Annotated in this window: 221 protein-coding genes, 2 tRNA genes and 9 pseudogenes (2 of these 232 running past the window's edge); 90 read left to right on the top strand and 142 right to left on the bottom strand. The window is 53.5% G+C overall.

The window, feature by feature from the left end:
- The 9 genes in view from icmH to tssB (KGP26_RS11240) are tightly spaced (at most 27 nt apart) and all read right to left on the bottom strand, a layout consistent with a single transcriptional unit that may run on beyond the window.
- Positions 1-290: the 5' end (the start) of a type IVB secretion system protein IcmH/DotU gene (gene icmH / locus KGP26_RS11280; RefSeq protein ID WP_021178397.1), read on the bottom strand. 478 nt of this gene lie to the left of the window's left edge; 290 of the gene's 768 nt are visible here — the first part of the coding sequence; it begins with the start codon at positions 288-290; the stop codon falls past the left edge of the window.
- Positions 290-1,636 carry a type VI secretion system baseplate subunit TssK gene (gene tssK / locus KGP26_RS11275; protein WP_021804821.1) on the bottom strand — a complete coding sequence of 449 codons (1,347 nt, stop codon included), beginning with the start codon at positions 1,634-1,636 and terminating at the stop codon, positions 290-292. Before tssK (KGP26_RS11275) ends, icmH begins: the two co-directional genes overlap by 1 nt.
- Positions 1,637-1,638: 2 nt before the next feature.
- Positions 1,639-2,145 carry a type VI secretion system lipoprotein TssJ gene (gene tssJ, locus KGP26_RS11270; protein ID WP_021178399.1) on the bottom strand — a complete coding sequence of 169 codons (507 nt, stop codon included), beginning with the start codon at positions 2,143-2,145 and terminating at the stop codon, positions 1,639-1,641.
- Entirely contained in the window at positions 2,142-3,446 is a 1,305-nt protein-coding gene (gene tagH, locus KGP26_RS11265; protein ID WP_021804823.1) for a type VI secretion system-associated FHA domain protein TagH, read from the bottom strand. The genes tssJ (KGP26_RS11270) and tagH overlap by 4 nt, the downstream gene beginning before the upstream one ends.
- Before the next feature lie 25 nt (positions 3,447-3,471).
- Positions 3,472-4,524: a type VI secretion system baseplate subunit TssG gene (gene tssG / locus KGP26_RS11260; protein ID WP_021804824.1), complete on the bottom strand. Its 1,053-nt coding sequence runs from the start codon at positions 4,522-4,524 to the stop codon at positions 3,472-3,474.
- Positions 4,488-6,302, bottom strand: a complete 1,815-nt coding sequence (gene tssF, locus KGP26_RS11255; RefSeq protein ID WP_021804825.1) for a type VI secretion system baseplate subunit TssF — start codon at positions 6,300-6,302, stop codon at positions 4,488-4,490. Before tssF (KGP26_RS11255) ends, tssG (KGP26_RS11260) begins: the two co-directional genes overlap by 37 nt.
- Positions 6,302-6,742, bottom strand: coding sequence for a type VI secretion system baseplate subunit TssE (gene tssE, locus KGP26_RS11250; RefSeq protein WP_021178403.1), 441 nt, complete (start codon positions 6,740-6,742; stop codon positions 6,302-6,304). Before tssE (KGP26_RS11250) ends, tssF (KGP26_RS11255) begins: the two co-directional genes overlap by 1 nt.
- 6 nt (positions 6,743-6,748) lie before the next feature.
- Entirely contained in the window at positions 6,749-8,230 is a 1,482-nt protein-coding gene (gene tssC / locus KGP26_RS11245; RefSeq protein ID WP_223665434.1) for a type VI secretion system contractile sheath large subunit, read from the bottom strand.
- A 27-nt stretch (positions 8,231-8,257) separates the two neighbouring features.
- Complete coding sequence (gene tssB / locus KGP26_RS11240) at positions 8,258-8,755, bottom strand: type VI secretion system contractile sheath small subunit (RefSeq protein ID WP_223665433.1); 498 nt, start codon at positions 8,753-8,755, stop codon at positions 8,258-8,260.
- A gap of 760 nt (positions 8,756-9,515) precedes the next feature.
- Between tssB (KGP26_RS11240) and KGP26_RS11235 the strand changes: the two genes are divergently transcribed.
- Positions 9,516-10,034: an Hcp family type VI secretion system effector gene (locus tag KGP26_RS11235; RefSeq protein WP_021178406.1), complete on the top strand. Its 519-nt coding sequence runs from the start codon at positions 9,516-9,518 to the stop codon at positions 10,032-10,034.
- An 84-nt stretch (positions 10,035-10,118) separates the two neighbouring features.
- Here the strand turns inward: KGP26_RS11235 and KGP26_RS11230 are convergent, their stop codons facing one another.
- Both KGP26_RS11230 and KGP26_RS11225 read right to left on the bottom strand, forming a co-directional pair.
- Entirely contained in the window at positions 10,119-11,123 is a 1,005-nt protein-coding gene (locus KGP26_RS11230; RefSeq protein WP_223499242.1) for a LacI family DNA-binding transcriptional regulator, read from the bottom strand.
- Between the two features lie 92 nt (positions 11,124-11,215).
- The gene (locus KGP26_RS11225; protein ID WP_021178408.1) at positions 11,216-11,758 is read right to left on the bottom strand and encodes a D-lyxose/D-mannose family sugar isomerase; all 543 of its coding nucleotides are present in this window, start codon (positions 11,756-11,758) and stop codon (positions 11,216-11,218) included.
- 221 nt (positions 11,759-11,979) lie between these two features.
- Between KGP26_RS11225 and KGP26_RS11220 the strand changes: the two genes are divergently transcribed.
- Genes KGP26_RS11220 through KGP26_RS11200 form a run of 5 tightly spaced genes read left to right on the top strand, consistent with a single transcriptional unit; the run spans position 11,980 to position 18,155 of the window.
- Complete coding sequence (locus KGP26_RS11220; protein WP_094982347.1) at positions 11,980-13,014, top strand: NAD(P)-dependent alcohol dehydrogenase; 1,035 nt, start codon at positions 11,980-11,982, stop codon at positions 13,012-13,014.
- A gap of 3 nt (positions 13,015-13,017) precedes the next feature.
- The gene (gene xylB / locus KGP26_RS11215) at positions 13,018-14,535 is read left to right on the top strand and encodes a xylulokinase (RefSeq protein ID WP_021804837.1); all 1,518 of its coding nucleotides are present in this window, start codon (positions 13,018-13,020) and stop codon (positions 14,533-14,535) included.
- Positions 14,532-16,037, top strand: a complete 1,506-nt coding sequence (locus KGP26_RS11210; RefSeq protein ID WP_223665432.1) for a sugar ABC transporter ATP-binding protein — start codon at positions 14,532-14,534, stop codon at positions 16,035-16,037. Before xylB ends, KGP26_RS11210 begins: the two co-directional genes overlap by 4 nt.
- Before the next feature lie 37 nt (positions 16,038-16,074).
- Positions 16,075-17,112 carry an ABC transporter permease gene (locus KGP26_RS11205; RefSeq protein ID WP_021178412.1) on the top strand — a complete coding sequence of 346 codons (1,038 nt, stop codon included), beginning with the start codon at positions 16,075-16,077 and terminating at the stop codon, positions 17,110-17,112.
- A gap of 50 nt (positions 17,113-17,162) precedes the next feature.
- On the top strand, positions 17,163-18,155 hold the full coding sequence (locus KGP26_RS11200; protein ID WP_371822191.1) for a substrate-binding domain-containing protein: 993 nt from the start codon (positions 17,163-17,165) through the stop codon (positions 18,153-18,155).
- An 82-nt stretch (positions 18,156-18,237) separates the two neighbouring features.
- On the opposite strand, the gene flhA is transcribed toward KGP26_RS11200, so the two are convergent.
- The 3 genes from flhA to hypA all read right to left on the bottom strand — a co-directional run bounded on the left by flhA (position 18,238) and on the right by hypA (position 21,097).
- The gene (gene flhA, locus KGP26_RS11195; RefSeq protein ID WP_223665431.1) at positions 18,238-20,304 is read right to left on the bottom strand and encodes a formate hydrogenlyase transcriptional activator FlhA; all 2,067 of its coding nucleotides are present in this window, start codon (positions 20,302-20,304) and stop codon (positions 18,238-18,240) included.
- 139 nt (positions 20,305-20,443) lie between these two features.
- Positions 20,444-20,737, bottom strand: coding sequence for a HypC/HybG/HupF family hydrogenase formation chaperone (locus tag KGP26_RS11190; RefSeq protein WP_059200441.1), 294 nt, complete (start codon positions 20,735-20,737; stop codon positions 20,444-20,446).
- A gap of 15 nt (positions 20,738-20,752) precedes the next feature.
- Positions 20,753-21,097: a hydrogenase maturation nickel metallochaperone HypA gene (gene hypA / locus KGP26_RS11185; protein ID WP_021804842.1), complete on the bottom strand. Its 345-nt coding sequence runs from the start codon at positions 21,095-21,097 to the stop codon at positions 20,753-20,755.
- Positions 21,098-21,379: 282 nt separating this feature from the next.
- On the opposite strand from hypA, the gene KGP26_RS11180 reads away from it, so the two are divergent.
- Positions 21,380-22,594 (top strand): integrase arm-type DNA-binding domain-containing protein, encoded by a 1,215-nt coding sequence (locus KGP26_RS11180; protein WP_223497913.1) that lies wholly within the window; start codon positions 21,380-21,382, stop codon positions 22,592-22,594.
- A 919-nt stretch (positions 22,595-23,513) separates the two neighbouring features.
- On the opposite strand, the gene KGP26_RS11175 is transcribed toward KGP26_RS11180, so the two are convergent.
- From KGP26_RS11175 to KGP26_RS11165, 3 genes are all read right to left on the bottom strand, one after another.
- On the bottom strand, positions 23,514-24,137 hold the full coding sequence (locus KGP26_RS11175; RefSeq protein ID WP_223497914.1) for a glutathione S-transferase family protein: 624 nt from the start codon (positions 24,135-24,137) through the stop codon (positions 23,514-23,516).
- Between the two features lie 16 nt (positions 24,138-24,153).
- Positions 24,154-24,753 carry an isochorismatase family protein gene (locus tag KGP26_RS11170; RefSeq protein WP_223497915.1) on the bottom strand — a complete coding sequence of 200 codons (600 nt, stop codon included), beginning with the start codon at positions 24,751-24,753 and terminating at the stop codon, positions 24,154-24,156.
- A gap of 129 nt (positions 24,754-24,882) precedes the next feature.
- Positions 24,883-25,065 (bottom strand): hypothetical protein, encoded by a 183-nt coding sequence (locus KGP26_RS11165; protein ID WP_223497916.1) that lies wholly within the window; start codon positions 25,063-25,065, stop codon positions 24,883-24,885.
- A 313-nt stretch (positions 25,066-25,378) separates the two neighbouring features.
- Between KGP26_RS11165 and KGP26_RS11160 the strand changes: the two are divergent.
- Positions 25,379-25,753 (top strand): annotated as a pseudogene (locus KGP26_RS11160) (DDE-type integrase/transposase/recombinase); the annotation flags it as partial.
- Positions 25,717-26,267: pseudogene (locus KGP26_RS11155) on the top strand (transposase); the annotation flags it as partial. The pseudogenes KGP26_RS11160 and KGP26_RS11155, both read left to right, overlap by 37 nt.
- A 98-nt stretch (positions 26,268-26,365) precedes the next feature.
- On the opposite strand, the pseudogene KGP26_RS11150 reads toward KGP26_RS11155, so the two are convergent.
- Positions 26,366-26,493 (bottom strand): annotated as a pseudogene (locus tag KGP26_RS11150) (IS6 family transposase); the annotation flags it as partial.
- 316 nt (positions 26,494-26,809) lie between these two features.
- On the opposite strand from KGP26_RS11150, the gene KGP26_RS11145 reads away from it, so the two are divergent.
- Complete coding sequence (locus KGP26_RS11145) at positions 26,810-28,024, top strand: S9 family peptidase (protein ID WP_223537233.1); 1,215 nt, start codon at positions 26,810-26,812, stop codon at positions 28,022-28,024.
- A gap of 163 nt (positions 28,025-28,187) precedes the next feature.
- On the opposite strand, the pseudogene KGP26_RS11140 reads toward KGP26_RS11145, so the two are convergent.
- The 29 genes and pseudogenes from KGP26_RS11140 to tssB (KGP26_RS11000) all read right to left on the bottom strand — a co-directional run.
- Positions 28,188-28,761: pseudogene (locus KGP26_RS11140) on the bottom strand (IS6 family transposase); the annotation flags it as partial.
- A gap of 389 nt (positions 28,762-29,150) precedes the next feature.
- Complete coding sequence (locus tag KGP26_RS11135; RefSeq protein WP_223497918.1) at positions 29,151-29,753, bottom strand: hypothetical protein; 603 nt, start codon at positions 29,751-29,753, stop codon at positions 29,151-29,153.
- On the bottom strand, positions 29,728-30,213 hold the full coding sequence (locus tag KGP26_RS11130; RefSeq protein WP_223497919.1) for a hypothetical protein: 486 nt from the start codon (positions 30,211-30,213) through the stop codon (positions 29,728-29,730). The genes KGP26_RS11135 and KGP26_RS11130 overlap by 26 nt, the downstream gene beginning before the upstream one ends.
- Positions 30,214-30,343: 130 nt before the next feature.
- Positions 30,344-30,711, bottom strand: a pseudogene (locus tag KGP26_RS11125) (integrase core domain-containing protein); the annotation flags it as partial.
- A gap of 225 nt (positions 30,712-30,936) precedes the next feature.
- Complete coding sequence (locus KGP26_RS11120; protein ID WP_223497920.1) at positions 30,937-32,049, bottom strand: NAD(P)/FAD-dependent oxidoreductase; 1,113 nt, start codon at positions 32,047-32,049, stop codon at positions 30,937-30,939.
- A gap of 390 nt (positions 32,050-32,439) precedes the next feature.
- Positions 32,440-33,780: an aminotransferase class V-fold PLP-dependent enzyme gene (locus KGP26_RS11115; RefSeq protein ID WP_223497921.1), complete on the bottom strand. Its 1,341-nt coding sequence runs from the start codon at positions 33,778-33,780 to the stop codon at positions 32,440-32,442.
- A complete protein-coding gene (locus KGP26_RS11110) occupies positions 33,764-34,444 on the bottom strand; it encodes a hypothetical protein (RefSeq protein ID WP_223497922.1) in 681 nt (226 codons plus the stop codon). Before KGP26_RS11110 ends, KGP26_RS11115 begins: the two co-directional genes overlap by 17 nt.
- A 639-nt stretch (positions 34,445-35,083) precedes the next feature.
- A pseudogene (locus tag KGP26_RS11105) lies at positions 35,084-35,236 on the bottom strand (transposase); the annotation flags it as partial.
- 350 nt (positions 35,237-35,586) lie between these two features.
- Positions 35,587-36,273: a hypothetical protein gene (locus KGP26_RS11100; RefSeq protein ID WP_223497923.1), complete on the bottom strand. Its 687-nt coding sequence runs from the start codon at positions 36,271-36,273 to the stop codon at positions 35,587-35,589.
- 1,754 nt (positions 36,274-38,027) lie between these two features.
- Positions 38,028-38,861: an SANT/Myb domain-containing protein gene (locus KGP26_RS11095; RefSeq protein ID WP_223497924.1), complete on the bottom strand. Its 834-nt coding sequence runs from the start codon at positions 38,859-38,861 to the stop codon at positions 38,028-38,030.
- Between the two features lie 19 nt (positions 38,862-38,880).
- Entirely contained in the window at positions 38,881-40,266 is a 1,386-nt protein-coding gene (locus KGP26_RS11090; RefSeq protein WP_223497925.1) for a VasL domain-containing protein, read from the bottom strand.
- A gap of 18 nt (positions 40,267-40,284) precedes the next feature.
- Positions 40,285-40,719, bottom strand: coding sequence for a type VI secretion system baseplate subunit TssE (tssE, locus tag KGP26_RS11085; RefSeq protein WP_223497926.1), 435 nt, complete (start codon positions 40,717-40,719; stop codon positions 40,285-40,287).
- Positions 40,716-41,255 (bottom strand): type VI secretion system lipoprotein TssJ, encoded by a 540-nt coding sequence (gene tssJ / locus KGP26_RS11080; RefSeq protein ID WP_371822033.1) that lies wholly within the window; start codon positions 41,253-41,255, stop codon positions 40,716-40,718. The genes tssE (KGP26_RS11085) and tssJ (KGP26_RS11080) overlap by 4 nt, the downstream gene beginning before the upstream one ends.
- On the bottom strand, positions 41,227-42,315 hold the full coding sequence (gene tssG / locus KGP26_RS11075) for a type VI secretion system baseplate subunit TssG (RefSeq protein WP_223497928.1): 1,089 nt from the start codon (positions 42,313-42,315) through the stop codon (positions 41,227-41,229). The genes tssJ (KGP26_RS11080) and tssG (KGP26_RS11075) overlap by 29 nt, the downstream gene beginning before the upstream one ends.
- On the bottom strand, positions 42,279-44,042 hold the full coding sequence (tssF, locus tag KGP26_RS11070; protein WP_223497929.1) for a type VI secretion system baseplate subunit TssF: 1,764 nt from the start codon (positions 44,040-44,042) through the stop codon (positions 42,279-42,281). The genes tssG (KGP26_RS11075) and tssF (KGP26_RS11070) overlap by 37 nt, the downstream gene beginning before the upstream one ends.
- Positions 44,043-44,075: 33 nt before the next feature.
- A complete protein-coding gene (tssA, locus tag KGP26_RS11065; RefSeq protein WP_223497930.1) occupies positions 44,076-45,671 on the bottom strand; it encodes a type VI secretion system protein TssA in 1,596 nt (531 codons plus the stop codon).
- Positions 45,671-49,078 carry an ImcF-related family protein gene (locus KGP26_RS11060; protein ID WP_223497931.1) on the bottom strand — a complete coding sequence of 1,136 codons (3,408 nt, stop codon included), beginning with the start codon at positions 49,076-49,078 and terminating at the stop codon, positions 45,671-45,673. The genes tssA and KGP26_RS11060 overlap by 1 nt, the downstream gene beginning before the upstream one ends.
- On the bottom strand, positions 49,078-50,307 hold the full coding sequence (locus KGP26_RS11055; RefSeq protein WP_223497932.1) for a hypothetical protein: 1,230 nt from the start codon (positions 50,305-50,307) through the stop codon (positions 49,078-49,080). The genes KGP26_RS11060 and KGP26_RS11055 overlap by 1 nt, the downstream gene beginning before the upstream one ends.
- A 5-nt stretch (positions 50,308-50,312) precedes the next feature.
- The gene (locus KGP26_RS11050; protein WP_223497933.1) at positions 50,313-50,570 is read right to left on the bottom strand and encodes a PAAR domain-containing protein; all 258 of its coding nucleotides are present in this window, start codon (positions 50,568-50,570) and stop codon (positions 50,313-50,315) included.
- A gap of 18 nt (positions 50,571-50,588) precedes the next feature.
- On the bottom strand, positions 50,589-51,101 hold the full coding sequence (locus tag KGP26_RS11045) for a hypothetical protein (RefSeq protein WP_223497934.1): 513 nt from the start codon (positions 51,099-51,101) through the stop codon (positions 50,589-50,591).
- Positions 51,088-53,283: a M23 family metallopeptidase gene (locus KGP26_RS11040; RefSeq protein WP_223497935.1), complete on the bottom strand. Its 2,196-nt coding sequence runs from the start codon at positions 53,281-53,283 to the stop codon at positions 51,088-51,090. The genes KGP26_RS11045 and KGP26_RS11040 overlap by 14 nt, the downstream gene beginning before the upstream one ends.
- Before the next feature lie 15 nt (positions 53,284-53,298).
- Complete coding sequence (gene vgrG / locus KGP26_RS11035; protein WP_223497936.1) at positions 53,299-55,647, bottom strand: type VI secretion system Vgr family protein; 2,349 nt, start codon at positions 55,645-55,647, stop codon at positions 53,299-53,301.
- On the bottom strand, positions 55,644-58,292 hold the full coding sequence (gene tssH / locus KGP26_RS11030) for a type VI secretion system ATPase TssH (RefSeq protein ID WP_223497937.1): 2,649 nt from the start codon (positions 58,290-58,292) through the stop codon (positions 55,644-55,646). Before tssH ends, vgrG begins: the two co-directional genes overlap by 4 nt.
- Before the next feature lie 159 nt (positions 58,293-58,451).
- The gene (locus KGP26_RS11025) at positions 58,452-58,943 is read right to left on the bottom strand and encodes an Hcp family type VI secretion system effector (RefSeq protein WP_223497938.1); all 492 of its coding nucleotides are present in this window, start codon (positions 58,941-58,943) and stop codon (positions 58,452-58,454) included.
- Positions 58,944-58,946: 3 nt separating this feature from the next.
- On the bottom strand, positions 58,947-60,671 hold the full coding sequence (locus KGP26_RS11020) for an OmpA family protein (RefSeq protein ID WP_223497939.1): 1,725 nt from the start codon (positions 60,669-60,671) through the stop codon (positions 58,947-58,949).
- Positions 60,668-61,357, bottom strand: a complete 690-nt coding sequence (gene tssL, locus KGP26_RS11015) for a type VI secretion system protein TssL, short form (protein WP_223497940.1) — start codon at positions 61,355-61,357, stop codon at positions 60,668-60,670. Before tssL ends, KGP26_RS11020 begins: the two co-directional genes overlap by 4 nt.
- Positions 61,354-62,706 carry a type VI secretion system baseplate subunit TssK gene (tssK, locus tag KGP26_RS11010; RefSeq protein WP_223497941.1) on the bottom strand — a complete coding sequence of 451 codons (1,353 nt, stop codon included), beginning with the start codon at positions 62,704-62,706 and terminating at the stop codon, positions 61,354-61,356. The genes tssL and tssK (KGP26_RS11010) overlap by 4 nt, the downstream gene beginning before the upstream one ends.
- Positions 62,707-62,717: 11 nt before the next feature.
- Entirely contained in the window at positions 62,718-64,283 is a 1,566-nt protein-coding gene (gene tssC / locus KGP26_RS11005) for a type VI secretion system contractile sheath large subunit (RefSeq protein WP_223497942.1), read from the bottom strand.
- 22 nt (positions 64,284-64,305) lie between these two features.
- Positions 64,306-64,803 (bottom strand): type VI secretion system contractile sheath small subunit, encoded by a 498-nt coding sequence (tssB, locus tag KGP26_RS11000; RefSeq protein ID WP_223497943.1) that lies wholly within the window; start codon positions 64,801-64,803, stop codon positions 64,306-64,308.
- Between the two features lie 333 nt (positions 64,804-65,136).
- Here tssB (KGP26_RS11000) and KGP26_RS10995 point away from each other — a divergent pair.
- Both KGP26_RS10995 and KGP26_RS10990 read left to right on the top strand, forming a co-directional pair.
- Positions 65,137-65,373, top strand: a pseudogene (locus KGP26_RS10995) (transposase domain-containing protein); the annotation flags it as partial.
- A gap of 130 nt (positions 65,374-65,503) precedes the next feature.
- Positions 65,504-66,136, top strand: a complete 633-nt coding sequence (locus tag KGP26_RS10990) for a DUF2913 family protein (RefSeq protein ID WP_223497944.1) — start codon at positions 65,504-65,506, stop codon at positions 66,134-66,136.
- A gap of 289 nt (positions 66,137-66,425) precedes the next feature.
- On the opposite strand, the gene KGP26_RS10985 is transcribed toward KGP26_RS10990, so the two are convergent.
- Both KGP26_RS10985 and KGP26_RS10980 read right to left on the bottom strand, forming a co-directional pair.
- Positions 66,426-66,668: a DinI-like family protein gene (locus tag KGP26_RS10985; protein WP_223497945.1), complete on the bottom strand. Its 243-nt coding sequence runs from the start codon at positions 66,666-66,668 to the stop codon at positions 66,426-66,428.
- 123 nt (positions 66,669-66,791) lie between these two features.
- Positions 66,792-67,457, bottom strand: coding sequence for a DNA-binding protein (locus KGP26_RS10980; RefSeq protein ID WP_223497946.1), 666 nt, complete (start codon positions 67,455-67,457; stop codon positions 66,792-66,794).
- A 425-nt stretch (positions 67,458-67,882) separates the two neighbouring features.
- On the opposite strand from KGP26_RS10980, the gene KGP26_RS10975 reads away from it, so the two are divergent.
- Positions 67,883-68,125, top strand: coding sequence for a hypothetical protein (locus KGP26_RS10975; RefSeq protein WP_223497947.1), 243 nt, complete (start codon positions 67,883-67,885; stop codon positions 68,123-68,125).
- A gap of 379 nt (positions 68,126-68,504) precedes the next feature.
- Here KGP26_RS10975 and KGP26_RS10970 read toward each other — a convergent pair whose 3' ends face one another.
- The 4 genes from KGP26_RS10970 to KGP26_RS10955 form a co-directional block, all read right to left on the bottom strand.
- Positions 68,505-68,897, bottom strand: coding sequence for a zinc-ribbon domain-containing protein (locus KGP26_RS10970; RefSeq protein WP_223497948.1), 393 nt, complete (start codon positions 68,895-68,897; stop codon positions 68,505-68,507).
- The gene (locus KGP26_RS10965) at positions 68,887-69,399 is read right to left on the bottom strand and encodes a hypothetical protein (protein WP_223497949.1); all 513 of its coding nucleotides are present in this window, start codon (positions 69,397-69,399) and stop codon (positions 68,887-68,889) included. Before KGP26_RS10965 ends, KGP26_RS10970 begins: the two co-directional genes overlap by 11 nt.
- 87 nt (positions 69,400-69,486) lie before the next feature.
- A complete protein-coding gene (locus KGP26_RS10960) occupies positions 69,487-69,924 on the bottom strand; it encodes a hypothetical protein (protein ID WP_223497950.1) in 438 nt (145 codons plus the stop codon).
- Positions 69,925-70,992: 1,068 nt separating this feature from the next.
- Positions 70,993-71,766: a hypothetical protein gene (locus KGP26_RS10955; RefSeq protein ID WP_223497951.1), complete on the bottom strand. Its 774-nt coding sequence runs from the start codon at positions 71,764-71,766 to the stop codon at positions 70,993-70,995.
- Between the two features lie 662 nt (positions 71,767-72,428).
- On the opposite strand from KGP26_RS10955, the gene KGP26_RS10950 reads away from it, so the two are divergent.
- The 3 genes from KGP26_RS10950 to KGP26_RS10940 all read left to right on the top strand — a co-directional run bounded on the left by KGP26_RS10950 (position 72,429) and on the right by KGP26_RS10940 (position 75,017).
- Positions 72,429-72,635 (top strand): AlpA family transcriptional regulator, encoded by a 207-nt coding sequence (locus KGP26_RS10950; protein ID WP_223497952.1) that lies wholly within the window; start codon positions 72,429-72,431, stop codon positions 72,633-72,635.
- Between the two features lie 1,159 nt (positions 72,636-73,794).
- The gene (locus KGP26_RS10945; RefSeq protein WP_223497953.1) at positions 73,795-74,385 is read left to right on the top strand and encodes an inovirus-type Gp2 protein; all 591 of its coding nucleotides are present in this window, start codon (positions 73,795-73,797) and stop codon (positions 74,383-74,385) included.
- Positions 74,386-74,696: 311 nt separating this feature from the next.
- On the top strand, positions 74,697-75,017 hold the full coding sequence (locus KGP26_RS10940) for a zinc-ribbon domain-containing protein (RefSeq protein ID WP_223497954.1): 321 nt from the start codon (positions 74,697-74,699) through the stop codon (positions 75,015-75,017).
- A gap of 32 nt (positions 75,018-75,049) precedes the next feature.
- Here KGP26_RS10940 and KGP26_RS10935 read toward each other — a convergent pair.
- From KGP26_RS10935 to rfaQ (KGP26_RS10925), 3 genes and pseudogenes are all read right to left on the bottom strand, one after another.
- Positions 75,050-75,852 (bottom strand): annotated as a pseudogene (locus KGP26_RS10935) (glycosyltransferase family 9 protein); the annotation flags it as partial.
- Positions 75,849-77,072, bottom strand: a complete 1,224-nt coding sequence (locus KGP26_RS10930; RefSeq protein WP_223497956.1) for an O-antigen ligase — start codon at positions 77,070-77,072, stop codon at positions 75,849-75,851. The gene KGP26_RS10930 and the pseudogene KGP26_RS10935, both read right to left, overlap by 4 nt.
- A 41-nt stretch (positions 77,073-77,113) precedes the next feature.
- Positions 77,114-78,292, bottom strand: coding sequence for a putative lipopolysaccharide heptosyltransferase III (gene rfaQ, locus KGP26_RS10925; protein WP_223497957.1), 1,179 nt, complete (start codon positions 78,290-78,292; stop codon positions 77,114-77,116).
- 306 nt (positions 78,293-78,598) lie between these two features.
- Between rfaQ (KGP26_RS10925) and KGP26_RS10920 the strand changes: the two genes are divergently transcribed.
- The 32 genes and pseudogenes from KGP26_RS10920 (at position 78,599) to KGP26_RS10765 (ending at position 105,251) form a co-directional block, all read left to right on the top strand.
- The gene (locus KGP26_RS10920) at positions 78,599-78,991 is read left to right on the top strand and encodes a hypothetical protein (protein ID WP_223497958.1); all 393 of its coding nucleotides are present in this window, start codon (positions 78,599-78,601) and stop codon (positions 78,989-78,991) included.
- A gap of 85 nt (positions 78,992-79,076) precedes the next feature.
- A complete protein-coding gene (locus KGP26_RS10915) occupies positions 79,077-79,964 on the top strand; it encodes a GTPase family protein (protein ID WP_223497959.1) in 888 nt (295 codons plus the stop codon).
- Between the two features lie 342 nt (positions 79,965-80,306).
- Positions 80,307-81,011, top strand: coding sequence for a WYL domain-containing protein (locus KGP26_RS10910; protein ID WP_223497960.1), 705 nt, complete (start codon positions 80,307-80,309; stop codon positions 81,009-81,011).
- Between the two features lie 62 nt (positions 81,012-81,073).
- On the top strand, positions 81,074-81,292 hold the full coding sequence (locus KGP26_RS10905) for a hypothetical protein (RefSeq protein WP_223497961.1): 219 nt from the start codon (positions 81,074-81,076) through the stop codon (positions 81,290-81,292).
- 2 nt (positions 81,293-81,294) lie between these two features.
- Entirely contained in the window at positions 81,295-81,534 is a 240-nt protein-coding gene (locus KGP26_RS10900) for a hypothetical protein (protein WP_223497962.1), read from the top strand.
- A 171-nt stretch (positions 81,535-81,705) separates the two neighbouring features.
- The gene (locus KGP26_RS10895; protein WP_223497963.1) at positions 81,706-82,530 is read left to right on the top strand and encodes a DUF932 domain-containing protein; all 825 of its coding nucleotides are present in this window, start codon (positions 81,706-81,708) and stop codon (positions 82,528-82,530) included.
- Positions 82,530-82,778: a hypothetical protein gene (locus tag KGP26_RS10890; protein WP_223497964.1), complete on the top strand. Its 249-nt coding sequence runs from the start codon at positions 82,530-82,532 to the stop codon at positions 82,776-82,778. The genes KGP26_RS10895 and KGP26_RS10890 overlap by 1 nt, the downstream gene beginning before the upstream one ends.
- Before the next feature lie 118 nt (positions 82,779-82,896).
- Positions 82,897-83,349: pseudogene (locus KGP26_RS10885) on the top strand (antirestriction protein).
- A gap of 14 nt (positions 83,350-83,363) precedes the next feature.
- On the top strand, positions 83,364-83,852 hold the full coding sequence (gene radC / locus KGP26_RS10880; protein ID WP_223497965.1) for a DNA repair protein RadC: 489 nt from the start codon (positions 83,364-83,366) through the stop codon (positions 83,850-83,852).
- Between the two features lie 38 nt (positions 83,853-83,890).
- The gene (locus KGP26_RS10875; protein ID WP_223497966.1) at positions 83,891-84,268 is read left to right on the top strand and encodes a hypothetical protein; all 378 of its coding nucleotides are present in this window, start codon (positions 83,891-83,893) and stop codon (positions 84,266-84,268) included.
- A complete protein-coding gene (locus KGP26_RS10870) occupies positions 84,265-84,585 on the top strand; it encodes a DUF5983 family protein (RefSeq protein ID WP_223497967.1) in 321 nt (106 codons plus the stop codon). Before KGP26_RS10875 ends, KGP26_RS10870 begins: the two co-directional genes overlap by 4 nt.
- 61 nt (positions 84,586-84,646) lie before the next feature.
- Positions 84,647-85,129, top strand: coding sequence for a hypothetical protein (locus tag KGP26_RS10865; protein ID WP_223497968.1), 483 nt, complete (start codon positions 84,647-84,649; stop codon positions 85,127-85,129).
- Positions 85,130-85,141: 12 nt separating this feature from the next.
- The gene (locus tag KGP26_RS10860; protein ID WP_223497969.1) at positions 85,142-85,477 is read left to right on the top strand and encodes a TA system toxin CbtA family protein; all 336 of its coding nucleotides are present in this window, start codon (positions 85,142-85,144) and stop codon (positions 85,475-85,477) included.
- Positions 85,478-85,555: 78 nt separating this feature from the next.
- A complete protein-coding gene (locus KGP26_RS10855; protein ID WP_223497970.1) occupies positions 85,556-85,924 on the top strand; it encodes a type IV toxin-antitoxin system YeeU family antitoxin in 369 nt (122 codons plus the stop codon).
- Between the two features lie 75 nt (positions 85,925-85,999).
- Positions 86,000-86,857, top strand: a complete 858-nt coding sequence (locus tag KGP26_RS10850; protein WP_223497971.1) for a DUF4942 domain-containing protein — start codon at positions 86,000-86,002, stop codon at positions 86,855-86,857.
- A gap of 120 nt (positions 86,858-86,977) precedes the next feature.
- Positions 86,978-87,259, top strand: a complete 282-nt coding sequence (locus KGP26_RS10845) for a type II toxin-antitoxin system RelE/ParE family toxin (protein ID WP_223497972.1) — start codon at positions 86,978-86,980, stop codon at positions 87,257-87,259.
- Between the two features lie 40 nt (positions 87,260-87,299).
- Positions 87,300-87,611 carry an addiction module antidote protein gene (locus tag KGP26_RS10840; RefSeq protein WP_223497973.1) on the top strand — a complete coding sequence of 104 codons (312 nt, stop codon included), beginning with the start codon at positions 87,300-87,302 and terminating at the stop codon, positions 87,609-87,611.
- Positions 87,612-88,403: 792 nt separating this feature from the next.
- The gene (gene hydN / locus KGP26_RS10835; RefSeq protein WP_094982349.1) at positions 88,404-88,946 is read left to right on the top strand and encodes an electron transport protein HydN; all 543 of its coding nucleotides are present in this window, start codon (positions 88,404-88,406) and stop codon (positions 88,944-88,946) included.
- Positions 88,947-88,977: 31 nt separating this feature from the next.
- The gene (locus tag KGP26_RS10830) at positions 88,978-89,598 is read left to right on the top strand and encodes a 4Fe-4S dicluster domain-containing protein (protein WP_021804844.1); all 621 of its coding nucleotides are present in this window, start codon (positions 88,978-88,980) and stop codon (positions 89,596-89,598) included.
- 2 nt (positions 89,599-89,600) lie between these two features.
- Positions 89,601-91,616: a hydrogenase 4 subunit B gene (hyfB, locus tag KGP26_RS10825; RefSeq protein ID WP_223665430.1), complete on the top strand. Its 2,016-nt coding sequence runs from the start codon at positions 89,601-89,603 to the stop codon at positions 91,614-91,616.
- 12 nt (positions 91,617-91,628) lie between these two features.
- Positions 91,629-92,579: a respiratory chain complex I subunit 1 family protein gene (locus KGP26_RS10820; RefSeq protein WP_305801998.1), complete on the top strand. Its 951-nt coding sequence runs from the start codon at positions 91,629-91,631 to the stop codon at positions 92,577-92,579.
- A gap of 17 nt (positions 92,580-92,596) precedes the next feature.
- Complete coding sequence (locus tag KGP26_RS10815; RefSeq protein ID WP_094982351.1) at positions 92,597-94,054, top strand: hydrogenase 4 subunit D; 1,458 nt, start codon at positions 92,597-92,599, stop codon at positions 94,052-94,054.
- An 11-nt stretch (positions 94,055-94,065) separates the two neighbouring features.
- Positions 94,066-94,716 carry a hydrogenase 4 membrane subunit gene (hyfE, locus tag KGP26_RS10810; RefSeq protein ID WP_024529686.1) on the top strand — a complete coding sequence of 217 codons (651 nt, stop codon included), beginning with the start codon at positions 94,066-94,068 and terminating at the stop codon, positions 94,714-94,716.
- Between the two features lie 4 nt (positions 94,717-94,720).
- A complete protein-coding gene (locus KGP26_RS10805) occupies positions 94,721-96,304 on the top strand; it encodes a hydrogenase 4 subunit F (RefSeq protein WP_223665643.1) in 1,584 nt (527 codons plus the stop codon).
- Positions 96,247-98,037 carry an NADH-quinone oxidoreductase subunit C gene (locus KGP26_RS10800; protein WP_179247932.1) on the top strand — a complete coding sequence of 597 codons (1,791 nt, stop codon included), beginning with the start codon at positions 96,247-96,249 and terminating at the stop codon, positions 98,035-98,037. Before KGP26_RS10805 ends, KGP26_RS10800 begins: the two co-directional genes overlap by 58 nt.
- A gap of 10 nt (positions 98,038-98,047) precedes the next feature.
- Positions 98,048-98,593, top strand: coding sequence for a hydrogenase 4 subunit H (gene hyfH, locus KGP26_RS10795; protein WP_209527695.1), 546 nt, complete (start codon positions 98,048-98,050; stop codon positions 98,591-98,593).
- Between the two features lies 1 nt (position 98,594).
- A complete protein-coding gene (locus KGP26_RS10790; RefSeq protein WP_223665429.1) occupies positions 98,595-99,380 on the top strand; it encodes an NADH-quinone oxidoreductase subunit B family protein in 786 nt (261 codons plus the stop codon).
- Complete coding sequence (locus KGP26_RS10785; protein ID WP_021804853.1) at positions 99,370-99,786, top strand: formate hydrogenlyase maturation HycH family protein; 417 nt, start codon at positions 99,370-99,372, stop codon at positions 99,784-99,786. Before KGP26_RS10790 ends, KGP26_RS10785 begins: the two co-directional genes overlap by 11 nt.
- Positions 99,783-100,235 carry a hydrogenase maturation peptidase HycI gene (gene hycI, locus KGP26_RS10780; protein WP_179247928.1) on the top strand — a complete coding sequence of 151 codons (453 nt, stop codon included), beginning with the start codon at positions 99,783-99,785 and terminating at the stop codon, positions 100,233-100,235. Before KGP26_RS10785 ends, hycI begins: the two co-directional genes overlap by 4 nt.
- A 172-nt stretch (positions 100,236-100,407) precedes the next feature.
- Positions 100,408-102,552, top strand: coding sequence for a formate dehydrogenase subunit alpha (fdhF, locus tag KGP26_RS10775; RefSeq protein ID WP_223665428.1), 2,145 nt, complete (start codon positions 100,408-100,410; stop codon positions 102,550-102,552).
- A gap of 280 nt (positions 102,553-102,832) precedes the next feature.
- Positions 102,833-104,002, top strand: coding sequence for a putative lipopolysaccharide heptosyltransferase III (gene rfaQ / locus KGP26_RS10770; RefSeq protein WP_371824944.1), 1,170 nt, complete (start codon positions 102,833-102,835; stop codon positions 104,000-104,002).
- A gap of 19 nt (positions 104,003-104,021) precedes the next feature.
- Positions 104,022-105,251: an O-antigen ligase gene (locus tag KGP26_RS10765; RefSeq protein WP_223665427.1), complete on the top strand. Its 1,230-nt coding sequence runs from the start codon at positions 104,022-104,024 to the stop codon at positions 105,249-105,251.
- Positions 105,252-105,312: 61 nt separating this feature from the next.
- On the opposite strand, the gene KGP26_RS10760 is transcribed toward KGP26_RS10765, so the two are convergent.
- From KGP26_RS10760 to KGP26_RS10715, 10 genes are all read right to left on the bottom strand, one after another.
- On the bottom strand, positions 105,313-105,891 hold the full coding sequence (locus tag KGP26_RS10760) for an ATP-dependent Clp protease proteolytic subunit (protein WP_059200429.1): 579 nt from the start codon (positions 105,889-105,891) through the stop codon (positions 105,313-105,315).
- Between the two features lie 68 nt (positions 105,892-105,959).
- Positions 105,960-107,126 carry an MFS transporter gene (locus tag KGP26_RS10755; protein WP_223665426.1) on the bottom strand — a complete coding sequence of 389 codons (1,167 nt, stop codon included), beginning with the start codon at positions 107,124-107,126 and terminating at the stop codon, positions 105,960-105,962.
- A 523-nt stretch (positions 107,127-107,649) separates the two neighbouring features.
- Positions 107,650-109,248 carry an ABC transporter substrate-binding protein gene (locus KGP26_RS10750; protein ID WP_223665425.1) on the bottom strand — a complete coding sequence of 533 codons (1,599 nt, stop codon included), beginning with the start codon at positions 109,246-109,248 and terminating at the stop codon, positions 107,650-107,652.
- 162 nt (positions 109,249-109,410) lie between these two features.
- Positions 109,411-110,205 carry an ABC transporter ATP-binding protein gene (locus KGP26_RS10745; protein WP_021178434.1) on the bottom strand — a complete coding sequence of 265 codons (795 nt, stop codon included), beginning with the start codon at positions 110,203-110,205 and terminating at the stop codon, positions 109,411-109,413.
- On the bottom strand, positions 110,202-111,104 hold the full coding sequence (locus tag KGP26_RS10740) for an ABC transporter permease (RefSeq protein WP_021178435.1): 903 nt from the start codon (positions 111,102-111,104) through the stop codon (positions 110,202-110,204). The genes KGP26_RS10745 and KGP26_RS10740 overlap by 4 nt, the downstream gene beginning before the upstream one ends.
- 80 nt (positions 111,105-111,184) lie before the next feature.
- On the bottom strand, positions 111,185-112,147 hold the full coding sequence (locus KGP26_RS10735; RefSeq protein WP_024485282.1) for an ABC transporter substrate-binding protein: 963 nt from the start codon (positions 112,145-112,147) through the stop codon (positions 111,185-111,187).
- A gap of 140 nt (positions 112,148-112,287) precedes the next feature.
- On the bottom strand, positions 112,288-112,587 hold the full coding sequence (locus KGP26_RS10730) for an ATP-dependent Clp protease proteolytic subunit (protein WP_223665424.1): 300 nt from the start codon (positions 112,585-112,587) through the stop codon (positions 112,288-112,290).
- On the bottom strand, positions 112,584-113,828 hold the full coding sequence (locus tag KGP26_RS10725; RefSeq protein WP_223501265.1) for an amino acid permease: 1,245 nt from the start codon (positions 113,826-113,828) through the stop codon (positions 112,584-112,586). Before KGP26_RS10725 ends, KGP26_RS10730 begins: the two co-directional genes overlap by 4 nt.
- 549 nt (positions 113,829-114,377) lie before the next feature.
- Complete coding sequence (gene ppk2 / locus KGP26_RS10720; RefSeq protein ID WP_081050702.1) at positions 114,378-115,253, bottom strand: polyphosphate kinase 2; 876 nt, start codon at positions 115,251-115,253, stop codon at positions 114,378-114,380.
- A 375-nt stretch (positions 115,254-115,628) separates the two neighbouring features.
- Positions 115,629-115,716, bottom strand: a tRNA-Ser gene (locus KGP26_RS10715).
- A 228-nt stretch (positions 115,717-115,944) separates the two neighbouring features.
- Between KGP26_RS10715 and yccA the strand changes: the two genes are divergently transcribed.
- Together yccA and tusE are read left to right on the top strand one after the other, a co-directional pair.
- The gene (gene yccA, locus KGP26_RS10710) at positions 115,945-116,604 is read left to right on the top strand and encodes an FtsH protease modulator YccA (RefSeq protein WP_021181987.1); all 660 of its coding nucleotides are present in this window, start codon (positions 115,945-115,947) and stop codon (positions 116,602-116,604) included.
- A gap of 108 nt (positions 116,605-116,712) precedes the next feature.
- The gene (gene tusE / locus KGP26_RS10705) at positions 116,713-117,042 is read left to right on the top strand and encodes a sulfurtransferase TusE (RefSeq protein ID WP_024485653.1); all 330 of its coding nucleotides are present in this window, start codon (positions 116,713-116,715) and stop codon (positions 117,040-117,042) included.
- Positions 117,043-117,049: 7 nt separating this feature from the next.
- Here the strand turns inward: tusE and yccX are convergent, their stop codons facing one another.
- The 12 genes from yccX to KGP26_RS10645 all read right to left on the bottom strand — a co-directional run bounded on the left by yccX (position 117,050) and on the right by KGP26_RS10645 (position 124,972).
- A complete protein-coding gene (yccX, locus tag KGP26_RS10700; RefSeq protein WP_021181988.1) occupies positions 117,050-117,328 on the bottom strand; it encodes an acylphosphatase in 279 nt (92 codons plus the stop codon).
- A gap of 266 nt (positions 117,329-117,594) precedes the next feature.
- Positions 117,595-117,855: a hypothetical protein gene (locus tag KGP26_RS10695; protein ID WP_223665423.1), complete on the bottom strand. Its 261-nt coding sequence runs from the start codon at positions 117,853-117,855 to the stop codon at positions 117,595-117,597.
- Positions 117,852-118,244: a hypothetical protein gene (locus KGP26_RS10690; RefSeq protein WP_223665422.1), complete on the bottom strand. Its 393-nt coding sequence runs from the start codon at positions 118,242-118,244 to the stop codon at positions 117,852-117,854. The genes KGP26_RS10695 and KGP26_RS10690 overlap by 4 nt, the downstream gene beginning before the upstream one ends.
- Positions 118,229-118,741, bottom strand: coding sequence for a lysozyme (locus KGP26_RS10685; RefSeq protein WP_223665421.1), 513 nt, complete (start codon positions 118,739-118,741; stop codon positions 118,229-118,231). Before KGP26_RS10685 ends, KGP26_RS10690 begins: the two co-directional genes overlap by 16 nt.
- A complete protein-coding gene (locus KGP26_RS10680; protein ID WP_223665420.1) occupies positions 118,738-119,043 on the bottom strand; it encodes a hypothetical protein in 306 nt (101 codons plus the stop codon). Before KGP26_RS10680 ends, KGP26_RS10685 begins: the two co-directional genes overlap by 4 nt.
- A 17-nt stretch (positions 119,044-119,060) precedes the next feature.
- Complete coding sequence (locus tag KGP26_RS10675) at positions 119,061-119,369, bottom strand: hypothetical protein (RefSeq protein ID WP_223665419.1); 309 nt, start codon at positions 119,367-119,369, stop codon at positions 119,061-119,063.
- A gap of 4 nt (positions 119,370-119,373) precedes the next feature.
- Positions 119,374-121,782, bottom strand: coding sequence for a phage tail fiber protein (locus tag KGP26_RS10670; RefSeq protein ID WP_223665418.1), 2,409 nt, complete (start codon positions 121,780-121,782; stop codon positions 119,374-119,376).
- 12 nt (positions 121,783-121,794) lie between these two features.
- The gene (terL, locus tag KGP26_RS10665) at positions 121,795-123,405 is read right to left on the bottom strand and encodes a phage terminase large subunit (RefSeq protein ID WP_223665417.1); all 1,611 of its coding nucleotides are present in this window, start codon (positions 123,403-123,405) and stop codon (positions 121,795-121,797) included.
- Entirely contained in the window at positions 123,402-123,743 is a 342-nt protein-coding gene (locus KGP26_RS10660) for a hypothetical protein (RefSeq protein WP_223665416.1), read from the bottom strand. The genes terL and KGP26_RS10660 overlap by 4 nt, the downstream gene beginning before the upstream one ends.
- Before the next feature lie 60 nt (positions 123,744-123,803).
- Positions 123,804-124,556 (bottom strand): phage antirepressor KilAC domain-containing protein, encoded by a 753-nt coding sequence (locus KGP26_RS10655; RefSeq protein WP_223665415.1) that lies wholly within the window; start codon positions 124,554-124,556, stop codon positions 123,804-123,806.
- Positions 124,549-124,824, bottom strand: coding sequence for a hypothetical protein (locus tag KGP26_RS10650; RefSeq protein ID WP_223665414.1), 276 nt, complete (start codon positions 124,822-124,824; stop codon positions 124,549-124,551). Before KGP26_RS10650 ends, KGP26_RS10655 begins: the two co-directional genes overlap by 8 nt.
- Positions 124,811-124,972, bottom strand: a complete 162-nt coding sequence (locus KGP26_RS10645) for an Arc family DNA-binding protein (RefSeq protein WP_223665413.1) — start codon at positions 124,970-124,972, stop codon at positions 124,811-124,813. The genes KGP26_RS10650 and KGP26_RS10645 overlap by 14 nt, the downstream gene beginning before the upstream one ends.
- A 104-nt stretch (positions 124,973-125,076) precedes the next feature.
- On the opposite strand from KGP26_RS10645, the gene KGP26_RS10640 reads away from it, so the two are divergent.
- Both KGP26_RS10640 and KGP26_RS10635 read left to right on the top strand, forming a co-directional pair.
- Positions 125,077-125,415, top strand: a complete 339-nt coding sequence (locus KGP26_RS10640; RefSeq protein ID WP_223665412.1) for an Arc family DNA-binding protein — start codon at positions 125,077-125,079, stop codon at positions 125,413-125,415.
- 52 nt (positions 125,416-125,467) lie between these two features.
- Positions 125,468-125,908: a hypothetical protein gene (locus KGP26_RS10635; protein ID WP_223665411.1), complete on the top strand. Its 441-nt coding sequence runs from the start codon at positions 125,468-125,470 to the stop codon at positions 125,906-125,908.
- On the opposite strand, the gene KGP26_RS10630 is transcribed toward KGP26_RS10635, so the two are convergent.
- The 28 genes from KGP26_RS10630 to KGP26_RS10495 all read right to left on the bottom strand — a co-directional run bounded on the left by KGP26_RS10630 (position 125,901) and on the right by KGP26_RS10495 (position 147,157).
- Positions 125,901-128,717, bottom strand: coding sequence for a hypothetical protein (locus KGP26_RS10630; protein ID WP_223665410.1), 2,817 nt, complete (start codon positions 128,715-128,717; stop codon positions 125,901-125,903). The genes KGP26_RS10635 and KGP26_RS10630 overlap by 8 nt on opposite strands.
- Positions 128,717-131,029, bottom strand: a complete 2,313-nt coding sequence (locus KGP26_RS10625; RefSeq protein ID WP_223665409.1) for a hypothetical protein — start codon at positions 131,027-131,029, stop codon at positions 128,717-128,719. The genes KGP26_RS10630 and KGP26_RS10625 overlap by 1 nt, the downstream gene beginning before the upstream one ends.
- Positions 131,029-131,556 (bottom strand): hypothetical protein, encoded by a 528-nt coding sequence (locus tag KGP26_RS10620; protein WP_223665408.1) that lies wholly within the window; start codon positions 131,554-131,556, stop codon positions 131,029-131,031. Before KGP26_RS10620 ends, KGP26_RS10625 begins: the two co-directional genes overlap by 1 nt.
- Position 131,557: 1 nt before the next feature.
- Positions 131,558-132,004, bottom strand: a complete 447-nt coding sequence (locus KGP26_RS10615; protein WP_223665407.1) for a GNAT family N-acetyltransferase — start codon at positions 132,002-132,004, stop codon at positions 131,558-131,560.
- A 2-nt stretch (positions 132,005-132,006) separates the two neighbouring features.
- Positions 132,007-134,001 carry a hypothetical protein gene (locus KGP26_RS10610; protein WP_223665406.1) on the bottom strand — a complete coding sequence of 665 codons (1,995 nt, stop codon included), beginning with the start codon at positions 133,999-134,001 and terminating at the stop codon, positions 132,007-132,009.
- 2 nt (positions 134,002-134,003) lie between these two features.
- The gene (locus tag KGP26_RS10605; RefSeq protein WP_223665405.1) at positions 134,004-134,567 is read right to left on the bottom strand and encodes a hypothetical protein; all 564 of its coding nucleotides are present in this window, start codon (positions 134,565-134,567) and stop codon (positions 134,004-134,006) included.
- 54 nt (positions 134,568-134,621) lie between these two features.
- On the bottom strand, positions 134,622-135,527 hold the full coding sequence (locus KGP26_RS10600) for a phage capsid protein (RefSeq protein ID WP_223665404.1): 906 nt from the start codon (positions 135,525-135,527) through the stop codon (positions 134,622-134,624).
- A gap of 212 nt (positions 135,528-135,739) precedes the next feature.
- Complete coding sequence (locus KGP26_RS10595) at positions 135,740-136,561, bottom strand: hypothetical protein (RefSeq protein ID WP_223665403.1); 822 nt, start codon at positions 136,559-136,561, stop codon at positions 135,740-135,742.
- On the bottom strand, positions 136,548-136,781 hold the full coding sequence (locus tag KGP26_RS10590; protein ID WP_179252955.1) for a hypothetical protein: 234 nt from the start codon (positions 136,779-136,781) through the stop codon (positions 136,548-136,550). The genes KGP26_RS10595 and KGP26_RS10590 overlap by 14 nt, the downstream gene beginning before the upstream one ends.
- Complete coding sequence (locus tag KGP26_RS10585; RefSeq protein WP_223665402.1) at positions 136,778-138,403, bottom strand: portal protein; 1,626 nt, start codon at positions 138,401-138,403, stop codon at positions 136,778-136,780. Before KGP26_RS10585 ends, KGP26_RS10590 begins: the two co-directional genes overlap by 4 nt.
- A 3-nt stretch (positions 138,404-138,406) precedes the next feature.
- Entirely contained in the window at positions 138,407-138,628 is a 222-nt protein-coding gene (locus KGP26_RS10580; protein ID WP_024529648.1) for a hypothetical protein, read from the bottom strand.
- Between the two features lie 10 nt (positions 138,629-138,638).
- Positions 138,639-139,139: a hypothetical protein gene (locus tag KGP26_RS10575; RefSeq protein WP_223665401.1), complete on the bottom strand. Its 501-nt coding sequence runs from the start codon at positions 139,137-139,139 to the stop codon at positions 138,639-138,641.
- Between the two features lie 52 nt (positions 139,140-139,191).
- A complete protein-coding gene (locus tag KGP26_RS10570) occupies positions 139,192-139,392 on the bottom strand; it encodes a hypothetical protein (RefSeq protein ID WP_223665400.1) in 201 nt (66 codons plus the stop codon).
- 31 nt (positions 139,393-139,423) lie between these two features.
- Positions 139,424-139,720, bottom strand: a complete 297-nt coding sequence (locus KGP26_RS10565) for a hypothetical protein (RefSeq protein WP_024529646.1) — start codon at positions 139,718-139,720, stop codon at positions 139,424-139,426.
- A 169-nt stretch (positions 139,721-139,889) separates the two neighbouring features.
- Positions 139,890-140,174, bottom strand: coding sequence for a DUF1364 domain-containing protein (locus tag KGP26_RS10560; RefSeq protein ID WP_223665399.1), 285 nt, complete (start codon positions 140,172-140,174; stop codon positions 139,890-139,892).
- Entirely contained in the window at positions 140,171-140,764 is a 594-nt protein-coding gene (locus tag KGP26_RS10555) for a DUF1367 family protein (RefSeq protein WP_223665398.1), read from the bottom strand. The genes KGP26_RS10560 and KGP26_RS10555 overlap by 4 nt, the downstream gene beginning before the upstream one ends.
- A 70-nt stretch (positions 140,765-140,834) precedes the next feature.
- On the bottom strand, positions 140,835-141,026 hold the full coding sequence (locus KGP26_RS10550; protein WP_223665397.1) for a hypothetical protein: 192 nt from the start codon (positions 141,024-141,026) through the stop codon (positions 140,835-140,837).
- Positions 141,027-141,338: 312 nt separating this feature from the next.
- Positions 141,339-141,974, bottom strand: a complete 636-nt coding sequence (locus KGP26_RS10545) for an HNH endonuclease signature motif containing protein (protein ID WP_223665396.1) — start codon at positions 141,972-141,974, stop codon at positions 141,339-141,341.
- On the bottom strand, positions 141,971-142,201 hold the full coding sequence (locus KGP26_RS10540) for a hypothetical protein (RefSeq protein WP_223665395.1): 231 nt from the start codon (positions 142,199-142,201) through the stop codon (positions 141,971-141,973). Before KGP26_RS10540 ends, KGP26_RS10545 begins: the two co-directional genes overlap by 4 nt.
- Positions 142,202-142,214: 13 nt before the next feature.
- The gene (locus KGP26_RS10535) at positions 142,215-142,934 is read right to left on the bottom strand and encodes a hypothetical protein (protein ID WP_223665394.1); all 720 of its coding nucleotides are present in this window, start codon (positions 142,932-142,934) and stop codon (positions 142,215-142,217) included.
- Complete coding sequence (locus KGP26_RS10530) at positions 142,931-143,209, bottom strand: phage protein NinX family protein (RefSeq protein ID WP_223665393.1); 279 nt, start codon at positions 143,207-143,209, stop codon at positions 142,931-142,933. The genes KGP26_RS10535 and KGP26_RS10530 overlap by 4 nt, the downstream gene beginning before the upstream one ends.
- An 85-nt stretch (positions 143,210-143,294) precedes the next feature.
- Positions 143,295-143,543, bottom strand: a complete 249-nt coding sequence (locus tag KGP26_RS10525; RefSeq protein WP_223665392.1) for a hypothetical protein — start codon at positions 143,541-143,543, stop codon at positions 143,295-143,297.
- A gap of 3 nt (positions 143,544-143,546) precedes the next feature.
- On the bottom strand, positions 143,547-144,020 hold the full coding sequence (locus KGP26_RS10520; protein ID WP_223665391.1) for a hypothetical protein: 474 nt from the start codon (positions 144,018-144,020) through the stop codon (positions 143,547-143,549).
- A 46-nt stretch (positions 144,021-144,066) separates the two neighbouring features.
- Entirely contained in the window at positions 144,067-145,440 is a 1,374-nt protein-coding gene (locus tag KGP26_RS10515) for a replicative DNA helicase (RefSeq protein ID WP_223665390.1), read from the bottom strand.
- The gene (locus KGP26_RS10510; protein WP_371824943.1) at positions 145,437-146,153 is read right to left on the bottom strand and encodes a helix-turn-helix domain-containing protein; all 717 of its coding nucleotides are present in this window, start codon (positions 146,151-146,153) and stop codon (positions 145,437-145,439) included. Before KGP26_RS10510 ends, KGP26_RS10515 begins: the two co-directional genes overlap by 4 nt.
- Before the next feature lie 8 nt (positions 146,154-146,161).
- Positions 146,162-146,386, bottom strand: coding sequence for a hypothetical protein (locus KGP26_RS10505; RefSeq protein WP_223665388.1), 225 nt, complete (start codon positions 146,384-146,386; stop codon positions 146,162-146,164).
- A gap of 24 nt (positions 146,387-146,410) precedes the next feature.
- Positions 146,411-146,860, bottom strand: a complete 450-nt coding sequence (locus tag KGP26_RS10500) for a toxin YdaT family protein (RefSeq protein WP_223665387.1) — start codon at positions 146,858-146,860, stop codon at positions 146,411-146,413.
- Positions 146,861-146,923: 63 nt separating this feature from the next.
- Positions 146,924-147,157, bottom strand: a complete 234-nt coding sequence (locus tag KGP26_RS10495) for a YdaS family helix-turn-helix protein (protein WP_223665386.1) — start codon at positions 147,155-147,157, stop codon at positions 146,924-146,926.
- Positions 147,158-147,263: 106 nt separating this feature from the next.
- Between KGP26_RS10495 and KGP26_RS10490 the strand changes: the two genes are divergently transcribed.
- The 13 genes from KGP26_RS10490 (at position 147,264) to hspQ (ending at position 155,467) form a co-directional block, all read left to right on the top strand.
- Positions 147,264-147,719, top strand: a complete 456-nt coding sequence (locus KGP26_RS10490) for a helix-turn-helix domain-containing protein (protein ID WP_223665385.1) — start codon at positions 147,264-147,266, stop codon at positions 147,717-147,719.
- Between the two features lie 223 nt (positions 147,720-147,942).
- Positions 147,943-148,095 carry a hypothetical protein gene (locus tag KGP26_RS10485; RefSeq protein ID WP_223665384.1) on the top strand — a complete coding sequence of 51 codons (153 nt, stop codon included), beginning with the start codon at positions 147,943-147,945 and terminating at the stop codon, positions 148,093-148,095.
- 432 nt (positions 148,096-148,527) lie between these two features.
- A tRNA-OTHER gene (locus KGP26_RS10480) sits at positions 148,528-148,654 on the top strand.
- 265 nt (positions 148,655-148,919) lie between these two features.
- Positions 148,920-149,234 (top strand): hypothetical protein, encoded by a 315-nt coding sequence (locus tag KGP26_RS10475; protein WP_223665383.1) that lies wholly within the window; start codon positions 148,920-148,922, stop codon positions 149,232-149,234.
- A gap of 8 nt (positions 149,235-149,242) precedes the next feature.
- Positions 149,243-149,491: a hypothetical protein gene (locus KGP26_RS10470; RefSeq protein ID WP_223665382.1), complete on the top strand. Its 249-nt coding sequence runs from the start codon at positions 149,243-149,245 to the stop codon at positions 149,489-149,491.
- 42 nt (positions 149,492-149,533) lie between these two features.
- Positions 149,534-151,693: a hypothetical protein gene (locus KGP26_RS10465; protein WP_223665381.1), complete on the top strand. Its 2,160-nt coding sequence runs from the start codon at positions 149,534-149,536 to the stop codon at positions 151,691-151,693.
- Positions 151,690-152,190, top strand: coding sequence for a siphovirus Gp157 family protein (locus KGP26_RS10460; RefSeq protein WP_223665380.1), 501 nt, complete (start codon positions 151,690-151,692; stop codon positions 152,188-152,190). Before KGP26_RS10465 ends, KGP26_RS10460 begins: the two co-directional genes overlap by 4 nt.
- A gap of 3 nt (positions 152,191-152,193) precedes the next feature.
- The gene (locus KGP26_RS10455; protein WP_223665379.1) at positions 152,194-152,364 is read left to right on the top strand and encodes a hypothetical protein; all 171 of its coding nucleotides are present in this window, start codon (positions 152,194-152,196) and stop codon (positions 152,362-152,364) included.
- 48 nt (positions 152,365-152,412) lie between these two features.
- The gene (locus tag KGP26_RS10450; protein ID WP_223665378.1) at positions 152,413-152,613 is read left to right on the top strand and encodes a hypothetical protein; all 201 of its coding nucleotides are present in this window, start codon (positions 152,413-152,415) and stop codon (positions 152,611-152,613) included.
- On the top strand, positions 152,579-152,842 hold the full coding sequence (locus KGP26_RS10445; RefSeq protein WP_223665377.1) for an excisionase: 264 nt from the start codon (positions 152,579-152,581) through the stop codon (positions 152,840-152,842). The genes KGP26_RS10450 and KGP26_RS10445 overlap by 35 nt, the downstream gene beginning before the upstream one ends.
- The gene (locus KGP26_RS10440; protein ID WP_223665376.1) at positions 152,787-153,836 is read left to right on the top strand and encodes a phage integrase Arm DNA-binding domain-containing protein; all 1,050 of its coding nucleotides are present in this window, start codon (positions 152,787-152,789) and stop codon (positions 153,834-153,836) included. Before KGP26_RS10445 ends, KGP26_RS10440 begins: the two co-directional genes overlap by 56 nt.
- A 67-nt stretch (positions 153,837-153,903) precedes the next feature.
- Entirely contained in the window at positions 153,904-155,088 is a 1,185-nt protein-coding gene (gene rlmI / locus KGP26_RS10435) for a 23S rRNA (cytosine(1962)-C(5))-methyltransferase RlmI (protein ID WP_179247847.1), read from the top strand.
- A gap of 61 nt (positions 155,089-155,149) precedes the next feature.
- Positions 155,150-155,467 (top strand): heat shock protein HspQ, encoded by a 318-nt coding sequence (gene hspQ, locus KGP26_RS10430; protein WP_021182046.1) that lies wholly within the window; start codon positions 155,150-155,152, stop codon positions 155,465-155,467.
- A 98-nt stretch (positions 155,468-155,565) separates the two neighbouring features.
- On the opposite strand, the gene KGP26_RS10425 is transcribed toward hspQ, so the two are convergent.
- The gene (locus tag KGP26_RS10425; RefSeq protein WP_094982361.1) at positions 155,566-155,979 is read right to left on the bottom strand and encodes a CoA-binding protein; all 414 of its coding nucleotides are present in this window, start codon (positions 155,977-155,979) and stop codon (positions 155,566-155,568) included.
- Between the two features lie 238 nt (positions 155,980-156,217).
- On the opposite strand from KGP26_RS10425, the gene KGP26_RS10420 reads away from it, so the two are divergent.
- On the top strand, positions 156,218-156,877 hold the full coding sequence (locus tag KGP26_RS10420) for a DUF2057 family protein (protein ID WP_166734680.1): 660 nt from the start codon (positions 156,218-156,220) through the stop codon (positions 156,875-156,877).
- A gap of 127 nt (positions 156,878-157,004) precedes the next feature.
- Positions 157,005-157,463, top strand: a complete 459-nt coding sequence (locus tag KGP26_RS10415) for a methylglyoxal synthase (protein ID WP_021804871.1) — start codon at positions 157,005-157,007, stop codon at positions 157,461-157,463.
- A gap of 33 nt (positions 157,464-157,496) precedes the next feature.
- Here KGP26_RS10415 and helD read toward each other — a convergent pair whose 3' ends face one another.
- Positions 157,497-159,551 carry a DNA helicase IV gene (gene helD, locus KGP26_RS10410; protein WP_209527723.1) on the bottom strand — a complete coding sequence of 685 codons (2,055 nt, stop codon included), beginning with the start codon at positions 159,549-159,551 and terminating at the stop codon, positions 157,497-157,499.
- Positions 159,552-159,706: 155 nt separating this feature from the next.
- On the opposite strand from helD, the gene KGP26_RS10405 reads away from it, so the two are divergent.
- Together KGP26_RS10405 and yccS are read left to right on the top strand one after the other, a co-directional pair.
- Positions 159,707-160,150: a YccF domain-containing protein gene (locus tag KGP26_RS10405; RefSeq protein WP_223538197.1), complete on the top strand. Its 444-nt coding sequence runs from the start codon at positions 159,707-159,709 to the stop codon at positions 160,148-160,150.
- Between the two features lie 34 nt (positions 160,151-160,184).
- Positions 160,185-162,320 carry a YccS family putative transporter gene (yccS, locus tag KGP26_RS10400; protein WP_021804874.1) on the top strand — a complete coding sequence of 712 codons (2,136 nt, stop codon included), beginning with the start codon at positions 160,185-160,187 and terminating at the stop codon, positions 162,318-162,320.
- A gap of 4 nt (positions 162,321-162,324) precedes the next feature.
- On the opposite strand, the gene KGP26_RS10395 is transcribed toward yccS, so the two are convergent.
- Positions 162,325-162,981 (bottom strand): TfoX/Sxy family DNA transformation protein, encoded by a 657-nt coding sequence (locus KGP26_RS10395; protein ID WP_223665375.1) that lies wholly within the window; start codon positions 162,979-162,981, stop codon positions 162,325-162,327.
- Positions 162,982-163,258: 277 nt separating this feature from the next.
- Here KGP26_RS10395 and sulA point away from each other — a divergent pair, with 277 nt between their 5' ends.
- Positions 163,259-163,720, top strand: a complete 462-nt coding sequence (gene sulA / locus KGP26_RS10390; RefSeq protein WP_235050763.1) for an SOS-induced cell division inhibitor SulA — start codon at positions 163,259-163,261, stop codon at positions 163,718-163,720.
- Positions 163,721-164,079: 359 nt separating this feature from the next.
- On the top strand, positions 164,080-165,162 hold the full coding sequence (gene ompA / locus KGP26_RS10385; protein ID WP_021182055.1) for a porin OmpA: 1,083 nt from the start codon (positions 164,080-164,082) through the stop codon (positions 165,160-165,162).
- Positions 165,163-165,227: 65 nt separating this feature from the next.
- Here ompA and matP read toward each other — a convergent pair whose 3' ends face one another.
- Positions 165,228-165,686, bottom strand: coding sequence for a macrodomain Ter protein MatP (gene matP / locus KGP26_RS10380; protein WP_037375184.1), 459 nt, complete (start codon positions 165,684-165,686; stop codon positions 165,228-165,230).
- Positions 165,687-165,894: 208 nt separating this feature from the next.
- Here matP and KGP26_RS10375 point away from each other — a divergent pair, with 208 nt between their 5' ends.
- From KGP26_RS10375 to fabF, 4 genes are all read left to right on the top strand, one after another.
- A complete protein-coding gene (locus KGP26_RS10375) occupies positions 165,895-167,643 on the top strand; it encodes a Lon protease family protein (RefSeq protein ID WP_223665374.1) in 1,749 nt (582 codons plus the stop codon).
- 68 nt (positions 167,644-167,711) lie between these two features.
- Positions 167,712-168,230, top strand: coding sequence for a bifunctional 3-hydroxydecanoyl-ACP dehydratase/trans-2-decenoyl-ACP isomerase (gene fabA, locus KGP26_RS10370; protein ID WP_037374999.1), 519 nt, complete (start codon positions 167,712-167,714; stop codon positions 168,228-168,230).
- A gap of 117 nt (positions 168,231-168,347) precedes the next feature.
- On the top strand, positions 168,348-168,872 hold the full coding sequence (locus tag KGP26_RS10365) for a helix-turn-helix domain-containing protein (RefSeq protein WP_021804879.1): 525 nt from the start codon (positions 168,348-168,350) through the stop codon (positions 168,870-168,872).
- Complete coding sequence (gene fabF, locus KGP26_RS10360) at positions 168,869-170,143, top strand: beta-ketoacyl-ACP synthase II (RefSeq protein ID WP_223665373.1); 1,275 nt, start codon at positions 168,869-168,871, stop codon at positions 170,141-170,143. Before KGP26_RS10365 ends, fabF begins: the two co-directional genes overlap by 4 nt.
- 81 nt (positions 170,144-170,224) lie before the next feature.
- Here fabF and rmf read toward each other — a convergent pair whose 3' ends face one another.
- The 6 genes from rmf to rlmKL all read right to left on the bottom strand — a co-directional run bounded on the left by rmf (position 170,225) and on the right by rlmKL (position 178,284).
- Positions 170,225-170,392, bottom strand: coding sequence for a ribosome modulation factor (gene rmf / locus KGP26_RS10355; protein WP_071680718.1), 168 nt, complete (start codon positions 170,390-170,392; stop codon positions 170,225-170,227).
- 268 nt (positions 170,393-170,660) lie between these two features.
- Positions 170,661-171,218, bottom strand: coding sequence for a membrane integrity-associated transporter subunit PqiC (gene pqiC / locus KGP26_RS10350; protein WP_024486050.1), 558 nt, complete (start codon positions 171,216-171,218; stop codon positions 170,661-170,663).
- Positions 171,215-172,861, bottom strand: a complete 1,647-nt coding sequence (pqiB, locus tag KGP26_RS10345) for an intermembrane transport protein PqiB (RefSeq protein WP_059200412.1) — start codon at positions 172,859-172,861, stop codon at positions 171,215-171,217. The genes pqiC and pqiB overlap by 4 nt, the downstream gene beginning before the upstream one ends.
- Complete coding sequence (pqiA, locus tag KGP26_RS10340) at positions 172,848-174,134, bottom strand: membrane integrity-associated transporter subunit PqiA (protein ID WP_223665641.1); 1,287 nt, start codon at positions 174,132-174,134, stop codon at positions 172,848-172,850. Before pqiA ends, pqiB begins: the two co-directional genes overlap by 14 nt.
- Positions 174,135-174,253: 119 nt before the next feature.
- Positions 174,254-176,158: an ABC transporter ATP-binding protein gene (locus KGP26_RS10335; protein ID WP_223665372.1), complete on the bottom strand. Its 1,905-nt coding sequence runs from the start codon at positions 176,156-176,158 to the stop codon at positions 174,254-174,256.
- A gap of 5 nt (positions 176,159-176,163) precedes the next feature.
- Positions 176,164-178,284, bottom strand: a complete 2,121-nt coding sequence (gene rlmKL, locus KGP26_RS10330) for a bifunctional 23S rRNA (guanine(2069)-N(7))-methyltransferase RlmK/23S rRNA (guanine(2445)-N(2))-methyltransferase RlmL (RefSeq protein ID WP_223665640.1) — start codon at positions 178,282-178,284, stop codon at positions 176,164-176,166.
- A 104-nt stretch (positions 178,285-178,388) separates the two neighbouring features.
- Between rlmKL and KGP26_RS10325 the strand changes: the two genes are divergently transcribed.
- The gene (locus KGP26_RS10325; RefSeq protein WP_223665371.1) at positions 178,389-179,492 is read left to right on the top strand and encodes a YcbX family protein; all 1,104 of its coding nucleotides are present in this window, start codon (positions 178,389-178,391) and stop codon (positions 179,490-179,492) included.
- Positions 179,493-179,498: 6 nt separating this feature from the next.
- Here the strand turns inward: KGP26_RS10325 and KGP26_RS10320 are convergent, their stop codons facing one another.
- Both KGP26_RS10320 and pyrD read right to left on the bottom strand, forming a co-directional pair.
- A complete protein-coding gene (locus KGP26_RS10320) occupies positions 179,499-180,047 on the bottom strand; it encodes a cell division protein ZapC (RefSeq protein ID WP_021804887.1) in 549 nt (182 codons plus the stop codon).
- 157 nt (positions 180,048-180,204) lie between these two features.
- Positions 180,205-181,215, bottom strand: coding sequence for a quinone-dependent dihydroorotate dehydrogenase (gene pyrD, locus KGP26_RS10315; RefSeq protein WP_021804888.1), 1,011 nt, complete (start codon positions 181,213-181,215; stop codon positions 180,205-180,207).
- Between the two features lie 476 nt (positions 181,216-181,691).
- Between pyrD and ssuE the strand changes: the two genes are divergently transcribed.
- From ssuE to ssuB, 5 genes are read left to right on the top strand one after another with little or no spacing between them, the layout of a single operon-like run.
- On the top strand, positions 181,692-182,270 hold the full coding sequence (gene ssuE, locus KGP26_RS10310) for an NADPH-dependent FMN reductase (RefSeq protein WP_223665370.1): 579 nt from the start codon (positions 181,692-181,694) through the stop codon (positions 182,268-182,270).
- An 18-nt stretch (positions 182,271-182,288) separates the two neighbouring features.
- Positions 182,289-183,254 carry a sulfonate ABC transporter substrate-binding protein gene (locus tag KGP26_RS10305; protein WP_223665369.1) on the top strand — a complete coding sequence of 322 codons (966 nt, stop codon included), beginning with the start codon at positions 182,289-182,291 and terminating at the stop codon, positions 183,252-183,254.
- Positions 183,255-183,269: 15 nt separating this feature from the next.
- Positions 183,270-184,418: an FMNH2-dependent alkanesulfonate monooxygenase gene (ssuD, locus tag KGP26_RS10300; RefSeq protein ID WP_094982371.1), complete on the top strand. Its 1,149-nt coding sequence runs from the start codon at positions 183,270-183,272 to the stop codon at positions 184,416-184,418.
- A gap of 11 nt (positions 184,419-184,429) precedes the next feature.
- Positions 184,430-185,221: an aliphatic sulfonate ABC transporter permease SsuC gene (gene ssuC / locus KGP26_RS10295; protein ID WP_046808141.1), complete on the top strand. Its 792-nt coding sequence runs from the start codon at positions 184,430-184,432 to the stop codon at positions 185,219-185,221.
- The gene (gene ssuB / locus KGP26_RS10290) at positions 185,221-185,994 is read left to right on the top strand and encodes an aliphatic sulfonates ABC transporter ATP-binding protein (RefSeq protein WP_223665368.1); all 774 of its coding nucleotides are present in this window, start codon (positions 185,221-185,223) and stop codon (positions 185,992-185,994) included. The genes ssuC and ssuB overlap by 1 nt, the downstream gene beginning before the upstream one ends.
- Positions 185,995-186,025: 31 nt before the next feature.
- Here the strand turns inward: ssuB and pepN are convergent, their stop codons facing one another.
- Complete coding sequence (gene pepN / locus KGP26_RS10285; RefSeq protein WP_223665367.1) at positions 186,026-188,641, bottom strand: aminopeptidase N; 2,616 nt, start codon at positions 188,639-188,641, stop codon at positions 186,026-186,028.
- Positions 188,642-188,985: 344 nt separating this feature from the next.
- On the opposite strand from pepN, the gene KGP26_RS10280 reads away from it, so the two are divergent.
- From KGP26_RS10280 to KGP26_RS10260, 5 genes are all read left to right on the top strand, one after another.
- The gene (locus KGP26_RS10280; protein ID WP_021804895.1) at positions 188,986-190,686 is read left to right on the top strand and encodes a GGDEF domain-containing protein; all 1,701 of its coding nucleotides are present in this window, start codon (positions 188,986-188,988) and stop codon (positions 190,684-190,686) included.
- A gap of 253 nt (positions 190,687-190,939) precedes the next feature.
- Positions 190,940-192,145: a nicotinate phosphoribosyltransferase gene (pncB, locus tag KGP26_RS10275; RefSeq protein WP_037375001.1), complete on the top strand. Its 1,206-nt coding sequence runs from the start codon at positions 190,940-190,942 to the stop codon at positions 192,143-192,145.
- Positions 192,146-192,424: 279 nt separating this feature from the next.
- The gene (asnS, locus tag KGP26_RS10270) at positions 192,425-193,825 is read left to right on the top strand and encodes an asparagine--tRNA ligase (RefSeq protein WP_021804897.1); all 1,401 of its coding nucleotides are present in this window, start codon (positions 192,425-192,427) and stop codon (positions 193,823-193,825) included.
- A 303-nt stretch (positions 193,826-194,128) separates the two neighbouring features.
- The gene (gene ompC, locus KGP26_RS10265; protein ID WP_305801186.1) at positions 194,129-195,220 is read left to right on the top strand and encodes a porin OmpC; all 1,092 of its coding nucleotides are present in this window, start codon (positions 194,129-194,131) and stop codon (positions 195,218-195,220) included.
- Between the two features lie 246 nt (positions 195,221-195,466).
- Positions 195,467-196,657: an amino acid aminotransferase gene (locus KGP26_RS10260; RefSeq protein WP_021804899.1), complete on the top strand. Its 1,191-nt coding sequence runs from the start codon at positions 195,467-195,469 to the stop codon at positions 196,655-196,657.
- A 62-nt stretch (positions 196,658-196,719) separates the two neighbouring features.
- On the opposite strand, the gene KGP26_RS10255 is transcribed toward KGP26_RS10260, so the two are convergent.
- The 7 genes from KGP26_RS10255 to cmoM form a co-directional block, all read right to left on the bottom strand.
- Positions 196,720-197,367 (bottom strand): MBL fold metallo-hydrolase, encoded by a 648-nt coding sequence (locus KGP26_RS10255; protein WP_021804900.1) that lies wholly within the window; start codon positions 197,365-197,367, stop codon positions 196,720-196,722.
- A 68-nt stretch (positions 197,368-197,435) separates the two neighbouring features.
- On the bottom strand, positions 197,436-197,984 hold the full coding sequence (locus tag KGP26_RS10250; RefSeq protein ID WP_021804901.1) for a YcbK family protein: 549 nt from the start codon (positions 197,982-197,984) through the stop codon (positions 197,436-197,438).
- Positions 197,985-198,164: 180 nt separating this feature from the next.
- Positions 198,165-200,015 carry a L,D-transpeptidase gene (gene ldtD, locus KGP26_RS10245; protein ID WP_115159646.1) on the bottom strand — a complete coding sequence of 617 codons (1,851 nt, stop codon included), beginning with the start codon at positions 200,013-200,015 and terminating at the stop codon, positions 198,165-198,167.
- Between the two features lie 219 nt (positions 200,016-200,234).
- On the bottom strand, positions 200,235-204,674 hold the full coding sequence (gene mukB, locus KGP26_RS10240; protein WP_223665366.1) for a chromosome partition protein MukB: 4,440 nt from the start codon (positions 204,672-204,674) through the stop codon (positions 200,235-200,237).
- A complete protein-coding gene (gene mukE / locus KGP26_RS10235) occupies positions 204,671-205,399 on the bottom strand; it encodes a chromosome partition protein MukE (RefSeq protein ID WP_021804905.1) in 729 nt (242 codons plus the stop codon). Before mukE ends, mukB begins: the two co-directional genes overlap by 4 nt.
- Positions 205,380-206,702, bottom strand: a complete 1,323-nt coding sequence (mukF, locus tag KGP26_RS10230; RefSeq protein ID WP_021804906.1) for a chromosome partition protein MukF — start codon at positions 206,700-206,702, stop codon at positions 205,380-205,382. Before mukF ends, mukE begins: the two co-directional genes overlap by 20 nt.
- Positions 206,699-207,484: a tRNA uridine 5-oxyacetic acid(34) methyltransferase CmoM gene (gene cmoM, locus KGP26_RS10225; protein WP_021804907.1), complete on the bottom strand. Its 786-nt coding sequence runs from the start codon at positions 207,482-207,484 to the stop codon at positions 206,699-206,701. Before cmoM ends, mukF begins: the two co-directional genes overlap by 4 nt.
- Positions 207,485-207,636: 152 nt before the next feature.
- Here cmoM and elyC point away from each other — a divergent pair, with 152 nt between their 5' ends.
- Entirely contained in the window at positions 207,637-208,410 is a 774-nt protein-coding gene (elyC, locus tag KGP26_RS10220; RefSeq protein ID WP_021804908.1) for an envelope biogenesis factor ElyC, read from the top strand.
- Here the strand turns inward: elyC and KGP26_RS10215 are convergent.
- The 6 genes from KGP26_RS10215 to KGP26_RS10190 form a co-directional block, all read right to left on the bottom strand.
- Entirely contained in the window at positions 208,407-209,303 is an 897-nt protein-coding gene (locus tag KGP26_RS10215) for a YcbJ family phosphotransferase (protein ID WP_223665365.1), read from the bottom strand. The genes elyC and KGP26_RS10215 overlap by 4 nt on opposite strands.
- 134 nt (positions 209,304-209,437) lie before the next feature.
- Positions 209,438-210,187 (bottom strand): 3-deoxy-manno-octulosonate cytidylyltransferase, encoded by a 750-nt coding sequence (gene kdsB / locus KGP26_RS10210; protein WP_021804910.1) that lies wholly within the window; start codon positions 210,185-210,187, stop codon positions 209,438-209,440.
- Entirely contained in the window at positions 210,184-210,366 is a 183-nt protein-coding gene (locus KGP26_RS10205; RefSeq protein WP_021804911.1) for a Trm112 family protein, read from the bottom strand. The genes kdsB and KGP26_RS10205 overlap by 4 nt, the downstream gene beginning before the upstream one ends.
- Positions 210,367-210,637: 271 nt before the next feature.
- On the bottom strand, positions 210,638-211,864 hold the full coding sequence (locus KGP26_RS10200; protein WP_094982376.1) for a winged helix-turn-helix domain-containing protein: 1,227 nt from the start codon (positions 211,862-211,864) through the stop codon (positions 210,638-210,640).
- 110 nt (positions 211,865-211,974) lie between these two features.
- A complete protein-coding gene (locus tag KGP26_RS10195) occupies positions 211,975-212,196 on the bottom strand; it encodes a cold-shock protein (protein WP_021804913.1) in 222 nt (73 codons plus the stop codon).
- Between the two features lie 221 nt (positions 212,197-212,417).
- Positions 212,418-212,627: a cold shock domain-containing protein gene (locus KGP26_RS10190; RefSeq protein ID WP_021804914.1), complete on the bottom strand. Its 210-nt coding sequence runs from the start codon at positions 212,625-212,627 to the stop codon at positions 212,418-212,420.
- Positions 212,628-213,144: 517 nt separating this feature from the next.
- Here KGP26_RS10190 and KGP26_RS10185 point away from each other — a divergent pair.
- A complete protein-coding gene (locus KGP26_RS10185; RefSeq protein WP_209522288.1) occupies positions 213,145-214,551 on the top strand; it encodes a VOC family protein in 1,407 nt (468 codons plus the stop codon).
- Position 214,552: 1 nt separating this feature from the next.
- Here the strand turns inward: KGP26_RS10185 and lpxK are convergent, their stop codons facing one another.
- From lpxK to ansB, 10 genes are all read right to left on the bottom strand, one after another.
- Positions 214,553-215,530 carry a tetraacyldisaccharide 4'-kinase gene (gene lpxK / locus KGP26_RS10180; protein WP_021804916.1) on the bottom strand — a complete coding sequence of 326 codons (978 nt, stop codon included), beginning with the start codon at positions 215,528-215,530 and terminating at the stop codon, positions 214,553-214,555.
- Complete coding sequence (gene msbA, locus KGP26_RS10175; RefSeq protein WP_021804917.1) at positions 215,530-217,275, bottom strand: lipid A ABC transporter ATP-binding protein/permease MsbA; 1,746 nt, start codon at positions 217,273-217,275, stop codon at positions 215,530-215,532. Before msbA ends, lpxK begins: the two co-directional genes overlap by 1 nt.
- Positions 217,276-217,310: 35 nt before the next feature.
- Positions 217,311-219,542, bottom strand: a complete 2,232-nt coding sequence (locus KGP26_RS10170; protein WP_245399449.1) for a ComEC family protein — start codon at positions 219,540-219,542, stop codon at positions 217,311-217,313.
- A 289-nt stretch (positions 219,543-219,831) separates the two neighbouring features.
- Positions 219,832-220,116 (bottom strand): integration host factor subunit beta, encoded by a 285-nt coding sequence (gene ihfB, locus KGP26_RS10165; RefSeq protein ID WP_004928264.1) that lies wholly within the window; start codon positions 220,114-220,116, stop codon positions 219,832-219,834.
- A gap of 62 nt (positions 220,117-220,178) precedes the next feature.
- Positions 220,179-221,855 (bottom strand): 30S ribosomal protein S1, encoded by a 1,677-nt coding sequence (gene rpsA, locus KGP26_RS10160; protein ID WP_021804919.1) that lies wholly within the window; start codon positions 221,853-221,855, stop codon positions 220,179-220,181.
- A gap of 191 nt (positions 221,856-222,046) precedes the next feature.
- Positions 222,047-222,736, bottom strand: a complete 690-nt coding sequence (cmk, locus tag KGP26_RS10155; protein ID WP_021804920.1) for a (d)CMP kinase — start codon at positions 222,734-222,736, stop codon at positions 222,047-222,049.
- A gap of 192 nt (positions 222,737-222,928) precedes the next feature.
- Positions 222,929-224,215 (bottom strand): 3-phosphoshikimate 1-carboxyvinyltransferase, encoded by a 1,287-nt coding sequence (gene aroA, locus KGP26_RS10150; RefSeq protein ID WP_021804921.1) that lies wholly within the window; start codon positions 224,213-224,215, stop codon positions 222,929-222,931.
- Positions 224,216-224,331: 116 nt separating this feature from the next.
- Positions 224,332-225,417: a 3-phosphoserine/phosphohydroxythreonine transaminase gene (gene serC / locus KGP26_RS10145; protein ID WP_021804922.1), complete on the bottom strand. Its 1,086-nt coding sequence runs from the start codon at positions 225,415-225,417 to the stop codon at positions 224,332-224,334.
- 248 nt (positions 225,418-225,665) lie between these two features.
- Entirely contained in the window at positions 225,666-226,358 is a 693-nt protein-coding gene (locus KGP26_RS10140) for a DUF421 domain-containing protein (RefSeq protein ID WP_059200392.1), read from the bottom strand.
- An 85-nt stretch (positions 226,359-226,443) separates the two neighbouring features.
- Complete coding sequence (gene ansB, locus KGP26_RS10135) at positions 226,444-227,490, bottom strand: L-asparaginase 2 (RefSeq protein WP_037375004.1); 1,047 nt, start codon at positions 227,488-227,490, stop codon at positions 226,444-226,446.
- Between the two features lie 148 nt (positions 227,491-227,638).
- Here ansB and ycaO point away from each other — a divergent pair, with 148 nt between their 5' ends.
- Together ycaO and focA are read left to right on the top strand one after the other, a co-directional pair.
- A complete protein-coding gene (gene ycaO, locus KGP26_RS10130) occupies positions 227,639-229,402 on the top strand; it encodes a 30S ribosomal protein S12 methylthiotransferase accessory factor YcaO (RefSeq protein ID WP_071680745.1) in 1,764 nt (587 codons plus the stop codon).
- A 449-nt stretch (positions 229,403-229,851) separates the two neighbouring features.
- On the top strand, positions 229,852-230,686 hold the 5' portion of the coding sequence (focA, locus tag KGP26_RS10125) for a formate transporter FocA (protein ID WP_024484609.1). 26 nt of this gene lie beyond the right edge of the window; the window shows 835 of its 861 coding nt (coding positions 1-835); the start codon lies at positions 229,852-229,854; its stop codon lies beyond the right edge, outside the window.

The raw sequence follows: 230,686 nt of genomic DNA, 5'->3' as shown, positions 1-230,686 counted from the left end.
AAAGTACAAAGCACGTAGCGGAACGAAACGATCGCCCCTGGCTCGTAGCCTTTGGTTTGCAGGAACTGCTCAATGGCGCGGATATCCGTTACCACCTGCTGATAAAGCTGGTCTGGCAGCGGCTGGTTTTCCATGTCTTTCAAGCGCAGCACCATGCCGAGTAACGGCGTGGCGGCGTCCACCATCGCATTCAGGCTCTCGCCGCGCAGCGGGAGCTGATATTGCCGATACGAAGTGACGGTTTCCGTTTCGGGCAGCGCGGGGTTATCCGTGACGGCATGCATTTTCATTAGCTGCTCCTAATCGCCCAGAACTGCATATCCAGTTCAGGGAAGTCACCCGAAACGTGGAAGGCAATCGCATTGCTTTGCAGGACCTCTTTCCAGGTCGGGCTTTGTCGATCCAACATGAAGTAGGTATAGCCGGAATGGTAAGGCAGCTGACGCGGGGCGGCAGAGAGCGCCACCAGCGGTACACCAGGCAGTTGCAGACTAACCAGCTCACGGATTTTCTCCAGCGAGGTGATCTTGGTTTGCTGCACGAATTGCCGCCGCAGCTGTTCCTGCGGGATCTGCGCCCGAACGGCCAGCACAAAGTCAGCGCTGCGCAACAGATCGCTATCGTTGATCGTCCCCACACGAATGCCGTTAGGCTGTGGATGCAGCTGTACCGAGATAGCACGCGGTGTCAGCACCGTGCTGAGCGTTTGGCGCATCGCCAGGAACAGCGGCTGGAAGCAATCGGTCAGGTTGTCATGGTTATAAACGATGAAGCTGCCTGCCAGTCGTGATTCGTCGGTAAAGGTGCGCAATTCGCCGCAGGTTTGCACCAGGTGGCTATAAAAATCCTGTGGGTGCAGCACCGCCTGATGAGACAGATGGGTGAACAAAGGCTGCATGCGGTTAAACACCTGCAGCATCATGAATTCGGCCACGTCGGCAATCCCCTGCTGGCCCGGCGAACCGATACGTTTGGCCAACAGCCGGGCGCGCTCCACCAAGGTACCCTCCACTTCATCCATAAAGTCTTTCAACTGTACGGAGGCGTGCAGAGTGGTGCAGGTAGGAATAAATTCTTCATCCAGGATCAGCGAGCCGTCCGGGTGCTTCTCTTTAATGCGGCAGACCGGCAGCACGGAATAGGCGCTGAGATCTTCGGAGCCCTGCATCAAACGCGGTGCCAACTGGGCCAGCAGCAGCTGGCTGACATCGCCGCCGTCGGTATGCAAATCGCGCACGTCATCGGTATGTTCGGCGTAGCGGATCGCCCCAGGCAGTGGGCTGTGCGGGCTGGCAACCTCATTGATGGTGTCGTTGAGCATCGGCAACGCCAGATAGATATCGCGGCTGGCGGCATCGTTGCAGTTCAGTACGTCTAACGGCTTGGGCGCGCAATCCTGATAAGGAATATCAAACACCGTGCCATCGGCCATGCTGCCGCTGGCGTTGGTCAAGCCGATACGCCCCAGCTTGAGCAGTTCCTGATTGATCTGCAGCGAGTGGAAGCCATAGGTGTAATTGGTCAGCGCGGTGATACGGCGCTGCAGCTGGTAATCGTTATGTCTTTGTTGCTGTTGAAAGTGTTGTGGCTTAATGAACAGGCCTTCGCGCCAGATCACCCGATTCTTGGTCGGCATGGTTATTCTTCCTCTTTCCTTAAGTCGATTTCATCCGCTTTAACGTGGATCAGCACGCCGTAGTTATGACCAACATCTTTGATCTTGATGATTTTTTTCCATTCAGCGCGATCAACGTCGGCATAGTAGGCAATCACCCCCAGATAGTGGGTCTTCTCTTCCAGCTCAATAGCGGGTAACGGTTTATATTGGCTCGGCAGCAGGGTGTATTCCTGATGGTCGATGTAGTTCTTACTGAGCGTTTTCTTCAGTATTTCCGTGTCGAGCTGGTCGTAGTCGGCGGCCAGCAGTTTGGAATCATCGCTCAGGTACACCACCGCAATCTCGGTCGGCGCGGCCTCGCCTTTCTCATTGGGGTTGATATTCGCGTCCGCCAGCAGCGTCAACCGCAGCGTAGAAGGCTGCTCGGTAGCGCGCTCCGGCTTCTTGTTTTTCCATATCGTGCAGCCTGACAGCATCAGCACCAGGCATAGCGCAGTCGTCAGAAAGTATCCTCTGCCACCTTTCATCGTTCGCTGTCCTTCATCCCCTGGCGCAGCGCCTGGTCGTAAGCCTGTTCATACACTTCGCCAAACAGCTTTTCGAAGCCCTGCTGGCGGCTGGAGGCCAATTCCTGGTAGTAGTTTTTGTACATTTCCCAGGCCCAGGCGGAGTCTTGTTCCTGGCGCTCGTTGCTGCGCATGTAATGGCTAAAGCGCGTCAGCAGTCGCTCTGGGGAGAAGGCTTCCAGCATGGTGCTCAACGCCTGGGCAATCGCCTGTTGGTTGGCCTGATGGTGCAGGCGCAGGTTATGCAGGCTCTCGGCCACCGCCGCCGGGGCGGAAAGGTGGACCGGGCTTTTTTGATCGGCAAACAGCAGGCTGAGCGTGGTGTCGTAGTCCATATTCAGACGCAGCGGGTTATCTTCGATTGGGCGCAGATGTTTGTCCCGCAGGCCGTGTTGGCTGCGCTGCAAAGCCAATAACCCTTCAATGGCAGCCCTGAGCGTTTTACCGGCTTCTTCGAGGAAGTCATTGGCCTCCTGGCTGTTGCGGATTGGCAGTTGCGCGCCAAAACCCCGCATCAGCGGCGTGATCGCCACGTGCTGCTGTTCCATCTTGCTGTCTGACGGTGCCTGCTGGCCGGAAAGAAAACTGCTGATTTGCGGCAGATCGATAAACTCCTGATCCATGGCACTGTCCTTGGTGATATCAGAAAGTGGAGAAGAGAACAGCGGATCGCGGTAGCGATCCTGTTGTAATGATTGATCGGCACCGGTGAGGGTGCTCAGAGGTTCGTGCATCGTCAGGCTTTCGGTTTCCAATACCCGCAGCGGGTCGTGGCTGAAACCGTTGGCGACCGTGGCGGCCAGGCGGTTGTCCTGCTCATGATGGGAAGGCTGCGCATTGCCTCCTTCCATCATAGCTTCCAGCGGGTTGCTGTAGCTGGAGACCAGCGATTCCGGCGAAACCATCAGCGGATCGATCATATCGGCGTTCGAGCGGCTGATATGGCTCTTGATGGCCAGGTTGCCTACGCTGATCTCGTCACCTTGCTGGATGCGCACCAAACCGGAGTTTGCCGTCAGCATCGACTGGTTAATACTCACCGCACCGTTGAGCACCCGCAGGCAAAAGGACCCATCCCGCCATTCAATGGCAAACTGTGAAGGGCTGATATTGCCGCCCTGATCCTGAATAGACCAATGATGGCTGCCGTCACTGCCCACCACCCCACCCTGTGCATTAAACAGGCTGCTGGCCGGTTTGCCACTTTCCAATCTGTCGCTATTGACGACTCGCAATGATAGCGTCGGTTGCTGTTTATCCATGATCTCTCTTCCTGAATCTTGATTGTCATTCCATAACGCTGATGGTTACGTGGGGCTGTTGCTCGGGTTCCCCGAGGAAGCTGGTCCAGCCCAGCAGGTTGTTTTGTTCTGTCCCCAGGATCATGCCGCCCACCTGCTGCTCTGCCAGACCCAGGCGTAAATCCCACGAAAACTGGTCACGCATAATGAAAGCCACAAACATCTCTAACGGCTCGTAATTCTCCCCGTTAGGTAAAAATGACAAGAACTGTTCACGCGTCAGTTGGTTAAGGCACAACTGATATTTGCCGCTGCGATCCGCCACCTGCGATCCCAGCGAGAAATTGACGCCCAGCACCGATTTCCCCTGGTATTTCTGGCCGCTGACCTTCACCCTGCCGCCCAGGCGGTTCTGCTGCTCCGGGGCGATTTTGACCTTGCGCAGCTGCCAACTTTGCAGCGTCACATCCGCCAGGTTGAAACAGTGTGCCACCAGGCTGCAAATCACTTCCGGTGCCCGCCCAGGGCTGGCCAGCAAGCCGGCATAGGCCAGCATTTTGCCGTGGTGGATACGCAGTTTTTTGCGGATCGCCTCGTTACTTAATCCCACTAGCGCAAACATGCGCTGCGAGACATCATCGTTACCGCCCTCGTCAAAGCAGATGTAGTAGCGGTATTTGCGCCAAATCTGATGCAGCAGCGTTAACAGCCGGTGGTTGAACACGTTGAGAAAATCCGTCAGGCGGTTTTCGTTCTGGGCATCTTCCCAGGCCAACGAGTCCAGGTAATAACCGGGCAACGGCGACTGGCTGCCATGCAACCCAAGGAAAGAAACTTCCAGCTCAAACTGGCCGCGAGCGGAAGTCTCCAACGCGATCACGTCACGGGTTGGAAAAGCCAGGCTGGCGGTCGATTTAAAGCGGATTGCCTCATCGGCTGGCCTGGATGAACCCGGGGATTTTTGCCACGCTACCGCCATTTGGTTGAGCAACTCGACCAATTGGTAAAAGTTATAGCGTGACACATCCAGCACTGGCTCAGGCGGTACGCCTTCACCCGCGCTTACATCAATGCATGTTGACCCGTCTGTACCGGCCATTGGTAACATTCCTGATTATCAAGATTGATGACTTTCAAAAGGTGGAACGAGTTGACGCTGGCATACAGGGAGAAGAAGCGTGCCAACACCGTACCAAACAGGTAGAGCTCACCTTCAGAACCAAAAGCGCTTTGCTCCAGCCAGAGGGTGGTTTGCAGACCTCTGACCGGTAAACCCCGGAACAACCTGTCGATCGGCTGGGTTTCGATACGCGAAATCGCGTCCAGTTTTTTTTGCGACGACCGAGCGGATTGCCGGTTGTGTACGCTGGGGAAATCATAGGTTTGCAGGATCTGTTTTAACGAATCCTTGTCCAATAATGACATGTAGTTCAATGACATATTGGACAACAAAGACCATTGCAGGCTGCCATCCAACACCGGATACAGCGGTACCGAAGGCCGGGTAATATTACGGAAGGTGGCAAAGGACGGGCCTGCTTGCGTCCGTTGGCAGATATCCCCCACGCGGAGCGCCAGCGGTAATTCGCGGTTGGTACAGGTCATGCTGACCGACACGTTTTCTTGCGACAGCGCTACCTCCGTCTCATCACTGCGCACAAAGGAGATGTAATGCTCAAAGCCCTTACGGAACAGCGAGTTTTTCACCCGCAGGCGGTAATAGAGCATGTTGCGTTCCTGCGCAGGTTCCACCTGATGATGGAAACTTTCGAACGCCGGATAGCTTCTGGCCTGCCCCCGCCCGCTGCCTTTGGGATCTTTACTTAACCAGCTCTCTACGCGATCGATCGAGAAAATCTCGTAGCGTTCAGGATGATGGTAACTGGCGCACAGCGGATATTCGGTTTGTGTGCCATCCAGGGCTATCGCCTCGCTATCGCGTTTGAACAGGTTCACCGCAGGGGTGCAGTTCAGGCGCAGGGTGGTTGGCCGTATCTTGACCTCAGGAGGCAATGGCTGGGAGAAATGCAGATTGAGGGTGAACTCGCTGGCTTTCAGATGCGCGGGGAAATCCACCACCCCAGCCACGTCAAAGAACAGGAAGCCTTCCGGGAAACAGAAATACTCCTGCAGGATACGGTAGCCGACATAGGCGTTTTTCGGGTAAGGCAATAGCGCATCTTCGCGCTCAAAGCCCACCGGGTTGAAATCAAAGTCCGGCATCGGGATAGTAATGCCGTTGACCACCAGGTCGGCCCGTTCGAAATAGTGACTGATCCAGAAATAGAGCTGGGTACTGGTGTAACCGTCCTCACCCAGATAGAAACGCAGTTTATCGAGCCGCATTTCCTGCACGTTCAACTCCGCCTTGGCGCCGAAGTGAATGCTCAATATCCCCTGTTCGTTGCTGTTGTTGACGGCGATATCCTGGATACCCATCGGGAACAGCCAGACATCCCGGCACAGCGTGAAGCTGCACTGGGGGCCGTGTGTTTCGCTGTCGTTTTGCAACGCGCCACGTTCCGCCCTTTGCGCAATCGGGACGCTCTCGATCTGGCTACCGCGCTCGATCAACGTCGCTTCAGTGAGTGCACTGCTGTTCGGCGTGTATTCGACGATGGTCATGCTGGGCACTGGCCGCAAATAGTTCGGCCACAGCATATTCAGCAGGCCGTGTGTCAACTCCGGAAACTGGTCATCGATCTTTTCGCGCAGGTTGCCGGTCAGAAAGGCGAAGCCTTCCAACAGGCGCTCAACGTCCGGATCGGAACCCTGTTCGGATAAAAAGGCAGCAAGATGCGGCCGTTCGATTGCGGCATCCCGCCCTAATTGCCGGAGGTAATCCAGCTCATCCCTGAAGTACTTTTCGAACGACATTATGCTTCCTGGTTTAGGCAGTAACGGCGGTTGCTGTCCAATTGGATATTGAACTCAACCACATCGCCGATATTGTCGAAATCAACTTGAGCACTGATATGGAAACTCAATAACAGTGGGTCCCCCTGATCCACCAGGGATTGAACGGCAACCTCGGAAATTCTTGGCTCGTAGCGTTCAATACACTCCTTGATGGCCTGCTCAATACTCTTACGGAAATCAGACGTGGTTGCCGTGGCATCATTGAGATCAATAACCCCCAGGCCTGCAGCACTTTGGCAGGCTCCGGGGCGCGAATTGAGGACTTCGTTCAAATGCTGCTTGATTGAGATTAATAGCTCTTGAACACGGCTATGTGAGGAAGGGCCTAAGCCCTTCCCCTGGATACGCTCAAACAAGCTGGCAGAACTTCCTCGCTCCCAATTAAGAAGCGCAGCCATGGCCTGTTATTCCTTATCCAAACGACCAACCAGCGAGAGCTCGAAACTGGCTCCCATGTATTTGAAGTGTGGACGCACCTGCATCGCCACCTGGTACCAGCCCGGATCCCCTTCGACATCCAGAACCTGGATCTGAGCAGAACGCAGAGGGCGGCGGCTGCGGACATCGGTCGGTGGGTTTTCCTGATCGGCAATGTATTGCTTGAGCCAGATGTTCAGCTCGCGCTCCAGATCCTGACGCTCTTTCCACGAACCAATCTGCTCACGCTGCAGCACTTTGATGTAGTGAGCCAGGCGGTTGATGATGAACATGTACGGCAGTTGGGTACCCAACTTGTAGTTGGTTTCCGCCATCCGGCCTTCATGGGTATTCGGGAATACCTTCGGCTTTTGCACTGAGTTGGCCGAGAAGAAGGCCGCGTTGTCGGTGCCTTTGCGCATGGTCAGGGTAATAAAGCCCTCTTCCGCCAGCTCAAATTCACGACGGTCGGTGATCAGCACTTCGGTCGGGATCTTCGCCTGTACCTGGCCCATCGCCTCATAGAGGTGAACCGGCAGGTTGTGCACTGCACCACCGCTTTGTGGCCCGATGATGTTCGGACACCAGCGATACTTGGCGAAGCTGTCTGTCAGGCAGGCGGCCAGCAGGAATGCGGTGTTGCCCCACAGGAAGTGTTCGTGATCCTTGCTGACGTCTTCGTAGTAGTTGAAATTCTTGATCGGATTTTCAACGGTGGAATACGGTAAACGCAGCAGGAAACGTGGCGTGGTCAGGCCCAGATAGCGGGAATCTTCCGACTCGCGCAGCGCACGCCATTTGGTGTGTGCTGGCCCTTCGAACACTGACTTCATGTCTTTGATGGCAGGCAGTTCGGTAAAGCTGCTGATACCAAAGAAATCCGGCGCAACGCTGGAAAGGAACGGCGCATGTGCCATGGCCCCAACGGCGCTGACGTATTGCAGCAGCTTCATATCCGGTCCGCTATTGCTGAACGCATAGTTACCGATGATGGCTGCGGTAGGTTCGCCGCCAAACTGGCCGTAACCGGATGAGTACACGTGCTTGTAGAAACCAGACTGGATAATTTCCGGCGAGAACTCAAAATCTTCCAGCAGCTCTTCTTTCGTCGCGTGCATGATGTTGATTTTGATGTTTTCACGGAAATCGGTGCGATCCACCAGCAGCTTCAGTGAACGCCAGGAGGATTCGATTTCGCGGAATTCTTTGGCATGCAGAATTTCGTCCATCTGGGCACTGAGCTTTTTATCCAGCTCAATGATCATTCTGTCGACCAACAGCTTGTTGATCGGTTCTTCGTTGGTACCGGTGTCCAGAATGCTGCTGATAAATGCAGCCACGCCCTGTTTGGCGACGTCATAGCCATCATTACCCGGCATCATGCGGGTCTGAGACATGATCTCGTCAAGCAGGAAAGTGGTACTGGTAGGTTCGGCAGCTAAAACCGCATTTTCTTCATGTAAAGACATACGTAAAATTCCCTCTTTCCGTCTCAATTATTTCTGATTAAGAATGTCCAGTTCCTTTAGCAACTGCTCACGCATTTCTTCATTGCCCAGGAGATCTTGCAGACGAGAACGGAAGGCAGGAATGTTGCCCAGAGGCCCTTTCAGGGCGACCAGCGCTTCCCGCAGTTCCAGAATTTTTTTCAGTTCAGGGACGTTTTTCGCCACGTTATCCGGTGAAAAATCGTCGAGGGAATTGATTGCCAAAGTTATCGGCATCTCTTCTTTCCCTTCGCCTTCCAGGTGATTGGGTACAGTGAACGAAAGGTTGATATTGGCTTCGTTCATCACCGCGTTGAAGTTGTTCTTGCTGACGGAAACGACCTGACGTTCTTCAATCGGGGTGTCTTCACGAACCCCCTTGAGATCGCCAACCACCATCAGGTTCAGTGGCAGTTCAATTTCAGAGGTTTGATCGCCCGTGTTAGGAACGTACTTAATGTTGATCCTTTCCTTGGGGGCAACACTGCTTTGATTATTCTTACTCATCACTCGTCCTTTTAGTCACAATAAGGGAATACCAGCTAATGTTTGTTGAATGAGCACCGGAAAATGACATTCAGATATCATCCATGCTAATAGAGTTAGCACCATCCATTCAGATAGCAAATCTATCACCGTAAAACTAAATACCTTCGTTTATGTCGCACTGAGGTCCAGGAGTAATCCTATTTCGCACGTAAATATGGGAATTTTCCCATATTCCGCAAAAGCCTGCGAATTATCCTAAATAATATCAAAAAGCCCGAAAAATCAGTTTACGGCTTCCGACGAAGCTGGACATTTCCTGCATTAGCATAGCTTCACTGAATGTATCGTCCTCGATCTGACAGGTAAAAGTCCATAAATTTTTCTTTACTAAGCTTCCTAATAATTTATCACCTGGCAAGAGCAACTTTCGGCTTATGATCATAAAAAATAATTTCACAAAAATTTATAAATTCATTAAAAACAACAAGTTGAAAAATAAAGTAATTGTTTTAATTATGATAAAGACATAAACCATAACTACCATCAATATTTAAACCAGCATAAAACACCAATAATGCAAATATTATAATTTTTTATCCCATTAACGATACCAATAAACATTGCAAATTTGTGAGTGGCTTGGCACTAGGGAAAGTCCCGATTATAGTGATGGCCGAAGTGAGAAGTGGGGCAAGTGACATTCGAGGTCGATTAATATCGGCTAGTCGGTGTGACTAGCATTGAGTTAATACCAAGCTAACTGACAAGGATCTTTAAGATGCCAACTCCAGCTTATATCTCTATCACAGGGAAAACCCAGGGTAATATTACCGCCAGCGCATTTACCGCTGAATCTGTCGGTAACATCTTTGTTCAAGGCCACGAAGACCAGATGCTGGTTCAGGAATTTGAACATATCGTTACCGTACCAACCGATCCGCAGTCTGGCCAGCCATCAGGGCAGCGTGCACATAAGCCATTCCGCTTCACTGTGGCTTATAACAAAGCTGTTCCATTGCTGTATAACGCATTGGCCTCTGGCGAAATGCTGCCAACGGTTGAATTGAAATGGTACCGCACCTCGATCGAAGGTAAACAAGAGCACTTCTTTACCACCAAACTGGAAGATGCCACCATCATCGATATCGACTGCAAAATGCCACACTGCCAGGATCCAACCAAGGCTGAGTTCACTCAACTGGTTCGCGTTTCACTGGCATACCGTAAAATCACTTGGGAACACACCACCGCCGGGACTTCGGGTTCTGACGACTGGCGTGCCCCAATCGAAGCCTAAGGCCAGCCTTAGCTTCACCCAAGCAGCCAATCGAAAGATTGGCTGTTTTTATTTCCGCCTACCACCAAGCTCGATGGCCAGCGGCTAGCCGCCAATCAGCTTGCCTCTGACAATGACTTTACCCGGTTTAATATGGTGATCGACGGCCCGGCGGATAGCCAACCCCAACGCCTGCCAGGCGATTTCATGCAGATCGTGGGAAATACAGGGGAAATTAAAACCGTAAATTGCCGCATTAGAGACTTCATCAATACCGAACAGCGAGACGTCTTTCATCAGCGCCAAACGGTGATCGACACAGGATTTGATGATACCTAGCGAGATCTGGTTATTGCAGCCGACAAAATAGTCCGGCGGCGGCTGGCGATCGAGATACTCGTTGGTCACGCGCAGGGCGGCATCCATATAGAAATCCGCATGGATAATCTCCAGGCTCGCCACCTTGCCTTGCAGCGCAGCAATCAGCCCGGTAACCCGCTCTTTGGCCACGTTGGAATCCTCTGGCCCGGAAACCACCACCACCTTTTGGCTGTTCTGCTCCAGCAGATAACGCCCCGCCTGTAAACCGCAGTCCAGATTGTCGATATACACGCCGCTGCAAAACGCCCCATCCAGTTCCCGATCGACCAGCACCACCGGGATGCCGAGCCTTTCCAGGTTTTTCAGGTAGCCGGGCGTATAGTTTCGGTCCGATGAGATCACCGATAAAATGATGGCATCCACGTTGTAGCCAATCAGCTTGTCGATAATGCGGTTTTCATTTTCCTGCGACTCATAAGAGTCAAACACCAGCGTATCGTAGCCCGCTTTCTGCGCCTCCAGCGTCATCAGCCGGGTGAGCGCGCCAAAAAACGGGTTGGCCATATCAGGGTTGACGATGCCGATCGTTTTGCTTGCTTTAGCCCGCAGATTGCGTGCGGCGGTGTTCATCACATACCCCAGACTCTCCGCCGTCTTGAGGATGCGATCGAGCGTATCGGGGTGGACTTTGTCCGGCTGCGAGAACGCGCGGGATACGGTAATTTTGCTGACATTTGCAAGCGCTGCGACGCTCTCTAGCGTCGCTTTCAGTGGTCGATCGGCCGCCAAGTGTGACTCCTGGTTGGAACATCTCATTTTGTACCATGGCAAGGTGATCAAGGATTATCACCTCTTATGTAAATACTCTCATCACTGCAGCATCAACCGACGCGCCGGACGTTGGGATCGGTAAAAACATCTAGATCATCACGGCTTTGCGATGAGAACTCAGAAACCACCGCACCAAGCTTACCTGCCTGGAACCAGTGTCTGGTATTAGGCTTGATTGTATATTGTTCTCCCGCGCGCAACAAAATATAACGCTGGCAGGTATACCACTGTTCGAACCCGGCTGGAGGTTGACAAACTGGGCTCCCCCGCTCGGTGTTCAAGGTCAGGGCATCATCATCCACAAACAGATAAACCTCACCCCAGCGGCAGCGGAACGTTTCCTGTTTGCCCGGCGTATCATCAAACGGCGGATGGAGATGCTCCGGGCAGGTTTGGTGTGGGAATAGCACCAACTCCTTGGCGCAGTAGCGCGGGGTGTTAATGTAAGTCAGTAGCTGTAACCCCGAGCGCGGGTAATCGGCCAGGCCGAAATCCGTCAGCTCGATCTCCCGTTTTTCCACGTCGGTCAACCGTATGCCACAGCCTGCAAGCAAGGTTTGGGTTCTTTCTAGCGCATCGATAGGTCGCTGCATGATGTCCTCGTTAACGTTAATGATATCGATACCATCATAGTTAACATCGCACGCCAATAAATGTGATCTTCACGACTATTTGACATCATTAAACCAACAACTTTTAACACAAAAGCAAAAAACACAACCAACATCACACATTTTTAGCCCGTCCGCGCTTACTATCCTGCTCATTGAAAATGATATCGATACCATAAAAATGATACGAAAGGATGATAGCCATGCAAGCATTAGTGCTAGAAAAACCCGGTAAAATCAGTATCCAGGATTGTCAGTTTGATGAAGTCCTTGGCGAAAACGATGTACAGGTCAAGATCCATTCCGTCGGTATTTGCGGCAGCGATGTGCATTACTATCAGCATGGCCGTATCGGACCGTTCGTGGTTAACGCCCCGATGGTGCTCGGCCATGAGGCTGCCGGCGTCGTCATGGCGATTGGCAAAAACGTTCGCCATCTACAGGTTGGCGATCGGGTTTGCATGGAGCCTGGCATTCCCGATCTGCAATCACAGCAATCCCGTGCAGGGATATACAATCTGGATCCAGCCGTTCGCTTCTGGGCCACGCCGCCGATCCACGGCTGCCTGAGAGAGAGCGTCATCCACCCTGCCGCCTTCACCTTCAAACTGCCGGACAACGTCAGCTTTGCCGAAGGTGCCATGGTGGAACCCCTGGCCATCGGGATGCACGCCGCCACCAAGGCTGCGATCAAGCCGGGTGATATCGCGCTGGTGATTGGTGCTGGCCCCATCGGCGTGGTGACCGCTCTGGCGGCGTTGGCCGGTGGCTGCTCAGATGTGATCATCTGCGATCTGTTTGCAGAGAAGTTGCAGGTGGCCGCCAATTATGAGGGGCTGCACGCGGTCAATATCAAAACCGGCAACCTGGCGCAAAAGGTCGCCGAGTTGACCAGCGGCAACGGCGTCGACATCGTGTTCGAATGCAGCGGAGCCAAACCGGCCATCGGCGGCGTCAGCGAGCATATTGCTCCCGGCGGCACTGCGGTACTGGTCGGCATGCCAATTGATGCCGCACCAATGGACATCGTGGCCGCCCAGGCCAAAGAGGTCACCTTCAAGACCATTTTCCGCTATGCCAACATGTATCCGCGCACCCTGCGTTTGCTCAGCTCCGGCAAGTTGCGGGTACAGCCGCTGATCTCGCAAAGCTTCAAGTTCAAGGACAGCGTGGCCGCCTTTGAACGCGCGGCGGCGGGTCATCCAACCGACATCAAAATCATGTTGGAAATGGAGTAACTCATGGCGCTCTATGCAGGCATCGACTGTGGCACACAAGGCACCAAGGTGGTGATTGTCGATGGCACATCCGGCACCATCGTGGGCGAAGGCAGTGCGCCGCATGAGATGATCAGCGACTCTTCCGGGCGCCGCGAGCAGTTGGCCGAGTGGTGGATTGAGGCATTGCTGCTGGCGTTTCGTCAGGCAATCGACAGCGCCAGCATTGATCCAGCGGCGATTGTCGCCCTGTCGGTTTCCGGCCAGCAGCACGGCTTCGTTGCTCTGGATGAGCAAGGCGAAGTGCTGCACGCGGTAAAACTATGGTGTGACACCGCTACCAAGCGGGAAAACGACGTTCTGCTGGCAGGCCTGGGTGGCATCAAAGGTTCCCTGCAGAAGCTGGGGCTGATGGTAGCGGCGGGCTATACCGCGTCCAAGATCCTGTGGTTCAAGCAGCAACATCCACAGCTGTGGGCACGGTTGAAAACGGTGCTGTTACCGCATGACTATCTCAACTTCTGGCTGACCGGGGAACGGGTGGCGGAATTTGGCGATGCCTCCGGCAGCGGGCTGTTTGACATTCGTCAGCGCTGCTGGGATCGCGATGCCGTAGCGCTGATCGACGATAGCGGCCTGCTGTGGAATGCCCTGCCTCGCCTGATCAACGCCGAGCAAAGCGTTGGCTATCTGCGCCCGGAAGTGGCGGCGCTGCTGGGTCTGCAACCTAATGTCCGGGTGGCCAGCGGCGGCGGCGACAACATGATGGCGGCAATCGGCACCGGTAATATTCGCCCCGGCATCGTGACGATGAGCCTCGGCACCTCCGGAACGCTGTTTGCCTATGCCGATCGGCCGGTGGTCAGCCATTCTGAAGCGATTGCCGGTTTCTGCTCCAGCAGCAACGGCTGGCTGCCGCTGATTTGCACCATGAACGTCACCTCTGCCAGCACCTCGGTACAGCGTCTGTTGCACCAGGACATAGCCGGATTTAATCAGGCCCTTGCCGCCACCGAACCCGGAGCGGCAGGCGTGATGATGCTGCCGTTTTTCAACGGCGAACGCGTTCCGCAACTGCCCGCAGCCAAGGCCAGCCTGCATAACCTGGACAGTGACAACTTTACCGGGGCCAACCTGTGCCGGGCCGTGGTAGAAAGCGCTACCTATGGCCTACGCTACGGCCTCGACCTGTTCCAGCAGCAGGGTATTTCCACCAGCGAAATTCGCCTCACCGGCGGCGGCGCTCGCAGCGCTTGCTGGCGGCAGATCGTCGCCGACGTGATGAACTGCCCGGTGGTGTGTCTGGCAGAAAAGGAAACCGCTGCGCTGGGTGCTGCCATTCAGGCCATGTGGTGTGACAGCCTGGCGACCCAACCCGAGCTGTTGGCCTCAGAAGAGTTAACCAGGCTATGCCAGCGCTTTGTCCGGCTGGATGAAGAGACCCGCGTGATGCCGGATCCGCAGCGCCAGCGGCAATATGCCGATCTGTATGCCGGTTACCTGAACCTACTGCAAAAAGAGTATCCCGAGGTGAAGCTATGACACGCGATCCCCAGACCAAAGCCCCGGCCTACTTGCTGGAGGTCACCGGCGTGAGGAAGTCGTTTGGCTCCGTCGTCGCGCTGAAAAATGCCGAATTCTGCCTGCGCAAAGGATCGATCCATGCGCTGTGCGGCGGCAACGGTGCCGGGAGGTCTACCTTTCTCAGCATCCTGATGGGCTTTATCCAGCCCGACAGCGGCGATATTTTCGTCAATGGCCAACGCTGTGAATTTGCTCATCCGAAAGAGGCGCTGGCGGCTGGCATCGCTATCGTGCAACAAGAGCTGAGCGCCATCCCCGATCTGACGGTAGCCGAAAACATCTGGCTGGGGCGCGAACCCCGCCGCCTGGGCTTTGTCGATTTCAAAACCATGAACCAGCAGACCGCTGCGCTGTTGCAGGACCTGCATTTTGCCCTGTCGCCGATGGAAAAAATGCGCAACCTCAGCGTGGCGGAACAGCAGTTGGTGGAGATCGCCAAGGCCCTCTCCCACTCTGATGCCGACATCATCATCATGGATGAGCCTACGTCGGCCATCGGCGAGGAGGACGTGCAGAAAATCTTCCAGGCGATCACCCGGCTGGCCGCCAAGGGCAAAGGCATCATTTACGTCTCGCACCGTCTGTCCGAGATTTTCCAGATTGCCGACAGCTACACCATTTTCCGTGACGGCAGCTATATCCATGAAGGTTTGTTGCAAGATATCACCCGCGAGCAGCTGATTGAGCACATCATTGGCGGCGAGTTCGAAAGCGAGTTTGCCAAATTCAATCAGCCCGGTGATGAAGTGATGATGGAGGTGCAACACCTGTGCTGGGGCAACAAGATCCGCGACATCAGCCTGACGTTAAAACGCGGCGAGATCCTGGGGATTTACGGGCTGGTGGGGTCCGGGCGCAGTGAGTTCCTCGATCTGATCTTTGGCATTCAGCACGCGGACAGCGGCACCATCCAGATCGGCGATCGTCAGCTCGCCAATCATTCACCACAAGAATCAATCAACAGCGGTCTGGCCTATGTGACGGAAGACCGCAAGGATACCGGCCTGGTGCTGTGCCGCTCGGTTAAAGAAAATATCAACGTGGCTTCGCTGGGTGCCATCAGCCAACTGGGTATGATTAACCCGAGCCAGGAACAGCAGCGTGCCAACGACATGATCCAGCGCTTCAACATCAAAACCCCCGATGCCGACCATATCGTCGGCAACCTGAGCGGCGGCAACCAGCAGAAGGTGGTATTGGGGCGTTGGGCCTTGCTCGATCCGCAAATCATGCTGCTCGATGAGCCGACACGCGGCATTGACGTGGGGGCCAAAAAAGAGATCTACCGCTTTATGTCCGAATTCGCGCTGAAGGATAAAGCGATCATCATGGTGTCTTCCGAGCTGTCAGAAATTATCGGTATGAGTGACCGCATTCTGGTGTTTCGTAACGGCATGCTCGCCGGTGAATTATCGACTAAAAACGCCACGCAGGCGGAACTAATGAAACTGGCCGTATAGCCAGGCAATCAACTCATTATTTTAAAGAGAACTTACTATGAATGGCACCCACTCATTAACGCCCGGGTTGGCTTTTTTTACGCAAAATAAACGGCATCTGCACAAATACGGCATTATTATCGCCTTCTTCGTGTTGTGTCTGATCGTCACGGTGATTGGCGAAGTTCAGGTGGCGCAAGGTGCCTGGAGCAGCAATTACTTCTTGAGCGATGAGAACATGCTGATCGTTCTGCGCCAGATCTCGATTAACGGCATTCTGGCCATCGGCATGACCTTTGTGATTATTACCGCCGGGGTCGATCTTTCCGTAGGCTCGGTCTTGGCGCTGAGCGGCATCGTCGCCGCCCGCTTTGCCACCACCAACAGCGGGCTGTCTATCGGCGATACCGCGCATGCCGTGATGGTGCCGCTGATTGTCGCCTTGGGCATCGGCATCGTCTGCGGGCTGATCAACGGCACCATTCTGGCCCGCTACCGCTTGCAGCCTTTCATCGTCACCATGGGGATGCTTTCCGCCGCCCGTGGCCTGGCGCTGCTGACCACCGACGGTAACCCGGTTTCGCAACTCAACAGCGATTTCCGCTGGTTAGGTAATGGCTATGTGCTGGGCATCCCGGTGCCGGTGATTATTTTTACCGCCCTGTTTGTGCTCGCCTGGATCCTGCTCAATAAAACCATCTTCGGCCGCCATGTGTATGCCGTGGGGGGCAACCAGAAGAGCGCCCGCACCTCGGGCATCAGCGTGATACAAATCAAGGTGCTGGTCTACACCCTGTGTGCTGCCCTGGCGGGGATCGCCGGTTTGATCCTGACGGCACGTACCGGTTCGGCACAAACCAACGCTGGTAGCGCCTACGAGTTGGACGCCATTGCCGCCGTGGTCATTGGCGGCACCAGCATGGCTGGCGGCGTCGGCACCTTGGTTGGCACCCTGTTCGGCGTATTGATTATCGGCGTGATGAATAACGGCCTCGATTTGCTCGGTGTGCAGTCCTATTACCAACAGATCATCAAGGGCGCATTGATTGTTGTCGCCGTGTTGCTCGACCCGTCACGCAAACAACAACGTGACTAACTTACCTCATAACAACAAAACCCCTATAACCAGGAGTCACCATGAACAAGATGACCAAAATTGCGTTGCTCACCTCCGGCCTGCTGCTGGGGACCTCAACGCTGGCCCAGGCCGCCCCGGTGAAAATCGCCGTGTTGATGTACGGCATGAAGGCCGAATTTGTCCAACTGATGGAGAAGGCGGCGAAAGAGCATCCTGAGGTTAAAAATGGCAACGTACAGCTCACCGTTTACGACGGCCGCTACGACCCGATGGTGCAGAACAATCAGGCTGAAACCGCCCTTCAGACCAAAACCGATGCCATCATCATTAACCCGATGGACTACGAGGCCAACATCGACGTGGTGACCATGGCCAACAAGGCCAAGATCCCGGTGGTGGTCACCAACGCCCGTTTGAATACCGATCAGATGACCTCTGAAGTGGTCTCTGACGACGTGCTGGGCGGGTATCTGGAAGCCAAAGCGGTACTGCAGAAAATGAACTGCCAGGGCAACGTGGTGATTATCGAAGGGCCAAAAGGCGGCAGCGGTGAGATCCAGCGTGGGCAAGGCAACGACAAGGCCATTGCCGAATGTGGCCCAGGCAAAATCAAGGTGCTGGAGCGCAAGACGGCCAACTGGTCACGCGCCGAGGCGCTGCCGCTAATGGAAAACTGGTTGCAGAAACACCGTGGCCAGATTAACGGCGTCATCGCACAAAATGACGAAATGGCCTTGGGGGCAATTGAAGCTATCAAGGGTGCCAATCTGAACGTGAAAGACTTTGCGATTGCCGGGGTCGACGGCGTCTCTGATGCCATTCGTGCCGTACAGGCCGGTGAGATGGTGTCGATTCTGCAAGATGCTCATGCCCAAATGCAGGGTTCTATCGATGTAGCGCTGCGCGCGGTAAAAGGCGACAGCTATCAGCCACAGTCGGATATCTGGAAGCAATATGCAGGCCAGATGCAGTGGGATAACGGCACGGCTAAACGCTATTCGGTGCCATGGACCGTGGTGACCACCGAGAACGCCGCTCAACTGCTGGATGCGCGTAAGTAATCATTCGTCATCCCACCCCAGGGTTTTGAGCCTGGGGTTAATAGGATTAAAACGGGCGCAGCATGCGGCGCCCCCTTCACCCTCAATTCACCGAAATGCCCCACTTCTTCATCCGCGATAGCAGCGTAGTGCGTTTCAGCCCAAGACGCTGTGCGGCCCCGCGTGGCCCAGCAACCACGCCGTTGGTTTCTTTTAGCACGCGGAGCACCCGTTGGCGCTCATCCTCCTCCGGCGATACCTTTTCCATGGCAGCGACAGGCGGCCCCCCTGAGGATTGCGAATACTGCAATTCGGGTAGCGGCAGCTCAAGCACCGAGCCGCGCGTCAACAATACCGCCCGCTCAATCACGTTCTCCAGTTCACGCACGTTGCCCGGCCACGGCATCTGGCTTAATAACCGCAGCGTTTGCGCCGGGATACTGTCGATGGTGCGCTTCATGCGACGAGCAATTTTATGGGTCAGGAACTTCACCAGTTGGGGGATATCTTCAGGCCGTTCGCGCAGCGGTGGAATAACGATCGGAAACACGTTCAGACGATAGAACAGATCGCTGCGAAATTCACGATCGGCCACCATCTGCTGCAAATCCCGGTTGGTGGCGGCAATCAGACGGATATCAACGGAAATCGGTTTATTGCCGCCGACCCGTTCAAACTCCCGCTCCTGTAACACCCGCAGCAGCTTGGGTTGCAACTCAATGGGGATCTCCCCCACTTCATCGAGGAATAGCGTCCCCTTCTCCGCCAGCTCAAAACGGCCCATACGTTGGGTCGAGGCTCCGGTAAACGAGCCTTTTTCATGGCCAAACAGGTCGCTCTCCAACAGGCCCGCAGGCATCACCGCACAGTTCATTTTCACCATGCGCTGGTCACGTCGTTCGCTCAGATTATGGATCGCTCGCGCAATCAGCTCCTTGCCGGTGCCCGTTTCCCCGAGGATCAGCACCGAACAGTCGCTTTTAGCCACGATTTCGACCTGTTTGAGCACCGCAGACATCCCCGCGCTGCGCCCGACAATCTCGCTCAGATCGGGATGATTGACGTTGATCTGCTCGGTCAGATACAGGTTTTCATGCACCAGGCTCTCTTTAAGCCGGTTGATCTCCTGGCAGGCCAGCGCATTATCCACCGCGATGGCAATACGCTCGGCAATCTGTTGTAGCACCCGTAAGTTGGCCGCGTTAAAACCATCTGCCTGGCATTGCGCCAGCTTCAGCACCCCCAGCTTCTTTTGGCCGAATATCAGTGGCAATACGCACAATGCCTCGATCCTACCCTGTGATATATCAAATAGCCGACGTTCATAGCCAGAAAGCTGCTCGGCATTTTTCAGGTTCAACAGCAGCATTTCGCCGCTGCGCATCACCCGTTCGGTTAAGGTGCCAGCCAATGCCACGTTGTACTGTTGGCGTTCGGCAGTATTGTTGTTCAGATAGTGGGTGGAGTAGATAGTGAGCTGCTCTGCGTGGTTACTACGTAATACGATGCTGATGGCGTCGCTGTTGAAAAAGTGGTGAATTTTCTCCGAGATCTCCCCCATGACATCATCCAGATCCAGCTTTGACAGCACCGCATTGGTGACATCCACCAAGATACGATAGTCATCCAGCTCATGACGCAGCTGGTGCTGTTGCCGTTGCGCGTTTTCCAACAAAACGATCTGCTGCGTGGCCAGCGCCACCACTTCCATCAGCGTTTGCAACTGCACCAGGCTGGCATCGCTGAATGGCTCGCTTCCGCTACGCAGTAATTCACAGCCACCGAGCGGCCGCCCGCCCGCATGTAGCGGCATCAAACAGTATTGGTTGAAGGGAGGATGCAACTTCAGGGCGCGGATTTGCGGATAGCGATCGTGTAGCTCATCAGCCTGCCAGCGTTGGGGTAACGAGCTGTGTTGAAAGCGGCTCACCGGGCCATTCGCCAGCAACGTTTCGTCCTGATAGTTTACCGGCTGCTGCGCGTGATCCAGCCCGTGAAAACTCACCCGTTCACTGTTCGGATCAAATAGCACCAACGCGACGCTGTCGGCCAATTGCATGCGCTGCAATACCTGACGCAATTGCAGTAACAGATCGATGAAATTATGCTGCCCGAGCAGCATGCGTGTAATTTCGAGCAGGTCTTGTTGTTCTAAGCGTACAGTCGACATGGTTTATCACTTGTCTGAGTCACGAAGATTATTGCCAGCGAACATCCTCACAAAGAGTAAGGTTTGTTAATGGTAATTTCTCCCGACCGGATCAACAAAACACCGCAACAGGAATATCATTTGCCGGGGATAGCACAATTTATCGCCGTTCCTGCTCGGTCTCACCTGCCAGGAACAACGCAACATCCTGCTCCACTTCCCCCATGGCCTGCAGTGCCGACAAGGTTTCCTGCGCTTCGTGCTCGTCCAGGCGGCTCATGGCAAAGCCAACATGGATCAACACCCAGCTACCGATTAGCGCTTCTGGCGGTTCATCGTCCTGGCACACCAGGGCAATATTCACTTCTCGTTGCACACCGCAGACGTCAACCCAGGCGTGCTGGGGTTGGTTTGCGTCCAGCGCCACAACCTTACCGGGAATGCCTATACACATGCCTTTTCCTCTTGGTTATTCAATTTCCAGGCGCTTGAGTTGCAAGCCGTCATCCGCCTGCACCCGCAGGTTGCGCCCGCCGCATTGCGGGCAGACCAGGACCTGGGGAACCAGCAACTGGACATCCGCCCGGCAGTCGTGACACCAGCACTGTGCCTGTTGTTCGAGCAGATATAACTCGCAGCCTTCGGCCAAGGTGCCGCGACAAACCATGTCGAAGCAGAACCTCAGCGACTCCGCCTCCACGCAGGAGAATGCGCCGATCTCAAACCAGACGGCGGTAATGCGCCGGGCCTGATGTTGCCGGGCATGTTGCTGCATCATTTCCATCGCATGATGGCAAAGGGTTATTTCATGCATCTGGGCTCCGTTGTTCGGCGATTAATCACCGATGCTTCAGCTAGTGCAATTACGGTGCCAAGGTGATCCCATGGCCCCTCACCCTAACCCTCTCCCACAGGGAGGTCCGAAACCGGTCTGTTGATGTCAATCAGATTCAACAGACTTCTTTCTACTCCCTATCAAACCCTATACTTACTGGCTTGTCTCCCTGTTTTTAGTCGACTATCATGACTGGAGGTCAACGGGAATCAATAAACTTTTGGGGGCCATTTTGGGGGCTAAAATCAGGAGACCCTACCCATGCCATTAACCGCACGACAAATCGAAACCGCCAAACCCGCCGACAAAGATTACAAGCTCACTGACGCTCAGGGACTCTACCTTTTGGTCAAAAAATCCGGTGCCAGGTACTGGTGTTTAAAATACCGTTTTGCTGGCAAGGAGAAAAAGCTTTCCATCGGTGTCTACCCTGATGTCACATTAGCACAGGCTCGTTCCTGTCGTGAAGATGCTCGTCGGACACTGGCCGCAGGTAAAGACCCCTCTCACGAAAAACAGGCCAGCAAACGCGCGCACCATGACACAACAACCTGTACCTTTAAAGTGATTGCGCAGGAATGGTTCACCCACAAGGCGCGTCTGTGGACGCCACGCTATCTCGCTGATCAGGTGGCCCGTATTGAGAATAACCTTTACCCTGCTATCGGCAACCGTCCTGTTGCAGACATTAGACCACTTGAAGTACTTGATTGTCTGCGAACCATCGAAGCGCAGGGCAAGCTTGAAGCTCTGCGTAAAACACGTCAGGTCTGTGCCCAGATATTTGATTATGCCATTGCGACCGGGCGCGCTATCGGCAATCCAGTGACCACCCTTAACACGGTGTTACTGCCGCCCGAACGCCAGAATAACCGCGCACTGACGGACACTCAGCTTGCCGCCTTCATGCATGACTTGTCCCAGGCAGAAAGCCTGATGGCCTTGGCAACGCGCTTGCTGATACTCACTGCCCTACGCTCCAGTGAGCTACGCTTGGGGGAGTGGCATGAAATTGACCTCGACCGAGCCGTATGGGAGATCCCCAAAGAGAGAATGAAGATGCGAAGACCCCATGTTGTTCCTCTCTCCCGACAGGCACTGGCGATACTGACGCAAATCAAAACGCTTACCGCCGCTCGCGGTTCATCCTACCTGTTCCCTTCCGTAAGTCGGCCTGACCGCCCACGCGATCGCAAGTGCATCAATGACTTCTTGCAACAACGGGGCTGGCACGACTACACGACAGCACACGGGTTTCGGCATGTGTTCAGTACTGTTGCCCACGACCACGACTTTAACACTGCCTGGATTGAGCTCCAGTTAGCGCATGTGGACAAGAACAGCATCCGGGGTACTTACAATCACGCCCAATATCTTGATAGCAGACGGGAAATGATGCAATGGTACGCTGATTACATCGATAGCTTGGAGCATGATGAGAGTGTGGGGCATGGGGAGTTTGGACGCCTTGCTTAGTGAGCGTGGTTTTTCTGAAGAAGGTCAACAGTGCTGGCCGTGATGCTGGCGCTGCTGATCCTTGTAGCCGCTTATTTTTTGTCTTGTCTCGTGAAATGGAAGACTTGATAGTTAGGAATCTATGGTCACTCCCGTTTTTGTAATACCAATACTGAAGATTTTGTTAGCTTGCATGAATCTATCCGGCGTCTGAATGGGCTTTATGCCCGCGCCACGATGAGTTTCGCGCCTATGAACCTTATAAACTTCAACGGTCTTTAATCAGCCATTCCTAATTCTTTGATCACTGGCTTCATGACGTTCGTGTTGAGGCCATTCATGAAGACTCAACGCTGAAAACACCATTTTGTATCAGCGGTCATGGCATGCCCTGAGCACCCCCCGAGAATGCAACTGATAAGACGCTGGCGTTTCTGGAGGCCATCGTTAATGCGGATGATACAGCAACGGTCGGTGATATCCGGGCCTTTGTTGACGACCTGGATGCTGTTCGGTTCAATCGCAATAAAATCGACAGGCAATTGAGCAAACTCGACCTGGCGGCGCCAGCACTGGAACCTGAAGTGATCTGGTTGGGTCGTCGGCGCTGACGTGTGTCTATAGGTATACTTCTCTAATTCAGGAAATTGGCGCGCTCAGGACCAGAGGTGCCAGACTCAGGATCGCCTGCGACCACGTAAGCCTTAGCATTTCAATATATTATAAACTTCGCAACCAGATGAAAAACCAGTAACAAGGAGATAATCCGGCTCTGTCGCATTAAGGGGACAGAGCCGTGTCACCTACAGTTCTGTGGGAACGTAGGGGGGAGGTTCCCCTGCGCCACCCGATAACCCCATATTGTAGCCCTCACATTGCCCAATTAAAAACCGCCCCAAAATGGGGCGGTTAATTTTAATAAAAACTATGATTTTAAATATTATTGTAAGATATTTTGTTGCATCATAGCCGATTGAACCCCTTTGTTTTTACACATCATATTATAATGTCGTGCCACATGTGGGTATTTTGAAAATGTATCGGGTAAGCTTATTTTTGCCCACCGAAACATTGGAGTGGCATAGGCATCTATAATACTTATTCGATTAGCGACTATATAATCATGATCCGAAAGATGCCGATCCAGCACATTGAAAACTTTTTCTACCAGTGGAATAGCTGCTGCTCGAACAGAAGCTATAACCTGTTCTCGATCATCAGTGGTATAACGCTGCGGACTGAAAAATGGAAAGAAAGCTGGATGCACATCACCGGTCAAAAAACATTCCCAGTGATCAAACTCGTAGCACTCACGGAGATCTTGGGGGTTTGCCCCAAAAGTATCGCCCCCAGGAAGGGTCGTTTGATAACGTAAAATAGCCCCACATTGTGTAAGCGTACCCATATCCTTAACAACCAGTGCTGGAACTGCCAACATAGGACTGGACTTTTTAAATTTCAGGTCATTTTTGTCTGCGAGTATAAGTGTATATGGCGTTTTTAGCCATTCAAACATGATATGTGGAGCAAGAGAACAAGCACCTGATGTGTAATAAAGTTGCATATAACTATCCTTTATATCACTTAGCAGGGGATTGTAATGTGCCTACCAGCAATTCAACCAATTGGGTACCTTCTGGGGTGGACCAATCTCCTGCCAATTCAGCTAATAACTGGTTTGTGGTGGTGAGTGTAACCCCTGCACGTTCCATGCGACGAAGTGCTATATCATCTGCAATAGCGCTTGGTGAACCACCTGCATCTGCGACGACTTGAACTTCAAATCCTGCATTAACTAGACTCAAGGCAGGGTAAACCGTACAGACATCGTTAGTTACACCCGCAATAATCAGTCTTTTTCGACCAGTGGTTTCGACAGCGGTTGCAAAATTAACATCATCCATCGCATTGACAACGCCAAGGCGTTTAATTCGAGCTTTAAAGCTGTCAGGAAGAATATTAGCAAGTTCAGATAATAAAGGCCCTTGTACATTATCTTCCATACTAGATGTTAGTACAGTAGGCATTTTTAGTATGCTAGCTGCATTTGCAAGCAGCAGTGCATTTTGCTTCATCACATTAAAATGGATAGATTTTACCCATCCCATAGTCCCAATCTGATGATCAATCAACAGCATCGCAGCATTGTCACCAGTAAATCTTGTAAATGTGGTTGTCATTATTAAAATCTCCATATTTATCTGAGCTAAAAATTACGGTTTATGTCGCATTAATGAGTCGTCAGGTAACAAAATTTTTACGTCCCGAGTTAGGCCACTCTATGCTTTGTCGAATATTTTTGACAGCCCCTATTTAGCATCTGGCAGAGCTATTCTCGGTTTCTCACACCCAGACATACCTAGAATACTAATTATTAGACAACCGAGTTGATGTCCTGCATTACCAGAGGTCCATCCTCCAGGTTTTTTAGCATATGCACTGCTGCTTGATATGATCAAAAAGAAAAATGCGCTTATAATAGCTTTTTTCATTAAGAGCTCCATGGTTTTTTAGTGGGAAAAGTGTGTTTATTATATGTGGCAATTAAAATTCAAATTCTAACATATATAAATTCCGTAATAATAGCTTCATCTTTCATCTAACCTTAAGTTTTTTACTTCGTTAGATATTAAATTACATTAGCATCGGAAATACTAAAAAGCAAGTTATTAATCACTCTAGATTGATTATTGTATTGAGAAGCATTAATAGCCTTGACGTATAGGAAGTTAAAACCATTTCGGTTCTGTCGCATTTCCTGATAACCCGTTCCTGACCGTGATTGATGATTTTAGGTTGTGTCGCATTATCGATGTGTTCGTAGGCGCGATCGTTGGCTGGCGGGTCTCATCGTCGATGGAAGCAAGGTTCGTGCTAGATGCACTGGAACAGGCTCTGTGGGCACCTCGCCCCTCAGGTACAATCCATCACTCGGACAAAGGCTCCCAATACGTGTCTCTGGCGTATACCGAACGGTTGCAGAAGGCGGAGGTGCTAGCGTCGACAGGCAGCACAGGCGACTCTTACAATAATGCCCTGGCCGAGAGTATCAATGGTCTTTACAAAGCGGAGGTAATACACCGTAAGGGCTGGAAAACACACGCAGAAGTGGAACTTGCGACACGGGCATGGGTGGACTGGTTCAACAATCGACGGTTACCCGACAGGGTGTGGAACTGAGTCGTTCGGTGTGGTCGGGTGGGTAGATGCGTTTTGCCGGCTGCTGTCCCCGCTGGAGGAGGCTCTGCGGCAGTATGTGCTGACAAACGGCAAGCTGCATGCCGACGAACTGTACGCCCTCGAGGCAAAGGTGCGCGGGTGGTCAGCAGAGCTGCGTCTGTTGGAACGACAACGAAGGGCAACCCCGTTGCTAAACGGGTTGGAAAGCTGGTTGCGGGAAAGGGTGAAAACGCTCTCAAGGCACTCAGAACTGGCGAAGGCGTTCGCCTATGCGCTGAACCAATGGGCAGCGCTGACGTATTATGCCGAGGACGGTTGGGCCGAGGTGGATAACAACATCGCAGAGAATGCCTTGCGGATGGTGAGTCTGGTGCGCAAGAACTTCCTGTTCTTCGGCTCGGATCACGGAGGTGAGCGAGGGGCGTTGCTGTACAGCTTGCTGGGGACATGTCGCCTGAATGGCGTCGATCCCGAGCATTATCTCCGTCATGTGCTGAATGTGATCGCCGACTGACCGCTAAACCGGGTCTGTGAGCTGCTGCCGTGGCGTATAAGATTGCCAACAGAATAACTTACGCGACCTCAGTCAATACGGCCTTCGCTGTACGCTTACCGATGAAGCGTGGAATGGTCAACAGCAATACGCGTTCAGCCATCATTTCTTCGAGATTGCGCAGGCTGAGGGCATAAGCCAGATACCAGCGAACGCACTGAACGATAACATCGGTAGGGTAATGCAAGCGACAGAAGGCGTTTCAGATCAGAGACATAAATAGGCAACATAACAAAAAACAGCATGTTACCTGACAACGCCTTAATTCGACAGAACCGTGTATTTTGCTTTGAAGATGTGGTGACGTTTCTTGTCGTTGTATTTATGTGGCATCATTACTGGGGTGATGTTTGGGAATGACCCCAGTGTATTGGTTTAGCCATCCATGCACCAACGCTGCATTGCGCTTCTTTGGCAAGTCCATTCGGTATCAGAGTGCTATATCGCTTCACTTGTTTTTAATTAAATATATAGTGTTTTTATATAAATATGAGGAGATGGAAATGTTAAGAAAGATTGGTTTTTGTTTATTTGTTCTGTTCTCATTTGGTACTGCATCAACATTTGCGCAAGAAACACCTCACACACCGATTCAGGTTTCAGGCAGGGTAACCTATGAGTTCATTGGTCACTGGGATGTGGCGCATTTGAATAACATACTTAATGTTGATACACCCAAATTTTCGGGCGTTGATGTAAAATACACGCAGGCTAAAAATGCCGTTAACCTTTATCGTGTCACTTACCCTTCCGTGATCCCTGAACACGCCAACAAACCCACGATGGCATCGGGCTTGCTCGCCATTCCTGACACCGCAGAGCATGCTTTCCCCATGATTTCTTACCAACATGGTACCGTCTATGGTAAGCAGCAGGTGCCCTCTTTTCCTGATGAATCACCCGAAACACAATTAATGATCGCGCAGTTCGCCGCACAGGGTTACGTCATGGTTGGTGCAGACTATTTTGGCCTTGGCGTTTCAACCGAACCTGAAGGCTACATGGTAAAAGGCAGTCATCAGCAAGCAACCCATGACATGATTAATGCATCACAGCAGGTTCTTGCTCAAATGGGACTGTCAAATACTCGCCTTTACTTAGCAGGTTGGTCACAAGGCGGTTTTGTCACGATGGCGTTGCTTGAAAAGCTCGAAGGCATCGGGATGAAGGTTCAGGCAACGGCAACCGCAAGCGCACCACTTGACGTTTTTGCCCTGATGAATGGATTCCTTTCATTTCCGCGTAAATTTGATGCCAACTGGTTGAACAGTATCATGATACTTTCAGCCTTTGCCTATGAGAACTACTACGGGATCCCTGGTCTGGCACATTCTGTGCTCACGGATGAATATTATGACGTGGCTAAGAAAGCGTATGATCGTCAACCTTTCAATCCTGAAGACATCACCTCAGATCTCCACAAGCTTATTCGTCCTGAATATTTTAACCCGCAATTTTTTGCGAACTCAGCCTATGGCCGGCTTATTAGTTCTGCCCAGGCTTACCGATGGGTCATCGCATCCCCAGTACATAACTACTACGGAGAGAGCGATGAAGCGATTACCATTGGGGTAGGTAAAATGGCAATGACTTATGCGCAGTCAATGGGGACAGGTAATACGCTGGTTGAAGCCATATCTACAGGAGAAACGACACATAGAGGTACCTTCGCCACTGCCGTCCCACTTTGGAAAAGCTGGTTTGACTCCATGCAGTAATAGGGGGGAGGGCCAATGATGTAAAAAACCACGCTAAGGAGATAGTTTATTGTTTATGTTGAATTTGATGGCCCTGGCAACTATCAGGGCCGACTGCCATTGTCTCAGACTGGTTGTGTCGCACTAGCGTAGGCAAGTTAGCAACAGTTGCGTTGCCTAATTTTCAGGCAACCAATAAATAAAATTGTTCCGCAGGTGACAACCCTTCACTTTGCGGATGTTGATATTGTCCTTTACGTATCATGTGGAGCAGCTCGATTCCGGACAGGATCGTCTGCGCTCGCCGAAACGATTTGAATCCCAGCATCGGGCGTATGCGGCTTTTGATGTTGCGGTGATCTTGTTCAACCATATTATTCAGATACTTGTTCTGTCTGACAGTCATGATTTCTTCTTCTGGTTTGTCGGCGTTGAGTGTAGTCAGCGCTGCCGTGTTGGCACCAATTTTATCAATGACCACTATTTCAGGTTCGCCGTGGTGTCGAATGGCCTTGCGACAGAAGCGTAATACCGCTGCAGCAACCCGTTTGGCGGTCAGCAGGAAGTCGATGGTTTGGCCTGAAGTATCCACCGCGCGGTACAGATATTTCGACTGACCTTTGACCTTGATGTAGGTTCCATCCATTCGCCACCGTCGACCGACTGTGCGCTTGTGTCGGTGAAAAGCCTTATCCAGCGGGAACCAGACGGATAACCCAACGATGCAGCGTTGAATGGTCAACGACAATACCGCGCTCATCAAAACAGCATATTACCTGAGAACACCTTAATGCAACAGAACCATTTCCTATGCGTGAACCTCTTCGTTTACTTAGGCGCCTTCTCAAGCAGTGTAAGGTAGTGATCGATCAGGCCTACGTCATGTATCGGAGTATCATGCCCTGCAATGATCGAGTCGACTTTAAGCTCCCCCTGCTCGATAAGTCCTTTAAGTTTTTCCAAGGTTTTTGGGTACTCAGTTCTGTTGGCAAAACTCATTTTATTATGCTGTTTCAACCTCGGCGGGGACTGATGGGCTGCAGTATAATATCTCTTTCGTATTTTCGACAGAACCTCAAAAATAGGCCCCCTCTGGAAGCCTTACCACATCTAGCTCATATGAGAAGATAATTCAGCTGTTACTCAGCTACTTCCTCAATGACGAGATAGAAGATGGATATGAAGAAATCTCAAATAAAGGTCTCAGATACAGAGATCTACTCTCTTTCTTCACCATGCTCAAATTATTTAATTTTTTTTCAAAATAATCAAAATTTATGTTTTTCTTCACACCAGCAATCTTACATAATACTTGTTGAAAAGATAGCTTAATGATGCCATTCCACTCATCAAGAACAGTATCAATCAGCACATACAATTCTGAATTACTTTTCAGACGCTCAAACTCAACCAAAATCAACCCTCGGGCCGGATCAAATACAAATGCCGAATTAGCATTCCACATTGCCAACCCCATATGATCAGCATTATATTTCTTTTCAACACTTAAAAATTCATTTTTGTGTTCTTTAGCGACAGAGCCATAACTCACACCATGAGTCTCGCTGCAGTATATCGATAACAACCCCAATCCAAAGTCAATACTATCACTCCCATCAGGATCAATAAACTCATTTACGGAAGAAAGACCATCAAAATATGAGTCTTGTTCCATTTGATGTAATTTAATCTCATTTAATACAACGCTTAAAGAATGCTCTAACTCAGAAATTTTCTCTTTTTTTTTCAACGACTAAGATTGCATTTTTTTTGATGTGTTCATCACTGTTAGGAACGTTAAATTTACTCGTCATTTTTTTAACAAAAGAGTCTTCTTTTATTGTAGAAGAAAACCCCTCATAGAAGCCACTGGCAATACCTCTACTAGACAAGGCTTTTTTTAAAGGCTCAACGTGATTTTTACTTTTATTATCTCTGCAGTATCCTTCCGCCTTTTTAATAACCTCAATAAAGCAACTTGCTATACGATGGGCATCACCAGGCGTAATTAACCCCTTAGCAGAAGACATTTCTTCGCAAAGTACTCTAATCAGGCACAACGAAAGACCTGCACACATTCCTTGATTTGGATTATTAAGCAAAGGTGTATCCTTTTTCTCAGCATAGGTATAAGGATATAAAGTCAAAACAGCCTTGCTGCTGAACTTATTTAGGTCAAAAACATAAGAATTTTTAATATTGAACTTCATCAAATTTCACCCATAAAAATCACGAAAAATTATCGATATCACTCCAATTTAGCCTAAATAACTTTGCATATTACCATTCCACCTTAGCCAACCTGATCTTGACCCGCCATCTTCAGACAGCTTTTGTATCTTAAGTTAACGATGCCCGCAGGCGCCGGTATTCCTTCCGGGAGTGGTATCCCAGCGCGCTATGCGGATGGTTTTCATTGTAATGGTTGAACGCCGCAGCAAGATTCTGCAGTGCCGTTCTCACATTGGGTTTTGGCATGAACGCGATGTAGTCTTCCTTCATCGTTTTTACGAACCGCTCTGCCATTCCGTTACTCTGTGGGCTGCTCACTGCCGTTGTGCAGGCTTCCAGATTCAGCTCTCTGGCGAACTTGCGCGTATCATGCGCTGTATACGCCGAACCGTTGTCCGTCAGCCACTGCTCCGACTTGTCCGGGGGCGTTTCACCGAAGCGCTTTCCACCGCTCCGAGCATCACGTCCTGCACAGTTATCCACACCTCACCGATAGAATCCTTGGCCGCTCTCAAATCGTTGGGATGCGTTCACCCTCACTCTTCGATATTTAGCAGGCTCAAGACCTAAGCCAGAGACCTGCGAACATATTATGCAGTAATATTATTGGGATAATGTATATGCTTAATCAACAAAAGCATTAGATGAAATCATAAAAATAAAATGTTAAGCGATGCGCTAAAGAGAAGATTTTTATGCCCCTATAAAATAATGGATGGTCTCACCAGCGAGAAATCATTTTTTTCCATCATAAACTGCTTCATTAACCACCTTGAACCATCTATTTTACTTTGCATACTGGCATTCCTTGCTTTATTATATGAGTTCAATATTTCATCTATATTACCCTCTAAGTTCCCATGTGTGACAATACAGTCAGATAAAGTCACCGCGTCTTCTACTGCTGAACTAACCCCCTGTGTTGAAAATGGTAACATCGGGTGCGCGGCATCACCAATTAAGACAACTCTTCCTTTATGAAAATCAGGCAATAACTCAGCATCTCGATATAGCCAGCGATAGGAGTTATTTAAATCACACAAATCTAAAACATGGCAAAATAGCTTATCATTAGTTATTTCTCTTATTATGCTTTTTAAATATGATTTACCTTTCATACATTCTATTTTTTTTCGATTTTTTTTGCTATAAATTATATACATAACTGCAATGTTTTTGCTCAAGGGGGCGATACCAAAAGTCAACCCGCCTAAAGGGTGATGCATTTCGATAAAGTCACTACCTACAAGAGCATTTAAGTTTTCATGATGAGCGATTAGTGACATTTCTCTCACTGTACTATCATTTAAACTTACATCAGGAAAAATACAACCTCTTACTTTTGAGTTTATCCCATCAGCACCTACACACACATCACGCAATAAATCCACTCTCATTTTGCTGATGCTTTTATATTTTCCGTCAAAAAGATTAACATAACATCCATTTTCGAATTTTTCAAAACCAACAAACTCTTTTGAAAATGAAACTGAACCCGGTGACACCTCCTCATATAGAATATTCATTAAACACTCCCTTGTTATTCCATAGCAGTAATCAGGAAGTTTGTATGACAAACTAATCTCACTGGATGATTTTATCAATGCATTATTTAACTTAATTGATTGTGAAATTATTTTTTCAGAAAGCCCTAATCTCTCAAATGCAGAGATTCCATTTGGTAAAATCGTATACCCCAACCCCCTGGAATTATATGTATCATTGGAGTCATAAATATGATTATCCACACCATTCCTCGAAAGAAGAATACTCAAGCACAAGCCAGAGATACCGCCACCGAATATATAAACCATTATTCACCCACCAATGTTAAGAGTCGCCGTTGATTTGACCATAACGCTATAGTTTGTTGCTATCATCTTAATTGAGTCATTAAAACCAACTCACATACTTTCAATAATCGCAACATCCTTAATTATATAATCAGAGTAAGTGATATATTATACAGACAGACTTGTGTGATATTTTAATTACATTATCGGCAAAAACGGCGTATTGTTTACCAGTGATTAATTCAGCATCCTAAAGAATTAAGTTTAAAATCCACCACAATGTACAACCGAGTTTTATCTATATTGATTTAATTGAGAATAACCCATCGTGTGAACCTTCTAGATTGAGTGAATTCCCAATTAAAATATAAGGTATGTAGTAACTTCCCATAACAGCATTAATTACCTCCCTTAAATTCCCCTAATGATCTCCTCACCAATTGAGATTATATTTTCAATTAATAAATCACATACATCACTATGTTCCTTTTTCATTAATGTCATTCTAATACATTTCTCACTACTTAACGTACCTGCATGAGAAACTATATCACATTGAGCTAATGCGACATAAAAGCCTATAAGGCGCAGCCTGTCATATAATTTCTCAGTTGAAGCTGTAATATTAATACAGTCTATATAAAAAACAACAATATCCAAGTCAGGATCTGGAGTGAGTAATTTAAATAAGCCAGACTCATCCAATCTCTTTGCGATTTTTTTTGCTGTTATATGACAACTCATCAGAGCATCTGCAAATTCTCCATTTTCAATTAAAGGTAAATAATTCATTGTTGCCCACAAAGCTGCTGCGGCTGCGCCAGGCCTAGAGCACTCAAGTGAGGTTTCCCCTATATTTTTCCCTCTCCTATCAAAATAAGTATATGGTGAGTCATGACGGTAAGCATTTTCAATTTCACTTTGCCTGCCCTTATTAAATAGTACAGCCCCGCATCCAAAACCTTGAAGTCCATGCTTATGAGGATCTATGACAACAGAGTCAGCTTTAGGTAATGAATCATATATGATTTTATTTACATAGGACAAACTATTTCTAATCAAGTAAAAATACCCACCATATGCAGCATCAACATGTATAATAAATGAATGGTTCTTTCTTAACTCAAGAATATCATGTAAAGGGTCTAACGCCCCCATTAATGTTGTACCTAGTGTACAGACTATTACAGGTGATGGAGTTGGTAATGTTGTTAATACTTTAGTTAGGTGCCTTATGTCCATCCGACCGCAATGATCAGATGCCAGTTCGATATAATCCATCCCCAACAGCCTTGCCATTCTTTTATGAGTATAATGAGCATTACTGCTAAAAATAATAGTTTTTGCACCATTTTCCTTATGGAACCATAGAGCCTCTAAATTACCTGATGTACCTCCGGAAGTTAAATGGCCGTGATACGATTCCCATCCTATCATATTGGCCATTGAATTCATGCACTCTACTTCCATTTCTGTTGTTGCTCTTCCTCCATCATAGCTATGGTTGTTCGGATTTATTTGCATTGTTAAAAAATAGCTCATAACGGATATATCACAGATATAGCCTGACATATGACCAAGATAGTGAGGATGGTAAAATGGATCATTATTTACTAACTTTAGCAAAAGTTCCTCCATGATTTTACTTGTATCTTCTTTCCACCCCTGCTCAAAAGAAGGCAGATCTTTGTACATCCCCCTTAGTTTACATTGAAAGTCAAATAAAATTTCCGCATTAGCTTTTGATAACATGCTCAACCCCTGAAGTTAGTAAAGTAAAAATATCATCTACTGATCCGAATGAAAACAGTCTCTCTGGTGAGCCGGTTATCGATATATTGGAATTAAGAATTTCACATATATCACTTTCCTGAACTTCAATATCTCCATTTATAAATTTATTTAAAAAATAATTGGATGTAATAAGTCCTCCACCAAATGCAAGGAGGTTTTCCTTCTGATATATAACGCTAAATTCGATAATATAAAACCACAATTTAATCAGTGATTCGTGGTGTTTTTTATCACATGAAACCCATGAGTCCCCGAAAAACTTGCAAACCGTGTTAAATTTTGGATTAATTAAGTATGGAACGTGCCCATAAATATCATGGAGCATATCCACCTTATCAGACTGAGCCATTTGGTTTAAAGGTCTAATATTTGTATATACTGGAAAAAAACCGTTAGAGAGTATCGCAAACCATTTCATTATATTTACAGGAGGGGTAAGTTTAATCTTGCCTCCGAATTCATAAATTAAACCCTCTATTTGAGGTATACTAAGCGGAATTGATAGTAGGTTTAAATAATTCACACCATTATGCCACTCCTGACATATATGCTTATCACATGAAACAAGAAGTGGTATAAAACCTCCTTGAATACTAGCCAACTCATTTTCATTGTATTTCATACAACCCCTTCAAGCTATTGATATGATGAAATTTTTTAGTAAAACACAAATCAAACCTAATGAGCATTACAATATTTATATTACCTTGGCGAGTTAACAAAAGTTACCCGGCCATTTTTGCAACCAACAGAGAAAATAATTAACAAAGTGTCAATCTCTCTTAGATGGTATATTCAAGTTACTCTTTAAATACCTCATGTAGTAACCCAATATCTGTCAACGATTTCTTTGTTATAGTAAATAATCCGTTTACTAACCCCCATATTTAGCAGTTGACATTTCAACTACCCTATTCCATACAGACACCTTGGCATTTTCTATGCCATAATATCTGTATGCCGATACTCCACGCTAAATTTTTGGGTACCTAACAGCAATACTGTATTACGCCATCATCTCTTCGAGATTTAGCAAGCTCTGGGTGTAAGCTAGATGGAGAGAAAACAATACTTTTTTATGTCAATGGGATAATGCCTTCATTTAAAGGCATTTCGGCGCCAAACAGCATAATAAAAACGGTATATAGCCTGATAGCACCTTAATTCATCCCAGATAAGCTACAGTCAGTCCGATTGATTTTAATAACATCGAGCCCTTTTTTGATGAAAACCCAAGTCAGTCCTTTGCAGTAAGTGCCGGTTTCCACTTGAACAGCAGACTGGGCTGAATGGCATGCAAGCGGGGCACATGGGATACTAACACTCCCGGTTCCATCGACTGCTTAATAATAGCGATCTTTTCCTGAGGTGTTTTATGCCGACAGGCTTATTGCCCCAACAGTATTCCGGCCATATCAAAATCAGCGTTAGTGTTAGACATATATCGAAGCCTATCCCTTAAATTAGGAGACTTCTACTGTCTGACTTTCGCGGAGTCGCTCCAGGAAGATATCTATGCCAACTCTTCCAATCTCTATGCAAAAACTTATTTAAATACTTAGGCTTAAATATGATTCCAAGCTCATTCATCGCCAGATAGGACGGAGCCTAGCGATCATGACATCTTCAAATTTCTCCTACGTTTAGTCTCTCTTAGCTTTGTCAAGCACCGCCTTTTTACGGTAAGGGAACAATCGTATCGGGTCGTGATTGGGCAAAGCCAGGTTCATTTCCAATAAACGCCACTCTGCATCAGTCCAGCGTTTATAGGGTACCTGAAGTGGCCTTTTTTTTGTGGTATATCAATCCCAATTTACTTGCCTTGAGTTTGATTGCATCATGACTTCTGTGCTGAAGTTTCTCTGCGACTTCAGTACCTATTGCCGGGTAAAATTCACGCAAAATGTGCTCTTCATCAGGGAGCCAGCTGCGCCCTCTGGTTATTCCTATATGTTTTGCCTTTGCTATGATGGAGTTTTGGGCTCTACTAGGAAGTAACGTTTGCACGTAACTCATACCTCTTTCATCAGCGTAATGCTTACGCAGCACCTCCACTTCCTGCTCAGTCCACCGTTCTGATGGTGCTTTGCAAATCCCTAATGCATGCGCAACCATGTATACAGCACTGAGCCTCCTGCCAAGCGTGCCCGCTATCTCCCGTGTCGATGTCTTTCCATAATGTTCCTCTACGAAATTCAGTTCTTTTAGTGTCCAGAGTGAGCGATGATTTTTAGGCAAGGAGGGTTGTGCCATTTTCTTCTCCGCTCTCGTTGTAAGTTTATGCTGTTTCAGACCCAACCTATGTAACTTGCTCCTTACCGCGCCTGGAGTGCGTCCCAGTAAGACAGCCAATTCTGCAAAATGCATAGTACTCTGATATTGTTTAAGAAAGTTAATTTCATCCGGTGTCCAGTGCACAGTGCGACTGAGCGTGTGGATTTTATTAAGCATGTTTCTCCTCACATACTTGTCTTATTCAGGTAATTCGGTGTGTGCCTGGATGAGAATTATGTTCAATGAAGCTAGTCTTGAAAAATTATCTACCCCCCCTGACTTTTTATTTCCCTTCCCCTGTGTATTTACTCGATTTTAACGCCGGGTGACTTCCCGGAGTATTTTTATTATCACGTCGACATCATTCTGGTCTCCCTATTTATTCAATAATTAGTTTCGGACCAGGCTTAAGACCCTTAACAGTAATTCTTTATATATTTAAGAGGGAAAGCCTCTATTCGGATATATGGAGCAAAGTAATAACTATCAAGAGGGCGATTCCGCGCAGGAACCGTCGAATTTTACGTTACGCAAAATAAAATAATCACTTGGCACCATCAGTTAAATAATATTCTTAACGCGGAAGAATTTCCTCTCCCCTACTGATGTACCACCGTCAATCCGCTGTAGCGGCCATGCGTATTCGGGTCTGAGCGATCACGCAGGCTGCTATTGACGGTAAAACAGGCCTCCTTTCTGCCAACCTCAACAGATGAGACAAGTAAATACGCAATTTCATGTCGCACTCCGGCGTAGAGCCCCAATGTGGAAATTACTGAAAAAGAGCGTCATTTTAGACATATAGCGACATTGGTTGCGCCTATTTAGGTAACTTCCTTCTGTTATTTTACCTCCTAAGCAATCCACTTAATAATTTGATTGTCTTTTTAAATAAAGAAGCGAAGACAATTATTGCAACAACAAGGAAAATGTTCATTACTGGCGTAAACAAAAGGCCCGTGGCTGCCGTTGAGTTTTGTGGTGATATAAAAACATAATAATGCGTCACACTATCCAGTATAAGTGCAATAGTACAACCTATAATTGAAGGGTAAAAATCCTTGGACACTTTAAAGTAAAAAATAATTATTAAATAAGGGCATAATGATAAGAATAAAAAATATAAACCAATAAAACCCAAAGAACCCTTGGTTTTTAAAAAAAAGTTATCAATGTGCAAAAAAAATGCTAGCACCATCACCAGATATAACAATGGCGTGTATTTTTTAGAATAAGGCATTTTATTACTAATGATTACCATTAAATATAACCCTTGATTACTCTAACTAGTGGCATTACCGGAAACATTGACTTGATAAGAATGAAAGCCAACTTTGCATTAACGACATACTACCGGGATAGCTAAGTCACCTTACCGAACACTACATATCCTAACGCATCCGTCAATTGAATAAAAAATAGAATCACCATCAATATAACATCCTTTTCAATCTACGGGCAGTCAATAACCACTTAGGTGTATTCGTTTTTTATAATACCAGAATTACTGCTGAACATCATTGAATTTCAGAGCTCACAAAGGAGTATCCATTTTTATCAGCTACTCACCATTCAGCGAAAAAACCCGCTCCAACTGCACGGTACTCTTATAAGCATAATGTTCCAAGCATTTGATGAGCCTTTAGACAATAGAGAATGAGTATTGCTATGGAAATGATGAATAATGATATTACTAATCAATGAAAGAATACTTGGGTTATACCTGCATGGGCGATCGACCATGCTCCTGATCTTTTACCAATTACGGAACCCAAACAGCCATTCGTCATTGCCAAACTGACACCAGTTACGTGAATAGCCATTGGATAAATGGTGGTGGATACCAGTTTCAGACCATTTGCACCCTGCAACTCCGAAGCCGATAAGGAAAACAGCCATGCTATTGCGTGCGGCAGTCCCCAGGTCTCCGCTCACTTTTTAGCCTTCAGCCGTTTCCTGAGTCTTTCCCTGGCTTTTTCCAGCGATCGTTGTGAACGCAGTGGGAAAAGGGGCATCAGTTCGCTGCAAGACAAGTCAAGGGTACTCTCCAGTAAGCGCCACTCCGCCTCACTCCACGGCTTAAAAGAGACCTGTATATCTTTTAGCTTGTTATAGCGCAATCCCAGCAGTCTGGCTTTGTACTTGATTGCATCAGCACTTCTGCGCGGCAGTTTGCTTGCCACTTTTGCCCCCATTTGTGCGTAAAAGTCGCGTAAAATGCGCTCTTCACTCGGTTCCCAATGATAGCCACTCCTTATACCTAACTCTCGAGCCTTGACGGAAATAGACTGTTTTGACCTCCCAGGGAGTAGTGTTTGTACGTAAGTGATACCGGCCCCCTCGGCATAATGGGTGTGTAATACCGCTATATCTTCTTCACTCCATTCTTGAGCCTGTTTTTTGCAAAGCCCTAAACTCTGAGCCGCCATATGGACCGCAGAATACCCACGCCCGAGTTTAGCCGCAATTTCGCGTGTGGGTGTTTTACCGTAGTGGGTTTCCACATAGTTCAGCTCTGTTATGGTCCAACGTGAACGGTGGTTGCCTGGCTTGATATCGGAGGGGGGTTCCCGCAAGACCTTCGCGGAGATTGGCGGCTTAAGGCCTAGCCTCCTCGCCTGGGCTCTCACCGCACCTTGTGTCCGCCCCAATTTAACTGCGATATCCACCATGGTTTTTTTAGCATAGTGTCGCTTAATAAATGTAATATCATCCGGTGACCAGTATTGGCCTGAACGGAGTTGACTCGTTTTATCAAACATCATTCTCTGCCTACCGTTAATGTCATTGGGCTGGTGAAGATGACACCGTTTGCGCTGGGTTTATCAGCGCATAACGATTAAGCAACTGCGTCAATCGGCTGTCGATTTGCGTTTTCAAGGAAGCCGAAACGTTCCGCTGGGGTTTCTGAGCCAGTTCTCGTAACAAGCTCTCCAACGGCGGTGTGCGCAGTAAAGGCTGCTGTATGGCATAAAGTGCAGATTTCAGTTCAGAGACGGTCAGGTACTTTCCCCGTTTTTCATCGAGACCGTTGAGTTGGGTCACCAGCGCCTGCAACCGGGCCAGTGCCTGATAGCTGTCCTCCAGCTGTTCAACCGGCAAGGCATTGGCGTTGAGGGTCTGCTGCCAACGCTGCTGCAGCGCGGCGGCTGTCGGGCTCTCCGGCCACAGAGTGTGGGTCTGTTTTATCAATGCCATCCCGTAGTCTTGCACCCAGTGGGGGGATAACATCGCCAACTGTGAGAGCTGTTTGTCTGTCAACGCCAGCAATGCCGGGGCGGCAGCATTCAATGCGTCTGACTCGCCCCAGCGCAGTTGAGACTGCACCGCCTCAGGCAACGCTTGCGGTAACGACGCGAGCGAGCTTTTCACCTGTGCTTGCACATCAGTGACGTAATGGCTGTAAACCATCCAGCCAACGCATACCGCACACAACATGCTGACGCCGACGCCAGCAAAAAAGCCTTTCCACTCCCGCCGTTTTTTCTGCGCTGTAGTCACTACCCTAACTTTAGGCGACATTTCCGGTTGGGCGATATACACCCAGGGCTGTTGCACGTTTGATGAAGGCTGAGGTGCTGGTGTCGACTGCGGGGGCGGCAACATCCCGCCGGTGATGTTTGGCGCGAATTGCTGCTCATTGCCTTGAGCATTCTCCAGCCTTACTGCGGCGATGTGCAACAGTTGCACCAGGGTATCCAGTTGGCTCATGTGGCGCAGTTCGAGGCGCTGTAAAACCTCGCTAAAGTGTTTTAGTCGTTGTTCCGACTGATACAACGCAGACAGGTCACTGTATTGCCAGTTCAGGGTACGCAATACCCCATGTAAACGCTGAGTGAGTGCTGAGAGGATTTCTACACGGGCATGGACCGGTTGTGGCCACAATGCGCCCCACTGGTGGCTAACCAGCGCCTCAATAATCGACAGCCCTTCATTCAACCCGGCAACCCCGGCCAACTGGGTGCGGGTCAGGGTATACCAGGCCGCCGTCTGCAGCTCCACGCCGTTGTGTTCAAACAGCGACAGGCACAGTTTTTCGGCATAATGCCAGCCCACATCCGGGCGCGCCGGGTGGGTGAGTTTACTCAGTTCATCGCGAAGTGCGGCATAATCAGCCAACGCACGCGGGTCGCCACCGGTTTTCAGGTAGCGTTGAGACAGAAAGGTCATGGTGTGTGGTTACCCTGATTAAGACAGCCACTGCTGTTGTTGTAGGTGCCGAATCACTATCTTGCCCTCCGGCATAAATTCGGTGCCATAGCGCACCAATCCGTGGTCTTTCAGTTGTGCATCAATGGCATATCGCAGTTCGCCCGGCTGCGTTTGTTCCTGCATCACCACGTCAACCTTCTTCAGGCGTGGCTCGTATTTCAGCAGGACAGCGGAGAGCGTGACCATCAGCTCATGCGCCGAGCCGGGCATGCCTTGCAGGATTTTGCTCATGTCCGGTAAACCGTAGTCCGGCAAATGGCTGAGCGTGCCTGCCCGGCAGTTGAGAATGCGCTGCATGTTGTCGAGTACCGAGAGGATCACCTGATCGGCTTCGTTGACCTGATGCAGCTCAAGACCACCGGCAAAGTTACCCAGCAGTATTTCGTAGAGTGAGAGAGCGCCGGACATCATTTTTTCTCCGCAAGCAGGGTCAACGTGTTATTTCCCACCTCGACAGTGCGCGGCTTATCCGGATCCAGATCGTCGCGGGTCAACACCCGACGCCACTGGTCTTTCGACATATCCGGATCACGGAACAGGCCGACGATCGCAACAAATTGAGCGTCTTTCTCCATCGGCATATCCAGCGATACGGCATTTCCCGGTTTGACAACCACATCGCGGCTGGCCAGCAGATCCGCTTTCAGTGCGTCATCGCCCCCATCAACCAACTGCTGATACACCGTTTTCTGGAAGGTTTTATCATCACGTAGCTGATAGACGCGAACCAACACTGGCTGCGAGGACGAACTTTCCTCGTGTGCATCGGTATTCAATGCTTCACGTCCGGTAAAATCCAGATGCAGCACTTTTATGTGCTTATAAAACAGAGATTTTGTTGCTGAGACAGTGCCATCGGTCACCGTCTGGGTCAGCCCGCAGCCGCTCAGTAATAAAGCCAGCGCAGGCAGCCAAAGTTTACTTTTCAACGTGGTATTTAATAACACGACCATTTCCTTCTTTATGTCTGTCAGGTGCCATTCCGCTGTAGCGACCCAGCGCCACGGTAAAGTATGCGGGGAGATCGTCTGACGACGCGTCATCACCCAGCCCCAGTACGCCAGTCAAACCCAGCCTTATCGCGGGTTCCCCCAGAACAGGGGCCGGGAGCAGCCGTGTCGGTACCGTCAACTGAATGCAGGCGGTGTAGCGCCAGCCCAGATACACCCTGAGTAACACTAAAAAATCGGTATACAGTACACCATCTGGCAACCAGTCTCTTGCCTCCTCACGGTCTGATGTGTGCAAGGAAATCAGCAACTGACTGTTGGCATCAATGACCTCCTCCCCCATCACCGTACCGCCATCCAGCCAGTGAGTGCCGTCATCGGCAAACCGCATCGGTGCAGCGATCCGCACCGTGCGCAAGCAATGCGGCGTGACATCGGCCTGCGTAAAAGGGGCTAACAGACGCACCAGCGCCTGCACGCCTTCCGCCGTTCTTCCTGGCAAGCGCATCACGCCCAGTAACGCCAGAAAGCGTGAGGTCGGCGTCGCAAAATGCGACTGAGTGCCGGGGATCCCCATGCCAATAAGCCCCAGCACGCTTTGCGAGGTATTGTCTTTCCCCCCCGATTCGAACGTGGCAGGATAGGAGTACTTTCGCCAAATCCGGTAAAACTGCGTCATGAACCGGTGGTTAAAAATATCGAGGAACCCTTCCAGTGCCTCATGCCCTTCGCGCTGTTGGGTGATGTCATCGATATAGGACGTCGGCAACGGCGAATCCACCCCGTACAGCCCCATAAACGTGGTGCGAATGGTCGGCGGCGCATCCTGATGTTTTGCGTCCATTTCCAACGCCTTCAACTCACTGACCGGAAATCCCATTCCGGGGTGCGGACGAAAACGCACACAGTCATCGGCAGGATCCGCGGTACTGCCCAGCGGCAGCGTTCCGGGTTGCTGCTCGAGTAACTGACAGAGGCGGAAGAAATTAATCTTGCCAATATCCCGTTCAAGCCTGGCGATTAGCAGGGAAGACGGGTTTTGTGGTTCTCTTCCCATTCCAGACGTTCTCCTGTCGGTTGCAGTATCAGGGTCAGACGGTTGAACAGATGAATGTCGGTATACAGCGCAAAAAAGCGGCTGAGCATTTCACCGAACAGACTGATATCACCGGTACCTGCAAAGCCGTTGCTGTCGAGTGTGATCTCGATATGGACCCCGCGCAGCAGATAGCCGCGTTCAAAGCGTTCGATCTCGCTGTGTTTCACCTCGACGATGGCCTCCAGACGGCGGCGGTTCATCTCGTTTTCCGTCCAGTCATATAACGCCAGAGTACCACGCAGCACATCCGCGCTGTCCATCATCCACAAGAAACTGCTGCCCAGATGGCTCAATACACGCCAGTGAAAACGGTCACGGTTCGGCGGATAACACGGCATGGTAGGTACGGATACATTACGCACCCGCACGTTGACCCCGGTAGATTTCACCGCCGTATCCAGCACCGTGCTTTGCAGGGATTTGCGCGACAACTGGCCGTTGGTGCCAGTGAGACTGAGGGAGAGGTTTTCATTGTCCGGTACGGTGTGGTTATCAAACGCCTCGCCGCCCAATACCAGCCACGTATCGTGCAGGCCGGAAGGGCCTCGCTTGACGCGTGTATGGTAGTAATATTCCGGCGCGTCGTGTCGCAGCATCCCACCTTTGTGACGGAAACTGGTGAACGGCACATACACCTGGTGGCCAGAGTGTTTGGAGGAGATCACCGCATCCACCGAGTAAATTTCGGTATGGCCATCCTGCACGCGCATCGGGTGCAGCAGATATTCCGTCTGTAACGAGGAAAGTGAAAGTGGATCCGATTCCAGCGGAAAGAGATTAATGACCGGCACGCAGTGCAGCCGCAGGTGTTTTTCCGAGAACGAGAAGTCGTGCTCCCAGCGCTTCTCCAGCACCACATCGATTTCAAACCAGGCCAGATCTGCCGGTAACGTCACCGCGTCCAGTCCCCTGAGCGCGACAAACATGAATTTTTCACGGAAGGTGAAATACTCCAGCAGCAGTTGATAACCGCTGAACGCACTGTCCCCTTTTGGCCACAGTGTGTCCTTATCACTAAAGCCCTGTGGCGCAAAGAATGCGTCCAGCGGTTGACGGTCAGCCTGGCCCGGCAGGCGTATCCAGAGTTTGGCGGTGTTAAGCGTTAGCGCCTCATGCAAGGCGCAGGCCAGCGGTGTATCGGCGTCAAAATAGAACGGCAGATGGCGCAGAGTGATGACGCTCCAGTCCACCAGTTCACTGCAGGTAAAGCGCAAGCGGATCACCGAGCGGCCATCTGGCTCGGTATCCAGCACCGCGCGGTTCAGGGTGAGAGGCAGCAGCTCAATATCCTTCGTGGTGGTGTACCGGCAGCGTGTGCGACGTTCACCGATAGGGCGCGAAAGTATTTCAAAGCCTTTACTCACCGCCATGGGCTCTTTCATGCTCTGCCATTCCGGAGTGAACTCCACAATAGACAGGGAGGGAATGGTGCGCAGATAGTGTGGCCACAACAGGCTGACCAGCCCTTCGGTCAGTTCGGGCAGGTCATCGTCGAGCTTTTCACGCAGACGCCCCATCAGAAAGGCAAAACCTTCAAACAGGCGTTCCACATACGGGTCACGGGCCCCGGTTTTGTCAAGGTTGAGTGCAGACGCCCGGTCGGGATGCGCACGCGCAAATTCGTCGCCCGCCTCGCGCAGGTAACGCATTTCGGCTTCAAAATAACGCAGGGTTAAATCGTCCATAGAGATCCACAGTTAATCTGGCAGAGTTATTGGTTAGCCACACAGCACGGCAGCGCGGGCAGGATCGAGTGCTATCAACCCGCTGAGCAGGTTGTCCATTTCCGTCAACAGGCTGTTTTTGTCACCGCCGCTACGTTGTGCTTTCATGCGCAGAAGCTTCAGCCGCCGGGCTTTGACCTCAAAAATTAATTCTGGTGCCCACTGTTGCAAAGTGAGCACCGTCCCCCCGTTATCGAGATTGTCCAGCAAATGCAAGGCCATATCACTTTTACCGAACTGCTCCGCAACGCGTGCCATCACCAGACGTATCAGCCACTGGTGACGCGGCGTACTGATCCCCGGGCGTGACTGCAACCACTGCAGCGCCGTTTCAACACCGTCGCTGTCGGCTTGCGCCAGCGCTTCAGATTCGAACTGAAGAATATCGTCTTCGCCCGACGTCACCGCAACGGCGGTTTCACTATCCCATCCGCTGGCAGACTCCAGCACCTGCTGAGTGATCCAGCTTTGTGTCACTTCATCAGCAAACGGCGTGCCGTCGCTCCAGCATAAACTTTCCATCCCCGGCAGACGGGTCAGAAGCAGATTGAGATCCTGCGTAATGCACGTTGCCCAGCCTTCATAGGGTGCGCCAGATTTCGTGAGTGCCTGGTGTAAATACCACTGCACGTCCAGCCAGAAGTGGTTCGCGCCTTCGGCAAACATCGACTCTGCCTGATCCAGCAGGTCGATCCAGCTTTGTTGCAGGTATAGGCGTTTGAGCTGTGCGCGGTATTCGGGGCGTGGTGGCATCAGGCGGGTTCGCCCGCGGGCATCCAGCGAGGGCAGTTCGTGTACCGTGTCCCAGCGCACGCTTTTAATAAGATGATGCCCGGCGAGCCAACCCAACGGTTGATCGCGCAGGTACTTCGCCAGCGATTTGGCCTGATCGAGCAGATCACGCCCGGATTGCACAGGCCGCAATGAAGGCGATGCACTGTTGCTCTCCTGCGCAGAGGAAGACGCACTGCTGTTTTGCGGAACGACGGCGTTCATCCCACCGGATTGAACGAGCCGATTTTCGAGTGAGGAAAACAATGCGCCGAGTTGCGGACGAGAGGCGTCATCCCAGCTGCTCACGCCGTGTTCTATGACCGTCAGTGCGCCCACAATACGCGCAAAATCAACGTTGTCGACTTCCGGATACAGCGACAGGCTATCCCGTACGCGGGGGCCGGAGATCCATTCCAGCGCCGCTTTTCGGCTTGCGGCCCGCTGCGGATGTAACGATTCACCAAAGCGGTTTATCAGCCCGGCCAGCAGGGAAAGGCCCTCGGCCAGACCCGCCTCGCCGTCACGATGCAGCCGAGCCCAGAGGTAATACGTCGCAACACGAACGTCCTTGCACTGACCCGTCAGCAGTTTTTCCGCCAGCGCGCAGGTCAGCGTGGTGTCTGCGCCAGAGAGCTTATTGACCTCTTCGCGCATCTGCTGAAAATCATCGTCGTAGCCGGGGTCGGTTCCGGCAGGGTGATCTGACGAGATCGGTTTCAGCCAATTATCCCAACGTTCAGCCTGAAGATGCGCCTGTTTTAAAAGCGATTCACGTTCTGCACCACAGGCGTTTTGTAGTGTGGTCAATGTGGCCATTATTGTTCCTCGGCGATCGCATCGGGATCAAAAGGGGGTTCGCTTTGCACCGGTGTTTGTATCAGGAAGATCTGATTGGGCAGCGTGAAGTTACGCAGCGGCAACAGACCCAGCGGACCTTTGCCCAGCTCGGTGCGCAATATCCATTGAAGCGGCTGCTTGTCCGGTGTCGTGAACGTCAACTGATAGCGGCCTTCGTCCAGCTTTTTCTGTTTTGTGTGTTCAAGCCAGCGAATAAGCCCCCAAGTGCCCTGATAGTCACCGTACAAACGGGCACCGGCGGATGTCGTGGTCCATGTCAGCAGGGTCCCGGGTTTATAGGTATCGCCTGGCCAGCGGAAGCTCTGCCAGCTTTCCATCTGATTGAAGTAATGCAGTTTTTGTCCGTCAATCGACAGATGGGTTTCCACCACATCCGGCACCGGACGAGCCAACAACTCAAACCGCAGCCCTTGGCTGCCGTCGGTGAACAGGATGTCAGAAATCTGGCTCAGCTGATTAATGGCCGCCAGGAAGTCGGGATTAAAGGTCAGCCCCTGATTGTTGACCCTGTCCGGTACCCAGCGGGTGCCTTCTTTATGCAGTACCCCACTCAGTTCACGGGTCAGGAAACTGTCGATGCGCCCGCTGTCTTTGCGGATGAAGTCGGCCAGCATCGGCAGGGAGGCATCGCTTTTACTGACGGCAAACGGGTAGCGCCCGTCAAAGGCCGACTTCCAGTTCGCCACAATGGCGTTTTTCCAGCGGTCATTCAGGCTGGCTGACGAAGGCTGCAACACCGTTTCCCAGGCCTGTGTCAGCGGCTGAACAAACATCGTCTGGCCGAAGCCACTCCATTCTTCACCCAGACTGGCGGCGATCAGGCTGCCGTATTCCTGCGTATCAGTCAGATCGACGTTTTTGCCCTGGAAAACGGTCTGAGCCAGGACCTGCGTCATTGCCTGCGGGTCTGAAGCATTCGCAACCTGCTGGAGTTTCAGTCGCACACGGGTAACGCGGGTCAGCAATGTTTGCAGGCTAAGTGAGCTATCGGACGACATCATCGTCTGCGCGTTGCCTTTGCCCATCAACGTCAACAACGGCCCGAAGGTCTCATCCAACGGGCCGACCGGGCCGCTGGCCTGCTGGTCTATCGCCGGTTCGGCGTCTTTATTCATCAGGGCCTTGGCCGATTTCACCAGCGAGTCTGACAGCGCGTCGGTCTGCTGCCCGGTTTGTCCCTGCCAGGCTACGGTGTTCATCAGCGCAATCAACGGCGACTGGCGAACATCACTCATCAAGGTGAGTTGGTCAATCACATCAGACAGGTTTTTCGCCTCATTCCAGTGCAGGCTGTTGAGAAAACTCAGCCAGGCACCGGCAAAGTCGGTGAAGTAACGTTCGGTCAGGCGTTTTTTCAGTGCTTCCGGTGAGATGTCATCGGAGATGGCACGGCGGTTATCGCTGAGCACCCAGTCAATCTCTTCACGCCGCGAAGTGACCGCGTTGTCTATCGCCTGCAGGATCTGTTCATCCCACGCTTTGCGGGTGAACATGCCCGGTACGGTTTCAGCGCTCGTGAACAGCCGTTGCGCATCGGTTTCCCCCGTCATGTCAACAAGCGTCATGTCCGCAGAGTTGCGGCGCACAGACAGCAGCATGTTTTCATACAGCGTGCTTTCGGCATTACGCTGGCCGATTTCACCCAGCAACACCTGCCGGGTCTGTGACACCAGGGCCTTGTCCGGTACGATTTTCCAGCTCGGCTGGCCGGGCAGGTTGTGGGCATAAAACTGCCACAGGTCGGGTGCCAGACTCTGCCAGAGACCGGGAGAGACACCCGGGCGAAGTGGCTCGGTGGTTTTCATCACCTGAGCGTAAAAGGCACCGTCGGCTTTTTCCGGGCGCACCATCATCAGGTACGCTTTCAGTTGGTCATAACCGGATTTTGCCAGTGCAGCGCGTTTCGGGCTATTGGCGGGCAGGTTGGCCACGACGCCGAGTTGTTGTTGCAGGCTTTCTACAGCGGCATCGCGGATCAGACGGTTGCTGACGTTGCCATACCACGGCATGAGGGTCGCAAGCAGTTGGGCATTATGGTCCAGACCAAAACGCTGATACCACGGCGCACCATTCGCCACGCGCGACTGTAAACGGCCAATATCATTACGCAGCGCATGCAGGGCGATCACCTGTTCATCCGACACGGGCTGCGGCTTTGCAAGGCGCTGTGCCCCCTCAGCGACCGAGAGCATCTGCTGGCGATTGACGGTAAACGACGCCACGCTGCCTGCGCCCCACAACACCATCAATGTCAGCAGGCCGGTATACAGCGTCTGCTCCCAGGGAAGACCGACGCGGCGGCCCGGAGCCGAACGGCAATCCGCCAGCAGCCCTTGCCAACTGGCCGGAGCGCTCCAGGCTTTTTCATGCACGTTCGCAGAAGCGTTCGTGGACACCTCTGGCAGGCTGAACATCAACCCACGCAACGGAATGCGGGTAGCGTAATCGGCGAACCATGGTGTCAACACCTGTCGCCAGCGGGCGGCCTGTTTATTTTTTAGTGATTGCCCCAAGCGCAACAGGAAATCATGCGACGGCTGCGCCAAGACCTGCTGCATGCCCTGTCCGCGTAACGGCGGTAACAGCGAGATCAACTGCTGTTCAAGGGTCGTTGGGGTGGCCTTCGCCGGGAACAGTACACCGACCGGTTGCGTGACCCGCTCATCCTGCGCCCAACCGCTCTCACACACCTGCCACAGATAAACGGGGGGCTGATAGCGCAGCGCCTCACCGGCTTTTTCCAGCGTGCGCAGGCCATTATCCAGCCACGCGGCACCCTCGCTCTGTGCCTGAGTGACGGCCCAGACCACGCCATCCAACGGGCGACTGCGGCACAGTGTGCGCCATGCAGTCAGGCGTGCCGGGTCGATCAGTTCACGTAGGCTGCCGCCGTGCAGCAAGACGGTGCGCTGCCCTTCCAGCCAACCTTGATCAGCCAGTGTGGGGGCCAAAGCGGCAATCTGTTCAGGCTCACCCACCACCATCAGCAACCGCACTTTATAACGCCAGAACAGGCCATAGCGGCGGCGCAGGTGGGTTTTAAGCAATGCAGTTTCGTTTTGTAATGGCGGGACGCGTTGTACCTCTTTTTCTGCCCGCAAGACATCATCCCCTTTCAGTGCTTGCCGCTGTGCCTCATAGGCTTGACGACCTGCACGACGGATTGCAGCATAATAGAGTGCTATCGACAGCAAGAAAAAACCGGTACCGCCTACAATGCCCCATTGCCAGAAACGGTGTGCGTTACTGTTGGGGGGGATCCCCAGCACATGCGGTTGACGCCAGACCAGCCAGCTCATGATAGCAGCGGTTAGCAGTACGAGGATAGCTAATGGCCAGAAGTAAGAACGAGTCCAGGTGCGCATCACTGCGTCATCTCCTGCGAAGGATTATAGGGAGAAACCACGGTATTCCAGACGCCAGCGCCAGGCGCTGACGCCCCACTAAAGATAAACTGGGGGGACTGTGTCAACTGAGCGGCCTGTGTGGCAGCAGCAATCGCCAGCCAGGGGGTAACGCATCCGGGGTGACCCAGCGAGGTGCCCACGTCGTAAATGCCCTGCTCACGTGTCACCGGAAATGCCACCGTTTCCATTACCGTGCTGAGCGAGGCTATATTCTCCTCGTCCAGGCCGGAAAACCACACATGGTTAAGTGACTCAGGGGAAATCGGTACCCAGTCCAGGGCCTGACGGACACCGTATTCCAGTCGAGCTTCAGTGGCGAATTCCGGACGGTGCAGATACGCCAACGGAGGCAACGTTTTTTGGGTCAACCGGTTGCCGAAAATCAGCCCTACGACCGATTCGGCGGTCATCTCTGGTTGCTGAGAATGTATCTGCAACGCCACCACAACCAGGAGTGCCTCCTCATGAATATGGTTATCCAGCCAGTCATCCACCCCCGACAATCCCACACAGTCAACACGGCTCATTGAGTGGACAATATCCGCATCATTCCAGGCGGCCTGCCACACCTGTTGTAATGCCTCGTCAGATAATGCCGTATCAGATCCCAATATCAGCTTTAGGGGAATGTCATCCGCCAAGGGGGCTAAGGTTTCAGCCAGCGTCGTGAACACCGAAAATAGCAGGCGTTGCGTCATCACTTCCGATGACTCGCCCTCAAACTGCGGCAACCGGCTATGCCGCACTGCGGCCTGACCTTGCCAGGAGGGTTGTGATAACAGGGCATTTTCGTTTTGCACCAGAGCAGAAAGCTGAGCATCAGGATTTTCCTCATCGGTATGTGCTGTGTGTAATACCGCTGCCAACACCTGAAGTGAACGGCGGCCTTGTCGGGTTTGCTGTAACAACACCTGCCAATGGCGTTCATCCCAACCATCGGCCACCAGATGCTGACCGACGTAGACCAACCAACGTACCGTAACCAACAGGCCCCAGAACAGTGAGGGGATCCCCAGGGCCAGTAGCCAGAACAGTAACGGCTGACGCCCCACGGACTCTCCCCCCCGTAATGCCGTCGCCAGCACCCCAGTCAGCAGGAAACAGGGAAAAACGCCCAGCCAACGCCACCAGCGGATTGGCACCGGACGCGGTGCCAATCCGGGTAGACGATCCAATCTGACAGGCATAAGGATTAACTCGCTGTGGCTTGAGACAGGGAAGATAGCAGGGTACACCCACAGGCACACCGATGGCCGTGGAAGGCCACCGGGATCCCGTTATCACAGAACGTAGCGTGCCCCTCGCTGATTACAGTATCTCGGTGTTGGGGACAAGAGACTGGATCCCCGAGACGGGCAACACCAATACCACCGAATTTCATAGTGGACGACCCCGCTGTGACCGTACCGCCGTGGGTGGTTTTATCACCGATACGAATAACTCCTTTCATCGTTTTATTTCCCTACCCTTAATTTTCATATTTATCATATTTCCAGCCTTTATCTTTTACGCATTGTTCGAAAAGGCCATGAGCATCAGGAACAAAATCTTGCGGCACTGTAGCCACCCCCCCCGTATTAGTATTGATAATGAAACCAGGGTCACTACCAATATATGCCTCATCAGATTTCGTTAAAAAGTCAACATCAAAAACTCCCTTACTAAAACCAATCTTCTTCAAAATTTTTTGTTTTGATAAATCAAATAAAATCACAGTACTATCCTGCGGGTTACTCTCATTAATTTTTATAGGGTGTCCCCATAAAATCAATCTATCCCCAGAGCAATTAATATTATAACCTGTCAAATTTACATCTGTTTTAAGGTAAAGATACCTCCCTAGATTTTTAATTTTAACATCGCTATTTCCCGACTTATCAACAGTAAGTGCAAAGGCGAAACTATAACCTAAAAAATAACATATTGACATTAACGCTAAACATGAAATTATAATGTTTTTCCTCATATCAATTAATCCCATCCATTAATACTTTAGATATCCTAACAGTATGATTCCATCGTTCCACATCAGCATTATGCCCACCATTAATAGAGTATGTCACAGATCTTGAATGTTCAAAACTAACACCACCTTCAATAATAGCTTTATTAATTGATAAAAATTTATTAGGCCTAGCTCCCGCAGTCCAATACCAACCACCAGCATCAATGCAGTTGTAATTATTTAAAGATAATGCCTGAGGTTCTGAAATTACAGGTGCTTTACTGACTCTTGTTGGATTCCACCACTGCTCAACAAACCCTTTATATGTCATCTTGTATTTCATTATATCAATCCATCCTCTGTACCCCCAATATTTACTATAATTTTCCCTACCCGTTAACTGCTTCATACCTCGCCCTCTAAACTTAGGACCATCACCTGACTCAATATTACCTAGACGACCATTTAGATAATCAAGATATCCTCCTGTAGGTGGATTATAATATCCATCAATTTCACTACCAAAGCTGGGGTGAGATGGATTCTTACTAAAGCTAGCTGCACCTTCAATCATCAGAACAAGCATATATGACTCAACCGCTCCCTGTCCAAAAAAATGAGACTTCCTTGTGGGAGTGACAATTAGATATTTTTCCAAAGCTTTATTAATTATACTACGGTAATTTTCTCGTACAGAGTCCGGTGTTTTACTTATTTTTTTCAAAATAGTTACAGGGTATATATTATCTGGATATATTAATGCCAACTCATTTTTTGAGTTCCAATTACACTTCCTAAAATGCGTAATAAACTGCCGTGGCTCAAAGTGCCAGACCAGCCCAGAGGGTAAACCCAACGCATCGGTGTTAAAGCATAAGGCTTTGATATGCGCTATCAACGCATTCCAGTCTTTTTCCGCCAGACTGACCTGCGCAGCAGCCAGTTCAAACTCAGCAGAGACAGGGGGTGAAAAACCCGCCACCGTATCAGGCTTGGTACACAAGACTTCATTCGCTTTTTCAATATCAACACTCACGTCTGTCAGCGCCGATTTCAACCAACCATAACGCGCCTCCGCCGTTACTTCATTCCATTCCAGCGGAAAATGACAAATCGTTCGACTCAGTTCATCGCGCGTTCGGCACATCACACTCAGCGAATTGCATTGGCTGTTAGTATCGGTATCGTCGTCGACAAGCAGCCACCCCATCCAGTGCGGAAAATCTCCGTCGCCGAACTTTTTGATTTCACTGGCCGCCAGATTGACCCAGCCTTTACCTCCCGGATAGTTGACGGTACGCCACAACGGCGCGTTGGCTGGCACCAGAGTTTCATGTTCGGTATTAATCACCCGCCCAAAACGCAATAACTCATAACCGGCACTCGGGCTGTCCGGATATAAATCAAGCGTGGTTTTATAAAGATTATATTCATAATCCGCCCCATCCGCGTTAACCAACACGTCCCCCACTTCCGTATAGCCGCTTTTCGGCGCGGGGGCTTTCTGCCGGGTAGTCATGCTGCAACTGCCTTTATCAAAACGCATGGTCACAAACAGCGGTTCGCTACTTCTATACAGTGCGTTTTCTCTCGGCGTTAACCCGTTATTCGCCGGCCTCGCTGGGTAAAATGGCGTACCGGTAGGCAGATAAAAGTGCATATCACCGTAGACCGCATCCGTGCGCCCATCCTTGCTCAGATCCAGCTCCGGCGTCGTGCGCCCCACCAGTTTTGGCAGATTGGCATCATCGCAAAATATCTGGAAGTGAATACCATTTCGACCATCAATCTTTCCCACCTGGCCCAGTGGGTCTTTGCGATAAACCCTGGCTCCCTGTTTTACCTCACTTTTGATACTCCCCATGTGCATATACAGGGAGTAATACTCGACTTTACCAGCCTCACCGCTGCCTATTTCAGTCTCATGCTTGAGCAAGACGTAGCCAAAATCAGTCCCCCCGTTGTAGTTCAACGGCGGTTTATCCCGTTTTTCCTGACTGGGTTGACGCAACGAGATCACCATACCATCCGCAATCGCACGTATATATTCCACGTTGCTGCCAATATCGCTGTGCACCAAATGCACACCACCGTGCCAGGCATGACGGCTGTTAAGCGGATAATTGCGCTGGACATCAATCGGGATCATCCGTTCTACCCAATCGGCATCGCTTTCTGAACTGTTTTGGTCACGTAATCTCGGAGGACTGATAATCATTGTTCTGTACCTTAATCAAGAAAATAATGAACGTACTGCAGGGTCTGTAACCCTGTCTGACAGGGTCGGGGGCTCTACGCTTTGTGTGGCCGCACCGCTGTAACCAAAGTGCGCACTCTTTACCAGATAATCGCCCGCCGTTCCCGACTCAATCTTGTTCGCATCCAGTGTGATATAACTGCCCCCCGCGTTCAGCGTGATCTTCTTTTTTGCGGTGATCTGGATTTCATCTTCGGTACTGGTGATAGTAATGGCCTTGCGGGCCAGTAACTCGAACAGGTCGTTCTGCGCCTGTACGGTGATCGGCCCCTGATTGGCAATCAACTTCATCCCCAGCTTGCGCACAAAAACGCTCAGGGTATTCCCCACACCGATAAAGAAGTTTTTGGCTACGCTGACATCCGCATTTTTACCCGCCGTGGCGATCAGGTTCTGATTAGCTGACAGTTGCAGATGTTCACCACTGGTCAGGGCAATCCCTTTGGGGGCGCTCAACAGTAAAACCGCGGCTTTTAATTCATTCAGGTTTTGCTGCAACAAATGAATTTGTGCCTGCACGTCTGCCGGGTTGGCGCTGGCACTTTGCGCATCTGTTGAAATACCCCGCATCTGGTCTTGGGTGCGGTTCAAGAGGTTGATGGCCGGTTGCATCTCCAGCACCTTGCCCTGTGCCTTGGCCTGCCCATCGGCGCTGATAAATATCCCTTTCTCCGCGCGTATCGCCCCAAACAGGTCGGTGCGCAGCTCAAAGCCTTCCCCCCGCTGCTGCTTTTCGCTGTCGACCAGATGCCCCAGGTTAAGCTGGCTCTTACCGCCGAATTCCGTGCTGACCTTGATATGCTCGCGGCCTTTCTCATCGCTCAGCCGGATCTTGTTATTCCGTGGGGTCCTCAGGACGTTGCGCTTGTAGTTGCGGATAGTCACAGGGTCGCTGTGCGCCGAGTCATGCAAGGCGTGCGCAATGTAAGGCCTATCCGGATTGCCACCTTCAAACGCTATCGCCACTTCGGTTCCAGCCAACAGCGGCAGGTGCAGGCCGTAGGCGTCTCCCGCGTAGGGGCGAGCTTGCCGAACCCACAGGCTTTCATACCCCTGCTCCCAGGTGTCGCGGTCAAACAGCATGTTGACCCGGTAACGTCCCTCTTTGTCGATATGGCTGTAAGGGTCGTTGGCGGTGGTGCTGGTCACCCGTGCAGGCAAGGTGCCCGCCATGGTGGGCTTGCTGATGAGCGCCGGGCGAAAACAGTAATCCTCCGAATAGGGTATCGCGTCAAACGCTACCTCAAAGCTGCGGTCACGGCGGGCGGAACTGCGGGTACGCACGATAATCACGCCTTGGGTAAAGGCCGGGGGGGCATGTGGACCAGTGACTTTCAGCTCTAACCCTGGTACCAGGCTGGCGGTATTGGCAACACCGGAGAAGCCTGTCTGGTTGTTCAGGTAGCGCTCATGACGCAGACGAGCATAAAAAGCCCCGCTTTCCGGCTCCGGGTCACGCCCTTCACTGCCTGCCGTCAGGTAGTTGTCCGCGTAGTGATACGCTTCACCGTAGGTGGTGGCGTCACCGCGGGTCACATCCACCTGGCTGCTCAGGTCTGCAATGGCGGTGCGGTAGTTGTAATCGTGGGTGCTGACCGATTTCTCCACCACCTGGTGGCTGCTGGATAAATCCCACACCGATTCAACACCGCTGTCATGCATGCCGGACGGGGGCACTGCCTGCAGGGTAAGTCCCTGCGAGTAATGCTGCTGGTCATCGTAAAACTCCACCACGTCAATGTTAAGCTTGGGGTCGGCGGTAAAACGGAACCAGATACCTACCTCCGCCAGCAAGCGGGTGATAAAGGTCAGGTCGTCTTCGCCATACTGCATCACCTGTTCACGGCGAGGGTATTCGTTAACCAGCGTAAAGACAAAATCCTGACCGCGCATGTCGTGGCGCTCGCGCAGGATTTTCTCCACAATGCCCGGCACCGAGATGTCCTGATAGATACAGTTCTGGTGGCTGCGCGACAGCAGAGCCAAACGCGGTTGCAGGCAAACTTCATAACGGCTTTCATCTTTCGAGGTAGAAAGGTGCTTAAAACCCGTGATGATGCCTTGAATGACGCGCTGCGGCTGTTGGATAGCCACGCCAAACGCCTTCACCACCGTGGCTTGCAGGGTGAGCGAGGCATCCTGCATCAACATCGTCGCCGGGCCGATATGCTGCTCGCTGCTGCTGAATTCGATGGCATAGCAGAAGGGGGCGCTCAGGGCTTCTTCCGCGCCAAAACCGACCACATCCAGCGGGGCCTTGTTGCCGCGAACCGTCAGTTTATGGTGGCTGTGGTCGAAGGCGATAGCAGGGATTTTGTCACTCATTGCTCTTCTCCGTTAAATTCCAGCACAATGCCGTCTTCTTCATCCCAGCCCAGTGTCAGGGTCTTGGGCGTCTGCTTCGCCGCCATATAAGTCAGTAACTGCTGGCTCAGCACCGGCAATATCTGCTGGTTGAGCAGGCTGTCGACATTACGCGCACCGGTATCCGGCAGCAGACAGGCGGCAGTCAGTGCGTCATACAGACTGTCGCCTATGTGGGCCGTGAGCCCGTAGTGGCGTTGCAGGCGTTGACTGACCTGATGCAATTTCATCTGTACGATGGTGCGCATCGCTTCCTGCGCCAGTGGGCGGTATATCACGGTCTGGAAGCGGGCCAGCAACGCAGGCTGGAAGTGGTCCCGCAGTACCGGGCGCAGCAGGTCGTGCAGGTCGCCTTCGGTGGCCTCGGGCTGTTCATTCAGCAACTGCATCAGCGAGTCACTGCCCAGGTTCGAGGTCATCAGGATCACCGTGTTGCGAAAATCAATCTCACGCCCTTCACCGTCGCGCATAAAGCCGCGGTCAAACACCTGATAGAACAGGTTCATCACATCCCGGTGGGCTTTTTCCACTTCGTCCAGCAGCACCACGCTGTAGGGGCGTTTGCGCACCGCCTCGGTGAGGATGCCGCCCTGGCCGTAACCGACGTAGCCCGGCGGTGAGCCTTTGAGTTGGCTGACGGTGTGGGGTTCCTGGTATTCGGAGAGGTTGATGGTGATCAGCGATTTCTCCCCGCCGTACAGCACGTCTGCCAGCGCCAGCGCGGTTTCAGTTTTGCCGACACCGCTGGGGCCAACCAGCAGGAACACCCCTTGCGGGCCGTTCTCCGGTGTCAGGCCGGTTTTGGCGGCACGCAGCCGTTGGGCGATGGCATTCAGCGCCTTAGCCTGGCCAACCACGCGGGTGGCCAGCGGGTGTTCAAGCGTCAGCAGGTCGCTCTGTTCGTCCTTCATCAACGACGAGAGTGGCACCCCGGTCCAGTCGGCAATCACCGTGGCCACCGTCCGAGGGTCGACATCCAGTGACAGCAACGGCATTGAGCCCTGCAGGGTAATCAACTGCTGCCGCAGTGCCACCACCTCCGCCGACCGGTTCGGATCCTGCCGTACTACCAGAAGCTGTTGCGCCAGGGTGCGTTCCTGTTCGTAACGGTGTTCCAGGGCGTGTTGCTCGCACAACAAGACCTCAATACGGTCACTGATGTCCGCCAGTCGCGTCGGTTCGGTGTCGGCACACAGTTGGTTATCGGTTTCTATCGCCTGCTGTTCCAGTTGCAACGCCGCCCGCTCGGCCCTGACCTGCATCAACACCTCCGGTTCCGTATCCAGTCCCATGCGCACCCGCGCGCTGGCGGTATCGAGCAGGTCTATCGCCTTGTCGGGCAGTTGGCGACCGGTCAGGTAACGGCGCGACAGCGTGACCGCCGCCTTTACCGCGTCATCGGTAATATGGACACCATGATGCTCGGCATAGCGCGATTTCAGCCCGCGCAGCATCAGACAGGCGGTGTCGTCGTCCGGCTCGTCCACTTTCACCATTTGGAAGCGGCGCTCGAGGGCGACGTCACGTTCAAAGTACTGTTTGTATTCGCTCCAGGTGGTAGCCGCAAGGGTGCGCAGTTCGCCGCGTGCCAGCGCCGGTTTGAGCAGGTTGGCCGCATCCGCGCCACCGGCCTGATTACCGGCACCGATGAGCGTGTGGGCTTCGTCGATAAACAGCAGCACCGGGGTCGGCGAGTGTTGCACTGCCTCGATGACGTTTTTCAGCCGCTGTTCAAACTCGCCTTTGACGCCCGCCCCGGCTTGCAGCAGGCCGAGATCGAGCGTGCGGAGGCTGACGGTTTTCAGGCTGTCCGGCACGTTGCCCTCAGCAATGCGCAGCGCCAGCCCTTCCACCAGGGCGGTTTTCCCCACGCCCGGTTCACCGACCAGTATCGGGTTGTTTTTGCGGCGACGGGAGAGGATATCCACCATCTGGCGGATCTCGGTGTCGCGCCCGAACACCGGGTCGATCTGCCCGGCTCTGGCTTTGGCGGTGACGTCGAGGGTGTATTTATCCAGCGCGGCCTGCAGGGCTTCGCTCAAGGTGTGACCCGCGAGGTTAATGCTGTCGCTGTCGGCAGTGGGTTCAGTGAGCGAGGAACTGGGTAGATTGAGGCTGGCCTGTTGTTGCCGTTCGGGGCGTTCTTCCGATTGGTTGTCGAGCAGCGGGCGCAGGCGCTCAAGCTGGCTGGCGGTGAGGGTGAGGAGCGGCCAGATGCCGTCACATTGCACCAGTGTGGGGGTTTCCAGCAGGGCGGTTAATAGATGTTGACTGCGGATCTGGTCATCACCGGCCAGGCTGGCGGTCAGCCAGGCCTGTTTCAGCAACGTTTCCAGTGAGGCCGAGAGTGCCGGGCGGCTGCGCACCGAGCGGGGGTGGTCGTCCAGCCAGCCGAGTAACGCCTGCCAGACGGCATCCATATTCCACTCATAACGGCGGGCCAGCACGGTGAGGTCGCCTTCGCCCTGCTCCAGCAGTTTCAGCAGCCAGTGTTCCGGGGTGATCTGGGCATGGGCACGGGTCTGACACAGCGAGGCCGCGCCTTCCAGCGCACGGGCGCAATAAGGGTTCAAACGGCGCAACAAAACAGCAGATTGACTTTCCATATCGATTCTCTCTTGAGGGTGTTCAGGTTCGGGCACGCTACCGCCCTTCGCTGTCAACCAAAGCGCATAAGGTCGTAGAGGCAGGGTTCGGATTTTTTCATAGCACCCGCACGCAGGCACTGTGAAAAAAGCAGACGACAGCGCCGTCTGCAGTCTGTATTACGCGGTAGTACGCTCGTTCCAGGAATCGGAATGAATGATGTTGCCGTCTTTGTAGGTCCAGGTGATTTTTTCGTAACGCAGTTCGATGGCTTCGAGGTGGTTATGCTTCTCTTTGGCCGGGTCTTTGACGTCGTGCATTTTTGGCGCAACTTTCACCAGTTTGACGTTTTCCAGTTTGGTGTTGAAATACTCCACTTCCTGGCCCGCGTCGTTGATGCGATACCATTTGAACTCGGCGGATTTCAGGGTCTGGCCGGTGGTCACCGCCTTGTACAGGTACGGGCTGGACGCATCGATTTCCTTGGTGAACAGGAACGGGGTGTGGATACGGGTGCCCGTCAGTTTGCCGGTGTTGTTGTCGGTCGGGATATACAGGTTGTGCTCCTGAGCCACCACTTCGATGCTGCCTTCACGGTCTTTCACATCGACGGAGCCTTTGATGTCGGCACCGCCGTCGTCCTTCAGCCACAGATAAACAGGAATTGCCATGGGTTACTTCTCCATTTTTTGAGTGAGTGCGTCGTCCTTAGCCGATAACGCGGGGGGAGAGTCTGCTACCTGGCAGGCATCTGCCTGCGGTACCAGACTGATTTCAACACGGCGGTTGGCCGCACGGCCTGCCTCCGTGTCATTGTTTACCACCGGGCGGCTTGCGCCATACCCCTGAACGGCAAAACAGGTGGGCGACACGTCGCTGGTGTGTAACATCCAGTCACGCACCGCTTCGGCCCGTTTGAGTGAGAGCTGCTGGTTGGTCTGTGCATCGCCGGTGCTGTCGGTGTGCCCCGTTGCTACAATCAACCAGCCCGGTTTGGCTTTGATGTTGAGCAGCGCACTGACCAGGACCTTGGTTGAGCCGGGTTTGAGCACCGCTTTGCCGGTGTCAAACAGCGAGAGGCTGTCGAGGCGCACGGTGTGTAGAACAGACTCGGCAATGGGGGCTGTCGGGGAGGTCAACGGCGGAACATAGCGTTTGATCGCCGCCAGTAGCGGCTGACGCAGGCGTTCACCTTGGTACAGTCCCAGACTCAGGCGCAGGGGTTCACCGTTGCGGAACCCGTCATTGAGCTGTGCCGCATGTTGCCGCAATATCTCAACCGCCTTGGCTTTTGCGAGGGGATCTTTCGCATCCACACTGTCGTAATAGCGAATATCGAAGACGATACGGTGCAGTAATTGCTGGTTGTGCCACGCGCTGCTGCATAAGGCCAGCACGACAGCCCCCGTCAGCAAGGTCACTGCATGGCGCAATGTGCGCTGGCGTGACGATACACCGCCGCCGACCGGAAGATCGGCAAAGATAAAATCAGGTAGTCGCACAGTGTCTTCTGCGGCTTGCGCCGGATGCCAGCCCGCCACTTGCGTCAGGGCGGTATGGGTCACCAGCCACTGCTGCCAGAGAGAGGCAGGTTTGAGGCCCGGTAACCCGGCGACGTGATGCAGGAGCACCTGTTGTGGGACGATGCAGGCAACGTCGTCATGACGGGCTTGCAATACCGGTAGCACCTGTGCCTGTAGCCACTCATGGTGGTGGCGGAACAGCACGGTCTGTTGCACCCGCTCCGCCTGTTGGCTATTGCTGCCTTGGCGTTGCCAGTAGGCCAGGGGTTCCGGCAGGGTGAGAGTCGGCCATACGGTAACGGGCTTCGCCTGCTGTTGGGAGAGCCACTGAGGGGCATTAGCGAGGCAGGTCGCCACCGTACTGCACAACAGGACCGGTAACGTGCAAGAGGTCTCTCGGCGCAGTTGCATCCGTTGCCAGCGTAATTCATGTAACACCGTGGTGAGTGTGCGTTCGTCCGTCTGTTGCTGTGGGTTGACCGAAACCATCACGGCCAACTGTGCTGCCCACGCGGGGCGTCGCCACAGCAGTTGCCGCGTAAACGGGCTCAGTTGGCTGATGTCATCCACCCGTAACCAGCATCCCTGAGCGCCCTGGTGCAGGTTGCCGCTGCCAAACAGCGAGGCCAGGCCGTCACCACAGACCAGCACCACGGGCAAGCGGTAACTCTCGGGCGGTAGTCCGTCGAGCCGGGTGTCGTTCAATGCCGCACTCGGCTGGCGGCCCGTTCGCCAGATGCCGACAGCACCGGTCAACATCACGAGCAAGAAGGCTATCCAGCGCCAGGGGGGGGAGAGAGGCAGGAAAAACAGGCAGAGGATGCTGGCCAATAAGCCAGCCCATAGCCATAGACCCCATCGCCACCGTGGACTCATGATGCTGACCCAGGCAATAAGGTCGACAGCAGGCCAGACAGCCAATGGTCTAGCCCCCACCACAATAATACCACGGCCAGCCCGGCCAGCCCCACGCGCACCGGCCAGTGACGCAGCCACGCGTCAAGGTGGTTGCGGGACGTCGCGTTCGCCAGCACCGGGCGTGACGACGCAAAGCCGAACTCCGGGACCCGGGCGGAGAGCTGTTCGACCAGTTGTTCACGTTCCGTCACCGCCAATGAGCGATAGCCGCCCAAAAAACCCAGCATCAACACACGGTGAAAACAGGTCAGTACCGCACTGTCCGGTGCCGCTTCACGCAACACGGTACGCATCCGCTCATAGAGCTGATCGCCCGCGTTCAAGGTGCTGAAAAAATGGGCCTGTAGCGGGAAGTCGCACCACCTGAAGTAGGCATCATCCTGCACGTCACGCCCTTTGACGGTTTCATCCAGCACCGCACATTGGGCATACATGATGTGCTGGCAGTTTTGCGCGCTAACACCGGCGTCGGTTAACGTCTGATGAACGTGTTCGATACGGTCAACGCAGCGCTGCCAGAACCTCTCCCCGTCGCCTTCCTCGCAGGCTATGCCCTGACGCAGGCTGATCACCTGTAACCAGGTATCCTCTAATAGGGCATCAATATCCACGCACGGGGTGGGTCTCTTTATCGATTGGCTCATGCGCGCAACACCGCAAACAGTTCAAGCTGAATGTCACCCAGTGTACCCGGCACGTAGAACACGCAGGTGCCAGAGGCCATCATCTGCTTCGCGGCGGGGTGGTTGAGATCGAGGGAAAAATACTGATTCTCCAGCCGCAATGGCATCGCCGCCGGAACATGGCTCAATGGGCACAGTGGTATACCGCTCAACGACACGTTCACCACCTTGCCGACATCATCTGATGCTCCGACCTTACACAATTGCGGGAACTGGCTTTGCAACTGTGCCGCAGGGAGCGAAGAACGCACGGAGAGGTAGAGGTCCACCTCTTCACGCAAGCGCGGATCATGCAGTGAAGCACGCCACTGGTTGATACGCGGCTCATGCAGCAGCTCAATCGCCAGCACCCGTGAAGGCAGGCTCACTTCCAGCAGCAGATTCAGCAAACTAAACAGGGGCGGGAATACAGCCGTCAGGCGATCATGCTGATAGGCTGGAATGGCGGTGATGTCATGTTCCAGAGAAAAGGTCAGCAGGCTTCCTGCTAATCTGGCCAGTTCCTGATACAGCCGCTCAGGGTGTACCTGTGGATAGCGCTGAAAGTTTCCCAGCACCGGCTCGGCGCCGTTCAGGGCATTGAGTAACCAGAACAGCGAGACATCGGCCACGGCAAAGTCGGCCATACGCGCATTGCTTTCACGGCGCATCCCCATCAAACGCTGTAAGCGCGCCCGCAACTGCACCATCAGAATGTCCAGGCGTTCACCGCACCAGCGACTGGCCTGCAGGCTCAGCAACGGAGGAATGAAGTTGGCATCCAGCGCCCAGCGACCCTGCGCATCCTGCAGTAATCGGGCGACCGGACAGACCTGATAATCGCCATTTTCCTGGGTATCCAGACGCAGCGTCAGCTCATGCGTCATGACGGCGATCTGTTTCTTATCGTCACCATACTGGTTTTGCACGTCACGCCAGGCCTGACGATAGCGTACCGGGCGTTCGGCACGCTCATCGGGCTGCAGACAGTTACCGCCGTTGGCATAGCACTGGGGCATGGCAAGCATGACAAGAGTTTCAGTCGCGGCAGCAGGAAGGCAGGCAGCCAGTGTCAACGTCGGTGGCAGTAAATCGGCACACTCCGTGTCGATCAATACCCCGTCCTGAAAACGGACATGCAGACGTTCCGCTTTCAGACGTCCCTGAGCCAGCGCCTCCGGTTCAAACGTGGCGTGAAGCACGCCCCACGGATGGAGGATGCCCATCTGCGCCACACATTCGTTGGTCCAGGCCTCCAGCGAGGCCTGTTGCTGGAACTGTTGCGGGGATACCAGGACCCCGCGAGTCCATAACGGACGATAGATTTTCATCGCGTATCCACTTATGCCTTAGCCTTCGGCATTTGTGATACCAGCGACAAGTCCACGTCCATGCCTTCCACCTGGAAGTGCGGTACGGCATACAGCTTGACGCGGAAGAAGCCCGGGTTGTCTTCGATGTCTTCCACCGTCACCTTGGCGTCACGCAGTGGGTGAGAAGCCTGCAGGTCATCGCCCGGATCGGTCATCTCGGTCACCAGCCCGCGTACCCAGGTGTTCAGCTCCAGCTCCAGCACACGGCGATCTTTGGTGGTGCCGATGTTCTCGCGCTGAATGACCTTGAGGTAGTGGGCTATGCGGGACAGCAGGAACAGGTACGGCAGGCGCGCATTGATGCGGCTGTTGGCCGTCGCCTCCGGCGTGTCATACAGTGCCGGTTTTTGTGCCGAGTTGGCGGAGAAGAAGCAGGCGTAGTCGCGGTTTTTGTAGTACGACAGCGGAATGAAGCCCAGGTTGGCAAACTCGAACTCGCGGGTTTCCGGGATCATCACTTCAGACGGGATCTTCACCTGGTTGCCGGTACCCAGATCGTACAGGTGGATAGGCAGGTCCTGCACCGCACCACCCGCCTGTGGGCCACGGATTTGCACACACCAGCCGTTCTGGATGAAGCTCTTCACCATGTTGGCCGCAAAGGCGAACGAGGCGTTGGTCCACAGGTATTTCTCGTGGTCCGGGCCTTTCACCTCTTCGATGTAGTTGAAGCTGCGCACTGGCACGGTGTCCGGGCCATACGGCAAACGACCCAGCACGCGCGGCATCACCAGGCCGATATAGCGGCTGTCGTCCGTTTCGCGGAAGCTCTTCCACTTGATGTATTCGGCGCGGTCAAAGTAGTTGCCAATGTCTTTGATCGCGGCAACGTCTTCCATCGACTCCTTGAGGAAAAATCGTGGCCCCGCAGAGCCGATGAATGGCATGTGGGCAGCCGCAGACACTTTTGATATACTGCGCATCAGCGCCACGTCCTGAGCAGACGCATCAAACTCGTAAGCAGAAATCACCGCACCAATCGGCTCACCGCCCGGCGAATCATACTCTGAAACATATGTCTGAAGATAAAGACCGCTCTGGCTAATCTCCGGGGCATCTTCAAAATCCTGACGCAAGTCTTCTTTGGAAATATCCAGTAATTCGATTTTGACGTTCTGACGGAAATCGGTTTTATCGACCAGTGACTTCACGCCTCTCCACAACGACTCTACCCGCTGAAAATCAGTGTGGTGCATCACCGCATCCAGTTGACGGCTGATTTGTTCGTCCAGGGTAGCGATATGGTGGTCAAGCAGGGTTTTGTCCAACTTGTCGACTTGGGTGCCAGATTGTTTCAGGCGTTCCAGGAACACCTGCATCGCGGCGGTGACTCGCTCATCGGCGCTGGCATCGGACATCGCCTGGTTATCCTGCCAGATGTTGAGGTCACTCAGGTGAGTAACCGGGCTGAGGTTGATTTTTTCAAACAGGGTGGCATACACGCCCTGCGCGGCAGGGGCTTCTTTTTCCGGCATGGTTTCTAACGCCGTGGCGTGAGCGCCCGCAGAGGTATTTTCTTGTACAGACATCAGCATCTCCTTTATCATTCCAGGGCCATTAACGGTCTTGTGGGGCTAACGCCGCCAGTTCAGCACGCAGTTCATCACTCAGCGCCTCATCGCGCAGGATGGCTTCGAGCGCCTGTTTGAAGGTGCGGTTGTCCAGCAGGTTGGATTTAAGGTCACGCAGCAGGTTGCGCATCGCCAACATGGCACGCAGTTGCGGGATTTGACGAGCTACCTGTTCAGGCTCAAAATCTTTCATGCTGCTGAAACTGAGGTTGACGGCGGTGTCGTTGCCATCATTGGCGAGGGTGTCAGGCACCGAGAGGGCTAATGTAGGTTGTAACTCTTTCAAAATACTATCGAAATTATTTTTATTGACATCTATCTTGCTTCGTTCTGATAATGGCCGGTGTTCCTGCCCATTACTGTAATCACCCACCGCCAATAATTTCAACGGTAATTCAATTTTCTTCTGTGCGCCCCCGACATGCAGGTCCAATTTAATATTAACGCGTGCTTTCGGTACTTCATTTTGGTAGGAATTATTCATCTGTTCTCCAGGCGTTCAGAAAAAGTAAATCTGAAATATGCACAGGCAATCTGAGGTCAATACAGAACGACGGGATATATCAGATACGCTACAACTACAACTACAACTACAACTACAACTACAACTACATCAGTCAGATGTGGCACAAACACCCTAGAACAACGGGCGAAAAATGCAAAACATGGCCCACTAGAAAAACGTGGCACCGGAAGTCAGTGTAAAGCCGAAAAATGCAGAAATTTCAGATACGCATGTGATTTTTTAATATAACAAACAGGTTTTTACATAATCAATTTTTATTAATGTGTTTTATTGGACATTATTAATTCAGGTAACATCGCAGAGAATGCTTTGCGGATGGTGAGTCTGGGGCGCAAGAACTTCCTGTTCTTCGGCTCGGATCACGAAGGTGAGCGAGGGGCGTTGCTGTACAGCTTGCTGGGGACATGTCGCCTGAATGGCGTCGATCCGGAGCATTATCTCCGTCATGTGCTGAATGTGATCGCCGACTGGCCGATAAACCGGGTCAGTGAGCTACTGCCGTGGCGTATAACACTGCCAACAGAATAACTTACCCGACCCAGTCAATACGGCCTTTGTTGGAGGCTTACTTGCAATTTATGGTGCCAGTGTGTAAAAAATCGTACCGCCCACCTCAATGCAGGGAGTCAGGGCACTTTTTTCATTTGCGGAGTGGCCGTTGAGTACAGAGATTTCTTCCCATGAAACAGCGCGTCTCGCCTGGTGCGCGTTGGTGGCGTTACGTCTGGCACAGCAAGAGGGGCGGGCACAGTCTGAACTGCAACAGCATCTTTTCCTGATGCAGTGGCCGACCGCAGCCCAGAAGCAGAAGCGTTTCCCCAAGTCCGTGGCTTCGGATGTAAGCTGGCTGCTGGCTCTGGGCAAGAAATACGGTTTTGCGGCCAAGCTCCCCCACAAGCTGGACTACCTGTACCGCTCGACCAGCGGCGTGCTGGCACAGCAAAATGATTTATTCCGGCTGACCTACTGCATCGAAACCCTCAAAGCGATCGGCTGGCGTAACGAGTTGGTTTTACCCAAAGAATGGGCAGAGCTTGAATTAACGCCGGAGACAAACCGCACAGTCTATGCGGTCAAAGCGTTACTGGAAAGCAGCTACAGTGATGCCGGAGAATTGCTGACGCCGATGGCGCTGCGCTTTGCTGGCGATATCAGTGCGGTACCTGAGCTATTGGAACAATGTCACCTGCCCTATCAACGCGATCCTGACGTCAACGGGCTGGCGGTCGTGACGCTGTTACCCGTACCATGCCGCTCGCCAGGGATTGCTGGTGCTGGTTCTTTGTGCTGATGATGTCTCTAGTTCAAAGATCGTTGCCCATCGTGAATGCTGCCTGCAATTGGTAGAGTTAAAAACCGTGTACCGTCGGCACTGGCATCGATTTAATACTGGCCGTTAGTGAACCATATCACACCGCATTGTCAGCCGTAGGGGATAGCCTGTTTTTTTAGGCTGTTGGCTGTCAAACCGCGTCGAATATTGACCAGGAGGCAGACCAGTTGCACCGTTTGGAAAGGTGAACGCTGTGGGGCGCTCACAGTGCTGCTGCCCACAATCCCTGCTGTCCGTGGTCAATGAGCTAATCTGGCTGGAACCACTCATCCGCTGTTTCCCACGTTTCTTGCAAGATCGCTTCAACACATTCTCGGTCTGCCGGAGTTCCCCCACGTACCGATAACCCATTCATCCTGGCTAAACGCACGGTGGCCTCGACGGCTGAAAATTGGCGGCGTAGACGCGTATTCAGTTCAACGGCCAGGGTAGATGCTGCACCGTCTGGCCACTTTTTCTTTTTATCGAGCCTCACTTCAACATACAGCATCACGCCTCCCTCAGACCACTGAACAATGTACCCTGGTCACTCAGCATAACCGCCCCAAGGCCGGAGAAGCTGTTTCTACGGTGCGACAACCTGAAGCGGCTAATTATTTACAGACCTGTCCCGTCAATCAATTATAGGCTCTGGTTGAATCGCTGACAGGTACGACTCGCGTTGATACGCAGCAACGGTTCTCTGTGTTCCGGTCAGTGTGTCAACAACCTCAACCTCTGACGTGGCAATCGCCATGCCGGATTGTCTCAGTTTTAAAACATCGGCGGCGATACGCTGGAGCCCCAGCCAGAAAAGACCATCCAGCGCATTGACTTGTAAACCGGCCTCCAACGCTAACCGGAGACGTTCGCGGGGCGCTTTGGTTTGCCTGGCTATCTGCTGGTAGGGAACGGCTGTAGCCCCCTTGACCTGCACTCGGCGAATACGGCTTGAAAGACGATAGCGGAATGCATCGGGCACATCACTCAAATCAGCCCCCAGACTGTAAACCTGCCCCCGGCTTTTGCCGTTCATCACGGCGGTTTTCTGGCCAAGTTGTAAGTCATCACGCAATCGGTCGATTAGCTGGGGGGTGCGGATGAGCAATAATCGAAAGGGCAGTTCAAAGCTCGTGACATAATCCACATTCAGCAACGCGATACGCAAACGTTCCGTACTCCCCGCATGAACCTCGCGGCATTCTTGAATGACTTCAGCCCACTGCTGCCTGATGCGTGGCGTCTCGTCGATTTCCGCGAAGCTGTATTTTTCAACCTGATACTCAATACGTTCAATCATGCAGGTTTCCCGTCAGCGCCCCTCGTTCACTTTAGCAATGACCAACAATAACCGGAAGCCAATTTACAGGGAACAGTGCCCCCCTAAACGGCACATTCCTATCGTCAGACTCCAGCGGTGTACTCCGATGCTGCAAAGGCCCCAAGCTGCGCGTGCCCAGAGCAGTTCCATGCCAGGCTCTCCAACCTTTGTTTTTTTCAACCTGAAAGCCTCGCTACCCAGCGGGATATGATGCGTTGAATAAAGATTGTCGTGGGGGAATGGTTAATGCACCAGAAAACGGTAAACTGCGCAACGGCTGTTCGTGATCTTTCAGGTCTGGTGCCCCACAATCCCAATAGCCTACGTATTGCTCATGTGTGTCACAGTTTACCAGCCCTATTAAGGGGCTGGTTTTTTTTTCAGCCACAGGCAACCGCTAACCGATGCAGACATACACTGTGAGAATAGGGTTACGCGAGCCGTCGACCATCATGCTTAGCCAACTTGACGATGCAATGGAGCAGAAGCGGTTTTTGCCTGCCCTACGGCTTGTCGACGACGACGGTTATATCACCTACCACTATCACACCGGCACAAAAAACAAGCAACAACTCTGCGCCCTGGTGTACAGCATTGCCGAACGCATCCAGCCAGGCCCCGTTGTGCTGATTGACGAACAGGCCTGAGAACAATCCCCCGGTAAGCCACGCCCTCTGACAACCTTAACTGCATCACGTCGTTGCATGGCGCAGCATACTGGGATGGCTAAGCACCGTGTGACACGTAATGCGGTCAGTCTCGGATAATCGTCAATGGCGGCTTCTGGTATGGAAGCGATGCATCGGATGTGGGTGGACAATTCAGGGGGGTTGCAACAGCGCATTAGGTACAAAACTTCAGTCTTGCTGGGGGGGCTTGCTGTGCCGCCATCCAGACAGCACAGCCGTCCACCGCTTTTGTTACCCACGACGCCGGACCTGGAGTCGGCGAACAGGGTTGAACCGCCACCAGGCCCCGTGCTGAGAGTCTGCCAATCAGGCATCAACCGCGTTTTACCCCACCCGTTTATTCCGGCCCCCGTAACGCGACCTCGGTCGTGTAGTGATGCGCTTTACAGTAGGGGCAGGTTTTCAACCCGACATAGGCCTTGTCGCAGCGCACACAGAAGTAATCTGTGGGCGCGAGTTTCGCCAGGACGGGGGCAAACGCCTGTTTAACGGCAGAGGACGCGCGTGGGGAGCTCTGCGTCAGGCGATGGCGGCAATCCTTGGCCAATGTGGGGTCTGCACGCGCCAGGTCGTGTTCAAAGTATCGCCCTTCGGTATGCGTCACGCGCAGCACCAATCGACTGTGGCAATCATCACAGTAGCAGGGCATGGTGCCACCCGGCGGTAGAGTTTCAGCCCGAACCCGTTGCCCGTGGCTATCGCACGCTTCACGCAGCCTTTTAAACTGCATCGAAAGGCTCCTCGTTCCAGGCCTCATCCATGACCCGCTGCCAGGCCTGATCCCGGTCGTAGCGGACCAACGCCTGCCGATGCTCGGGAGCTCTAAAGGCTTCCCTGAAGCCCAGTATAACGTTATTGAGTTGTGCGGCCCGCACGCGCGCGTCTTCCTCCTCCTCATTCAGCTTGAACGGGAACAACGTCCGACAGTGCACAAACAGCCGCAGTGTCGGGTGCTCGCTAACGCACAATGCCGGGGTACGGGCGACCATCAGCAACGACCAGTACAAGCGATTGGCCACCTCGCCCCTGGGAAGCGCACGCCTGCTGCCGGTGATGTCGTCCTCCTGCACGTAAAAACCGCCCCCCACGATCTGGCGTTCCCCCATTTCGGTTAGGCGGCGCAGCAGTAATGCCTGCTGTGCCTTGAAAGTACGATCCGGGTCAAACTGCGGGTCGGTCGATGCAACGGCCTGCGGGGACCGCGTGGTTGATGATGATAAGGATGAAGGCATGGTGTTCTACTCCGGTTAGGCCACCTCGGTATGGATGGTTACACAGGGAGGGTGATGTACGTAAAAAATCTGCCTGGATGGCTGCATTCACCTCCAGGCGGTGTGTTCACTGCAATTACAGTCGTAACGTTCCAGCGCCTGCTGGTGCGCTGGGGACCGGTAGTCCTCCCGAAAGCCCCGCAAGAAGTTATTGAGCTGTGCTGCACGCCAATAGGCGTCTTCGCTGTAGTCTGGGGTGAGCGTCAGGGGAAATAGCGCACGATAGCGATTAAACAGGGCCAGTGTCGGGTGTGCATGGCGGGCATCAACACACATTCTGATTGACCATAACAAGCGATCACTCGCTTCGTCGGTCGACTTGATACGGATATGGCCCGTCTCCCGATTGCCCGTGACGATAAATCGCCCTCTGGCGCGGCTTTCCCCCAATCGGGTCAAGCGGTGCAGCAGTATTGCCTGCAGTCTGGTCAGCGGTGTATCGGTAACGGTTGGCGGGCTTGGTTGTTCCAACGGGGATAGTGGCATTCGTCGTACTCCTGTTATGCCCCCTCGGTATGGGAGGCTACACAGGGTTCCAGGTGTACATAAAAAAACGCAGGGGACGTGAGCGGGCAGAATAGCGGGTGGAGGCCGGTGCCTTCCGCTCAGGGCGAATGTGTCGACCAGTGACTAAAGCGTTACGGGAAAGAAGCTACAGTGGGCTGACGCCCATGCCACTGTGATCCTGGCCCTATCAACGCGCCCCTGCCGGTGTTGGCGTAGTTGCCGGTACCGACTGACGGCAGTGTGGCTAACGGTCAGAGGTCTCCTTACCGGTAATTTTTTACGTACATTCAATTAATATGTAACGAAACCTCAACCCCTGTTGTTGAGCCCCGCAGGTGGCTCCTATGATCTAATAAGATCGGGGTTGGAAGACAACATCGTAGGGAACCGCCAGAGTTCCCGATCAGTCACAGAGAGCAACGTGACCGTAGAGAGAGATACCGTGATCGATTGATCGAGTGAATAAGTGACCGTAGAAAGAGTGATGCTGTGATCGCGTTTAAGGATATCGAGTCGTTGAACGGTAAACCGTCAAGCTCTTTTCCCAGTGAGAAGTGTGCTCTTTAAGCCATAGGTGCAGGGTAGCAACGGATCCACCGACTTAGGGGAGCACAACCCTGTCTGAAACGGTACACCGAGCAGAGCTCAGAGGCAAAGCCGATATGCATCGCCAACGCGGGGTTCAGGCATTAACGGCGGTAAAGTACCGGAGTCCAATCCATGAGGCCGTATTGTACAGTGGCTACAGGGACGAGAATCGGCCGCGCTGGTGACTCACCTTGCCGGTGGCTTCTACCGATTGCCGCTTGCGCCCACGCGGCTCACTACCCCGGGGCCTTTTGCCCCGGCCAAAGGACCGTGTGCAAGCAGGGAGATGGGGACTGGAGTCACTATGGGGTTTGGTGAGATAGGAAGCGACTTCGACCAACACCTTACGTTTGTCGGTGTCACGGTAATGGATCCTCCCAATACCGAGTTTTGCATACGTCTCTTTTTTTTGGTTGCAGTTATAGTAGGTGCTTTTACCCTCGGTAACAGCGGCTCGCTCTAAACAATGACCTTCTTTCTCCTGGCACGTTTATGTTCAGATCCCCCTACGCTTCGCATCCCGGGAAGTACCAGCAAAGAATGGCGATGAGGGTCATTACCACCGGTTCGTATTCTTCGCATCGGTGTAGCATAAAGCGGCATTCGGTCACTGCCACTGCCTGGGTCACTGTCTTGGTCACTGTCTGCATCGATGAATTCCTGAAGATAAGGATGATCACCACGACTTAATGCCAAAAAGGGTAACGCAAGGTTGTAGCTCAATACGGCTGCAAAATTTACTGCACCGCTCTCAAGTAACTTTTTACCCTCCGGTTCAGTTTTCCGGTTACGTTGCTGCCTGTTGGGATTTGCCAGTGACATCCATAAGTCTGCCAACCTCCCCCCGTTCTCCACCGTGCGATCTGCTTTTGAGACAAAAAACATGATATCGACATACGGTTCACCAAACCGTTCAGCGAGCAACACCCATGAATAACCGGTGATGACAGTACCAATTCTGCAGTTTCTGTAACTGTTATTGAATTTTCCCAATACAGACTTAAGCCGTTTGGCGTGGGTGACCTGACCACTTTTATCGTTCAGAAACCGGGCTCGTTTCAGGTGTGACCCTTCTGGCAGTACAGGAGTCAGATAAAATCCGAAGTGAAAATTTTTGATGTCGGGGTTACGCATAAATACCCGATGATAGTGCCCAGCGAGTTTTCCGTTTACCGACTCCGTCTGGGATGATTTCTTTCTCATGTTCACTGTGTTGCCAGAATATTGTTGCATATTGGCTAATGATTATTCGGCGTTATTGGTTATAATGTAACATTATAACTTGTAGTTTGGTTTTTGTCAAGCACTTTGATGGTTAGGGAACTCTGACGGCTGCCTACGGTGTTGTCTTGACTCCCTCCTTGCCTCGATCACTTTTAGATCATAGGAGCCACCTGCGGGGCTCAACAACAGGGGGGGAGGTTACGTTACCTATTACGTGAAAGTACGTAAAAAAATTCCGGAAATCGAGATCGCATACCTGTGCCACGGTCATGATGTTGCAGCGTGACGAACCGACGTTTTTCGTAGAACATCTAACCATAGACTCGCACCGTTCCGTCCTGGATTGTTCGTCAACGCTTATGTTTCTATTTGTGCCGGATGACGTGAAAATTGCGTATATCGCTAACATTGGGTCAAGGGTAATAACCGACGGTGGGGGGCATTTAGCCATGGCCTGGTACCCACGTTAGTGCTCCGATCAGCAACCAGGTGAAAAAAATGCGTTGGTAACCGCAGTGAGTGAAAGTGCAAAAGTGATGAGCTGATTCTAAGATTTTTTACGCCGGTCAGGAATGCCATGACGAACAGGGTGTCCGGTGACCTCGATAGAAAATCAAACAGGGATCCTCACCGTGTTCTCTCTAATCCAATCGATTTCAGAGGGCATCAACATGCACAACACCGTAGACCTGACCAACGACCAGTTGGTGAGTATGATCTTCATCACCGACTTTACCGGGCTGACCGATAAGTGGTTCTACAAACTTATCAGCGAGGGGGCGTTCCCCAGGCCTATCAAATTGGGCAGAAGCTCACGCTGGCTGAAGAGTGAGGTGGAGCAATGGGTGCAGGAGCGAATCAGAGTCTCAAGGAAGTGAGACCTCCATCGGCTATTTTACCTGAGTTTAGCCAAATCACTCAGATGTCAATTGTTGAAGTGAAATTAATTTGGGTTTTTTAATTTAATTAACAAGCACTCCAGTTTTAGTATTTTACTTACTCCATTTTTAGAGTTCTGCTCACTCTAGTTTCTAGTAGCCTGATCACTCGAGTCTGGTACTCCAGTTACCCAGCTTACTTACCTAGCCTTGAAGTCACTGTGTGTGCTTACTCTCCTCTCGCATATTGAGACTTAGTCCGCTGATCCAGGGTGTAGGCATAACCCCGATCGCTACCCTTGTTAATTTCACCCGTAGCTCACACGGATACCTGATTGCGCTGCTGCGAGACTGGCAGGGGTTTGGCGTTAACCCCCGTGAAGTCAGACGGCAAGCCTCGGCAAAAAGGTGTGTATGCCCGAGGTGGGTTTGTTCTGGGCGGGGAGTGGAGTCCAGAGCAGCTCCTGTCAGCCTACCTGTATGTCTGCGCCGTGAGCTATACACGCCTCAGCGAAGTCAGGGGGCGTTACCGTAGAGGTGATGGTTGCGTTACGTTCTGACGCCTAAAGCCCCCCGTGTGGTCAACAATGCGGATAAGGGCGCTGCCCGGTCCGACGTGTCTGCCATATCGTCCCGTTCGATAACGGGGGGAGTGTAGCCAGCGTCAAGCCATCGCCAGGGCGTTGGAAAGCCGTGCCCTATGCCTCGTATGGGTTACGCCAGTTTGTCCCGAAGAGGGCTTTACAGCGCTTTCAGGGAGCACTGAGCAGTACCTTGGGGAGGGACAGGCTTGGGGGCAGCCGTTGGCAGAGCCAAGGCGGCTTGGCGTTGCACATCGGACTTGGGGTCGCCAGTTAATTTGAAGGGCGGCAGCAGTCGCCCCTTTACCCGTTCAGCCCTGCGGTCGCCTGCTCCGACGAGGATGATATGCACCTTCTGTTGAACCGGGTAAGCCTCACGGGGTGCAATAAAGAACCGGGCGTGTCGCTGTAAGCGTCCCAGGTGCCGTATTGGCGCTGACAGCCACCTTCTCGCCGTTGAGTGCGCGCGTACCATCCTTTCTGCAATCAACGGTGATGCCCCCTTTTCCCCCCACACGACCTCATCAGGCCCAGTCCTCCCCCCCACGCTGACGATTTTGAACCCAGGAGTTGATCCCATGCGTAACACAAGCCCATTCAATCGAACCTGGAGCCTTGATTGGTTCTTGAGCCACAGATTGAATTTACACATCGATGAGTTGGTAAACCGTTACTCCCGTCTGTTAGCCTTGCGCGTCGATCTGTCTTATCAAAAAAATACCGTCCGGTACGGCCAGCAGCGGCACCGTCAGCTTGAAAGTGACGTCAGGCTATTGATGACTGAAATGGAGCGTCTGAGCGCCGTTGTGGGGTATTTTTGGGTCATCGAGTGGACCGTTGATCACAAATTTCATGCACACGTCGTATTTTGGCTGGATGGCCATGCGACGCAACGCACCTTTCCCTTTGCTGAGAAAGCCATGGCATTCTGGAAAGCGATAACACAACAGGACGGTGGCTTTCATCGCTGTGACTTTAAAGAGAGGTATCAGGCGGATATCACTATCCCGGTGTGTTACAACGCGCCAGCAAGCATTACCAATATCAAGCGGGTGTTAAGCTACCTTGCCAAAGTTGAGCAGAAAGAGGGGATGCTCTTCCCCTTCGGTTGCAATGACGTTCCCGAGCGTTCGGCGGTGGGGCGTCCTCGTAAGGCAGGCCATGCCTAAGCTCAACCGCACCGCCTGGCCATCAATGTTCGTTCAATCCAACGCGCGTCGGTGACGATAGTCGCTATCCCGCAAGCCACCTGCTGCTTGACCTCGCTTGTTGAGCTGACTTTCATTTCCCCTTCGTGCCCGAACACAGGGACGGGCACCCCCTGCGCGTAAGGGTGTGCAGAGAACCAATAATATGAAATCCTTTATCACGCTGGACGGCCATGGCCGCTTGACCGGGGCTAGAACAGCCCAGACCGCCCCTGACGCACGGATTAGCCATACCGATCAACACAGCCGTCCCCCCCGTCGGAGGTCACCGTATGCGCATGTTGAAATGTTACCTGGCCAATGACAACGTCGGACACTTTGTGACGATTAAAGAGGCCATCAACAGAGGCAGTGGCGTGCTCACCTGCATATCCTGCGGTTATCAGCTGATATTGCAAGTGGGGTATACCCGGCGTGGCCCGTGGTTCGAGCATGACCAGCGGACGGTCCCGCAATCAACGCTGATGAACTGTGCAAATCTGGATCCACGGGTGAAAACCGAGGCGAAGCACGCGGCGTTGCGCAAAACTTGCAGCACCTATCGTATTACGCACAGGGTACTGCGCGTTGTACCAGAGTCATTACCAGGGTGAAAAGCACTGCATTGCGTGTGGTTATGGGATAAACCGAGGTGTATCGGGGCACAGTCCGCCGATATCACCAGATCCAGTAAGCTCATTGCCGCCACCCGTTCCCTGACTGACGGCGTACTGAGATAACGTGCGTCAATATGGGCGATCGGCGGTTCTGTCGGGGAGATAAAACAAACAGATCCATGGCAGGACTCAAGGTGGCCGCCAGTTGACACCATTTCTCACGACGCCAGCGACGCTGGGGCGATTTATTGGCGATAAACAGCCCGATACGGCACCGGGTGCGGGTGCGTGTCCCGTATAACCGATGCCACTTCGCCTGTAACTCAGGTGCCGGATAAACCTGCAACCGCAGTGCGCTACTCTGCATCTGACCCAGCTCTGGCACCCGTGCATACCCCGAGAGGGCCTCGTGGCGAAGTGCCCGGTTGGCGACGTGCTGCGGATTGCGGCCATCAAACGCGGTCACGGCGTTATGCCAGCGACAATCCCTGACATTGCGTTGCCGGGCAAACTGAATGCTGTTCTTATGTATCCCGCCGTTGGGAATGACCCGCAAATCAAAACCCCATCGCCGTAAACGCCCAATCAGGGCTAGCCGGTCAACGAGTGCAGCCAGCCTGCCAGGCCGAGGGTTGCGCTCACGGTATTTACTGTAGACATAGGTATGGTATTGCGTCACTGCCGGGTTATTGAGCAACGCATCCTGATTGTCCCTGTTCGCCAGAACAGGGATGTCTGCAGCGGGACAACGTTACTTCATCGCCGGTATAAATACCGTGGTACGGTCCATATCCCCCAGAAAATCCATCCGGATTATCAGAATACGCTTCATGGAACCGTGGCCTCTCGCCTGACTACCGTCAAGCTCGCCAGGTTTGCCGCGATGACCATAAACAGATGCCCTTCGGCTGAGTCCAGCAGGAACGAATTGAACAGGTGGCAGGCCATATAGCTGCCCAGAATGGCCACCCACAGGTTACGGCAGGCGACCGGTTGACGCCAGGCCGCCCGCAGGCAGCACCACATCCAGCCCAGAAACAGCGCCAGCCCCAGCAGGCCGTTCTGGACCGTCTCCAGCAGATATTCATTGTGCGGGTTATGTACACTGTAGCCGGTCTGGGCATTGCCGTACCAGAAACTCCCGGCCCCGTTTCCCAACAGGGGAGCCTGTCTTATCAGCCGGAACGCCTCACGGGCAAAGGCCGTTCGCTGCCCCATCGAGTTGTCACAGGCCTGATAGGCCCGTTCAGCCGGAGCCAGCACACAGTGGCGAACCTCCTGCAGACCCAATGCCAGGCGCTCCGTGGCACGATTGGGAATCAACACCAGCGCCAGCGTCACCAGCAGACCGCAGACCAACACCCCGAGACGCTGCCGACCGGGTAACGTCAACAACAACCAGACGCCCACCCCGACCAACAACGCCACATAGCCGGTACGTCCCTGAACCATAAGCAACACATTGGCCGTTGCCAGCGCGGCCAGTACGCCATAGCCCGCGCGCGTGAGGCCGGATTGTGCGAAGGCTCGGGACAACCACACCAGAACCGCGAACGCCATAAACACGTTCTGGGTTATCTGCAACTTGAAGACCGTAGGGTTCTGCGGGTCGAGACCGCCCAGCGTGACATGCCCGATACCGGACACCAGACTGATGACCAATATCACCGCATTGGACAGCAAAAAGCCGTTGATAAACCGGGTCAGTAACTGGCGGTCAGTCAGGAAGAACAGCGCCAGCGGCAGCACGTACAGCAGCTTTTGATACTTGCCCACCATCTTCGGACCATAGTCGTGGTACTGGGTTAGCAACGACAGCGCCAGCAGGGCAAACATCAAGGCGGGCAACCAGACCAGGGGCTGTTTGAGCAGGGGGAGCACGTAACGATAATCCCGTTGCCACAGCAGGCAGACTACAACCATGCCCAACGCGATATTCATCAGTGCGTTGGACGTCGGCAGGGACACCCCGAGTAAAAATGCCGTCAGGCCAAACCACTGAATGCGGCTTGGGGTAAAGGAAGAGACTGCGGACAAGTTTGTCGATGACATGGTGATGGGCTTCTATCAAGGTGAATTAAAGGTGGTGTCAGTCACTGCGCCGCAGGGGCGGTAGCCGACGTCGCCAGAATGGCGAGTCGATGGTCCACCGCACGGATGACCGCCTCAACCGGAATGGCCTCCAGATAACGTTCCGGGGTATCGGTATCGACGTCGTCAGGGTCGGGCAACGGGCGATAATCGCCCGCCCACAACAGGGTATGCGGCGCCTGCCAGGGCGACCATTGCGCCAGATTACTGGGACCGAACAGCACAACGGAAGGTGTTTGCAGGGCCGCGGCCATGTGCATCGGTACCGAGTCCACGCCAATGAGCAGCATTGCCCGGTCCATCAACACCGCCAGCTCAGGCAGGTCCAGGCGACCCGCCAGATTGACCACCTGCTGCGGTTGGGTACAGCCTGCCAGAATGGCGGTGACCAGGGTGACGTCTTCAACGGAACGCCCCCCGGTCAACACCACGGTTGCTCCTCTGGCGGTGAGGTGATTGATAACCTGCGTGTACCCCTTCACTGACCAGGTCTTGAATGCCCAGCGGGCCGCAGGGTGGAGCAGCACAAAATCCGTCAGGTGATGGCGCTGGCTGAGCCGGTCGACCTCATCCATATCGGATTGCCGGTAGGCCTGTTTCACGCGAGTAACCTGGGTGGGTAAGGCCAATGGCGTCAGAATGTCGAGATGATTCAACACGGTGTGCTGTTGTTTATGGCCATCAACTGTCACCAGCAGGGAATGACAAGCTTGCCACAACCGGTTGTTACGCGTGGGATAACGAAAACCCAGGCTGAAGGCCGGTTGCAGAAAACGGCAATACAGTGCCGCCCGCCACTGGTCCGACAGATTGATGACCAGGTCGTAGCGCGCGCTGCGCAGGCTGTTCCATAAGGCGTGCTCCCCCCGATACTGCGCCTTGACGCCCTGGTGTTTGAGACGCCGGTCAACCGTATAGGTCAGGTAAATGTCGTGATTCCCCGCCAGCATCGCCTGTGTACCGTCATACACCAGCACGTCAATCAGGGCATTGGGGTAATTGACCCGCAGCGTACCCAGCAACGGCGTGGTCAGCAGGACATCCCCCAAATGACGCAGTTTGATAACCAGGATGCGCTGGACCTGCTCACGGTGCAGCAACCGGTTGGGGAGCCGTTGGTCAGGCAACCGGGGCTGGTCGGGCCCAGTCGATACGGTGGAATGGGGAGGCGTTATTGTCATAGGTCATTGTCCTGGAACCCTGCAGAAATCGTCTTGTTCACGGATGTCGAACAGCCTTTACCTGTCGGCGATGCAATTTACCATTGATAGCCTACACAGATCAATATTAATGAATTGATCGATATTAACGATCAATAATATGAGCCGCTCTCTTTGCCGTGGTCGCTTCCCGTGCCGTTTTATGCTGGGGACGATGTGGGGACGTGGAACCCAAAGGGAATCTTTATAACTCAATGATTTCTCACATCTATATTACCAACATGAGTATCGAGAAGCCCTCTCGATAACACACAAGGACACCTCATCATGAAACCGATTATCCCGCTGACCCTGCTGGCTTTCGCCATTCTCTCCCCCCTTGCTCAGGCAAAGACCACCACCACGCTGGCCCAAAACCAGGTGGTCGACGGCCAGCCCCGCATCGTCATTTTCCAGTACGACGGCAAAAATGCCTTTTGTCTGCAGGTGCCGAAAAAGTACCAGCCCAACACGGCGGTGGGCTGCTTTGCCGAAGGCGATGTAGGGGCCATCAACAGTGCCGCCAATGGCAATCTGGGCAGTGACGAGAACTGGACCAACATGAAAGATGAAGGCACCGAGATTTGCTATGCCGGTGAAGGCCGTTGTCCGGTGCCAGCCGGGTTGACAGACCTGCTTGACCCTAAAACCAATAAGGAATGGGGCGTCTGGCGGCCTTAAGCCCGCGTAGCGTCCTCTGCTCAGGGGGCCATCGGTGGCCCCCTTTCTCTCGCCGTAGGTCTGTCTCTTATTCAAGGTTCCCGCCATGACAACACAACGTTCCGGGGTCACCGTACTCCATGAACATCTTTCGCTCCTGCCCGCTGCCGTGCGTGAACGACTGATGCAACGCCTGCAGCAGGTGGTGCAGTATCAGCCGGTGATTGGCGTGATGGGCAAAACCGGTGCCGGGAAAAGTAGCCTGTGCAATGCCCTGTTTCGGGGTGACCCCTGCGCGGTCAGTGATGTCGATGCCTGTACCCGTGCCGCCACCCGGCTGCAACTCACCTTTGGGGCCCATGCACTGACGCTGATTGATTTGCCCGGGGTCGGTGAAAGCCGGGCGCGTGACACCGAATACCAGGCGCTGTACCAGCAGTTATTGCCCGAACTTGACCTGATACTCTGGGTCATCAAGGCCGATGACCGTGCCCTGTCGGTGGATGAGCACGTCTACCACCAACTCCTGAACGCCACAAACCCCAGGGTGCCGGTGCTGTTTGTGGTCAATCAGGCCGACAAGGTCGAGCCGGTGGCCCAGTGGGACCGGGTGAAGCAGCAACCCTCTGCCTGCCAGTGGGACACGCTTGAACGCAAGGTCCAGGCGATTGCCCAACACTTTCAGGTCCCGCCAGCACACATTCAGGTCGTCAGTGCTGCCACGGGGTATCAGTTGCCCGACCTGGTGGAGGCCCTGGTAACCGCGCTCCCAAAGGAGGCCAGCAGTGCGGTGACCGTTCAACTGCGCGAAACCTACCGCACCGACACCGTACTCGACAAAGCCCGCGACGATTTTGGCGACACCGTCAGCGAACTCATCGACTGGGTTATCGACACCGTGCCGCTGCCCACCCCCGTCAAAGCGCTGGTCAAGTCGGTCAACAATACCGTCCGGCAGGTGGCTAAATCCGTCTGGGGCTGGTTTTTCGGGTAACGCGCTGCATCCCCCGGTAAACGCTGACTGACCCCGTGCATCCCTCTGCGGTCCGGCCTCTCAGGCCGGGCCATTTTCTTTTTCTGCTGTCGGCTCACGCCTATCCGGCAGTCTCACGCATTTTTACAGGAGTATTGATGATGGTTCGATTAGTGGCAGGAAACGGCCTTGTGGCCACTCCCTGTCCACGACAATTCGATGCCGACATGCATGAAATCCCTCGTTCGTCGCACCACTCCGGTGATCACCCTGCTGTAAAAATATTTTCCGGTGTGTCCATACCCTGACCGCCCCCTTCTTTACAGTGGTTCTCATTTTTCAGATCGTTGATGGAGCCTCTCAATGCCCCAAATAGCGCCCCGGCATGATCGTCTGGCGGTCAGGCTCTCATTGATCATCAGCCGCTTACTGGCCGGTGATACCCTGAATGTCCGCAACCTGGCCAGCGAGTTTGGGGTTTCCCTGCGGACCTTGCGTCGTGATTTTCGCGAGCGGCTGGTCTATCTGGATTTGGAATACCAGCAGGGTCTCTGCCGTCTCGCCTCAGGCGTCAGTCAGCGCCATACCGAGAAAGACGTGCTGGCGTTTGCGAGACGTATCGGCATCATTGACCTGCTGCCGGGTCTCGACAGTCAGATGATCAAGGCGTTGCTGTCAGCTGATGGTGCCTCTCCCTGCATTTCCTGGCCAACCATTTTTCAGCTACATCACGCCAGCCAGGTCTCAGCGCATTTTGCCACGTTGGTTGACACCATCGCCACCCGACACCGGGTACTGCTGTTGACGCCAACGTGCCGTTATGAGCGGCTCGCACCTTACCGCCTGATGTTTCACGACGGACACTGGTATCTGGTGGGCGAATGGCAGGGGCGCATCGCGGTGATTGTTGTCGATGACATTGATGCAGTGATTGTGTCCAAAGAGAGTTACGTCCCCTGTCAGGCAGTCGATAGCCTGATCACCCACACCCATTTTGTTGCCGCGCTGCCTCACTACCGTTTTATCCGTGAGGTATTACTGCCGTTTCATTCACCACCGAACGAATAAGTCGGTTCGGTGCCACCTGCCAGGCCTGCGCCGGGTTTGATTACGCTTTAAAGGAGAATTTAATGAAAGGTTTTTGGGGACTCTATTTTTTCCTGGGTTTTGTCACCACCGTCTATAAAGCATTCTGGGGGGAACAGGCATCACGTGGTCTGGGCTACGCCATCGGCCAGGGGCTCATTTGGCCCGTGGCCTGGTTTCCTGCCCTGGGTGATATTCTGGGCGGGATTATCTGGTTCTGCGTCATTGCCGGGCTGCTGTTGGCGTATTACGGGAGACGATAGCCATGAAAACGACATGGCCTCTTCTGCTCGTGCTCTGCACCCTAGCGGGCTGCGATGCCCCTGAAAAACGCGAATTCATGCGAGAGTACAAGACGCAGGGCAATACGGCGATGTGCGACTGCGCCTACAACAAAATCACCGCCAGATACGGTGAGGGATGGGGGCGTGACGTGCGCGTCATCCAGAGACCGGACTTTGCTGACTATCTGCTCCAGACTGCCGTCGAATGCACGTCAGAATAAGTCCCGGCGTTAGGCCGAGGCCGGTGTCATCGCTCCACGTGACACCACTGCACCATTGATCCACTTTGCGTTAACACCCGGGAAATTTTCCCCACACCGTCCAGACAGGCTCCCCGGTTTTTGCCGGTGGGGCCTTTTTGTTTTTAGTCTCCGAATAAGGAAAAATTAACCATGACCCGTTTAGCCTCCCGTTTTGGTCGGGTGAATTCCGTTCGCCGCGACCGCCCGTTAACCGTTGATGAATTGGCCCATTACGCCCCCAGCGTATTGGGTGACGACAAACACGCTTCACGCAGCGAAAAGTATAGCTACATCCCGACCATCACCTTGCTGGAACGGTTGCGTGAAGAAGGATTTGAGCCGTTCTTTGCCTGCCAGACCCGTGTTCGCGATCCGGGCAAACGTGAACACACCAAGCATCTTATGCGCCTGCGTCGTTCGGGTCAAATCACTCAAAAAGAGGTGCAGGAAATCGTGTTGCTCAACAGTCACGATGGCTCCAGCAGCTACCAGATGCTGCCAGGCTGGTACAGACAGATCTGTTCGAACGGGCTGGTCTGTGGTCAGAGTTTTGGTGAGATTCGTGTGCCGCACAAAGGGACCGAGATTGTAGATAAAGTGATTGAAGGAGCATACGAGGTACTGGGAATATTTGACCGGATAGAAGAGAGCCGCGAAGGGATGCTGGCGTTAACGTTGACCCCCGAGCATCAGCACGCCCTGGCGCACGCCGTATTGACCTACCGTTACGGCGAAGAACATCACCCCGTTACCGAAAACCAAATCCTGATGCCCCGGCGTTGGGAGGATAAGAAAGATGATTTGTGGACAACATTCCAAAGGCTGCAAGAAAATCTCAGCAAAGGCGGATTATCCGGTCGCAGCGCCACCGGCAAACGGGCACAGACCCGCGCGGTCAACGGGATTGATGGCGACATCAAGCTAAACCGCGCATTGTGGGTTATGGCGGAGCAGCTCAAGCAGGCAGTGGCCTGATGCAACACGTTCCCGCTGACGCGCGGCAGGCAGAGTGGCACCCGTTGCCGCTGGACAATCACCCCGGTAGCCGTTCGATATCAGATGACGATCTGTGCGCCTGGTGCAACCATCTTTGCTACCGCCCCGGTGAGCGCAGCCTGTGCCGGTTGGCTGAGGAAGAAGGTCACTGGCCAGCCTGCGTTGACGTGGATGGCTATGCCCAATCCTGCGCCGAACTGCGGTTGATTTTCACTCTGCCGCAATAACCCGACCACAGTCCCCCGTAAGCACTCACTGACCGTTACCACACCCCGTCCAGACTGGTTCCCCTGTTTTCCGGTGGGGCCTGTTTTGTTATGTATCTCATTCAAAAGGCTATTTCCCATGAATACACATTCTGCACCTTCTACAGCAATCCCTCAGACCAGCGAACTGATCGCTACGCTGGTGCCAGACCACCAACGCTCCCGTTTCTGGCAACAGCATTTTGGCAGCGTACCGCGATGGTTCCTGCTAGAGACCCACGTCTTCAACTGGTTGGATCGCCTGTGTGCCGATTACCACGGTGGGATGTGGGATTTTTACACGCTCAGTCACGGTGGGGTATTCATCGCTCCACAAACCGAAGACGATAAGCCCTGGTGACTGTTCAACCTCCTCAACGGCAACGGGGCTGAGATGGGCGCACACGCAGCCGGGATCACCGCCTGCCTGATGGCCTACAGTCACCACGCCTGCCGTACCGAGAGCGAGGCAATGACCGAACATTTCTACCGCCTGCGGGAATACGCACTGCAACATCCCGACAGCCGTGCCATTTTCGCCCTGATTGACTGAAACGAGGTCTCCCCATGCAACACCCCCAACTGCTTACACCACCACCGCCCTTCACCACCAACCAGCAACAGATTGTCAGCCAGGCACTGGCCATACTCGAAACCCAGCTTAAACACCGCCCTTATACGTTCAACGCCCCGGAGGCGGTGAAAACCTGGCTCAAGCTCCATCTGCAACCTCAACGCCGTGAATGCTTTATGGTGCTGTTTTTAGACAATCGCCACCGGTTGATCGCCAGTGAAACGCTCTCGGTCGGTACCTTCAATGCCACCGTCGTCTATCCTCGTGAAGTGGTGATCCGGGCATTACACCACCAGGCCGCTGCGGTGATCGTCAGCCACAATCATCCGTCCGGTGACACCGAACCCAGCAATGCCGATCGCACACTGACGGATCGCCTGGTGAGTGCACTGGGATGGGTCGATATCCGTGTTCTGGATCACCTGATCGTCGGGGATTCTGAACCGCTCTCGCTGGCAGAGCGTGGCTGGTTGCCTTGCTGATAGCCACTTTCTACCATTCTATATAAGGGACATTCTCTATGGGCTGGTTATTTTCGCACCGCTCTCGCCGTGAGCTGATCGCGGCACTGATCCGAACCGACGACACCGAACACTATCAACATGTGACGCTGGCGCATGCATTACGGGGCAATGTTCTGTGGTCTGTTGTTCAAAGTACCCCCAAAAACCCCACCAAAACCTCTCACACCGTCATTCATTGCACCCTGATGCAGGGGTCAGCCGGAAGCTGGGGCTATAAGGCGATGGATGAATCGGTGCACCCTTACTATTATTCCTGCCCCAAACGCTATCTGGCGATGGCTCCGGTCATCAGCCCTGAATGGCGTGAAAAGGTATTGGCACATCATCAACGCCGTTACCCGCAACGGGGTGTAATAAAGGAAGGGTGTCGATGATCACGACAATACCTGTGTTACGCTTCGGCCTGCAATGCAGTACGGCCCACATCACCGAAGACGACAATCAACGGCTCTATCAGCTTTCCCACTGCCAGGACGACTTCAGCGACGTCGAGTGGCTGTGCTACACCGGCACGGGCTATCTGCTCAGGCTGGAGGCGTGGACGCCCCCGGTGTTGCGGCTTAAACGGCTGGGGCTCTCCAGAGCCTGCCGCCGTCTGGTTACCACGTTGATGAAACGCCATCAATTGAGCTACCTGCATATCGATGCCCTGGGTGACGTGTTGCCCGGCTTTGCCACCTTCGACTGGTAATACTGCCCACTCCTAACGCGCCCCCTCGCGTTATCCCATTATTCTTAAAGGACTCTTTCTCATGAACACGAGCACACAGCCCGTGCCGGGCGTATTCCATTTTCTGCAGCATAACACTGTCTCATCAGACGACTGGCAAAGGCTATACCAGGCCATCACCGCCGCTTATCAGCAACTGTGCCAACGCCCCGACACGTTGGGTTTAGCCACAGCCCCCATCATCTGTGAACACACCGGCAACCGCCTGTATCAATTCGACGACAACCTGATTGGGCCAGGGATGATCGGTTTTAACGGGGAAAGGGCCAGCCACCTGGCCGGTGACCCTTTCATCCTTTACCCGCGTAAAACACCGTATGCCTTGATCCGCTGCGATACACGAGGCTATCCCTACCACGGGTTAGTCATGGCCGCACTGCTCCTGGCGAATACGCAGTGCCCCAACACCTGGACGATTGAATCTGACGTTCCGCTGAAACAATGGCGCAAAGTCGCCTACTGGCTGAGCTATCACTGCAAGTTACCGGTTTCTCCGCTCTGTTAAGGAACCCCCTTTATGAAGACCATCAACAAACTCCCCCACACCCCGACCCATGCCAATCCCACCTTTATCGAATACCAGCAACTGTTGGCCTGGTTGCTGGGCCATTGCTATGGCCTGGAACTTAACGATACGCCCTATCACGACGACCAGGCGATTGCTCAACAGATTGAACATGGCATTACCGTAAGGGAGACCGTCAACGAACTGGTGGAGAAATTTGATCTGGTACGCATTGATCGCCCCGGTTTCAGCCTGATGGCACAAGACCCAACCCTAAGCGGGGGCGATCTCCTACGGGCCCGCAGTGCGCTAGGTTTGCGAAGCCCAGCCATTCGCCGCCTTGCCTGATAGCATCCATTAACCTCTGTGATCCAACAACACGCCAGCCTCGCCCGCTGGCGTTGTGCCTTTTAAGGAACGCCGACAATGAAAGATAGCGATACCGATAACCACGAAGACAGCACACCGTCCCCCATCTGGGGCCTGCACTGTGCTATCACGCCAAGATTAGGTGCCAGACTGGTGCAACAGGGCAATCGTCTGCATTTTCTGGTTGACCGCGCCGGTCTGGTTGGCACCTTTTCACCCAACGACCTCAAGGGGCTGAATAGCGCCTTCCCCGTGCTGATTGAACAGTTGGAAACCTGTCTGCGCTCGGGTGAACTCGACCAGCGCCGCCAGCACTGCGTCACGGTCCAGCACGCCGGTTTTACCTGCCAGGCTGATACGTTGGGCAGTTTTGGGCATGTCTATATCGCTGTTTATCAGACAGCACAGCACACGAGCGGCGAGTAAGCCATTCACCGTATATCAGAACACGACACCTTGCCTGCCATGATGCGGGCATTTTACTTTTATGGAGAAATGACAATGAATTATGCAGTCAGCACCGTTATCGAACCCGATGTTCTGACCGATCACACCGACGTGATCTGCTCCACCAGTATTGAGCGTATCGTCACAGGGCGTAACACCGCGCTTGCACAAATTGAAGCCCTTATTCACCAGCTTGAGGATATCTCAGCCATCACCAGCAGCATTGGCGGTGGAGTAGCAAGGGACTGGTCAATGAAACAAGACTTCCGCTGCGGTTGCTGGTTGATGGAGAAAGCCGAAACAGCCATGCCCGTGATCAGCCGTAATCTCGACCGCCGTATATGGCGAGATCTGATGAAACGCTCCGGAATGCTCTCCATCATGGATGCCCAGGCGCGTGACCAGTGGTACAGAAACCTGGAGGGCGATACTATTCCGGCGATCAGCGGGGAGAGCATTTACAGCACGTTCGAGCAGTTGCATCGGGACAAGGGCGAGGTATTTGAGCGGGGCGTGATCAACGTGTTCAAATCGCTCTCCTGGGATTACAAGTCGAATCACCCGTGTAAATTTGGCAAGAAAGTGATCGTCAACAGTTTGGTGAGTCACAACCAATGGGGATTTACGCTGAACCACAGTTATCGTCGGGATCAGTTGGCAGATCTTGAACGGATGCTATTCCTGTTGGAAGGGAAAGCAATACCGGATAATCGGCAGGATGTCACCGCTCGGCTGTATGAACATATCCGTGCTACACCGCAAAAAGCTGAGGTTTATGAAGATGAGTACTTTTCAATCAAATATTTCATGAAGGGGTCAGCGCACCTGACGTTCAGAAAGCCTGAGTTGATGGACAAGATGAACGATATCATCGCCAAACATTACCCTGGCGTATTACCTGTCAGGGTCTAGTCAAAATATCGTCACTGCATAGACTACGGGTGTATCATGTTAAAATAAACAATTTGGCATTGACGCGAAAAGCCTAAAAGCTACAATGCCATATTGTATCTTATAAGCTACAATATTACTATGGTTGTGATCAAGCACTACCTCACGACGGATGGGCGTGATTTGTATATGGAGTTTTTAAAAGGGATACGTGACCCGATAGCCAGGTCAAAAATCGCTTCCAGGGTGAACCGAATGGGAGCCGGAAATTTTGGCGATCACAAACCCTGCCGCGATGGTGTCTGGGAACTGCGTATCGATCAGGGGCCAGGTTATCGGGTTTACTACAGCTTGCTCAGGAATGAAATTGTACTGCTTCTATTGGGGGGCGATAAGAAAGCCCAGAGCGATGATATAGACTAGGCTATTGACTGCCTGAAAGATTATTTGAAGAGGTAATGTGATGGCTAAATCCCGTTTACATGATGATGCGATGGTACAGTTTTTGCGCGAAGACCCTGGATTTGTACAACACTACCTGCACCAGGCGTTTATTGATATCGATGAGGACGGCGGACAGGAAGCGTTTCTAACAGCACTACGTCATGTTGTTGAGGCTCGAGGAGGAATGGCACAGATAGCTGATAGGGCTGGTGTTTCTCGTGAAACCCTTTACCGAACGCTTTCACCGAAAGGTAATCCAACGCTGAAAACGCTGCGCAGTGTCGTATCTGCTACCGGGTTTCAGTTCTCACAGATAGTCGCTATTGGCTGAGTTAAACGTTATCTGCCAAGTCCGACAATATGCAGAAGGCCCCATGAATTAGCGCGAACGAGGTAAATAGCATTGGGGTATGGATGCGTTTCCCTCATGGCAAACCGCCCCCCAATACAGCGAAAAACATTTGGGGGCTATAAAGGGGGCTTTAATTTTATTTTTAAATTTATAATCATTTATTATCAGCCAGTTAAAACAAAAACAACCCTCACCCACAGGGAGAGGGGACCGATCGAGTTGGGCTGAAAGTATAGTGATCCTTCATAAGCACCGGCTGACTCACCTTCGCTAAAGGGGGCGACCGAGGTTGCTGATATGACAGCCCTTCTCCCAACAGAGTAGGGGTTATCAGCTCTCTCTCCCCTAAGAGAGGGGACAGTCCGAGACGCAAATTAAGTCCCGTGATCGACCACAGCGCCAATTTAACTCCCCCTCCACAGGAAAATTGACTTAACAAGCCGCAACTTTATTCCCGCACTTATCGACAACGCCGATCGGCTCCCTCTCCCCGTGGGAGAGGGTTGGGGTGAGGGGCAAACCGTCATTTTTGCTACCGATTTCGACAAAAATGACGAAGTGACGACGCCAACCCTGGCGGAACGTGACGAATATCCCCTCCCGCTTCGTCGTTTATGCCCATCCGCCGTTCATGCGCGACACATAAAATCACAACCAACTGTTTTATATCAATTTATTAGGCTTGGCACGTTTTGTGTATAGCTAACGGCAGCACAGACCTACAGGCTCGCCGCCTGGGGTTTAACGATGGAAGGTAATCAGGAGTGACTGATGAACAGGTTTATCATGGCCGATCCGCAAAAATGCATCGGCTGCCGTACTTGTGAGATCGCCTGCGTAGTGGCCCATAGCCAAAACCAGGATGTCTCGGCGCTGGATGCCGCCAACTTCACGCCTCGCCTGCATCTGCTGAAAGGCGGCAATGTCAGCACCGTGGTGCTGTGTCGTCAGTGTGATGATGCCCCCTGCGCCAGCGTTTGTCCCAACGGGGCCATCAGCCAGAGCGACGGCATGGTCAAGGTCACGCAGGAGCGTTGCATCGGCTGTAAAGCCTGCGTCATGGCTTGCCCATACGGAGTGATGGAAGTGGTCACCCGCCCGGTGGCCCATCAGGGTAATGCCTTGATGTTCCCCGCCGCCGAGAAGGCGGAAGCGCACAAGTGCGATCTCTGCACCGGACGTGCCAATGGCCCGGCCTGTATGGAGTTTTGCCCCACCGATGCGTTGCTCTGTGTGGACCAACAGCTACTGCAAAAAATGAACGCAGAGAAACGCCGCCGCGCCGCCCTCAATCCACTGTCGTTGGCGATATAAGCATGAACCGCTTTCTGTCGGAGGAACGGCCATGAACCGCTTTGTTATTGCGGAGCCTCAACACTGTATCGGATGCAATACCTGCATGGCTGCCTGTACCGAGGTGCATAAGGCCGAAGGACTACAGTCGCATCCCAGGCTGACGGTGACCCGGGTCGGAGAACAAACGGCGCCGATACTTTGCCGCCAATGTGAAGACGCCCCTTGTGCGCGCGTTTGCCCGGTCAATGCCATCACGCACGGCGAGCATGCCATTGAGCTGAATGAGACCCTGTGCATTGGCTGCAAGCTATGTGGCCTGGCCTGCCCGTTCGGTGCAATTACGCCGGCGGGCAGCGGGCCAGTCAATATCCCGTCGATGTTTGAGCAGTACGTCCCGGCAGAACTGCTGCCCGACGTGCCAACCAGCCCCGCAAACCAATCACCCTATCTGTCCTGGAATGCCGGGATCAAAACGGTAGCGGTGAAGTGCGATCTCTGCGCCTTCCTCGCCGATGGGCCAGAATGCGTGCGTATCTGCCCAACCAATGCCCTGCATATCATCGATGAGCAGCAGCTTGAGCAGGAAGCGCAGGCCCGGCGTTTGGCGCGAGCCGGCCAGGTCGCGATCGGCTGGCCATCCTCTCCTTCTCTCGTCAGGGGGCAGAAATAATCATGGACTCTCTCACTCTACTGTTTTGGGCCTTGGTGATGTATGTCGCCGGTGGCGTGTTATCACTGCTGCTGTTTCGCCGGGAGCGCCTCGCCATTTTGCTGGCGGGCATCAGCGCGATAATGGGTGGCCTGTTAGGGTTGTGCAGCGCCGTCCCGGTCCTGTTAAGCGGGCAAACCCTCACCTTCTCTACCCCTGGCCTGTTCTCGTTTGCCGCCTTTGTGGTGCGCATGGACTCGCTGGCGGCCTTTATGCTGGTAGTGATATCGCTGCTGGTCACCGTTTGCGCGTTGTATTCCATCGCCTATGTGCAGGAGTATCGCGGCAAAGGCGCCGCGAGCATGGGGTTCTTTATGAACCTGTTTATCGCCTCGATGGTCGGGTTGGTGGTGATGGATAACGCCTTCTACTTCATTATCCTGTTCGAAATGATGTCGCTGGCCTCCTGGTTCCTGGTGATCGCCGATCAGGATGACGAATCCATCAGCGCCGGTTTGCTGTACTTCTTTATCGCCCACGCCGGTTCGGTGCTGATCATGATCGCCTTCTTCCTGATGTGGCGGCAGAGCGGCAGCCTGGACTTTGATTCCTTCCGCACTCTGTCGCTTTCCCCTTGGATGGCGTCGGTGGTGTTCCTGCTGGCCTTCTTTGGCTTTGGGGCCAAGGCAGGGATGCTGCCGCTGCACAGCTGGCTACCGCGCGCCCACCCGGCAGCTCCTTCTCATGCTTCAGCGCTGATGTCCGGCGTGATGGTGAAGATCGGCATCTTCGGCATCATCAAGGTCGGGATCGATCTGCTGGGTGCCACCGAAATGTGGTGGGGCATCGTGGTGCTGGCCTTCGGCGCGGTGTCTGCGGTGTTGGGAGTGCTGTATGCGTTGGCCGAGCACGATATCAAGCGCCTGCTGGCCTGGCACACGGTGGAGAACATCGGCATCATTTTAATGGGCGTGGGCGTGGCGATGGTCGGTATGGCTAGCGGACACCCGGTGATGGCGGCGTTGGGCCTACTCGGCGCGCTGTATCACCTGCTCAACCATGCGGTGTTTAAAGGTTTGCTGTTCCTGGGCGCTGGTGCCGTGATTTGGCGTGTACATACCCGCGATATGGAACAAATGGGCGGCCTGGCGAAGCTGATGCCGCTCACCGGGCTGGCGTTCCTGATCGGCTGTATGTCGATCTCCGCCCTGCCGCCACTGAACGGTTTTATCAGCGAGTGGTATACCTACCAATCGCTGTTTTCCATGAGCCACGACGGCAACTTTGTGATGCGCCTCAGCGGCCCGATTGCCATGGTGATGCTGGCGATCACCGGGGCGCTGGCGGCGATGTGCTTCGTCAAGGTCTACGGCGTCAGCTTCTGCGGCGGGCCGCGCAGTGAAAAAGCGGTGCAGGCTCGCGAAGTGCCATGGCAGATGACAGTCTCCATGCTGTTAATGGCCCTGCTGTGCGTATTGCTCGGCGTAGGGGCCAGCGTGGTCGCTCCCGTTCTGGCCCAAGTTGCCATGACGCTGGTCGGCACTCATGACGTCACCGTGGTGCAAGGCTCAATGCTGGTGCCGCAACTGGCCAGCCAGGCCATGTTGTCACCGGCGCTGACCTTTATCCTGCTGATCGCCCTGCCGCTGATCCCATTGGCGGTGTATCTGCTGCTGAAAAGCAATCAGTCCAGCTTCCGTCGCCGTGGCGACCCGTGGGCCTGCGGCTACAACTGGGAGCAGGCGATGGCGGTGTCCGCCGGGGGCTTTACCCAGCCACTGCGCGCCATGTTTGCCTCGCTGTACCGTCTGCGTAAGCAGCTCGATCCAGCACCTGCATTGTCGCGGGCACTGGAACAGACCACCGCGGGGGCAACCCGCGCCGAACCGTTCTGGGATGACTGGATCATCCATCCGCTGGTCAAGGCCTCTCAACGCCTGGGGGTGCGGTTGCAGGGCATGCAGAGCGGTGACTTCCGCTTCTATTGCCTGTATGTGGTGATCGCCTTGGTGATCCTGCTGTTGCTTGTCGCGGTTTAAGGGAGAAATAGCATGTCGATGCAGGAAACACCGTCGTTAATGATGGGACTCTTCGCGCTGATGCAGGCGCTGATAATGCTGGCGCTCGCGCCGCTGTTCACCGGGATCTCCCGCCAAATCCGCGCCCGGATGCACTCGCGCCGTGGCCCTGGCATTTGGCAGGACTACCGCGATATGGGCAAGCTGTTCAAGCGCCAGGAGGTGGCTCCGGCGCAGTCGGGCGCCATCTTCCGCGTGATGCCTTATGTACTGCTGAGCAGCATGTTGCTGGTGGCGATGACGCTGCCCATCGTCACGCGGACGTCGCCGTTTGCCGGTGCGGGAGACTTGATCACCCTGCTCTATCTGTTCGCACTGTTTCGCTTCTTCTTCTCGCTGTCTGGTCTGGATACCGGTAGCCCGTTTGCCGGGATCGGTGCCAGCCGCGAACTGACGCTGGGCGTATTGGTAGAACCTACGCTGATCCTGGCGTTATTGGTGGTGGCGCTGATTGCCGGTTCCACCAATATCGGCAGCATCAGCGTCACCCTGACCGAAGGATGGAGTTCTCCAACGGCCACCCTGCTGGCCATGCTGGCCTGCGGTTTCGCCGCGTTTATCGAAATGGGCAAAATCCCCTTCGACGTGGCAGAGGCGGAACAGGAACTTCAGGAAGGGCCGCTGACCGAATACTCCGGCTCCGGCCTGGCGCTGGTGAAATGGGGGATCGGTCTCAAGCAGGTGGTAGTGGCCGAGCTGTTCCTGGCGGTGTTTATTCCCTTTGGCAAGGCGGTGGAACTGACGGTGCCCGCGCTGGCGCTGGCGGCAGTCATCATGCTGGCCAAACTGCTGGCGGTGTTTGTCATCGCCTCCATTGTTGAAAATACCTTGGCGCGTGGGCGGTTCTTGTTGACGCATCACGTTACCTGGCTCGGTTTTGGCGTAGCGGCGCTGGCCTTTGTCTTTTACCTAACCGGTCTGTAGCCGCCAGGAAACCCATTATGGAAAATACGCTCTGTTTGCAATATACCGCCCTCGCCACGCTGTTGCTGCCGTTTATCGGCGCGCTGCTGACGGCCTGCGTGCCGCAACGGATGGCCAAGTGGATCTGTACCCTGTTTGCGCTGTTGGCCACGCTGGGGACGGTGATTATCGGTTGGTTATTCCTGGCCCATGGCAAGGCGGATACGACCATCACGCTGCTGCAATACGGCAACGTGGCGCTGTTCGGTTTTATCATCGACCGCATCAGCACGCTGATTGTCTTCGCGGTGGTGTTTCTTGGCCTGCTGGTCAGCCTGTATTCCACCGGTTACCTCACCATGGCCAACCGCGAACATCCCCACGAGGGCAGCAACCGCTATTACGCTTTCCTGCTGATCTTTATCGGCGCGATGGCCGGGCTGGTGATGTCCTCCACCATTCTGGGGCAGTTGCTGTTCTTCGAGATCACCGGCGGCTGTTCCTGGGGGCTGATTAGCTACTACCAGACGCCGAAGGCACAACGCTCGGCCATGAAGGCCCTGCTGATCACCCATATTGCCTCAATCGGCTTATACCTGGCGGCGGCGACGCTGTTCCTCAATACCGGCACCTTCGCCCTGAGCGCCATTGCGCAGCTCAACGGTACGGCCAGCCTGGTCGTATTTGGTGGCATCCTGTTCGCGGCCTGGGGGAAATCGGCCCAGCTTCCTTTGCAGGCCTGGCTACCCGATGCCATGGAAGCCCCTACCCCGGTGAGCGCCTATCTGCACGCCGCCTCGATGGTGAAAGTGGGCGTCTACATCTATGCCCGCGCCATCCTTTCTGCGGATGCGGTGCCGCATATTATCGGCTGGGTCGGCATCGTCATGGCGACTATTACCCTGATTTACGGTTTCCTGATGTACCTACCGCAGAAGGATATGAAGCGCCTGCTGGCCTGGTCCACCATCACCCAGCTCTCCTATATCTTCCTGGCGTTATCCATTTCCATCTTCGGTTCCAAAACTGCCTTTCTTGGCGGCGTGGCCTACATCTTTAACCACGCGTTTGCCAAGAGCCTGTTCTTCCTGGTGGCCGGAGCGCTGAGCTACAGCTGCGGCACCCGGATGCTGCCCCGCTTGCAGGGCGTGATGAGCAAGATGCCGCTGCTGGGCGTGGGATTCTGCGTGGCCGCGCTGGCGATCACCGGGGTGCCGCCGTTTAACGGCTTCTTCAGCAAGTTCCCGATTTTTGCCGCCGGTTTTGCACTGTCGCGCGAGTTCTGGCTGATGACGCCGCTGATGGTACTGGTGCTGATCGAGTCGGTCGCCAGCTTTGCCTGGTTCATCTATTGGTTTGGGCGCGTTATTCCCGGCAAACCCAGTGATGAGGTGGCACAGGCCGCTCCGCTGCCGCTGGTGATGAGCGTGGTGCTAGTGATTCTGATCGCGATGTCGGTAAGTTCCAGCGTGATTGCCGTCGCCTGGCTTGGATAAGGGAGTTGATTATGACTGGTTCACTGATCGTCAATAACCTCGCGGGGCTGATGATGGTCACCTCGCTGCTGGTGATTGGCGCCAAACGGCCCGTGGCCTCGTGCTGGCTCTATGCCTTGCAGTCGCTGCTACTGGTGCTGATCTTCTTTACGCTAGGGCAAACCCTGGGCGCCCACCAGCTCACGCTGTGGGCGATCAGCGCCTTTATCACCAAGGTGGTGCTGGTGCCGGTGATCATGGCCTATGCCTTTCGCAAAATGGACGATCCCTCGGCGAACGGCAGCCTGATCGGCCCGGTGATGCTGATGCTGGCTGCGGCGGTGATTGTGCTGCTGTGCTGGTTTGTGGTGGAGCCGGTGCAGGTGCCGCTGCTGGCCTCGCTGAAACCGGCGCTGGCGGTATCGCTGGGACATTTTATGCTCGGCCTGCTGTGCATCGTCACCCAACGCAACATCCTCAAACAGGTGTTTGGTTACTGCCTGATGGAAAACGGATCGCACCTGACGCTGGCACTGCTGGCGAATCGCGCGCCGGAGCTGGTGGAGATTGGCATCGCCACCGATGCCATTTTTGCGGTGATCGTGATGGCCGTGCTGGCGCGCAAAATCTACCGCACGCTCAACACGCTGAATGTTGAACAACTGACGGCGTTGAAGGGATGAGATGATGAGTAATTCCACCATGCTGTTTCTATTACTGCTGACGCCGCTGGCCTTCTCGCTGTTGACCTTTGCCTGTCGGTTGCTGGGCAATGCGGCACGGGCCTGTGTAACGCTGCTGCACTTTGTCGGTATCATGCTGCTGCTGGCAGTTTCCCTGTGGGTGGTGATGCAGGTATACCAGCAAGGCGATATTCTGGCTGCCGGGCGCTGGCTGCACCTGGATAGCCTCAGCGCCCTGTTCCTGGCAATCCTCGGCATCATCGGCTGCCTTACCGGGCTTTACTCTATTGGCTATATGCGCCATGAGGTCGATGAAGGCGAGATATCGGTAGCGACGCTGTGCCACTACTACGGCTTCTTCCACCTGTTCCTGTTCACCATGCTGCTGGTGATCACCAGCAATAACCTGATCCTGATGTGGGCGGCCATCGAAGCCACCACGCTCAGCTCGGCGTTTCTGGTGGGGTTGTACGGGCAGAGCTCCTCGCTGGAGGCGGCCTGGAAATACATCATTATCTGTACCGTCGGGGTGGCCTTCGGGCTGTTCGGCACCATTCTGGTATACGCCAACGCGGCCAGCTTTATGCCCGATCCCAACGACGCCATCTTCTGGACGGAAGTGCTCAAGCACGCCACGCAGTTGGATCCGATGCTGATGCATCTGGCGTTTGTGTTCATCCTGATTGGCTTTGGCACCAAAACCGGGCTGTTCCCGATGCATGCCTGGCTACCGGACGCCCACAGTGAGGCACCAAGCCCCACCAGCGCCCTGCTCTCTGCCGTACTGCTCAACTGCGCGCTGCTGATCATCATCCGTTACTACATCATTATCAGCACCACGCTGGGCCATGACTTTACCGGCACTCTGTTGATGGTGTTTGGCTTCCTTTCTGTCGCAGTGGCGGCCTTCTTTATTCTGGTGCAGCGCGATATCAAGCGGCTGCTGGCCTACTCCAGCGTGGAGAACATGGGGCTGATCGCCGTGGCGATCGGCATCGGTGGCCCGCTGGGTATTCTGGCGGCTCTGCTGCATACCCTGAACCACAGCCTGGCAAAAACCCTGCTGTTCTGCGGCTCTGGCAACGTGCTGCTGAAGTATGGCACCCGCGATATTACCGTGGCGAAAGGGATGCTGAAATGCATGCCGTTCAGCGCCGTGTTGCTGGCAGGGGGAGCCCTGGCGCTGGGCGGTATGCCGCCGTTCAACATTTTCCTCAGTGAATTTATGACGGTCACCGCCGGGTTGGCGGCTGGCCATATTACGTTGACCATCGTCTTGTTGCTGCTGCTGACGGTGGTGTTGGCCGGGTTGGTCCGCATGGTGGCCAGCGTGCTGTTCGGCGCCAAACCAGAAGAGGTCAACAAAGGCGAACTGGGGATACTGACGACCTTACCGATGCTGATCCTGCTGGTATTGATGCTGGTAATGGGCACCCATATCCCGCAACCGGTCAGCCGACTGCTGGAAAACGCGGTCCACATCGTGATGAACAACAAGCCTGGCACTCATGCCCAGCCACTGAGCTGGCCATGGGCCGTTCAGAATCATTCCTCTGCGGCCGAACCTCAGGCAGGAGAAGTAAAGTGAGCTACGAAACCCACGTATTGACCCTCAACAACGACGAGAAACTCGGCAAAGGCTACCTGGCCAAAGTGCGCGAGAAGTTCCCCTCCGCCCTGCTGGATGCCGAGTGGCAAACCGCCAACCAGGTCACCATCACGGTCAAGCTGAACTCATTACCCGAGATTGTGGAATACCTCTATTACCCGCTAGGCGGTTGGTTGCCGGTACTGTTTGGCAATGACGAACGTACCTTGACCGGGGACTTCGCCGTCTACTACGTGCTGTCGATGGAGGAAGGAGAAAAGTGTTTTATCACCGTCAAGGCTCAGGTTAGCGCCATCACGCTGGAGTTTCCGTCGGTTACCCCACGCGTTCCCGCCGCCGTATGGGGCGAGCGTGAAATCCGCGATATGTACGGTTTGATCCCAGTAGGGTTGCCGGACGAGCGCCGTCTGGTGCTGCCGGACGACTGGCCGGACGATCTTTACCCGCTGCGTAAAGACACCATGGATTATCGCCAGCGCCCCGAACCAACCACCGATGTGGAAACCTACCCGTTTGAAAATGCGGCCACCGGCGAGTCGCGCGTGGTCCCGATCGGGCCAATGCACATTACCTCCGACGAGCCAGGGCATTTTCGCCTGTTTGTTGACGGCGAGCGCATTGTCGATGCCGACTATCGGCTGTTCTACGTGCACCGAGGCATGGAGAAGCTGGCCGAAACCCGTATGGGCTATCAGGAGGTCACCTTCCTGTCCGACCGGGTCTGCGGGATCTGCGGCTTTACCCACAGCGTGGCCTATACCACCTCAGTGGAAAATGCGTTGGGGATCTATGTACCACCCCGCGCCCATGCCATTCGCAGCATTCTGCTGGAGGTCGAACGGCTGCACAGCCACCTGCTGAACATCGGGCTATCCAGCCACTTTGTCGGTTTCGATACCGGCTTTATGCAGTTCTTCCGCGTGCGTGAAAAGTCGATGACCATGGCGGAGCTATTGACCGGATCGCGTAAAACCTATGGGCTCAACCTGATCGGCGGCGTGCGCCGCGATATCCTCAAAGAACAGCGAGTTAAAACCATCAAGCTGATCCATGAGATGCGCGCAGACGTGACGCAACTGGTTGAGATGCTGCTCGCCACGCCGAATATCGAGCAGCGCACCAAAGGCATTGGCCTGTTGGATCGGCAGATCGCTCGCGACTACAGCCCGGTGGGGCCGATGATCCGCGCCAGCGGTTTCAAGCGCGATATGCGCTTTGACCATCCTTATGCCAACTACGGTTCGTTGCCGAAAACGCTTTTCACCTTCGACGGCTGCGACGTCTATTCGCGCGTGATGGTACGCGTGCAGGAAGTGCTGGATTCGCTGGCGATGATCGAATACGGCCTGGATAACCTGCCGGGCGGCCCGCTGCTCACCGAAGGTTTCCGCTACCAGCCGCACAAGTTTGCCTTGGGCTATGCCGAAGCCCCGCGCGGTGAAGATATCCACTGGAGCATGCTGGGGGATAACCAGAAACTGTTCCGCTGGCGCTGCCGGGCGGCCACCTACGCCAACTGGCCGGTGCTGCGTTATATGCTGCGCGGTAATACGGTTTCCGATGCCCCGCTGATTATCGGCAGCCTCGATCCCTGCTACTCCTGTACCGACCGCGTCACGCTGATCGATATCAACAAGCGCAAAGCGAAGACCGTACCGTACAAGGAGATTGAACGCTACGGGATCGAACGCACCCATTCACCGTGCAAGTGAGGGAGACAGCATGCTGAAACTGTTTAAAACCATCCTGAAGGCCGGTGAAGTCACGGTGAAATACCCGTTTAAGCCGCTGGAAGTGTGCCCGGGGTTTCGTGGCAAGCCAGAGTACGATCCTGAGCAGTGTATCGCCTGTGGTGCCTGCACCGTGGCCTGCCCGGCCAATGCATTAACCATGGAAACCCATGAGGCCAGCGGCGAGCGCGTCTGGCAGTTGTTCATTGGCCGTTGCATCTTCTGCGCACGCTGTGAAGAAGTTTGCCCGACGCGGGCGATCCGGCTGTCGGAAGAGTTTGAAATGGCGGTGATGCACAAGCCCGATCTGTATATCCGCGCCACCTTTACCCTACTCAACTGCCGTAGTTGCCAGCAGCCCTTTACGCCAACCAAATCGGTGAATTACGCCCTGGCGTTACTGGCCCACGCGGGCATGGGCACCGACGGCATTGAGGCCTTACGGCCCCAGTTCGAGACCTGCCCCGCTTGCAAGCGTAAACAGGCTCTGAGCCAGCATCGGCCAATGAAACTGAGCCAGCCGGCGGGAGCGAAATAATATGACGATGCCCGATATCAAGGTCAATCATCACCGCAGCACGCCGATCACCGTTGATGAACAGACCGCCAAACTCAAAAGCAAGCTGCTGAAGGATATCAAACGCTCGGCCTACGTTTATCGCGTGGACTGCGGCGGCTGCAACGGCTGTGAGATCGAGATCTTCTCCGCCATCACGCCGGTATTTGATGCCGAGCGTTTTGGCATCAAGGTGGTCCCCTCACCGCGCCATGCCGATATTCTGCTGTTTACCGGCGCGGTCACCCGGGCCATGCGCGTGCCCGCGCTCAGAGCTTACGAATCAGCCCCCGATCCAAAAATCTGTATCTCTTACGGGGCCTGCGGCTGTGGCGGCGGGATTTTCCACGATCTGTACTGCGTCTGGGGCGGCAGCGAGTCGATCGTGCCGATTGACGTGTGGATCCCCGGCTGCCCACCGACGCCTGCCGCTACGATCTACGGCTTTGCCGTGGCCCTGGGCCTGCTGGAGCAAAAGCTGAAGGGCGAAAACCACCTTGAGCAGGTAGACGAAAAGGCAGCATTGCTGCTGCCTGGCATCCCACTGCATACCCGCGTACTGATTGAACGCGAGGCACGCCGTCTGGCGGGCTACTACCAAGGCCGCATCATCAGTGACCGTTTCCTCTCCCTGTTGGCCGGAGCCAGCATGGATGCGGCCACGTTGCGCCTGGAAGAATGGTTGAAACAGGAAAACGACCCTCGTCTGCGCGAGATTGTCGCTTGCCTGATTGATTGCCTGCAACAGGAGCTGACCCATGCAAAATGAAGGTAAGGCGGTGTTCTGGTCGTTACGCCAGAAGTTTCTTGATAGCGATGACGACATGCCTGCCCAGGCGCAGCAGGTGATGTATTACTCGCTGGCGATTGGCCATCACGTGGGGGTGATTGACTGCCTGAACACCGAGTTGAGCTGCCCATTGCCGCAATATCAAGCCTGGGTTGAGCTGTTCCCGGAAGGTGAGGCCCAACGCAAGATGCGTGGCCTGCTGACCTTTGGCGAAATCACCATCGACTCCACCCACACCAGCCTGCTGGCCAATGCTCTGGCCCCGTTGATTGATAGCCAACCGGCGCCCTTTAGCGAATGGAGTACCAAGCTGCTCGGCCTGCTCGCCGAGATTGAGCGCGAGCCTGCTATCTATCTGATTGTGAAAAAGGTGACGACCCCATGAATGTCGTCCTTACCGTAGGCAATAGCATGATGGGTGACGACGGTGCCGGGCCATTGCTGGCCGAAATGATGGCTGACGCGCCAATCGAGGGTTGGATCGCCGTCAACGGCGGTTCCACCCCCGAAAACGTCACGCATCAGATCCGCGATCTTAAGCCCAGCCGGTTGGTGATTGTCGATGCCACCGATATGGAGCTGGCTCCTGGCGAAATCCGTATCGTCAATCCTGACGATATTGCCGAGATGTTCTTTATGAGCACCCACAATATGCCGCTCAATTTCCTGATCGACCAGCTACGTGAGGATATTGAGGAAGTGATATTTCTCGGCGTTCAGCCGGACGTGGTGATGTTTTATTTCCCGATGACGGAGAAAGTGACACAGGCGGTACGGGCGATTTATCAGCGGTTATCAATATGGGATACGGGAGAAGGTTTTGAGCAGTTGTAAACCTCTGCCAATGATTATCGAGTAATACAGGCGTGCCATTAATCCACATCAAGTCAGCGTGGCACAATTTATGCTTCAAATAAGTGAGACACATTTTTCGTCACCGCGGAGATTTTCAGACCGAGTGGCGTGTTGAGCAATGTCGAACAGGTTTAAACAAGGAGTGCTGGAGATGAAAACAGTCATCACGGTCTGCCCCTATTGCGCTTCAGGTTGCAAAATCAACCTGATAGTCGACAACGGCAGGATCGTTAAGGCCGAAGGCGCTAACGGCGTGACCAATCAGGGCGAGCTATGCCTGAAAGGGTATTACGGCTGGGATTTCGTTCACGATACCAAGATCCTGACGCCACGGCTGAAAACGCCGATGATCAGGCGGGAACGAGGTGGCAAACTGGAGTCGGTGTCCTGGGAAGAGGCCATTGAGTTCGCCAGTTCACGCCTGCTGGCCGTTAAAGAGAAATACGGCCCGAATGCGATTATGACGACCGGTTCCTCACGTGGGCCCGGCAACGAAGCCAACTATGTGATGCAGAAATTTGCTCGCGCCACCGTCGGTACCAACAATATCGACTGTTGCGCACGCGTCTGACACGGCCCCTCGGTTGCAGGTCTGCAGCGATCGGTCGGTAACGGCGCCATGAGTAACTCAATCTGCGAGATTGAGGATACCCAGTGTATTTTTGTCTTCGGCTATAACGCCGCGGACTCACATCCTATTGTCGCCCGCCGCATTCTCAAGGCGAAGGAGAAAGGAGCCAAAGTTATTGTTTGCGATCCGCGCTATATCGAAACGGCGCGTATTGCGGATATCCATTTACCGTTGAAAAACGGTTCCAACATCGCCCTGATCAACGCGCTCGCTCATGTGATGATTGAGGAGAACCTATACGATCAGGCGTTTGTTGAGCAGCATACCGAGCAGTTCGATGAGTATCGCGCCATCGTGGCGGACTACCCACCGGAGTCGGTTGAAAAAACCACGGGCCTTACCGCTCAGCAAATCCGTGAAACGGCACGCATGTATGCCAGCGCGCCGACGGCCACCATCCTGTGGGGCATGGGCGTCACCCAGTTCTATCAGGGCGTGGAAACCGTGCGAGCGCTGACCAGCCTGGCGATGCTGACCGGTAACCTGGGCAAGCCGAACGTCGGGGTTAACCCGGTGCGCGGGCAGAATAACGTTCAGGGTGCCTGTGATATGGGCGCGTTGCCAAACACCCTGCCCGGCTATTTCCAGGTCACGGATGCCGAGGCACGGGAAAGGTTTGCCAACGCATGGGGGATCGACGCGATGCCAGCCGAGATCGGCTATGCGTTGAGCGAAGTGCCGCACAATATCGACCATGGCAAACTCAAAGCGCACTACATCATGGGGGAAGATCCGCTGCAAACGGAGCCGGATTTAGCCACCATCCGTAGAACCTTTGAGAAGCTGGATTTGCTGATTGTGCAGGATATCTTCATGACCAAAACCGCCGCAATTGCCGACGTTGTTTTCCCGGCAACCTCCTGGGGCGAGCATGAAGGGGTGTATACCGCGGCAGACCGCGGCTTCCAACGCTTCTATAAGGCGGTGGAGCCGGTGGGCGATGTGAAGACGGACTGGCAGATCATCAGCCTGATGTCGACGGCCATGGGTTACCCGATGCACTACAACAACACGCAGGAAATCTGGGACGAACTGCGCGAGCTGTGCCCACTCTACTATGGCGCTACCTACGAGAAGATGGCGGATCTGGCCTACATTCAGTGGCCATGCCCAACGTTGGATCACCCAGGTACCCCTTATCTGTACGAAGGCGGGGAATTCTCTCGGCCCGGTGGCAAAGCAGAGTTCTTTACCTGTGAATGGGCTCCGCCGATCGATCAGCTCAGCGATGAGTTCCCGTTCGTGCTGTCGACAGTACGCGAAGTGGGCCATTACTCCTGCCGTTCGATGACCGGCAACTGTAAGGCACTGGTCGCGTTGGCCGATGAACCAGGCTATGTACAGGTCAACTCGGAAGACGCCGCACGGCTAGGGATTGAGGATCAGGCCTTGGTGTGGGTACGTTCACGTCAGGGCAAAGTCATTACCCGTGCCAACGTCAGCGAACGTCCTAACCGGGGTGCGATCTACATGACCTACCAATGGTGGATCGGTGCCTGTAACGAGCTGGTGGCGGAAAACCTCAGCCCGATAACCAAAACGCCGGAATACAAATACTGTGCCGTGCAGATTGAGCCGATTAAGGATCAAGGGCAGGCAGAATACTATGTTCAACAGGAGTACAGCAAGATCAAACAGCGCCTCCGCGAGGCCGCTGCGGGCTAATCTGTAAAAGCCGAACCTCAGGGACGAGGTTCGGCTTTCCACGCATCTCTCACCACCCGCTATTCATCCTTACACTTCTGCCAGTGGCTGCCATACTAAAATTCTTAATAGACGATTTATCCCGTGGCTCATAAACCCGCACAATACCCCCTTACTTTGTCCTGGATTGATCGTTTTCAACGATCGGTCTGATCTTATTGATCTGTACAACCAATTATCTTTGTCTTTCCGCCACCTATAAGATCGCCTTTTATCGTTCTCTGGGATATATCAGCAAAATATGACGTTCGCGATGAGTGCTGGCAAGGCCGTGTTACCTGACCGTCGCTTGCCCAACGGACTACTGCACCGCGATCGGGTACAGCGCATCCTGGTTATCAAGCTGCGTCACTTTGGTGACGTCCTGCTAACTACCCCGTTGCTCAGTACGCTGCGCGCCAATTACCCCAACGCCCTGATTGACGTGCTGGTGTATGACGGCACCGAGGCGATGCTGGCGGGCAATCGGGATGTCTATCTGACCTATACCGTCGATCGCAGCCTAAAACGGCAGAGCTGCAAGGCACAGTATCGCGGTGAGCAAGCCCTGTGGAACAGCCTCAACACTGGCCACTACGATCTGGTGATTAATCTGTCCGACCAGTGGCGGGCGGCGTTGTATTGCCGCTTTCTCAAACCGTCGTTCAGCCTGGGTTTTGCTTACTCCAAGCGTAATAACCGGCTGTGGCGGGCTTGCCATTCGTTGTTGGTGCCGGTGGACGGACATAACCAACGGCACACCGTGCTCAATAACCTCTCGATTCTGTCCCCGTTGGCCTTACCCACCTTGGTAACCAAGGTGACCCAGGCTTACCGGCAGCGCGATGTCGATGAGATTGACCGCCTCAGCCAACATCATCACCTGACGGATTTTGTGCTGATCCAGCCTACTGCGCGCTGGGCGTTCAAAACCTGGTCGGTGGCGGGATTCACACGGGTTATCGACCATCTCACCGCCAGCGGAGAAACCGTGGTGCTGACCTGCGGGCGTTCTGCCGATGAGATCGCCTTGATAGCCACCATTCTGGCCCACTGCGCCATGCCACAACGGGTGGTCAATCTGGCCGGTCGCCTGGACCTGCCGGAGCTTGCCGTCTTGATCGATCGGGCGAAGCTGTTTATCGGGGTGGATTCGGTAGCGATGCATATGGCCGCCGCCTTGCAGACGCCTTCCGTCGTGCTGTTCGGCCCCAGCAATCTGCAACAGTGGTTGCCCTGGCAGGCTCCGCACATCCTGTTATGGGCAGGCAACTACCGCTCATTACCACACCCCGACGAGGTGAACACCGCTACCTCGGAACGTTATCTGGACGCCATTCCCGCCAGTGAGGTTATCCGGGCCATAAACCGCCAGCTCACCTGCCTGGAAATCCCAACTTCCCGCACGGTGAATGACACCGTGTTTAATTAACCCTGATTTGAGCCACTCCATGCCATCCACCGAACCCTATTCCGTATCGTTACTCTCCCCTGCCCGCCTTCGGCTATTTGGCTTCACGGCATTTTTGCTCGGCGTATCCCTGCCGACCTCCAATGCGCTGATGAATGCTTCGCTGGTGTTAGCGGCGCTATGTCTGCTGTGGCAGCGTGACTTTCGCCACCTGATGCCTTTGCTCAAACAACCGCTGGTATGGCTGCCCGCATTGATGTTTGCACTGCTGGCCGCCTCGTTATTGACCCAGCACCACGAATACGGCCCGAAGATGGTCGGCAAGTATCAAAAGCTACTGTTTGTGTTGCCCTTGGCACTGTTCTTTATCACCGACTCCAGGCTTATCACCCGCTTTATCAGCGGTTTTCTGATCGCCAATGCCGTGATACTGGCGATCAGCCTGATTTCGGGGGTCGGGCATGTAACGCTGGGTGGCCTCGATCCGCAGAATCCAACGGTGTTTAAACTGCAGATAACCCAGAACGTGTTTATGGCGTTTGCTGCATTGATATGGCTAACCCGCGCTTTTGCGCAATCAGGTGTGCTGCGTTGGTGCTATGGGGCATTGGTTCTACTGGCAACGGCGAACGTACTGCTGATGGTACAGGGGCGTACCGGCTATGTGGCGCTATTGGTCGGCGTGGGGCTTTGGTTGCTGCTGACGCTGCCCCGCTGGCAGCGGCTGGGGGTACTAGCCTGTGGTTTGCTGCTGGCCATTATGCTGATTTTTATCCCCAATAGAGCGACGGAGCGCCTGACGCTCGGCCTTGCTGAGGTACGCAATTGCGTGTTGGCCCCGGCAGAGCAGGCCTATCAGGCTTGCGACAACTCGATGGGACAGCGCACCGCCTTTGCCCGCGAATCGCTGCGCCTGATAAAACAGGCCCCGCTGCTGGGTAACGGGGCCGGGAGCTTCTGGTATGGTAACGCGCAGACCGGTTACGGCGTGCATAACCCGCACAATGAATACCTGCTGGAAACGGTACAAAATGGCTTGCTGGGGCTGGCGCTGTTTCTGGGCTGGATGTGGTGCTGCTTCCGAGCAGCCTGGCGGCAACCAACAGCCTGCCGCAATCTGATGGTTGCCGTGCTCGGCAGTTATCTGGCCTGCCACCTGTTCAACTCGTTCCTGCTCGATTCCGCCGAGGGGCATCTGTTTATGGTATTGGCTGCCGTGCTGGCAGGCTACCGAGTTACTTCGTCCCAGCCAGATCCTGCTCGACGTTAAGGTCTGTGGAAATGCCGTCACTGGCTGACCGGTACTGCAATGCAGGACCGGTCAGCGATGCTTAGGTTATTTCCTTTTCGCTGACAATGACTTTTGACACCAGGCCATAGTCGATCGCTTCTGCCGCTGGCATCCAAAAATCGCGCTCAATATCGTGCAAAACCTTTTCCAGCTTCTGCCCGGTTTGGCTGGCGATCAAGGCCGCGATCCTTTCCCTGATGCGGATAATTTCTCTGGCCTGAAGTGCCACATCGGTAGCCTGACCGCCAATACCGCCGCTAGGCTGGTGGATCAGAAAACGGGTATTGGTCAAACAGAAGCGGCGTTCCTTGGGGACCGCCAAGAACACATTAACTGCGGCGCTCCCTACCCAACCGCTGCCGATCATATTGACAGGGGCACTAATAAAGCGGACGACATCGTGGATCACATCACCCGACTCTACATGGCCGCCTGGTGAACAAATCAGGAAATTAATCGGCTCGCAAGCCTCGTCGGACAGCGCCACCAGTTGCTTGACGACATTGTAGGCCACCGTGTCGTTGATTTCCCCAAACAACAAGATAGTTCGCGACTTGAAGGTTCTCTCGTCCAAAAAGCCATCGCGCTGAGGGGGACTTATTGCCGTTTTTTCTGCCATCTTATACCTCGTCTGTTTTATGGATCGTCCCCGCCATCAAGCTCGGGGTCCGTGGTTAGTGCAGCACTTTACTCAACCGGATGACTAATGACTGGTGAGCGAGTAGCCCTGAATTCTGGCGCCAGAGTCGCCAGGGCCAATATCGCCAAGCCGGCACCAATCCATAATGCTCCCGGTAAGCCCAGTCCTGCGCTGATACCTGCTCCGCCAATCCAGGAACCAACCATAACACCCAGCATAATGCAGGCCGTATGTACCGAATTAACCAACATGTTGTTCCGGCCAACCCGCGCGCCACGCGTCACCAAAGCTGGATTCATCGACACCCCCGTCAGGCCAATCACCACCAGCGCCGCCACGGCAACCGCTTTGATTTGGCCGAACATGGCAAAGATAACCATAGCAGCAATCGTTGCCACCAGGCCGACAACAATCACCGCGATGGTATGCGCATCAGCCAGCCGGCCCACGATAGTGTTCCCTACCAGCGTTGCAAGGCCGTAGATGACGAGCAGGAGTGGCACCGTTGCCGGTGAGAAGCCGCTGATATCGGTCAGGATCGGTACGAAGTAGGTGAAGCCAGCGAAAGTCGCGCCAATAAGCAGCAGGCTGGTTGCGTAGATCCCCCACAGTTTACCGCTTTTGAACGCGGCCAATTCCGATCTCAGCGATGACGTACCTGATGGCGCTGGCATCGCTGGCATCACCTTAATGACCAGCAGCCCAACCAGTAAGGCAATGACGGCCACGGCCATGAAGCTCACGCGCCAGCCGAACCATTCCCCCAGCAAAGTCGCGCCTGGCAGACCGAACACGGTCCCCACCATTAAACCGCCGAGGACTACTGACGCCGCCCGGGCAAACAGCTTCTGGTCAACAAGTTCAGCGCAGGTTGTCAGTGCCACACCGAAGAACGCCGCAGCGGCAATACCGGTGATGACCCGTGCAACAACCATGATGTTATAACCTTGTGCCATAGAACCAATGACTTGGCCAACGATGAACAAGGCAATTAACCCGAGCAACGCATTTTTCCGGGAGACTTTGAGTAGACCCACCGTCAGCAGTGGTCCACCAATAGCCATCGTGCCAGCATAGATCGTCACCAGATAGCCAATGGCCGGAAATGACACGTTAAACTCCGCCGATAATTCAGGCATTAATCCTGAAACCATATATTCGCTGGTCGTGAGCGCGAAAATGCCCGCACCGAGCAGATAAACTATAAAAGGCATGGTAATTAACCCTCCCGTAATTCAGTGATGGAAAAAATGAGAGATATCGCCATGCATAAGAGGATGCCAATACTGGTTACATAGGGCATAAGGACTTCCTTGTCATTGTTATCTTACCAATTAATAACGAAATTAATTCACAACAAAACATTAACAATCTATACGCCTGAATATTCCCCCTGTCAAATTAAGTGATAATCCGCTGTACGCTTGATCGGCTGGTTCAAAAGTCACTTAATTAATTGAACGAGAAAATATAATTCAGAATAATATTCATTATTTTTATATTTCTTTTCCAGGCTTGATCCGCCCTATATATCCAGGAATTTCTTTTGCAGGTTTGCGAGAGCTGGCGAATGGAGCCCTCAATAAGCAAATGTGTAAGGTTGATAGCCGCTGTACGAGGCCTAATCCAATGCCGGAAAAACGCCGATGATGTGGTGCCCCCTTTTTCTCCAAAGATTTAAGAGGAAGATGTAAAATGCCCTCTTAAATCCCGGAAGAAGATACGGCTTGTCTTGAGTTAATTCAGTTTGGCTTTGGAAAAATCACTGCCCATCAAGCTGACGCTATAGCCACTAACGTTGCTGCGCGTGGCATAGAAGGTTTTGCCATTCGCCAGCGCTATCCACGGAGCCTGCTGGTAGAAGATTTCCTGCGCCTGACCGTAGAGTTTTGCTCGTTCGGCAGGGACGCTAGTCAACCTGGCCTGCTGTACCAGACCATCATAGGTTTTATCGCACCAGCGCGCGGCATTCGAGCCGGTTTTGATGCTGTTGCAACCCAGCAGCACCTCGGCAAAGTTATCCGGATCGCCATTATCAGACATCCAGCCAAACAGTGCGGTGTCATGCTCGCCCTTACGCATACCGGCGAGATACTCTCCCCACTCGTAAGAGACGATTTTCGCCTTCACGCCAACCTTTTCCCAGTCGCTTTGCAGCATTTCCGCAATACGCTTGGAGTTCGGGTTATACGGGCGCTGCACCGGCATTGACCACAGCGTGATCTCAAAGCCTTTTTCCAGCCCGGCCTGTTTCAGCAACGCCTTGGCTTTTTGCGGATCGTAGCCGTAATCCTGCAGGTCTTTATCAAAGCCCAGCATATTTGGCGGCAACGGCGATTTCGCCACCGTGGCAGAACCTAAAAATACCGCGTTAACTATCGCCTTTTTGTCAGTCGCGTAGTTTAGGGCTTGGCGTACCAACACGTTATCTAGCGGTTTTTTCTCGGTGTTAAATGCCAAGTAACCGACGTTCAGTGCATCCACCTTATGTAGGGTCAGGTCTTTGTTTTTATTGATTTCATCAAACTGTACCGGAGCCGGCGCGGGGATAATCTGGCACTCGTTGGTCTGGAGTTTCGCCAGGCGCGTCTGTACGTTCGGCGTTATGGAGAAGATCAGATGCTTGGTCGGCACCTCTCCATCCCAGTAATTAGGGTTGGCAGCATAGCGGATCAGTGAATCGACTTTATACTGCTGCAAAACGTAAGGGCCGGTGCCGATTGGCCAGGTATCCACGTATTCTGGCGTGCCTTTTTTCAGCATCGCATCGGCGTATTCGGCAGAAAGAATCGACGCAAAGTCCATCCCCCAGTCTGCCAGAAACGCGGCGTTCGGATCGCTCAGAACAAACTGAACGTGATAATCGTCCAGCTTTTTCACTTCCTTAATCAGCGTATCCAGACCTACGTCGTGGAAATATTCGTAATTACCCTGCGATACCTTGTGGTATGGGTGATTTGGGTCTTTCTGGCGTAACACCGAAAACACTACGTCGTCAGCATTAAAATCGCGGGTCGGCTTGAAGTTTTTGTTGCTGTTGAATTTCACCCCTTGGCGCAGGGTAAAGGTGTAGGTTTTGCCGTCCGGAGAAATCTTCCATTCGGTCGCCAATGACGGCGTTGGCGTGTTGTTAACCGGATCGAAATTGATTAAGCGGTTATACAGCACCTGCGAGCTGGCAACGAACGTTGGGCCAGAGCTGGCAATCTGCGGGTTGAACGACTCCGGTGACGCCTCGGAGCAATAAATCAGCGTATCGTTGGCCGCAGCCATGGCAGCACTTGCCGGTAAGAGTGTACTCAGCGCCAGCGCGAGCAGCGTTTTCCCTGTAGACATGGTCATCGCCTTGTTTGACTTTTTTCAGGCGACAATCTCAGCACGGACGGGGAACCCAGGCAAATAACCAATTGCTCTCAGGTTATGCCAAAACCGTTGTTTTTGCTGTTTTATTCAGCTAAGCGGGCGCAGCAATGCCACGCCCCAACAAAGTGAACACCCTCAGCTCAGCAGCAGCCCATCATCATCCAGCTTTTCGCCACGGGTTTTCTCAAACATCGCCAACAGATCGGTAACCTGCATGTTCGCCCGTTGCTCACCGACAACATCCAGCACCACCCGCCCCTGGTGCAACATCACGGTTCGATGGCCATGATCCAAAGCCTGCCGCATGGAGTGTGTCACCATCAGTACCGTCAATTGCTGCTCGGCGACAATACGGTCGGTCAGCGCCAGCACAAAAGCCGCCGTTTTAGGATCGAGCGCGGCGGTATGCTCATCCAGCAAGAGCAAACGAGAAGGCTGTAGCGACGCCATCAACAGACTGACCGCCTGACGCTGCCCGCCAGACAGCAGGCCCATGTGATCCCCTAAACGATTCTCCAGCCCCAGTTCCAACGTGGCCAACTTGTCACGGAACAGCTGCCGCTGTTTGCTCTTGACCGCCCGCTGAAATCCTCGCGTTTGACCCCGCTGCAGAGCCAGTGCCAGATTCTCCTCAATGCTCAGCCCCTCACAGGTTCCCGCCAGTGGATCCTGGAATACACGGGCAACCATACCGGCACGACGCCAGGCGGGCATCAGGGTAACGTCCTGTTCATCAATAAACACTTGGCCGCGATCGGGGGTAATATCACCGCTGACCGCATTGAGCAGCGTAGACTTCCCTGCCCCGTTACTGCCAATGACCGTCACAAACTGCCCTGCCTCAATGTTCAAAGACAGGCCACGTAATACCGGGTTCTCCAGCGGGGTTCCAGGGTTAAAGGTTTTAAACAACTGCTCGGCACGCATCATGATGGCTGCCTCCCCCGCTTGCTTTTCAGTTTTTGTTTTAACTTCGGCAGGACCAGCGCCAACGTAACCAGGAGCGCGGTGATCAGATTCAGATCCTGCGCCTGCAAGCCGATAAAGTCTGCATTCAGGGCCAGAGCGATCATCAGGCGGTACAGCAATGCCCCTAACAGGGTTGCCATAGTGATCAGGAACAGGCTACGGGCAGGCAACAGCGTCTCACCAATGATCACCGCCGCCAGCCCGACGACGATGGTGCCGATCCCCATGGAGATATCCGCGCCCCCCTGAGTCTGTACGTACAGTGCCCCCGCCAGCGCTATCAGCGCATTGGACACCGCCATGCCGATCACCGTCAGCCGACTGGTCGCAATCCCCTGAGCGCGCGCCATGCGCGGATTCGCTCCGGTAGCCCGCAGCGCAAGGCCGACTTCTGAGGTCAGGAACGCGTCGAGCGCCAGTTTGACGACGACGACCACCACCAACAGCAATAACGGCTGGATCAGCCAGGCGTTGTCCTCAACCTGGCTGATGAAAGGAGTGAAAACGCTGGGTAAGCCGATCAGGGCCAGGTTTGGCGCGCCCATAATGCGCAGGTTGATGGAATACAGGGCGATCATCACCAAAATACTGGCTAGCAGTTGCAAAATACCGAGCCGCACGTGCAGCCAGGCCGTCAAACAGCCAGCACCGGCACCCGCGATAGCCGCCAGCAAACATGCCAGCCAAGGGTTATAACCGCTGACAATCATCACCGCGGCAACCGCGCCCCCTAAAGGGAAGCTGCCATCGGCCGTCAGATCGGGAAAATTGAGCAAGCGAAAGGAGATCAATACGCCCAACGCGACCAGCGCAAAGATCAGGCCGATCTCCAAAGCGCCCATCAGGGAAATTAACGACATGCGTACCTCATAAACAGCTTGGCCCGCCACCTGCGGCAGGCCATTTACACCCGATGTAAACCATCATTCAACGCAGATCGTTATTTGATGACTTCTTGTGCTGATTGCACCAGTTCCGCTGGCAGAGTGACCCCCTGCTTCTGGGCGGCGGCAGGGTTCACGCTCAGGCTGAGCTTGTTACCTACCTCAGGAGCTATGGCACCTGGCTTCTCGCCCTCTAACAGACGGACGACAATTTTACCGGTCTGACGGCCCAGATCGTAATAGCTCATCCCCAACGCCGCAGCTGCACCACGTTTGGCAACGCTATTGTCACCGGCGATCAACGGGATTTTAGCCTGATTGGCAATGCCGACCAGCGACTCGTAGGTGGAGATAACGTTGTTATCGGTATTGGTGTAGATCACGTCGACTTTGCCTACCAGGCTTTTGGCCGCTGGGGCTACGTCGATGGTACGTGCGGCAGGGACCTCAACCAGCGTCATCCCGCGTTTGGTTAATTCATCTTTCAGCTCTTTGACCACCACCGTCGAGTTGACTTCCCCTGGGCTGTAGACCATACCGACCCGCTTGGCATCGGGTTTAACCTGCAAGATCAGATCGACCTGTGGGCCAATGGCGACGCTGTCTGAAACGCCGGTAACGTTGGTGCCACTCGGCTGCCAGCTACTGACCAGCTTGGCCGCCACCGGGTCGGTTACCGTGGTAAACACCACCGGTATGGTCTTGGTAGCCGCCACTACGGACTGCGCCGCAGGCGTTGAAATCGCCACTATCGCATCGGGCTTGTCACCGATAAATTTACGCGCAATCTGCCCGGCGGTGGCCGTATTTCCCTGCGCGCTTTGGAACTGGACCTTGACCTTATCCTTGTCATACCCCGCAGCCTTTAGCTCATCAATCACCCCATCACGGGTGGCATCCAATGCCGGATGGTCAACGATAGAGAGGATCGCCACGGATTTCGGCGCAGCCGCGTAACTGCTGACAGCAAATAAAGCGGCGGCGAGAGCTACAAAAATATTTTTATTATTCAAAGGCATGGTCATATCCTTTTCAAGTTGGCGTGGGTGCCAGAGGGGGTGATTAATCATCCTAGCACAGTGTTTTATCGCCATCTATCGGATAACGTTTTGTTATCATGTGGTTAACATACAGAATGAGAAGAAAACACTCGGGCCGGTTACATGGGGCAGTGATTCGGGTCACAATCCGCCACTGTTGGCCTCTCGTGTTCGATGCGTAGGCCATTAAACAGCGCCCACACCCCGCGTAGCGAGCGGGTAATGGGCACCGATAAGAACACATTAACCGCGGCGCTCCCTACCCAACCGCTGCCGATCATATTCACCGGAGCGCTAATAAATCGGATGACATCGTGGATCACATCACCCGATTCTACATGGCCACCAGGTGAACAAATCAGGAAATTAATCGGCGCGGAGGACTCGTCAGACAACTCCAGCAGCCTTGCAACAATCACCAGCCAGCCGGCAAATAACCAAACAGTGACGCAATTGCATAGACCGCACTTCCCAGATACAGCAGAACAATACTCACCTGCAACAGCGGATGCGTGATCCAGTTACATTGCCAGAGCGGTATCTGGTCGCCATTTTTGCGGGCGCCCCGCAAAATCAGTATCGGCATGATCGACAAGATCACGCCACTGAAGACACCGGCGAAATACAACGCATTGACGAAAGAAACCAGACCACTGTAAGCCAGCGCGAACGGTGGCAAAACGACTACCATCAACACGCCGAAGCGGCGCAACGGCCGTTCGTCGTCCCCCAACCTGAACTTATCGAAAATATTACTCACGAAGCTGCCGCCCAACCCCCAGTAGGATGTCAGCATGGCACATAGCGCAAAGATATTGGCAGAGAAGAAAGCCCATTGGCCGAGCGCCTGCCCCCACGAGATCGTCGCCACGTCAGAAATATTACCCAACCCACTGAGCGCGATCACCGACATCGGCACCACTGCCAACAGCACAAAAGTCGTTACCATCCCGACAATAATGGCCTTGGGAAGTTGTTCTGGCTTATTCGCAAAACCACGCGCCATCTCAGGCACAATATATTGGGCAGAAAAACAGAACACCACCACACTGAACACGGGCACCATAAAGAGCCAATCACCGTCAAGCAGGTTGCGCATCTGGGTGGTCTCTTTCAATAGCGTCGCGATAACCAGAGCGCTCAACATGACAACCATGCCGATACTGATAAACTTTTCGCCACGACCAATGGCCTTCAAGCCGAGATACAGAACCAACGCCGCTGGGATAAAAAACAGCAGGCTGCCGAGCGCAGGCGAAATGCCGAGCAGGGATTGCAATAATTTGCCGCTACCAGACATGTAAGCGGTAAGCGCGCCGATACTATTGACACATACTGAAGCGAACATGACCCATGAAGCAAAACCGCCGACATAGCGCTGGGCCAAGCCGCTTAGCTGCAGATGTTCTCGGGTACGAAGGGTGGATTCAGCGACATACAGCATAGAGATGGTGGTTACACAGCCAACCAGTACCAACCAGAATAGCAAAGGTAAATAACCTGCTTTACTGGAAGCGTACGCGATAGAAAGCACGCCTGCACCGATATTAGTGCCGACGATCATTGCGACCCCTTCAAGAAAAGTCAGTGATTTGACGGGTGCAAGAGTCCGTTCCCCTGCGGCTAATGCCGGGGAAATGCCGATGTTTTCGCAAGACATATATCATCCTTTGATACCCGGTAGCGTTAATGACCAGGAAAAGTTAGCGTCTAGAGGGTTGGCCGTTACTTTTCATTCACAAAAATGAAACAACCTCACTTGGTTATACAGTGTACGGCCCTATAAACGAGTGCCAATCACGATTACTTGAGGGATCCAATTGTGTTCTTTAAGGGGGAATTATTATTGCAGCGATTCAGCGAACAGCCTGATGGCAAGCGGCATCGCGACTTTATGACGCGAGCCGCACCAGCGATCTTTGTGCTTCGGGCGATTATTGTCTGGCTGGTGTGTACGAGGATTTTTGCAGGACGTGATCAGAGGGCATAAAAAAGTGTGGGAAAGTCGTCAAATGGTTCGCCTGCTGAGGTTAGGATAACCAACATCATTTCATAACAATCCCATTATATCAGCCCTATTCCGTCACTACCCGTCAGCCCTCTGATTTTACAGGCTCATCGTTTTTGCCGTCAGCTTTTGTGCTCAATGGATAAAAACGCCATGAGTTTTTTAACAGCAAATCGCCATGAATTAGCATGGCTTCTTTGTTCAATAAATCTCAGGAATATGTTTCAAAGGATAGTCTGGTGACTGATATTTTCCGATTTTGCGTTTAGGCAGTTTAATCTTCATTTTTGGCAACCGCTTGTAGGGAATATGCTGCAAAAAATGGTGGATAACATTTAGTCGAACCCGTTTTTTGTCTTCTGAATTAGCAACAAACCAGGGAGCCCAAAGGCTGTCTGTGGCAGCAAACATGTCGTCCCTGGCTCGGGAATAGTCGTCCCAGAGTTCGAAAGAACGGATATCTATCTCTGAAAGCTTCCATGTCTTGCGGCCATCATCAATACGTGCACGCAGTCGACGCTCTTGTTCCTTTGGGCTTACATCCAGCCAGTATTTGATGAGAATTATGCCAGACTCCACCATTAATCGTTCCACCATCGGAACCGTCTCCAAAAATTGATGCGTCTGCTCTGGCGTACAAAAACCCATAACTCGCTCGACGCCAGCTCGGTTATACCAACTACGATCGAAGATAACGACCTCTCCTGCTGCTGGCATGTAAGGCATGTAGCGTTGCAGGTACATTTGGGTTTTTTCACGTTCGGTTGGGGCAGGAAGGGCAACAACACGGAACACTCGTGGACTGACTCTTTCGGTCAGTGCTTTTATCGTACCGCCCTTGCCAGCCCCATCGCGTCCCTCAAACACGATGCAAACTTTCAGCCCCTTGGCAATCACCCAGCTTTGTAAATGGACAAGTTCTTCGTGTAACAACCTGAGCTCTTGCTGATATTTTTTTTCCGGGATTTTTACCGTTCCTTTTCCTTGTGGCACACGTTTGCCTGATATGCGCTTGGGGTTCTTTTCTTTTGCAAGACTGGCATCGGGTACGATTTTGTTTTTCTTTCCGTTAGTCATGAAGTTACCCCACAATATCATCAATATGACGCTAGCCAGACGTTGAACGTCCCCTCACAGCGCTTGGAGGGCTGCGTATGCAGGACGGATAAGGAGTCAGGAGCCGATGAGCAACCACGTGGTCTCATCTCATACCATATCGTAGTTGTTATTTCTTCATGCTGCGAACGGAAGGCCGCTTCATTATGTCTACTGTTGTTGGAAAAGTTGCATTGGTCACGGAGAGAAACAAGCTGTTGATGGAGGAACAAATAGCTAAATAAATTGCATACCGTCCTATCCCTACCTTTGGGCGATCTGGAGCGGATGGTATATTTACTGGATAGCATAAAACGAAAAACCCCAAGCCTTTTGAGCTTGGGGTCATTCATAATATGGCGGAGGAGCAGAGATTCGAACTCTGGAACGGTTTCCCGTCGACGGTTTTCAAGACCGTTGCCTTCAGCCACTCGGCCACCCCTCCGTAATGCAGCGAACTATAAACACAGCCGATCCCGTTGTAAAGCCTGAAACCGTTCAACCGAACGAAAAAACGGCATCTGCAAGCTGACCGATGAAGAAATCAACAATCTGGGGGCAGCAATACCCTAGTAGTCACGTAGGGTAAAGAATGGTAAACAAACTTTAATCAATGGCTTGCACTGCACTATCATCATGATCAATTTTGTGATGACCTGATAAGAGAGATCATATGGACCGCATTGTCGTCTCATCCTCCTCGCGCGACTCTTTGCTAAGCACGCATAAAGTCCTGCGTAACACCTATTTTCTGCTGTCGTTAACGCTGGCCTTTTCCGCACTGACCGCAACCGCCAGCACCATGCTGGGCTTACCGGCTCCTGGGCTGCTGTTAATGCTGGTCGGCTTTTATGGTTTGATGTTCCTGACCCATAAGCTGGCCAATAGCCCTGCCGGTATTCTGGCAGCCTTCGCCTTCACTGGCTTTATGGGCTACGCCCTTGGCCCGATCCTGAGCTCGTTCCTGAACGCTGGCGCGGGTGACCTGATCATGTTGGCGCTGGGCGGTACCGCAGTGGTGTTCTTCTGCTGCTCGGCCTATGTGCTGACCACCCGTAAAGACATGTCGTTCCTGTCTGGCATGATGATGGCGGGCTTCGTAGTGCTGCTGGTGGCGGTTATCGCCAACCTGTTCTTGCAGATCCCTGCCCTGCACCTGGCCATTAGCGCACTGTTTATTCTGTTCTCTGCCGGTGCCATGTTGTGGGAAACCAGCAACATCATTCATGGCGGTGAAACCAACTATATCCGTGCCACCGTCAGCCTGTATGTTTCGCTGTACAACATGTTTATCAGCCTGCTGAGCATTCTGGGCTTCGCCCGCAGCAACTGATACAGCACTTTGTTTTGACCTGAGCCCCGCAATGCGGGGCTTTATTTTTGCCGGAGCAAAAGTTTGCTAGACTGTGGCCCGCAATGAATTACCGATCACCGAGGCTGTATGTTGGAGTTTGAAGGTCAGACGATTGAAACTGACGCCCAGGGCTACCTGAAGAATAGTGCTGACTGGCACGAAGGGCTGGCCCCACTGTTAGCGGCACAGGAAGAGATTGAACTGAGCGAAGCACATTGGGAGGTCGTACGCTTTGTGCGTAGCTTCTATCAGGAATTTAATACCTCTCCGGCCATTCGCATGCTGGTCAAGGCGATGGCGCAAAAATACGGCGAAGAGAAAGGCAGCAGCCGCTACCTGTATCGCCTGTTCCCGAAAGGCCCGGCCAAACAGGCGACCAAGATCGCCGGGTTGCCAAAACCGGTGAAGTGTATCTAGCTACGGGTTAATAGCGAATACTGAAGCCCTTATATTCGGCAACCCCACGCGGTTCCACCAGCACTCGGTCAACGCGGGCGCTACGTGGGCCGCCGCTTTTCAGCCACGCCATCAGTTGGTCAACGGCCTGTTGTTCGCCACAGGCCAGCACTTCCACGCTACCATCATCCAGATTACGCGCATAGCCAGTTAACCCCAAAGCCGTAGCCTGGTGTTGAGTGTTATAGCGAAATCCTACCCCCTGCACCACACCATAGACATACGCGGCAATACAAACTTGTGTCATAATCGGCTCCTGATCGATTTCATTACAGGCATTCTCTGCGCTGATGCCCAGAGTGTGTCACTCTTTTTTCTCTATCTGGCAGCATACTTAATTATGACCGCACGCTTGATCCTTGCCAGATGAAGCAATTAAAGATTAAATTTCAATACAAATCAATGAAATATGAAACTTTCAGCTCAATAAACACACTATGTCAGGCAACAAAACACAACTTTCCACAACATATAAATCAATGTATTACGTTAGATAGTGACCTGCATTTTAACTTACCTGCACGCCTCATTAGCCGCTAACAGTTCCCGTTCATACCCGATCCGCTGGTGACGTTCCGCGCGTAAAGCACGCATTTGAACATCGATAGACGCACCGATCTTCAACTGGTCAACAGCAAACGCAGGAACAGAAACCGGGGACGTTTGGCACGGTACTGGCACCGGCACTTTAACTTCAACATACGCGGGTGCTGTTACCTGTTTATTGGTGCAACTAGCAAGCACCAGGGTGGACAATATAAGCATCTTCTTCATTGGCCCCTCTCCTTTCTCAGCTCGGCATTAAAGGCCGCAGAAGCAGCAGCGCACACGTCGCCTTCACTGCGTTCGGTCAGCACCTGATTAGCCTTTCCGTAATCGTCCTGTGCAGCAGCCCGTGCTTTGCGCTGAGCTTCTGCTGCCGCTGCTTGGCGTAGTGCCTCCAACATTTGCAGTGCATCGATCCCGGCGTTCTGGCTGTTAATCGCAGCCGCCTGCTGCCGGTTGTTGCTCTGGCACGTCGCCAGCAAGCCATTAAGGTTATCGATCGTGGGCTGATAGTGACGACTTGCCAGCCATACGCCAGCGCCAACAATGGACGCCAGCGCCAGCAGGATCACCACGGCAGCGGAAACCATAGCCGCCGGTGTCAGTTTGACAGGCATAGTTCACGCTCCTTTTCCCTACGGATTTCCAGGCCCCGTAGGATCTTGCCATTGGCATACACCCAGCGCGGGAACTGGTTGCAGGCGTCAGCTATACGCCCCTCTCGGAAGCGCATGAACATGGTTGATTTCTGCATCGCCGGACAGCCAGCGTTAAACGTAATGCTCACCGCCGCATCGAACGCGCCGATCGGCAACTTGTCGCCGTTGGCATAACGGATCACGCACTTCTCTGCATCCAGAATATTGCGCTCCCAGTCAGCGGCCACCTGGTCGACGGTCTTTCGTACTCCAGGGTTAACCCCGTGCGTATTGCCGATCCCGTCAGTCCATACCTTAGCCGGGCAGAGATACGGCTCAAGGCGGCAAGCCTCCGCATTGCCGATAATCTCCAGCCCCTTCTGACTGGTGCGCACATTACCATTGGCCACAACCAGGCCAATGATGACCATGACGGAGCAGACAACCCCGGCTAAGCCCGTCTTTTTCGAATTCATACCTTGCGCTCCCCTCCTGGTAATGAAACATAGATTTCGGCATCGTCCTCAGTAACAGTAGGGCGATCGATACGTCGTTTTAGATATGCAGCGTAAAGCTCCGTGCGACGCTGCTCGTTAAGTCGCCTGGCGCGTGCATCGATACGGCCAAGAGCAAAAGAGAGAACAGAGATAATTACGCCTACCGCGCCAAACACGATGAATATCAAGTCTTGTGTTGTAATTCCTGCCGCACTGGCGATGGCCGCAAGCCAGGCGAAAAGCTGAGTTACAACGTTATTGGGTTGCTCATTCATCTTCATACCCCACCCCACAGGGACTATTTACTTACACCATCAATGATTTTTATAGCGTCAGAGAATTCATCTAACTTCATCACTTCATCTTCAACGTATGAGAATATATCCTTAACATCTGGTGAGTAATTAAAATTAAACGACCGTTTATCTCCGGTTTTCTCCCCGTTAATTATCAATGAATAACGGGCAACACCTTTATTATCAGACGAAATAGCAATGTCACTGAGTACATATATCAACTCTATCGCTATAGGCTCGCCAACAAATGAAAGGTTATATTCATTTGATTTAACTATCGTACCAACCTGACTAGTTTTTTTAAACGCCATATAATTATACCTCTGGAATTTTGCTAAACACTTTGAAACCTGTTGACGTGTAAATGCGTGCAATATTGCCAGTTATAGCAGCATTAGTGTCATACACAATTTCAGACTCACCCCAAATATTTGTCCCTTCAATTGGGGTTCCTGGGTATGGGGTCACACCATCAATGTTAGATTTCCCAATATCTTTAGTCCCGAGAAGTCTGTTCTTTCCGTTCTCAGGTTCATGCAATATATTTGTTAAATCACTATCAGTGATCCAGTTGGTCCCCTTGTAGATTGCTGGCGTCTGGACTGGGTTAACGCGAATACCGTAGTCAGACCGAGAAATGAATCCATCATAACCCGCTACGCGTACTGATACCCTTGTTCTGCGGATAGGCGTGCTCTCGCCAGGGTTAGCAATATATTGCAAATGTCCCATGTCACCGCTGCCCATCTGAACGATGTTTATGCCAGTGAAGTCTACTGTAACCCCATCGGCCCAGCCGATACTAACCCCATCATGGTAGCGGTCTGCATTGATAACAAAGCGTGACGAATACATGTTACGCAAGCCAAGAACAGGAACGTATCCGAGCCAAGTAGCGTGTTTACAACGACGCGTGGTTATGTTTGCATCTACCCCCGTTGCACCTACGACGTGCAGCCCAACATAATCCCCTGTATATAACCCTGTGGTTCTTGCGAAGCCTCTCACGAATACATCATTCGCACCGTTGATTAAAATCACATCAGCGCGATTCCTTCCGATATCTGTCAGCTCTACATCAACGTTATCGAAATGCACGTTTTTAACGCAGAACTCCCCGAAGTTTCCTGTTTCTTGCTTGCCTGCAATCGTAAGACCTTGACTGCCAGCACACAGCGCACGGTAAGATTTCACTGCTATGTTGTAACACTTCTGGAAAAAATAGTTTGGTTCGATATCAAGGCCGCCGGGTTGATAGACACCACCAACTTTTCCACCGTGACGAGTTGAAACCATTGTTGCTATATTTAAGCCCTTAACGGATATAACAGAAACTGCATTCCTACCGTCAAATACTTCATTAATTGATTCAACAAAATCAATGTTTACGTTTTCAGGAATTGCAGATTCAATATTGCCATTTCCTTGTGTGATATAAAGCCCATCACCTCTAGTATTTCTAAACTTGAGTTTTTTAAAGTTTATATTACTCCCACCAAACAAGCCGATGGAGTGTATTTGTTCATTGTCAATTTTCGATGCAGCGTTTCCATCTACTTTAAGTGATAACTCAGGATTACTAATCCCGTTCAAATAGATGCAATAATCTGCACCAGTTTGTAGGTTTTCAGGCTTGTTCTTTTGAGTGCTTCCGTCACCATGGAATTTAATCCACTCATAACAATCGATTTTAATTTCATTGTGACGCGAATCAAGAACCAGACCATGACATGAGGCCGCAGCGTCCACGATGGCTTTTGCTTTTATCGCTTTTGCCGTATCAAACAGCAACTGCAACTTATCCGTTTCATCAGTCCCATCGGCCTTGACGCCAAATTGTGACGCGGTGATCCCGGCCTTGTCCGGCAGGATCTTCCAACCTGTACCATCAGCATCAAAGAATTTTGCTTCATTCCCTGTTAATGGAACACCATTACTACCATCACGCACATAAGTTGCACTACCAACACCAACAGAAGAATGGCCGCGCGTTGCTATTACCCTAGCCTGTCCTGGGTTAGATGCAATCGCATCAGCAAAGAAATTAACTACATACGCAGAGCCACCGACGTGCGTTATACCATTATCAGCCGCAAGGATGATCATCACATCAGCAGCAGAGCCACTTTCGGGCAAGACAACTATTGGCTCCCCGTTGCTATCATAAGCATGTAGTTTATTGCGGCGTTCCGCCACTGGTGGTACGGGCCTTACATAAGACTCAGGGACTCTTAGCGTGCGGTTAAAATACGAAAGGTTCGTATTATCGACGTAGTTTTTTGTTGCCGCGTCCTGAGGGCTTATCGGGTTTCCCAAGTTTTCAATGCGGTACCCATGAGCATTGAACGGGCCGCCCAACAGCGGGCGGGTAAGCGCCAGGCCGAGATAGATAAACGCTTGCTGTATGGCCATCCACAACCGATCAAAATCCTTGTTGACCGTTTCGGCCAGTAGATCACCGTTGTCCTGGTATTCGGTTAGGCGGTAAGTCGGTACCACTCGTTCAAGCAGAATCACCGAGCCGTTCGCCGGTGGCGTGAGGAATGTCACCTCCCCGCCGTCAACGTTGCCGATACCTGAAATGGTGAAGCCGGAAGACTGCTCCATGCCGTTGATCGATACAGTGAGGTCGAACGCATTGAGCAAGTAAAACTCATACGGGAAAACGGTGCTGATGCCGTTCGCTGTGAAAATGTTATATGGGGTCTGGTTCGGGATCGCCATGTCGGGCCTCGGTCAATAATCCACGGTGACCTCGTGATCTCCGTCTGATGGTTGCCAATCTTCCCGCCCCTGCGCGGTCGGTTTCCCGACCAATTTGCCGATTCGTACTGGTGTTTGACTGATTGCCCCGGCCCCGGAGTCGATATAGTCGTCGTCCTGGTCGGTCAGTATTGGGTTAAAATCTTGCATCTGATCATAGGCTGGTCCGTCGAGAACCTCTGTGTGCGCCCATAGGAAGCGCGAGGATAGCGGCGCTTCAAAGGCATCAAGAATGCGCTTCTGTTTATTGACGACGGAAAACTCTTCGGTCACGCCGCAGCCGGTACCTTTAAGCGCCTGGCGCAAAAGTTTAGGGGCGAATCCACCCGGGCCGTTAACCTCTACAATGACGCGCGGGATCTGGAACTTGGTTACCAGCTCCCTGATCTGCACCACCTGGCCGCCGTTAATTCTGTCCCGCTCGTCAAAGTCGGCCAGCTCCCCCGTTAACCCCACGCATTTATGCCAGTACAAATGCCCGCGCGAGTCGGTAAACACTATCGATAATGCGCTGGCATCTGACTTTATCTTGCCCAGTGCAACGTCCCAATAAGCCACGGCACCGACGATCTGGATATTGCCTAGCCACATGGAGCAGCCGCCGTTTGCGTAGCGTATTTCTGGCTGCATATTGTATTCGCGCATACGTTCTGGATTTAGACGCGACTCACTTACAGGCTTACTGTGAAGCTGGTACTGGCTATCCCATTCGTTAAGGGTGCGCGTTTCCTTGCGGCGCTTGGTCATTTCCTCTGGCGTAAATCGTTCTGGCCATTCGCAATCAGCGTAACAATCGACCGTTTCATCCGGAGGGCTGGCGAACTCAATGCCATCAGTCGTTAGCCGGTAATCGGCACCCTCCACCAGCAGGCGTGCGCCGATATGGATGCCAACGAAAATGTACTCAGGTACGAACGGCAGCGCGTAATGAGTTTGGTTGGCGTCCTTTTCTTCGATGCGGTGTTCTTTATTGAACAGCTTGATCGTTAGACAGTCAGCGCCCATCGCTTCCACCTCGTCGTATAGGCTGTCGTGCGTGTGCGGGGTACCGATGTAGAGTTTACGGCCACCAGGTACCAAGATGTGAGTTTGCTCCCCCAGCCGGTACCGGAGTTTTTCGCGGGCCTCAGGGGTTTGAATATTGCGCGGCACTTCTACGTCGTCGTTCTGGCATTCGTCGGCGCGAGCAGATGTGACGTTAGACAAAATACCCTTGGCGTACATGCTGCCGTTACGCATATCGAGTGCGCCGTTTACCCACCATTGCTCTACGGTTCCCTGGCCATCAGGCAACATGCCACGCGTTAATGGGTGATTGCGGAGAACGTTCTGTGTGTCGCGGCTGGTCTTGTACGCGGTACCGTCTGCCTCTGATTGGTGCAGAATGCGGTACTGCCGATCCCGGTAATACCGCCATGCGTTGTACACGGCCAGAATGGTGGATTTACCAAAGCCACGGAAACACCGAAGCACCGCGAGATCCCCGCGATGCTCCAGCCAATGACAGGCACGATAGTGGCAGTCCGGCACATCCCACTTCATCCGCTCGGCCCACATAATGAAGAACGCAACGAACGAGATCATTTCTTCTTATTCTGTAGGCGCTCCAATACAGCCATTGCGGCTTTTTCAGCGCTTGCCACCTGCTGGCCCAGCTTGAACGCTTCATCGTCCGGATCATCACCGTCTTTCGGTACCCCGCCGCGCGTGTGCATGCCAATAAGGGAATGCACCTTCACAAGCAGCGTGAGCGATGCGGCCGCATTCTTCTTGCACCAGTAGCGATCGCCGCGTTCCTGCTTGGTATGCTTCGTGGGTTCCTTGTCTGCGCCTGGCCAATTATCCGGATCGGCCTCATCAAGAACAACATCGGTTAACTTGTCGCTCAGTACGGTAAGGCGGGTTCTGTAATCGTTGTGCATAAAAAAGCCCCATGGTTAACATGAGGCTATGGTGCTGCGGGTATGTGGTCGGTTTCCTGACTATTTGTCAGCCCACAACTTTTGCAGTTTTGTTAACCCTTTACCAGTAATCAGAGCGGTAACAGATTGCTGCACACCATGATCAGGGTGATCCCAGCTACCAAGTTTCACATCCAGGTAACCAGCTTCGATTTTTTCTTGGTACGGTTCGTTATAACGCGTAACCCATGCTATCTGTCGTAAGAACTGAAACAGTCTGGTGCGACCTGTCCCCAAGATTTTAGCAGCCTGTGCAACGCTCATCGCACCTGGTGCAACGGCAACCTTATCGTGGAACTCGACCTTAGGCGCATCCTCGAAAACCTGATGCTCAAGCTGGTTAACCTGTAGAGAAAGTAACTCTTTTTCTTCCTCAGCCTGAATCACCATCATTGCGAGCTGTTTCGCGCTTGGTAATGCCTTTGTGGCTGAAAATTTTCCGGTACGGTAATCAATGAAAGTCTGGTTAACCTTGAGACGGAACGCCGGGGAGATCCAGCCTGCATACTCGATAGCTAAAAGCTCATGAGCGAAAGTGCCTGGATTAGCACCACCATTAACCGAATTGATTGCATTATGTCCAGGGTGTAAATTCGCACCCAGCTCTTCAATCAGCGCTTTAGTGCTTGATCGCCGCAACCACTGACTTGGTTTTTTATCATCCCCTAACCCGCTCGCTCTATGAAGGGCGTTCAGATTAAAACGCCCCTCATCATCCGTGGTGATCTCCACCCCTGCTATTATCGGCATCGATTTTTCTGTTACACTATACATGGTCAATTTCCTTGGTCTCGGAATTTGTCTTAGATGCCTTGGCGGTTGCCGCCGCCGAGGCATCGCTCCACTGATGAAGCCCTACATCCATCCCTTTCAAACCCTCATCCATCAAATCTTCGATCACTTCGATACTACTGATTAAGTGTTCTTTCCAGATTGGATCTTTCGAACTGATGGCCACGGCGAGAAGGCGAAGTAATGCACGGGCTTTGCTTAGGGGTAACGTGGTTTCATCGAACATAGCGATGATTTCATTGCTGTCCATTCCTCCCTCCTTTGAACGATTGCTCAAGTCGATAAACTACCTCTGCATTAGCTGAACGATGGTTTTCATCTGCAGCCTGCTCAATCAAGGCAATCAGTTCCTCTGGAAAGCGGAACTTTCGTTGCGGCATTTGTCTTGCATTTTTCATAACAACCTCATTGGCTCACGGTGTGACAAAATAATGGCTCACCGTGGCCCATTGTGTCAAGTCACACCGTGAGCCATAATAAAAAAAATTATGAGGTACCGTTTATGAGCCGAGAAGATCCACAAATGCGAGTCCGCATGCCTGCGGAACTGAAAGACGAAATAGCCGAGCGGGCCAGGCGCAACGGTCGATCAATGAACGCCGAGATCGTCGCATATCTAAAGTATGCGATTCGCCACCTCCCCATGCCTGAAGATGACCCTTTGGTCATCCCTCTCCAAACTGAGGACGAAATTGACGAAGAAGAAAGCATCCGCTTGGGTAAGGAAGAAAGCGAGGAATTGGCCGCTATTGTAGAGCCACTAATTGAATTGGCTAAAAAATACTCTGAATTAAAAAAGCTTCATGAGCACCTGATTGACAACAAAAAGAAGCCCGAGTGATCGGGCTTTATTACACTCCCCTTTCGGACATCACGTATATAAGGAAAATCAAATGAAAAATTCATTTATAAAAATAATATTATTCACTTGCCCCTTCTATGCCATGGCCAGCGATGATATCCCTTATGATTTCCCAACCGATGGAGAAATGGCTAACTCACTGAAAACAAATATTATTAGTGCGCCACCTACAGTTAATAACAGCATAAGAGTAACTCGCCTTGAGGTTACAGAGGAAGAGATATCTGTCTTAATAAAAGCAGGTGTAATAGATACATCAAAGCCAAAAGATGAATCACTTATACCAGATGAAAAAGCAGTTGCATTAACAAAAGCAAGTATCATTAATAAATATTGCGCACCGTTTGGTTTTGGTGATTTGTACTTTGATGCGTACAGAAAAAGAAAAACAAAGCTTAATTATTACTTTTATGGAGCCGGTGATGTGCCGCTGTTTTCTTTCACCGTCTCCACAAAAGACTGCTCTACTTAATTTCCTCTTCAACTTTACTCAGTATCGGGGCAGCCCAGAACAAGTTCTGCCCCGGTATAAGCTGCCGCGTAGAATGCACAGCCTTATCATCAAAATCACCGCTAAGTATCCCTGTGGCAATATCAGATAGCTTTCCAAGGGAGTCAAAAGAAGGGCCGAGGATTGAACCAAGGGCATTACGACTAGCATAACGTGATTGCGTTCCAGTACCCAGAGCCGGGCCAAGACCAAGGGTTCCGGCGCTAACCTTCTCCAGGGTGTTGTTGAACTCCATCAGTGGCCCCAGCACACCAGATCGGTCTATACCTTCCAAAACCAACTTTTCTGGCGCATAGTCAACCTCACGCCCGGCCAGCGTATTCTTGATCGCATATGTCATAGCGCCAAGCATAAGCTGAAGCCCAAGCCCGTAATAAAATTGAGCCTCTCCTGCCTGGATCCCGCCAACAGTTGCCCGGTTATAAGAGCCAAAAATAAACGACTTGAACTGGAATACCAACTTACCCATCTGAGAGCTTGACCACAGCGGCGTGTCACCGATCCCCGGAGTTACTATCGTGTTGTTCACGTCCTTCACCACGGCAGACTCGAAAGCGGCACGCACCGCCGGATCATCCCATGCACTGCTATTGCCGATGCGTAGGCCGTCAACCGTCTTGCCGTGCTTGTTAAACTGCTGCTGTATACGTGCCGCCATGTTGTCATCTATACCAAGTTTAGCCAAGCGCGGGTTAGATTTCGTGGCACCGAGAATTAGATCTGCTGTATTCATCCCGTTCAGCGACTTATGGAAGGAGTTCCATTGGTTCATCAGCGTAAGATTGCCAAACTTGCCTGTCGCATAATCAAGCCCAGATTCCAACATAGTGCGTTGCGAAAAACCATCAGCTATATCAGCGATCGCCCGGCTGCGGTCTGACAGCACAATATCTAACGCTGTACCCATCTTTCGCATCTCTTCACGGCTGGCCTTCCATGCAGGGGAACGAGACAACCATTTGCCGTAGGCACTGAAAGTCCTGCTGAACCCGTTAACCATCACGGCGCGGGCTAAATCTGGCACCGCTGATACAGTCATACCGCCGAGCTTCGTGAGATAGTTAACATTTCGGAGTATGTTCCCTGCACGCACAAACGTACCAGACGGATCATCAGGCATTTTGTAAGTACCAAGAAGGCGATCGCGCATCGCCATAATATCCGCTTCGTCACGATTCATTCTCTTATGCAGCTTAGCCTGCTCTGCCGGGTTATTGCGTATCATCTCTGTGTACTCGTCGCGAATATCTTTAAGCACTCGCTCCATGGATGAATCACCAAAGTTACGGGTTAACTCGATGTTAGGCGCGGCGTCGCGGATATGGCGTTGCATTACAAAACGCACGTCTGATTCAAGGAATGGTTCAAGCAGATCGTCAGGAACATTGAGAGAGCGTGACTTTGTTGCGCCTGGTAGCTTCACGGAAAAGGCGTTAGCGTAGTCCTGTGGCCGCATTGCCCCGATAATTTTATTGATCACTTCATCAGCCGCTATTTCGAGATCTTCTAACGGAACCTTGTTACCACCACGAGACCACCACCCAGTGATAATGCTTCGAAACTCATCACGCCTTGCCAATATTTCTCCCTGGCGATACATCCGGGGGAAGTAGCTTTGCGCTCCAGTAACTTTTAAGTTATCTGCGAGCATACCAAGAGACTGCATTTCATTGCGGATATTATCGAGGATGGGGCGTAATGCCTTCGCCGTTTCCTGCACTACAGCATTGGAGCTGGTATCATTACGGCGCATTGCCCGGCCAACCTCCTCGGCGAAATCAAGCTTACTGCCCGTGCCACCCTGCGCCCTGAATTTTGCAAACCCATCATTGGCAGTTATAGCAGAGGCGGCCTCCTCTCGTGCCCACATGCGTACCTGTGTTTCTGCGGCGGATGGCGTGGCTATCCCCTCCAGATTCTTGGCAGTAGTGAGGTTGTTCTCTGCTAGTTGCTGAACGGTACGGCGTACGGTTACAGAAGGGGAATCCATTGTGCGGCCAAGCGGCGTCATGTTCATTACCTTGTTGACGACTTTTGGCCCCCGCATGGTTTCCTGGACAAGCGTTGCGGCCGGAACGTTCATCGCCCCCACGCTACCGCCGGTGTTGATGTTCCTGAGCGAATCAGCGATCTCTGTTTGCGCAGCGTTACGAACCTCAGGGCTGAGTAGGTGAGAACCAGCGCCAAGCATGCCGCCCAACACGGCGCCGGCTGCCGTGTGAAACAGACTTTCCTCTGCTGTCCGTGTGTACTGCTGCTGATGCAATGCAAGTTCGCTTATCGCAGTGCCACCGGCTGCAATGGCAGCGTTTGAAGCAACGCGAGCAACAAGTCCTCCCTGGGCACCAGGCACGAACAAGCTGGCAATAGTAACCGGATCCACAACTCCAGCGGCAATGCTGGCCAGAACGCCAGGCACTCCAGACTCTGCAAGAAATTGTCGATCCTGATTCTCGCCATCAATCCGCTGCTTTATTGATGCTGTTTGCTGTGGGGAGCGAGAGTCAGAGAACGCGGTAGCCCATGGCTCATATCCCTTAGTCTCCGACGGATCGGAAAAAGGGTTATACCCCTCCTGTTCTTCGAAATCTGGCGCAGGGTTAAACAGCCCGGACATGAGATTGTATTGGCGGAACGCCGCGCCCAATACTGATGGCCCTTCTTCAGCCGGTGCTGGGTTTACGCCTGGCGCTGTTGGAGTATCCCATCCTGGCGCTTGAGGTGCGGTGAAGTTGTTGGCGTATGAATCGGGCGTTGGATAAACAGGCATTATTCGTTACCCCATCTGAAGTAGTTTTTAAGTTGAGTTTTTTGTTTTTCAATACGCTTCTCATGGCCTTCCTGATACTGATCGTCAAACCCCCGGTGCGCATCATAGAACCCTCTGCGTTCTTGGGCCTTCTGCATTGTCTGTTCAACGCTCGCCTTTTGATCTGTAAGCAACTCTTGGTATGGCTTCCAACTTTGGAGATCTGGCCTGTAGCGTAGTGGGCGCCCATCAGCATCAAAATAAGGTTGTAGCGTTGGCACGCCGTCCTTATCTTTATCGCTGATCATGATGGCGTAATCGCCGTTCCTAGGTGTGCTGACGTCAGGAACAAGAATCACATCTCCCTTAACTTTCCGCTCCGGTGTGGCAACATTAGCGGTTGCTACACGCCCAAGGCTTCCACCCGCTGCCGTGACGGCAGGGACTTCAGAGGTTCCATATATCAGCGCTTTTCTTTCCTCTTCCCACTGCTTCGACTGCCATCCGCTAGGGCCACCTTGATACAACGCCTCTGGCGCATATTTCATAAGCTGAGCACTGCCGTTGACTTCACTAATCGACCATGCGCGGGCTATTTGCTGCTCGGTCATTTTCTTGGCAACATCTGCATTCCCACCAGCAGTACGAAAATTGATGTCATACAAAGATTGGTAATCATTGCGAAAGCGAGTCGCTTCGGGAGTAGTATCTTTTGCCGAAGGATCCCTTCGAAGAAACTCAGAACGTTTACTCACAAAATCACTAGCAGCGTTAAGCCTATCCTTTTTATACGATGAAGTGCCCTGCTCTGATGCAAGTTGCGATTTCAGCGCATCAGACTGGTTGTATGCCAGATTGTACGATTGCTCCATGGCCATATCAGGATTAACGCCAGCATCACGTAGCAATTTTGCGTTAAGGTAAAAGGACTGTTTTTCCTTCGGCATGTTAGATAAGGCGGCGGGATTTGAATCATAAATCCGACTAACCAACTCAGCAGCAGGAATTGCAACTTTTGGATCTTTTGATACAGAGGCGGCATTAAGTATCGATGATAATTCCGGTGGAATAATACCCGTTTTGGTGACAAATGACGCCGCTGCATTAATTTGTTCATTGTCGTTGATATTGAAGTCTTTAAATTCACTCCTCCAATAATTTCCTGCCGCATCTTTATTATTTTTATTATCTGGGTCTAATGCCACTCCGTTATTCAATGCATTGGAAACCATCACACGGCCTTGGGCTGCCTCCCATTCCTTTTCCGCCTTTGCTACTGCCGTTGTTCTCCGCTGCAATGAGCGCCATTGGTTTAGATCGCCGCCGGATTCTTCTAGCTTTTTCCGCTGGTCGAGGATTAACGCTTGCGCAGCTGCTGGGCCATCAGAGATTGCCTTGCGTATCTCTATCTGATCGCTCAGTAGCTTTTGTGCTTCCCCCGCAAGGCTGGTGCCTCTTGTGCTTGATAGTAATGTGGTAACGGCCTCTTCGGATGGCTCGAAATTGTTATCTACAAGCAACGAGAATTCATTAAGGCTCTTAGCTGCCTGCGATTCTCGTTTAGCCTCTGCCGCGCGTGCTCGGTTCTCAATGGTGATTTGATAGTTCATCGACTGGTTGAGCAGCGCGTTTCGCTTTTCCGGGTCGAGCTTATCGAGATAAAACCCGTTTTCAGCAGTGAGATCGTTATTCAGTGCTGTAAGCGCCCCACCGTTATTACGTGCCTGCATTAACCGCTGTTGCGCTTGGTTATACCAATTCTTATCAATGGCAGTTTGTTTTACCTTTCCCCACTGCGCACCGTATGCAATACGACCTTGTTCGTTAAGCGCATCCATTGAAGCGTTAATCTTCTCAATGTCAGCGTCGGGGTAGTTCGTCAACTTTCCCAACTGGTCGAGTTGGCCGTCAACCTGGTCGCGCGCTTCAATTTTAAGGGCAGTATGCGCATAGTTTCTGGCGGTAGACATGCCGTCAGATTCATAACGCGTAACCCCTCGTTGGGCCACTTCACTACCCGCGATATCTAATCCGGCGAACTGTGGTTTATCCAGTTTTCCTACTGCTGTTTGGTAGAACGTTTCTACCTGGTCGGCACGTAAGGAGCCATCCTCAACGCCGGTGCGAATAGCCTCGTTGATATCTTTAATTTTTATCTGGTAGTCAAGAAGCTCATCACCAGCCCGACCGCGCACCACTGCGTTTACCTGCTGTCGAACATCATCAGATAATTTGGCCACTGCCTGCGCTGGCGCACCGACACCATCAACGTTAACGCGTGTTGGCTGTGGCTGAGGTGTTACATTGCCGAAGTTACCCGTTGGAATACGCATTACCTGATCCCCATATTGCTAAACATGTTATTGGATGATGCACCGCCAGTGTTTGCCGCTGGTGTTGAGTTGGGCTTTTTCCATCCGGAATACATAGTGCTACCAGCTTGCAACAAAGAACTACCAGCATTGATATAGCCCGCCGTCGCTGCATTTTTCCCACTAAGGCGATCAGCTTGAGCCTGCGCGTTATACCTAGCACCGGTATTTATTCCGTTCATAGTGGTGGTGTAAGCGTCCTGCTCCGCATCGCCGGTAATATCGGATGTGATCCGCAGCGCTGTACCCTCTCCAGTTTCCACGCCAGAAGCGGCCAGCGCCGCGTTAGCCTGTGATGCCTGCTGCGCGCCAGCTTTCCGGATCCGTGCCGCTTCTACCCTGCCCGCTGCGCGTGCTGCGTCTGCATCGGCATTAGCCTGCGCTGCCTGGTAGTTCGCCATTTTCTTCTGCTGCTGTCCCTGGGCTACTGCGCCACCGGCAGCCAGTACCGAGGACGCAACCAATGCAATCTCTACGCCAGTACACATATCAAACCTCTACCGAATACAGGGAGCCAACGCGGCTCAGGCCAAGACGCTCATACATTTCGCCGGTACGTGCTTCATGTACGCCGGTGGTAATGCCCATATTGACCAGCGCCGCACCGTTATCTTTGGCCCAGGCCAAGAACGCTTTCACCATGCGCGGGCCAGCAGAGCCGCCGCGATGCTCCGGCGCGATGAATAAGCCGTACTCGAAGGCCATCAGGCTGTGGGAAAACCACTGTTCGCCAATGCCGCCACCGAGCCAGCCGATAACCTGGCCGCCCTGTTCTGCAACGAGCACGATCCCCACATCAGCATCAATCAGCTGTTTGGCCAACGCCGCGCATTTATCGGCGTCGAACGCCCCAGACGCATAACGGGATTCAAGGTACATGCGGGTACCCAGTTCAATCAGTGCCGGAATGTCACCGGCGGTAGCGTGTCGAATCATAGTTACCCCGCGTTAGCTGTGAATGTGATCATGATGGCCAGCAGATGGAACGGCAGCGGTTGCGGCTGCTGGATGATTAGGGAGTCCTCTCCACGTTCCCAGCCCAATTTTCCGAAGAAGTGATCGCCGGTGAAAAGGGGCGCGGGTTGGTTGAGGATTTTCGGGCCGAACGTACGGAACGGGATTACCTGCCCGTTGCAGGTAGCGCCAGTGGTATCGAGGAAACGCATTGTCACTTCGCTGGTGCGCTTCTTGGCGTTCTGCGTGGTACCTTCGGACGTGGCTACTTCTGGCGTCAGCGTTTGAATGGTTGTTTCAAAGTGCAGGCCGAACTCTACTTTTTTCGCTTTGCGCGGCAGAGTGATCTGCCCACTGGAAACAACGCGTTGCGGCATCACGGAACCGTCGGCAACGATATCAATCAACTTGCCTTCCAGGTGGTCTAACCCGTCCCAAATTTCCGCACCATCGTCTGCTTCGCCAGTGGTGGCCGAGTCTGTGCGGACGTCCGGATCGAGCACCTCGACATAACGCACCGTTTGACCGTTCACCTCACGGCGCACCAGCACATAAACCGCGTCGTTATTTTCCGTGGGGATTGAGGCGACAGATTCAAAATAGCCCTCTGTGGTCTGCCGCGACCAGGCGATCACGTCTTGCGCACGGTCGATGGCCAGCGAAATTAAAACGCCATCGTTACGCACCAGCCATATGAAAGCGTCCGGCTGCTGCTGGTATGCCATATCGAGTACGCCGGTACCGGTGATGTGTTCGGCCAAAACGGTCATGTCATTAGCGGAGTAAGAGACAAAGCTATCCGGGTCATACGCCACGGCATACAGCTTTTTGCCCGCACGCTGGATAAACATGATCTCGGTACCGACGCGCACCGGGCGGATATTGTTGCAGCCGTACGGGCTTGGGTTTTTAACCGAGATATTGGTCGGGGTGATTGCCGCGTCATTGCCTGCGGTGATCGTGAACTCCCCGCCGAACGTCAGCGCGATTAGGGTGTTCATCTGCGCCAGGTGAACGATCGGGTTGAGCTGGTCGGAGGATAGCGTGAAGCTGATCGCGTCGTCGTCGTCGGTACCCAGCTCAAAGGAAAGGTAAACACCGGTTTCGCTGAACCAGATAGCCTGAGGGTATTTTGTGGAACCGGCCAGCACCAGGCGCTGCTGATAAAGCGTCACCGCGCCCGGGTAGCCGAATTCATCCGACCACACTGTATCCTCACGCGTCCACGCGCCCGGTGATGCGGCTTGTGTTGCGCTAAGGTCGGTGCGAATGGTGCCCACGGCAACCTGCTCGCTCGTTATGCTGTTGAGCAGCACCAGGCCGCTGTTGATACGCACGTACGAACCCACATCCTCAGCAACCCAACCTGCACCAGTGAACGGCGGTAAATCCTCGCTATCCTCTGGCGGCTCTGCATCGCTCAGGGTTAACGTGATTTCCGAGCCTACGAACTCTTTTACCGACGGCTTGCACCACTTATCTGGCGTGTCGCGGATCTCGTCGAACGGCTCCACGATAAACGGCGCAGGCTCCAGCACCCAATCAAGTTGGCCGCGACGTTGCAGTCGGTACGGCTTCACATCCTGATTAACCAGGAACATGGTATCAGCGCCTTGCACATAGTTAATTGCGGGCAGTTGATCCACGCTGTACGGGCTGGCGATTTCGTACGGCGTTCCGTCGCCGTTAACGAGCTGCTGGCCATCCTGGTAAATCCGCATGTACCGATCGCCAAACTCCAGCATGTAGGACTGCGAGCGGTTGAACACGTACGGGATTAAACGGGCCTTACGGTCACCGAATTTAGCAGCAGCCGCAAAGCGGGTACCAGGGCGCCGCATCACGCCCCCCTGCACCACGCACACAGCGTTTTCGATAACCTTGGCACCATTGGCGTACCGGGTTATATCAACACGCCCCATCAGGCGCGGAGAGATTTCCCCGGCAGTGAAGTTGGTTTTGATCAAATTGGCGCGCATGGTTAAAGCCTCGATTCGAGGGTTGGATAGCCGCCCAGTTCTTCCGGTGGCTCCTCTTGGCCATCGATCGCTTTAGCCTGGCGCAGCAGATAGGCGGCCTCCTGCGTCAGCGTGTCACGTAACGATGCGGAGCTGGTTACCGCATAAGCCAGCTTTGCGGCCATCATGGCTTCGGCCAAATGAACCAGTGCCGGATCCCATGTTGATTCGTCCTCGTTTCGCCAGATGTAACGCAGGCGGATCGCATTCAGGTTGGCCAGCAGTCTGTTGCCTTCAATCCGATACGGGATATCGTCGAACTCCTCCCCAACCGAAAGGATGCGGATCAGGTCGCCAGGTAACGGAAACTGGAACCCAAAACCAAAGGCGGGCGGCGTGCTGCTGGGTGAGAGAATGACGCGCTTAACAGCACAGTTCCACGGATGAGCACGCAGCAGGTTATTGCGTACAGTGGGGTAGATGTTCGAGCAAAGGCGCGCATGCTCGGTAGCCTCATCGAAACTGTTAATCGGATGAGCACCGAGAGCGAGAAGCGCGTTTGAGCAGATAGTTACACTGGAAGCCATGAGCGGTACCTTTCAAAAAAAAAGCCGGGTGTTACCCCGGCAAGGGCGCTGGCATTAAGCGACGAACCCGATGGATACAACCTTCTCCTCTGCGGCACGGCCTGCACCATAGGAGGCATCAACGGAGATCTGGATCGTGTTGTTCTTGTCGCGACGTGGGCCAATGTCGGTGTTGTACTCCGCACCGGTACCAAAATGCACGGCTGACTTAGCCCAGGCGACGGCGGTCTTGGTGGTTACACCTGCATCCTCCACCGCGTCGAGCTTCTCATACGCCAACCAGCGGAAGCCCAGCCAGTTACCGGATAACGCTCCTTCCTGCAGCATCTTCACGGCCATGAAATCCGCGCTGGTCAGCGTGGTATCGCTCAGGATGGAGGTGAGCATGTCAGCGTTGTACGTGATGTACAGTTCTTCCCCGTTCTGCTCGTCACACTCGTTACGGCGGAACATGGCTTTAGCTGCGATTAACTTGGCTTTGGTTACACCGGTACCGCCTGCCACAATCTTCTGTGCTGCTGGCAGAGCTACCGGCGTGTATGCGCCATTGTTTTCGGTTTTACGCAAAACCGTATCCAGCAGTGCGCGGTAAATCACATCGTCTTTTTTGCGGTTGGCGGCGGCCAAGGTCAGTTGCAAGTACGGCCCCTGGGGATCGGCGATCAGCTTACGCAAGTCACGTTTTTCTACAGGCACGAATACACCGTAATCCGCCATCAGCGCGTTACGGGTACCAGCCTCAGGCACATCCCAAACCGTATCACCAAAGCGCGTGGTGATTGCGTTCATCTCAATAGTGCCCATGTCGTTGATGGTGAAGGATGCGCCGGTAATCATGCCGCGATCGTGTACGGCACCTTGCAGGCGTGAGTCCTTCTGCTGAGAGAGGATTTCGAAAGAATCATGGAACTGCTGCACAAATGCAGCGGTGATCATGTTCTTATTGGAATTGAATGACATTGTTATTACTCCAAACATTATCGCCTGCGAGGTGTCGGTTTCCCGGCTCGGTTCAACGCTGGCCGATTGGCGCTTACGGACAGCGGGAATTCAGGTATCCGGCTACCACGCCGGGCTGTTGGAGCAATTCTGTTGGAGGTGTGCGGTCGGTTTCCCGACCAAATGAAAAAGCCAGCGGCTAGGCTGGCTCTGTGGTGAATGGCACAATGGAGTTATGCGACGGTCTGGCTGCCGTATGATTTCTGATAGAACGCCCGTACTTGTGCGGATACACGTTCGTGATCTGCATGTTTCGGGTTGGTGTACGCCTCAGACTTCATCAGGTCACGGATGCTCTGCTGTTCTTCGAGATTGACCTCACCACCGGCGGGGGTGTCCTCGCTCATCTCTGCGCCAATCTTGGCCAGCATGCGGATCACCATCGGGTTGTTCCCGATTTCGTCCATCTTGCCCTTATCAGCAGGGTCGGCCAGGTTGTTGAATGCACGGTACGCCAGGCCGATATTCTGTTTAAACTCGGCGTCGGTTTTCCATGTTTCACGCAAAGCGGTGGTGGCGGCTTCCGCGTCTAGTTCTGCGGCACCACCCACTAGGCCCGGGGCGCGCTGCATGTACTCACCCAGAACGAAACCAAGCTGATCGTTGGTGATGCCTTTGGCATGAGCCGATTTGAGGAACCCCTGCATTTCCGGATCGGCTTTGAACTCGTCCCAGTTGAAGCCCTCGGCCTCAACCTTCGGCGCGTATTCCTCTACAGTTTTTGGTGGCACATCACCACCGCCCAAGCGTTTCTCAAGGTGCGTATGCGCCTCTGCAAGCTTACGAGCAGAACCCTCCATGTTGAACTTGCCATCTTCGCCAGTAACGCGGTATTTCTCCGGTATCCAATCATTCGCACCCGGTTGTTCTGCCGCGCCGGTACCGAGAAGAGAAGCAGGGTTATTACCCTGAGAACCAGCATCATCACCATTACCGCCCCCTTCGCCGCCATCGGTTCCTGCGGCATTCATGAATAAGTGTTTAAGCTTCCACATCGTCGTTTACTCCATTGGCTCTGTTGACTTGCATCAAAATGAAATCGAGCACAGAACGTTGTCCGGCCCTGTAACACGTTTCCCGATCGCCCTCGGGCCCACCAGGCACAAAAACAGGGCGCCCGAATCGTTTGGTTAATTCCTCCAGAATCTGCGGGCCGCCTGCCATCTCTTCAAACACGCGCTTGTAATCTTCTGGTGTGATTTCTTTGTGGATCATTGGTTACCTGCCAGTTGTTGCCCGATAGCCGCCCCGGCTTCCTGCCCTGCTGCGCTGGCGGCCTGCTGGCCTGCCTGCATCATGAGAGCCTGCTGTGCCTGTTGCTGCCGTTCTTTTGCGCGTCCGTCACGCATACTTGTAACGTCTGCAGATGAACGTAAAACCTTGGCTGGCACACCAAGTCCTTCGGACATAACCCGGACTGCCTCATCAGGATCCATGTTGTCTTTTGCCTCAGGGAAAAGGGCTTCCATTTGTCCGACCGATGCCACTAGTTGCTGAATGGCGGTTACGTCCTCCAGCTTCTGGGCGCGCGCCAGTGGGGATATATATTTCACGTTGAAGTTGGCAGCGTTCATGCTTTCAGGCGGCTCAGGGAACACACCGGCGCGGAACGCCAGGCCAAAGCAACGCACAACCAACGGTTGCAGATATTCAGCCTGGAAACGTCCGTACACTGGCCCCAGCAGTTGCCGGATGAGTGCCACACGCACATGCACTTCGGTAGCAGTCATGGCCGGGCCGTCTTGCGGTTGTAGCTGGTCGGCCATCATGATTTTGCGGATAGCGGCTTGCAGGCGTTGTTCTGCGGTAAACGCGACGTTGAAGTCGGCACCGGTCAGCAACGGCTTCATGCTGTCCACGCTGTTGGCCACGATGATTTTGCGTGGGCCCACCTTGACGGTGCGCGGGTTGAGTACGCCGTCATCCTCGGCGATCCACATGCCGGAAATAGCCAGGTCTTGCGCGGCCTTCTCCATGCGCTTGGTTTCGTTCAGCTCCTTGCAGTCGGGCAGCGCGTCGTACGTTGGCCCTATGCCGTAGCTTGTGCCGGGGATTTTCATCCATCGCGGTACGCATACGGGGAATTCGTGGTACCCGGATTCACGCACCACCTTCTTGCCGGTCACCTCGATGTTGTACGACGCAAAGCGCATATTCTTGGCCAGACGCGCATTCACGACATAGTTATCGCGGGGGAAGATGGCATGCAGGAAATCAAACTTGTCGTCTGGTTTATCCTTGGCAGCCTTGCGGATCTTCTCGCTCACCTCCCTGTCGCCGAACTTCTTAACCGCCTGTGCGGCTGTGAGCTGATAGCAACGGAACACGGTATCGATAATGCCGTCGCTGCGTGTTGATGCCACGAACACCTGCGCCAGTGGCCACTGTTGGAACGAGTAGCCGCCCTCCTCCTGGTTCTCTTCGATGTACAACGCAAACCAGCCAGCACAGACCACATCGAGATTGGCCTCGTAGCCTTCCGCGTCGAAGTTTGAAGAGTGGATGTTTTCCCAGATGAGGCTGGCGCAGGTTGATAGCCAGGCTTTGGCGTCGTCGGGCAGTGATTCGCTATCGAGGCTCAACCATTGGGCGTTGGCCGGTGTCATACCAGACATAAGCGCAGAGGCCAGCATGCGTGCGCTGTCAGTCGCGGTACCGTCCAACAGTTTCGCAACCTTGGATTTTGCGCTCTGGGCATCCAGCACCTGGGTGGAAAATCCCGAGCCGCGCAACGGGTAGGTAAAGTCGTAGCATTCCCGCCAAACGCTCTCATGCGACTGACGGGCCGCCTTAAGTGTGTCCACGCGCTTGATTAAACGGTTGGCGATTTCATCCATTGGTTAAGCACCTAAGGTAGGTTTGCCGGTCGCGCCGGTGGATAGCAACGAGCTGCCGGTATCAGTAGCGCCTTCGGCACCGGTGGCCAGCAGTGATGATCCTTTCTTGCGCTTCTTGCGTGATGCTGCGTCAGCGTTAGATGCTTTGGCTGCTGCGTTTGCTGCTGCGTCTGCCTCGGCTTGTGGGTCTGTTTGCACAGGGCTTGGAACTCCGCCTCCACACATGGCTGTTCTCCTATTCCGGTACGTGCCAACCGTGCTCGGTCAGCACTGGTTTGCCTACGGCTGCTTTACGGGCGCCGTCCTCGTTCACGACCATTGCAGCAGCTCTACCGCGCAACGTTGCAACAGTGGCTGCTGGTGTGGTTGCCTGCTTAACCAGGTCGAGGAAATCAAGGCAGTTGGTCAGCGGGTGGCCGTTCGCATCAACGAACCCGTACGCCTCAAACTTGGTGATGATTTCGAAACCGGCTGCGGGCAGAGCAGAAAGGGCCGCATTGCGGGCTGAAAGGTCAATTGTCACAGTAGCGGTAGAATCCCCCTGCCCAGGATCCACACCGATAACCGTTGCGCCTGCGGTGGCGGCGTGCAGTTCTGCGGCGGTGTTGGCTGGCTTGGTGGTTACTGGTAGGTCAGCAGCATTACCGGCTAGGGAATTCTCAAGCGTGGTGTCTGCCGTATCTGCGGGGGTGCTCTGCTGCCCCGGTACCTCGATCACTTTCTTTGGACGGGCCATTGTGGTTGCTCCAGATTGATTGGGTGCTTGTGATTGGCACCCTGCGGGTTAGTTAGATGGCTTCAAGTTTGGCGCGCACCAAGCAATCCTTGGCTTCAAGCAACTTGCGCAAGCCAGCGGATTTCTCCGCGCCATCCGGCAATTGCTCATCCATCTGCCGTGCTAGGTCGCCAATTGGCTTACTGACTTCCTGCAGGTGTGCTGGTAAATGCTCATATGCGAAATATTTAATGATCGGTGATTGCTTGCTCATTGGTTGCCCTCTTGTGGTGTTGATAGAGCGCTCATTGTTGGCGGTTCTTGCGGTCGGTTTCCCGACCAATTGATCCCCCCTTGAACGTCCACCATTGCCGGTAGAGCACCGTTGGCAATTTCTTCTTGTCCAACCCGGTCACTTGGCACCACAGAGCGATCAGCGCCTCACCGTCACCGTGGCGCGGTTCTGATCCGGTCTTCCAACCGAGCACGGCGGATTTGCTTACGCCTAACTCGTTGGCGATTTCTTGCGTTGAGAGGGAACGACGATTCAGGTCGGTGATGACGCGAAACCATTCTGTGCGGAAAGTAGCGACGAGGGGCATTTTTAACCCCCTAAACGCGCGCGTGCGCGAGGGCTATGGGAAGTGAGCACGCAATCCCCGCTTATGGAAAAGGGAGCCAAACAGAATTTTGTTCTATCCGCCCGCGTGTGGCCATGTGACTTTTCAGGATTTCCTGTTGCCCTTAGGAGCAGTATTAAATTCTGATTAGTCATAGTTTCCCCTCACTGCGTAGTAACGCCTGCGTGCGCAATACTCCCTCTGCGTGGTATAGGCGTGCTGTTTGCTCGTCTATGTGGCGTGTACGGCGGTCTATCTCATCGTGGCAGCTACTGCATGCGTGAGCGCCTTGGGCGTCGTGTGGCTTGATACCGGTACCGCATGTACCAGCCATTCTGTAATGCGCCAGTACGGTGGTTTCAGGATTGAAGTTGCATATGCCTGGCATGCGAACCTGACATTCCCGGCCTTTGGCCTCTTTGCGTAAGTTTGTCATGCGGCGTAGTCCATCAGCTGTGATGCGGCGTTCTCTGCTGCTTGCTGGGTTGGGAACGTGCGGTACAGGATGAAATTCCACAGCACATCGATGGTGGCTTTGTAGAGCTGGGTGAATTCGATATCGTCCATCTTGGCAAAGGATATGCTGCGGGGTTCTTTGCGAATGCTGCCATCAGGCATCTGGTATTCGGTGCAGTGGCCTGATTGGATTGTTACCCAGGTGCGGAATGCTTCGAATGATTTGGTGGCGCTGATATTACCGGCGCGCTTTAGTGCTACATCCTGTAAATACTCATCGGCGACGGCCTGCAGTGAATCCTCATTGCCAGCGTAGTGAGCCAGAAATAACACGTACCCGCGAACGAGTTCTTTGTCTGCCGGTGATATTGTCCCGCCGGTCGGTTGCCAGTAGTGGTACCCGAGATTCAGCAGGGAAAAATATTTACGGTGAAGCTCAGGGTTACGGGCCTGTTTGAAATCGGCGTACAGTACCGCGCCGAACTTTACCGATTGCAGGTATTCGCGGGCCTCTGGCGTAAATGGCACCAGTAAACCACCTGCTGATTTTACAAATGAATACTGCGCCATTGGATATCCCCATATTGGCGCAGCGACTGTTCAGAATTAAAGCGGCTGGGTGTTCAATCCAGCCTATTAATTATAGCGTAATACCCTCTGGTGATACAACCTTATAACCAGCCAGTTTTTGCATTTCTATCAATGATTTAAATGTCAAAATGAACTCATCGTCTTTGATGTCTCTTGTGCCAACAATCTTGTTATCCTTAACTCGGATAGCAACGTAGCAGTTGGCAGGGAGCGTTTTTATAACATCTGTCATGTCGACCATGAAGAACCCCGGTAAATCAGATAGATATAACACCTCCTTAGCCCCTGCCTGCTCGCACTGAGTGCCAAGCCATTCATGCGCGTTACCAGCCGTGATATATAAATTGGTTTGTTTTTATCGATCGCTTTAGCCGATCGCACACCCCACAAATACTGTATATAAAAACAGTATCACCAACATTGTGATTGATCAATTGTTCACTAAGAAATAATTTAGAACGCATATAACTATATGATTGATATGTAAACCTCTTCCTTGAGGTTTTTTTTCACACTAATGCACCACACAACAAAAACTGATTGACTCCCTTGCCTATCTGGCGCTAAGCCTCCCCGACTTCTCAATGCGGCCTATGAGGTTCTGCAGCATAACTTTTGCGTACATGGCTGGTGCAAGAGCTTTGGGGGCGTCAGCTCCCCCCTGGGCGACAAAGGCAAGTTTGATATGCTTTGGAGCCAGCTTAAGGTTATCAATCTTGTTGTTAGCAGTATCATTATCCAGATGTACGACGGTGTAGCCGTCGGGGATCGGGCCGTGAACACACTCCCACACGTACCGATCGAGCATCATCTGAGAGCCATTGATATATATTCTGCGCCTGTCCTTTCGTGCCTCGGTGTGATATTTACCCCAACCGTTCTGCGTCATCAGAGCCCTAATGGCATCGATAGTTTTCTCTTCCGAAAATTTCTTGTTGTATTCTTTAGTTAATGCCGCCCAGCTTAACTGTTTGTTTACATATAAAAATGTAAGCTGCTGCTCTGTATACCTTGACTCCTTGGATACATATTCATCTAACCCCAAGGCCTTTAGCTTATGCTGAATCGCCATTGGTGTTTTTTTGGTGTTGAATCGATAATTAAATGCCTGGGTAATTTCTTTATACGTATTACCTCGGCAAATTGAATCGAGAAAAACTATTTGAATATCCGTGTATCTTCCGCTCATTCTTTAATCCCCATAACCTCAGGAACGCGCCCAGCGTAACCGTCATAAACCGCTTTCTGAGCATCGAGCGCAACGCGGTACGTTTGGATCATGGTTCCTGCCACCTCAGAAACCGCCTTGGCGCGCATCACTTCTTCCTGCAATGCCTCACCTTTCAACCCTGGATCAGTCAGGGTTTCCAGTATCATGAATTGATGGTTCATTAAGTCTGTGATTGTGTTTTTCATGCTGTTCTACCCCTCAATCATTGAAGCCATCAATAGCCATCTGCACAGCCTCTTTCAGCAATTCGAGAGACTGCGCGGACGTTGACTTAACGACGAATACCGCGCCAATTTCATCGCAATGTTTACCTACCATTTCAGCATCGAAATTCACGCCGATCCCCGATTTCCCCGCTGGCGTCGGGGCAAAGGCTATGCCTTGTGCGTCAGCCCATTTGATGTGACTTATCATCACGTCACCAGTGCCAAGCAATGCATGGGACACACCATCTTGATGTGAAAAACCTATTGGCAACTTGATAGGCTGCTGTAGTCGCTGCTGAAGATCATAATTTGTGCGCTGTAAATTAAATGACTTATCGTGCCACTCCTCTGCCATTTTAAAGTACTTAAATCCTTGTTGCTTTTCTGCCTCTGCTTGTGCCTTTTCTTTGAGTAGTCGCTGCTCAAGCTCTGCGATGCTCTGGTCTTTCTCTTCCAGCGCTGCCAGCAGTGCGGTTACGTACTCTTGCGAGTAGAGCGAAACAACATCAGGGTCTAACGCTTTATCGCGTACCCATTCCATTTTCCCATCAGGGCGTGTTTTATACCGACCTCCCTTCCCATATCCCTGAGCAGCTTCCTTGTTTGAAAATGTTGTATTTGTGTTTATGCGCGATTCTGGTGTTCCGTCATCGTTTTTAAACCGCAACGTATAAGCCACAGGCTGGCTAAGTGCTTCGAATTTATCTGTCATGCTTTCTGCTCCTGCATCATGAGATAGACGATCATCGCGGCGCGGAGGGCCTTATCTACCGGGGCATAACAATCATGCCCCCTAGGACCTTGTGCTCGGCATGGTGCCCATTCGATATCTGGATCGGTATCGAATGTGATATCAATTTTGTTATCAGTGATGATCAGCCAGGCGCTGGCCGGGTCGTTACACCAATCATCACCAGGTGGAATACCCATTGCCCCTGAGACAATCTCATTAATTTCTGTGTCGCTTAATTTGCTGTAATCAATCATAGAATCACCACCAACGCACAAATACAGCCAATCAACACCGCCAGTTGGCAGCAAAAAAACACCCACACCCCTACCGATAATTTCTTCACGATCTCCCCCTATTCTCTCTCTGCTCACGCCAGTAATTCAGACGTGCTCTTAAATGCTCCCGGTAGTTCTCTGGTACCGCTTTAATCGCTTCTTCGACGACTGCGCGGGTAACTTTCCGCGCATACAGGTCTTTGATTAAGCTGCTGGCCCACAGATCGAGATTTTCCAGATCCCGATATTCCTGCGGCCAGGCTCCGCGATTGAACGGTAAGCCAGGCGGGAGGTAATCCGATTGCCCGGCCATGGGTTACACCATCGCTTCTAAGGTTCTTTCCGAGTTGACGTAAAACTGCCCGTCAACGTGTTCCAGGGTGAACTCCGGTACCGGTGTTTCGTGTCGGGTTATTTTGACGAAGGGCGAATTGATCATCGCGAGAACGCGAGTTTGTAGCACCCGGCGGTTCATGCCGTGGCCAGGATGGAATTTATCTAGTGCGGCCAGAATGGCGGTGTAAGACAGGGTTTTACCGAGCATGACGGCGGCAAGTTTGCTAGCGGGGAAATCCACCTTTTGGGCTTTTTTCTTCACCACCTTCTTGCCGGTAGTCGCCTTGCGATCGTACTTCGGCTGCATAACTTGAACCGGTACCGGCGCAGGGACAAACGGCGAACCCGTACGAGCTCGGGCTTTAGCGTTCATATTCCAAATAATCACCGCGGTGTGATCGCAACCGTCGTCGATCATCGATGGGGATTTAGCGTAAACAATTTCAGTATGCATGTTGGTCTTTCCTTTGGTTTGGTTATTACGCGCTGGTCAGGCGCTGTTAAAACTTTTTGGTTGAGTAAGGTCTTGGCTTGGGTTGTTGCTGTTGCGTCTCCTGGTGCATGCGTGAAGCTTCCTGAGCCACGATTTGATCCACTGGCAAGAAGTGGCCGTTTTTAAATTCCTGGTACACCAGGCCATTTGGCCCAAAGCGGTTTTTGCCGAGGATGATCTCGGCATAACGTGCCGCCGGGCCTGTCGGGTTATAAATACCGTCGCGATACAGCAGGATGATTCGATCTGCGTCCTGCTCAATGCGGCCGGATTCGCTAAGGTCGGACATTACCGGGCGGCGGGCGGTGATCGGGCGATCATCAACTTTTCGCGATAACTGGTTGAGTGCCAGCACCGGCGTTTTAATTCGCATGGCCATAGTTTTTAGGCTGCGGGAAATATGGCCCATGGCTATATCGTTACGCTCTGCCTTTGGCTTGGCGATAAGGCCCATGTAATCCACCATCACAACACCAAGGTGCGGGTACCGGCGTTTATGGGTTTCAGCCACGGCGCGGATCTGATCGATGGTTAAATCGGTGGCGTCAACAATCCAGATATCCCGGCCACTGAGTGTTTCTAAGGCGCTATGGATGCGGCCCCAATCTTCATCGCATAACTCGTTTGGGCTGCGTAATTTTGAAACGGAAAGGTTGCCAGCTCCGGCGACTGAGCGTTCCACCATCTGCAGGGCGGCCATTTCCATGCTGAAAACTAGCGCGCCTGCACCATTGCGGGTGGATCCCTCGATCACTTTCAGCGCAAATTCTGTTTTGCCCGTACCAGGTCGCCCAGCAACCACCACCAGATCCTGTGGGTTAAAACCGCCGGTAATGGAGTCCAACTCATCGATGCCGGTGTACAGGTTCTGTGAGCCAGCTTCGCCGCTCATGCGCTTGCCGAGGAGATCCATGTAGCTATCCAGCAGTTCGCCAAGGTGTACCGGCACCACCCCGCCGCTATCGGCTGTCATCTCGATCAGCTTGGATACTGATTCCTGAATAACCTGGTCGCGTTGCTCCTGGTTTCTGGCACCACGAATGCCATCTGCCCCGCTCTGCAGCAGCGCGGCCATTTCACGGCTACGCCATCCCTTGACCGCGATATTCGCAAAGCCCTTGAGGTTGGATAGCGTGCCAGGCATCCGCGATATCTCTACGAGCGAGGACAGCGACGAGCCGCCGAGGTTTTCACTGATCAGTACCACATCGATCACACCGTACGTCAGCGCCTGCCGTTTGATTTCTTTGTAGGCTTCACGATGAAAACGGATGCTGAAAGCCTCTTCGGGCATGGTGGCGATCACATCCAGCGCATCCGGTGTAGCCCCACCGATCAGCAGGCCTGATAGCACACATGCTTCCAGTTCCTGAGGTGTCATAGCGCACCCTCTCGGGTTTTCACCAGCACGTCAGAACGCAGCAGGTAATCGAATCCAGCGCGCCAACTCCGGTTGTTATCGCCAAAATAAAACGGGCCAGCTGCTTCACTGAAGGTTTCGAAGTAGGCTTTTACAGCATCGAGGCTCGGATCATGCAGTTCGCCCAGCAGGCGTTTGATTTGGCGTTTGCGCTTCTCGTTCAGTTCCTGCACCTTCGGCAGCCGATCACCCAAAATTTCGTTGTAGGCGTCAGCCACTTCTTGATATTTAACTTTTGGAAGCTTACCTGGCGCGTCAGCGTCATCCCCCTCCTGGGGGTTAGGGGGTGATTCATTGACTGGTTCTAAAGACTGACTGATTCTGGGTGCAGGAGCTGCACCACCCCCTGGTGCAGGAGATTCACCACGTGGTGCAGGATTTGCACCATAGGGTGCAGCATTTGCACCACTACCCGGTAAGGCTAAGTGATAAACATTTGAGCGATTTAGCCCATTCTCTGCCAGGCGTTTTTCGATACGTATCAGCCCATCTTTCACCAGTTGCTGAATGTGATTTTGCACCGAGCGTTCCGAGATTTCGCACTGCTCAGCGATGTACGGCACCGATGGCCAGCATTCACCCTGATCGCTGGCGTTATCGGCTAATTTCAGCAGAACAAGCTTACGCAGCGGGTTACCTACTCTAATTTTCATGGCACGCACCATCAGTTCCATGCTCATAATCAGGCCCCCAGTGCTTCCGCTATCAAGCGACACGCATCCTGGTACTCCGCTGGCGATAGATCATCATCAAGCAGTGCGGCCTTGCGCTGCTCGTATTGTTCCCAGATCGATAGAGCCGCAACGCGCCGCCCTTCGAAAATACCTTCGATCTCCTCCTGCGCCACAGGCATACCGTTAAGCCGGTACCCGTTACGCCAGGTGATCCTGTCGATAGAATTAAGCATATTGGTCTTTCCTAAATCGGTCGGTTAAACGCTGGTCAGGCGTTGGGTGTTCTGCAATGCGTTCAGTGCTCCGGCAATCAGCTGCGGGGTATCGTTGGCCCCAAGCAGGATCGCGATAATCGCCGCCGCAAACTCCCGTATGGCCACGGACAGCAAATATTGAACCGATGCCCCGCCTAAACGCGCTCGTCGCTCTGCTGGCAGCGCTGCGGCCATTGCGTCGGCCATTTCCCGGATCTTTGCCCGCGATGCTTTCGACTCACCACGCAGCCAGCGAAAAATAGCCTGGCGGTTGGTGTTGATCGCCCGCCAATCAGCACGCCCGAATTCATCCTCGATCGGATACAGGCGCACTGCTTTGGACTCGGTACCGAACAGCAGCCACATGCGGCTGATCTCGATCGCTACATGTTCCTGGCCACGTTCTGCCGCCCACCCTGCAATTTCGCTTTTTAGTTTTTCGATGTTTTCCACTTGTCGCGTCTCCTGTCGCTCGAAAGTTGATTACGCGTAATCAGATTTCGGTGGTTGTCGTTGTTAAGCTGCGGTCTGTTCTGGTAGGCCGTCGCGTTGGTTTGGGTACAAGTCGGGGCGCAAATCATGAGGGGTAACCTTGAAACCGGTTGCCGCTGCCCATTCGAGAACAACTTCGCTCCCCAGCTTGCATGTTCCAGCAGCTACACGGCTGACATAGCCCTGGGTTTTACCTACAAACTTGGCAAAGTCCTGCTGCCTTACCCCTGATTCATTGAGATAGCTTTTCAGATCCATCACTCCTCCTCATGTTGATGTGATGAAAGAATATTACCGCTACGAATATTTTCAGTCAAGCGCGTTGGTGATTGGCCGTTATTAAATCTACGAATAAAATTACGCTATGAAGAAAAAGCCGCTCGATATCAAAGACCAAGAAGCTGCAGAACGTCTGCGGAACATTTGGGATGAAAAAAAGGTTACGCTGCGCCTTACGCAAGAGAAGGCTGCAGATGCGCTTGGGTTCGAAACACAATCCACAGTAAGCCAGTACTTGAACGGCAGAAACCCCCTCAATACCGACGCTATACTGAAATTTGCGGCACTGCTTGGGGTCAAACCCGAGGACATCAAGCCAGATCTGAAAGAGATGATGAACTACGTTCGCAAATCTGGAACGCATAGTGAGGATATTGCAGCCCCAGGATGGCAAATCTTAAAACCAGAACACGCTGAGTTAGTAAGCTTGTATGAGCGCCTGCCAGAAAGCGAAAAAATCAGACATATGAGTGACTTAAAGGAAAAAGTTGCTGATTTCGATAGGCTTTTCAAAGAATTGCTAGCCGCCAGAAAACAATAATCGCTTAAAATGCCCCTGCCATAGCCCGCGCCCTGCGGGCTTTTTTATTTTTATCACCACGCAAATCAATCACATATTACATTCACGCATAAAAATATTACCAATACGCTTGATCTTTGTTTATTCGCAGCGGTAATATTAGTTCCATCAACAGCGCACAACAATGCAGCGGTTGTTCAGATAACAAGTTCTGACGGTGTGAAAGAACACAAAGGGGAGTGCTATGAAAGCCACCAAGAAATCAGCAAAAAGTTTCCAAATTCAGTATCGCCAAAGCGGCTCATGGGTAAACGGCAACACCTACCCAACCCGTAAGCAGGCTGAAGATTATGCCCGCCTTACCGGTCGCGATTTTCAGGTAGTACCTAAGCGTTAAAAGAATTTGGGATGTTGTGGCAATGGAGAACCGACCTCTTATCGCCGGGTGCATAAAGTCCATGATTACCTTGCCACAGCAACCCAAACGTTATGCCTCGTGAATACGGTCGTAACTCCTGAAAAGGTAAAGCGACGCCGGAAAGCGTAACCGGCAACTAATTTGATTCGAAACGGGCCGCTCCGGTGAAAGCCGATGTGTTTTGGAGAAGGTGAACGGCAAGTAGCCCTCCCTGTCACGGCAGTGAAACCGGTTGACGACGTAATCCCGGTTATAGAACGCCCCGTGAGGCTTAAACCCCGTCCGTCCGCTCCACGTTACGGAGCACCACAATCAAAGAGCGCGGGCGTGAAAAACTGAAACCTGCCGCCAGCAAAGTAACCCGAAACCCAATCGGGCTGGCAATAGTGTAGGTGGCTCGCTCTTTTTGATTGTGGTGTAGCTCAGATGGTTAGAGCGGGCTATGGAGTGCTGGCCAGCCTGGGTATCAAGAGGTTTGCAAACCACTAGGTACCCAGTCCTCAAAGTGCGGTCACCGGTTCGAGTCCGGTCACCACAAGTTACGTACCCACAGCGGGAAAGTGTGGGCTAGGAAAGACCAGCTGCCTCACCAGGGCGAATACGGTCGCCGAACTCTGACCAAGTGAAGCGACGCCGGATAACGTAACCGGCAACCTTTAGACGTAAAAAAGCCCACCGTAAAGGCAGGCTTCTTTACCCAAGTGGGAACCACCCCACAAGGATTTTGCCGGGTACCAACCGGCCGATCTAGGAAAGACCAACGACTTGCGTCACTGATCTAACAACATTATATCGGAGTTGCTATGAAAGCACTACAGATACCCGTCACGCTGTACATCCACGTTACCACCTATCCGTTAGCCGAAGGCTTCTATGTCAGCACATCTGATATGTCGTCTTTCCGTGGCAACGTGTTGATTGAAACCCGTCAAATCTTCATCGACGTTAACCAGCCAGAACCGATCGACATTATCGGCAAGCAGGTTGAAGCGCTGCAGGCCCAAAAGGCCAATCTAACCCAAGCGACCTATCACCAGATCGCCACCATAGATGATCAGATCCAGCAGCTTCTTTGTATCGAGCATTGCCCGGTAACCGTTGACGAACTGCCGTATTGAGGTGAGCCATGGATATCAATTCTGTTATCGACAAAATCGTCGCTGCGGGCCTCTCTGTTTTCGAGCATGAGAACAACTGCGATTACAGCCACGGCACAAAGCACATCACCATCATTGGCGGTAAGCGCCGCGTTGAGTTCTACCCTACCACCGGCATGGTTTATGCGAATGCGGTTAAGGGTGAATTCAAAGCTGTACGCCTGCCCAAATCCAGCGTTAAAGCAGCCATTCGCCTAGCGAAAACAGGCCAATACTAACCGCGCCTAACCAGCGTGTAACAACCGAAGGAAAGACCAACCATGTCTATTCAAATCGTCAAATTTGAGCCTAGTAAAAAGGCCAGAAACAACGGGGCGATAGCGTTAGTTATTGCTATTGAAGCACCAAACAAAAAAGCGGCGGAAGTAATGGCCACCGGCAAGCTGTGGGAGGCTTATCCAGCGGCTGCCAATAACTTCCTCAAGCCGGAGATTGTTGAAGATCAGCCTGGTTGTCCACGCCCCGCCGTTGGCGTTTTCGATGAACAGTTTGCTATCGATAACGAGCTTAATAGTGAGCTTAAATGCTGGCAACCGCGTGAAGTTGTAGAAGTGTTGCCTGCTGTCCCGGTCGATCTGCTGAAAGAACCCGCCGACGTCAAAATCGCAGCGGTGGCGCTGTTCGGGCTTACTGATATCGATCAAGGCATGCTCTCAACTGTCGTTGATGTTATGAATGATGATGAGTCACCCGACGATACAGGGATGAAAAATGTAATTAAGGCACTGGCAGCTAACCCCGCTGTATGTGCCATGTATCCACATGCTATCCATGAGCTGATCGAGGCTATTTTTTCTCATTACAGCAATGAAGCACCTACCGAGTTTAACGCCGGTATTTTCGCTAAAAAGTGGGTTAACAATCCGCGAGATCGTGACCAATCCAGCACCAGTACCAGTACCAGTACCAGTACCAGTACCAGTACCAGTACCAGTACCGAGGGTAACGGCGGCGTGTCCGATTACAACACCCTGAGCATGCACACCGCCCTTTCCATTATGGCCATTCACCCTACGGACGCTAAAGCCAGTGACGTGAAGAACGCAAAAGAGATCATCGCGTCGCGTGATTCTGTGTGGCGCTCGTGGGATAAAACTTTCCGCGTTATCACTGGCATCCTCGATGTCGATACTGATACACGGCATGCGATCATTTCCGAAGGGCTGAAAAACCTGAAACTTGTCAATAACGACAATGAGCGCCTGCATTTTGTAAAAACCTTTCTTACCGGTCATCCTGCATGCCCAGAGCTGGCGAACTATGGCCAAGAAGCCGCCCCACAGCCAGCAGTGGAAAACCTAGGTGATGGAAAATTTAGCGTCGAAGGTCTGATCGGGAAGCAGCCAGTTATCGCCTCAAATGAAGGTGAAAAAACGGAAGTGACCACCACCGAACAGGTCAGCGATGCGGCGGCACTGCAGGCTAAAGAGGCGCTGGATAACTTGGGTTACGGCGTATATGCAACAGAGCCAAAGCAGAAAAGCGAAATGTTGCAGCGTGCGGAAGAGCTCGCCGTTGAAGCCACCCAGTTGGCCGAACAGATTAAGGCAGATGATTTCCAGCAGCGCGCCAACCTGGTAGAGCAGTTTTTCGCTGAGCAACAGCCGGAAGAGCGCGACAACCTGGCTATCTGGAACAAGGTTTATAAGACCGACCCCAAACACACAAAGGCGTTTTCCAATAACGGCGGCGGGACGTCAATCAATGGTACCTACATGGTTATGGAGGCTACCAAGCTTTTCGGCCCGCAGGGTATCTACTGGGGAGTTGAAGTTGTCGAGGAACGTTTCGATAACGGTGCACCAATCATGCAACCCATCAAGCAGGAGGATGGCACCGTAATCAAAGGTGTTATTCCTAACGGTGTCGGTGGTTACCTCTGCGAGGTTAACCATACCGTGAGAATCAATCTGTGGTTCGAACAAGGCGGAAAAACCGCCGTGATACCGGCCTACGGTTGCACCCCTTATATCTACTCAACCAAGTATGGCCCTGTGAGTGACGGCGAAGCCCCTAAAAAGTCGCTGACCGACGCCACCAAAAAAGCCCTTTCACAGCTTGGTTTCTCTGCCGACGTGTTCCTCGGTCTGTATGACGATGTTAACTACCGCCAAGAGAACGACGCCGAGTTTGCCCTCAAGAACGCCAGCGACAAAGCCGAGGGTGTTATCCGGCTGCGTGAAGAGTTGGACGAGAAGCTGACTAAGGTCGCCGAAACAATCAGCAAGGCAGTAACGGTTAACGAGGCCAACAAAGTGCATGCCTCGATCGCCCGCGAAGTTGATGCCCACCGTAAAGCAGCTGAGGGTAAGGGCGATACAGAACATGCCAAGTATCTGGCTGGTCGCCTGCGCCGCCTCACCACCCTGAAAGATGAACGTATCAAAGCACTTTCCGCTTCCGAGGAGAAAACCCAATGAGCATCACAGCCATCGCATTAGCATCTGATTACGCCAAGCTGCAGCAGTTGGTCGAAACCTCCGACGAGCTTACCCCGGAAATGATCGCCGACACGCTGGAAGGCATCGAGGGCGCTCTGGGCGATAAACTGGACGCGACTTTCGCTTATGTTCGCAATCTCGAAGGTCTGGCAAAGACCGTTGACGAAGAAGTTAAACGCCTTGCCGACCGTAAGAAGTCTTTCGAGAACCGCGCCAAATCCATCCGCCAGTATGTCCTGATGTGCTTACTGGCATCTGGCCAGGACAAGCTTAAGACCACAACCAATACGTTCACGGCGGCCAAGGGGCGCGCCAGTGTGGTGATCGATAACGTCGATTTGTTACCTGATGATCTGGTGGCAGTGCAAACCCTGGTGGCCCCTGACAAAAAGGCCATTAAGGAAGCACTCGAAAACGGCGTGGACGTCAAGGGCGCCCATATCGAGATCGGCGAACGTACGCTGATGGTGAGGTAACCCATGTTGAGAAGAAACCAAAAGCGTGGCGAAGCCGCATACATCACACTGCCCGACGGCCGCACCGGTACCATCCGCACCGATCGCCGCTGTGATGTGGAATACGAGCTGCCGGCCGATGTGAAGATCAGCAGCACCCCGCCACAAAAGTTGATTAAGCCTAATCAGAAATAACCGCCCATCACCTGCATTGTGGCAACCCAATAACCAAGGGGAACCACAATGCAGGCATGGCAACCAGGTGCGCGCCTACTCTCTGATTTCGATATCAAGATAGGCCGCTTATCCGCAAGTGTGCGGAAAAAACAACTCAGTGAAGAAGATATCACCCGGGCGTGTCGTGTGACCGACGACGCAATCGCCTTGGTGATTAAACCGAGGAAAGACCATGCCAAAACTATTGACCCTGGGGGAGTGGAATAACCGCCTTCCCCGTCCACGCAGTAAAGAAACCGTCCGTCGTTGGATACGCGCAGGGAAAATTTACCCCGCGCCTGTACTTGATGGCCGGGAGTATCTTTTTGATGAACGGGCAGAAAAAATAGATCCGCTTAATCCACGCGGGCCAATCAATTCTTTACTGTCGAGAATCACCAATGGCAAGGAACAGAAACCACATGCGCCGCGATCTTCCTCCAAACCTGTACGTTAGGAATAACGGCTATTACTGCTACCGCGACCCAAGGACGGGTAAGGAATTCGGTCTCGGCAGAAATAAGCGTGATGCGATTAACCAAGCCATTGAAGCTAACCTGCAACTGATGGATGCCGCACCGCGGTTGGTGGATAGAATAAACGCCAAAGAATGCCTGAGTTTTCATGCGTGGCTCGACCGGTACGATGCCATTGTAGAGCGTCGCGGGCTGAAGGAGTCAACGATGGTCAATCACCGCAGCAAGCTGGGGATATACCGTGATTACTTCCCAGACAAGCCGATCGCAGAGTTCACAACGAAGGACATCGCCGAGTTCGTTAACCACTATGTTGAGCAGGGGAAAAGCTCAAGCGCCAAAATCATGCGTGGAACGCTGCTAGATATATTCAGGGAAGCCATTGCAGACGGGGCCATACAACACAATCCTGTTGAAGCGACCAGGAACCCAAAGACAGACGTGCGGCGATCACGCCTGTCAATTGCAGACTTTAACGCGATCAGACAATGCGCAAGCGCCCTGCCGTCTTGGTTTATCCCAGCGCTGAATATGGCACTTGTAACCGGCCAACGCATGGGTGACGTATGCAACATGAAATGGGGGGATATCTCTAACGACAGGCTGCTGGTCAAACAAGGAAAAACCGGGTCAATGGTGGCCATACCGATGAGGCTGAGCGTAGCCGATGTTAACCTTGAGCAACTGATCGGCGATATCAAGAAAACCAGCGACTACATCATTTCACCACGTACCGGCGGAAAGGTAGCTGAAAGAACAATGTCGGATTATTTCACGAAATCACGTAAACTGTCCGGCTTGTCGTGGGCAGGTGATCCGCCGTCATTCCATGAGATTAGAAGCCTGTCTGCTCGACTACATACTGAATTGCGAGGGAGTGAGTTTGCCCAACGGCTCCTTGGTCATAAATCTGCAGAAATGACAGCTCGCTACCAGGACGCAAGGGGCAGCGAGTGGATGGAACTGCCCCTGTAATTGTGACCTTATTTTGACTAATAGTGACCTGTTAGTTATAACATATTGATTTTAAACGGTAAAAATTATGCGCTTGTTTCTTGCCAAAGGACGTGAAAAGTCCTTACTCCGTCGCCATCCGTGGATTTTCTCTGGCGCTGTTCTCCGTGTCGAAGGTAAAGCCCAGTCCGGCGAAACCATCGATATCCATGACAGCCAGGGCAAATGGCTGGCACGCGGTGCCTATTCACCAGAATCGCAGATTCGCGCACGCGTCTGGACCTTCAAGCAGGACGAAGAAATTGATATCGCTTTCTTTATCAGCCGCTTGCAGCAGGCACAGAGCTGGCGTGATTGGGTCGCAAAGCGTGACGGGCTGAACGGTTATCGCCTGATCGCCGGTGAATCTGACGGTATGCCGGGGATCACCATCGATCGCTTCCAGAACTTCCTGGTTTTACAGTTACTGTCCGCCGGTGCCGAATATCAGCGCGCCCCGCTGCTTTCTGCTCTCCAGCACTGCTACCCAGAATGCGCGATCTACGATCGTTCAGACGTTGCCGTACGTAAGAAAGAGGGCTTGCCGCTTACCCAAGGCCCGGTGCTGGGCGATCTTCCCCCGGCCCTGCTACCGATCACCGAGCACGGTATGAAACTGCTGGTGGACATTCAACAAGGCCACAAGACCGGTTTTTATCTCGATCAGCGTGATAGCCGCCTGGCTGCGCGTAACTATTCCGCAGGCCGACGCGTGCTCAACTGCTTCTCGTACACCGGCGCTTTCGCGGTGTCTGCCTTGATGGGCGGGTGTGAGCAGGTCATTAGCGTAGATACATCGCAGGCCGCGCTGGATATCGCCAAGCAGAACGTCGAACTGAACCAGTTGGATTTGAGCAAGGCCGAGTTTGTACGTGATGACGTATTCCAACTGCTGCGCAACTACCGCACGCAGGGTGAGAAATTCGACCTGATCATCATGGATCCACCGAAGTTTGTCGAAAACAAAAATCAGTTGGCCAGCGCCTGTCGCGGTTATAAAGACATCAATATGTTAGCCTTCCAGTTGCTGAACCCGGGTGGCATTCTGCTCAGCTTCTCCTGCTCTGGCCTGATGCCGACCGATCTGTTCCAGAAAATTTTGGCCGATGCTGCCGTAGATGCCGGGCGTGATGTACAATTTGTAGAGCAGTTCCGACAGGCTGCCGACCACCCGGTGATTGCGACTTATCCTGAAGGCTTGTATCTGAAAGGGTTTGCCTGCCGGGTGATGTAACTTGAAATGCGCTGTTTTTGTCCTCATATAGAGTTCAATGCACTGTTTCTCAGGAGGTCATATGATAGCCAGCAAATTCGGTATCGGTCAGCAGGTTCGTCACCGGCTGCTGGGGTATTTGGGGGTAGTGATTGATGTCGATCCAGAATACTCTCTGGAACACCCAAAAGCAGACGAGATTGCAGCCAACGACGAGTTGCGCCTAGCGCCGTGGTATCACGTGGTGATGGAAGACGACGAAGGCCAACCGGTTCACACTTATCTGGCAGAAGCGCAGTTGGCGGGGGAAGCACAGGATGCACACCCTGAACAGCCTTCTCTGGATGAACTGGCGGAATCCATTCGCAGCCAGTTGCAGGCCCCCCGGCTGCGTAACTAAGCGTCAAGCCTGAGAAACCAGCGCCTCTACGTAGCGTAACGGGTTGAAGTCTATCAGCAGTCTCAAACGCCAGGGCCAATCCTGGCGTTTTCATTCAATCAGCGTGCCAGCCCCAGTCGCGGGATCTCAATCTTCGGGCAACGATCCATAATCACCGTTAACCCGGCCTGTTTGGCCAATGCTTCCGCCTGTTCGTTGATCACCCCGATTTGTAACCACAACACCTTGGCGCCTATCGCAATGGCCTCTTGTGCCACCCCATACGCCGCCTCCGAGTTACGAAATACGTCCACCATATCGACAGGATGAGGAATATCCTCCAATGAGGCATAAACCACCTGCCCAAGCAGCGTCTGCCCGGCCAGCTTCGGGCTCACCGGAATGACCTGATAGCCTTGCGCCAGCAAATAAGCCATTACGCCATAGCTGGGCCGCGCCGGTTTATCACTGGCCCCCACTAGCGCAATGGTTTTGACCTGCTTGAGTACCTCTGCAATTGCTAGGTCTTGCATTTTTCGCTCCTGATGTTTTCCGAAAAGCATTTTCATCAGTGTAACCGAAACGCCAACATCGGTTAAAATTTGTTATCAGTCTGCATCTATACTGCCTGCAGGCTGGTTTGAGCCAAATCATATTTCAAATATCATCAAAATGTGTGTAAATGTAAATTAAACGGCATTCTGAAAAGATTTGACATAACTAGTGGCGTATCCAACACTAGTCATACTGTTTCACGAAAAGGAAGTAACAATGAAATTTGGTCTGGTGGTTGCGGGGCTGCTTGGAATATCGCTAAGCGTTTCGGCCGCAGCTACGACCCTGAAGCTTTCCCCGGACATCGAGCTGATGGTGGTCGACGGCAAGCAAATGACGGGCTCGTTGTTAAAAGGAGCCGATAGTCTGGAATTAAATGACGGGCAGCATCAGCTGTTGTTCAAAGTCACCAAATCCGTACGTAAAGAACCACGGTCTCAGATGTTTTACACTTCATCCGCGCAGATTGTGGTGTTCAATAGTCAAAACGTCAGCGCCGTCACCATTGAGCTACCGCGTATCGAGAATGAGCAGGATGCCCAGCGGTTTGATAAAGCGCCGAATTATAAAATTCTAGGTAACCACGGCAAGCCGTTGGCAATCAAACACGATGTATTACCACTAACAACCTCACCCAATGGGAATGACCTGGAGAAGATCGTTGCCGATTATAACGCTCAAAATCGCCCGGCCTCCGTTCCGGCGTTAGCCCATCTGCGTGCCAGCGTGATCTCGGCGACACAGGGTAGCCCAGCGGTTATCCCCCTGAACGGCGACAACGTTGCCGAGGAAATGCTGCAATACTGGTTCCTGCGCGCCGATCCCGAGACGCAAAAACGGTTTATCGCCTGGGCCGGCCAATCTCGCAACCGTTAAATGCTGCCAACCACGCCTTTATGCCGTAAAGGCGTGGTTTGGTCGCAATTTCCCGCGTTAGCACTAGGCAGTGAAATACAGTTTCAGTAATCTGTGGCGAATCATTCGATTTTCCAAGGACAGCGACATGGAACAAACCACCCGCACCATCGCAGCACGCAAGCATATTGCGCTCGTTGCTCACGACCATCGCAAGCAGGCCCTGCTGAAATGGGTTGAAGACAATAAGGAAGTACTTGCCCAGCATCAGCTGTATGCCACGGGCACCACCGGCAATTTGATCCAGCGAGCCAGCGGTATCCCGGTGCAGAGCATGCTGAGTGGCCCGATGGGCGGCGATCAGCAAGTCGGTGCACTGATATCCGAAGGCAAGATCGATATGCTGATCTTCTTCTGGGATCCGCTAAACGCCGTACCTCACGACCCCGATGTCAAAGCCTTGCTGCGCCTGGCCACGGTCTGGAACATCCCGGTGGCGACCAACCGCTCCACCGCCGATTTCCTGATCGACTCCTCGCTGTTCAAGAGCGAAGTAGTGATCGCCATTCCTGATTACGAAAAGTACCTCGCCGAACGCCTGAAATAATACCAAGGCCTGGTGTAGTGCCAGGCCTGTGGTTTACGGCTTTCTTTGCGACGGCACGCCAATCTCTTGCAACTGCTCGATAAATACCGACGGGCGTTCGCGATCTTGTAATAACCAAACCTGATGCCTGGCCCGCGTGAGGGCGACATAGAGCAAACGCCGCTCCTCCGCATCCGGGAAATCCTCAGGCTGAGGCAATAAAACCTCTTCAAGCACGGATTCACGGACCTCCGCCGGGAATCCATCCTTGCCTTCATACAGCCCGGCAATGATCACGTAGTCAGCCTGCTGGCCTTTGCTGGCATGAATGGTCATAAACTCGATATTCAACTTCGGCCAACGCGTTGCCGCCTTTTGCAACACCTCAGGCTTGAGATGGTGGTAGCGCGCCAGCACCAAGATCCGTTCTTGCGGCTTCGCATAGCCACTTAGCTTGTCCAGCAACGCTTCCAACTGCTCCTGCGGCAGGATAACCACCGACTTCTTGTTGCCCTTGGTCAGGCTATTAAGCGGTTTTTTCAACTGGTGCGGGTTCTGTTGTATAAAGCCGTTGGCCACCTCACCGATCCGATCGTTAAAGCGGTAGGTGGTATCCAGCGCACACTGCTCGCCTACGCCAAAGTTCTCGGCAAAGGCGGTGGTCAGCGACAGCTCTGCCCCGCTGAAACGGTAAATTGCCTGCCAATCATCGCCGACGGCAAACAGGCTGGTCTGCTTGTTTTGCTTACGCAATGCCGCCAGCAGTTGCGCACGCTGTGGTGAGATATCCTGGAACTCGTCCACCAGAATATGCTTCCACGGGCTGATAAAGCGCCCCTTTTCCAGCAGATTAACGGCTTGATGGATCAGCCCGGCAAAATCGACCGCTCCCTCATCCTTCAGCGCGGTTTTCCACGCTTTTAGCAACGGTGCCATCAGGCGAATGCGTTTGCTGAACAGGTCGCGGATCTCTTCATCGGCCTGCTCTATCATTTCGGCCTGGCTACCTCCGTGGGTGCGCATCAAGCCAAGCCAGCGCTCCAGGCGCCCACTCAAACGCTCTGCCAGACGCCGGTCATGCCAGAAATCGCCCTCAGGCAATTCCCACTCCAGCTCTTCCGTTAACCATTGCCGCCAGCCTTTGGCCTGTGCTTTCTTCTCGCTACACTGCTGTTGCCAGTGGGTAATTAGCAACGTCCTGCGCGCTTTACTGTCGCTTTCCAGCTTGCTGATCACCGGCGCTTTCCGGCTACCCTGCTGGATAATCTGTAGCGCCAGCGCATGGAACGTTTTCGCCTGGATCGCCACGCTGCCCAAACGTTCCTGGATGCGTTCGTTCATCTCTTCGGCGGCTTTGCGCCCAAATGCCAACAACAGGATCTGCTCAGGCTCGGCCTCTTGACGCAGTAGCAGCCACCCCGCCCGCGCCACTAGCACCGAGGTCTTGCCACTACCGGCTCCTGCGAGAACCAGCACGGCATCCTCGCCGTTCACCACGGCCCGGCTTTGCGATTCATTCAACGGTGACGTTTCAACGGTCTGGAAGAAATCCTGGTGGGTTTCCAGCATCCGGTCGCACCACCGCTGATTGCGTTGCGCCACGCTGCGCATACCAGATTTGAGCCACTGCAGGCACAAATGATAGCTTTCACGGCAGTTTTCAAACTCTTCCAGCCGTGCCACTGGCATGGGCAATGCGCCAAACGACTGGCGGATCTGCTGCTGCAAGCTGCTCAATTCGGCACGCTTGAACCACTTGTCCTGTTGCTCAATTTGGCGGATATGATCGACCTGCTGTTGCAATACCTCGGCGCTCACTTCACTCATCTCGCTGCTCCACTGCTGCCAGGACTGCTGCAGATAGTGGTAAAAGCGCTGGGTTTCCTGCCACTCGGTACCGTGCAGGCGCACAACCTTTTCATCCGGCAGTTCGAACTCAAGCTCCCCCCAGACGATCCCGCGTTTACAACGCACCTGAATCAACTGGTTGAAAGGGATCAGGTATTCATGCTTCTCGCCGCTCACCTCAACCCCGGCATGCAACAACCGTACGCGGTTGTAGGGATGCTGTGCCAGGTGCTTGCCCAGCGATGTCGCTTTAAGTTCCATATGCCCACGCCATAATCATGTTCAGAGTTGCCGCCAGTTTACCCGCGTTAAGCAATGGCACTCTAGCGTTAAAAAAAGGGTAGAATAGTTTTTGCGTTATGCTGATGAATACTTCCCCCGTGCCGTTTGGCCATCATTAGAGCAGAATGACGACTATGCGTACTGTATTGAACGTTCTTAATTTCGTATTGGGTGGTTTTTTCACCACACTTGGCTGGCTGATTGCCACCTTCTTCAGCGTCGTGCTGATTTTCACCCTACCATTGACCCGCTCCTGCTGGGAAATTACCAAAATCTCCTTGCTGCCATTTGGCAACGAAGCGATCCATGTCGATGAATTATACCCAGAGAAAAGCAATGCCCTACTGGCTGCTGGCGGTTCTTTGCTGAATATCATCTGGCTGGTCCTGTTCGGCTGGTGGCTGTGCCTGTCACACATTATTGCGGGTATCGCCCAGTGCATCACCATTATTGGTATTCCGGTAGGCATCGCCAATTTCAAGATAGCCGCTATCGCCCTGTGGCCAGTCGGCCGCCGCGTCGTGCCGGTTGAGGTGGCCCAACAGGCGCGGATCGAGAACGCCCGCCGCCGCTTTTAATCGCGTTAATCTTTCTCCCATTTAGGAGCTTGTCGTGCTCTCTTTAGCACCCAAAATTCGGCGTTATACTTATAACAGCAACCTGCTTTATAACCTGCGTATTTTTATCGCGCTGGCTGGAGCCTCTGCGGTACCGTGGTGGTTGGGCGTCCCTAAACTGACCATTCCGTTAACGCTGGGTGTCGTTGCCGCCGCGCTAGCGGATCTGGACGACCGGCTGGCAGGAAGATTGCGAAATCTGCTCATTACGCTAGTTTGCTTTTTTGTGGCCTCGACATCGATTGAACTGCTGTTTCCTTACCCCTGGCTGTTTGCCCTCGGGCTGACGACCTCAACCTGCGGCTTTATCCTGCTGGGGGCATTAGGGCAGCGTTACGCCACTATCGCCTTCGGTGCCTTGCTGATCGCCGTCTACACCATGCTTGGCACCTCCATGTACGACGCCTGGTACCAGCAACCGGTTCTGTTGATTATCGGTGCCATTTGGTACAACTTGCTGACGCTGATCGGCCATCTGCTATTTCCTATCAAGCCCCTGCAGGAAAACCTGGCCCGCTGCTATGAACAGTTGGCCAACTACCTGGATGCCAAGGCCAATCTGTTCGATCCAGATGCCGAATCGGACGCCGACCTGCCATGGGTTGACGTGGCGATGGCCAACAGCACCTTGGTCAGCACGCTGAACCTGACCAAGGCTTCACTGCTGACCCGCTTGAAAGGCGACCGTGGCCAGCGCGGCACCCGCAGAACGCTGCACTACTATTTTGTCGCTCAGGATATCCATGAACGCGCCAGTTCTTCTCACGTACAGTATCAGGCGCTAAGCCAACAGTTCCGCCACAGCGATATTCTGTTCCGGTTTCAGCGTCTGTTGGCCAAGCAGGCCCGTGCCTGCCAGCAACTGGCGCAGTCGATACTGCTACGGCAGAAATATCTGCATAGCCCGCGTTTTGAGCCCGCTTTTTCACGCCTGGAAGAGGCGCTAACCCGGATTACCATTACCCCAGAAAATCGCGAACTGACCAGAGCGCTATCCCATCTGCTGAAGAATTTACGGGCAATTGACGCTCAGTTGGCCAATATCGAGTCTGAGCAGTCCTTGGCGAGTGGCCAGACCGAGGAAAACAACCTGTCAGACGACCGGCTCACCGGTTGGAGCGATATTCGCCTGCGTATCAGCCGCCACCTGACACCACAATCCGCCCTATTCCGCCACGCCATCCGTATGTCGGTGGTGTTGTGCGTGGGCTATGCGTTTATTCAACTGACCGGGATGCAGCACGGTTATTGGATCCTGCTGACCAGCCTGTTTGTCTGCCAGCCTAACTACAACGCCACACGCAGGCGCTTGGCGTTAAGGATCATCGGCACTCTGGCGGGCATTTTGATCGGCCTGCCGATCCTGTATTTTGTGCCCTCGCTGGAAGGGCAGTTGATCCTGATCGTGATCTCCGGAGTATTGTTCTTCGCCTTCCGAACCGTGCAATATGCCCACGCCACGATGTTTATCACCCTGTTGGTCTTGCTATGCTTTAACCTGCTGGGCGAAGGGTTCGAAGTGGCTGCCCCGCGCGTCTACGATACCCTGCTGGGTTGTGCCATCGCCTGGGCAGCGGTGAGTTTTATCTGGCCAGACTGGAAGTTCCGTCAGTTACCGGCCATGGTGCGCAAGACACTGAATGCCGACTGCCGCTATCTGGATGCCATTCTGGTGCAGTACCATCAGGGCAAGGATAACGGCCTGCCTTATCGTATTGCCCGCCGCGATGCCCATAATAGCGATGCAGAATTGGCGTCGGTGATCTCTAACATGTCTGCTGACCCTAAAGCCGATAAAACCATTCAGGAAGCGGCATTCCGCCTGCTGTGCCTGAACCATACCTTGCTGAGCTATATTTCCGCTCTGGGCGCCCACCGTGAGCGCCTGGAAAGTGCCGCCGTGCTGGACTTGCTCAACGATGCGGTTTGCTATGTTGATGGTGCATTACACCACGACGCTCATGATCGTCAGCGTATCACGCAGGCACTGGAAGCCCTCTCCGAGCGTATTACTGCGCTGGTTCCGGAGCCGGAAAGCAAAGAACAACTGGTGTTGCAGCAAATTGGCCTGGTGCTCGAATTGCTACCCGAGCTGACGGCACTCAATACACAAATTACTCAAGCCGGTTGATAGTTCAAGGATGTGGGCCGCAGGCGCGGTCTTCTGGCCGCGCCTCAAAGGTGGGAAAGAGCGCGTTGTTTTCGAACCATTCGGTCAACGCCTCCCTTTGTAGATTAGGCAAGGCGGCATGGTGGTAGCCCGCCATGGCCCCCGCCAGTGACATCAGCACTTTCATGCCCAGATTTTTTTGCTGTTGCAGCAGCTTCAGATAGCTATCTCTGGCCCCCAACAGGCGAAAATCATAAATATTGCATATGCCTGCTCGCCACAGCTGGCGCTCTAATGAGGCATCAATATTCGGTAAATCTTTCAATCTGCCATTGCAGCGTTTTTTTACCTTTATCTCTTTACGCGTCTCACAGATAGCCTGCCAAGCAAGCGCACACAGTTCGCGACGCTGCCGCCACAACTCTTCATTCACCCAGTAATAGCGCATGACCATGGGGACCCCTCGCTTTAAATAGGTCATATTCACCATGCCACGCTCACGAAAAGCGGTTTCCAGACTTTCCGTTGCACGCAAATACAGCTCACCTTCGGTAATGACCGCAAACATTGTGCCGTCCGCCAGCAGGCCATAGCCGCCAAACTGCGAGCGTAGGGCAATATTTCCCAGGGCGGCAAAGCAGGACTTTGCCTGTTCGATCCTCCTTAACGATCCTCCATTCATTTAACTCTCCTTATATGAAGCCACAGCCATTAGGCATGTTTTGGTTGGAATAAACGTAACGGGAACAACTAATTAAAAAAAATACGCATTATCCCTAGTCGTGCCAATCATAAATTCAAGACGTACAATAAATAATCTCAATTATGCGAAGCGTTACGAAAATTTGGGTTGACCTTCTGTTTCGATGGCTATACTGTATATACATACAGTAACACTACGGGCGGGAGACGACATGCGTACTCAATCACTTTATCAACCTCATTTTAGCCAATCCCCAATGCCGGCAAAGCAAGCGGTGATCCCTGCGCAAGAGGGCAACGAAAATGGCCTAATCAGTGAGCTTGTTTACAATGAGCGGCAACCCGCCGTAGCTCAGTTATTGGTGCCTTTGTTGCAGCAGTTGGGCAAGCAATCACGCTGGTTACTGTGGTTGACCCCGCAGCAGAAACTGAGCAAAACCTGGCTGCAGCAGGCCAGCCTGCCGGTTGATAAGGTCGTACAGCTTAATCAGATCAATCCACTGGCTACCGTAGATGCCATGGAGAAGGCTTTACTGACAGGAAATTACAGTGTGGTGCTAGGCTGGTTACCAGAATTGACACAAGAGGATCGTCTAAGGCTGAGTCGAGCGGCAGAATTGGGCAATGCCTATGGGTTCATTATGCGACCCCAACGTGACATCGTTGCTGCCGACAGACACTGTTCAACCTTAAAAATTCACTCTTCTTTGTATCATTAAGTAAATTTAGGACTTTTCCCATCACTTTTATCGCTTGGTCTGGCAATCGCAGGCAGATCGGGCGAAAAGCGAGGTTGGCTGCGGTTCGGCGCCACCTTCCATGTTAAAAAAAGACTCGTTTAGCCCCCCGATATGTTAGAGGATATGTCTAATTCCATGTTTTTTTTTAGAGCTTTATCACATCACACTTGTAACTTTCGCGCCACGTTGTAGACTTTACATCGCCAAGGTTGCTCTATAACGCCAGAAAAACTGGCAGAGTAACAAACGAGGGCTCAAACCTTGGCGAAGGAATTTAAACCAAGGGCTTAAAGCAGCTTTAAAGCTCATTGCCTATTTGGATGATAACGAGGCGCAAAATGAAAAAGACAGCTATCGCATTAGCAGTGGCACTGGCAGGTTTCGCTACAGTAGCGCAAGCCGCACCAAAAGACGACACTTGGTACACTGGTGCCAAACTGGGTTGGTCCCAGTATCATGACACCGGTTTCTACGGTAACGGCTATGAGAATGGTATCGGCAACGGTCCTACTCATAAAAGCCAACTGGGTGCAGGCGCGTTCTTGGGTTACCAAGCGAACCAATACCTGGGCTTCGAAATGGGCTACGACTGGCTTGGCCGTATGCCTTACAAAGGCAGCGTGAACAACGGTGCTTTTAAAGCTCAAGGCGTTCAATTGGCAGCTAAACTGAGCTACCCAATCATGGACGATCTGGACATCTACACCCGTCTGGGTGGTATGGTTTGGCGTGCAGACTCGAACGCTCACTACGGTGCGACCGATCAGCGCCTGAGCAACCATGACACTGGCGTTTCTCCACTGGCAGCAGTGGGTGTTGAATACGCACTGACTCGTGACTGGGCTACCCGCCTGGACTACCAGTGGGTTAACAACATCGGTGACGCAGGTACCGTTGGTGCACGTCCAGACAACGGCATGCTGAGCGTAGGTGTTTCCTACCGCTTTGGCCAGGAAGTTGCTGCTCCAGTAGTAGCTCCAGCTCCAGCCCCAGCTCCAGTTGTTGAGACCAAGAAGTTCACTCTGACTTCTGACGTTCTGTTCGCGTTCAACAAAGCGACCCTGAAGCCAGAAGGCCAACAAGCTCTGGATCAGCTGTACACCCAACTGAGCTCACTGGATCCGAAAGACGGTTCTGTTGTCGTTCTGGGCTTCACTGATGCAGTAGGTTCAGCAGAATACAACCTGCGCCTGTCTGAGCAACGTGCACAAAGCGTTGTGGATTACCTCGTGTCTAAAGGTATCCCTTCAGACAAGATCTCTGCACGTGGCATGGGTAAAGCTAACCCAGTTACCGGTGACTCTTGTGGCTACCGTTCAGGCCGCGCAACTGCAGCTCAGATCGCATGTCTGGCTCCAGATCGTCGCGTAGAGATCGAAGTTAAAGGCATCAAAGAAGTTGTTTCTCAGCCTCAGGGCTAAGTAAGCGCTTCTTAGTAAAAAACCCCGCATTGCGGGGTTTTTTTTGGCCTTAACATTGGGTAATGCTATTTATCATCCTTACCCAGGATCGCCTGTAGATCCTGTTTCAGCGATGACATCTGGGTGGCATACTTCTCTTTGCGCTCGGCATCTTCGATCAGCTGTACGATGGTTTCCGATAGCGTCACGCCACGGCGATGCGCCAGCGCAGCCAAACGTTGCCAGACCAGGAACTCCAGATCGATCGATTTCTTGCGCGTATGCTGATGTTCTGAGTTAAAATGACGCTTACGCCGGGCGCGGATGGTTTGCTTCATCCGGTTATCCAGCGTCGGATTCATGTGCTCATCGATCCACGCCAGCACTTTGACCGGTTCATTTTCCAGCTTCAGCAGTTGGTCAATGACCTCCTGAGCAAGGCTGTTTTCAATGTAGCGGGTGATCGCTTCACCTTCCCGGTGCTTTTTCACCAGGTACTTCCATTTCCAACCGCTCTCCAGATTTTCCAGTTGCTGATATTTCATCATGAACTCTGCTGTGACCGTGTAACTTTAATAAGCATAACAGCTTTAGCCAAGTTTTCCTCGGCAATTACCCGCCGTTTTTGACTGTTTTTTGCACTGTCATCGAGCAATGTCAAACTCCGATGCTCAACAATGACTCTGGAGGTATCAAGCTGGCGTTATTCTTGTATAATCGCGCTTTCCCTTTTTGACGATTGCATCTAACACTTTGACCAATAACCGACTTGAATGGCAATCTCTGTTGCCTGCTGCTACGCCTTATCAGGCGATTTTCGATTCCGCTGCTCAATTGGCACCCGTGGCCTTTTCTGCAATCCAGCCCCGTTTGGAGAATGCGCTGACGCTGTTTTTGCATCCGCTGTCTCTGCCACGTTTTATGCTGTTGAAAGCACAGGAAACACGTGAGTATCTGGCGTTGATCGCCCGAGCGGCAGAAGAGTTGCAACCGCAGAATACCGTTAAAGGCAGTCACTACGTGATTGAAGGCGACACCGTCAGCATTAAGAATGCCATGCGCGGCGATGAGCCTTTTGCCCCAGGCGGTGCTTGCGTATACCAGGAATGGGTTGAGCCAGAACAGTTATTTGGCTGCGTCAGAATGCATAATGGTGCGATCACCTTGCAGCCGGGCCTGGTCCATCAGGCTAACGGCGGCGTGCTGATCCTGTCGGCGCGTGCCCTATTGGCACAGCCGCTATTGTGGCTGCGTCTCAAGCAGATGATTACCCAGCGCCAGTTCCAGTGGCTGACGCCAGATGAAACCCGGCCACTGCCGATTTCCATCCCGCCGATGCCGTTGGAGTTACGCCTGATTGTGGTGGGCGATCGCCATGGCCTGGCTGATTTCCATGATATGGAGCCTGAAGTCTGCGGGCAGGCCGTCTACGGTGAATATGAAGACGATCTGCAGCTCACCGAGCCAGACGATATGGTGCAATGGTGTGGCTATATCAATAGCGTGGTCGCCGAGCAGCAATTACCACCGCTGGCAGCGGACGCCTGGCAGCCTCTGATGGTCCAGGCGGTGCGCCATACCGGTGATCAGGGTAGCCTACCGCTATCACCACTGTGGGTCAGTCAGCAGCTTTCTGAGGCCGCTCTGTATGCCGAAGATGAACAGATCACCGCTAAAGCGTTAGAAGCGGCGCTGAATGCCCGCGAATGGCGTGAAAGCTATCTGTCAGAACGCATGCAGGACGAGATTGAGCTGGGCCAGATCATGATCGAAACCGAAGGTGAGGTGATTGGTCAGATTAACGGCCTGTCGGTGCTGGATTATCCAGGGCATCCACGCAGCTTTGGCGAACCTTCACGCATCAGCTGTGTGGTCCACCTGGGCGATGGCGAGTTCACCGATGTGGAGCGCAAGGCTGAGCTGGGCGGCAATCTGCACGCCAAAGGTATGATGATCATGCAAGCGTTCCTGATCTCCGAATTGGATCTCGATCAGCAGCTCCCCTTCTCCGCCTCGATCGTCTTTGAGCAATCCTACGGCGAAGTTGACGGGGACAGCGCCTCACTGGCCGAACTCTGCGCCCTGATCAGCGCATTGTCACAGCAGCCGATCACCCAGCAAATCGCCGTGACCGGTTCCGTTGACCAGTTTGGTAATGTGCAACCGATCGGTGGCGCAAACGAAAAAATCGAAGGTTTCTTCGAGGTTTGTCAACGCCGTGGCCTGACGGGCAAACAGGGGGTGATCCTGCCAGCCAGCAACGTACGGCACCTTTGCCTACGCCCAGACGTCGTCGAGGCGGTGCGTGTTGGGCAATTCCATCTGTGGGCGGTAGATAGCGTTGCAGAAGCCTTGCCGTTATTGACCGGCTATCCGTTCGCCGAGCAGCAGCAGCCTAGCTTGCTGGCCGCCATCCAGGAGCGAATTGCACAGGCCATGTTGCCAGAACGGCGTCCGTTGCCGTGGCCATTGCGCTGGCTTAACTGGTTCAGCCGTGGCTGATCGGACTTGTTCAGCGTACACGTGTAAGTTAAGCTGCGTCCTTCATCAAAAAAAGGTTTACTGAGAACATGGTAGATAAACGCGAATCCTATACGAAACAAGATCTCGAAGCATCGGGCCGTGGCGAACTGTTTGGCGCCGGTGGCCCACCGTTGCCATCAGGCAACATGTTAATGATGGACCGCGTGGTCAAGATGACCGAAGACGGTGGTAGCTACAATAAAGGCTACGTAGAAGCTGAGCTCGATATCAATCCGGATCTGTGGTTCTTCGATTGTCACTTTATTGGCGATCCGGTTATGCCAGGCTGTCTGGGTCTGGATGCCATGTGGCAGTTGGTAGGGTTCTACCTAGGCTGGATGGGCGGTGAAGGCAAAGGCCGTGCTCTGGGCGTCGGCGAAGTGAAATTCACCGGACAGGTGCTGCCAACCGCCAAAAAAGTCACCTACCGCATCAACTTCAAACGCGTGATCATCCGCAAGCTGATTATGGGCGTGGCTGATGGCGAAGTGCTGTGCGATGGCAAAGTGATCTATACCGCCAGCGATCTGAAAGTGGGCCTGTTCAAGGACGCTGCAGCGTTCTAACGCCTTACGGCGGCCTCTCTCGGTCGCCGTTTATTTCTCCCCTCCTTTGTTATTACTGTTCTGGTCGTTTTATCGCCACACAGTGACTACAATAAATGTATCCACCAAGAGGGCAGCATGAAAAAAACCAGTTTTGCAACGACCCCCTGCCCAATCGCCCGTTCGTTGGGGCGCGTGGGGGAATGGTGGAGCATCCTGATCCTGCGCGATGCCTTTCATGGCCTGAGCAAATTTGACGAGTTTCAGCAAAGCCTGGGGCTCTCCCCCACGCTGCTGACCCGCAGGCTTAAATTTCTGGTGGAAAGCGGCATTCTGTATAAGCAACGCTACCAGACTCGCCCGGTACGCTACCAATATCTGCTCACCGAGCGCGGCAAGGATTTCTTCCCGGTGTTGGTGACGTTGTTCCAGTGGGGCAATACTCATCTGACTGAAGGGGCACACAGCGCGGAACTGGTCGATCGGCGCAGCGGTCAACCAATACAGCCTCTATTAATCGATGCGCTAACCCAGCAGCCTATCGCCCTACAGCACATCACGTTGGCGGCAGGCCCTGCGGCCGGAGAGGCCATGTCACGCCGTGCTTCTCTGATGCAGCATCACTACACCTTACTTAATGAATCATCCAAGGAGTCACTATGAGCAGTCGTCGTATAGTTATCACCGGTATGGGGGCCGTCTCTCCTTTGGGTTGCGGCGTAGAGCCGATCTGGCAACGCCTGTTGGCTGGTCAGTCAGGGATCAGCCCGCTGCCCGAAGAGATGGTGGCAGATTTGCAGGTCAAGATCGGCGGCCAGGTGCCCACGCTGGAGCAGGATGCCGCTGCCGGTTTTGATCCCGACCTGAGCGTGGCACCGAAAGACCAAAAGAAAATGGACCGCTTTATACTGCTGGCCATGGCCGCCGCTGACGAAGCCATTAAGCAGGCTGGCTGGAGCGCCGATAGTGAGGAGAAACAGGAGCGGACGGCCACCGTGATCGCCTCTGGTATTGGTGGTTTCCCAGCTATCGCCCACGCGGTGCGCACCACAGATAGCCGCGGGCCGAAGCGCCTCTCCCCTTTCACCATTCCCTCCTTTTTGGTTAACCTGGCCGCGGGCCATGTCTCCATCAAGCATCAATTCAAAGGGCCGATTGGCGCACCGGTCACCGCCTGTGCGGCAGGCGTACAGGCCATTGGCGATGCAGTGCGGATGATCCGCAACGATGAAGCCGATATCGCCTTATGCGGCGGAACGGAAGCTGCTATCGATACCGTCAGCCTTGGGGGCTTTGCCGCTGCCCGAGCCATGTCAACCACGCCAGCGGATGCCGCAACCAAAGCGTCACGCCCGTTTGACAGCGCCCGCGACGGCTTTGTGATGGGTGAAGGTGCCGGGATGTTGGTGATCGAGACGTTGGAACATGCGTTGGCACGTGGTGCCAAGCCGTTAGCAGAGATTGTCGGTTACGGCACCAGTGCGGATGCCTACCATATGACCTCCGGGGCCGAAGATGGCGACGGCGCCTATCGGGCGATGAAGATTGCGCTGAAACAGGCTGGCGTCACGCCCGATCAGGTTCAGCATCTGAATGCCCACGCCACCTCAACTCCGGTTGGCGATCTGGGTGAAATCAACGCCATCAAACACCTGTTCGGCACCGATGGGCACATTGCCATCACCTCCACCAAGTCGGCCACCGGCCATCTGTTAGGAGCCGCAGGCGGCCTGGAAACCATTTTCACTGCGCTGGCACTGCGCGATCAAATCGCTCCGGCGACCCTGAATCTGGATAATCCCGATCCTGCTGCCGCCGGTTTGCATCTGGTGGCCAATAAGGCGGAACCGATGGCAATAACCTATGCCCTGTCGAACGGATTTGGTTTTGGGGGAGTCAACGCGAGCATTTTGCTAAAACGCTGGCAGGGATAAGATAAATAGACGCCTTAGCTTAAAACGAAAACCTCCGCTTGTTTGGCGGAGGTCGTTCCTTAATTCATGACAGAGAGCCGCTTAAGCGGTCACAGCCCTGTCCTCCATGGCTTTTCGCCACCCTCCCAGCCAGTTAGCCCGGGCATCTAAAGATTGGTAGGGACAAAGTTCCCTTGAACGCCCTGCAATACCTGCTTGGTAACCGCGTGATTCAGCTCGCTCCAGACGATCTCTTTTCTGTCTCTTCATGCCTCGTTTCCCTCGTTATTACGCTGTGGAAAGAAAACAATGGCCGCACGAAATACAGCCACCTTTAAGAAATAGACCTAAATGGCGAGAAGATCAACGTTCAAATTTCATACCGTTGTCATATTTGTGAGCTATGCACGGCGCATAAGCTAAGTGGCTGATATTGCTGAAATGCATTTAATTTTATGATAATAAAAGAAAAAAATCCCGGCAGGCTTTTGCATTGCCTCACCGGGATGGCTTTAGAACGAATTATTACAAGCTATGATTAAAGGCGAGCTGCCTGTGCGGCAATCTCCTGCGCTTCCTGCAACCAACCCTGGGCCAAGGTGCGGACCAAAGCGTCATAGCCATCTTCACCCTGTTTCAATTCCAGGTTGAATGGCCGTTTGATCAGCCTGCCCTGATGGCTCAACACCCATTCACCGCGGACGATCGCTTTACCGTCGTAGCGGCCATGGAAGCCGCTGATGGTGACGTTAAGCACATCCTGATCGCTGCTCATCGGCTGTGATGACACCACCCAACCCGGCAAAGCGCTGCCCAGGTTGGTCACCAACGTCTGTTGCAGTTGCTGATCCAACGGGCTGGCCCACAGGTTGTTTTGCCCAATCACAAACTGCACGTCGTTGGTCTGGTAGACCACCCCACTCTGCGCCAGGAAATCCGCCACGCTGACGTGCTCCAACCACAGCTGGCGTGATGCCTGGGTGCCACTCACCTGAGCCGGGGTTCCCAACGCCGGTAACTGATAGTAAGTCTTGTTGGGCGTACTGCTACAGGCGCTCAGCAACAGCGCCAGAACTACCGGGATCCATTTTTTCATTTTTTGGCCTTCTTCGGCTGAGGGTCATTACTGCCCGCGGCTTCAAATACCAGGGCGTTGCTCTTATCGTTCAGGGTACGCAGCACCGGTTGCAACTCACGCAGCACCTGATCGAGACGTTGCATATCGCCAACCATTTTGTTGTAGGCTGGTGAGCCTGGCTGGAACCCTTTCATGCTGCGATTGAGTTCTTGCAAGGTTTTCTGCATATCTTCAGGCAATGCCTTCATCTCTTTACTGCTGATGATGTCATTGAGCGACTGCAGGGTTTTCTGCGTTTCTTTCATGGTCTTCTGGCTTTCGGCCAGCGTTTTGGTCGCTTCGTTGATCATTGGATTGATCGGCATCGAATTGATCTTGTCCAGCGTCTGCATCAACTTCTGCTGGATCTGCGCCAGGCCACCGCTGGTGGTTGGCAACAGCGGATAGCCGAACAACTCACGCGGCCCCTTCCACGCTTTCTCCTGTGGATAGAAGTCCAGATCGATATACAACGCGCCAGTCAGCAAGTTGGCTGACTTCAGCGCGGCACGCAGGCCACGCGACTCTGCATCTTTCAAATGCTGCGCGATATCGAAGTTCTTGCCCAACTGTTGATTAAAGCGCTCAGGCTCAATACGGATCAGCACCGGAATACGGTAGTCGTTATCCAACCGCTGGCGCATACCCTCTTTGTAGAATGGCACTTGCCCCACGGTACCCAAGCGAATACCCCGGAACTCAACCGGAGCCCCCGGTTGCAGCCCACGGATTGATTCGGAGAAGAACACCAGATAATCGGTATGCTCGGTATACAGCGAATCCTGAATATTGCGCTGGCTATCGAACAGAGCAAACTCGGCCTTTTCTTTCACCGCTGGGCCACGCTCCCAACCTTCTGGCACGTCAAAGCTGACGCCACCGCTAAACAGCGTCGCCAAGGATCCCATTTCCACACGCATGCCTTGTGCGGACATATCGAAGGCAACGCCGCTGTCTTTCCAGAACCGGACGTTGGTAGTGATCAACTGATCGTAAGGCGCGGTAATAAACAGCTGATAGCGCATGGAGCGCAGCTTGGGATCGAAATAGCTGGTTTCCACCGAGCCAACGCGGTAGCCACGGAACAGTACCGGATCGCCAGCGTTCAACTGGCCGGATTTGTCACTGTCCAGTATCACGCGCAACCCTTTGGCATCGGGAGAGGCCAGCGGCGGAGCATCCAGCAGCTGATAATCCGCTTTTCCAACCTTGCCCTTGTTGCCCGGTTGCAATTCAATGTAGGCACCGGAGAACAAGGTCCCCAGCCCGGAGACGCCTTCACGGCCAATCTGCGGTTTCACCACCCAGAAGGCCGAATCGTCACGCAGTAGCTTTTCCATGCCGGAGTTCAGGCGAGCCTGCACCAGCACTTTACTCAAATCTTCGCTCAGGGTGACGCTTTCCACCGTACCGACATCCACACTGCGGCTTTTGATCTTGGTTTTTCCCGCTTCCAAACCTTCGGCGGAGGTCGTGACCAACGTCACTTGCGGCCCTTGATGGCTGAAGTGATAAAACAGGATCCACGCACCGATCAACGCGGTGACAATGGGAATGATCCACACCGGCGACCAGCGCTTGATCTTCTCAACATCCGCGACGCCATGATTACTTTCCGTCACCTTGCGGCTCCTTTTTTATTGTTTCATTTGCGCGATCCCAGGTTAAACGGGGATCAAACGCCATAGCAGCAAACATGGTGAGAATGACCACCATGGCGAACAGTAGCGCCCCAATGTCTGGATAAATACTCATCAACTGTCCCATACGTACCAACGCCGAAAGCACGGCGATCACAAACACGTCGATCATTGACCAACGGCCAACAAACTCCACCACTTCATAAATCAGATGCATACGCTCGCTATCGGCATTGGCCTTGCCTTTGCCTTTGCCTTTGCCATTGGCATCCAGGCATAGCCAGCCAATCGCCAACATCTTGAGCGAGGGCACCATGATACTGGCAATAAAAATCACCATCGCCACCGGATAGGACCCTTCTCCCCATAGCAGCACCACCCCAGCCATGACCGTTGATGGCATTTTATTGCCCAACGCCTCGGTGATCATAATCGGCATCAGCATCGCCGGAATATACAATATGATCGAGGTGACCAATAACGCCATCGTCCATTGCAGGCTGTGGCGGCGGCGTACATAGCCCACCGTGTGACAACGCGGGCATTTGGACTGCTGGGCGGGCAGGATGGCCGTACAGCAGGAGCAGGAACGAACTCCCTGACGCAGACCGGTACGCCCAACCTGCAACGGGCGATCAATCAACGGGGCGGGTTCAATATCCTGCCACAGCCAGCGGCGATCGACGCATTGGAAGGCTCGCACCTGCAGCAGGCAAAACAGACAGTAAGGGACGAAACTGGAACCAATGCCGATATCACCATAAGCCATCAGTTTGACAAAGCTAACCAGCACGCCAGCCAGGAAGATCTCGACCATACACCAGGTCTTCAACTGGAACAGCACTTTGGCCATCCAGATCTTCCATTGTCGTGGTAGCCGCACCCTGGCACACAGCAGAATAATCGCCAACATGCAAAACGCCGGGATCAGTTGCACAAACACCATAAACAGGGTGGCCATGCTGGCATAGTCTTCTGCCACCATCACCTGAGGAATTTGGATCAGTTTGATTTCATTGCCCAGACCGGCAACGCGCATATTGATAAACGGGAAGATATTGGCTAACACCAGCATGAATAACGCGCTGAGGGCAAAACCAATCGGTTGTTTGCGCGGTTCTGCCCAGCGGGCGCTGAGTGTCGTTTTACAACGGGGACAAACGGCCTTGGAGCCTGATTGCAAAGGCGGCAACGCCACCAGCATATCGCATTGTGGGCACAGTATCAGGTTATCCTGTTGAGGCTCGCCATGCATCGCATGACTCTGCTGCTTATGACTTTCGTGGGAACACACCATTATCCTCCTTAACCGTGTCGCTCATCGGTACAGCCTGGGTTGCCCACAGCAGCAGCGTGCGGGCAACCCGTTTCCGATCAGCCGTTTTTCATTGCTTCCAGCTCTTCCCAACGGGCAAAGGCTTGTTCCAGTGCCTGCTCCGCAGTGGCAAGATCGGCCAGCACCTGCTGGGTTTCGCTGTGCGGGCGTGAGAAGAACCCTGCGTCACTCACCTGTGCCTGCAAGGCTTCAATATCCACTTCCAGCTGTTCAAGGCGCTGTGGCAACTGCTCCAGTTCGCGCAGCAGGTTATAACTCAGTTTGGCTGCTGATTTCTTAGGCTGCTCGTTTTTTTTCTCCACCGCTGCCTTGGTTTGGCTAGCGGCTACCGTGCGGATCGGCTTGGCGGTGGCACGTTGATGGTGTGCATCGTAGTAGCCCCCGACATAAGTGTCGATCACGCCATTGCCTTCGAAAATCCAGCATTCGGTTACGGAGTTATCAACAAACTGACGATCGTGGCTCACCAGCAATACGGTGCCCTGGTAGCTATCGATCATCTCTTCCAACAGTTCCAGCGTTTCGACGTCCAGATCGTTGGTTGGTTCATCGAGGATCAGTAAATTACTCGGCTTAAGGAATAATTTAGCCAGCAGCAGGCGGTTACGCTCTCCGCCCGACAACGCTTTGACCGGCGTCATTGCCCGTTTAGGGTGGAACAGGAAGTCCTGCAGATAGCCCAGCACATGGCGCGAACGACCATTGACCATCACTTCCTGCTTACCTTCCGCCAGGTTATCCATCACGGTACGTTCTGGATCCAGCTCGGCGCGGTGCTGGTCAAAGTAAGCCACTTCCAGCTTGGTGCCACAGTGCACTCGCCCGCTGTCGGCTTTCAGTTGACCGAGCATCAATTTCAGCAAGGTGGTTTTACCACAGCCGTTTGGCCCCACCAATGCGATTTTGTCACCGCGCTGCACCTGAGCACTGAAGCCCCGGACCAGCACTTTGTCGGCGACCTGATAATTGACGTCTTCCATTTCGAACACAATCTTGCCCGAACGCACGGCCTCTTCCACCTGCATCTTGGCGGTGCCCATCACTTCACGACGTTGTGAACGCTCGTTACGTAACGCTTTCAGAGCGCGCACCCGGCCTTCGTTACGCGTGCGGCGTGCCTTGATGCCCTGGCGGATCCAAACTTCTTCCTGCGCCAGTTTGCGGTCAAATTCGGCGTTCTGCAGCTCTTCGACCCGCAGCGCTTCTTCTTTGCTTTCCAGGTACAGCTCGTAGTTGCCCGGCCATGACACCAGCTTGCCGCGATCGAGATCGACAATGCGCGTGGCCATATTGCGGATAAACGAACGGTCGTGCGAGATGAAGACGATGCTGCCCTGGAACTCTTTCAGGAACCCTTCCAGCCAGTCGATGGTGGTGATATCCAGGTGGTTGGTAGGTTCATCAAGCAGCAACACGCGCGGTGAACTGACCAACGCCCGGCCCAGTGCCGCTTTGCGCAGCCAACCACCGGACAGGGAGGACAGCTCCGCATCGCCGTTCAGCCCCAGTTGCAACAGGACTTCACTGATACGGCTGTCTAGCTGCCATAAGCCCTGATGATCGAGGATCTCCATAACCTGCGCCATACGCGTCAGGTTCTTTTCGCTCGGATCCAGCTCCACCTGATGTGAGATAGCGTGATACGCCTTCAGGTGTTCCGCTTGCTCGGCCACGCCTTCGGCCACAAAGTCGAATACCGTGCCGCCGATATTGCGCGGAGGATCCTGCTGCAAACGCGCCACAATCAGATCCTGCTCGTAAATGATGCGCCCATCGTCCAAGGGGATCTCTTTACCCAGGATCTTCAGCAGGGTCGATTTACCGGCCCCGTTGCGCCCAACCAGGCAGACGCGTTCATTGTCTTCAATATGAATTTCGGTGTTGTCTAACAAAGGTGCATCGCTGAAAGAGAGCCAGGCACCGGACATGCTGATTAACGACATAGTAATTATTTTCCTTCGCCGGCGTGGGTGACCAGCCAGCAGTTGTGGATCTGACGGTTACGGGCAAAGTCTTCTGACTGTGTCTTGGCGGTAATTTCTTTCGCCTCCAGACCCAGTGCGTTCAGACCTGCCAGATCCATCTGGAAACCGCGTTTGTTGTTGGAGAACATGATGGTCCCGTTACGGCGCAGTATCCGTTGTAAATCTTTCATCAGCGCCAGATGGTCGCGCTGTACGTCAAAGGTGTTCTCCATCCGCTTGGAGTTGGAGAACGTCGGCGGATCGATAAAGATCACATCGAACTGTTCGTCGGCATTGTGTAGCCAGGACAGGCAATCTGCCTGGATCAGGCGGTGCTGTCTACCGGTCAGGCCGTTAACCCGCAGGTTCTTCTCCGCCCATTCCAGATAGGTACGCGACATATCCACCGTGGTGGTGCTACGTGCGCCCCCCAACCCGGCATGTACGCTTGCGGTGCCGGTGTAGGCAAACAGGTTGAGGAAGTCTTTGCCTTTGCTCATCTCACCCAGCATACGGCGAGCGATGCGGTGATCGAGGAATAACCCGGTATCGAGATAATCCGTCAGGTTGACCCACAGCTTGGCATTGAACTCTTCTACCAGCAGGAACTCCCCCTTCTGCGCCAGCTTCTCATACTGATTTTTGCCCTTCTGACGTTCGCGGGTTTTCAGGATCAGCTGATTCGAAGGCAGCTCCAGTACCGCTAACGTGGCGTTAATCACGTCAAACAGGCGCTGGCGGGCTTTCTGCGCGTCGATGGTTTTCGGCGGCGCGTACTCCTGCACCACCACCTTACTGCCATAGCGATCCACCGCCACGTTATAGTCAGGCAGATCGGCATCATACAGGCGATAGCACTCGATCCCCTGCTGCTTCGCCCATTTATCCAATTTCTTCAGATTCTTGCGCAGACGGTTGGCAAAGTCTTCCGCCACCTGCACGCCACCAGCACCCTGCGGGTTTTCTGCCAGCTGGTAGTTTTTCTGTACGCAGTCCAACGGGCCGTTTTTCGCTTTGAACTGGCGCTCTGCGCGCAGCTGCAGGCAACTGAGCAGTTCCGGTGAGGCGCTGAACAACGAAAGCTGCCAGCCACCAAAGTGGCTCTTCATAATGCGCCCTAACATATTGTGCAGCGCAATCAGGGCTGGTTCGCTCTCAAGGCGTTCACCGTATGGCGGGTTGCTGACCACCGTGCCTACCGGGCCTTCCGGCAGTGGGTTGGTCAGTTTGCTGACGTCATTAACGTTAAAGGTGATCAATTCGGCCACGCCAGCGCGGCGGGCGTTCCCCTTCGCCATTTCAATGACGCGACGATCGATATCCGAGCCGAAGAAGCGTGACGGGGTTTCTTGCAGGCCACGTTTCGCCCGCACCTGCGCTTCGGTGATCACTTCACGCCACAGTTCGGCATTATGGCCGCTCCAGGCGGTAAAGCCCCAATGTTGACGATGCAGGCCAGGCGCACGATCAGAGGCGATCATCGCCGCTTCGATCAATAGCGTGCCAGAGCCGCACATCGGGTCCAGCATCGGCGCCCCTGGTTGCCAACCGGAACGTTGGACAATCGCTGCCGCCAGGTTTTCCTTCAATGGAGCCTGGCCGGTAAGATCGCGATAGCCGCGCTGGTGCAAACCTTCTCCGCTCAGATCGAGCGCTACGCTGGCCATATCACGCTGCAGGAAAACGTTCACGCGAATGTCTGGCTGCTGTTTCTCTACCATTGGCCGATCGTTGAGCTTGCGGGTAAAGCTGTCCACAATGGCGTCTTTGACCTTCAGCGCACCATATTGGCTATTGCGGATCTCTTCATTGAGGCCGCTGAAGTGCACGGCAAAGGTTTTATCCAGGCCAAATATCGATGGCCAGTCAATGGCCTGCACACCGAGGTACAGATCCAAATCGCTGTGCACGCGAAATTCATTCAGCGGCAACAGAATACGCGAAGCCAGGCGGCTCCAGAGCAGGCTTTGGTACAGAAGACGATCGTCACCCTGAAAATGTACTCCCCCCTGCACCACTTTGCAGGAGTGAGCGCCAAGCCGCTCCAGTTCGCTTTTTAACAGTTCTTCCAGTCCACGCGCCGTGCTGGCAAACAGAGTGTTCATATCGTGCTTATCACCAAAAAGAAAATTGTTGCGCATTATAGCTAATCCAGACCGCTTGTCATAAAGTTGCTCCCTTCTATTTCATTTATCGCACGGAGGCAGGGGTGATCACGCTCTCCCGACTTTACGTTCATCCGGTCAAATCACTACGGGGTTTGCAGCTTTCTCACGCCCAGGTGGCCAATCACGGCCTGGCTTTTGATCGCTCCTTCATGATCACCGAGCCAGACGGTACCTTCATCACCGCCCGCCAATACCCGCAGATGGTGCTGTTTACCCCGGCGTTGTTGGCCGATGGCCTGTTTCTGACCGCACCGGACGGTGAAAGTGCGGCGATCCGCTTCATTGATTTCGCCCCCGATGCGCAGCCGACCGAGGTGTGGGGCAACCATTTCACCGCGTTGATCGCCCCGGTGGCCATCAACAGTTGGTTAAGCGGTTATTTTCAGCGCGAGGTACAGCTGCGCTGGCTTGGGCCTGAATTAACCCGCAGGGTAAAGAAGCACCCGGAAATCCCACTCTCCTTTGCCGACGGTTACCCTTATCTGCTGATTAATGAAGCTTCGTTCCAGGATCTGCAGCAACGTTGCCCAAGCAGCATCAGGCTGGAGCAGTTCCGCCCGAACCTGGTGGTGACCGGCAGCCCGGCCTGGGCAGAAGATGGTTGGCAGGTGATCCGCGTCGGCGACGTGATGTTCGATCTGGTAAAACCTTGCAGCCGCTGCGTATTGACCACGGTCAGCGTCGAACGTGGCCGTAAACACCCGAGCGGCGAGCCGTTGAGTACGCTACAACAGTTCCGCACTGCCGATAATGGCGACGTCGACTTTGGCCAAAACATGATTGCCCGTAACAGCGGTATTATCCGCGTCGGCGATAGTGTTGAAGTGTTGTCAACCAAACCGCCGCGGCCTTATGGGGCAGGCAAGGTCGTCGAAAGCCTACAAGCACCGCAGGACAGCACCACCAGCGTGAGCATTGAGTATCAAGGAAAGGTGTTTGCCGGTAATAACCAGCAGATCTTGTTAGAGCAGTTGGAGCAGCAAGGCATTCGCATCCCTTACTCCTGCCGGGCTGGCCTGTGCGGCAGTTGCAAGATAACGCTGGTGGAGGGCGAGGTTGCGCCGCTAAAGAAAAGCGCAGTGGCCGCCAACGGCACCATCCTCTGTTGCAGCTGTATTCCTAAAAGCGATGTGAAGCTGGCGTAACGCTTATTACACTGCCCTGTCGTAAGCCGGGGCAGACTGTTCATCCGGGATGCAAGGTTTCAAGCGATCGTGCATCACTTTTATCGCATCCCCCAACACCATGGTGCGCCCAGCCAACGCCAGCTGATTTTGTGCCAGCAAGCACAGGCTGGCATTATCCCCGGCTTCCACCACCAGCAGACGCGCCTCGACACCGCTATCCATCACCTTCACCGCCGCCAACTCGCCATTTTTTGGGCGTAGCGGATAGTGTTGCTGAGCAAAATGCCAGCTCTTGGGCATCAGGGGTTTGAGAAAACGGAAGGCCACCAGCGCATTTAATACCAACTCAGCACGTTGTTCATGGCTGAGCTTTATCTGTTTGCACTGTTCTTCATAATCAAAATAAAGCGCTGCATCATCGACGCAGAATGCACATTCAGCGAAGGCGTCCGGGGTTAGCATTTTTGCCGGAAAGCGTGAACGGAAGATCATACCATTGGCTAAATCGAGCATCAGTCGATCGTGCTCAGCGTCAAAATACCAACGCCAATTGTCATCAGGTTTTATCTTCATTGCTTATCCTTCTCACCACATGCCAACGCAGTATTACGCAAAGGGCGATTTTATCACCAGAAAGGTTGCTGAAACATCGGATAATTCCGCTACCGAACAAAATATAGACGAGCCGGGGGCAGAAATAAACCCCCGGTCGAAAATGAAAGGCAAAATATTAGATATGGGTAACGATATCTTTAATCAAACGCGGTCCGTGGAAGATAAAACCGGAATAAATTTGTACCAACGTTGCCCCGGCCTCCATTTTTTCCCGCGCCGCCGTCAGGGAATCAATTCCACCAACGCCGATAATCGGCAAGCGCCCTTGCAACTCTTGCGACAAACGGCGGATCACTTCAGTGCTGCGTAACTGTACCGGACGGCCACTTAATCCCCCTGCCTGATCGCAGTAATTCAACCCCTGAACCAGTTTACGATCGAGAGTGGTATTGGTGGCAATGACCCCATCTATATTATGACGCACTAAACTGTCCGCTATTTGGATCAGTTCTTCCTCTGAAAGATCCGGCGCGATCTTTACCGCAACCGGCACATATTTGTGATGGCGAGCCTGCAATTGGGCCTGCTTATTTTTTATCGCCGCCAGCAGATCGTCCAGCGCTTCACCATACTGTAAGGATCGTAATCCCGGGGTATTGGGTGATGAGATATTAATCGCGATATAGCCGGCATACGGATAAACCTTATCCATACAGATCAGATAATCGTCTTTGCCCTGCTCGACCGGCGTGTCTTTATTCTTGCCGATATTGATCCCAAGCACGCCACCAAAATGGGATTTCTTAACGTTTTCAACCAGATTGTCTACGCCGTGGTTATTGAACCCCATGCGGTTGATCAACCCTTCGGCCGGGACCAGGCGGAACAGACGCGGTTTATCATTGCCCGCTTGCGGACGCGGCGTAACGGTACCGACCTCAACAAAGCCAAAGCCCATCGCGCCAAAGGCATCAATGCATTCGCCGTCTTTATCCAGACCGGCGGCCAAACCTAATGGGTTGCTAAAAGAGAGCCCCATGCAGCTCACCGGCTTGCTCGGCACCGACTGACGGATAAGAAACTCTAGTGGGGTGCCGGTAATACGGCGCAGTTGACTGAAGGTCAATTCGTGAGCGCGCTCGGGATCGAGCTGGAACAAGGCTTTCCTGACGATGGGGTAGTACATGTACTCTCCTGATTTCCCGGTGATATCCTGCTGACTTGAGGTCGCAAGTCAATCGCTGTGCCTGATGGGGATACAGGTGGGGATCATGCAGAACGCCGACACGCCGTAAACCCATCCCTGGGGGCTCGCAATCGCGCATCCTTGCGCTCAACGGTCGGCTAACCTGCATGATCCCCACCTGCTTCAGGCTTTCGGTGTTGCGGTTATTTAGCGACAACCTCAAGTCAGCAGGATAGGCCTGTCGACCGGGGGCGTATTATCCGGTATCCCCTCGCCAATTGGAATTGATTAAAGGCAAAAAAAGCGCGTTTAGCGCAATCGTTTCCCTTGTATGGCGCTACTTCCCCGCTTTTCCCCCTTTACGCATATCAAAATCAAAAAATGAGATTTAAAAATCACCCCCTTTTGCTGTTAGCTTTAAAACACCTTACGAACATTAATTTAACATTGATAACTTTTTGATATAAGGAGTGGCGATGCGCGTTTTATCCCTAGCTGGCAGCCCAAGGCTCCCCTCACGCTCGGCGGCGCTGTTACAACTGAGCCAACGCTGGCTACAACAGCAGCAGGTGGAAGTGATCCCCTATACCCTGCACGATTTTCAGGCGGAAGACCTGCTGCGCGCCAATTTTAACAGCCCTGATATTAAAGCCTTCGCCGCGCAACTTGCCGCTGCGGATGGCCTCTTGATCGCCACGCCGGTTTATAAGGCATCGTTTTCTGGCGCGCTGAAAACCTTACTCGATCTGCTTCCTGAACGCGCGCTGGAACACAAAGTGGTTTTGCCGCTGGCCACCGGCGGCTCCATTGGCCACATGCTGGCGGTGGACTATGCGTTGAAGCCAGTGTTGACGGCGCTGAAAGCCCAGGAAGTGCTGCACGGCGTGTTTGCCGATGACGGCCAGATAGTACTTAACGGTGAACAGGCCCAGCTGTCCGATGGGGTGGCCGCACGCCTGCACGAAGCGTTGGACAGTTTTTATCTGGCGCTCAACCGCCGTAAACCGCCGGTGTCAAACACCGCCGCCTCTCTGTTAACCCGGCAAACTGCCTAACCGCCTAAGGAAATCATCATGCCCCTCTCTTTCCGCCGTTGGCTTAACACCGGTGCGCTGGCCGCCATCATGGCGCTGGCGCTGACCAATACCGCCGTCGCACAAGATAACGCGCCTGCTCAGTTTCGTATTGGCTATCAAAAAGGCTCGGTGAGTCTGGTGTTGGCCAAAACCCACCAGTTGCTGGAACAACGCTTTCCTGCCACCAACATCAGTTGGATCGAATTCCCGGCGGGCCCGCAGATGCTCGAGGCGCTGAACGTCGGCAGCATCGATCTGGGCAGCACCGGCGATATCCCGCCTATCTTTGCCCAAGCCGCCGGGGCCGACCTGCTGTATGTCGGCGTAGAGCCGCCAAAACCCAAGGCGGAAGTGATCCTGGTGCCGGAAAATAGCCCGATCCACAGCGTCGCCGAGTTGAAAGGCCATAAAGTGGCCTTCCAGAAAGGCTCCAGTTCACACAACCTGCTACTGCGGGCACTGCAAAGGGACGGCCTGAGGTTTACCGATATCCAACCGGTTTATCTGACGCCCGCCGATGCCAGAGCGGCCTTCCAACAGGGCAACGTCGATGCCTGGGTGATCTGGGATCCCTACTATTCAGCCGCGTTGCTGCAAGGCGGAGTACGGGTGTTGACCGATGGCAGCGAACTGAACCAGACCGGTTCTTTCTACCTGGCCGCTCGCCCTTATACCGAAGCCAACGGCCCGTTCATCCAGCAGGTGCTGGCGGTGCTGACCCAGGCCGATGCGCTGACGCATAGCGATCGGGCGCAGAGCATTACCTTGCTGGCCAAGGCGATGGGCTTACCGGAAGCGGTAATTGCCAGCTATCTGGATCATCGCCCACCGACGGCCATCAAACCCCTAGGGGACGCCACCATTGCTGCCCAGCAAAACACCGCCGATCTCTTTTTCGCCAACCGGTTGGTTCCGGTGCAGGTCGATATTTCTCAACGCGTCTGGCATCCAGCCGCACAATAATCAGGAGAGAACTCTATGAGCATTAACGTATTCTGGTTTTTACCGACTCACGGCGATGGCCACTATCTGGGGAGTTCAGAAGGGGCACGTGCGGTCGATTACGGTTATCTTCAGCAGATCGCCCAGGCCGCTGACCGGCTCGGTTTCGGCGGTGTGCTGATCCCAACGGGGCGCTCTTGCGAAGACTCTTGGCTGGTTGCCGCTTCATTAATTCCGGTCACGCAGCGGCTGAAATTCCTGGTGGCCCTGCGCCCCGGCATCATCTCCCCGACCTTGGCAGCCAGGCAGGCCGCCACGCTGGATCGGCTTTCCAACGGCCGCGCTCTGTTCAATCTGGTGACCGGTGGCGATCCGGAAGAGCTGGCAGCGGAAGGTTTGCACCTTAACCACACCGAACGCTATGAAGCCTCCGCCGAGTTTACCCACGTATGGCGCAAAGTGCTGGAAGGTGAAACTGTCGATTTCGCCGGTAAGCATCTTCAGGTAAAAGGTGCCAAGCTGTTGTTCCCGCCGGTGCAGCAACCTCGCCCACCGCTGTATTTTGGCGGCTCCTCTGAGGCGGCACAGGATCTGGCAGCCGAGCAGGTCGAGCTGTATCTGACCTGGGGAGAACCCCCTGCTCAGGTGAAAGAAAAAATAGAGGAAGTACGAGCCAAAGCAGCGGCCCTGGGGCGCAAAGTCCGCTTCGGTATTCGCCTGCACGTTATCGTGCGCGAAACCACCGCAGAAGCCTGGCAGGCGGCCGACCGTTTGATCGCCAACCTCGATGATCAAACCATTGCGGATGCACAGAAAGCTTTTGCCCGCTTCGACTCCGTTGGCCAACAGCGTATGGCGGCCTTACACGGTGGCAAGAAAGACAATCTGGAAATCAGCCCTAACCTGTGGGCCGGTGTCGGATTGGTGCGTGGCGGTGCGGGCACTGCGTTGGTGGGCGATGGTCCGACGGTCGCTGAGCGCATTCAGGAATATGCCGATCTGGGCATCGACACCTTTATTCTTTCCGGTTACCCGCATCTGGAAGAGGCCTATCGCGTAGGTGAACTGCTGTTCCCACATCTCGATCTGGCGACCAGCGAACAACCGACCCAGTTGCGTGCGATCAAGCCACAGGGCGAAGCGGTCGCCAATATCTATATCCCACAAAAAGTGTCACAAAGCTGAGGAGAACAGTGATGGCGATCGGTGCACAACAAATTCTGCACCGGCTAGCCCCCTGGGCTTTGCCGGTAGCGCTGGTGATTGGCTGGCAGACCGCCGTTGAGGCGGGTTGGTTGTCTAACCGTATCTTGCCCGCGCCGAGTGCCGTGGTGGCAGCCTTTTGGGCCTTAACCAAGAGTGGCGAGCTGTGGCAACACCTGACCATCAGCAGTTGGCGTGCGCTGATTGGCTTCAGTATCGGTGGCAGCATTGGCTTGGTACTAGGGTTCATTACCGGCCTGTCCCGTTGGGGAGAGCGTTTGCTCGACAGCTCGGTACAGATGATCCGTAACGTGCCGCATCTGGCGCTAATCCCGCTGGTGATCTTGTGGTTCGGCATCGACGAGTCCGCCAAAATCTTTCTGGTGGCGCTGGGTACGCTATTCCCGATCTATCTGAACACCTATCACGGCATCAAGAATATCGACCGTGGCCTGCTGGAAATGGCGCGCAGCTACGGCCTGAGCGGCTTTAGCCTGTTTACGCAGGTGGTGTTACCCGGCGCGTTGCCTTCGATCATGGTCGGCGTGCGTTTTGCGCTCGGGTTTATGTGGTTAACGCTGATCGTCGCCGAAACCATCTCCGCCAACTCTGGCATCGGTTATCTGGCAATGAACGCCCGTGAATTTCTACAGACCGATGTAGTGGTGGTCGCCATTATTCTGTATGCCCTGCTCGGCAAACTGGCCGATGCCTGCGCACAACTGCTCGAACGTGTCTGGTTACGCTGGCACCCGGCCTATCAACTGAAATCAGGAGAAGCATAATGACGGCCCCGACTCGTATTCCGCAAGGCACCCCCATTACGCTGGAAGGCATCGCCAAGCGTTATGGCAACCGCACCGTGTTGGACGATTTGCAACTCCGCATCACCGCGGGCCAGTTTGTGGCCGTGGTTGGCCGCAGCGGCTGTGGTAAAAGCACCTTATTACGCCTGCTCGCAGGGCTGGAAACGGCCAACAGTGGGACCCTGGTGAGCGGTAATGCCCCACTCAGCCACGCCAAAGACGATACGCGTCTGATGTTTCAGGATGCTCGCCTGCTGCCATGGAAAAAGGTGATCGACAACGTGGGGCTTGGCCTGAGCGGCAACTGGCGTGATGCTGCATTGCAGGCGTTAATCACCGTTGGGCTGGCCGACCGTGCCAATGAATGGCCAGCCGCGCTGTCTGGCGGGCAGAAACAGCGTGTCGCCCTGGCCCGTGCGTTGATCCATCGCCCACGTTTGTTGCTGTTGGATGAACCCTTGGGGGCACTGGATGCGTTAACGCGTATTGAAATGCAGGGGCTGATCGAAACGCTTTGGCAACAGCATGGCTTCACCGTACTGCTGGTCACGCATGACGTTAGCGAGGCGATCGCACTGGCCGATCGGGTGCTGTTAATCGAAGAAGGACGTATCGGGCTGGATCTGACTATTGATTTGCCACGGCCGCGCCGCAAAGGTTCGGCAAAGCTGGCAGAATTGGAAGCAGAAGTGTTGGCAAGAGTGTTGGCACCACCGCAAACTGTTGGGACTTCCCGCCGGGTGGCAAATTAATCAGGGGACGGCAAATGCCGCCCCCTTGCTTTTACGCGTCTAACGCCTTGGTGATCTTCTCAAACAGATCGCCAGACAGGTTCTCCAGCCCTTTCAACTGCTCCAGCGCCTGACGCATCAACGCCTGACGAGAGGCATCGTAACGCTTCAGGCGGATCAGTGGTTCAATCAGCCGCGCAGCAACCTGTGGGTTACGCTTGTTCAGATCGCTGAGGATCTCCACCAGGAACTGATAGCCGCTGCCGTCTGCCGCATGGAACGCCGCCGGGTTAGCCGAAGCGAACCCACCAATCAACGAGCGGGTGCGGTTTGGATTACTCAGGCTGAATGAACGGTGTTGCAACAGCGAACGTACCTTACCGAGTACGTCTGCCGCCGGGCTGGTGGCCTGCAGGATGAACCACTTGTCCATCACCAGACCATCGTGATGCCAGCGCTCATCAAACTCGGCCATCAAGGCATCACGGCAAGGCAACTGTGCCCCCATCGCCGCAGCCAGTGCCGCCAGCGAATCGGTCATGTTGTCAGCCTGCTGGAACTGTTGCACCACCAGCTTGTCAGCCTGCTCTACATCGCCGAAAGCCAGATAGTGCAGACAAATGTTACGCAGCGAACGCTTGGCAATATCGCCGTGCTCAACCCTGTACCCTTCAGTTTTGTTAGCGTGATACACCGCCAGCCACTCATCGGCCAGCTCTTTAGCCAGGCAACGGGTGATCGCTTCATGCACCGCAGAGATGGCTTGCGGATCGATGATGGCGAACAGCTCGGCAATTTCGTTTTCCGATGGCAGCGTAAGGATCTGCGCGGCCAGGGCCGGATCCAGCTTCTCATCCAGCAGCACCGCCCGGAAGGCATCTGCCACGTGCAGCGGCAGCGACAACGGCTGTTTCTGCTGATATTTGGCCACGTTCAGCTTGATGTAAATGGCCAGCAGGCTCTGGGCGGCATCCCAGCGGGAAAACTCATTGCGCGCATGCTGCATCAGGAACGTCAGTTGCTGATCGCTGTACGGATAATCCAGCTTGACCGGTGCCGAGAACTCACGCAGCAGCGAAGGAACCGGCTTATGCGCGACGCCATCAAACACAAAAGTCTGTTCGGCGGCGGTGACGTTCAACACGTTATTGACCGGGGAACCGTCTTTCTGCAAGGCAATAACGTTGCCCTCGCTGTCGTAAAGCTCAATATCCAGCGGAATATGCAACGGCAGTTTTTCTGGCTGATCGGCCGTCGGCGCGGTTTTCTGGCTGACGTGCAAGCGGTATTGCTGATCCTCGGCGCTATAGTCATCACGCACCGTCAGCAGCGGCGTGCCAGACTGGCTATACCAGCGGCGGAACAGCGACAGATCGACATTGGAAGCGTCTTCCATTGCCTGCACAAAATCATCGCAGGTGGCCGCACTGCCGTCGTGGCGTTCGAAATAGAGCTGCATCCCCGCCTGGAACTGTTGTTCCCCCAGCAGCGTGTGCAGCATGCGGATCACTTCGGATCCTTTCTCATACACCGTCAAGGTGTAGAAGTTGTTCATCTCGATCACTTTATCCGGCCGGATCGCGTGCGCCATCGGGCTGGCGTCTTCGGCAAACTGCGCCCCACGCATAACCCGCACGTTATCGATGCGGTTGACTGAACGGGAACCCAGGTCGGAGCTGAACTCCTGATCGCGGAACACGGTCAGCCCTTCTTTCAGGCTAAGCTGGAACCAGTCGCGGCAGGTCACGCGGTTGCCGGTCCAGTTATGGAAATATTCGTGGCCGATCACCGCTTCAATATTCAGGTAATCCTTGTCGGTAGCGGTTTCTGCCTTGGCCAACACATACTTCGAGTTAAAGATATTTAACCCTTTGTTCTCCATCGCCCCCATGTTGAAGAAATCCACGGCGACGATCATGTAGATATCCAGATCGTATTCCAGGCCAAAGCGGGTTTCATCCCACTTCATCGAATTTTTCAGCGAGGTCATGGCCCAATCGGCACGATCCAGGTTGCCACGATCGACAAACAGCTCCAAGGCCACCTTACGACCAGAACGGGTGGTGAAGCTATCGCGCAACACGTCGAAATCCCCCGCCACCAGCGCAAACAGATAGCTAGGTTTCGGGAACGGATCCTGCCATTGCACCCAGTGACGGCCGTCTGCCAGGTCACCTTCAGCCACCCGGTTGCCGTTCGACAGCAGGAACGGATAACGTGCTTTATCGGCGACGATGCGGGTAGTAAAACGGGCCAGCACGTCTGGGCGATCCAGATAGAAGGTGATATGGCGGAAGCCTTCGGCCTCGCATTGGGTGCACAGCGCTTCACCAGACAGGTATAGCCCTTCCAACGCGCTATTTTTCGCCGGATGGATGTCGTTGACGATCATCAGGGTAAACTGAGCCGGTAGTTGTTCAATCACCAGTTGGTTTTCCTGCTGGCGATAGGCGCTCCACGGCTGCCCATCCACTTGAATACTCACCAGAGTCAGGTCTTCGCCATTCAACGTTAATGGGGCACCGGCGGCACCCTGCCGTTTGATCTGGCTGACGGCGGTAACGCGCGTGGTGTCTGCATCCAGTTCAAAATCCAGGTCGATATCGGTGATGGTATAATCTGGGGCGCGATAATCGTGGCGATACTTCGCCTGTGGCTGTTGTGTCATAAAAACCCTTTGACGTCTCAGTGAGTTACAGATCCCGGACTCGGAGCGCACCGCCGTGCAGGACGACGCGGTACCTCAATGGCCCGATTGTGAATAAACTGTATCACAGCTATAAAAAAAACCCAGAAATGGCAGCAAATCGCACCAAGAAATCACACGACTCACGCAGACATTCGCTGTGGTTTGCTATGCTCCAGCTACCCTGGCGCTTCGCTTAACGTCAAACCCAGCATTTTATGCTTAAGCAGGCGCAGTTCCGTCCCCGTTGGCAACCGAATTGCGGAGGAAAACCAGCGGTAGCAATGATATAATCATCCAAGAACCAGTAGGAGAAACAGATTGGCATGAAAGTAAAATACCTGATCTATTTCTTCACCTTTGCCATCATGCTGTCCTTTGCGGTTTTTATCGCCAATGGGCTGATAAAGGCCCGTGCCAGCCATGAGCAAAGCTTGGAAAATCTGTACAAAATCAGCAGGACCAAAGAGGTGGCCGAGGCCTTTCAGGCTACACTGCTGGCACACCGGTTAAAACGATTAGGTCTGGCGGATAAATCCGTCACCCAAGCTGAATGGCAACAGGCCGATCAACAGGCACGTGAAAAAATCGCGATTGTTAAATCCAATGTCGACGCCGACCTCGCTCTGCGCTTGGGCATTCGGCAAAAGATTGCCATACTTTCCATGCTCGATTGGATGGAAAGGCTGCTGGATAACGATTCGCGTCAGGTCACGCAAGTCGATACTGCCAACAGCAATCTGTTCAATATCAACAGCGCCTATTATATCGTCCAGACCACCAAAGCCTTCTACCGTTATACCTACGACACTCGGCTGATCAATGCGGACTCATTTCTATTTTTGGAGGCCGTTCGCCTTAATAACCGGCTGAATATGTCGCTGACCGAACTGATCGATCAGATTATCGACGTCAATCTCAGCAGCCAGGAACGCAAGAATGCTTATCTGAAGGCCATCCAGTTGACCGGGGTGTTCACCCCGCTCGGTACTCGTTTGGCGTTCTTAAAGCTGGCCTATAACGATCCGCAGATTGCTGAGCTGGTGGATGAGATACTCCGAAATATCTCCAGTCATCGGATCAGCAACATTTCAGACGGGTTATATCAAGCCATTACCCATAATACCGTCTATGACATCAACCTGATCGCCAGCTATATCGAGGAGATGGACAGACTTTCCCAAAGGCTCTATGAGCGTAGCTTTGAGCTGGAGATGGCCGCTTCCGAAGCCAAAATGTATGATAGCCAGACAGCCATCTACGGCATGATTTCTCTGAGTGGGCTGATTGCCCTGTTCATCCTGCTGCCTTCCATGATCTTCTGTTCCAACATCACCCGCTGGCTGACCAAAACGCATAAAAATATTCTGCGCCTGTCACAAGGCGATATGAATATTGATGACAACGACGCGTTTTACAGCAAAGAGCTGATCGCCATCAGTGACGCCATCACCCAGCTCAAACAATACAATCAGGTCAAGATCGCGCTGGAAAACGAAAAGCAGCAGCTAATCAAAGAGCTGGAAGTCTCGTCATTCTTCGATCCCTTAACCAACATTTATAACCGCCGCAAATTTTTCCTCGAGTGTGAGATGCTTGCGCAGAGTAGCTATCCGCTGGCGTTCTGTCTCATCGATATCGATAACTTCAAGCGTCTTAACGATACCTATGGCCACGATGTCGGCGACCGAGTGCTGGTAATGTTCGCCCAGTCGTTAAGTAACACCTTCCGTTCCAGCGATATCTTTTGCCGCTATGGCGGTGAGGAGTTTGCCCTGCTGCTCGGCCACTGTTCCCTGGAAAATGCCCGCAGCATGATGGAAGCGCTGCGTGAACAAACCCAACAAATGTGCCTGGAGTTGCTCAACGGAAAACGGGTGCGCTTTACCATCAGCTGTGGTATCGCTGCCGTAGGCGACCTGTCACAACTGCATCCAGCCATCAAACAGGCCGACGAAGCGCTCTATTTTTGTAAGAAGAGCGGGCGCAATCGGGTCAGTATTTATACGCCAACCGGTTTTATCTGAATCTGTGTTTAAAATAATTAACCTCATAATTTTTATGAGTAAATCAACTAAGCCATTCAGTTTATTGGATTAAATGGCTTTTTCTGGCTGAGGTTATGCCCCCGGTAAAATAAAGGCACGTTTTATCCTCGACCCGTTCCGGCCATTTGTGGTGTGATGAGGCTTCAATAACAGGATAATCCGGGTATACTCCCCCCACTTTTTTGATTATCCGGATTTGGACACGCGCCTGACGAGGATGCTGTAACGCGATATGACTCTATACGCTTCCCCGATTTTGACTTCACTGCTTGATACTGACGCCTACAAGCTTCATATGCAGCAAGCAGTGTTCCATCGCTACCCCGCAATTACCGTTGCGGCGGAGTTTCGTTGCCGTGGCGACGAACTGCTGGGCGAATATGCCGACGAGATCCGCGCGCAGGTTGCCATGATGAGCGAGTTGGCGCTAACCGAAGCCGAACACCGCTATCTCTCCAGCCTGCCTTTCTTCCATCAGGATTACCTGAGCTGGCTGCGGGAGTTTCGCTACGATCCGCAGCAGGTCAGCATTAGCAATCACGACGGCAAATTGCATATCCGTATCGCTGGCCCCTGGCGCGAAGTGATTATGTGGGAAGTGCCGTTGTTGGCCGTGATCAGCGAAGTGGTGCACCGCCAGCGTTCGCCACAGGCCACGCCAGAGATGGCCATTAGCCAGTTGCGCCAGAACCTGGCGCAGTTCAAGCAACTGAGCGGGGATATTGATATTTCACGCTTCAAGCTAATGGACTTTGGCACCCGTCGCCGCTTCTCCCGCGAGGTGCAACAGGCCATTGTCAGCACGCTGAAAACCGAATTCCCCTATCTGGCTGGCACCAGTAACTACGATTTGGCGCATCGGCTGGATCTGATCCCGGTTGGCACGCAAGCCCATGAGTGGTTCCAGGCTCATCAACAGATTAGCCCGGTACTGGCCAACAGCCAACGTGCCGCCTTGCAGGCCTGGCTGGATGAATATCCCGCTCAGCTCGGCATTGCACTGACCGACTGTATCACCATGGATGCGTTCCTGCGTGATTTCGGCAAGCAGTTTGCCCAGAGCTATCAAGGTCTGCGCCACGACTCTGGCGATCCGATCGAATGGGGTGAAAAAGCCATTGCCCATTACCAGCAATTGGGGATCGATCCCATGAGCAAGACGCTGGTGTTTTCAGACAATCTGGATCTGGATAAGGCTTTGGCGCTGTATCGCCACTTTGATCGGCGCATCAACCTGGCGTTCGGTATCGGCACGCGTCTGACCTGCAATATCCCCGGCGTCAAGCCGCTAAATATTGTGATCAAGCTGGTCGAGTGTAAAGGCAAGCCGGTAGCCAAACTGTCCGATAGCCCAGGCAAAACCATCTGCCAGGACCCCGCGTTTGTCAAAGCGCTGCGCAAAGCCTTCGATCTGCCGCTGGTGAAGAAAGCCAGTTAAGGTGCCCCCTCTCTCCAACCCTCTCCCACTGGGAGAGGGAACTGTACGGCGCTGCATTAAAGAACAAGAGTCAGCCGGGGATACAAACCGTGTGGGCATTTCTCACCGGCGTTCCCCCTCTTCCTTTATATACCTCCTGTTTTTTTATCCCACTGCAATAAATGTTGTCTCATTCTGATGATTTCTGCTTGTGCTCTGCAACGCGGCAAGTAACATAGCAACATCCCCAAATTCTTGGGTTGTTAGCCTATTTCTGAAAAACTTATAAGAGAGAAATCTATGAGCGTAGTGCCTGTAGTCGACGTACTGCAAGGTCGTGCTGCGGTTGACAGTGAAGTCACCGTGCGCGGTTGGGTACGTACCCGGAGAGATTCTAAAGCTGGTATCTCCTTCCTCGCCGTTTATGACGGCTCCTGCTTTAATCCGTTACAGGCCGTCGTTAATGATTCTCTGCCGAATTATCAGGACGAAGTGTTACGCCTGACCACCGGCTGTTCCATTGAAGTGACCGGTACCGTGGTACCTTCGCCGGGTGAAGGCCAGAGCTTCGAACTGCAGGCCACAGCCATCAAGGTGGTGGGTTGGGTTGACGATCCTGACACCTATCCAATGGCGGCCAAACGCCACAGCATCGAATACCTGCGCGAAGTTGCCCACCTGCGCCCACGCACCAACCTGATTGGCGCGGTTGCCCGCGTTCGCCACACCTTGGCACAGGCAATCCACCGCTACTTCCACGAGAACGGTTATTTCTGGGTTTCCACCCCACTGATCACCGCCTCTGATACCGAAGGTGCCGGTGAAATGTTCCGCGTCTCCACGCTGGATATGGAAAACCTGCCACGCACTGATAAAGGTGCCGTCGATTTCAGCCAGGACTTCTTCGGTAAAGAAGCCTTCCTGACCGTATCCGGCCAGTTGAACGGCGAAACCTACGCCTGTGCGCTGTCAAAAATTTATACCTTTGGCCCCACCTTCCGTGCCGAGAACTCGAACACCAGCCGTCACCTGGCTGAATTCTGGATGATCGAACCGGAAGTTGCCTTTGCTACCCTGGACGACGTTGCCGGGCTGGCCGAAAGCATGCTGAAATATGTCTTCCAGGCGGTGCTGGATGAACGTGCCGACGATCTGCAATTCTTTGCTGAGCGGGTAGATAAAGACGCCATCGACCGTCTGAAGCGCTTTGTCTCTTCCGATTTCGCCCAGGTGGACTACACCGAGGCGGTCGAGATCCTGCTCGCTTCCGGCCAGACCTTCGAGAACCCGGTTTCCTGGGGTATCGACCTGTCGTCTGAACACGAACGCTATCTGGCCGAGCAACACTTCAAGGCTCCGGTAGTGGTGAAAAACTACCCGAAAGATATCAAAGCCTTCTACATGCGCATGAACGAAGATGGCAAAACCGTTGCGGCGATGGATGTGCTAGCACCGGGCATTGGTGAAATCATCGGTGGTTCTCAGCGTGAAGAACGTCTGGATGTGCTGGATCAGCGTCTGGCAGAGATGGGCCTCAATAAAGAAGATTATTGGTGGTATCGTGACCTGCGCCGCTATGGCACCGTGCCACATTCTGGTTTTGGCTTAGGTTTTGAGCGTTTAATCGCCTATGTGACCGGGGTGCAGAACGTCCGTGACGTGATCCCGTTCCCAAGAACGCCACGTAACGCCAGCTTCTAAGTCATAAAACCCAGCATAATTTAAACATTTTCTTTACATAATAAAGGCCAGCTTAGCTGGCCTTTCGCATTTTTGATTATTGACCTGCATCACAAAGTTCCCCAAAATACACAAATTGTTACACATCGTTTCTTTCTGAAACCAGATTACGACATTAGTAGCATTTTCGTTCTAGATAAACCTGCCCGTGAATGGAACACTGCGTGCAGACACAGGACGACACCAATCTATCAACAATAGTTCCAAAAGAATTATTGGCGGCAGTGGCAAGGTGTCCGAATAAAACCAATGAGGGTAATAATGATGATGAAGCGCAACATTCTTGCAGTAGTGATCCCAGCTCTGTTAGCAGCTGGTGCAGCCAACGCAGCTGAAATCTACAACAAAGACGGCAACAAACTGGATCTGTACGGTAAAGTTGACGGCCTGCACTACTTCTCTAAAGACAAAAGCGAAGATGGCGACAAGTCATACGTGCGCTTTGGCTTCAAAGGTGAAACCCAGATTACTGACCAACTGACCGGTTACGGCCAGTGGGAATACAACGTGCAAGCTAACCACGCTGAGTCACAAGGTACCGAAGGTACTAAGACTCGTCTGGGCTTCGCAGGTCTGAAATTTGCTGAATTCGGTTCATTCGATTACGGCCGTAACTACGGCGTAGTGTATGACGTTGAAGGCTGGACAGATATGCTGCCAGAGTTCGGTGGCGATACTTACACCACTACCGACAACTTCATGACCGGTCGTACCAACGGTGTTGCTACTTACCGTAACAACAACTTCTTCGGTATGGTTGATGGTTGGAACTTCGCTCTGCAGTATCAAGGCAAGAACGAAAACGACAAGCGTGAGCTGAAGAAACAAAACGGTGACGGTGTTGGTGTTTCTACCACCTACGCAATTTTGGATACCGGTGTCAGCTTAGGTGCAGCATACTCTTCATCTAACCGTACCATTGACCAGAAAGATAACAGCACTGCTGGCGGTAACGTAGCTGATGCATGGACCGTTGGTGCTAAATACGATGCCAACAACGTCTACCTGGCAACCATGTATGCGGAAACCCGCAACATGACTCCATACGGTAGCGCGTCTAACACCATCGCTAACAAAACTCAGAACTTTGAAGTGGTAGCACAGTACCAGTTCGATTTCGGCCTGCGTCCATCTATCGCTTACCTGCAGTCTAAAGGTAAGAACCTGGCTGGCCCTAACGGCACTGACAACGATCTGGTTAAATACATTGATGTAGGTACTACTTACTACTTCAACAAAAACATGTCTACCTACGTTGATTACAAAATCAACCTGCTGGACGAAAACGACTTCACTCGTGCTAACGGCATCGCTACTGACAACATCGTAGCTACCGGTCTGGTTTACCAGTTCTAAGTTGTTGCACTTGATGACGGCTCGCCGTCAGCTAAGTTAAAAAACAGGGCTTCGGCCCTGTTTTTGTTTTTAGCGCTTCCGCCAATTTTTTATTCTGCCAATCCGCCCTTCCCCGTCATTTTTTGTGCTGAATCTGCCGCCGTCACAAGATCGAGGTGTTTTTCTCGCAAACGGTTGGCAAAGGCGATAACTGGCGCTACCCTGATGTTTCTGTCTGCTTAACTCTAGGCCATGGAAGCATCTGACATGTTTGAAAAAATCACCGCTGCACCTGCCGACCCGATTCTAGGTCTGACCGACATTTTCCGCGCCGACAAGCGTGAGAATAAAATCAACCTGGGGATTGGCGTCTATAAAGACGAAACCGGCAAAACGCCGGTGCTGACCAGCGTTAAAAAAGCTGAACAGTATCTGCTGGAAAATGAGACCACCAAAAACTACCTGGGTATTGAAGGTATTCCTGAATTTGCCAGCTGCACGCAAGAACTGTTGTTCGGCAAGCAGAGCCCAATCATTGCCGACAAGCGTGCCCGTACCGCGCAAACTCCTGGTGGTACCGGTGCCCTGCGTGTCGCGGCCGACTTTATTGCCAACCAGACCAGCGCCAAGCGTATCTGGGTCAGCAATCCAAGCTGGCCAAACCATAAAAACGTCTTTGGTGCCGTTGGCCTGGAAGTGTTGGAATACAACTATTACGACGCCGCCAACCATGCGCTGGACTTCGACGGTCTGCTCACCAGCCTGAACCAGGCTCAAGCAGGCGACGTAGTGCTGTTCCATGGTTGCTGCCATAACCCTACCGGTATCGATCCAACCGAAGCACAATGGGCTCAGTTGGCTGAACTGTCCGTAGCCAAGGGTTGGTTGCCGCTGTTCGACTTCGCTTACCAAGGCTTCGCCAAGGGCCTGGAAGAAGATGCCCAGGGTCTGCGTATCTTTGCTGCCAAACATCAGGAACTGATCGTTGCCAGCTCCTACTCAAAGAACTTTGGCCTGTATAACGAGCGTGTCGGTGCCTGCACCGTGGTAGCTGCCGATGCAGAAACCGCCGAGCGTGCCTTCAGCCAGGTGAAAGCCGCGATCCGTGCCAACTACTCGAACCCGCCATCACACGGTGCCGCCGTAGTTGCTACCATCTTAGGTAACCCGGCGTTGCGCGCCATTTGGGAACAAGAGTTGACGGACATGCGCCAGCGCATTCACCGTATGCGCCAGTTGTTCGTTAATACCCTGCAGGAGAAAGGGGCGCAGCAGGATTTCAGCTTTATCATCAACCAGAACGGCATGTTCTCCTTCAGCGGCCTGACCAAAGAGCAGGTTCTGCGTCTGCGTGATGAATTTGGCGTGTATGCCGTTAACTCCGGCCGCGTTAACGTGGCAGGGATGACGCCGGACAATATGGCGCCGCTGTGCGAAGCCATCGTTGCCGTGCTGTAAGTTGATTTTGCATTGAAAAAGGGGCGCATTTGCGCCCCTTTGTTCTTTTGCGAGAGGTGTCTTTACCAGATAGCCGGTTCTTCGCGCAGGAACGGGTTGGTTTGACGTTCATGGCCAAAGGTAGACATCGGGCCATGTCCTGGAATAAACGCCATATCGTCGCCCTGAGGCAGTAATTTGTTGCGGATTGAAGCGATTAGCGCCTGATGATCACCGCGCGGGAAATCGCTGCGGCCAACACCACCGTTGAACAACACGTCACCCACTAATGCCAAACGTGCCTGTTCGTTGATAAAAACGATATGACCAGGTGTATGGCCAGGGCAATGCAGTACGTTCAGCGACATTTCGCCCACCTGCACTTTATCCCCCTCTTCCAGCCATTTGGTCGGCGTTAGAGCGGCGCATTCATCCAGGCCAAACATACGGCTCTGTGCTGGCAAACCTTCAAGCCAGAAGGCATCTTCCTTATCTGGCCCATAGATCGGTACCTGATAATGCTCGGCCATTTCTGCCGCCGCGCCTACGTGATCGAGATGGCCGTGCGTCAGCAAAATCTGGCTGACCTGCACGCCCTTTTCGGCAATGGCAGCCTTCAGTTTTTCCGGATCGCCACCAGGATCGACCAGCGCCGCCTGTTTGGTGACGTCGCACCAGATGAGCGTGCAGTTCTGACTGAACGCCGTAACGGGGATAATATGGTATTTCATAAAGCTCCAACGACAACGGCACCACGCCCAAGGGGCGGGTGCCATTCAGCGATCATGATGCACAATGATTACCAGGTCCGCACCGGGCCGGTATCGATGTGCACAAAGTTACTACGTGGATAATAGCCTACCCCGCCGGCGCGCATTTTTAACGCCGCCTTACGGATATTACTCAGTTGGATCCCTTCGATATGGAAATCCATCGCCTGGCCTTTGGTGTGGTAGCTCTGCTTGGCCACGCCACGGCTGTGCTCACGCATTTCGGTATTGGTCGCCATTGAACGGTAGCCGGAAATCAGCTGTACCGGTTTGCTGGTACCCAGCATCACCTGTAGGCGATAGAGATGATCAAACAGAGCCGGATCGATGCTCTTGACCTTATTGGCCCGATAGTCACGGAAGATGTGGTTCAGGCGCGCCAATTCTTCTTTATTGTAACCCTTACCGTTGAAGAACTCGGCCTTGATGGATTCGCCGGTATTGAGGTTGTTCAACAACAGAATACGTGGGCGAGAGGTAGAAAGACTGGCAAACGCCTGCCCTGGAAGCAGTGCGATACCCACGGCGGCGCTACCTAACGCCAGCCATTTACGGCGATGATGATCAATTTTGTCCATGACTCTTTAAACTCGGCAAGAATGTCAAAATATATGCACAAAACTGCGCACTGCCCGAACCATAACCGCCAGCGTATGCGGAGTCAACCCGCGATACGCTGTGGTTTACCCGTGCTCACAAAAAACAGTGCCTGTTACTGGCCAGACATTCAGACCGTTATTTATCTAGAATTACTGCATTTATTGCATCAATTTTTCGGCCTGAGCCAAAATTTGTGCACCCGATCTCACTGTCGCATCATAATTGTAAATATCTGTGCGGAACTGTGGCTTGCCATCATCAGAGACCCAGGCCGTCAGGTAATACAGCTGCACCGGGATATTCTGGCGGATGTTCACATACGTCGTATTGCCGCCTTTCAGCGTGGAGGAAACACGCGCGTTGTTCCAACCGGCATCCTGTAACAACATATTGGCCAAATCGGAAGCCTTGTTAACGCGCACACAGCCTGAGCTTAACGCCCGGATATCCTTCTGGAACAGGCCGTGGTTCGGGGTATCATGCAGATAGATGGCATCCGAGCTCGGCATGTTGAACTTGAAACGCCCTAACGAGTTGCTGGTCCCCGGCGCCTGCTGGATGCGGTAAGGGAAATTGCGTGGTGAAACCACACTCCAGTCAATCATTGCCGGATCGATCACTTGCGCATCGTTGCTCCAGCCAGAGAATACCCGATAGCCGTGTTTCTGGAAGTAGCTCGCATCATGCATGGCCTTGGGCACGATATCTTCACGGATCAGCTTGGTTGGCACGTTCCACGGCGGGTTGACCACCACGTTATTCAGCGCACTGCTCATCAATGGCGTTTTGCGGCTCGGGCGGCCAACAATCACCCGCGAAGATAACACTTCATTACCATTCAGATAGTAGGTGAGCGAGTAGTTCGGGATGTTGACCATAATGCCAGTATCAACGTGCCCAGGCAGAATGCGCAGGCGCTGGATGTTCAACGCCAGCAGTGAAGCTCGAGTTTGTGGCGAAACGTTCAGCCATTCACGCGTCCGGGCACCGATAACGCCATCAGGCGTCAGCCCTTGCCAGGTTTGGAAGCGTTTGACCCCTTCCACCAGATCTTCGGTGTAACGATTATCCGTTACCGAAACCGGACTGGCAGGTTGTACCTGCGCGGTCGCTTCTGGAGAGGGAGCAAGATCTTTGATCGATGCCGCGCCCGGGCTTACGACAGCCGCTGCGGTAGCACGATCCTTCTCTTCATCCACCGACAGATCGTCATCCGCCGCCGGGGTCGTCGCGCTGGCGTTGGTGACCTGAGGCTCAGGCGAAGCAGATGCTACCGCCGGAGTGGCGATTAGCATTCCGGTACGCGCCAGAATATCGCGCAGTGCGGGAATATCGTCGCTGAGCTGACCTGGACGCAGGCTTGCACCATTGGTCATTTGTGGCCACGGGCGCCCAGCCGCCAGCATTTCGCGCAGCGCCAAATGCATTTTGGCGTACTGAGGATGCTGCGGGGCCAACGAGTTGATATACGCCAGCGTTTTGCCCTGATGTATCGAGAGCTGCCACTGGTTGATCACCGTATTCGCTGGCACCTTCAGCTTGTAAGGAACATTGCTGTACAACCAGTTGTTGCCGTTAGCCCCGATTGAGGAGACAAACTGCAAATAACCCAGCATCGCATCCGACAGCACAATATCACGTGCCATATCGGTGATGAGCGGATCGGTCAGCAGTTTTACCCATTGAGTAAACTGCGGCTGTACGCCAGAAATGGCCAACTCAGCCAGTTGCTGCTGAAATTGCTGTACCGCTTCCCGATCTTGCCACATAGGCTGCATCTGATTGGCAGCGTACAGCGGTGCCAAAGTGGAGAGATAATAAGGCACAACGCTTTTCGGCAATGCCGCCAGCAGTTCGGCACGACTTTGTGCCACGGACATTCCCGATGACGATGACGCCACCGGTAACGCCGGAACGGTTGCCCATGCGGAAAACGACACGGCAAAACCACACGCTATTGCGCAACTCAATGCCAGACGTCGTACTGAGTTTCCATTTTTAAGCAACATCCCTTGCCCCCTGTAGGCTCACAAAAATACCGCACGGACTATTATTAGTTTCAGTATACAAACAGAACGGCGCTTTTGCTCTCAGCGCCGTAAATCACCGTTTCATTCCAGCTTACCACCGGCAAAAAAACACGCCTATCATCCTCGTCATACAAAAAAATAGCCACCTTCAGGCGGCTATTTTCAGATTTATAGTGCACTTTTTTAGCTTTGTGGCGTTTATTCCGACACCGAATCTAAAGCTGGTTGTTCACTGGCGAACCCACGCAGGCCAACCACGTGCACATGCTCATGGTTCTGGAACACCTTACGCACCAGTTTATAGGTGGTCCCTTTTTCCGGGCTGATGTTTTCTGGTGCAGCGATAATCAACTGCATCTCCAGACGATCGCACAGCTCAAACAGCGTGGCGATGGATTTGGCATCCAGACGCGCGGCTTCATCGAGGAACAGCAGGCGGCAAGGTGAAATATCTTTACCCCGCAGGCGGCGTGATTCCTCTTCCCAGCTCTGCACCACCATGACCAGAATTGACATACCTGTACCGATCGCTTCCCCGGTAGACAACGCGCCACTTTCCGCACGCAGCCAGCCGTCGGAGCCACGGAACACTTCCACTTCCAGCTCCAGATAGTTACGGTAATCCAGCAGCTCTTCACCGATGGTTTGTGGCGTGCGCTGGCCCATATCGATCTGCGGGTTCAGGCGCTGATACAGCTTGGCTAACGCTTCCGAGAAGGTCAGACGGTTGCTGTTAAACAGATCCTGATGCTGTTCCTGCTGCTCGGAGAGCACATCCAGCAAGGTGGCATGCGCTTCCCGTACGTTGACGTTCAGCCGCACGCTCTTCACCTGACCGAAGGAAACCGCTTGCAGCCCCTGGTTAAGCATCCGGATACGGTTCTGCTCGCGCTGAATGGTCTTGCGGATAATGTTCGCCACGCTCTTCGAACTGATCGCCAGTTTCTGTTCGCGGGCGGTCAGCTCTTCTGTCAGACGGCCCAGTTCGATCTCCATCTGTTCGATAGCTTCGACCGGATCGTCGGTGCGGATAATATCCTGACGGATACGCTCACGCAGATGCTGATAGACCGCGATAAAGAACTGGATCTTGCGCTCTGGCCGTTTCGGATCTTCCGACAGGCGCAGCACGTCACGCAGATGTTCGTTATCCGCCACCGCCAGACGCAGCGCACCCAATGCCTTATCCGACATCGAACGCAGCTCGTCACCGTCCATATAGGCCAGTTCACGACGGTGCAGACGGCGTTCAACCCCGTTGTCTTTCACCAGACGCATCACGGCACACCAGCCCGCCTTGGCGGTCACCACCTGCTCACGCAGTTGGTAATAATCACGCTCCAGCTTGCGCAGTCTCTTTTGCAGGCTGTCCATTTCCGCTTCGCAGAAGGTCAGCTGTTTCTCCAACTGGTTACGGCGGTTACGGTTATTACTCAGCGAGGCATGTAATTCGTCCCGGCGCTGCCGCGCGCGGGCTTCGGCATTAGCATCGGCCTGCACGCCAATGTCTACCAGTTCCTGGCTCAGCTCTTTAAGCATGTCGCGTTTGGCGTCATAAGAGCTTTTCAGCGAGGCCAGTACCTGGCTGTATTGCGTAAACTGGGTCTGATACTGGCGCAGTTGCTCGCGGGCGCGGGTACGTTCCGCTTCCGCATGTTCCAGGCGTTGACGCAGTTTATCGTTGAGATCGTTATCGGCATTCTGCATGCCAGCAGAATCGGTATAGCTGAAGTGAGCGCGGCGCTGTACCACTTCCGTCAGGGCAAAGGCTTGTTGTTTGGCCTGGCGTTGGGTGGCCTGGGCCTGTGCATAGTCCTGCTGAAGCTGCTCATGTTGCTCCGGATCGCTTTGCAGCACCGATAACATAGGCTCCAGCTTGGCCAAGGAAACGCCGTGCTGTTGGATATAGCGCGCAGCATCCTGCGCCTCTTCCATTTCCTCGCGGATCTCTTCGACACGATCCTGCAAGGTTTCATCATTCAGCAGTGAGACCAGCGGCATCAGGCGGTTGAGTGCGGAAATGCCCTCTTTGGCCTGATCGTATCGCTGACGCTGCTGTTGGTTCTGCGCTTCGTGGTTATTGAGCGCACGCTCAATTTCACCACGGCGGCTGTTCAGAGCACGGATATCCGCTTCAGGATCCGCGTCAAACGCCACGGCGAGGTGCGAACCGATAAAGCGGCTGAACGCCTGGTGAGAACGCTGGGTTTTCTGCACGTCAAATGACAAGGTGGCGTAGCGTTCGGCCAAGGAGTCACGTTCTGCGTACAGCACTTCCAGGCGATTTTCCCGGGCAGCACGGCCAAACAGCGGCACCTCAGGGTAGCGCGAGTAACGCCACTGGCGATCGGCGATTTTCACCACCACCGCTTTTTCTTGCTCTTCGACGGCGAACACGCTGTCGTCAAACGACTGCGGATCCCCTTCGATCAGGTAGAGATCTTCCGGGCAGTCTTCCAACCCTTCCAGCATCTCGCGCACCAGCGACAGATCCGGCACCACAATCGCGTGGCGCGACGGGCCGTACAACGCAGAGAAGTACGGGGCATCGTCAATGGTGACATCGTCATAGATTTCAGACAACAGCACACCGCCAAAGCGCTCCGCCAGCGTTACCAGACGCTGATCTTCTGCCCCGCTCGGCTGGCTGAGACGTTCAATCTGCGCTTCGATTTCACGCTTGCGGCTGGCCACTTCATCACGTTCAACCGTGGTTTCGCGTTCGCGCTCCAGCAGTTGCTGCATGTATTCGGTAACCTGCTGACCATCTTCGAAGGCTTCACCGCTCTGCTCGCTGAGCTGGGTCAGTGAATCCTGCGCGGCCAACCAAATCGGTGCCCTGGCAGTCAGCTCCTTGATGCGCTGCTGGATCTGCTCCAGCTCCTGGCGCATTTCCATCCGGCGCTCACCGGCCTCGCTGACGCTTTGGGACAACGATTCCAAACGCTCTTCCAGCTCTTGCTGCAAGGCATCAAGTTCATCCGGCTGATAACTCTGCCCGTGACGTTTACAGAACTCCTGCAACAGACGTTCGGCATCCTGCTGCGAGCGCAGACGTTGCTCCAACTCGCTCAAACGCATCCGCAACGGCTGCACACGCTCGGCCTGATGCTGCTGCGAAGGCCAGTCACGCAATAGTTCACGCGCGGTTTGCCAGGCTTCACTGCGGCTGACTTCGCCCGCAATTTTACCCACCAGCTGATAGGCCTGCTCGAACTGGCTGTGAGCGGCATCCGCCACGCTTAACTTTTGTTCCAACTGCAAAAGAGACTCTGTCGCTTCCTGCTCACGCGCCTGGAAGGTATCCAGCCACTCTTCGGCATTTTCGGCGGTGAGTTCCGGCACCTGACACAGCGCACGGGCGCGCTCAAGAGCCTGAAGTGCCTGCTGATATTGAATGGCACGGGTTTGCTGCACGTCCAACGCCTGCTGGTAATCGGCGAGCTGGCTTTTCAGCTCATCCACCTCCAGCTCTGCGGCTTCGGCACGCGCTTCGTTTTCCGCCTGCTGCTCGCTCGCTTCGGCGACAACCTCATTTTGTTCTTCCAGACGGTAGGTCAGCTCTTCCAGATCGCCTTCATAGCGTTCGATCTTTTCCTGCTGGCGCATTGCGGTCTGCACCAGATTGAGGTGATCGCTGGCGGCCTGATAATCGGTTTCCAGATCGGATTCGGCACCGCTTTGCTCAGCCAGCTCACGCGCCATTTCAACGTGGCGGAACTGCTCGGCGGCCAGTTGTTTGCGGCTGCTCAGTAACTCGTTGCGCAATACCAGCGCCCCATCCAGATGGATACGCCGTTCATTGGCATGGCGCATGTAGTCTGCGGCAACGTACGAGGTCGCTTCGGAAATCAGATGCTTGAACAGGTCGCGGTCCGACTGGGTAACGCGGATCGCTTCCAGCGTCATGCGGTTCTCGCGCAGAGCGGCTTCCATATCCTGGAACGCTTTACGCACGCCGCCGTTTTCCGGCAGCAGGTAATCACGCAGAGAACGGGTAATGGCACTGGAAATCCCGCCGTACAGCGAGGCTTCGATCAGACGATAGAACTTGCTACGGTCGGAGGAAGTGCGCAGACGCTTGGGCAGCACCCCCAGATCAAACATCAGGGCGTGGTAATCGGTGATGGAGTTGAACTGCTTGAACTGCACCCCTTCCATCTCTTCAACACGCTCTTTCAGTTCCTGCAACGAAAGAACCCGAGCCTGACGCTCACCGACGGTCTCGGTCAGCAGTTCGGTCGGTTGCACTGCCGTTGGCAGCCCCTGAATGGTGAAAGGTTTGATATCGACCTTACGATCGCGCCCCGCAACCTGTTGCAGACGAACCCCGACCACCACACGCTGGTGGCGTGAGTTGACTACGTCCAGGGTTGAGTAGCAGACACCGGCACGCAATTTACCGTGCAGGCCTTTGTCGCGTGAACCGCTGGTGGCACCGGCTTCGGTGGTGTTACGAAAGTGCAGCAGCGTCAGATCCGGGATTAGCGCCGTGACGAAGGCCGCCATGGTGGTGGACTTACCGGCCCCGTTACCGCCCGAAAGCGTGGTGACCAGCTCATCGAGATCAAAGGTTCGGGCAAAGAAACCGTTCCAGTTAACCAGCGTCAGTGAGCGAAATTTACCGCGTTCAATCATTCCTGTTCATCCTCTGCACTGTCCTGGGTAGCTTCTGCCTGCGCATCTTCCGCATCAACTTCATCGTTCAGTGACAGGCTGTTTTCTACCGGCATCGCCTCACCGTCGCGGATCATCCGCAACTGGGCTTCGCGCGGATCGTCACCGCTACGCACATCGGCACCGAAGCGGAACACCGCCTCGGTAATGCGGAATTTGCTGTTGTCATTGCCCATGAAATACACCATGCCCAGACGGCGCAGGCGATTGAGCGAGGAGCGCACTTTTTCATGCAGCTTCTGACGGTCAAGATCCGAACCGGTGGAGCGCTGGTTGACGAACTTCAGCAGCTTGCTCTCATCCGCCAGGCTCAGCAGCTCATCGTACAGCTCCTGCTGGCTGAAAATACCTTCATGCGCCAGGCGCTCGGGGCTCAGGTAGAGGTAGCACAGGATCTTGCCGACCATCATGTCCAACTCGGAAAGCACCGAGCGTGGAATGAGCGTGGTCGAGCGCGGGCGCAAATAGAAGAACCCTTCCGGCGCCCGGATCAGCTCGACGCTGTAACGGGTATAAAACTCTTCCAGCTCGTCTTGAAAATCCATGAGGAATGCGTGGTTGTCCAACTCATCGATACCGATGTGACGACCTGCGCGCAATTGGCTGTCCAACGCCGGAAACAGCGTGTTAGACAATGCCTTGGCCAGCTTGACTGGCATTACTTGTTCAATATTTGTCGATGACATGGGCCTGTACCTTGGCTCCGTAATCATTGATTGCCTGCCACTGCGCGGGCAACCCTGAAAAATCAGCTTCAGCCACACCAAGGCGCACTGCCTGGTCGACCACTATGCGGGCAACGTCAAAGTGACGCACACGCGGATATTGCGCCAGATAATCGCGCATCACTGCCCCTAAATCGAGCGGCATCTTTTGTTCCTGATAAATCTTCAGTGCCTGTTCGATCATCGCTGCCAGCTGTTCGCGAATTTCGCTGAACTCTTCATATTCCAGATCTGGCGGCAGTTCCCCGGTGACCTCTTCACTGCGCAACGCCAGCTCTTCGTCACGCATATCGAGCAGACGATCGGCGTTGGCATGGGTCAGCGTCCAAGGATTATCGAAGTAGTTTTGTACCGATTGGCGCAGGCGTTGGGCAAACACGCGGTTTTTATCCATATCGATGGCGGTACGGATAAACTTGTGCACGTGGCGATCATAGCCGATCCACAGGTCAATCGCCTGTTGGCCCCAACTGATGATGCGATCCAGCTTGCTTTGCAAATCAAACACCAGCTTATCGACAAAGCCCAGCTCCATCTCACCCAGCGTGGCGTCCTGAATACGCAGCAGATTGGCCTGGAGTTTATCACCTGCGGCCTCCAGCGTATCCTGCAGTTCACGCAAGGTACCGGAGGTTTCCGACAGCAGCATCTCACAGCTGGAGATCGCCGCACGCCAATCCTGGTTGAGCAGCGCCGCGATATCGGTTTTCACGCTCTGTTGCTGTTCATCCATCAGGCGCTGGGTCAGATCGATACTGTCGAAGATCTCCGCTACCGAGTATTTCAGCGGAGCAAAGACGTTGCGGTGCCAATGGAAATCATCGCCACCCTCTTCGGCAGCGTCTGCCGCACGCTTCAACTCTTCCGCCACGATCGACAACTGCATGGAAAGGCGCAGGGTCGAAAACTCACGCTGGCGGATATAGTAATCGGTAATACCAATACCCAGCGGCGTCAGGCGATAGATGGCATTGCCGTCCGCCAACTCGCTGGTAAAACGGTTCAACAGGCGCTGGCGCACCATGTCGTTAATCGCATTGTTGGCGCGTATCGCCACCGTTTCATGCGTCTGTTCAAACCCTTTGCTGACATGGCGAAATGCATCAACCAGCTCACCTTCGCTCATCTCGCCGTCCAGCCGCTCACCATTTAACGTGGCGATAGCCAGCAAAAACGCAAGACGCTCAGTGGGGAGCGAAATAGAGAAATCATTTTTCCGTGCCCAGGCGACCAGTTCGGGTACTGTCTGGGAAAATTCACTCATAGTTCGTCCTTCAGGTTCGGTTTATGCGCCGAGACGTGAATATAGCGCCCCAAACTCACGTAAGGCTCTTGCCGACAATAAAGCTGTTCAAGCGCCAGTAACTCTTCAAATTTTTGGGTCTGTAGCTGCCTGCTTTGCAGATAATCATGGAAAACCCTCACGCCGGTTTTGCCTGAAATCTGCATGCCCATCTGCTCCAACCAGCCGTAGACCAGCGGTGGGCTGTGTGGATACTGCGGCGACAGCGAACGCTTGCGACGCCGCCTGACCTCGGGATCCACCAGTTGGAAATTGCCCAACACCACATTGCGCATCAACAAACCGTTGGCATTAAAGAACATCAGTGACAGTGCGCCGCCGGGCACCAGGCAGTCATACAACGCCTGCAAGGCCACCTGCGGTTCGGCGATCCACTCCAAAACCGCATGGAACAATATCAGATCGACCGGTTGTGCCAAATGCTGACCAATCTCTTGCGCCGAACTTTGTATGAATTGCATGTTCTGGCTCACACCTTTCTGCTCGGCCAGCAACGCAGCGCGTTGGATCATCTCACCAGAAAGATCGCACAACAAGACCTGATGTCCTAATTCTGCCAGTTGGCAGGCCATGTGGCCTTCGCCCCCACCAGCATCCAGAATGCGCAGCGGCCGCTGTGGCAACTGAGCCAGCAGCGTGGTCAGATCCTGCCAGACTACCGCCTGACGGATTTTCCCCTTGGTGGTGCCGTAAATATTACGCGCAAACTTCTCGGCAATATCGTCAAAATTGCGATCCTGCATGGACAACGGCTCCGCTGATTCTATCTTGGCCGACGGCAAAGCGCCTGCCCATTCAAACCTGCTATTTTGGCACAGACTGGCTTAGAATAAATCTTCTTGCAGCATGAATGCGGCCAGATGTCGTTTTTTCGCCCAAAAGGACCTGATTTTTGATGTTATTTCACTTAAAAAAATTTATTGGCGGCCTGATGATGCCTCTACCCGCCCTGCTGTTGTTAATGGGGCTGGCATTATTGCTGCTGTGGTTTACCCGTTGGCAGAAATGCGGCAAAGTCATATTAAGCCTGAGTTGGCTGCTGTTGCTGTTGCTCAGCCTGCAACCGGTCGCCGATCGCCTGTTGAAGCCGTTAGAATCCAGTTACCCGACCTATAGAGGCAACGGCCAGATTGACTATATCGTGGTGCTTGGCGGCGGTTATACCTATAACCCGGACTGGGCCCCCAGCTCTAACCTGCTCAACAACAGCCTGCCACGGGTGACCGAAGGCGTCAGGCTATACCTGTCGCACCCGGGTAGCAAGATGGTCTTTACCGGTGGAAAAGGCGCGAAAACGCAAAGCAGCGCGGCCACCGCAGCACTGGTGGCGGAAAGCCTGGGCGTACCTGCCAACGACATCGTGCTGGTGGACCGCCCGCGGGATACCGAACAGGAAGCCGCAGAGGTCGCCAAATTGGTAGGGAAACAGCCGTTTGCGCTGGTGACATCCGCCAATCACTTGCCGCGTGCCATGCGTTTCTTTGAGGCTCAGGGCCTGCACCCAATCCCGGCTCCGGCCAATCAACTGGCCATTACTTCACCGCTGAATATCTGGGATCGGGTGATGCCTTCCGCGATGTTCCTTGGGCACAGCGAACGGGCGGCATATGAAACGCTGGGCAGCCTGTGGCAGCAGCTAAAAGGGGATGGTGAAGTCAGCAGCAATTAGTGAGCCAGCCAGGGCCGTAGCTGTTGTGCGGCCTGATCGAACGCCGGGCGATCCAGCTTGCCGGTATGGATCATCCTGGCTACCGCCTCCCACACCACATAAAGCCAACGACGAGACAGGAAAGACTCCGCCACTGGCGCACGCTGTAGGTAGTGGAACAGCAATTGATCCGGCATCCCCGCCTCGCAAAGCCTGAACAGCTCATATTCCCGTGGCGCCCACAGCATCATGCCTGGGTTGAGCATCGCCAGCAGTTGGTCGGTTTTGGCATCTTTCAGCATGCTGCGTAACCCCAGATTACCGTGCACCAGCACGCAAGGGTCATCAAAATCGGCAAAGAAGTCGATCAGCATTTCGCGCGTGCGGTACAGCAGGCGGCGGTCTGCCATGCTTAACAGCGGCGAGTTCATATTACCCAGAGTTGACCAAAGTACTTCAATACGCTGCTGGTACCAACTGCACCAGTCATTCTCCTGCGTGCTGTCAACCGTGCCCACGCAGCCGTGGCTATCGATACGGTGCCAGGCCAGCATGCCGTCGACAATCTGGTCCATCAAGTCCTCCCAACGGGCCAAAGTCCGGGTTGGAGCCTCGACCGAGACGCCACGCAGGCGTTCGATCAGCAATATCTCTTTGTAGGGCGCTTGCCGGGTGTAGACCACGCCAAACACCGTTGGCAGACGAATGTCCCCTTCACGCGCCAGCATGGATAACTTGTAAGCTTCCTGCTGGGCAATGCCCTCACAGACGAAGCTTTTCGCCATCAGCGGGATCGCATGATCCTGGCGATCGTACAGTGAATACAGATGGGCATAAGGCTGTTCGCTGACGCGTTCCAGACGACCGACGGACTCTCCCAGCACAATACTCAATTCGGCACGCAGCTGCTCCATGGAACGACCCCCTCCACATTAAGGATAAGCAACTGTCATCATTGAACGGTGAGCGGAGAAATTCTTCAATGCAGATCAATAAAAAGGGTAAATCAGGGAATTGAGATGGCCGGGGTCTCCGGCCAATAGGCGACTCAACGCTTGATGCTGTCCCGCACTCGTTGCAAGTCTTCCGGGGTATCGACACCGACGCTCGGAATGGCCTGCGCCACCGCGACGTGGATCTTTTCGCCGTACCACAGCACACGCAACTGCTCCAGCAGTTCAATCTGTTCCAGCTGGCTTGGTTGCCAGTTGACGTAGCGGCGGACAAAACCGGCGCGGTAAGCATAAATCCCGATATGCCGCAGCAGGCTATTGCCAATAGTCTCTTTTGATTGAGCAAAACGCTCACGATCCCAAGGGATGGTGGCACGTGAGAAATAGAGCGCATAGCCTTGCGCATCCATCACCACCTTGACCGCATTCGGGTTGAAGGCTTCTTCTGCGGTTTCGATCGGTACCGCCAGCGTGGCCATCCCTGCGCTACTGGCCGCCAGGTTTTCTGCCACCTGACGCACGATAACCGGCGGGATCATCGGCTCATCGCCTTGCACATTGACAATGATTTCATCATCAGCAAAGCCACATTTTTCGATCACTTCCGCCAGGCGTTCGGTGCCGGAATGGTGGTCCGGGCTGGTCATGCAAACTTCACCGCCGGCAGCCTCGACCGCTTTGGCCACCTCAGGGTGATCGGTGGCGACAATCACGCGGGAAGCCCCTGATTCACGGGCTCGTTCCATCACATGCACCACCATCGGCTTACCGTGGATATCCGCCAACGGTTTACCCGGCAAGCGGGTGGACGCATAACGCGCCGGGATGATAGCGATAAAACTCATGCGTGTTTCTCGTCCAGTGGGATGGTGCGCGCTTCGTTTTCCAGCAATACCGGAATACCATCACGTAATGGGTAGGCCAGGCCGTCCAGTTTGCAGACCAGTTCCTGATGTTCTTTGTTGAAATAGAGCTTACCGTTGCAAACCGGGCAGGCAATGATTTCGAGTAAACGGTGATCCATGCTTCCTCCAGGGGAAGATATGCTAACAGGGAAAGTGCGTGAGGATAGCATAACGCCATAGGACCGGTTAATCACCGCCTGATTTGCTCAGACGGTTGCCGAACGGGAAATTTTTCTGCGGGGGTTGAATCACTTCATTGGCAGGCGTAGAATTTTTTGTGACTTACATCACAAAAAAATGAGAGCCTGCAAATGATCAAACGTCTTCATAAAATCATCGCGCTGTTTGCCAACTACAGCAACTAACAAAGCTTAGGGCGAGGGGCGTTAGTTATTCTACTTCCCAGCCCTGCCCCCACTCTGCGGCCAACAGCGCCGGAACATCGCCCAGCGAAATCTGCTGCGCCCCGTGCCATTTCGCCGTACGGGTGATTGCCTGACGAATATCCTGACAACGCTGCTTACCCAGCTTGACCCCAGATTCAAGATGGAAACTGATCGCTTCAAACACGCCCTGTTTGCGGTGCATTTTCGCATCCACCCGGCCAATCAGTTCACCCCGTTGCAACAACGGCAAAGTGAAATAGCCGTACTGGCGTTTTTCTTTTGGCGTGTAGCATTCCAACCGATAGTCAAAGTTGAACAGTTCCAGCGCGCGCCGCCGATCCCACACTACCGGATCAAAAGGAGACAGCAGGCAAGTTACCGTAGATTTCAACTTCCCTTGTACCGCCAGCGCCAACTCGGCTGCCAGCGACTGATGGACATAAAATTCCCCTTCCAGCCCGTCGATAGCGATCTGGGAGATCTCTCCCTGCTGTAATAGCGTTGCCAACAACGGTCTGGGGGCGACGCGTTTCAAGCGGTAATAATCCGCCAGCCATTCGGCTTTAAACACGCCGAGATAGCGGCAACTGCGGGTGAGCATCTGTTGCTGCGCCGTCGCCTGAGGTAAGGCATGCACATCATCATCCCACTGCGGCAATAAACGTTCGGTGAGATCGTAGACACGGTGAAAATTACGGCGTTCAGCCACCATCAACTTGCCAGAGGTAAACAGAATTTCCAGATGACGCTTTTCCGGCTTCCAATCCCACCAGCCGTTAGCGCCTTTCTTTTCGGCGCTAAAATCGGCCGAACGCACCGGCCCATTTACCGCGATATGCTGTAGCAGTTCATCGATAGCCTGTTGGTGCTGTTGCACCCATTCCTGAGAGTATTTCCACCCCATTCCCTGCGGTTGCAGCATGCGGTGGCGTAACAGACCAAAGTCATCGATAGGGAGAAAACAGGCTTCGTGCGCCCAGTACTCAAACAGTTTGCGGCTAGCCAAGGCCTGTTCCAGCCACTCTGACCGATAATCGCCCAAGCGACTGAACAGCACCAGGTAGGGGCTGCGGGCCACCACGCTGATGGTGTCAATTTGCAGCAACCCCATACGATCGATGGCGGTAATCACATCATCGGGGCAAGCCTGGCGTTTGATCGGGGATAGCAGCCCTTGAGCGGCAAGATGAAGCGCGCGGGCAGAGGAAAGCGAAATAACGGGGATTGGCATCCTGATATCCAAGGGTCATTGAGCAATGGCCTGATGATAGAGGATCCTGGAGAAATTTTCTTCGCCAGTGCATGGGGTGGCGGCACCGGCACTGGCGAGGAAAGTTTGGGTCAGAACGCGATAACGTCTGCCGCTGACAGCCCGTGAGAGCTACGATAAATCGAGAACTCGACGTTCTGACCTTCGTTTAATGACTTGTTCTTGGTATTGGCGATAGCACGGCGGCTAACATAAATTTCGTCACTACCATCGACCGGTGAAATAACACCATAGCCTTGAGCCTGATCAAACCATTTCACTTGGCCCATTTTTAGCATTGTATTCTTAAACATATTTTATATCCTTTCACTTGAGCATCCTTCACAACGTTATTTTTGTTATTGTGTGGACGCTACCAGCCCATCCTAAAGTTTCTCGTAACAAACCTCTCGTGAGCAAAAATTAAAAAACCCGCACTACGGCGGGCTGTTTGAGCTTAATATCTTCCGCATAACTCAGCATAAACGCGTCATTATGGTTGTATTAAGCTCTCTATACGCTATTCCCTGTAAACTTACAGAGCAACAACGTTGGCGGCAGCCGGCCCGCGCGGGCTGTCCTGAATGGTATACTCAACACGCTGGCCTTCTGCCAGAGTCTTGAAACCTTCGGTCATGATTGCAGAGAAGTGTACGAATACATCTTTGCCGCCATCTTGTTGTTCAATGAAACCAAAACCTTTACTTTCGTTGAACCACTTAACCTGACCAGTCTTCTTAGACATTACTATTACCTTTTAAATATTTACAAAAACCTGCCCTATGGCAATTTGGCCGTTTTTCAGAATCATTACTTATGGGAGGTACTTAGAAGGTTCGTCTTTGAAGCGGAATCAGATGATAACGTCTTGGGAGGAACTACTTAATCTATACTCGTACATAAATAGCGCTGCATCACAGGCCGGTATGCATTAACTCATAAACTCATCATCAAGACAAGAGGTTTATCACAATTTTTAGCTATATCCGCCAAAAATATTCCTATCACACTGATTTTCAAAATTTAAACCCCTCTTATTTTTAGCTCACCGAAAGAGCATTTCGCTCATCACTCACCACTTGGGGTGATACCTGCAAATGAGAGCCAACGCATAAAACACTAATATCGTTAGCCAATCGATAACAAATCACGAACCAACTGACTAGACTTGAGTCAAAAACACGGTGAGGTGTCATCTGGCCAGCACTATTGGCGGCCTAAACCGCATTTTTCAGATTTTATTGAGCTAAGGAGCTAGCAGTATGATCGACCAGCACTTCGTCTCGCCGAATGACATTCGCGCCAAATTTTCCCTGGCAATGTCGGCCATGTATCAACAAGAGGTGCCACTGTACGGTGACTTGATCGAACTGGTCGCTGAAACCAATCGGGAGGTGCTGAGTAAAGATTCAGCCTTGGCACATGGGTTGCAGATTACCGGTGAAATCGGTCGATTATCGATGGAGCGCCATGGCGCTATCCGCGTCGGCACGGCAGCTGAATTGCAGACTTTACGACGACTGTTTGCCGTCATGGGCATGTCTCCTGTGGGTTATTACGATCTCACCGCTGCTGGCGTCCCTGTCCACTCCACCGCCTTTCGTGCCGTACATGAAGCCGATCTACAAGTCAGCCCGTTTCGCATCTTTACTTCGTTGCTACGGCTGGAACTGATTGAGAATGTGGCGCTACGCGAGCTGGCACAACGGCTGCTGGATCGCCGCTGCATTTTTACCGAGCGGGCTTTGGAGCTGATAGCGTTACATGAAGTTCAGGGCGGGCTGGATGCTGAACAGGCGCAAGAATTCGTTGCCCAGGCGCTCGAAACCTTCCGTTGGCACCGTTTGGCCACCGTCAGCGCCAGCGAGTATCAACAGTTGCACAATCAACATCGCCTGATCGCCGATATCGTCGCCTTCAAAGGGCCGCATATCAACCATCTGACACCAAGAACGCTGGATATCGATCGAGTACAGGCGGCAATGCCAGAACGCGGGATCCCGCCTAAAGCGGTGATCGAAGGCCCACCTACACGCAACTGCCCTATTCTGCTACGCCAGACCAGTTTCAAAGCGTTAGAGGAACAAGTCCTGTTTATCGAACCCGACGGTCATCAGGTTGTGGGCCATCATACCGCGCGTTTCGGCGAAATTGAGCAACGGGGCGTAGCCCTGACCGCCAAAGGGCGAGCGCTTTACGATCGCCTGCTGCAGGCCGCCCAGGATGCATTACAGGTTCCGGCTACGGAAGATAATGCTCCACGCTATTACCAACTGCTGGCTGAGCATTTCCAAGCCTTCCCGGATGATTACAATACACTGCGCGTGCAGCAATTAGCCTGGTTCCGCTATTTCCCTACCGAATGCGGGCTGGCGGCTAAAGAGACCGTTGAGCAGCACAGCACGCTTGAACAGCTCATCGCACTGGACTACATCCGCTTCCAGCCGTTGGTGTATGAGGATTTCCTGCCGGTCAGCGCCGCCGGAATTTTTCAGTCTAATCTGGGGGGGAGCCGCCATGCGCAATACGCGGCGTCATCAAGCCGTGCGGCGTTTGAACAGGCATTAGGGGCAGGCGTGATCGATGAGTTGGCGCTTTACCAGCAAACACAGCAGCGCTCACTGCAAGCTTGCGCGCAAGCCTTGGGCTTGCACGCTTTGGAAGCTTAGATTATTTGATTAACTTCTGGATCCCTTGCAACAGTCGCTCGGCCTGCTCGGTGGGAAGTACCGCTTCAACCGGTAAATACCACCAGTCAGGCTGGGCAAAGGCACGGCATTTCACCGCATCCTTCTCGGTCATCAGCAGCGTTTGGCCTTGGCTCGCCAATGCGGCTAACTGCCCGTGGTTGTATTCCTGGTGATCGGCAAAAGCAACCTCGCGCTCGACTTCAACTCCCAACTTTTCTAACGTGGCGAAAAATCTTGGAGGATGACCGATCCCTGCCATCGCCACCACGTGGGGCAATTCGATCGCCGGGCGGCGTTCACCGCTGGCGATATTTACCGCATCCTGCGCCTGGAGCTTCATGGCGATTTCCCCCGGCTGGGCAACACCGCCATTTGCCACACAGGCATCCACCGTCTTTAAGCGGGATACACGCTCACGCATTGGGCCAGCGGGTAGCCACCAGCCGTTGCCGAAGCGACGAACGCCATCGATCACCACCAGCTCAAAATCACGCTGTAAAGCATAGTGCTGGAGGCCATCGTCGGTGATGATCAAATCAAGCTTGCCCTGGTTCAACAAGGCTTGCACCGCTTCGGCGCGCTTTGGCGAAATAGCCACCGGTGCCCCGGTGCGCTGAAAGATCAGCACGGGTTCATCACCGGCCTGCCGGGTGGTAGTCTGAGCATCCAGCACCAGCGGATAGACCGCCGACTTGCCGCCGTAACCTCTGGAAACCACGCCGACCCGGTAGCCACGCTGTTGCAGCTGTTCAACCAACCAGATCACCATCGGTGTTTTACCGTTGCCACCCGCAGTAAGGTTCCCCACGATAACCACCGGCACCGGCGCACGCCAACTCTTGCGCAAGCCACAGCGGTAGCTAAGGCGGATCAGGCCGCTCACCAGGCCATACAGCCAGGAGAGCGGCAACAGCAGCAGGTAAACCAGTGAACTACCTGACCAGATGCGCTCTATCATTACTGACCAAACTGCATGCGGTGAAGTTGTGCGTAAGCCCCTTTCTGCTCGATCAACTCGGCATGCTGGCCACGTTCAACGATACGCCCATCTTCAACCACCAGGATCTCGTCGGCTTTCTCGATAGTCGACAGACGGTGGGCAATCACCAATGAGGTACGGTTTTTCTGCAGTTCGTCCAAGGCCGCCTGGATCGCACGCTCGGATTCGGTATCCAGCGCGGAGGTGGCTTCATCCAGGATCAGGATTGGGCAATCTCGCAGCAAGGCACGAGCGATGGCAATACGCTGACGCTGACCACCGGAAAGCATCACGCCGTTCTCACCGATCACCGTATCCAGACCCTGCTCCATTTTATCAATGAAGTCGGTGGCATAGGCCATACGCGCCGCTTTCTCAATCTCTTCACGGCTGTAGCGCTCTTCACGAGCATAGGCAATGTTGTTGGCAATGGTGTCATTGAACAGGTGGACGTTCTGTGAGACCAGGGCAACCTGATCGCGCAGCGAGGCCAGGGTATATTCCCTCAGGTCGTGGCCATCCATCAGGATCTGCCCTTCCTGCACGTCGTAGAACCGCGTCAGCAGGTTGGCAATCGTCGATTTACCCGAACCAGAACGACCAACCAACGCCACCGTTTTACCTTCTGAAATGCTCAGATTGATATCACGCAGCGCTGGGATCTCACGCCCAGGATAGGCGAAGGTCACATTACGGAATTCGATATCACCTTTGGCACGTTCAACCTGGCGAGTACCGGTATCCTTTTCCTGTTCCAAATCCAGGATCGAGAACAACGTCTGGCAGGCCGCCATGCCGCGCTGGAACTGGGCATTCACGTTGGTCAAGGATTTCAGTGGGCGCATCAAGGCAATCATGGCGGAGAACACCACGGTAATGGTACCGGCGGTCAGCGTATCCATCACGCTAGGGAAGCTTGCTGCAAACAGCACAAACGCCAATGCCAATGAGGCGATCAACTGAATAATAGGATCGGCAATAGAAGAAGCCGAAACCAGCTTCATCCCCTGCTGACGCATGCGGTTACTGACGGTGTTGAAGCGCTCGGTTTCCACCTGTTGGCCACCAAAGATCAGCACTTCTTTATGCCCTTTCAGCATCTGTTCTGCACTGGTCGTCACCTGCCCCATAGTGTTTTGCATATTTTTACTGATATTGCGGAAACGTTTGGAGACCAGGCGGATCGCGAAGGAAACGATCGGTGCCAGCACGATCAGGATCAGTGAGAGCTGCCAGCTGTAATAAAACATCATGATGAACAGGCCGATGATCGAGGCCCCTTCACGCACCACGGTAACCAACGCGCTGGAAGAGGATGAAGCTACCTGTTCCGAGTCGTAGGTAATACGTGAAAGCAGAGTTCCTGTTGATTGCTGGTCAAAAAAGGCCACCGGCATTCGCATCATATGGCCGAACAGGCGGCGGCGCATCTGCATTACCACCATGCCAGACACCCAGGAAATACAGTAGCTGGAGACATAGCTGGTGATGCCACGCATCAGCATCAGGCCAATCACGACCAACGGCATCCAATGCAAGACTCGGCTATCGGCTTTACCAAAGTCGTCTAATAACGGTTTGAGCAGGGACAGCATCAACGTATCCCCCGCGGCGTTTAAAACCAGCGCAATGGCGGCGACCACCAACCCGGTTTTAAACGGTGTGATCATCGGCCAGAGGCGGCGGAACGTCTGCCAGGTGGACAGATCTTTATCATTCATCATGCAAATACCAGCATCGGAAGAAATAGCGGCCCATTCTACTCATTATCCCCCTCAACGCCAAACCACTGATGATACCAACGTGGATTTAGTTGTTCGCGAAAGCCTTTAACTTGCCAATCATGACGATAAAAAAACACGCTGAGCTGCCCTGAGCGGGCCGTATCACGCCAGGGAATGTGATTTTCCCGATAGCGTTTGACTATTTTTGCTGCCGGTAACCGCCAGGCGTTATAGCGGGATGCCGAGGCAAACGCCAGCTCGGGGGCAACGGCACGCAAAAATGGCGGCGTTGAAGATGTCTTGCTGCCGTGATGTGGCACCTGAAGGATAGTGCTGGGTAAATTCGCACGTTGTTTCAGCAATGCCTGCTCAGCTCGGCGTTCAATATCACCCGTCAGCAACAGGCTGAACTTGCCGTCATCGACACGCACTACGCAGGAATCATCGTTAGCGGCATAATCCACCCTTGCAGGAGGCCACAACACCTGAAAGTTTAGCTCTCGCCACACCCATCGCTGCCCTTGTACGCAAGGCAGGTGGCCAACGTTAACGATCGGCGTACGCACGCTGGCCTGTGGAAACGCCGCTTCGAGTACCGGCAAGCCGCCGATATGATCCAGATGGCTATGGCTGATCACGATTTGCTCCAGCGAGATCTGCCGCCAACGCAGGAATGGCAAAATGTTGCGCTCTGCCGCGCTGGAGGCTTGCCAGCGGTTGCCCGTATCAAAGATGACGGCCTTACCTTCTCGCTCGATCACCACCGCCAGGCCGTGCCCTACGTCGAGCATATCTACCCGCCAGCGATAATCTGGCGATCTTTCCCGCCCGAATAGGCAACCTAGCACCACAACGGCACAACCAACAGGAAAGTGATACCACCAGCGAAAACGCCAGCAAACCACGGCTAACCACCCAAGGGCGCTAAATTGCAGCAAGGCAGCCCCAACCTCTAGCCACCCTTGCTCGAGCCCGGGAAGCGGCCATAAGGCCCAACTGACGGTAAGATCGGCCAATTGCCAACACCAGTGGCTTACCGGCGGAATAAAAAACAGCATCAATGCCAACAATATCAACGGAACCGACAGCAGAGAAACGATCGGTACCGCCCAAAGGTTGGCGGGTAACGATGTCCAGCTCAAGCCATGAAACAGGCCAAATTGTAACGGCATCAGCAATAGCGTCATACCTAGTTGCATGTGTAGCCAACGCAGAGGTGCCCAACCCCAAGAAGTGCTGAAGCGCCTGGGCAACGGTGCCCATTCGAACCAAAAGATTAAGGCCGCAACCGCCAGGGCGGAGAGCCAGAAGCTGTCCGAAAGCACCGACATAGGATCGCACAGCAACAGCAGGCTGATACACCACAGCCAGATTTGCCAGGAAGTGCAGGAAACGCCCTTGAGGCGCAGCCAAAGCCACAGAGACAAGGCAATAAAGGCCCTCATTGCCGGAGGTTGCCCACCTGCCAACCACACATAGCACAGCGCCATCAACCAACTGACGACCAGCGGCAAACGGTAGCCGATGTAACGCGCGGGCAACAAAAACTGCACGCCACGCGCCAGCCCCCAGGCAAAGGCAGCGGCCAGGGAAATATGCAGGCCAGAAATGGCCATCAGGTGAGCCACGCCGGTTTTCATCAGTTGCCCACGCAGTTCATTACTCATCAGCGAGCGTTCGCCAAACGCCAGCGCCAGCAACACCGGGCGTTGCGTCAGTGGAATGAACGATTGATCCATCTGTTTGACGATCAGTTGGCGCCAGTTGCAGCCCTTATCCAGTGCCGTTGCAGAACGTACAAAGCCACGCAACGGTTGCCGATTAGCAATGGCCCAACGCTGCCCGTCAAAGCCCCCTTCATTCAGGCTGCTATGTACCGGACGGAAGCGAACCTTCATTGCCCAACGTTGCCCCGCACAGGGCTTTTCGCCACGCCAGTTTGCCGTAAAGGACAATGCAGGAACCAGCCATCGCCCGCCAACCTGCTCAATACGCAGTTGCACCTGTGGTGTTTCAGCCCCGTTCAGCCAAATGCTACGCACGGAAGCAATCACGTCTTTATCGCCGCTGGTCGTCAACGTTGCAACTTGCTGCATCAACAGGCTGGCACTGCCGGTGGCGTAGATAAAGCCCAGCAGGCAGCAGCATATTGCCTGGCGCCATGGATTCGGCTTATATCGCCAGAGCCACAAAGCCGCAACGGCTAGCCCCATCAATAAAGGCCACGATGGTAAGTGGGGCAAAAACAGTATCGGCAGCATCCCCATCACCAAAGCGATGGCGGCCCTATCCAGTGAGATCCTGATTTCCGCGCTCCTTGCCAAGTTTATCCTGCAACAAATGTGACTTCTCAGACGAATAACCGCCAGTTGCAGGTTGCTACTCAGGAAAGGAGGTCGTAAACAGTCGGTTGGCTATTTGGCATTTGCAGGAAAGGTTGCGGAGCGGAGCGCAAATTTTGGCAGGTATGGAAGGATTTTTCAGGCGAAAAAAAACGGCACCCTAAGGCACCGTTTTATATTCTTTACAAGCAACAACACTATGGGTGGTCAGCGACTAGCCATAGATATTGGCACGGTCACGTAACTCTTTACCTGGCTTGAAGTGAGGGACGTACTTGCCGTCCAACTCAACTTTATCACCCGTTTTAGGGTTACGGCCGACGCGCGGAGCACGGTAGTGAAGAGAAAAACTGCCGAATCCGCGGATCTCGATGCGCTCACCCTCGGCTAGCGTAGCTGCCATGTGTTCGAGCATCTCTTTCACTGCATCCTCAACGGCCTTCGCCGGAATATGAGATTGCTGGCCAGCAAGTCTTTCAATAAGTTCAGACTTGGTCATAGTTCCTCCAAGCTTTGCAGCTAAACTACCGTATCGGGGCGGTCAGAAACCGCCCCCCGTCATTACTCGCCTTTAGCCGCTTTGAAGGCTTCAGCCATAGCGTTAGAGAAGTTGCTTTCTTCCGGCTTGGTGTTGTTAACCGTAGCGATTGCATCTTTCTCGTCAGCTTCGTCCTTCGCACGGACAGACAGGCTTACAACGCGGTTCTTACGGTCAACGCCAGTGAATTTAGCTTCAACTTCGTCACCAACGTTCAGAACCAGAGTTGCGTCTTCAATACGGTCGCGAGAGGCTTCAGAAGCACGCAGGTAACCTTCTACGCCGCCTGCTAATTCAACTGTAGCACCTTTGGCGTCAACTGCAGTGACTTTACCAGTAACAATAGTACCTTTCTTGTTCATAGACAGGTAGTTATTGAACGGATCTTCAGCCAGTTGCTTCACGCCCAGGGAGATACGCTCGCGCTCTGCGTCAACTTGCAGAACCACAGCGGCGATTTCGTCGCCTTTCTTGTATTCACGAACTGCTTCTTCGCCTGCAACGTTCCAGGAGATGTCAGACAGGTGAACCAGGCCGTCGATGCCGCCGTCCAGGCCGATGAAGATACCGAAGTCAGTGATAGACTTGATTTTACCTTCAACGCGGTCGCCCTTGTTGTGGGTTTCTGCGAACTGCTGCCATGGGTTGTTTTTGCACTGCTTCAGGCCCAGGGAGATACGACGACGTTCTTCATCGATGTCCAGAACCATCACTTCCACTACATCGCCCACGTTAACAACTTTGGACGGATGGATGTTTTTGTTGGTCCAATCCATTTCAGAAACGTGTACCAGACCTTCAACGCCTTCTTCGATTTCCACGAAGCAGCCGTAATCAGTCAGGTTGGTAACACGACCAGTCAGCTTGGTGCCTTCTGGGTAACGTTTAGCGATAGCAACCCATGGATCTTCGCCCAGTTGCTTCAGGCCCAGAGATACACGAGTACGCTCGCGGTCGAACTTCAGCACCTTGACAGTGATTTCGTCGCCCACGTTGACAATTTCGCTTGGGTGCTTAACGCGTTTCCAAGCCATGTCAGTGATGTGCAGCAGGCCGTCAACGCCGCCCAGATCCACGAATGCACCGTAGTCAGTGAGGTTCTTAACGATACCTTTAACTTCCATGCCTTCCTGCAGGTTTTCCAGCAGTTGATCGCGCTCTGCGCTGTTTTCGGATTCGATTACTGCACGACGAGAAACAACAACGTTGTTGCGCTTCTGATCCAGCTTGATGACTTTGAACTCAAGCTCTTTGCCTTCCAGGTGCAGAGTGTCGCGAACTGGACGCACGTCAACCAGGGAACCTGGCAGGAACGCACGAATACCGTTCAGCTCTACAGTGAAGCCACCCTTAACTTTGCCGTTGATAACACCGACGACAGTTTCAGCTTCTTCGTAAGCTTTTTCCAGCGTGATCCAAGCTTCGTGACGCTTAGCTTTCTCACGGGACAGCAGAGTTTCACCGAAGCCATCTTCAACAGCGTCCAGCGCAACGTCAACTTCGTCACCAACCTGGATTTCCAGCTCGCCCTGGGCGTTTTTGAATTGCTCAGCCGGGATGGCAGATTCAGATTTCAGACCGGCGTCAACCAGTACGACATCTTTATCGATAGCAACAACAACACCACGAACGATGGAACCCGGACGGGTTTCGATTGTTTTCAGGGATTCTTCAAAGAGTTGAGCGAAAGATTCAGTCATGTTTAATCTTCAGGGTTCTATAGTTTAACGTCCATTTAGCGTCCCGCCGAATGGGGTTGTTTCACATACCTTGCCATTGGCTTCCTGCCGACAAGGTTTAGGTTACAGGGGTAAAATTTTACCCGATATATTCAGTTACTGCTATGCAGTACGATGACAAATATGACAAAAAGCTAAAAACGCCGCCGCGCTTATTGCTGCGGCAACGCCAAAACTTCATGTGCATATGCCAACGCCCGCTGGATCACTTCCTCGATCGACATGCTGGTAGAATCCAACACGAGGGCATCGAGAGCCGGTACCAGTGGCGCAATAGCCCGATTACGGTCACGGTCATCCCGTTCCTTTATCTCGGCTAAAAGACGTTCAAAGTTAACATTAAAGCCCTTTTCCTGCAACTGTAGCATGCGACGATGCGCACGCTCTTCGGAACTGGCGTCAAGGAAAATTTTAACCGGCGCATCCGGGAACACCACCGTGCCCATGTCACGGCCATCGGCGATCAGGCCCGGTGCCTCGCGAAAAGCGCGTTGGCGGCGCAGCAGCGCCTCACGAACTCGTGGGAATGCGGCCGTTTGCGAAGCCGTATTGCCAACGGTTTCGGTGCGGATCTCATTACTGACGTCCTCACCTTCCAAAATAACCTGCAGCTTGCCGTCCTGAGCAACAAAGCGGACGTCGAGATGGGCGGCCAAGGGGACTAACGCCTCTTCAGAGGTGATATCCACCTGATGGTGCAACGCTGCCAGGGCCAGTACGCGATAAATCGCGCCGGAATCCAGCAAACGCCAACCAAGGGATTCTGCCAGCGCCTTGCACAGCGTGCCTTTGCCTGCACCACTTGGTCCATCAACGGTTATCACCGGAACTGTAGCCGTCATTTCACTCTCCTTCAGGTAGGAACCTCACAGGAACACGCCCTGCTGTCTGCCCAAGTAGGAGCAGATTCGGGGGCGTATTATACGCGCCTGTGGAGTTTACTGTTACCGCGAACTGTCTGATTGCCGAAAAGATGGGCACTAATCGCAAAAAAGGCCTCAAACGAGGCCCATTGATAACGGATATAGAGAAGATTAGGCCAACTGGCTGATACGCGCCAACTGCTCAAAATAGTCCGGGAAGGTCTTGGCGGTACACTTCGGATCAAGAATGGTCACCGGCGTATCGGACAGCGCCACCAGCGAGAAGCACATCGCCATACGGTGATCGTTGTAAGTACCGATCTCGGCAAACTGCAGCTTGCTTGGCGGCACGACGTGGATGTAATCCTCACCTTCATCCACCTCGGCGCCAACTTTGCGTAGTTCTGTTGCCATCGCCGCCAGACGGTCGGTTTCTTTTACCCGCCAGTTGTAGATATTGCGGATGGTGGTCGGCCCGGCCGCGAACAGCGCGGTGGTGGCAATGGTCATCGCCGCATCTGGAATGTGGTTCATGTCCATATCGATGCCTTTAAGCTCACCGCGGCTGCACTCGATAAAGTCATCGCCCCAGGTGATGCGCGCGCCCATTTTTTCCAGCACGTCGGCAAATTTGGTATCGCCCTGCACGCTTTTCTTACCGATACCGGTAACACGCACTGTGCCGCCCTTAATCGCCGCAGCGGCCAGGAAATAGGATGCTGAAGAGGCATCGCCTTCTACCAGATAGTCGCCTGGTGAACGGTAAGTCTGCTGCCCACGGATATGGAACACGCGATAGTTGTCGTGCGTGACTTCCACGCCGAAAGTCCTCATCAGGTGCAGGGTAATATCGATATAAGGTTTGGAAACCAGCTCACCCAAAATATGGATAGCGGTGTCTTGGGCCGCCAACGGTGCCATCATCAGCAAGGCGGTCAGAAACTGGCTGGATACGCTGCCGTCAACGCTTACGTCGCCGCCGCGGAAACCGCCACGCAGGCGCACAGGTGGATAATCGGTTTGTTCAAGGTAATCGATTTGCGCCCCGCCCTGGCGTAAGGCATCCACCAGATGGCCGATCGGGCGCTCTTTCATGCGCGGTTCGCCGGTCAACACCACGTCGCCCTCTCCCAGACACAGTGCTGCCGCTAATGGACGCATTGCCGTACCGGCATTACCGAGGAACAGCTCCAGCGGCTGCGCGGCAACCAACGGGCCAGCATTACCCTCAACGGAACAGGTGGTGCGATCGTCGGAGAGCTGGTAACTCACTCCCAGCGCCTGCAAGGCATTCAACATATGACGCACGTCGTCGCTGTCCAGCAGGTTGGTCAGCCGGGTCGTTCCCCGCGCCAGTGCAGCCAGTAGCAAAGCCCGATTGGATACGCTCTTGGAGCCGGGTAAGTTGACGGTGCCATCGACCAAAGCAACCGGTTGTAACGTCAGGGAATCCACCATGTGAACAAAACTCTCCAGAATCTGATAAACGAAACGGCCCCGGGATAATGCCGGAGCCGCTTTAATGCAAAAGGACAACAGCGGTACGACCGCCCGTTCAATGCGGGCTGTGGCAATCAACCATGGCGGCGTTCAAAGTCGACCATAAAGTCGGTCAGGGTCTTCACGCCGGCCAGCGGCATCGCATTATAGATGGAAGCACGCATGCCGCCTACTACGCGGTGGCCCTTCAGCGCCTGCAGGCCAATGGCTTCTGCTTCGCTCAGGAACACTTTATCCAGCGCAGGATCGGCAAGCTGGAACGGCACGTTCATCCAGGAGCGGTTGGCAACGGCCACACGGCTACGGTAGAAGTCCGACTGATCGATAGTGCTATACAGCAACTCGGCCTTGGCCTGGTTACGCTTTTGCATTTCCACCAGGCCGCCCTGCTCTTTCAGCCATTTGAATACCAGGCCAGACAGATACCAGGCGAAGGTTGGCGGCGTGTTGAACATCGAGTCGTTTTCTGCCAACACGGTGTAATCCAGGATCGACGGGACTTCACGGCGTGCTTTACCCAGCAGGTCATCACGCACAATCACCAGCGTCAGGCCAGCGGGGCCAATGTTTTTCTGTGCGCCCGCATAGATAACGCCGAAACGGCTGACGTCCAACGGACGGGAAAGGATGGTCGAAGAGTAATCGCCAATCACCACTTTATCGCCAAAGTCTGGCGTTTCATCAATGGCCACACCGTCAATGGTTTCGTTCGGACAATAGTGGACGTATGCCGCGTTATCGCTCAGTTGCCACTCTTTCATCGGCTTGATGCCGCTTAAGCCGTCAACGGTGGTTTTGACGTCGATCACGTTGGGTTGGCAGTATTTTTCCGCTTCGGTGATCGCGCTGTGCGCCCAGTAGCCACCATCGATATAGTCGGCGGTGGTGTTATCACCCAACAGGTTCAGTGGCAACGCGGCAAATTGGGCACGGGCACCGCCGTGGCAGAACAGCACTTTATAGTTGGCGGGGACTTTCAGCAGATCGCGCAGATCCTGTTCGGCCTGTTCGGCGACGGCGATAAATTCTTTACTGCGATGGCTGATTTCCATCACCGACGTGCCAAGACCGTGCCAGTTGCACAGCTCTTGTTCCGCACGACGCAACACTTCAACCGGCAGCATCGCCGGGCCTGAGCTAAAATTATAAACCTGAGTCATTTCCCCTCACCACATTCACTGTGCGCCGTAAAAATCGGCTTTCGACATATGCCCGAAGTTAACGCTGATGTTAACCAACTCTATCGGTTTTATCACTCACGTAACCCGGCTGCAATGCTTATTGTTCCAAGGGTGAGAAACTGGCGAGGCCGCAAATAACAGGCTCTGCGGCCTCAGGGTTTATTTATGCCATAAAACGCTGTGACACTGGCGTATTCAGCGGGTTAACGCGGTTTTTTGTGCTGTATTCAGCTTACCCGGCTATGGGACAAGGCTGCGATCCATTTACGGTTACCACAGCGTGGGCAGTCGTGTTCGGGTGATGGCGTCAAGGTGGAGATCAGGCTACACATCCCGCAGGCATAGTCACCCTCCACATCAATCTCAACCACGCTTTTAACGCATTGTGCCGGTAACACTGGTAATCCTGGCCGTACCTGCTCATCCGGGTAGAAATACACCGATATGGTGCCGTTCACCTCCAGGATGGCCAATCTCACCTGCCCAAGGTGCTCAACACCGGCCTGACGGAGTTCCATAAAGAACTCATCATGGGTGATATTTTCCCGGCACAGGATATCCCAATCGAACAGCCCCTCACTGACCAGAATCAGCGGCTCGCCCTCCATCCAGGTCTGGAGTTTTTGAAAGCGATCCATCAACCAGGTGGAAAAGCGGTACATCACCATCATACAAACGAAAACCATCAGCACCGGTAGCAAAGGAACATCGTGATAAAACGCGACGTCACCCGCGGCGGACCCCAGAGTCAGGATGATCAGCACTTCAAACAGCGACATTTGGCGTACGCCACGGCGCCCGGTCATTTTTAAGAAGATAAACACCAGCAGAAAAGTGAACAGGCAGCGTAGCGCCACCTCGGCCAGGAACTCTGGCGTGGTCTCGTCAAATGCCATTCTTTGGATATCAAATGCCTGCATGAAATCGTTCCTGCGAAAAGAGATTTCCTACAGCATAGTCGGAGCGGGGAAAATGGGGGCATTACGCCCCCACTTGAGTCAGGGATCAATACTGATTAAACATCGCCTGGATCTGTTTGGCGTCTTTGGTTTGAGTTAATGCCAGTTGCAGCAGAATTCTCGCTTTTTGCGGATTCAGCGTTCCGGCTGCCACAAAACCGAGTTTAGTATCATCCACTTCCGCATCTTCAGTAGTGGAGCCGGTAGGCACACGGGAGGAACGCACTACCGCTACGCCGTTATGGGCCGCCGTGGCCAGCGTATCAAACACGGTTTTATACAGGTTGCCATTACCCACCCCGGCGCTGACGATCCCTTGATAACCTTCGGCGATCAGCGCCTTGGCTGGCGCGTCGGACGCGTTAGCATAGTTATAGATAATACCAACCGTCGGCAGCGTACTCATCTGGTCGACGTTAAACGGCGTTTCGCTGGTGTGCTTGCGCTGTGGCGAACGTTGGTAGTCGATTTTGCCGTTGTGGATGTATCCCAACGGGCCAAAATTAGGTGACTGGAAAGTCTGTACGCCGGTGGTATTGGTTTTGGTCACGTCGCGGCCATCGAGCACCGTATCATTCATCACCACCAGCACGCCACGCTTGGCCGATTGAGGGTCAGCGGCTGTGACAACTGCGTTATACAAGTTAAATGGACCATCGGCACTCATGGCCGTTGCCGGGCGCATCGCCCCCACGATCACGACCGGCTTATCGCACTTGACGGTGAGATCCAGGAAATAAGCGGTCTCCTCCAGCGTGTCGGTACCGTGGGTGATCACGAAGCCATCGGTTTTGGCACAGTCCGCATTGATTTTCTTGACCAGCTTGAGCCAAACTTCGTCATTCATATCCTGCGAACCGATGTTGACCACCTGCTCGCCCTGCACGTTGGCAACCTTTTTCAACTCCGGCACCGCATCCACCAACGCCTCTACACCCAGTTTACCTGCGGTGTAGTTAGACTTGGTGGCCGAGTCGCCGCCACCAGCGATAGTCCCGCCGGTGGCCAGCAAGGTGATGTTAGGTAACGCCAGTGCCGAGCCGCATGCCCCGGCCAACAGTAGTGCCAACACGCTGAGTTTCACTGATTTCATTACGTTTCTCCATTATTGTTAACCCGCTGAATTATCGTCTTTATCCCTAGAAAAACTGTGACTTCTGATCGGCTTTAGGAATACGTGGAGCTTGAGAACAAAACCCCGTATCATTGCGCGTTTTTAGTACGCCACATAAGTGAAGACAATGACGCAAACTTTTATTCCTGGCAAAGACGCTGCGCTGGAAGACTCCATCGCCCGTTTTCAGCAGAAATTAACCGATCTGGGTTTCAATATCGAAGAAGCCTCCTGGCTGAATCCGGTGCCACACGTCTGGTCAGTGCATATCCGCGATCGCGATTGCCCGCTGTGCTTCACCAACGGTAAAGGTGCCAGCAAAAAGGCCGCGCTGGCTTCCGCGCTGGGCGAGTATTTCGAGCGCCTGTCGACCAACTATTTCTTCGCCGATTTCTATTTGGGCCAACAGATTGCCGAAGGCGATTTCGTTCACTATCCCAATGAGAAATGGTTCCCGATCCCGGCTGACAACTCACTGCCACAAGGCATCCTGGATGAGCGCACGCACGCTTTCTACGATCCGGAGCAGGAACTGACTGCCAGCGATCTGATCGATCTGCAGTCTGGCAATAGCGATCGTGGCATCTGCGCCCTGCCATTCACCCGCCAGTCAGATCAGCAGACCGTTTATATTCCGATGAACATCATCGGCAACCTGTACGTGTCCAACGGCATGTCCGCTGGCAATACCGCCAACGAAGCGCGGGTTCAGGGCCTCTCCGAGGTGTTCGAGCGCTATGTGAAAAACCGCATCATCGCCGAGTCCATCAGCCTGCCGGAAATCCCGAGCGAAGTGCTGAACCGCTATCCTGACGTGGTTGAGGCGATCGCCAAGCTGGAAGCCGAAGGTTTCCCGATCCTCTCTTATGATGCTTCGTTAGGCGGCAACTACCCGGTGATCTGCGTGGTGTTGTTCAACCCTGCCAACGGCACCTGCTTTGCCTCCTTTGGGGCTCACCCTGATTTCGGGGTCGCGCTGGAGCGTACGGTTACCGAGCTGCTGCAAGGCCGCGGCTTGAAAGATCTGGATGTGTTTACCGCCCCAACCTTCGACGACGAAGAAGTGGCCGAGCATGCCAACCTGGAAACTCACTTCATCGATTCCAGCGGTTTGATCTCCTGGGATCTGTTCAAACAGGATGCCGACTATCCGTTTGTCGACTGGAGTTTCAGCGGCAGCACGCAGGAAGAGTTCGCCACCCTGATGAGCATCTTTAATAAAGAAGATGCCGAAGTGTACATCGCCGATTACGAGCACCTGGACGTGTACGCCTGCCGTATCATCGTACCGGGGATGTCCGACATCTATCCGGCAGAGGATCTGCTGCTGGCAAACAACAGCATGGGCGCGCACCTGCGTGAAACCCTGCTGCAACTGCCGGGCAGCGAGTGGGAGCCGGAAGAGTACCTGGCTCTGATCCAGCAGTTGGATGATGAAGGGTTGGACGATTTCACCCGCGTACGTGAATTGCTGGGCATTGCCTCTGGTAAAGACAACGCCTGGTACACCCTGCGCGTTGGCGAACTGAAATCCATGCTGGCATTGGCCGGTGGCGATCTCGAGCAGGCACTGATCTGGGCCGAGTGGACGCAGGAGTTCAACGCCTCGCTGTTTACCCCAGAGCGCAGTAACTACTATCGTTGCCTGCAGACACTGCTGCTGTTGGCGTTGGAGCCAGAACGCGATCCTGCCCAATATCACACGGCCTTCGTGAAGATGTATGGTCAGGATGCAGTTGACGCTGCCTCTGCGGCCATGAGCGGCGAAGAGCGCTTCAACGGCCTGTTTGCCATCGACAGTGAATTGAAAGCCCTGCCGGCCCACCAAGCGCTGTTGGCGGCTTACGAAAAGCTGCAAACTGCCAAACGCCGTCACTGGGCGCAGGCATAAGCCTGATTGATACGCCGGTAGAACCTTACCGGCGTTACTCCCAAAGAAGCAGCCTTGACCCGATTGCCGATCAAAAAACAGGCAAACCCTGACGTTGAATGTTTTTATCAAAAGCGCACTTATCAGCCAACAGGATAATTAAATCGCCAATTGTTACGTCAGCGTGAAATATTAATTAACCATCAATTAATGCTTATTCATCAAAAAGCGACAATAAGTACAAAAATTTAACCCTTCCCAGTCCAAAACGCCGTTAACTTCAAAATTTTTTGTAAACATTAAAAAATATTTTTTACATTAAAATCAATAATATAACTCAATAAACCCTACTAAATTTGCGGTTTTAAGCCGTTTTACTTCCGCGCGTTATGATCCAAGTCAATTTTTACCCTATACTGCTTTGCTAGTATCTCAGTGTGTTGTAATAACCCTTAAGAGCGAGAGTTAGTGTGAGAGCTGACAACCCCTTCGATATGCTGTTACCTGCCGCGATGGCGAAAGTTGCCGAGGATGCGGGGGTGTATAAAGCCACCAAGCATCCGCTGACGACTTTTTATTTAGCGATCACCGCAGGTGTGTTCATTTCTATCGCCTTTGTTTTTTATATCACAGCGACCACCGGCACCGCCGCCATTCCTTTCGGCCTCGCCAAGCTGGTGGGTGGTATCTGCTTTTCCATGGGGTTAATGCTGGTCGTCGTCTGCGGGGCGGACCTGTTTACCTCCACCGTACTGACCGTGATTGCCAAAGCCAGCGGGCGTATTACCTGGGGGCAATTGGCTCTTAACTGGTTAAACGTCTATATTGGCAACCTGATTGGTGCCCTGTTCTTCGTTGCGCTGATCTGGTTCTCAGGCGAGTATATGGCGGCCAATGGCCTGTGGGGTTTGAACGTATTGCAAACCGCCGACCATAAACTGCACCACACCTTTATCGAAGCCGTCTGTCTGGGCATTCTGGCTAACCTGATGGTTTGCCTGGCCGTCTGGATGAGCTACTCCGGCCGCAGCCTGATGGACAAGATGTTCGCCATGATCCTGCCGGTAGCCATGTTCGTTGCCAGCGGCTTTGAGCACAGTATCGCCAACATGTTTATGATCCCTATGGGTATAGTGGTTAAGCACTTTGCCACGCCAGAGTTTTGGCAAGCCGTGGGGGCAGCACCCGAGCAATTCGCTCATCTGACCGTAAGCAACTTTATCATCGACAACCTGATCCCCGTCACCATCGGTAACATCATTGGCGGTGGTCTACTGGTTGGGTTGACTTACTGGGTAATTTATC

Origin of the sequence: Serratia sp. JSRIV002 (assembly GCF_019968725.1) — a bacterium.
GTDB classification, from domain to species: Bacteria; Pseudomonadota; Gammaproteobacteria; order Enterobacterales; family Enterobacteriaceae; genus Chania; species Chania fonticola_B.
This window is presented reverse-complemented; position numbering and strand designations above follow the sequence as displayed.

Coding starts and splice junctions, on each gene's coding strand:
- tagH (WP_021804823.1), bottom strand. CDS start 3,446: ATGGATAAACAGCAACCGACGCTATCATTGCGAGTCGTCAATAGCGAC.
- KGP26_RS11170 (WP_223497915.1), bottom strand. CDS start 24,753: ATGACAACCACATTTACAAGATTTACTGGTGACAATGCTGCGATGCTG.
- KGP26_RS10855 (WP_223497970.1), top strand. CDS start 85,556: ATGAAAGATAGCGATACCGATAACCACGAAGACAGCACACCGTCCCCC.
- KGP26_RS10805 (WP_223665643.1), top strand. CDS start 94,721: ATGAGTAATTCCACCATGCTGTTTCTATTACTGCTGACGCCGCTGGCC.
- vgrG (WP_223497936.1), bottom strand. CDS start 55,647: ATGAGTGACAAAATCCCTGCTATCGCCTTCGACCACAGCCACCATAAA.
- KGP26_RS11235 (WP_021178406.1), top strand. CDS start 9,516: ATGCCAACTCCAGCTTATATCTCTATCACAGGGAAAACCCAGGGTAAT.
- tssF (WP_021804825.1), bottom strand. CDS start 6,302: ATGTCGTTCGAAAAGTACTTCAGGGATGAGCTGGATTACCTCCGGCAA.
- KGP26_RS10905 (WP_223497961.1), top strand. CDS start 81,074: ATGAAAGGTTTTTGGGGACTCTATTTTTTCCTGGGTTTTGTCACCACC.
- KGP26_RS10915 (WP_223497959.1), top strand. CDS start 79,077: ATGACAACACAACGTTCCGGGGTCACCGTACTCCATGAACATCTTTCG.
- ssuC (WP_046808141.1), top strand. CDS start 184,430: ATGGCGATCGGTGCACAACAAATTCTGCACCGGCTAGCCCCCTGGGCT.
- KGP26_RS10660 (WP_223665416.1), bottom strand. CDS start 123,743: ATGCACAACGATTACAGAACCCGCCTTACCGTACTGAGCGACAAGTTA.
- hydN (WP_094982349.1), top strand. CDS start 88,404: ATGAACAGGTTTATCATGGCCGATCCGCAAAAATGCATCGGCTGCCGT.
- KGP26_RS11045 (WP_223497934.1), bottom strand. CDS start 51,101: ATGGGATTAATTGATATGAGGAAAAACATTATAATTTCATGTTTAGCG.
- rmf (WP_071680718.1), bottom strand. CDS start 170,392: ATGAAGAGACAGAAAAGAGATCGTCTGGAGCGAGCTGAATCACGCGGT.
- KGP26_RS10985 (WP_223497945.1), bottom strand. CDS start 66,668: ATGCTGTATGTTGAAGTGAGGCTCGATAAAAAGAAAAAGTGGCCAGAC.
- KGP26_RS10760 (WP_059200429.1), bottom strand. CDS start 105,891: ATGGCAGAAAAAACGGCAATAAGTCCCCCTCAGCGCGATGGCTTTTTG.
- KGP26_RS10485 (WP_223665384.1), top strand. CDS start 147,943: ATGAAAGCCACCAAGAAATCAGCAAAAAGTTTCCAAATTCAGTATCGC.
- tssJ (WP_021178399.1), bottom strand. CDS start 2,145: ATGAAAGGTGGCAGAGGATACTTTCTGACGACTGCGCTATGCCTGGTG.
- KGP26_RS10445 (WP_223665377.1), top strand. CDS start 152,579: ATGCCAAAACTATTGACCCTGGGGGAGTGGAATAACCGCCTTCCCCGT.
- KGP26_RS11175 (WP_223497914.1), bottom strand. CDS start 24,137: ATGCAACTTTATTACACATCAGGTGCTTGTTCTCTTGCTCCACATATC.
- KGP26_RS11225 (WP_021178408.1), bottom strand. CDS start 11,758: ATGCAGCGACCTATCGATGCGCTAGAAAGAACCCAAACCTTGCTTGCA.
- KGP26_RS10870 (WP_223497967.1), top strand. CDS start 84,265: ATGATCACGACAATACCTGTGTTACGCTTCGGCCTGCAATGCAGTACG.
- KGP26_RS10625 (WP_223665409.1), bottom strand. CDS start 131,029: ATGCGTATTCCAACGGGTAACTTCGGCAATGTAACACCTCAGCCACAG.
- KGP26_RS10875 (WP_223497966.1), top strand. CDS start 83,891: ATGGGCTGGTTATTTTCGCACCGCTCTCGCCGTGAGCTGATCGCGGCA.
- KGP26_RS11180 (WP_223497913.1), top strand. CDS start 21,380: ATGCCATTAACCGCACGACAAATCGAAACCGCCAAACCCGCCGACAAA.
- tssH (WP_223497937.1), bottom strand. CDS start 58,292: ATGGAAAGTCAATCTGCTGTTTTGTTGCGCCGTTTGAACCCTTATTGC.
- KGP26_RS10725 (WP_223501265.1), bottom strand. CDS start 113,828: ATGTCTTGCGAAAACATCGGCATTTCCCCGGCATTAGCCGCAGGGGAA.
- KGP26_RS10585 (WP_223665402.1), bottom strand. CDS start 138,403: ATGGATGAAATCGCCAACCGTTTAATCAAGCGCGTGGACACACTTAAG.
- KGP26_RS10970 (WP_223497948.1), bottom strand. CDS start 68,897: ATGCAGTTTAAAAGGCTGCGTGAAGCGTGCGATAGCCACGGGCAACGG.
- tssC (WP_223665434.1), bottom strand. CDS start 8,230: ATGTCTTTACATGAAGAAAATGCGGTTTTAGCTGCCGAACCTACCAGT.
- helD (WP_209527723.1), bottom strand. CDS start 159,551: ATGGAACTTAAAGCGACATCGCTGGGCAAGCACCTGGCACAGCATCCC.
- cmoM (WP_021804907.1), bottom strand. CDS start 207,484: ATGCAGGATCGCAATTTTGACGATATTGCCGAGAAGTTTGCGCGTAAT.
- KGP26_RS10185 (WP_209522288.1), top strand. CDS start 213,145: ATGATCGACCAGCACTTCGTCTCGCCGAATGACATTCGCGCCAAATTT.
- tssG (WP_223497928.1), bottom strand. CDS start 42,315: ATGGGAAGAGAACCACAAAACCCGTCTTCCCTGCTAATCGCCAGGCTT.
- KGP26_RS10630 (WP_223665410.1), bottom strand. CDS start 128,717: ATGCCTGTTTATCCAACGCCCGATTCATACGCCAACAACTTCACCGCA.
- yccX (WP_021181988.1), bottom strand. CDS start 117,328: ATGACACAAGTTTGTATTGCCGCGTATGTCTATGGTGTGGTGCAGGGG.
- tssC (WP_223497942.1), bottom strand. CDS start 64,283: ATGCTGATGTCTGTACAAGAAAATACCTCTGCGGGCGCTCACGCCACG.
- KGP26_RS10755 (WP_223665426.1), bottom strand. CDS start 107,126: ATGCCTTTTATAGTTTATCTGCTCGGTGCGGGCATTTTCGCGCTCACG.
- KGP26_RS10745 (WP_021178434.1), bottom strand. CDS start 110,205: ATGATGCGTGCCGAGCAGTTGTTTAAAACCTTTAACCCTGGAACCCCG.
- KGP26_RS10570 (WP_223665400.1), bottom strand. CDS start 139,392: ATGAGCAAGCAATCACCGATCATTAAATATTTCGCATATGAGCATTTA.
- KGP26_RS11060 (WP_223497931.1), bottom strand. CDS start 49,078: ATGCGCACCTGGACTCGTTCTTACTTCTGGCCATTAGCTATCCTCGTA.
- xylB (WP_021804837.1), top strand. CDS start 13,018: ATGGCGCTCTATGCAGGCATCGACTGTGGCACACAAGGCACCAAGGTG.
- KGP26_RS10955 (WP_223497951.1), bottom strand. CDS start 71,766: ATGCAACAATATTCTGGCAACACAGTGAACATGAGAAAGAAATCATCC.
- KGP26_RS10555 (WP_223665398.1), bottom strand. CDS start 140,764: ATGGCGCAGTATTCATTTGTAAAATCAGCAGGTGGTTTACTGGTGCCA.
- fabA (WP_037374999.1), top strand. CDS start 167,712: ATGGTAGATAAACGCGAATCCTATACGAAACAAGATCTCGAAGCATCG.
- KGP26_RS10815 (WP_094982351.1), top strand. CDS start 92,597: ATGGAAAATACGCTCTGTTTGCAATATACCGCCCTCGCCACGCTGTTG.
- ompC (WP_305801186.1), top strand. CDS start 194,129: ATGATGAAGCGCAACATTCTTGCAGTAGTGATCCCAGCTCTGTTAGCA.
- KGP26_RS10645 (WP_223665413.1), bottom strand. CDS start 124,972: ATGAAAAATGCAAGACAAATGCCGCAACGAAAGTTCCGCTTTCCAGAG.
- mukB (WP_223665366.1), bottom strand. CDS start 204,674: ATGATTGAACGCGGTAAATTTCGCTCACTGACGCTGGTTAACTGGAAC.
- KGP26_RS10545 (WP_223665396.1), bottom strand. CDS start 141,974: ATGAGCGGAAGATACACGGATATTCAAATAGTTTTTCTCGATTCAATT.
- flhA (WP_223665431.1), bottom strand. CDS start 20,304: ATGTCGACTGTACGCTTAGAACAACAAGACCTGCTCGAAATTACACGC.
- KGP26_RS10280 (WP_021804895.1), top strand. CDS start 188,986: ATGAAAGTAAAATACCTGATCTATTTCTTCACCTTTGCCATCATGCTG.
- ppk2 (WP_081050702.1), bottom strand. CDS start 115,253: ATGACTAACGGAAAGAAAAACAAAATCGTACCCGATGCCAGTCTTGCA.
- pncB (WP_037375001.1), top strand. CDS start 190,940: ATGACTCTATACGCTTCCCCGATTTTGACTTCACTGCTTGATACTGAC.
- KGP26_RS10740 (WP_021178435.1), bottom strand. CDS start 111,104: ATGTCGTTAATTTCCCTGATGGGCGCTTTGGAGATCGGCCTGATCTTT.
- KGP26_RS10860 (WP_223497969.1), top strand. CDS start 85,142: ATGAAGACCATCAACAAACTCCCCCACACCCCGACCCATGCCAATCCC.
- KGP26_RS11210 (WP_223665432.1), top strand. CDS start 14,532: ATGACACGCGATCCCCAGACCAAAGCCCCGGCCTACTTGCTGGAGGTC.
- KGP26_RS11020 (WP_223497939.1), bottom strand. CDS start 60,671: ATGAGTCCACGGTGGCGATGGGGTCTATGGCTATGGGCTGGCTTATTG.
- KGP26_RS10450 (WP_223665378.1), top strand. CDS start 152,413: ATGCAGGCATGGCAACCAGGTGCGCGCCTACTCTCTGATTTCGATATC.
- KGP26_RS11205 (WP_021178412.1), top strand. CDS start 16,075: ATGAATGGCACCCACTCATTAACGCCCGGGTTGGCTTTTTTTACGCAA.
- KGP26_RS10670 (WP_223665418.1), bottom strand. CDS start 121,782: ATGGCGATCCCGAACCAGACCCCATATAACATTTTCACAGCGAACGGC.
- KGP26_RS10475 (WP_223665383.1), top strand. CDS start 148,920: ATGAAAGCACTACAGATACCCGTCACGCTGTACATCCACGTTACCACC.
- KGP26_RS10575 (WP_223665401.1), bottom strand. CDS start 139,139: ATGGCCCGTCCAAAGAAAGTGATCGAGGTACCGGGGCAGCAGAGCACC.
- tssK (WP_021804821.1), bottom strand. CDS start 1,636: ATGCCGACCAAGAATCGGGTGATCTGGCGCGAAGGCCTGTTCATTAAG.
- KGP26_RS10655 (WP_223665415.1), bottom strand. CDS start 124,556: ATGTATAGTGTAACAGAAAAATCGATGCCGATAATAGCAGGGGTGGAG.
- tssA (WP_223497930.1), bottom strand. CDS start 45,671: ATGGCCACATTGACCACACTACAAAACGCCTGTGGTGCAGAACGTGAA.
- KGP26_RS10455 (WP_223665379.1), top strand. CDS start 152,194: ATGTTGAGAAGAAACCAAAAGCGTGGCGAAGCCGCATACATCACACTG.
- KGP26_RS11145 (WP_223537233.1), top strand. CDS start 26,810: ATGTTAAGAAAGATTGGTTTTTGTTTATTTGTTCTGTTCTCATTTGGT.
- KGP26_RS10515 (WP_223665390.1), bottom strand. CDS start 145,440: ATGACACCTCAGGAACTGGAAGCATGTGTGCTATCAGGCCTGCTGATC.
- hycI (WP_179247928.1), top strand. CDS start 99,783: ATGAATGTCGTCCTTACCGTAGGCAATAGCATGATGGGTGACGACGGT.
- rlmKL (WP_223665640.1), bottom strand. CDS start 178,284: ATGAACACTCTGTTTGCCAGCACGGCGCGTGGACTGGAAGAACTGTTA.
- KGP26_RS10635 (WP_223665411.1), top strand. CDS start 125,468: ATGAAAAATTCATTTATAAAAATAATATTATTCACTTGCCCCTTCTAT.
- KGP26_RS10930 (WP_223497956.1), bottom strand. CDS start 77,072: ATGTCATCGACAAACTTGTCCGCAGTCTCTTCCTTTACCCCAAGCCGC.
- KGP26_RS10530 (WP_223665393.1), bottom strand. CDS start 143,209: ATGATTGATTACAGCAAATTAAGCGACACAGAAATTAATGAGATTGTC.
- yccA (WP_021181987.1), top strand. CDS start 115,945: ATGGACCGCATTGTCGTCTCATCCTCCTCGCGCGACTCTTTGCTAAGC.
- KGP26_RS10305 (WP_223665369.1), top strand. CDS start 182,289: ATGCCCCTCTCTTTCCGCCGTTGGCTTAACACCGGTGCGCTGGCCGCC.
- terL (WP_223665417.1), bottom strand. CDS start 123,405: ATGATCTCGTTCGTTGCGTTCTTCATTATGTGGGCCGAGCGGATGAAG.
- KGP26_RS10900 (WP_223497962.1), top strand. CDS start 81,295: ATGAAAACGACATGGCCTCTTCTGCTCGTGCTCTGCACCCTAGCGGGC.
- tssB (WP_223665433.1), bottom strand. CDS start 8,755: ATGAGTAAGAATAATCAAAGCAGTGTTGCCCCCAAGGAAAGGATCAAC.
- msbA (WP_021804917.1), bottom strand. CDS start 217,275: ATGATGAATGATAAAGATCTGTCCACCTGGCAGACGTTCCGCCGCCTC.
- ssuD (WP_094982371.1), top strand. CDS start 183,270: ATGAGCATTAACGTATTCTGGTTTTTACCGACTCACGGCGATGGCCAC.
- KGP26_RS10335 (WP_223665372.1), bottom strand. CDS start 176,158: ATGTCGTTAATCAGCATGTCCGGTGCCTGGCTCTCTTTCAGCGATGCA.
- KGP26_RS10580 (WP_024529648.1), bottom strand. CDS start 138,628: ATGTGTGGAGGCGGAGTTCCAAGCCCTGTGCAAACAGACCCACAAGCC.
- KGP26_RS10420 (WP_166734680.1), top strand. CDS start 156,218: ATGAAATTTGGTCTGGTGGTTGCGGGGCTGCTTGGAATATCGCTAAGC.
- KGP26_RS10950 (WP_223497952.1), top strand. CDS start 72,429: ATGCACAACACCGTAGACCTGACCAACGACCAGTTGGTGAGTATGATC.
- KGP26_RS10605 (WP_223665405.1), bottom strand. CDS start 134,567: ATGGCTTCCAGTGTAACTATCTGCTCAAACGCGCTTCTCGCTCTCGGT.
- KGP26_RS10140 (WP_059200392.1), bottom strand. CDS start 226,358: ATGCAGGCATTTGATATCCAAAGAATGGCATTTGACGAGACCACGCCA.
- KGP26_RS10540 (WP_223665395.1), bottom strand. CDS start 142,201: ATGAAAAACACAATCACAGACTTAATGAACCATCAATTCATGATACTG.
- KGP26_RS10425 (WP_094982361.1), bottom strand. CDS start 155,979: ATGCAAGACCTAGCAATTGCAGAGGTACTCAAGCAGGTCAAAACCATT.
- KGP26_RS11095 (WP_223497924.1), bottom strand. CDS start 38,861: ATGATGTTTGATAAAACGAGTCAACTCCGTTCAGGCCAATACTGGTCA.
- KGP26_RS10255 (WP_021804900.1), bottom strand. CDS start 197,367: ATGAAATACCATATTATCCCCGTTACGGCGTTCAGTCAGAACTGCACG.
- KGP26_RS10510 (WP_371824943.1), bottom strand. CDS start 146,153: ATGGAACTGATGGTGCGTGCCATGAAAATTAGAGTAGGTAACCCGCTG.
- KGP26_RS10195 (WP_021804913.1), bottom strand. CDS start 212,196: ATGTTTAAGAATACAATGCTAAAAATGGGCCAAGTGAAATGGTTTGAT.
- sulA (WP_235050763.1), top strand. CDS start 163,259: ATGCCGGCAAAGCAAGCGGTGATCCCTGCGCAAGAGGGCAACGAAAAT.
- KGP26_RS10865 (WP_223497968.1), top strand. CDS start 84,647: ATGAACACGAGCACACAGCCCGTGCCGGGCGTATTCCATTTTCTGCAG.
- kdsB (WP_021804910.1), bottom strand. CDS start 210,187: ATGAGTTTTATCGCTATCATCCCGGCGCGTTATGCGTCCACCCGCTTG.
- KGP26_RS11115 (WP_223497921.1), bottom strand. CDS start 33,780: ATGTTATCAAAAGCTAATGCGGAAATTTTATTTGACTTTCAATGTAAA.
- KGP26_RS10590 (WP_179252955.1), bottom strand. CDS start 136,781: ATGATCCACAAAGAAATCACACCAGAAGATTACAAGCGCGTGTTTGAA.
- KGP26_RS10170 (WP_245399449.1), bottom strand. CDS start 219,542: ATGGGGATGCTGCCGATACTGTTTTTGCCCCACTTACCATCGTGGCCT.
- ihfB (WP_004928264.1), bottom strand. CDS start 220,116: ATGACCAAGTCTGAACTTATTGAAAGACTTGCTGGCCAGCAATCTCAT.
- KGP26_RS10680 (WP_223665420.1), bottom strand. CDS start 119,043: ATGAAGATGAATGAGCAACCCAATAACGTTGTAACTCAGCTTTTCGCC.
- KGP26_RS10840 (WP_223497973.1), top strand. CDS start 87,300: ATGGCTAAATCCCGTTTACATGATGATGCGATGGTACAGTTTTTGCGC.
- tssL (WP_223497940.1), bottom strand. CDS start 61,357: ATGAGCCAATCGATAAAGAGACCCACCCCGTGCGTGGATATTGATGCC.
- KGP26_RS10440 (WP_223665376.1), top strand. CDS start 152,787: ATGGCAAGGAACAGAAACCACATGCGCCGCGATCTTCCTCCAAACCTG.
- KGP26_RS10690 (WP_223665422.1), bottom strand. CDS start 118,244: ATGCCTGTCAAACTGACACCGGCGGCTATGGTTTCCGCTGCCGTGGTG.
- KGP26_RS11055 (WP_223497932.1), bottom strand. CDS start 50,307: ATGCCTGTCAGATTGGATCGTCTACCCGGATTGGCACCGCGTCCGGTG.
- tusE (WP_024485653.1), top strand. CDS start 116,713: ATGTTGGAGTTTGAAGGTCAGACGATTGAAACTGACGCCCAGGGCTAC.
- rpsA (WP_021804919.1), bottom strand. CDS start 221,855: ATGACTGAATCTTTCGCTCAACTCTTTGAAGAATCCCTGAAAACAATC.
- tssG (WP_021804824.1), bottom strand. CDS start 4,524: ATGGCCGGTACAGACGGGTCAACATGCATTGATGTAAGCGCGGGTGAA.
- pqiA (WP_223665641.1), bottom strand. CDS start 174,134: ATGCATGGCGAGCCTCAACAGGATAACCTGATACTGTGCCCACAATGC.
- KGP26_RS10785 (WP_021804853.1), top strand. CDS start 99,370: ATGCAAAATGAAGGTAAGGCGGTGTTCTGGTCGTTACGCCAGAAGTTT.
- KGP26_RS10615 (WP_223665407.1), bottom strand. CDS start 132,004: ATGATTCGACACGCTACCGCCGGTGACATTCCGGCACTGATTGAACTG.
- KGP26_RS10765 (WP_223665427.1), top strand. CDS start 104,022: ATGCCATCCACCGAACCCTATTCCGTATCGTTACTCTCCCCTGCCCGC.
- KGP26_RS11190 (WP_059200441.1), bottom strand. CDS start 20,737: ATGTGTATAGGCATTCCCGGTAAGGTTGTGGCGCTGGACGCAAACCAA.
- hyfB (WP_223665430.1), top strand. CDS start 89,601: ATGGACTCTCTCACTCTACTGTTTTGGGCCTTGGTGATGTATGTCGCC.
- asnS (WP_021804897.1), top strand. CDS start 192,425: ATGAGCGTAGTGCCTGTAGTCGACGTACTGCAAGGTCGTGCTGCGGTT.
- serC (WP_021804922.1), bottom strand. CDS start 225,417: ATGACTCAGGTTTATAATTTTAGCTCAGGCCCGGCGATGCTGCCGGTT.
- tssE (WP_223497926.1), bottom strand. CDS start 40,719: ATGATGTCCGGCGCTCTCTCACTCTACGAAATACTGCTGGGTAACTTT.
- rfaQ (WP_223497957.1), bottom strand. CDS start 78,292: ATGACAATAACGCCTCCCCATTCCACCGTATCGACTGGGCCCGACCAG.
- ansB (WP_037375004.1), bottom strand. CDS start 227,490: ATGAAATCAGTGAAACTCAGCGTGTTGGCACTACTGTTGGCCGGGGCA.
- hyfE (WP_024529686.1), top strand. CDS start 94,066: ATGACTGGTTCACTGATCGTCAATAACCTCGCGGGGCTGATGATGGTC.
- matP (WP_037375184.1), bottom strand. CDS start 165,686: ATGAAATATCAGCAACTGGAAAATCTGGAGAGCGGTTGGAAATGGAAG.
- KGP26_RS10790 (WP_223665429.1), top strand. CDS start 98,595: ATGACGATGCCCGATATCAAGGTCAATCATCACCGCAGCACGCCGATC.
- KGP26_RS10940 (WP_223497954.1), top strand. CDS start 74,697: ATGCGCATGTTGAAATGTTACCTGGCCAATGACAACGTCGGACACTTT.
- pqiC (WP_024486050.1), bottom strand. CDS start 171,218: ATGAAAAAATGGATCCCGGTAGTTCTGGCGCTGTTGCTGAGCGCCTGT.
- KGP26_RS11130 (WP_223497919.1), bottom strand. CDS start 30,213: ATGAAGTTCAATATTAAAAATTCTTATGTTTTTGACCTAAATAAGTTC.
- KGP26_RS10965 (WP_223497949.1), bottom strand. CDS start 69,399: ATGCCTTCATCCTTATCATCATCAACCACGCGGTCCCCGCAGGCCGTT.
- KGP26_RS10550 (WP_223665397.1), bottom strand. CDS start 141,026: ATGGTCGACATGACAGATGTTATAAAAACGCTCCCTGCCAACTGCTAC.
- KGP26_RS11165 (WP_223497916.1), bottom strand. CDS start 25,065: ATGAAAAAAGCTATTATAAGCGCATTTTTCTTTTTGATCATATCAAGC.
- mukF (WP_021804906.1), bottom strand. CDS start 206,702: ATGAGTGAATTTTCCCAGACAGTACCCGAACTGGTCGCCTGGGCACGG.
- pepN (WP_223665367.1), bottom strand. CDS start 188,641: ATGACACAACAGCCACAGGCGAAGTATCGCCACGATTATCGCGCCCCA.
- KGP26_RS10505 (WP_223665388.1), bottom strand. CDS start 146,386: ATGCTTAATTCTATCGACAGGATCACCTGGCGTAACGGGTACCGGCTT.
- KGP26_RS10490 (WP_223665385.1), top strand. CDS start 147,264: ATGAAGAAAAAGCCGCTCGATATCAAAGACCAAGAAGCTGCAGAACGT.
- radC (WP_223497965.1), top strand. CDS start 83,364: ATGCAACACCCCCAACTGCTTACACCACCACCGCCCTTCACCACCAAC.
- KGP26_RS10595 (WP_223665403.1), bottom strand. CDS start 136,561: ATGTGGAAGCTTAAACACTTATTCATGAATGCCGCAGGAACCGATGGC.
- tssK (WP_223497941.1), bottom strand. CDS start 62,706: ATGAAAATCTATCGTCCGTTATGGACTCGCGGGGTCCTGGTATCCCCG.
- KGP26_RS10640 (WP_223665412.1), top strand. CDS start 125,077: ATGAGCCGAGAAGATCCACAAATGCGAGTCCGCATGCCTGCGGAACTG.
- KGP26_RS10405 (WP_223538197.1), top strand. CDS start 159,707: ATGCGTACTGTATTGAACGTTCTTAATTTCGTATTGGGTGGTTTTTTC.
- KGP26_RS10190 (WP_021804914.1), bottom strand. CDS start 212,627: ATGTCTAAGAAGACTGGTCAGGTTAAGTGGTTCAACGAAAGTAAAGGT.
- KGP26_RS10750 (WP_223665425.1), bottom strand. CDS start 109,248: ATGTCTACAGGGAAAACGCTGCTCGCGCTGGCGCTGAGTACACTCTTA.
- tssB (WP_223497943.1), bottom strand. CDS start 64,803: ATGAATAATTCCTACCAAAATGAAGTACCGAAAGCACGCGTTAATATT.
- KGP26_RS10600 (WP_223665404.1), bottom strand. CDS start 135,527: ATGTCATTCAATTCCAATAAGAACATGATCACCGCTGCATTTGTGCAG.
- KGP26_RS10695 (WP_223665423.1), bottom strand. CDS start 117,855: ATGAAGAAGATGCTTATATTGTCCACCCTGGTGCTTGCTAGTTGCACC.
- fabF (WP_223665373.1), top strand. CDS start 168,869: ATGAGCAGTCGTCGTATAGTTATCACCGGTATGGGGGCCGTCTCTCCT.
- KGP26_RS10850 (WP_223497971.1), top strand. CDS start 86,000: ATGAATTATGCAGTCAGCACCGTTATCGAACCCGATGTTCTGACCGAT.
- hypA (WP_021804842.1), bottom strand. CDS start 21,097: ATGCATGAAATAACCCTTTGCCATCATGCGATGGAAATGATGCAGCAA.
- KGP26_RS10735 (WP_024485282.1), bottom strand. CDS start 112,147: ATGCCTTTGAATAATAAAAATATTTTTGTAGCTCTCGCCGCCGCTTTA.
- KGP26_RS11120 (WP_223497920.1), bottom strand. CDS start 32,049: ATGGTTTATATATTCGGTGGCGGTATCTCTGGCTTGTGCTTGAGTATT.
- KGP26_RS10830 (WP_021804844.1), top strand. CDS start 88,978: ATGAACCGCTTTGTTATTGCGGAGCCTCAACACTGTATCGGATGCAAT.
- KGP26_RS10975 (WP_223497947.1), top strand. CDS start 67,883: ATGCAGACATACACTGTGAGAATAGGGTTACGCGAGCCGTCGACCATC.
- ssuE (WP_223665370.1), top strand. CDS start 181,692: ATGCGCGTTTTATCCCTAGCTGGCAGCCCAAGGCTCCCCTCACGCTCG.
- rlmI (WP_179247847.1), top strand. CDS start 153,904: ATGCGCTTGTTTCTTGCCAAAGGACGTGAAAAGTCCTTACTCCGTCGC.
- KGP26_RS11220 (WP_094982347.1), top strand. CDS start 11,980: ATGCAAGCATTAGTGCTAGAAAAACCCGGTAAAATCAGTATCCAGGAT.
- mukE (WP_021804905.1), bottom strand. CDS start 205,399: ATGTCATCGACAAATATTGAACAAGTAATGCCAGTCAAGCTGGCCAAG.
- KGP26_RS10685 (WP_223665421.1), bottom strand. CDS start 118,741: ATGAATTCGAAAAAGACGGGCTTAGCCGGGGTTGTCTGCTCCGTCATG.
- KGP26_RS11100 (WP_223497923.1), bottom strand. CDS start 36,273: ATGCTTAATAAAATCCACACGCTCAGTCGCACTGTGCACTGGACACCG.
- elyC (WP_021804908.1), top strand. CDS start 207,637: ATGTTATTTCACTTAAAAAAATTTATTGGCGGCCTGATGATGCCTCTA.
- KGP26_RS10945 (WP_223497953.1), top strand. CDS start 73,795: ATGCGTAACACAAGCCCATTCAATCGAACCTGGAGCCTTGATTGGTTC.
- KGP26_RS10250 (WP_021804901.1), bottom strand. CDS start 197,984: ATGGACAAAATTGATCATCATCGCCGTAAATGGCTGGCGTTAGGTAGC.
- KGP26_RS10650 (WP_223665414.1), bottom strand. CDS start 124,824: ATGGACAGCAATGAAATCATCGCTATGTTCGATGAAACCACGTTACCC.
- ldtD (WP_115159646.1), bottom strand. CDS start 200,015: ATGTTGCTTAAAAATGGAAACTCAGTACGACGTCTGGCATTGAGTTGC.
- KGP26_RS10960 (WP_223497950.1), bottom strand. CDS start 69,924: ATGCCACTATCCCCGTTGGAACAACCAAGCCCGCCAACCGTTACCGAT.
- KGP26_RS11050 (WP_223497933.1), bottom strand. CDS start 50,570: ATGAAAGGAGTTATTCGTATCGGTGATAAAACCACCCACGGCGGTACG.
- KGP26_RS10460 (WP_223665380.1), top strand. CDS start 151,690: ATGAGCATCACAGCCATCGCATTAGCATCTGATTACGCCAAGCTGCAG.
- KGP26_RS11110 (WP_223497922.1), bottom strand. CDS start 34,444: ATGAAATACAATGAAAATGAGTTGGCTAGTATTCAAGGAGGTTTTATA.
- ompA (WP_021182055.1), top strand. CDS start 164,080: ATGAAAAAGACAGCTATCGCATTAGCAGTGGCACTGGCAGGTTTCGCT.
- KGP26_RS10260 (WP_021804899.1), top strand. CDS start 195,467: ATGTTTGAAAAAATCACCGCTGCACCTGCCGACCCGATTCTAGGTCTG.
- KGP26_RS10520 (WP_223665391.1), bottom strand. CDS start 144,020: ATGCATACTGAAATTGTTTACGCTAAATCCCCATCGATGATCGACGAC.
- tssE (WP_021178403.1), bottom strand. CDS start 6,742: ATGGCTGCGCTTCTTAATTGGGAGCGAGGAAGTTCTGCCAGCTTGTTT.
- KGP26_RS11025 (WP_223497938.1), bottom strand. CDS start 58,943: ATGGCAATTCCTGTTTATCTGTGGCTGAAGGACGACGGCGGTGCCGAC.
- KGP26_RS10470 (WP_223665382.1), top strand. CDS start 149,243: ATGGATATCAATTCTGTTATCGACAAAATCGTCGCTGCGGGCCTCTCT.
- KGP26_RS11200 (WP_371822191.1), top strand. CDS start 17,163: ATGACCAAAATTGCGTTGCTCACCTCCGGCCTGCTGCTGGGGACCTCA.
- KGP26_RS10565 (WP_024529646.1), bottom strand. CDS start 139,720: ATGCCCCTCGTCGCTACTTTCCGCACAGAATGGTTTCGCGTCATCACC.
- KGP26_RS10560 (WP_223665399.1), bottom strand. CDS start 140,174: ATGACAAACTTACGCAAAGAGGCCAAAGGCCGGGAATGTCAGGTTCGC.
- KGP26_RS10890 (WP_223497964.1), top strand. CDS start 82,530: ATGCAACACGTTCCCGCTGACGCGCGGCAGGCAGAGTGGCACCCGTTG.
- ssuB (WP_223665368.1), top strand. CDS start 185,221: ATGACGGCCCCGACTCGTATTCCGCAAGGCACCCCCATTACGCTGGAA.
- KGP26_RS10910 (WP_223497960.1), top strand. CDS start 80,307: ATGCCCCAAATAGCGCCCCGGCATGATCGTCTGGCGGTCAGGCTCTCA.
- KGP26_RS10895 (WP_223497963.1), top strand. CDS start 81,706: ATGACCCGTTTAGCCTCCCGTTTTGGTCGGGTGAATTCCGTTCGCCGC.
- rfaQ (WP_371824944.1), top strand. CDS start 102,833: ATGACGTTCGCGATGAGTGCTGGCAAGGCCGTGTTACCTGACCGTCGC.
- KGP26_RS10415 (WP_021804871.1), top strand. CDS start 157,005: ATGGAACAAACCACCCGCACCATCGCAGCACGCAAGCATATTGCGCTC.
- KGP26_RS10845 (WP_223497972.1), top strand. CDS start 86,978: ATGGTTGTGATCAAGCACTACCTCACGACGGATGGGCGTGATTTGTAT.
- KGP26_RS10620 (WP_223665408.1), bottom strand. CDS start 131,556: ATGTGTACTGGCGTAGAGATTGCATTGGTTGCGTCCTCGGTACTGGCT.
- ycaO (WP_071680745.1), top strand. CDS start 227,639: ATGACGCAAACTTTTATTCCTGGCAAAGACGCTGCGCTGGAAGACTCC.
- hspQ (WP_021182046.1), top strand. CDS start 155,150: ATGATAGCCAGCAAATTCGGTATCGGTCAGCAGGTTCGTCACCGGCTG.
- KGP26_RS10205 (WP_021804911.1), bottom strand. CDS start 210,366: ATGGATCACCGTTTACTCGAAATCATTGCCTGCCCGGTTTGCAACGGT.
- pyrD (WP_021804888.1), bottom strand. CDS start 181,215: ATGTACTACCCCATCGTCAGGAAAGCCTTGTTCCAGCTCGATCCCGAG.
- KGP26_RS10365 (WP_021804879.1), top strand. CDS start 168,348: ATGAAAAAAACCAGTTTTGCAACGACCCCCTGCCCAATCGCCCGTTCG.
- aroA (WP_021804921.1), bottom strand. CDS start 224,215: ATGGTGGATTCCCTGACGTTACAACCGGTTGCTTTGGTCGATGGCACC.
- KGP26_RS10395 (WP_223665375.1), bottom strand. CDS start 162,981: ATGAATGGAGGATCGTTAAGGAGGATCGAACAGGCAAAGTCCTGCTTT.
- KGP26_RS10215 (WP_223665365.1), bottom strand. CDS start 209,303: ATGGAGCAGCTGCGTGCCGAATTGAGTATTGTGCTGGGAGAGTCCGTC.
- KGP26_RS10320 (WP_021804887.1), bottom strand. CDS start 180,047: ATGAAGATAAAACCTGATGACAATTGGCGTTGGTATTTTGACGCTGAG.
- KGP26_RS10495 (WP_223665386.1), bottom strand. CDS start 147,157: ATGGATCTGAAAAGCTATCTCAATGAATCAGGGGTAAGGCAGCAGGAC.
- KGP26_RS10675 (WP_223665419.1), bottom strand. CDS start 119,369: ATGGCGTTTAAAAAAACTAGTCAGGTTGGTACGATAGTTAAATCAAAT.
- KGP26_RS10980 (WP_223497946.1), bottom strand. CDS start 67,457: ATGATTGAACGTATTGAGTATCAGGTTGAAAAATACAGCTTCGCGGAA.
- cmk (WP_021804920.1), bottom strand. CDS start 222,736: ATGACGGCTACAGTTCCGGTGATAACCGTTGATGGACCAAGTGGTGCA.
- KGP26_RS10465 (WP_223665381.1), top strand. CDS start 149,534: ATGTCTATTCAAATCGTCAAATTTGAGCCTAGTAAAAAGGCCAGAAAC.
- KGP26_RS10525 (WP_223665392.1), bottom strand. CDS start 143,543: ATGGCCGGGCAATCGGATTACCTCCCGCCTGGCTTACCGTTCAATCGC.
- KGP26_RS10920 (WP_223497958.1), top strand. CDS start 78,599: ATGAAACCGATTATCCCGCTGACCCTGCTGGCTTTCGCCATTCTCTCC.
- KGP26_RS11040 (WP_223497935.1), bottom strand. CDS start 53,283: ATGATTATCAGTCCTCCGAGATTACGTGACCAAAACAGTTCAGAAAGC.
- KGP26_RS10820 (WP_305801998.1), top strand. CDS start 91,629: ATGTCGATGCAGGAAACACCGTCGTTAATGATGGGACTCTTCGCGCTG.
- KGP26_RS10200 (WP_094982376.1), bottom strand. CDS start 211,864: ATGCCAATCCCCGTTATTTCGCTTTCCTCTGCCCGCGCGCTTCATCTT.
- KGP26_RS10610 (WP_223665406.1), bottom strand. CDS start 134,001: ATGCGCGCCAATTTGATCAAAACCAACTTCACTGCCGGGGAAATCTCT.
- KGP26_RS10800 (WP_179247932.1), top strand. CDS start 96,247: ATGGGCCGTTCAGAATCATTCCTCTGCGGCCGAACCTCAGGCAGGAGA.
- tssF (WP_223497929.1), bottom strand. CDS start 44,042: ATGGACGATTTAACCCTGCGTTATTTTGAAGCCGAAATGCGTTACCTG.
- KGP26_RS10535 (WP_223665394.1), bottom strand. CDS start 142,934: ATGACAGATAAATTCGAAGCACTTAGCCAGCCTGTGGCTTATACGTTG.
- hyfH (WP_209527695.1), top strand. CDS start 98,048: ATGCTGAAACTGTTTAAAACCATCCTGAAGGCCGGTGAAGTCACGGTG.
- KGP26_RS11090 (WP_223497925.1), bottom strand. CDS start 40,266: ATGACCTTTCTGTCTCAACGCTACCTGAAAACCGGTGGCGACCCGCGT.
- lpxK (WP_021804916.1), bottom strand. CDS start 215,530: ATGATAGAGCGCATCTGGTCAGGTAGTTCACTGGTTTACCTGCTGCTG.